This is a genomic window from Paraburkholderia yinzeri (genome assembly GCF_046581065.1).
Classification (GTDB): Bacteria; Pseudomonadota; Gammaproteobacteria; order Burkholderiales; family Burkholderiaceae; genus Paraburkholderia.
Map to the genome: position 1 here is coordinate 1,092,982 of NZ_JBFOCJ010000002.1, position 230,686 is coordinate 1,323,667.

194 protein-coding genes, 1 tRNA gene and 6 riboswitches (2 of these 201 running past the window's edge) are annotated in these 230,686 nt (G+C 66.7%); of the genes, 73 read left to right on the forward strand and 122 right to left on the reverse strand.

The genetic code is table 11. The features are described 5' to 3' along the window. The 5 genes from sctL to WJ542_RS21960 form a co-directional block, all read right to left on the reverse strand. Positions 1-784, reverse strand: partial view of a type III secretion system stator protein SctL gene (gene sctL, locus WJ542_RS21940; RefSeq protein ID WP_411191596.1) — the 5' portion only. It extends 77 nt beyond the left edge of the window; only the first 784 of its 861 coding nucleotides appear in the window; its start codon is at positions 782-784; its stop codon lies off the left edge, out of view. Next, a complete protein-coding gene (locus WJ542_RS21945) occupies positions 769-1,515 on the reverse strand; it encodes a type III secretion protein HrpB4 (protein WP_411191597.1) in 747 nt (248 codons plus the stop codon). Before WJ542_RS21945 ends, sctL begins: the two co-directional genes overlap by 16 nt. A gap of 46 nt (positions 1,516-1,561) precedes the next feature. Next, entirely contained in the window at positions 1,562-2,395 is an 834-nt protein-coding gene (sctJ, locus tag WJ542_RS21950; RefSeq protein ID WP_411191598.1) for a type III secretion system inner membrane ring lipoprotein SctJ, read from the reverse strand. A gap of 67 nt (positions 2,396-2,462) precedes the next feature. Continuing rightward, positions 2,463-2,858: a type III secretion protein HrpB2 gene (locus WJ542_RS21955; protein ID WP_411191599.1), complete on the reverse strand. Its 396-nt coding sequence runs from the start codon at positions 2,856-2,858 to the stop codon at positions 2,463-2,465. Positions 2,859-2,977: 119 nt separating this feature from the next. After that, entirely contained in the window at positions 2,978-3,565 is a 588-nt protein-coding gene (locus tag WJ542_RS21960; protein WP_411191600.1) for an HrpB1 family type III secretion system apparatus protein, read from the reverse strand. Positions 3,566-3,776: 211 nt separating this feature from the next. Between WJ542_RS21960 and sctU the strand changes: the two genes are divergently transcribed. From sctU to WJ542_RS22020, 12 genes are all read left to right on the forward strand, one after another. Next, a complete protein-coding gene (gene sctU, locus WJ542_RS21965) occupies positions 3,777-4,880 on the forward strand; it encodes a type III secretion system export apparatus subunit SctU (protein ID WP_411191601.1) in 1,104 nt (367 codons plus the stop codon). Continuing rightward, positions 4,874-7,012 carry a type III secretion system export apparatus subunit SctV gene (gene sctV, locus WJ542_RS21970; protein WP_411191602.1) on the forward strand — a complete coding sequence of 713 codons (2,139 nt, stop codon included), beginning with the start codon at positions 4,874-4,876 and terminating at the stop codon, positions 7,010-7,012. The genes sctU and sctV overlap by 7 nt, the downstream gene beginning before the upstream one ends. A gap of 8 nt (positions 7,013-7,020) precedes the next feature. Beyond that, positions 7,021-7,683, forward strand: a complete 663-nt coding sequence (sctP, locus tag WJ542_RS21975; RefSeq protein WP_411191603.1) for a type III secretion system protein SctP — start codon at positions 7,021-7,023, stop codon at positions 7,681-7,683. A 78-nt stretch (positions 7,684-7,761) separates the two neighbouring features. Continuing rightward, positions 7,762-9,036, forward strand: coding sequence for a type III secretion system cytoplasmic ring protein SctQ (sctQ, locus tag WJ542_RS21980; protein ID WP_411191604.1), 1,275 nt, complete (start codon positions 7,762-7,764; stop codon positions 9,034-9,036). Continuing rightward, positions 9,023-9,673 carry a type III secretion system export apparatus subunit SctR gene (sctR, locus tag WJ542_RS21985; protein WP_411191605.1) on the forward strand — a complete coding sequence of 217 codons (651 nt, stop codon included), beginning with the start codon at positions 9,023-9,025 and terminating at the stop codon, positions 9,671-9,673. Before sctQ ends, sctR begins: the two co-directional genes overlap by 14 nt. Before the next feature lie 10 nt (positions 9,674-9,683). Continuing rightward, entirely contained in the window at positions 9,684-9,947 is a 264-nt protein-coding gene (gene sctS / locus WJ542_RS21990) for a type III secretion system export apparatus subunit SctS (RefSeq protein ID WP_411191606.1), read from the forward strand. A gap of 44 nt (positions 9,948-9,991) precedes the next feature. Continuing rightward, positions 9,992-11,197 carry a hypothetical protein gene (locus WJ542_RS21995; protein WP_411191607.1) on the forward strand — a complete coding sequence of 402 codons (1,206 nt, stop codon included), beginning with the start codon at positions 9,992-9,994 and terminating at the stop codon, positions 11,195-11,197. A 108-nt stretch (positions 11,198-11,305) separates the two neighbouring features. After that, positions 11,306-12,469 (forward strand): secretion protein, encoded by a 1,164-nt coding sequence (locus WJ542_RS22000; RefSeq protein WP_411191608.1) that lies wholly within the window; start codon positions 11,306-11,308, stop codon positions 12,467-12,469. Between the two features lie 64 nt (positions 12,470-12,533). Further along, the gene (locus WJ542_RS22005) at positions 12,534-12,779 is read left to right on the forward strand and encodes a type III secretion protein (RefSeq protein WP_411191609.1); all 246 of its coding nucleotides are present in this window, start codon (positions 12,534-12,536) and stop codon (positions 12,777-12,779) included. Positions 12,780-12,814: 35 nt separating this feature from the next. Continuing rightward, positions 12,815-13,270, forward strand: coding sequence for a CesT family type III secretion system chaperone (locus WJ542_RS22010; RefSeq protein ID WP_411191610.1), 456 nt, complete (start codon positions 12,815-12,817; stop codon positions 13,268-13,270). Next, positions 13,267-14,241 (forward strand): phosphotransferase family protein, encoded by a 975-nt coding sequence (locus WJ542_RS22015; RefSeq protein ID WP_411191611.1) that lies wholly within the window; start codon positions 13,267-13,269, stop codon positions 14,239-14,241. The genes WJ542_RS22010 and WJ542_RS22015 overlap by 4 nt, the downstream gene beginning before the upstream one ends. Then, positions 14,238-14,897: a class I SAM-dependent methyltransferase gene (locus WJ542_RS22020; RefSeq protein WP_411191612.1), complete on the forward strand. Its 660-nt coding sequence runs from the start codon at positions 14,238-14,240 to the stop codon at positions 14,895-14,897. The genes WJ542_RS22015 and WJ542_RS22020 overlap by 4 nt, the downstream gene beginning before the upstream one ends. A gap of 48 nt (positions 14,898-14,945) precedes the next feature. Here the strand turns inward: WJ542_RS22020 and WJ542_RS22025 are convergent, their stop codons facing one another. The 3 genes from WJ542_RS22025 to WJ542_RS22035 form a co-directional block, all read right to left on the reverse strand. After that, complete coding sequence (locus WJ542_RS22025) at positions 14,946-15,557, reverse strand: GNAT family N-acetyltransferase (protein ID WP_411191613.1); 612 nt, start codon at positions 15,555-15,557, stop codon at positions 14,946-14,948. Between the two features lie 21 nt (positions 15,558-15,578). Beyond that, positions 15,579-15,977 (reverse strand): hypothetical protein, encoded by a 399-nt coding sequence (locus WJ542_RS22030; protein ID WP_411191614.1) that lies wholly within the window; start codon positions 15,975-15,977, stop codon positions 15,579-15,581. A 174-nt stretch (positions 15,978-16,151) separates the two neighbouring features. After that, the gene (locus WJ542_RS22035) at positions 16,152-16,328 is read right to left on the reverse strand and encodes a hypothetical protein (RefSeq protein ID WP_411191615.1); all 177 of its coding nucleotides are present in this window, start codon (positions 16,326-16,328) and stop codon (positions 16,152-16,154) included. 360 nt (positions 16,329-16,688) lie between these two features. On the opposite strand from WJ542_RS22035, the gene WJ542_RS22040 reads away from it, so the two are divergent. Together WJ542_RS22040 and WJ542_RS22045 are read left to right on the forward strand one after the other, a co-directional pair. Continuing rightward, positions 16,689-19,730 (forward strand): ATP-binding protein, encoded by a 3,042-nt coding sequence (locus WJ542_RS22040; RefSeq protein ID WP_411191616.1) that lies wholly within the window; start codon positions 16,689-16,691, stop codon positions 19,728-19,730. Between the two features lie 78 nt (positions 19,731-19,808). Further along, the gene (locus WJ542_RS22045; RefSeq protein ID WP_411191617.1) at positions 19,809-23,126 is read left to right on the forward strand and encodes an autotransporter; all 3,318 of its coding nucleotides are present in this window, start codon (positions 19,809-19,811) and stop codon (positions 23,124-23,126) included. 50 nt (positions 23,127-23,176) lie between these two features. Here WJ542_RS22045 and WJ542_RS22050 read toward each other — a convergent pair whose 3' ends face one another. Beyond that, positions 23,177-26,449, reverse strand: coding sequence for a hypothetical protein (locus WJ542_RS22050; protein ID WP_411191618.1), 3,273 nt, complete (start codon positions 26,447-26,449; stop codon positions 23,177-23,179). Positions 26,450-26,638: 189 nt separating this feature from the next. Then, positions 26,639-26,926 carry an SDR family NAD(P)-dependent oxidoreductase gene (locus WJ542_RS22055; RefSeq protein WP_411192521.1) on the reverse strand — a complete coding sequence of 96 codons (288 nt, stop codon included), beginning with the start codon at positions 26,924-26,926 and terminating at the stop codon, positions 26,639-26,641. A 69-nt stretch (positions 26,927-26,995) separates the two neighbouring features. Further along, a riboswitch (Fluoride riboswitch) is annotated at positions 26,996-27,058 on the forward strand. Between the two features lie 69 nt (positions 27,059-27,127). On the opposite strand from WJ542_RS22055, the gene crcB reads away from it, so the two are divergent. After that, positions 27,128-27,520 carry a fluoride efflux transporter CrcB gene (crcB, locus tag WJ542_RS22060; RefSeq protein WP_411191619.1) on the forward strand — a complete coding sequence of 131 codons (393 nt, stop codon included), beginning with the start codon at positions 27,128-27,130 and terminating at the stop codon, positions 27,518-27,520. A 136-nt stretch (positions 27,521-27,656) separates the two neighbouring features. Here crcB and WJ542_RS22065 read toward each other — a convergent pair whose 3' ends face one another. From WJ542_RS22065 to WJ542_RS22115, 11 genes are all read right to left on the reverse strand, one after another. Continuing rightward, the gene (locus WJ542_RS22065) at positions 27,657-29,651 is read right to left on the reverse strand and encodes a proton-conducting transporter transmembrane domain-containing protein (RefSeq protein ID WP_411191620.1); all 1,995 of its coding nucleotides are present in this window, start codon (positions 29,649-29,651) and stop codon (positions 27,657-27,659) included. Continuing rightward, positions 29,641-30,459, reverse strand: a complete 819-nt coding sequence (locus WJ542_RS22070) for an NADH-quinone oxidoreductase subunit B family protein (RefSeq protein WP_411191621.1) — start codon at positions 30,457-30,459, stop codon at positions 29,641-29,643. Before WJ542_RS22070 ends, WJ542_RS22065 begins: the two co-directional genes overlap by 11 nt. A gap of 39 nt (positions 30,460-30,498) precedes the next feature. Continuing rightward, positions 30,499-31,998, reverse strand: a complete 1,500-nt coding sequence (locus tag WJ542_RS22075) for a hydrogenase large subunit (protein WP_411191622.1) — start codon at positions 31,996-31,998, stop codon at positions 30,499-30,501. Beyond that, entirely contained in the window at positions 31,995-33,473 is a 1,479-nt protein-coding gene (locus WJ542_RS22080) for a proton-conducting transporter transmembrane domain-containing protein (RefSeq protein ID WP_411191623.1), read from the reverse strand. The genes WJ542_RS22075 and WJ542_RS22080 overlap by 4 nt, the downstream gene beginning before the upstream one ends. A 2-nt stretch (positions 33,474-33,475) precedes the next feature. Beyond that, complete coding sequence (locus WJ542_RS22085) at positions 33,476-34,156, reverse strand: hydrogenase (protein WP_027796239.1); 681 nt, start codon at positions 34,154-34,156, stop codon at positions 33,476-33,478. Between the two features lie 4 nt (positions 34,157-34,160). After that, positions 34,161-35,108, reverse strand: coding sequence for a respiratory chain complex I subunit 1 family protein (locus WJ542_RS22090; RefSeq protein WP_411191624.1), 948 nt, complete (start codon positions 35,106-35,108; stop codon positions 34,161-34,163). Between the two features lie 226 nt (positions 35,109-35,334). Further along, positions 35,335-35,406, reverse strand: a riboswitch (Fluoride riboswitch). 51 nt (positions 35,407-35,457) lie between these two features. After that, a complete protein-coding gene (locus WJ542_RS22095; RefSeq protein ID WP_411191625.1) occupies positions 35,458-35,829 on the reverse strand; it encodes a DUF190 domain-containing protein in 372 nt (123 codons plus the stop codon). A gap of 139 nt (positions 35,830-35,968) precedes the next feature. Next, complete coding sequence (gene eno, locus WJ542_RS22100; RefSeq protein ID WP_411191626.1) at positions 35,969-37,327, reverse strand: phosphopyruvate hydratase; 1,359 nt, start codon at positions 37,325-37,327, stop codon at positions 35,969-35,971. 46 nt (positions 37,328-37,373) lie between these two features. Beyond that, the gene (gene eno, locus WJ542_RS22105; protein WP_411191627.1) at positions 37,374-38,675 is read right to left on the reverse strand and encodes a phosphopyruvate hydratase; all 1,302 of its coding nucleotides are present in this window, start codon (positions 38,673-38,675) and stop codon (positions 37,374-37,376) included. 1 nt (position 38,676) lies between these two features. Continuing rightward, positions 38,677-39,225, reverse strand: coding sequence for an inorganic diphosphatase (gene ppa, locus WJ542_RS22110; protein WP_411191628.1), 549 nt, complete (start codon positions 39,223-39,225; stop codon positions 38,677-38,679). Next, a complete protein-coding gene (locus WJ542_RS22115; RefSeq protein ID WP_411191629.1) occupies positions 39,225-39,554 on the reverse strand; it encodes a DUF190 domain-containing protein in 330 nt (109 codons plus the stop codon). Before WJ542_RS22115 ends, ppa begins: the two co-directional genes overlap by 1 nt. 174 nt (positions 39,555-39,728) lie before the next feature. After that, positions 39,729-39,796: riboswitch (Fluoride riboswitch) on the reverse strand. 80 nt (positions 39,797-39,876) lie between these two features. Then, positions 39,877-39,943: riboswitch (Fluoride riboswitch) on the forward strand. 110 nt (positions 39,944-40,053) lie between these two features. On the opposite strand from WJ542_RS22115, the gene WJ542_RS22120 reads away from it, so the two are divergent. The 3 genes from WJ542_RS22120 to WJ542_RS22130 all read left to right on the forward strand — a co-directional run bounded on the left by WJ542_RS22120 (position 40,054) and on the right by WJ542_RS22130 (position 43,506). Continuing rightward, a complete protein-coding gene (locus WJ542_RS22120; RefSeq protein WP_411191630.1) occupies positions 40,054-40,524 on the forward strand; it encodes an HAD family hydrolase in 471 nt (156 codons plus the stop codon). 49 nt (positions 40,525-40,573) lie between these two features. Continuing rightward, a riboswitch (Fluoride riboswitch) is annotated at positions 40,574-40,644 on the forward strand. Continuing rightward, positions 40,625-41,440, forward strand: a complete 816-nt coding sequence (locus WJ542_RS22125) for a hypothetical protein (protein ID WP_411191631.1) — start codon at positions 40,625-40,627, stop codon at positions 41,438-41,440. It overlaps the preceding riboswitch by 20 nt. A gap of 14 nt (positions 41,441-41,454) precedes the next feature. Beyond that, on the forward strand, positions 41,455-43,506 hold the full coding sequence (locus tag WJ542_RS22130; protein WP_411191632.1) for a dynamin family protein: 2,052 nt from the start codon (positions 41,455-41,457) through the stop codon (positions 43,504-43,506). A 30-nt stretch (positions 43,507-43,536) separates the two neighbouring features. On the opposite strand, the gene WJ542_RS22135 is transcribed toward WJ542_RS22130, so the two are convergent. The 4 genes from WJ542_RS22135 to rpoD form a co-directional block, all read right to left on the reverse strand. Further along, a complete protein-coding gene (locus WJ542_RS22135; protein ID WP_411191633.1) occupies positions 43,537-45,087 on the reverse strand; it encodes a MutS-related protein in 1,551 nt (516 codons plus the stop codon). Further along, positions 45,084-46,619, reverse strand: coding sequence for a MutS-related protein (locus tag WJ542_RS22140; protein WP_411191634.1), 1,536 nt, complete (start codon positions 46,617-46,619; stop codon positions 45,084-45,086). The genes WJ542_RS22135 and WJ542_RS22140 overlap by 4 nt, the downstream gene beginning before the upstream one ends. Positions 46,620-46,784: 165 nt before the next feature. Next, a riboswitch (Fluoride riboswitch) is annotated at positions 46,785-46,847 on the reverse strand. A gap of 203 nt (positions 46,848-47,050) precedes the next feature. Continuing rightward, positions 47,051-47,138, reverse strand: a tRNA-Ile gene (locus tag WJ542_RS22145). A 133-nt stretch (positions 47,139-47,271) separates the two neighbouring features. Next, on the reverse strand, positions 47,272-49,527 hold the full coding sequence (gene rpoD, locus WJ542_RS22150) for an RNA polymerase sigma factor RpoD (RefSeq protein ID WP_411191635.1): 2,256 nt from the start codon (positions 49,525-49,527) through the stop codon (positions 47,272-47,274). On the opposite strand from rpoD, the gene WJ542_RS22155 reads away from it, so the two are divergent. Next, entirely contained in the window at positions 49,415-49,747 is a 333-nt protein-coding gene (locus WJ542_RS22155) for a hypothetical protein (RefSeq protein WP_411192559.1), read from the forward strand. The two genes, rpoD and WJ542_RS22155, sit on opposite strands and share 113 nt — an antisense overlap. Positions 49,748-49,781: 34 nt before the next feature. On the opposite strand, the gene dnaG is transcribed toward WJ542_RS22155, so the two are convergent. The 4 genes from dnaG to WJ542_RS22175 form a co-directional block, all read right to left on the reverse strand. Beyond that, positions 49,782-51,659 carry a DNA primase gene (gene dnaG, locus WJ542_RS22160; protein ID WP_411191636.1) on the reverse strand — a complete coding sequence of 626 codons (1,878 nt, stop codon included), beginning with the start codon at positions 51,657-51,659 and terminating at the stop codon, positions 49,782-49,784. A gap of 103 nt (positions 51,660-51,762) precedes the next feature. Then, positions 51,763-52,209, reverse strand: a complete 447-nt coding sequence (locus tag WJ542_RS22165) for a GatB/YqeY domain-containing protein (protein WP_411191637.1) — start codon at positions 52,207-52,209, stop codon at positions 51,763-51,765. A 244-nt stretch (positions 52,210-52,453) separates the two neighbouring features. Further along, positions 52,454-52,666: a 30S ribosomal protein S21 gene (gene rpsU / locus WJ542_RS22170; RefSeq protein WP_013434742.1), complete on the reverse strand. Its 213-nt coding sequence runs from the start codon at positions 52,664-52,666 to the stop codon at positions 52,454-52,456. A 111-nt stretch (positions 52,667-52,777) separates the two neighbouring features. Next, positions 52,778-54,001, reverse strand: a complete 1,224-nt coding sequence (locus tag WJ542_RS22175) for a BaiN/RdsA family NAD(P)/FAD-dependent oxidoreductase (RefSeq protein ID WP_411191638.1) — start codon at positions 53,999-54,001, stop codon at positions 52,778-52,780. Between the two features lie 204 nt (positions 54,002-54,205). Between WJ542_RS22175 and tsaD the strand changes: the two genes are divergently transcribed. Then, positions 54,206-55,231 carry a tRNA (adenosine(37)-N6)-threonylcarbamoyltransferase complex transferase subunit TsaD gene (tsaD, locus tag WJ542_RS22180; RefSeq protein ID WP_411192522.1) on the forward strand — a complete coding sequence of 342 codons (1,026 nt, stop codon included), beginning with the start codon at positions 54,206-54,208 and terminating at the stop codon, positions 55,229-55,231. Positions 55,232-55,315: 84 nt separating this feature from the next. Here the strand turns inward: tsaD and folE2 are convergent, their stop codons facing one another. The 4 genes from folE2 to WJ542_RS22200 form a co-directional block, all read right to left on the reverse strand. Next, positions 55,316-56,125 carry a GTP cyclohydrolase FolE2 gene (gene folE2 / locus WJ542_RS22185; protein ID WP_411191639.1) on the reverse strand — a complete coding sequence of 270 codons (810 nt, stop codon included), beginning with the start codon at positions 56,123-56,125 and terminating at the stop codon, positions 55,316-55,318. Positions 56,126-56,318: 193 nt separating this feature from the next. Next, positions 56,319-58,226 carry a 1-deoxy-D-xylulose-5-phosphate synthase gene (gene dxs / locus WJ542_RS22190; protein WP_411191640.1) on the reverse strand — a complete coding sequence of 636 codons (1,908 nt, stop codon included), beginning with the start codon at positions 58,224-58,226 and terminating at the stop codon, positions 56,319-56,321. An 86-nt stretch (positions 58,227-58,312) separates the two neighbouring features. Next, positions 58,313-59,206 (reverse strand): polyprenyl synthetase family protein, encoded by an 894-nt coding sequence (locus tag WJ542_RS22195; protein WP_411191641.1) that lies wholly within the window; start codon positions 59,204-59,206, stop codon positions 58,313-58,315. Continuing rightward, complete coding sequence (locus WJ542_RS22200) at positions 59,203-59,544, reverse strand: exodeoxyribonuclease VII small subunit (protein ID WP_411191642.1); 342 nt, start codon at positions 59,542-59,544, stop codon at positions 59,203-59,205. The genes WJ542_RS22195 and WJ542_RS22200 overlap by 4 nt, the downstream gene beginning before the upstream one ends. Between WJ542_RS22200 and WJ542_RS22205 the strand changes: the two genes are divergently transcribed. From WJ542_RS22205 to WJ542_RS22215, 3 genes are all read left to right on the forward strand, one after another. Beyond that, a complete protein-coding gene (locus tag WJ542_RS22205; protein WP_411191643.1) occupies positions 59,543-59,713 on the forward strand; it encodes a hypothetical protein in 171 nt (56 codons plus the stop codon). The genes WJ542_RS22200 and WJ542_RS22205 overlap by 2 nt on opposite strands. A gap of 106 nt (positions 59,714-59,819) precedes the next feature. After that, positions 59,820-60,926, forward strand: coding sequence for an aromatic ring-hydroxylating oxygenase subunit alpha (locus WJ542_RS22210; RefSeq protein ID WP_411191644.1), 1,107 nt, complete (start codon positions 59,820-59,822; stop codon positions 60,924-60,926). A 192-nt stretch (positions 60,927-61,118) separates the two neighbouring features. Next, positions 61,119-61,988 carry a sulfurtransferase gene (locus tag WJ542_RS22215; RefSeq protein WP_411191645.1) on the forward strand — a complete coding sequence of 290 codons (870 nt, stop codon included), beginning with the start codon at positions 61,119-61,121 and terminating at the stop codon, positions 61,986-61,988. A gap of 57 nt (positions 61,989-62,045) precedes the next feature. Here WJ542_RS22215 and WJ542_RS22220 read toward each other — a convergent pair whose 3' ends face one another. From WJ542_RS22220 to polA, 3 genes are all read right to left on the reverse strand, one after another. Next, positions 62,046-62,918, reverse strand: coding sequence for a dienelactone hydrolase family protein (locus WJ542_RS22220; protein WP_411191646.1), 873 nt, complete (start codon positions 62,916-62,918; stop codon positions 62,046-62,048). A gap of 24 nt (positions 62,919-62,942) precedes the next feature. Beyond that, entirely contained in the window at positions 62,943-64,286 is a 1,344-nt protein-coding gene (locus tag WJ542_RS22225; protein ID WP_411191647.1) for an NAD(P)/FAD-dependent oxidoreductase, read from the reverse strand. A 167-nt stretch (positions 64,287-64,453) separates the two neighbouring features. Beyond that, the gene (gene polA / locus WJ542_RS22230) at positions 64,454-67,252 is read right to left on the reverse strand and encodes a DNA polymerase I (RefSeq protein WP_411192523.1); all 2,799 of its coding nucleotides are present in this window, start codon (positions 67,250-67,252) and stop codon (positions 64,454-64,456) included. Between the two features lies 1 nt (position 67,253). Between polA and WJ542_RS22235 the strand changes: the two genes are divergently transcribed. The 3 genes from WJ542_RS22235 to WJ542_RS22245 are packed head-to-tail and all read left to right on the forward strand — an operon-like array spanning position 67,254 to position 69,165. Beyond that, a complete protein-coding gene (locus tag WJ542_RS22235) occupies positions 67,254-68,015 on the forward strand; it encodes an LOG family protein (RefSeq protein ID WP_411191648.1) in 762 nt (253 codons plus the stop codon). A 26-nt stretch (positions 68,016-68,041) separates the two neighbouring features. Beyond that, entirely contained in the window at positions 68,042-68,641 is a 600-nt protein-coding gene (locus WJ542_RS22240) for a chromate transporter (RefSeq protein ID WP_411191649.1), read from the forward strand. Beyond that, entirely contained in the window at positions 68,638-69,165 is a 528-nt protein-coding gene (locus tag WJ542_RS22245; RefSeq protein ID WP_411191650.1) for a chromate transporter, read from the forward strand. Before WJ542_RS22240 ends, WJ542_RS22245 begins: the two co-directional genes overlap by 4 nt. Positions 69,166-69,265: 100 nt before the next feature. On the opposite strand, the gene WJ542_RS22250 is transcribed toward WJ542_RS22245, so the two are convergent. Next, on the reverse strand, positions 69,266-70,762 hold the full coding sequence (locus WJ542_RS22250; RefSeq protein WP_411192524.1) for an AMP nucleosidase: 1,497 nt from the start codon (positions 70,760-70,762) through the stop codon (positions 69,266-69,268). 209 nt (positions 70,763-70,971) lie between these two features. Here WJ542_RS22250 and WJ542_RS22255 point away from each other — a divergent pair, with 209 nt between their 5' ends. The 3 genes from WJ542_RS22255 (at position 70,972) to WJ542_RS22265 (ending at position 73,362) form a co-directional block, all read left to right on the forward strand. Next, positions 70,972-71,412, forward strand: coding sequence for a hypothetical protein (locus WJ542_RS22255; RefSeq protein WP_411191651.1), 441 nt, complete (start codon positions 70,972-70,974; stop codon positions 71,410-71,412). A gap of 160 nt (positions 71,413-71,572) precedes the next feature. Next, complete coding sequence (locus tag WJ542_RS22260; protein WP_411191652.1) at positions 71,573-72,577, forward strand: homoserine kinase; 1,005 nt, start codon at positions 71,573-71,575, stop codon at positions 72,575-72,577. Next, the gene (locus WJ542_RS22265) at positions 72,568-73,362 is read left to right on the forward strand and encodes a BPSS1780 family membrane protein (protein WP_411191653.1); all 795 of its coding nucleotides are present in this window, start codon (positions 72,568-72,570) and stop codon (positions 73,360-73,362) included. The genes WJ542_RS22260 and WJ542_RS22265 overlap by 10 nt, the downstream gene beginning before the upstream one ends. A gap of 17 nt (positions 73,363-73,379) precedes the next feature. On the opposite strand, the gene WJ542_RS22270 is transcribed toward WJ542_RS22265, so the two are convergent. Together WJ542_RS22270 and WJ542_RS22275 are read right to left on the reverse strand one after the other, a co-directional pair. Next, positions 73,380-73,556 (reverse strand): DUF3563 family protein, encoded by a 177-nt coding sequence (locus WJ542_RS22270; protein WP_411191654.1) that lies wholly within the window; start codon positions 73,554-73,556, stop codon positions 73,380-73,382. Positions 73,557-73,703: 147 nt separating this feature from the next. Continuing rightward, positions 73,704-74,897, reverse strand: coding sequence for an extracellular catalytic domain type 1 short-chain-length polyhydroxyalkanoate depolymerase (locus WJ542_RS22275; protein WP_411191655.1), 1,194 nt, complete (start codon positions 74,895-74,897; stop codon positions 73,704-73,706). 295 nt (positions 74,898-75,192) lie between these two features. Here WJ542_RS22275 and WJ542_RS22280 point away from each other — a divergent pair, with 295 nt between their 5' ends. Beyond that, entirely contained in the window at positions 75,193-75,891 is a 699-nt protein-coding gene (locus tag WJ542_RS22280; protein WP_411191656.1) for a phosphatase PAP2 family protein, read from the forward strand. 21 nt (positions 75,892-75,912) lie between these two features. Here the strand turns inward: WJ542_RS22280 and WJ542_RS22285 are convergent, their stop codons facing one another. After that, complete coding sequence (locus WJ542_RS22285) at positions 75,913-76,791, reverse strand: TOBE domain-containing protein (protein WP_411191657.1); 879 nt, start codon at positions 76,789-76,791, stop codon at positions 75,913-75,915. Positions 76,792-76,865: 74 nt separating this feature from the next. Further along, on the reverse strand, positions 76,866-78,467 hold the full coding sequence (locus tag WJ542_RS22290) for a CHAD domain-containing protein (RefSeq protein ID WP_411191658.1): 1,602 nt from the start codon (positions 78,465-78,467) through the stop codon (positions 76,866-76,868). A 248-nt stretch (positions 78,468-78,715) separates the two neighbouring features. On the opposite strand from WJ542_RS22290, the gene WJ542_RS22295 reads away from it, so the two are divergent. After that, positions 78,716-78,934, forward strand: a complete 219-nt coding sequence (locus WJ542_RS22295) for an HP1242/YdcH family protein (RefSeq protein WP_411191659.1) — start codon at positions 78,716-78,718, stop codon at positions 78,932-78,934. A 191-nt stretch (positions 78,935-79,125) separates the two neighbouring features. Next, positions 79,126-80,250, forward strand: coding sequence for a polyphosphate kinase 2 (ppk2, locus tag WJ542_RS22300; RefSeq protein WP_411191660.1), 1,125 nt, complete (start codon positions 79,126-79,128; stop codon positions 80,248-80,250). Positions 80,251-80,356: 106 nt separating this feature from the next. Here the strand turns inward: ppk2 and WJ542_RS22305 are convergent, their stop codons facing one another. Beyond that, positions 80,357-80,740, reverse strand: coding sequence for a tautomerase family protein (locus WJ542_RS22305; protein ID WP_411191661.1), 384 nt, complete (start codon positions 80,738-80,740; stop codon positions 80,357-80,359). Between the two features lie 100 nt (positions 80,741-80,840). Here WJ542_RS22305 and WJ542_RS22310 point away from each other — a divergent pair, with 100 nt between their 5' ends. The 3 genes from WJ542_RS22310 (at position 80,841) to WJ542_RS22320 (ending at position 82,951) form a co-directional block, all read left to right on the forward strand. Next, positions 80,841-81,695: a LysR family transcriptional regulator gene (locus WJ542_RS22310; protein ID WP_411191662.1), complete on the forward strand. Its 855-nt coding sequence runs from the start codon at positions 80,841-80,843 to the stop codon at positions 81,693-81,695. A gap of 123 nt (positions 81,696-81,818) precedes the next feature. Further along, complete coding sequence (locus WJ542_RS22315) at positions 81,819-82,253, forward strand: MbcA/ParS/Xre antitoxin family protein (protein ID WP_411191663.1); 435 nt, start codon at positions 81,819-81,821, stop codon at positions 82,251-82,253. Continuing rightward, positions 82,250-82,951, forward strand: coding sequence for an RES family NAD+ phosphorylase (locus WJ542_RS22320; RefSeq protein ID WP_411191664.1), 702 nt, complete (start codon positions 82,250-82,252; stop codon positions 82,949-82,951). Before WJ542_RS22315 ends, WJ542_RS22320 begins: the two co-directional genes overlap by 4 nt. A 16-nt stretch (positions 82,952-82,967) precedes the next feature. Here WJ542_RS22320 and WJ542_RS22325 read toward each other — a convergent pair whose 3' ends face one another. The 4 genes from WJ542_RS22325 to WJ542_RS22340 all read right to left on the reverse strand — a co-directional run bounded on the left by WJ542_RS22325 (position 82,968) and on the right by WJ542_RS22340 (position 87,527). Further along, positions 82,968-83,702, reverse strand: coding sequence for a metallophosphoesterase (locus WJ542_RS22325; RefSeq protein ID WP_411191665.1), 735 nt, complete (start codon positions 83,700-83,702; stop codon positions 82,968-82,970). Positions 83,703-83,754: 52 nt separating this feature from the next. Next, positions 83,755-85,182, reverse strand: coding sequence for a c-type cytochrome (locus WJ542_RS22330; protein WP_411191666.1), 1,428 nt, complete (start codon positions 85,180-85,182; stop codon positions 83,755-83,757). A 23-nt stretch (positions 85,183-85,205) separates the two neighbouring features. Further along, entirely contained in the window at positions 85,206-86,807 is a 1,602-nt protein-coding gene (locus tag WJ542_RS22335) for a GMC family oxidoreductase (RefSeq protein WP_411191667.1), read from the reverse strand. Positions 86,808-86,951: 144 nt separating this feature from the next. Beyond that, positions 86,952-87,527, reverse strand: coding sequence for a sugar dehydrogenase complex small subunit (locus WJ542_RS22340; protein ID WP_411191668.1), 576 nt, complete (start codon positions 87,525-87,527; stop codon positions 86,952-86,954). 264 nt (positions 87,528-87,791) lie between these two features. On the opposite strand from WJ542_RS22340, the gene WJ542_RS22345 reads away from it, so the two are divergent. From WJ542_RS22345 to treY, 8 genes are all read left to right on the forward strand, one after another. Then, the gene (locus tag WJ542_RS22345; protein WP_411191669.1) at positions 87,792-88,448 is read left to right on the forward strand and encodes a DUF1345 domain-containing protein; all 657 of its coding nucleotides are present in this window, start codon (positions 87,792-87,794) and stop codon (positions 88,446-88,448) included. A 240-nt stretch (positions 88,449-88,688) separates the two neighbouring features. Then, a complete protein-coding gene (locus WJ542_RS22350) occupies positions 88,689-92,192 on the forward strand; it encodes a maltotransferase domain-containing protein (protein WP_411191670.1) in 3,504 nt (1,167 codons plus the stop codon). Then, on the forward strand, positions 92,189-95,608 hold the full coding sequence (gene treS / locus WJ542_RS22355; RefSeq protein ID WP_411191671.1) for a maltose alpha-D-glucosyltransferase: 3,420 nt from the start codon (positions 92,189-92,191) through the stop codon (positions 95,606-95,608). The genes WJ542_RS22350 and treS overlap by 4 nt, the downstream gene beginning before the upstream one ends. After that, the gene (gene glgB / locus WJ542_RS22360; RefSeq protein ID WP_411191672.1) at positions 95,601-97,817 is read left to right on the forward strand and encodes a 1,4-alpha-glucan branching protein GlgB; all 2,217 of its coding nucleotides are present in this window, start codon (positions 95,601-95,603) and stop codon (positions 97,815-97,817) included. Before treS ends, glgB begins: the two co-directional genes overlap by 8 nt. Before the next feature lie 75 nt (positions 97,818-97,892). Beyond that, a complete protein-coding gene (gene glgX, locus WJ542_RS22365; RefSeq protein ID WP_411191673.1) occupies positions 97,893-100,094 on the forward strand; it encodes a glycogen debranching protein GlgX in 2,202 nt (733 codons plus the stop codon). A gap of 25 nt (positions 100,095-100,119) precedes the next feature. After that, complete coding sequence (treZ, locus tag WJ542_RS22370; protein ID WP_411191674.1) at positions 100,120-102,036, forward strand: malto-oligosyltrehalose trehalohydrolase; 1,917 nt, start codon at positions 100,120-100,122, stop codon at positions 102,034-102,036. Further along, positions 102,033-104,228 carry a 4-alpha-glucanotransferase gene (gene malQ / locus WJ542_RS22375; RefSeq protein WP_411191675.1) on the forward strand — a complete coding sequence of 732 codons (2,196 nt, stop codon included), beginning with the start codon at positions 102,033-102,035 and terminating at the stop codon, positions 104,226-104,228. Before treZ ends, malQ begins: the two co-directional genes overlap by 4 nt. Then, positions 104,225-107,098 carry a malto-oligosyltrehalose synthase gene (treY, locus tag WJ542_RS22380; protein WP_411191676.1) on the forward strand — a complete coding sequence of 958 codons (2,874 nt, stop codon included), beginning with the start codon at positions 104,225-104,227 and terminating at the stop codon, positions 107,096-107,098. The genes malQ and treY overlap by 4 nt, the downstream gene beginning before the upstream one ends. A gap of 26 nt (positions 107,099-107,124) precedes the next feature. On the opposite strand, the gene WJ542_RS22385 is transcribed toward treY, so the two are convergent. Further along, positions 107,125-108,567 carry a hemolysin family protein gene (locus WJ542_RS22385; RefSeq protein ID WP_411191677.1) on the reverse strand — a complete coding sequence of 481 codons (1,443 nt, stop codon included), beginning with the start codon at positions 108,565-108,567 and terminating at the stop codon, positions 107,125-107,127. 123 nt (positions 108,568-108,690) lie between these two features. Continuing rightward, positions 108,691-109,446, reverse strand: coding sequence for a sensor histidine kinase (locus tag WJ542_RS22390; protein WP_411191678.1), 756 nt, complete (start codon positions 109,444-109,446; stop codon positions 108,691-108,693). A 179-nt stretch (positions 109,447-109,625) separates the two neighbouring features. Between WJ542_RS22390 and WJ542_RS22395 the strand changes: the two genes are divergently transcribed. Both WJ542_RS22395 and WJ542_RS22400 read left to right on the forward strand, forming a co-directional pair. Next, complete coding sequence (locus WJ542_RS22395; protein WP_411191679.1) at positions 109,626-109,967, forward strand: FKBP-type peptidyl-prolyl cis-trans isomerase; 342 nt, start codon at positions 109,626-109,628, stop codon at positions 109,965-109,967. Positions 109,968-110,032: 65 nt separating this feature from the next. Beyond that, positions 110,033-110,830 (forward strand): AraC family transcriptional regulator, encoded by a 798-nt coding sequence (locus WJ542_RS22400; protein WP_411191680.1) that lies wholly within the window; start codon positions 110,033-110,035, stop codon positions 110,828-110,830. 33 nt (positions 110,831-110,863) lie between these two features. Here WJ542_RS22400 and WJ542_RS22405 read toward each other — a convergent pair whose 3' ends face one another. From WJ542_RS22405 to leuC, 19 genes are all read right to left on the reverse strand, one after another. Then, positions 110,864-111,724, reverse strand: a complete 861-nt coding sequence (locus tag WJ542_RS22405; protein WP_411191681.1) for an MOSC domain-containing protein — start codon at positions 111,722-111,724, stop codon at positions 110,864-110,866. A 91-nt stretch (positions 111,725-111,815) separates the two neighbouring features. Then, complete coding sequence (locus WJ542_RS22410) at positions 111,816-113,012, reverse strand: O-succinylhomoserine sulfhydrylase (protein ID WP_411191682.1); 1,197 nt, start codon at positions 113,010-113,012, stop codon at positions 111,816-111,818. Positions 113,013-113,289: 277 nt separating this feature from the next. Continuing rightward, positions 113,290-114,837: an amidophosphoribosyltransferase gene (gene purF, locus WJ542_RS22415; protein ID WP_411191683.1), complete on the reverse strand. Its 1,548-nt coding sequence runs from the start codon at positions 114,835-114,837 to the stop codon at positions 113,290-113,292. Positions 114,838-114,974: 137 nt separating this feature from the next. Next, on the reverse strand, positions 114,975-115,469 hold the full coding sequence (locus WJ542_RS22420; RefSeq protein WP_411191684.1) for a CvpA family protein: 495 nt from the start codon (positions 115,467-115,469) through the stop codon (positions 114,975-114,977). A gap of 7 nt (positions 115,470-115,476) precedes the next feature. Continuing rightward, positions 115,477-116,376: an SPOR domain-containing protein gene (locus tag WJ542_RS22425; RefSeq protein WP_411191685.1), complete on the reverse strand. Its 900-nt coding sequence runs from the start codon at positions 116,374-116,376 to the stop codon at positions 115,477-115,479. A gap of 50 nt (positions 116,377-116,426) precedes the next feature. After that, a complete protein-coding gene (gene folC / locus WJ542_RS22430) occupies positions 116,427-117,737 on the reverse strand; it encodes a bifunctional tetrahydrofolate synthase/dihydrofolate synthase (protein ID WP_411191686.1) in 1,311 nt (436 codons plus the stop codon). Between the two features lie 147 nt (positions 117,738-117,884). Further along, the gene (gene accD, locus WJ542_RS22435) at positions 117,885-118,757 is read right to left on the reverse strand and encodes an acetyl-CoA carboxylase, carboxyltransferase subunit beta (RefSeq protein ID WP_027797819.1); all 873 of its coding nucleotides are present in this window, start codon (positions 118,755-118,757) and stop codon (positions 117,885-117,887) included. Positions 118,758-118,894: 137 nt separating this feature from the next. Beyond that, a complete protein-coding gene (gene trpA / locus WJ542_RS22440; protein ID WP_411191687.1) occupies positions 118,895-119,698 on the reverse strand; it encodes a tryptophan synthase subunit alpha in 804 nt (267 codons plus the stop codon). Positions 119,699-119,752: 54 nt separating this feature from the next. Continuing rightward, entirely contained in the window at positions 119,753-120,673 is a 921-nt protein-coding gene (locus WJ542_RS22445; protein ID WP_411191688.1) for a DNA-methyltransferase, read from the reverse strand. Between the two features lie 22 nt (positions 120,674-120,695). Further along, the gene (gene trpB, locus WJ542_RS22450; RefSeq protein ID WP_411191689.1) at positions 120,696-121,889 is read right to left on the reverse strand and encodes a tryptophan synthase subunit beta; all 1,194 of its coding nucleotides are present in this window, start codon (positions 121,887-121,889) and stop codon (positions 120,696-120,698) included. A 62-nt stretch (positions 121,890-121,951) separates the two neighbouring features. After that, positions 121,952-122,650 (reverse strand): phosphoribosylanthranilate isomerase, encoded by a 699-nt coding sequence (locus tag WJ542_RS22455; RefSeq protein ID WP_411192525.1) that lies wholly within the window; start codon positions 122,648-122,650, stop codon positions 121,952-121,954. 38 nt (positions 122,651-122,688) lie between these two features. Continuing rightward, positions 122,689-123,483 (reverse strand): tRNA pseudouridine(38-40) synthase TruA, encoded by a 795-nt coding sequence (truA, locus tag WJ542_RS22460; protein WP_411191690.1) that lies wholly within the window; start codon positions 123,481-123,483, stop codon positions 122,689-122,691. A gap of 20 nt (positions 123,484-123,503) precedes the next feature. After that, on the reverse strand, positions 123,504-125,792 hold the full coding sequence (locus WJ542_RS22465; RefSeq protein WP_411191691.1) for a FimV/HubP family polar landmark protein: 2,289 nt from the start codon (positions 125,790-125,792) through the stop codon (positions 123,504-123,506). A 205-nt stretch (positions 125,793-125,997) separates the two neighbouring features. Further along, entirely contained in the window at positions 125,998-127,119 is a 1,122-nt protein-coding gene (gene asd / locus WJ542_RS22470; protein ID WP_411191692.1) for an aspartate-semialdehyde dehydrogenase, read from the reverse strand. 82 nt (positions 127,120-127,201) lie between these two features. Next, positions 127,202-127,327 carry a hypothetical protein gene (locus WJ542_RS22475; RefSeq protein WP_411191693.1) on the reverse strand — a complete coding sequence of 42 codons (126 nt, stop codon included), beginning with the start codon at positions 127,325-127,327 and terminating at the stop codon, positions 127,202-127,204. A gap of 26 nt (positions 127,328-127,353) precedes the next feature. Beyond that, positions 127,354-128,421, reverse strand: coding sequence for a 3-isopropylmalate dehydrogenase (gene leuB / locus WJ542_RS22480; protein ID WP_411191694.1), 1,068 nt, complete (start codon positions 128,419-128,421; stop codon positions 127,354-127,356). Between the two features lie 93 nt (positions 128,422-128,514). After that, positions 128,515-129,165: a 3-isopropylmalate dehydratase small subunit gene (gene leuD / locus WJ542_RS22485; protein ID WP_411191695.1), complete on the reverse strand. Its 651-nt coding sequence runs from the start codon at positions 129,163-129,165 to the stop codon at positions 128,515-128,517. Positions 129,166-129,214: 49 nt separating this feature from the next. Continuing rightward, positions 129,215-129,355, reverse strand: coding sequence for a hypothetical protein (locus WJ542_RS22490; protein ID WP_411191696.1), 141 nt, complete (start codon positions 129,353-129,355; stop codon positions 129,215-129,217). Positions 129,356-129,368: 13 nt separating this feature from the next. Then, positions 129,369-130,778, reverse strand: a complete 1,410-nt coding sequence (leuC, locus tag WJ542_RS22495; protein ID WP_411191697.1) for a 3-isopropylmalate dehydratase large subunit — start codon at positions 130,776-130,778, stop codon at positions 129,369-129,371. A 653-nt stretch (positions 130,779-131,431) separates the two neighbouring features. Between leuC and WJ542_RS22500 the strand changes: the two genes are divergently transcribed. Beyond that, complete coding sequence (locus tag WJ542_RS22500; RefSeq protein WP_411191698.1) at positions 131,432-132,004, forward strand: cupin domain-containing protein; 573 nt, start codon at positions 131,432-131,434, stop codon at positions 132,002-132,004. A 64-nt stretch (positions 132,005-132,068) separates the two neighbouring features. Here WJ542_RS22500 and WJ542_RS22505 read toward each other — a convergent pair whose 3' ends face one another. The 18 genes from WJ542_RS22505 to WJ542_RS22590 all read right to left on the reverse strand — a co-directional run bounded on the left by WJ542_RS22505 (position 132,069) and on the right by WJ542_RS22590 (position 156,074). After that, a complete protein-coding gene (locus WJ542_RS22505; protein ID WP_411191699.1) occupies positions 132,069-135,230 on the reverse strand; it encodes a multidrug efflux RND transporter permease subunit in 3,162 nt (1,053 codons plus the stop codon). Positions 135,231-135,246: 16 nt separating this feature from the next. After that, positions 135,247-135,804, reverse strand: a complete 558-nt coding sequence (locus WJ542_RS22510) for a GNAT family N-acetyltransferase (protein ID WP_411191700.1) — start codon at positions 135,802-135,804, stop codon at positions 135,247-135,249. A 4-nt stretch (positions 135,805-135,808) separates the two neighbouring features. After that, positions 135,809-136,336 carry a GNAT family N-acetyltransferase gene (locus WJ542_RS22515; protein WP_411191701.1) on the reverse strand — a complete coding sequence of 176 codons (528 nt, stop codon included), beginning with the start codon at positions 136,334-136,336 and terminating at the stop codon, positions 135,809-135,811. Between the two features lie 64 nt (positions 136,337-136,400). Continuing rightward, positions 136,401-137,762 (reverse strand): TldD/PmbA family protein, encoded by a 1,362-nt coding sequence (locus tag WJ542_RS22520; RefSeq protein WP_411191702.1) that lies wholly within the window; start codon positions 137,760-137,762, stop codon positions 136,401-136,403. Next, positions 137,762-139,198 carry a TldD/PmbA family protein gene (locus tag WJ542_RS22525; protein ID WP_411191703.1) on the reverse strand — a complete coding sequence of 479 codons (1,437 nt, stop codon included), beginning with the start codon at positions 139,196-139,198 and terminating at the stop codon, positions 137,762-137,764. The genes WJ542_RS22520 and WJ542_RS22525 overlap by 1 nt, the downstream gene beginning before the upstream one ends. Further along, positions 139,195-140,823, reverse strand: coding sequence for an ABC transporter ATP-binding protein (locus tag WJ542_RS22530; protein ID WP_411191704.1), 1,629 nt, complete (start codon positions 140,821-140,823; stop codon positions 139,195-139,197). Before WJ542_RS22530 ends, WJ542_RS22525 begins: the two co-directional genes overlap by 4 nt. Beyond that, positions 140,823-141,938, reverse strand: a complete 1,116-nt coding sequence (locus WJ542_RS22535) for an ABC transporter permease (RefSeq protein WP_411191705.1) — start codon at positions 141,936-141,938, stop codon at positions 140,823-140,825. Before WJ542_RS22535 ends, WJ542_RS22530 begins: the two co-directional genes overlap by 1 nt. Further along, a complete protein-coding gene (locus WJ542_RS22540) occupies positions 141,892-142,944 on the reverse strand; it encodes a microcin C ABC transporter permease YejB (protein ID WP_411191706.1) in 1,053 nt (350 codons plus the stop codon). The genes WJ542_RS22535 and WJ542_RS22540 overlap by 47 nt, the downstream gene beginning before the upstream one ends. A 16-nt stretch (positions 142,945-142,960) precedes the next feature. After that, entirely contained in the window at positions 142,961-144,844 is a 1,884-nt protein-coding gene (locus tag WJ542_RS22545; RefSeq protein WP_411191707.1) for an extracellular solute-binding protein, read from the reverse strand. A gap of 26 nt (positions 144,845-144,870) precedes the next feature. After that, positions 144,871-146,796, reverse strand: coding sequence for an extracellular solute-binding protein (locus WJ542_RS22550; RefSeq protein WP_411192526.1), 1,926 nt, complete (start codon positions 146,794-146,796; stop codon positions 144,871-144,873). A 187-nt stretch (positions 146,797-146,983) separates the two neighbouring features. Beyond that, positions 146,984-149,821 (reverse strand): TonB-dependent receptor, encoded by a 2,838-nt coding sequence (locus tag WJ542_RS22555; RefSeq protein ID WP_411191708.1) that lies wholly within the window; start codon positions 149,819-149,821, stop codon positions 146,984-146,986. A 399-nt stretch (positions 149,822-150,220) separates the two neighbouring features. Beyond that, positions 150,221-150,793, reverse strand: a complete 573-nt coding sequence (locus tag WJ542_RS22560) for a helix-turn-helix domain-containing protein (RefSeq protein ID WP_411191709.1) — start codon at positions 150,791-150,793, stop codon at positions 150,221-150,223. Positions 150,794-151,029: 236 nt separating this feature from the next. Then, positions 151,030-152,205: a tetratricopeptide repeat protein gene (locus WJ542_RS22565; protein WP_411192527.1), complete on the reverse strand. Its 1,176-nt coding sequence runs from the start codon at positions 152,203-152,205 to the stop codon at positions 151,030-151,032. 49 nt (positions 152,206-152,254) lie between these two features. Next, positions 152,255-152,683 carry an ExbD/TolR family protein gene (locus WJ542_RS22570; RefSeq protein WP_027797795.1) on the reverse strand — a complete coding sequence of 143 codons (429 nt, stop codon included), beginning with the start codon at positions 152,681-152,683 and terminating at the stop codon, positions 152,255-152,257. A 19-nt stretch (positions 152,684-152,702) separates the two neighbouring features. Further along, positions 152,703-153,128, reverse strand: a complete 426-nt coding sequence (locus WJ542_RS22575; RefSeq protein WP_411191710.1) for an ExbD/TolR family protein — start codon at positions 153,126-153,128, stop codon at positions 152,703-152,705. A 15-nt stretch (positions 153,129-153,143) separates the two neighbouring features. Next, positions 153,144-154,073 (reverse strand): MotA/TolQ/ExbB proton channel family protein, encoded by a 930-nt coding sequence (locus tag WJ542_RS22580; protein ID WP_411191711.1) that lies wholly within the window; start codon positions 154,071-154,073, stop codon positions 153,144-153,146. A 75-nt stretch (positions 154,074-154,148) separates the two neighbouring features. Continuing rightward, complete coding sequence (locus tag WJ542_RS22585; protein ID WP_411191712.1) at positions 154,149-154,802, reverse strand: energy transducer TonB; 654 nt, start codon at positions 154,800-154,802, stop codon at positions 154,149-154,151. A gap of 454 nt (positions 154,803-155,256) precedes the next feature. Beyond that, positions 155,257-156,074, reverse strand: a protein-coding gene (locus tag WJ542_RS22590; protein WP_411186887.1) for an IS5 family transposase whose coding sequence is annotated in 2 segments (ribosomal slippage) — positions 155,257-155,726 and positions 155,726-156,074 — 819 coding nt in all. Because the reading frame shifts where the segments join, the coding sequence is not laid out codon by codon here. A gap of 637 nt (positions 156,075-156,711) precedes the next feature. Here WJ542_RS22590 and WJ542_RS22595 point away from each other — a divergent pair. From WJ542_RS22595 to WJ542_RS22610, 4 genes are all read left to right on the forward strand, one after another. Further along, entirely contained in the window at positions 156,712-157,608 is an 897-nt protein-coding gene (locus WJ542_RS22595) for a MipA/OmpV family protein (RefSeq protein ID WP_411191713.1), read from the forward strand. Positions 157,609-157,769: 161 nt separating this feature from the next. After that, positions 157,770-158,753 carry a TerC family protein gene (locus WJ542_RS22600; RefSeq protein WP_411191714.1) on the forward strand — a complete coding sequence of 328 codons (984 nt, stop codon included), beginning with the start codon at positions 157,770-157,772 and terminating at the stop codon, positions 158,751-158,753. A gap of 185 nt (positions 158,754-158,938) precedes the next feature. Then, positions 158,939-159,196, forward strand: a complete 258-nt coding sequence (locus WJ542_RS22605; protein WP_411191715.1) for a TFIIB-type zinc ribbon-containing protein — start codon at positions 158,939-158,941, stop codon at positions 159,194-159,196. Positions 159,197-159,264: 68 nt separating this feature from the next. Further along, complete coding sequence (locus tag WJ542_RS22610; protein WP_411191716.1) at positions 159,265-159,675, forward strand: tellurite resistance TerB family protein; 411 nt, start codon at positions 159,265-159,267, stop codon at positions 159,673-159,675. A gap of 39 nt (positions 159,676-159,714) precedes the next feature. Here the strand turns inward: WJ542_RS22610 and WJ542_RS22615 are convergent, their stop codons facing one another. Both WJ542_RS22615 and WJ542_RS22620 read right to left on the reverse strand, forming a co-directional pair. Further along, positions 159,715-160,371 carry a response regulator transcription factor gene (locus WJ542_RS22615; protein ID WP_411191717.1) on the reverse strand — a complete coding sequence of 219 codons (657 nt, stop codon included), beginning with the start codon at positions 160,369-160,371 and terminating at the stop codon, positions 159,715-159,717. 33 nt (positions 160,372-160,404) lie between these two features. Then, the gene (locus tag WJ542_RS22620; RefSeq protein WP_411191718.1) at positions 160,405-161,721 is read right to left on the reverse strand and encodes a sensor histidine kinase; all 1,317 of its coding nucleotides are present in this window, start codon (positions 161,719-161,721) and stop codon (positions 160,405-160,407) included. A gap of 269 nt (positions 161,722-161,990) precedes the next feature. Between WJ542_RS22620 and WJ542_RS22625 the strand changes: the two genes are divergently transcribed. Next, positions 161,991-162,455, forward strand: a complete 465-nt coding sequence (locus WJ542_RS22625; RefSeq protein WP_411191719.1) for a VOC family protein — start codon at positions 161,991-161,993, stop codon at positions 162,453-162,455. A 101-nt stretch (positions 162,456-162,556) separates the two neighbouring features. Here WJ542_RS22625 and gltA read toward each other — a convergent pair whose 3' ends face one another. The 7 genes from gltA to WJ542_RS22660 form a co-directional block, all read right to left on the reverse strand. Then, on the reverse strand, positions 162,557-163,858 hold the full coding sequence (gene gltA, locus WJ542_RS22630; RefSeq protein ID WP_411191720.1) for a citrate synthase: 1,302 nt from the start codon (positions 163,856-163,858) through the stop codon (positions 162,557-162,559). Positions 163,859-163,982: 124 nt separating this feature from the next. After that, positions 163,983-164,249, reverse strand: coding sequence for an FAD assembly factor SdhE (locus tag WJ542_RS22635; protein WP_027797784.1), 267 nt, complete (start codon positions 164,247-164,249; stop codon positions 163,983-163,985). Between the two features lie 18 nt (positions 164,250-164,267). Beyond that, positions 164,268-164,969: a succinate dehydrogenase iron-sulfur subunit gene (locus WJ542_RS22640; protein ID WP_411189532.1), complete on the reverse strand. Its 702-nt coding sequence runs from the start codon at positions 164,967-164,969 to the stop codon at positions 164,268-164,270. A gap of 28 nt (positions 164,970-164,997) precedes the next feature. Continuing rightward, a complete protein-coding gene (gene sdhA, locus WJ542_RS22645) occupies positions 164,998-166,773 on the reverse strand; it encodes a succinate dehydrogenase flavoprotein subunit (protein WP_411191721.1) in 1,776 nt (591 codons plus the stop codon). Positions 166,774-166,777: 4 nt separating this feature from the next. Further along, a complete protein-coding gene (sdhD, locus tag WJ542_RS22650) occupies positions 166,778-167,146 on the reverse strand; it encodes a succinate dehydrogenase, hydrophobic membrane anchor protein (protein WP_411189530.1) in 369 nt (122 codons plus the stop codon). A gap of 3 nt (positions 167,147-167,149) precedes the next feature. Further along, positions 167,150-167,566 carry a succinate dehydrogenase, cytochrome b556 subunit gene (gene sdhC / locus WJ542_RS22655; RefSeq protein ID WP_411191722.1) on the reverse strand — a complete coding sequence of 139 codons (417 nt, stop codon included), beginning with the start codon at positions 167,564-167,566 and terminating at the stop codon, positions 167,150-167,152. Positions 167,567-167,724: 158 nt separating this feature from the next. Next, positions 167,725-168,525, reverse strand: coding sequence for a GntR family transcriptional regulator (locus WJ542_RS22660; protein WP_411191723.1), 801 nt, complete (start codon positions 168,523-168,525; stop codon positions 167,725-167,727). Positions 168,526-169,050: 525 nt separating this feature from the next. Here WJ542_RS22660 and WJ542_RS22665 point away from each other — a divergent pair. The 5 genes from WJ542_RS22665 to acnA all read left to right on the forward strand — a co-directional run bounded on the left by WJ542_RS22665 (position 169,051) and on the right by acnA (position 176,136). Then, complete coding sequence (locus WJ542_RS22665; RefSeq protein ID WP_411191724.1) at positions 169,051-170,034, forward strand: malate dehydrogenase; 984 nt, start codon at positions 169,051-169,053, stop codon at positions 170,032-170,034. A gap of 103 nt (positions 170,035-170,137) precedes the next feature. Then, complete coding sequence (locus tag WJ542_RS22670) at positions 170,138-171,154, forward strand: HpcH/HpaI aldolase/citrate lyase family protein (RefSeq protein ID WP_411191725.1); 1,017 nt, start codon at positions 170,138-170,140, stop codon at positions 171,152-171,154. Between the two features lie 164 nt (positions 171,155-171,318). After that, positions 171,319-171,861, forward strand: coding sequence for a hypothetical protein (locus WJ542_RS22675; RefSeq protein ID WP_411191726.1), 543 nt, complete (start codon positions 171,319-171,321; stop codon positions 171,859-171,861). 26 nt (positions 171,862-171,887) lie between these two features. Further along, positions 171,888-173,351 (forward strand): bifunctional 2-methylcitrate dehydratase/aconitate hydratase, encoded by a 1,464-nt coding sequence (locus WJ542_RS22680; protein ID WP_411191727.1) that lies wholly within the window; start codon positions 171,888-171,890, stop codon positions 173,349-173,351. Between the two features lie 67 nt (positions 173,352-173,418). Beyond that, complete coding sequence (gene acnA / locus WJ542_RS22685) at positions 173,419-176,136, forward strand: aconitate hydratase AcnA (protein ID WP_411191728.1); 2,718 nt, start codon at positions 173,419-173,421, stop codon at positions 176,134-176,136. A 78-nt stretch (positions 176,137-176,214) separates the two neighbouring features. Here the strand turns inward: acnA and WJ542_RS22690 are convergent, their stop codons facing one another. Next, positions 176,215-176,817, reverse strand: a complete 603-nt coding sequence (locus tag WJ542_RS22690) for a response regulator (protein ID WP_411191729.1) — start codon at positions 176,815-176,817, stop codon at positions 176,215-176,217. A gap of 180 nt (positions 176,818-176,997) precedes the next feature. On the opposite strand from WJ542_RS22690, the gene WJ542_RS22695 reads away from it, so the two are divergent. The 6 genes from WJ542_RS22695 to WJ542_RS22720 all read left to right on the forward strand — a co-directional run bounded on the left by WJ542_RS22695 (position 176,998) and on the right by WJ542_RS22720 (position 183,994). Next, a complete protein-coding gene (locus WJ542_RS22695; protein ID WP_411191730.1) occupies positions 176,998-177,729 on the forward strand; it encodes a TetR/AcrR family transcriptional regulator in 732 nt (243 codons plus the stop codon). Next, positions 177,726-178,679: an HlyD family secretion protein gene (locus tag WJ542_RS22700; RefSeq protein ID WP_411191731.1), complete on the forward strand. Its 954-nt coding sequence runs from the start codon at positions 177,726-177,728 to the stop codon at positions 178,677-178,679. The genes WJ542_RS22695 and WJ542_RS22700 overlap by 4 nt, the downstream gene beginning before the upstream one ends. Continuing rightward, on the forward strand, positions 178,676-179,674 hold the full coding sequence (locus WJ542_RS22705) for an ABC transporter ATP-binding protein (protein ID WP_411191732.1): 999 nt from the start codon (positions 178,676-178,678) through the stop codon (positions 179,672-179,674). The genes WJ542_RS22700 and WJ542_RS22705 overlap by 4 nt, the downstream gene beginning before the upstream one ends. A gap of 20 nt (positions 179,675-179,694) precedes the next feature. Then, a complete protein-coding gene (locus WJ542_RS22710) occupies positions 179,695-180,837 on the forward strand; it encodes an ABC transporter permease (RefSeq protein ID WP_411191733.1) in 1,143 nt (380 codons plus the stop codon). A 10-nt stretch (positions 180,838-180,847) separates the two neighbouring features. Continuing rightward, complete coding sequence (locus tag WJ542_RS22715) at positions 180,848-182,347, forward strand: efflux transporter outer membrane subunit (protein WP_411191734.1); 1,500 nt, start codon at positions 180,848-180,850, stop codon at positions 182,345-182,347. A gap of 171 nt (positions 182,348-182,518) precedes the next feature. Beyond that, entirely contained in the window at positions 182,519-183,994 is a 1,476-nt protein-coding gene (locus tag WJ542_RS22720) for an amidase (RefSeq protein ID WP_411191735.1), read from the forward strand. Between the two features lie 78 nt (positions 183,995-184,072). On the opposite strand, the gene WJ542_RS22725 is transcribed toward WJ542_RS22720, so the two are convergent. Together WJ542_RS22725 and WJ542_RS22730 are read right to left on the reverse strand one after the other, a co-directional pair. After that, positions 184,073-187,879: a DUF748 domain-containing protein gene (locus WJ542_RS22725; RefSeq protein ID WP_411191736.1), complete on the reverse strand. Its 3,807-nt coding sequence runs from the start codon at positions 187,877-187,879 to the stop codon at positions 184,073-184,075. Between the two features lie 297 nt (positions 187,880-188,176). Further along, positions 188,177-189,607, reverse strand: a complete 1,431-nt coding sequence (locus WJ542_RS22730; RefSeq protein ID WP_411191737.1) for a DUF1254 domain-containing protein — start codon at positions 189,605-189,607, stop codon at positions 188,177-188,179. 266 nt (positions 189,608-189,873) lie between these two features. Here WJ542_RS22730 and WJ542_RS22735 point away from each other — a divergent pair, with 266 nt between their 5' ends. After that, a complete protein-coding gene (locus WJ542_RS22735; protein WP_411191738.1) occupies positions 189,874-192,159 on the forward strand; it encodes a heavy metal translocating P-type ATPase in 2,286 nt (761 codons plus the stop codon). Between the two features lie 673 nt (positions 192,160-192,832). On the opposite strand, the gene WJ542_RS22740 is transcribed toward WJ542_RS22735, so the two are convergent. The 7 genes from WJ542_RS22740 to WJ542_RS22770 form a co-directional block, all read right to left on the reverse strand. Then, complete coding sequence (locus WJ542_RS22740; protein WP_411192528.1) at positions 192,833-195,367, reverse strand: penicillin-binding protein 1A; 2,535 nt, start codon at positions 195,365-195,367, stop codon at positions 192,833-192,835. 151 nt (positions 195,368-195,518) lie between these two features. Next, positions 195,519-195,818, reverse strand: a complete 300-nt coding sequence (locus tag WJ542_RS22745; protein WP_411191739.1) for a hypothetical protein — start codon at positions 195,816-195,818, stop codon at positions 195,519-195,521. A gap of 30 nt (positions 195,819-195,848) precedes the next feature. Beyond that, complete coding sequence (locus tag WJ542_RS22750; protein ID WP_411191740.1) at positions 195,849-196,463, reverse strand: flavin reductase family protein; 615 nt, start codon at positions 196,461-196,463, stop codon at positions 195,849-195,851. A gap of 264 nt (positions 196,464-196,727) precedes the next feature. Continuing rightward, positions 196,728-197,648 carry a 3-hydroxyacyl-CoA dehydrogenase family protein gene (locus WJ542_RS22755; RefSeq protein ID WP_411191741.1) on the reverse strand — a complete coding sequence of 307 codons (921 nt, stop codon included), beginning with the start codon at positions 197,646-197,648 and terminating at the stop codon, positions 196,728-196,730. 244 nt (positions 197,649-197,892) lie between these two features. Further along, a complete protein-coding gene (locus WJ542_RS22760; protein WP_169740147.1) occupies positions 197,893-198,048 on the reverse strand; it encodes a hypothetical protein in 156 nt (51 codons plus the stop codon). A gap of 188 nt (positions 198,049-198,236) precedes the next feature. After that, a complete protein-coding gene (locus WJ542_RS22765; protein ID WP_411191742.1) occupies positions 198,237-199,004 on the reverse strand; it encodes a hypothetical protein in 768 nt (255 codons plus the stop codon). 162 nt (positions 199,005-199,166) lie between these two features. After that, complete coding sequence (locus WJ542_RS22770; protein ID WP_411191743.1) at positions 199,167-199,853, reverse strand: MgtC/SapB family protein; 687 nt, start codon at positions 199,851-199,853, stop codon at positions 199,167-199,169. A gap of 158 nt (positions 199,854-200,011) precedes the next feature. Between WJ542_RS22770 and WJ542_RS22775 the strand changes: the two genes are divergently transcribed. Then, positions 200,012-201,106 carry an AGE family epimerase/isomerase gene (locus WJ542_RS22775; RefSeq protein ID WP_411191744.1) on the forward strand — a complete coding sequence of 365 codons (1,095 nt, stop codon included), beginning with the start codon at positions 200,012-200,014 and terminating at the stop codon, positions 201,104-201,106. A gap of 24 nt (positions 201,107-201,130) precedes the next feature. Here WJ542_RS22775 and WJ542_RS22780 read toward each other — a convergent pair whose 3' ends face one another. Continuing rightward, positions 201,131-202,753, reverse strand: coding sequence for a methyl-accepting chemotaxis protein (locus WJ542_RS22780; protein WP_411191745.1), 1,623 nt, complete (start codon positions 202,751-202,753; stop codon positions 201,131-201,133). A gap of 287 nt (positions 202,754-203,040) precedes the next feature. On the opposite strand from WJ542_RS22780, the gene WJ542_RS22785 reads away from it, so the two are divergent. Next, on the forward strand, positions 203,041-203,484 hold the full coding sequence (locus tag WJ542_RS22785) for a PaaI family thioesterase (protein ID WP_411191746.1): 444 nt from the start codon (positions 203,041-203,043) through the stop codon (positions 203,482-203,484). A 60-nt stretch (positions 203,485-203,544) separates the two neighbouring features. Here the strand turns inward: WJ542_RS22785 and WJ542_RS22790 are convergent, their stop codons facing one another. The 9 genes from WJ542_RS22790 to WJ542_RS22830 all read right to left on the reverse strand — a co-directional run bounded on the left by WJ542_RS22790 (position 203,545) and on the right by WJ542_RS22830 (position 212,572). Then, on the reverse strand, positions 203,545-204,393 hold the full coding sequence (locus WJ542_RS22790) for an ureidoglycolate lyase (RefSeq protein WP_411191747.1): 849 nt from the start codon (positions 204,391-204,393) through the stop codon (positions 203,545-203,547). 57 nt (positions 204,394-204,450) lie between these two features. Further along, positions 204,451-205,194 (reverse strand): SDR family oxidoreductase, encoded by a 744-nt coding sequence (locus WJ542_RS22795; protein ID WP_411191748.1) that lies wholly within the window; start codon positions 205,192-205,194, stop codon positions 204,451-204,453. Positions 205,195-205,279: 85 nt separating this feature from the next. After that, positions 205,280-206,122: an amidohydrolase family protein gene (locus WJ542_RS22800; RefSeq protein WP_411191749.1), complete on the reverse strand. Its 843-nt coding sequence runs from the start codon at positions 206,120-206,122 to the stop codon at positions 205,280-205,282. Between the two features lies 1 nt (position 206,123). Continuing rightward, positions 206,124-207,164: an aldo/keto reductase gene (locus WJ542_RS22805; protein WP_411191750.1), complete on the reverse strand. Its 1,041-nt coding sequence runs from the start codon at positions 207,162-207,164 to the stop codon at positions 206,124-206,126. A gap of 55 nt (positions 207,165-207,219) precedes the next feature. Then, a complete protein-coding gene (locus WJ542_RS22810) occupies positions 207,220-208,509 on the reverse strand; it encodes a UxaA family hydrolase (RefSeq protein WP_411191751.1) in 1,290 nt (429 codons plus the stop codon). A 34-nt stretch (positions 208,510-208,543) separates the two neighbouring features. Next, positions 208,544-208,870 carry a UxaA family hydrolase gene (locus tag WJ542_RS22815; protein ID WP_411191752.1) on the reverse strand — a complete coding sequence of 109 codons (327 nt, stop codon included), beginning with the start codon at positions 208,868-208,870 and terminating at the stop codon, positions 208,544-208,546. A gap of 30 nt (positions 208,871-208,900) precedes the next feature. After that, entirely contained in the window at positions 208,901-209,941 is a 1,041-nt protein-coding gene (locus WJ542_RS22820) for an ABC transporter permease (protein ID WP_411191753.1), read from the reverse strand. Continuing rightward, positions 209,931-211,484 carry a sugar ABC transporter ATP-binding protein gene (locus WJ542_RS22825; RefSeq protein ID WP_411191754.1) on the reverse strand — a complete coding sequence of 518 codons (1,554 nt, stop codon included), beginning with the start codon at positions 211,482-211,484 and terminating at the stop codon, positions 209,931-209,933. The genes WJ542_RS22820 and WJ542_RS22825 overlap by 11 nt, the downstream gene beginning before the upstream one ends. A gap of 8 nt (positions 211,485-211,492) precedes the next feature. Continuing rightward, the gene (locus WJ542_RS22830; protein ID WP_411191755.1) at positions 211,493-212,572 is read right to left on the reverse strand and encodes a sugar ABC transporter substrate-binding protein; all 1,080 of its coding nucleotides are present in this window, start codon (positions 212,570-212,572) and stop codon (positions 211,493-211,495) included. Between the two features lie 355 nt (positions 212,573-212,927). Here WJ542_RS22830 and WJ542_RS22835 point away from each other — a divergent pair, with 355 nt between their 5' ends. Both WJ542_RS22835 and WJ542_RS22840 read left to right on the forward strand, forming a co-directional pair. Then, complete coding sequence (locus WJ542_RS22835) at positions 212,928-213,764, forward strand: IclR family transcriptional regulator (RefSeq protein WP_411191756.1); 837 nt, start codon at positions 212,928-212,930, stop codon at positions 213,762-213,764. 93 nt (positions 213,765-213,857) lie between these two features. Next, positions 213,858-214,400: a hypothetical protein gene (locus WJ542_RS22840; RefSeq protein WP_411191757.1), complete on the forward strand. Its 543-nt coding sequence runs from the start codon at positions 213,858-213,860 to the stop codon at positions 214,398-214,400. 34 nt (positions 214,401-214,434) lie between these two features. On the opposite strand, the gene WJ542_RS22845 is transcribed toward WJ542_RS22840, so the two are convergent. From WJ542_RS22845 to WJ542_RS22860, 4 genes are all read right to left on the reverse strand, one after another. Beyond that, positions 214,435-216,810: a bifunctional acetate--CoA ligase family protein/GNAT family N-acetyltransferase gene (locus tag WJ542_RS22845; RefSeq protein WP_411191758.1), complete on the reverse strand. Its 2,376-nt coding sequence runs from the start codon at positions 216,808-216,810 to the stop codon at positions 214,435-214,437. Between the two features lie 111 nt (positions 216,811-216,921). Further along, positions 216,922-217,998 (reverse strand): 2,3-butanediol dehydrogenase, encoded by a 1,077-nt coding sequence (locus WJ542_RS22850; RefSeq protein ID WP_411191759.1) that lies wholly within the window; start codon positions 217,996-217,998, stop codon positions 216,922-216,924. Between the two features lie 2 nt (positions 217,999-218,000). Continuing rightward, the gene (locus WJ542_RS22855) at positions 218,001-219,296 is read right to left on the reverse strand and encodes an MFS transporter (protein ID WP_411191760.1); all 1,296 of its coding nucleotides are present in this window, start codon (positions 219,294-219,296) and stop codon (positions 218,001-218,003) included. A gap of 20 nt (positions 219,297-219,316) precedes the next feature. After that, complete coding sequence (locus tag WJ542_RS22860) at positions 219,317-219,850, reverse strand: 2,4'-dihydroxyacetophenone dioxygenase family protein (RefSeq protein WP_411191761.1); 534 nt, start codon at positions 219,848-219,850, stop codon at positions 219,317-219,319. Between the two features lie 180 nt (positions 219,851-220,030). On the opposite strand from WJ542_RS22860, the gene WJ542_RS22865 reads away from it, so the two are divergent. Beyond that, a complete protein-coding gene (locus WJ542_RS22865; RefSeq protein WP_411191762.1) occupies positions 220,031-221,002 on the forward strand; it encodes a helix-turn-helix domain-containing protein in 972 nt (323 codons plus the stop codon). A 12-nt stretch (positions 221,003-221,014) separates the two neighbouring features. Here the strand turns inward: WJ542_RS22865 and WJ542_RS22870 are convergent, their stop codons facing one another. From WJ542_RS22870 to WJ542_RS22880, 3 genes are all read right to left on the reverse strand, one after another. Then, positions 221,015-222,511: an aldehyde dehydrogenase family protein gene (locus WJ542_RS22870; RefSeq protein ID WP_411191763.1), complete on the reverse strand. Its 1,497-nt coding sequence runs from the start codon at positions 222,509-222,511 to the stop codon at positions 221,015-221,017. 14 nt (positions 222,512-222,525) lie between these two features. Further along, positions 222,526-224,109: a GMC family oxidoreductase gene (locus tag WJ542_RS22875; protein WP_411191764.1), complete on the reverse strand. Its 1,584-nt coding sequence runs from the start codon at positions 224,107-224,109 to the stop codon at positions 222,526-222,528. Positions 224,110-224,241: 132 nt separating this feature from the next. Beyond that, positions 224,242-225,210, reverse strand: a complete 969-nt coding sequence (locus WJ542_RS22880; protein WP_411191765.1) for a helix-turn-helix domain-containing protein — start codon at positions 225,208-225,210, stop codon at positions 224,242-224,244. A gap of 298 nt (positions 225,211-225,508) precedes the next feature. Here WJ542_RS22880 and frmR point away from each other — a divergent pair, with 298 nt between their 5' ends. The 5 genes from frmR to yedF all read left to right on the forward strand — a co-directional run bounded on the left by frmR (position 225,509) and on the right by yedF (position 229,305). Next, positions 225,509-225,784 (forward strand): formaldehyde-responsive transcriptional repressor FrmR, encoded by a 276-nt coding sequence (gene frmR, locus WJ542_RS22885; protein WP_411191766.1) that lies wholly within the window; start codon positions 225,509-225,511, stop codon positions 225,782-225,784. A gap of 68 nt (positions 225,785-225,852) precedes the next feature. Then, entirely contained in the window at positions 225,853-226,962 is a 1,110-nt protein-coding gene (locus WJ542_RS22890) for an S-(hydroxymethyl)glutathione dehydrogenase/class III alcohol dehydrogenase (RefSeq protein ID WP_411191767.1), read from the forward strand. Positions 226,963-226,980: 18 nt separating this feature from the next. Beyond that, entirely contained in the window at positions 226,981-227,811 is an 831-nt protein-coding gene (fghA, locus tag WJ542_RS22895; RefSeq protein WP_411191768.1) for an S-formylglutathione hydrolase, read from the forward strand. Between the two features lie 34 nt (positions 227,812-227,845). After that, positions 227,846-229,066, forward strand: a complete 1,221-nt coding sequence (gene yedE / locus WJ542_RS22900; protein ID WP_411191769.1) for a selenium metabolism membrane protein YedE/FdhT — start codon at positions 227,846-227,848, stop codon at positions 229,064-229,066. Next, positions 229,066-229,305 (forward strand): sulfurtransferase-like selenium metabolism protein YedF, encoded by a 240-nt coding sequence (gene yedF, locus WJ542_RS22905; protein ID WP_411191770.1) that lies wholly within the window; start codon positions 229,066-229,068, stop codon positions 229,303-229,305. The genes yedE and yedF overlap by 1 nt, the downstream gene beginning before the upstream one ends. A 70-nt stretch (positions 229,306-229,375) precedes the next feature. Here the strand turns inward: yedF and WJ542_RS22910 are convergent, their stop codons facing one another. After that, positions 229,376-230,686 carry the 3' portion of a peptide chain release factor 3 gene (locus WJ542_RS22910; RefSeq protein ID WP_411191771.1) on the reverse strand. The gene runs 291 nt beyond the window's last position, so 1,311 of the gene's 1,602 nt are visible here — the last part of the coding sequence; the start codon falls outside the window, past its right edge; the stop codon is at positions 229,376-229,378.

Below are 230,686 nucleotides of genomic sequence, written 5' to 3' on the forward strand. Positions count from 1 at the left end.
GCGTTGCCGCCGCCGTTGCCGCCGCCGTTGCCGATATCGCCGTACGCTCCGACGCCTGCGCCGCTCGTTTGAGCGCACGCGCCACCGCGTCCCGCATCGCGCGCAACTGGGTTTCGAGACTTGCGTCGATTGCGCCGACGTCCGATTCGGCCACGCAACTGCCGGGTTCGACGCGCCGGTCCGCCACCACCGAGATCGGGAACGCCTGGCCCAGCTCGCGCCAGCGCACCGCCAACCGGTCGAACGCGGCCTGCGCGTGCGCGTGGTCGTTCGGATGCACGGTGACGCTCAGATACGCGGCGCCGTCGGCGATCCGGTCGACTTCGGCCAGCGCGCGCTCGAACAGCAGATCGCGCTGCTGCACCGCGACGATCTTCTCGACCGCGACCTGCACGACCGACGCGAGACGCTCGCGCATCCGCGCATGCATCAGCGCGCGGGCGTCGCCCGCCTGCGCGACCCGCGCGATCCAGTCGGCGAGCGCCGTCTGCTCGCCGTGGCGATACCCTTCGGCGGCGGCCTGTTCGCGCTCGCGCCTGGCCGCTTCGACGAGCTCGGCCGCGCGGGCCTCGCCCGCCGCGATCACGCGCGCCGCTTCGTCGCGTGCCGCCGCGAGAACCGCGTCGCGATCGTCGGCGAGCTGCCGGTAGCCTTCGTCGAGCGAGACCAGCGCGCCGAACTCGGCCGCGCTCAGGATGTCGTTGCCGGCGCCCACGCGTCCGCTGCCCGGCTCTCCGGCCGTGCCGTCCTCCTCGCGACGCGCGTTTCTCAGCCAGATAGCCATGCCCACTCCGGTAGCAAGCGCGGAAGACGCGCGAACAGGCGGCCCGTCCCCAGCGAATCGATCCCGGACGGCAGGTTCGCGAGCCATGCGGGCGTGTGCAGTTCGCGCGGCAGCGCGCAGCGCAGCAGCGGGCACAGCGCCGCAGGCGTCGCCCCGCAATCGCGCTGGATCAGCAGCAGACCCTCGATCGCCAGCGCGTCGGCGTCGAGCGACGCGAGCACCGGCATGCGGATCTGCGTGTGCAGCGTCGCGACATTGGGAGCGTCCGCCAGATGGGCGTCGAGACAGAGCAGATCGACCGCGACGCCGGCCCAGCTCGATAGCAGCGCACGCGTACGCTTGTCGATCAGGCGGCGCACCTCGCCGCGCCGGAACGACAGCGCACGCATCCGCAGGATCTGCAGCCCGAGCGCCGCCGGGCACGCGTCGAGCAGCATCACGTTCGGCACCGCGCCGTCCCGCCGCGCGAGCAGCAGCGGCTGCGACAGCGGCTCCAGCGCAGGCGCATCCACGCCGGCGCTGGCGCATAGCGCGAACGACGCGCGCTCGCGCGCGGACGGCGACGACCGCCCGAGCGCGCGGGTCCAGCGGTCGAACTGCGCCGCGTCGATATCGAGGAGCGCCATCTGCCACGACGGATGCATCCAGCGGGCGGCGTCGGCCATGTTCGCGCGGCAGCTACGCAGCGCGGACGCCGCCCGCGCGAACGGCTGCCCGAACGACGCGCTCATGCGGGCCGCCGCGTGCGCCGCTGCCCGTCGGAGCCGGAGCGCGGCCTCATGCGCTCGGGCCGACGCGCGAGCGCCTCGTGAGCCGCCGGAACGGCTCGATCGCCCAGTCGACGATACCAGCCGCCGCGCCGCCCTCGCCGTCGGTCGCACCCAGCTTCGCCGCGCCGCGTCTTGCCAGCACCAGCAGCGCGACCGCGGCCAGCAGGCAGATGCCGCCGATCGCCGCGATCAGCCACGGCCAGGTTCCGCCGGATGAGCGCTGCAGGCTCGACACCGCGACCGGGTCGGCCGCCACCGCCGTCACGCTGACCTCGTCGTAGGTCAGCCCTTCTACGCTGTGCATCACGAGCGTCTTGATCTGCGGCACGAGCGCGGCGATGTCCGCGTCGGGCCGGTACTTGATGAACACCGCCGCCGAGGAAGGCTTCACGGTCTGCGCGAGCGGATCGTTGTTCGGCAGCACGATCTGCACGCGCGCCACCAGCACGCCGTCGATCTTCGCGAGCGTCGCGCCGAGCTCCTGCGACATGCCGTAGATGAAGCGCACCCGTTCCTCGGTCGGCGTCGACACGAGACCATCCTTCCTGAACAGGTCGCCGAGGTTGTCGTAACTGCTGTGCGGCAGGCCCGCTTCGCGCAGCACCTGCATCGCCTGCACCATCTGGCCGTCGTCGACGTCGAGCGCCCAGGTCTTGCCGTCGTCCGGCGTGTCCTTCGCCGCGTCCACGCCGTGCTCGAGCAGCGCGACCACCATTTCGTTCGCATCCTGCTCGGAGAGCTTGCCGTACAGCTCCTTCTTGCAGCCGCCGAGCAGCACGCACAACGCGGTCACGCCGAGCAGCCATGCGCCACGCCGGCGCAACGCGCATCGATCCACCATCACCTATCCCGTCCGAACAGAACAGCACTGCCTGGCAGCGCGCCGCCTGCGCGGCACGCCGCAGAGGCTACTGGTTTCTCATCAGCGTCTCGATCGATGTCTTCGACGATTCGACGACGCCCATCTTCGCCTGCAGATTGATCTGCGCGGTCGACATCTCCATGATCAACTGGGTGCCGGCCGCCGACATCTCCTGCAGCGACATCTCCGGCGCCGCTTTCTCGTACGCGTCGACGTCGCTCGACACGCGGTCGAGCTGCGCGTCTTGTTCCTTCAGCAGTTGCGACGCGGTCTCGGCGCCGTGCGATTGCGCGGGCGCGGCGGGCGGTTCGAGCTGCGCGTTCTGCATCAACGACTGAAACTTGTCCGCCAGTTCGGTCGGCGTCTGCGCGGCCTCACCGCCGCCGGTCGCGAGTTTTTCGAGCGCCGCCTGCATCTGCGCGGCATCGACACTGATAGCCATGTACGCCTCCTGTTTCGAAAGTGCCGCCGGCACGCGCTCCCTGCGTGGCCGGCGCGCAGCGGATTCCCGATGCATGCGGGACCGGCCCGCGAAGCTCGCGCCAACGCCGCGCGAACGGTTTACGCCCGCAGAAAGCCCATATAGTGCGCATCGGCCGAAACCGGCTCGCGCGGCGCAGGATGGCCGGCGTCGGCGTCCCGCGCCGCCGGCGGCGCGGACTGGTCCTCGAGCAGCGACGTGACGGACGCGGGCATCACGAACTCCCCGCCGAGCCGGCTCGCGCGCCGCGCATCCATCAGGTCGTGGCGTGCGATCAGCACGCGCACGAGCTTCTGCGCGTCGCCGGACTCGTGGTCGTCGATCACCTCGCCCGCGCACTGGCGCCACTCGGGATCGCCCTTCGCCGCGAGGCTGAACGCGAGCAGGGCCCGCGCGTACGCGAAGTGCGGCGCGCTTTCGGTCACCTGCCGCAGGACGTGGATCGCATCGTCGTAGGCGCCCTTCACGATGAACAGAATGCCGTCCAGCGCGTCCAGCTCGGGCGCGTCCGGCCGCAGCACGTGCAGCGCGTCGAGCATCAGCGCGACGTCGTCGCAGTCGACGGTGGGCTTGGGAAACTGGTCCATCAACGCAACGGAAACGGTCTCGATCAATCCGCCGACCACGTCGGCGCTACAGCTCAGATATTCCGGCTTGCTCGTATACACGGCGGCAGACTCCTGCGCGAATGGTATCGACCACGGCAAATTAGCATCGCGGTCCGCCCGCCAGAAGCACCAATGCGAAGCGAACGCAGCGCAGCCGAAGCGGCCCGGGCGCTTCGCAACGCGCATCCGCGCTTCGCCTCGCGGCTCGCCGCCGCGCGGCCCGGCTGCTACTTTCGTGCGTAGCCCAGCCTGGGCAGAGACGAGACGATCGATGAGCCAGTCCGACGACAAGACCGAAAAGCCCACCCCCAAGAAGCTCAAGGACGCTCGCAAGGACGGCCAGGTCGCGCACAGCGCCGATCTGACCTCGGCGGTCGCAATGGCTGCCGTCCTGCTGCTGCTCGCGGCGGGCGCGAGCCATCTGGAGGGCGTGCTCAAGGAGGTCATCGCGATCCCAATGCAGTTCGTCAACGGCGATCATTCGGATACCAATATCCACGCGCAGGTGATGAAGCTGGGCGGCGTGGCCCTGTCCGCGATACTGCCGTGCGTCTGCGCGGCCGCACTGGCGGCGCTCGTCGCGCAGGCGGCGCAGGTCGGCGTCAAGATCGCGATGAAGCCGGTCTCGCCGAACCTGATGGCGGTTCATCCGATGACCGGCATCAAGCGGATCTTCTCGCTGCGCACCGTCGTCGAGATCGCGAAGATGCTCGTGAAGGTCACGCTGGTGGCGATCGTGATGTTCGTGACCGTCAAGGCGTTGTTCCCGCTGATCGTCGGCTCGCTGTACCAGCCGCTCGCCGGCCTCACGCAGATGATGTGGGACGTGCTGCTGCGCCTGATCGCGGTCGCCACTGCGATCTTCGTGCTGACGGGCGCCGCCGACGTGAAGCTGCAGTCCGCGATGTTCGTCAAGAAGCTGATGATGACCAAGGACGAAGTGAAGCGCGAGCACAAGCAGCGCGAAGGCGATCCGCGCATCAAGCGCGAACGCAAGCGCCTCGCGCGCGAATACGTGAGCGGGCCGGCGCCGACGCGGGTCGGGCTCGCCAACGTGATGCTCGTGAATCCTATGCATTACGCGGTCGCGATCCGCTACGCGCCCGACGAGCATCCGCTGCCGCGGGTGATCGCAAAGGGCATGGACGAACAGGCGGCCGCGCTGCGCGGCGAAGCGCGCGACGCGGGCGTGCCGATCATCGGCAATCCGCCCGTGGCCCGCGCGCTGTACCGGGTCGGGCTCGAACAGCCGATTCCCGAGGAACTGTTCGAGACGGTCGCCGCGATCCTGCGCTGGGTCAACGCGATCGGCGCGAAGCGCGACGGCGCGATGCCCTCCTCCCGCACCAGCAACACGACGGACACGCCATGCTGAAAGCCCTGAAACTGCCCGCCGGTGGCGAAATCGGCATTGCCGCGATGATCGTGGCGATCATCTCGCTGATGATCCTGCCGCTGCCGCCGCTCATCATCGACATCCTGCTCGCGGTCAACATCTCGATCAGCGTGACGCTGCTGATGATCACGCTGTACGTGCCGACGGTGCTGTCGCTGTCGTCGTTCCCCGCGCTGCTGCTGTTCACCACGCTGTACCGGCTGTCGCTGAACATTGCGTCCACCAAGTCGATCCTGCTGCACGCGGAAGCCGGCCACATCATCGACAGCTTCGGCGAGCTCGTGGTGGGCGGCAACCTCGTCGTCGGGCTGGTGGTGTTCGCGATCATCACGACCGTGCAGTTCATCGTGATCGCGAAGGGCTCGGAGCGCGTGGCCGAAGTGGGTGCGCGCTTCACGCTCGACGCGATGCCCGGCAAGCAGATGAGCATCGACGCCGATCTGCGCGCGAACCTGCTGACCGGCGAGCAGGCGCGCATGAAGCGCGCGACGCTCGCGATCGAGAGTCAGCTGAACGGCGGCATGGACGGCGCGATGAAGTTCGTGAAAGGCGACGCGATCGCGGGCCTCATCATCACGATGATCAACATCGTGGCCGGCATTGCGGTCGGCGTCGCGTATCACGGCATGAGCGCGTCGGAGGCGGCGAGCCGCTTCGCAGTGCTATCGGTTGGCGATGCGATGGTGTCGCAGATTCCGTCGCTGCTGCTGTCGGTCGCGGCGGGCGTCATGATCACGCGCGTCACCGACGAACGCCGCAAGGCGATCTCGCTGGGCGACGAAATCGGCCGCCAGCTCAGTTCCAGCACCCGCGCGCTGTACGTCGCCGCGGTGCTGCTGCTCGCGTTCGCGGCCGTGCCCGGTTTTCCCGCGCCGCTGTTCCTGCTGATCTCGGCGCTGCTCGCGTTCACCGCGTACCGGCTCAACCGCAAGTCGCCGCAGGAACCCGGCGCCGACGGCGAACCGCTGAAGGCGATGCAGCGCTCGGGTTCGAAGGCCGACGTGCCGCCGATCCTCTCGCGTGCGCCGCAGTTCACCTGTGCGCTCGGCGTGCGCGTCGCGCCGGATCTCGTCGCGCGGCTCGCGATGCCGTCGCTCGACCGGTCGTTCGATGCGGAGCGCACGCAGTTGCAGGAGGAGCTCGGGCTGCCCTTCCCCGGCATCGTGATGTGGACGCACGAGTCGCTGCCCGCGCACACCTGCGAGATCCTGATTCACGACGTGCCGCAGCGGCGCATCGAGCTGCCGCCCGGCAAGGTGCTGGTGCCCGCCGCCGCGCCCGCGGCGCCGGCGCTGCCCGGCAACGGCGAGACGGCCGCGATTGACGCGGCAAACCCGGCGGCAAACCCGGCAGCGGACACGTCCGCGCACGACGCGCTGCTCGCGGGCAGCGAGACGCGCGAGCCGATCGAAGCCGACGGCGGCGCGACGCACTGGATCGACGAGCGGCAGGCGCCCTCGAAGGCCGCGGTCTGGCATGCGGAGCAGATCATCGCGCGTGCGTCGGTGAGCATCCTGCGCCGGCATGCGCCGCTCTTTCTCGGCATTCAGGAAGTGCAATGGATTCTCGACCAGCTCGCGGCCGACTATCCCGGACTCGTCGCCGAAGTGCAGAAAGGACTGCCGCTGCAGCGCATCGCCGACGTACTGCGGCGGCTGCTGGAGGAAAACGTGTCGATCCGCAACGTGCGCACCATCATGGAAAGCCTGATGGTATGGGGTCCGAAGGAAAAGGACACGCTGATGCTGACCGAATACGTGCGCGGCGACCTGTCGCGCTTCCTCGCGCACCGGGCCACGCAGGGAAGCGGCACGCTGTCCGCGGTGCTGTTCGATCTGCAGGTCGAGCAGCACATCCGGCAGTCGATCAAGCAGACGCCCACCGGCAACTTCCTCGCGCTGCCGCCCGAGGAAGTCGCCGCGCTGACCGAGCGCATCGAAGCGTTCGTCGGCCCGACGCCGCGCAGCGGAGTCGCGCTGGTCACGTCGATGGACATCCGCCGCTACGTGCGCCGCATGATCGAGGCGCGCATCGGCTGGCTTGGCGTCTACTCGTACCAGGAGCTGGGCGAGCACGTCGAGCTGATGCCGCTCGGCCGCGTCGGCTTCTGACGCGCGTCATGACGTCGATCTCTTCGCGCCGCGTGCGCGACGCCAGCGGCAGCGAGCTGGACGACGGCTGGGCCGGCGCGAACAGCACGCCGGGCGGCTTCGACTACGCGAAGCTGCTGCGCACCCGCGGCGCGCCGCATCGCCCGGTTGCCCGCATCACGCAAGCGCCGCCGCGCGCGGCCCCGCAAACACCGCAGCCGATGCCGGACCGCCAGCAGGACGAAGCCCGCGCCGCCGACGACATCGCAAGCCGCGAGGCCCCGCTCGCCCAGGCCGAATCCGTGCCGCCTCGCGATACGGCGGCGGCCAGCGCACTCGGTTCGCGCGTCGCGCATGCGGCAATGCCCGTGGTGTCGTCGGTGTTCGCGCGGCAGCAGCGCGTGCTCGATCTCGTCGGCACGCTGTCGCGCGAAATCGCCGCGTTCTGCAGCGACGCGGCGATCGCGAACGGCGGCAACTGGGACGTGCAGATGCCGCTCGACGAGCAGCGTTTCCCGCATACCACGCTGTATCTGACGCTTTCGCGTTTCGTCATGCAGCTTCGGTTCGACGCTCCAGACCCCGAGATAAAGCAGCTACTCTTGGACCATAGCTCGATGCTGGAACGAGAGCTCGATGCAACACTTCGCGCGTGGGGTGAGTCCCGCGACATTCAATTGACGGTCTGGTGACGGGCTGACCCGATGGTCGCTTCCCTTCCTGAACTCCGCGACGAACCGGTGGCAACCCAGCCGGCATCGAGCCAAACCATGCGACTGGTTGCGGCGGACGGCAACGCGAACGGCACGGCGGCGGTCGCGCGGCCGGTGCTGCCGGCTGTCGATCTGGATACGCTGCGGCTCACGCAGACCGTCTGCGACGTGCGCTTCGCGCGCTGCGCGGCGCAGGCCGGCGTCGAACTCGCGAGCGTGGCCGTGCGCGATACCGCCGCCCGCGTGACCGCCAGCGCGCCGGCGGCGGCGGACCCCGCGGTGCTCACGGTAACGTTCCGCACGCCGGATGCGCCGGCCGAAACGGCCCGCGCGGCGATCGAGATCGACCTCGACCAGTACCCGCTGCTGCGCATCGCGCTCGGCCCCGCCGACGCCGGTCGCGCCGCCTCCGCGCCGCCAGTCCGGCAACCGGCGCTGACGCTCGCCGTCGCGGCACTGCTGGTCGAGCCGCTGTTCGTCCAGCTCGGCAAGCTGCGGTTCGAGGACCTGCACCTCGCCGCCATCGCGCGCGGACGGCTCGCGCAACAGCACCGCGGACCCTTCGTGCATCTCGCGTTCTCGCTGCCGGGTACGGAGCCGGCCGAAGGCGCGCCGCGGGTGCGCTATGAGCACCTCGTGTCGTTGCCGGAAAGCGCGGTCCGGTGTGTCGATGCGCTCGTCAGGCAGGCCGCGGTCGAGCCGCGCTTCGGCACGCTGCCGGTGCCGGGCCGCATCGTGCTCGGAGTGAAGCCGCTGTCGATCGACACGCTCGCGCGGCTGCAACCCGGCGACGTGCTGCTGCGCGCGCTGTTCCCCGCTTTCGACGCGCGGCGGCTCGCGACGCACGCCGCGGACCGCGACGCAAACCGCGACGCAGCCGGTTCGCCGTCGGGCCATGCCGCGCCGCGCGCGGTCGCGGCATGGGGCACGCCCGGTCTGGTGCGACTGTGCGCGACCGTGGAATTCGACGGGACCTCGCCCGTCATCATCAAGGAGCCCTACATGTCAGACCATCTGGACTCGGCCCTGGCCGACGCCGGAATGTCCATCGCCCGGGACGACGACCTGATCCGCGTCGGCGAGCTGGAGCTGCCCGTCCAGTTCGAGATCGACACGCTTGCCATGCCGCTCTCGCAGCTGTCCGCGCTCGGCCCGGGCTACGTGATCGAATTCCCGGTGCCGTTCAGCGACGCGCTGCTGCGTCTCGTCGCGCACGGCAACACGATCGGCTATGGCGAGCTCGTCACGGTAGGCGAACATCTCGGCGTGCGCATCGTCCGCATGGCTCACAACAGCGGAGCGGCGCCAGGGATGGACGATGGTTCAGTTTAGCGACATCACCGGGCTGCTGCTCGCGATCGTCGCCATCAGCCTCGTGCCGTTCGTCGCGATGGTCGTGACGTCGTACGCGAAGATCGTCGTGGTGCTCGGCCTGCTGCGCAACGCGCTCGGCGTGCAGCAGGTGCCGCCGAACATGGTCCTCAACGGCATCGCGATTCTCGTGTCGGTCTACGTGATGGCGCCGGTCGGCCTCGCCGCGTCGAAGGCGCTGGAGAATCAGCCGATCGCGCCGCAGTCGTCGCAGGCAATGCTGCAACTGTTCGACGCGGTGCGCGAACCGTTCCGCTCGTTCCTGGAAAAACACGCGCAGGAACGCGAGAAGCGCTTCTTCCTGCGCTCGGCGAACATGGTCTGGCCGAAGGAACAGGCGCAGATGCTGAAGGAAGACGATCTGATCGTGCTCGCGCCGGCGTTCACGCTGACCGAGCTCACCGAGGCGTTCAAGATCGGCTTCATGCTTTACGTCGCGTTCATCGTGGTCGACCTGATCATCGCCAACGTGCTGCTGGCGATGGGGCTGAACCAGATCACGCCGACCAACGTCGCGATCCCGTTCAAGCTGCTGCTGTTCGTGGTGATGGACGGCTGGTCCACGCTGATCCACGGGCTCGTGATGACTTACCGCTGAAGGCCGCCCCATGCCGTTGGACACGCTTATCCAGTTCACCTCGCAGGGCATGCTGCTGTGCCTGACCGTGTCGCTGCCGGTCGTGATCGTCGCCGCGCTGGTGGGGCTCGGCGTGTCGTTCCTGCAGGCGATCACGTCGATGCAGGACCAGTCCATCTCGCATGCGGTCAAGCTGATTGCCGTCACGGTCACGATCGTGATCGTCGCGCCGCTGTCGTGCGCCGCCGTGCTGCACTTCGCGAACGGGATGATGCGCGCGGTGCTGCCGCAATAGCGCGGCAGCCGCTGCCGCGAACCCGCAACGTCAGGAGCAGACCGATGACGAGGGTCGAGTCGAACAACCAGGCGGCCGAGATCCTGCGCCAGGCCGAGGAGCAGCAGGCGCACCGCGTGCAGGAGCGCCTGCGGCATGCGACGCTGCACCACGGCACGAGCTTCGCGTACGGCAGCAACTCGCCGCACGCGCGGATGATGCGGTCGATGAATCTGCGGCGCCTGCAGCAGCTCGCGCGGCTGCGCGCGATGCTGTCGAAGCGCACGGACCGCGTCCGCGGTGGTGCGCATGAAGGCGCGGACGGCGAAGCGGCGCTGCCGCACGAAAGCGCGGATCGCGTGACGCGCCGGCGGGACGGCCAGGGCGGAAGGCACGGCAACAGCGGCAACGGCAGCGGCGGCGGCCGGAGCGGCGGCAACCCGAAGCGGCTGAACGTGAAGGTTCTCGCTCCGGCGGACCGGTACAGGGCCGGCCGGCGGCAGGACGGCCACCCCGGCGGGGGGAGCGGTCATGGCGGGGGGCATGGCGGGGATGCCGGCGGCCCGGGCGGCAGCGGCCAGGGAAGCGGCCGCGACAGCGGTAACGGCGGCAGCGGCCACGACGGGCGCCCGGCGCAACCGCTCGACGCGGCCGCACGGGACCGTGGCGGCAAGGTGGCGCCGATCGCGGGCAAGCTCGGTGCGGCCGCGGCGCATGCCGAAGCGGGCGGCGGCCAGGCATCGCATCCGGACCTGTTCGCCGCGGCATGGGCCAACGACGTGCTCGACCTGCTGGACGAACTGCGCGATCGCCCGGAGATGGCGTTCGACGACCGGGCGATCGATCTCAACATCGCGTGGCTGCAACTGCAAAAGCGCTTCGGCTCGCAGGTGTCGGGCGGCATCGCGATGTTCGCGGAGCAGGCGGCGGCACGACGGGCGGCATGCCCCGCCGCGACGATGCCGGAACCGGCGCCGCACGCCGCCGCTCGCTCGCCGCGCCAGGTAGTCACGGCCGCGGGCAGCGATGCCGGCGCCGCGCGCGACTGGCACGAGCGGCTGCGCGATGCGCGCTTCCTTGCGCCGCTGATTTCGCTGAACGGCAACCATCCGCGCCCGCCCGCGTGGCTCGATGCCGCGCTCGCCCGACTCGACGGAATGCGGGCGTTCAACCTCGACCGGGCCGGACGCGAACCGGCGTCGGCGGCGCCACATCAGGCCGCCGCCGACGCTGCAACGCCCGCGCGCAACGGCCCCGGCGAACCCGCGTAACGGCTGCTTCGCGCGGGCAGCTTCGCGTGCAATGCGCGGGCTTCGCGTTGCCTCGCGACTGCGCGGGGCGAAGCCGCTATCCTGGTGCGGACCACGACAGGAACTGCGATGAAGATTCTCCGAGTACTGACCGGAATTCACGCGGGCGCATCGCTAGAGCTGACACCGGGTTCGCATCGCATCGGCGCCGACGACGATGCCGACATCCGTCTCACCGACTGGCAAGGCCCCGACGCGGTGCTCGAAGCCGACCCGGCGGACGTCATCCGCATCTCGCGCGAACTGCCGGGCGACGAGGAGGCCGGCGACGTGCTGCTCGTCGATTTCGTGCCGATGCAGTTCGGCGAAACGGTGCTGTGCATCGGCCCGGAAGACGTCGCGTGGCCGTCGGATGTCGATCTGTTGTCCACGCTGCTGGCGAGCCCCGTGAAATCGCAGCTCGCGTCGTACCAGCGGCAGCAGCGGCGGCGGCGCCAGCTCACCGCGGTGGCGGCCTGCGTGGTGCTCGGCGGGGTGATCGTGGCGGGCGCGTTGCTCGGCATGACGCAATTGAGCCGCGCCGCGTTTCCGGCCAGCGCGGACGACCGTACGCTGCGCGTGACGCAGGCCCTCGCGGCATCGCACGTGGCCGGACTGCACGCGCAGGCGCTCGGCAACGCGGTCGTGATCACCGGCATGGTCCCGACCACCAATGACGACACCGCGGTGCGCGCGCTGCTCGACCGCGTGTCGCCCGATGGCATCGAACGCCGCTACGACGTCGCGCAGGACGACGTGCGCAGCATCCAGGATTCGCTCGGCATTCCCGGCGCGCATGTCGCGTACGGCGGCAACGGCCAGTTCGTGATCACCGGCAACGTGGCCGACATGCATCAGCTGGAAGCCGCGGTCGCGCGCGTGCGCGCGGACTTCGATTCGAACGTGAAGGCGCTCGTGATCCAGGCCGAGCAGTCGTCGGGTCCGGCGCCGGACACGCCGGCGGCGTCGTACTCGGAAATGGTGTCGTCCGACGACGTGCGCTATGCCGAAACGCCCGACGGCGTGAAGCACATCTTCGCGGTCGATGCGCCGGCTTCGGCCGCCACGGCCGATGCCGGCTCCGCACCCGCTACCGCGAATGCAACGGCGGGCGGCGATGCGAATGCCACCGCGCAGGCTGCACCGGCATCGTCGGCGCAAGCGGCGCAGGCGCCGGCCGCGCGCGGCGTCGCCTTTCCTTCGCCGCCCGATCCGGGCAGCCTGCCGGCCCGCCGCGATCTGCCGGCAGGCTGACCGCGGCAGACGTCCTGCCGGCGGCGCGAATCCGCACATTCCCCCCTCGTCTCTGGAGAACCCCATGTACGAAGCGATCGAAGCGTATGCCCCCGAGTTCGACAACCTGCGCGACACGCTCGTGCAACAGGGCAGCGCGAGCATCGACGCGATCCGCGACGCGCTCGAAACCACCGCTCGCCGCATCGGCGAGGCGCAGGGCAACAGCGAACTGGACCGCGACAACCTGTCGAGGCTCTATCGCGGCTTCATGGCCGCATCGCGGGTAGTCGGCCATCTGCAGGACGCGGATCAGCCGGTGCCGCGCTGAACGCGCGCCGGCCGGCACGCTGAGCGGAGCGCGGGGTGAGCACCGAACGCTACACGCAGGTCATGACCGAATTCTGCCAGGTCGTGGGACTGCCCGACGTCGACCACGTTCTCGAAACGCGCTGCATCGAGGTCGAAGGCTTCGACGTCCGGCTCGACTACTTCGATCGCGACCTCGACGCGATGTACGCGAACTTCCACTACGGCACCGTGACGGCCGGCCGTACGCTCGTCGTGTTCCGGCTGATGCTCGAAGCCAACCTGCTCGTCTACGCGCAGGACCAGGCGCAGCTCGGTCTCGACACCGACACGGGCGGCATCGTGCTGGTGCTGCGCCTGCCGTTCGACGAGGAGCTTGGCGGCGAGTTGCTGGCCGATCTGCTGTCGCATTACGCCGAGCACGGCCGGTACTGGAGACGCAACATCATCGAGTCGCCGGACGAGATGTTCGAGGGTATCGCCTCGGGCGAATACTTCTGGCTGCGCGCATGAGCCCGCCTATCGTCGCGCCCGGCACGCCGCCGCTCGGAACCGGCCGCACCGCCGACGTGTTCGACTGGCAGCCGGGCTGGGTCCTGAAGCTCTTTCTTGCCGGGTTGCCGCGCGCCTGCGCGGACGCCGAATCGCGAATCGCGCGGGCGGTTCATGCGGCGATCGACGATTGCGCGCCGTTTCGCGTGCCCGCGGTCGGCCCCACGATCGACGTCGGCGCGCGAGCCGGCATCGTCTATGCGCGTGCCGAAGGCGAACCGCTGACGCGGGCAGCCGCGGGGCTCGGCGACGACCGCCCGGCGCCGGTCCGGATCGGCGAGCGCCTCGCGCAGTTGCATCTCGGCATCCATCGCATCGATGTGCGCGCTCATCCGTCGCTCGACGCAGTGCCCGGGCAGCAGCAACGTCTGCGGCTCGCGATCCGGGCCGCGGACGGGTTGGCCGATGAACGCCGGATCGCGCTGCTGCGCGAGCTGGAAGAACTCGATGACGACGCGCAGAGCCTGTGTCACGGCGATTTTCATCCGTTCAACGTGCTGCAGGACACAAACGGAATGGCGACGGTGATCGACTGGAATCTGGCGGAACGGGGCAGCGCGCCATGCGACGTCGCGAAGACGTCGGTGCGCCTGCTGTTCGCGCCGATGGCGGGCGCGGCGCGGATCGCATCCGCGCAGGCCGGCATGCGGCGCGCGGTGCACGACGCGTACCTGCGGCGCTACTTCGCGGCAGACGCGAATGGGCGCGGCCGCGCCGCCTACGAACGCTGGCTGCCGCTCGCGGCAGCTGCGCGGCTCGTCGAAGGCGCAGTGTCCGATGAACGTGCGGCGCTGCTCGCGTTCATCGAACGCCGGATCGCGCGGGAGCCGTCCGCATTTGCCCCGCCACGCCCGATGCCTGCCATCGGATCGCCGCATCCGGCGGCCAACCGGCCCGGCTCCGGGAACGCCCATCACGAGGGGACTTCATGATCAGCGAGGAACAGCACGCCCTTTACTACGCTGCCCGCGCCCGCGAATACGACGCATCGGTGGGCTACGGCAAGGCGCCGGTCGAGGCGGGACTCGCGCCGCTCAAGTCGCATCTTGCCGACGCAATGCAGGGGCTCGACGTGCTGGAGATCGCGTGCGGCACCGGCTACTGGACCCGCGTCGCCGCCCGGACCGCGCGCTCGGTACTCGCGGTGGATTTCGACGCGACGTCGCTGATGCTCGCGCAGGCCCGTCTCGCGAGGCACGATCGGGTGTCGTTCGCGCGCGCCGACGCGTATCGTCTCGACGGCGTGCCGGCGCACTTCAACGGCGCGTTCGGCATGTTCTGGTGGTCGCACATGCCGCGCACGCGCATCGGCGAGTTCATCGACGCGTTGCATGCGCGGCTCGCGCCGGGGTCGCGCGTCGTGTTCGCCGATCAGCTTCCGTATGCGCACCCGGGCGCGCGGCGCGTTGACGAACGGGGCGATCTGATCGAGGAGCGGGCGCTGTTCGACGGAACGCGCTTCGAAGTGGTCAAGAACTTCCCCACCGCGCAGCAGATGTCGAAGTGGCTGGCAGGCCGTGCGAGCGGGATGGAATTCTTCAGCGATCCGAACGGACGCTGGTGGTTTGCGAGCTATCGCACCGTGTAGCGGCTTCCCCGGCGCGAGCGCAGATCCGCGCCGGCCGGCCAGTTAGGGCTACGCGTGCGCCTCGCAGGCGGCGGCTTCGTCGATCGATGCGGGAGAGGCGACGCTTCGCGTCATGGCATACAGGTAGCTGTCGGCCGCGACGAGACCGCGGTTCGGCCGCGCTTCGTAGTTGACCATGACGCCCTCGCGCGTGAAGCCCAGGCGCTCCATCGCGCTGTACGCGCGCCCGTCGACTGCGCAGCACGCGAAGACGCGATAGATGCCGGGTTGCGCGATCAGCCAGGCGAGCAGTTGCCGCAGCGCGACGATGCCGTCGCGCCGGCGCCGGTTGCCGCCGCTGCGGCTGATCACGACGCCCAGTTCGATCTGCGGCAGGCGCGGCGTCAGTTCGATGATCGCGGACAACGCGCCGTCGTCCTTGCCGAACAGGCCGTAGCGAAAGCGCGTGCCGAACCGCCAGCCGAGCATCGACTCCGTGATGTAGTCGTGGGTCATCCAGGCGTCGGCGTGGCGCTGGAGCGCGAGATCCTGCATGGTCTCCGGGTCGCCTAGCATCTGCTCGAACAATGCCTGGCAATCCTCAGGAGCCAGCGGCCTCAGCAGCAGACGTTCCGTCTCCATGCGGTCGAGCGGCTTGAACGGCATCCGGGCGTCCTGCATCGTTCCGCTCGCGCCGGTGCGCTACCGCGCGGCCTTCTCGATGCCTTCCGCCAGCGAATCGGTGAGCTGCCCCATCTGCGCGGAAGTCTGCTGCAGGATCTGCATCCTGTTGCGCTGCATGTCCAGCGACGTTTGCATCAGTTGGGGAAGCGCCTGCGCGGCGTTGCCCTCCAGGGCCTGGCGCATTCTCGACAGCTTGCCTTCGGGCTTTTGCGGCGTGCCGCCGTCGGGCACGAACGTCGCCGCCTGCCCGGCTGCGGGACGCTGTCTGCGCAACGTCATCAGCCCGTTCATCGTCTCGCCCGCCGCGCCCGAAGTGGCCGTGGCCTGCGGTTCGCGCGGGAGGTTCTCCGCAGGCGAGGCCGAGCCGGAATCCGCGCCGTGATCGACGCGCACGTTGCTGGATTCGATGTCAGGCATACGCTCTCCTCGAAGTGCGACACAGCTTGCATGCTTTGCAGCAACAAACGCAACACCGTCACCGTACCGGCTGCGGGAAGCCGGTCTGGCGCCGTCCGGGGTCGTTAGAACGGCCCCACGCCAGGCATCGATGAGGCCGTAAGCAGCAAATAGAGAAAAATAGAAAACGCCTGTTTACTTTGCTGCGGATTTCAGCGAATCGGCGAGGCTATTGGAAAATTGCGCTTTAGCGTTCACCGATGCGTTTTCCATATTCATGATGCCTTCCTGTGTCTGAAATGCTTCTGCCATCATTTGGCTTTCCTGCATTTCGGACATCATTTGCTGCATCATGCTTGCTTCTTGTGCCATACCCATAAAAATTCCTCCAAGGTCGCAAAAGGACGTTGACGAACTCCAAGCAGTTTGCCAACTGCGCTGAGTGTACTGAACCGGCTTTGTTTGCCGAGCGGGCGCACGAACCTCTGTCTGTTTTAGCGAAAAGCTTGCAAATCCCGCATGGACGGCCGCGCGGCGGGCGGCTCGCACCCGCGTTCTTTTCAAGCCCTGCCGGCGGGGTCTGAATAAATGTGCAAGCCGGAAACATTTGCTCGCGCTTCGCGAGATAATGCATCGGTATGAAGATTATGGGCGCGCGCCGAGCGTGCGCCCCGACCGGCGGGCCCATCGCCGCCGGACCGCCCGACCATTTCGAAGCCGGAGACTTTCCCGATGTCGTTACCGCGACCCATTGGGCAGGTGATCGCCTTTTCGCGTTTCTGGCTTGCGCGTGAAGCAAAGCTGCTGATTTCCGACGGTACCGTGATCGAGCTGGCCGCGCGGCCGTTCGCCGTTCTCGTCGCGCTGCTCGACGCGCGCGGCCGCGTCGTCTCCGCCGCGCAGTTGCGGGACCTCGTGTGGCACGGCGCGCCCGTCGACGCGAACACGGTGCAGGCGCAGATCTCCGCGATCCGCCGCGCGCTAGGCGAGGAACGCGACCTGATCGTGACGGTGCCCGCGCGCGGCTACCGGATCGCGGGCGACATCCGCATCGTCGACACGCCGGACGCAAGCGCCGGCGCAGCGCACGGATCGCATCGCGACGACGGCCCGGCTTCCGTCTCCGCCGTGGAGACGCCGCGCCCGGGCGTCGCGGCGGCGTCCGCGGGCCCGTCGACAACGTGCGCCGATGCAAGCCGCGACGCAACGCTCGCGGCCGCGCGCGGCCCGCTCTCGACATTGCCGTTCATCGGCCGCCATGCCGAGCTGTCCGAACTGCTCGCGATCGTGCCGACGCGCCGCATCGTCACGCTGACCGGCGCGCCCGGCATCGGCAAGACGCGGCTCGCAACCGAGGCCGCCGCGCGGCTGGCGTCGCACTTTCCGGACGGCACGTTCTGTGCGGAACTGGCGTCGCTGAGCCAGCCGGAGCGCATCGCGAACGCAATCGGCGCGGCAGTCGGCATCGATCCGGACACCTGCTCGGGCGAATCCGCGGCGCTCGCCGCGCACCTCGGCGAGCGGCGCATGCTGGTGATCGTCGATCATTGCGACCATCTCGCCGACGCGGCCGGCCAGGCGCTCGACGCGCTGATCGCGAACACCTCCGGGCTGCACGTGATCGTCACCTGCGGCACGCCGCTCCTTATCACGGGCGAACTGCCGGTCGCGATCGCGCCACTGCGCGTGCCGGCCGACGCGGACGACGGCAAGCTTTCGGCCTTCGTCGACGACGCGCTGCATCTGCTCTGCGCGCGGCTCGCGCACGCGCTGCGCGATGCGGGGCACGACACGCGGCCGCTCGATACGGTCACGCTGGCGCCCACGGCGTTCCACGCGGCGGCGCGGATCTGCCGGCGCGTCGAGGGCGTGCCGCTGGCGCTCGAACTCGCCGCCGCGTCGATCGCGACGGGCATCGTCGCGGGTGCGAGCCTCGACGCGGCCATCGCCGCCTGCGCGGACGCGCTCGATACCCACGTGACGCGCCGTACCGGCGCACGCCGCGTGACGCTGCCGCGCTCGGCCATCGCGCAGACCGTGATCGAGCTGTGCGGCGGCGCGCTGGACGAACCGGTGCGCGTCGCGCTCCGGCGGCTCGGCGTGTTCGCCGGCGCATTCTCGTGCGATGCGGCACTCGACCTGCTCGAAGCGTTCGCCGCGCCTCAAGGCTGGCAGGACGCCGCGCAACGCGACACCGGCCGCAGGCACCTGGATGCGCTCGTCGCCGCGGGCCTCGTCAATGCAGCAGGCGACGACGGAGGAAGAGGCGCCGCGCGCCTGCGCCTGCCGCACGCGGTGCGCCGCTACGCGCTCGTCGAACTCGATCGTCACAGCGAAAGCGACGCGGCCGCCGCGCATCACGCGCACTACGTCGCGCGCGAGCTCGAACGGCTCGCGCAAGCCTCGGCGCACGGCGGCACCGGCCAGCCCGCGCCGCGCATGCGAGCCCAGGCGCGCGACGAGATCGACGCGCTGCGTGCCGCGCTCGAATGGTCGATCGCGGCGGACAAGGTCGAGCTATGCGCGGCGATGCTCGATCACTCCGCTCCGCTCTGGGTCGCGCTCTCGCTGCTCGACGAATACATCGGCTGGATTCGCGCGGCGCTGGCACGCGCCGACACCGTGCCGATGCGCCATATCCGCGACGAGATGCGGCTGCGCACCGTGCTCGCGCGTGCGCTGATGCTCAGGCACAGCGCGTCCGACGAGATCGTCGCGAGCTGGGAGCACGCCTATCAGCTCGCGACCATCTGCGCGGACACGCCGCATCGGCTGCGCGCGCTGTTCTGCCTGATCATGAGCGCGCTCGACGCGGGCCACGTCGAGCGTTGCCTGCCGTTGTGCGCCGCGTTCAGCGAGATCGCGGCGACCGCGCAACTGCCGGCGGCCGACCTGACCGCGCGGCGTCTCGAAGGCATCGTGAAGGCATACCACGGCAAACTCGACGACGCGATCCGGCTGCTGACGCCCGTCGTCGAACACCACGGCGCGTGGGCCGTGCGCACGGTCGGCGCCGAACCGCCCAGCGAACCCGTCTACGATCGCGACACGATCCGCGAGGCGAATACGATGGCGACCGGTTTCGGTCTGTCGCTGCATCTCGTCGCGGAGGCGATTCTTGCCGCCGTGCACTGGTTCACCGGCAAGCCGCAGGCGTCCGCGCCGCTGCGCGACATGCTGTGCGCGTCCGGCGACGAAAGCGAACCGCTCGCGGACAGCATCGCGCTCACGCTGGCCTGCGCGCTCGCGATGCTGGACGACGACGTCGCGCTCGCCGAATCGTGCGCGGCCTCGCTCGTCACCTGCGCGCGGCTCGCGGGCCTGCCGCGCTGGCTGCGCGCGGGCCTCGACGTCCAGCTCTGGCTCGATGCGCGCCGCGGCGACACCGACGCGGCGCGGCGGCTGCTCGGCGGCGCGGCCAAGCGGATCGGCCGCGGCCGCGTCGTGCTGCTCGACGTCGCGATCGTCGCGACGCTGCTGCCGCGCGTGCCGCTCGACGACGCGGAGCTGATCGCCACGCTCGGCGCGGCACTGCGCGCGGCCGTCGAACAGGGCGCACGTCTCGGCGAGCACTGGCACGGCCCCGAACTGCAGCGCATCGACGCCGCGCTGCGGCGCGCCGCGGGCGAATCCGCGGGCGCGGTTCGCGCGGTGCTGGAGCGCGCGCGGGAACAGGCACGGCACTACCGCGCGACGCGCATCGAGCTGCGCATCACGGTCGACCTCGAAGCGCTGGAGACATCGGCCGCAAGCGGCGCGCTTCGCATTCGCTGACTGCGGTTCGCGTGCAGCCTGGGGGCGTCACACTCGCGCTTTACCGTGGGTTGCATCGTCCGTTCCGCAACCCGCACGATGTCCAACGTCACCGGCCCGCTGCCCGCGCCTCAACCGCCCCCGGAAAACCAGCCGGCGACCGGCACCGGCGCGGCCGCCACGGGCAACGCGAATCTCGCGGCGCCCGCGCCGCAGGGCGCTCCGACGCCTTCGCACCTGCCGCGCGACGAATCGCCGCTCGGCCGGCTCACGCACGCAATGGCGCGCACGGGCCAGCGCCTGCGGCACGCGAAATTCGACGTCAGCACCGCGGTATCGCAACGGACCCAGCACGGCAAGCCGCTCGCGCCCGCCGACTACACCGCGAACGGCACACGCTATCCGGTACGCCCGGCCGCACCGTCGAACGCGGCGGCGACGCCGCTGCAAAAAAGCGAGCGCGAAGCCCGCGCGGCCCTCGCGAAGACTGCGCGCTCGCAGGCGCCGGCAACGAACGCCCCCGCTCCGGCAAGACCGGATGCCGCCGTTCCCCCAGACAACCTGCAGGACCTGCCGCTCGACGCGATGGACGGCGGCGCCGCCCTGCTCGCCTACGTCGCGCGCCGGATGCCCGGGCCGCAGAACGATCCGCTCGCGGCCGGCGAGCTCGCGAATGGCCTCGCGATGCAAGGCGCGCCGGCCGGTTCGCCGCCGACCACGCGCGGCGCGCTGCTCGCGCATGCGCTGCACGGCGCCCAGGTCGGCGATGCGCACGAAGCGGCGCAAACGCTCGACACGCTGGCGAGACTCGACTTCACCCGCATGGACCACGCGCGTTCGGCATCGCCCGCCGAAGCGCGCGCGTGGCTCGCCGCGCGCACGCTGTCGCGCACCGACGCGGGCTTCGAGGCGCTGGAGCATCTGCGCAGCACGGTCGGCAACACGCCGCCCGCCGCCGATCCGTCGACGCGGCTCGCGCAGCGGATGATGCTGCAGGCCGCCGATGCGCTCGAACCGGATGTCGACCCTGCCGCGCATCCGCTCGCGCGCGATCCTGCGCCGGGCATGACCGCCGCGCGGCACGCGCCCGCGGTCGGCACCGGGCCGCGCGACGCGCCGTTCGCATGGCAGGCCTACGACGCCGCGCTGACGCTGACGACCCAGGGCCGCACGCGGATGAGCGACGACCAGAAAGGCGTGTTCTTCGCATGGCGGCAAAACTTCCGCGAAGACGGCCGGGGCAGCGACCTCTCGAAGGCCCGCGAACGTCTGAACAAGTTTTCCGCGAAGACCATCGACCGCGGCACCGAGAGCCGCTGGAAAAGCTTCCTGCCGCGCGTGTTCGGCAAGCACGTGGCGCCGCAGCGCGCGCTCGCGTACGGCACCCAGGGCGTGCCGCGCAAGACGGTCGGCGCCGAACGCCAGGCGCTGCAGCAGGCGATGCAGGACACGCTGCCGCCGCTCGTCGAGCGGCCCGAGATGCGCCCCGCCGCGGCGCTCTCGCACGCGCGGCCCGAGCGCTCGATCGCCGAACTCGCCGCGCTGCACGTCTGGCTGGAGAGCGGCGGCTTCGCGAACGGCCATCCGGACGCGCAGCAACTGCATGCGATCGCGCAACGCGCGGAGCGGATGTGCGCCGACCTGCAGCCGCGCGACGTCGGTTCGCCCGCGACGCTGGAGCGGATGCGCCGCACCACCGCGGGCTGGGCCGCCGCCGATCCGCACGCACTCGCACGCGACCCCGCGTTCAAGCCGGTCGCGAAGCGCCCGTTCGACATGGAACGGCTCGCGTCGTGGGGCAAGGTCGCCAGGGTACCGGCCGATTCACCGTTCTGGGGCGACCTCGATGCGCTGAAGCGTGCCGCGCGCCCCGATACGTCGACCTCGACGCCCGCCGACATCACCAACGCCGACGACGTGCGCGCAACGCTCAAGGACGTCACGCGCAACCTGCAGTCGAGCTCGCGTCTGCGGCTCACCGACGGCGGCCGCCTCGGCATCAGCACGCGCGGCCTGTCGGCCAATATCGGCAAGCTGCTGCATGCGGGCGCGGTGCCCGTCGCGCCGCGTCTCGATGTGCGGGCGTCGAAGTCGCGCGAAGGCGTGATCGAGCTGAGCCGCAGCACCCAGGGGGTCGAGATGTTCGTCGGCACCGCGAAGACCTCGGTGCAGCATGCGGGCGTCGGCGTGCTGGTCGGCTACGACGCGGACGTCGGCCTGACGCAGTTGCGTGCCGGCGTGACGACCCAGGCCGTGCTGCATTCCCAGGAACTGCAGGAGCCGAGCGGCGTGTCGCTGCGCGTGGCGCGCCGCGTCAATCCGAACGGCACCGGGTACGACGACAACGCAATGCGCGCCAAGCTCGGCGACGTGGTCGACCACGTGTTCGACGAAGCGACCCACGCGCGGCGCAGCGACACCGACGGCGCGCGCGGCACCTGGAACCGGCTCGCGGAGCGCTATTTCGACGACCCGGACGTGTCGGTGAGCTGGACCGACACCGTGTCGCGCACGGTGAAGCGCGGCGGCTCGGCGGACGTGGGCGTGTCGGTGAAGATTCCGAATGCGGCCTCGCCGGTGCGGGTGGGTGTCGGCGCCGGCATCGGCTACGAACGTACCGCGAAGCAGACGCTCGATTCGAACGAAACGAGCGGCCGGATGCAGATCGAGCAGCATCGCGTCGGCGGCGGCTCGCGGCTGCTCGGCAAAATGGGCGGCACGGTGAGCGCCACCGGGAACGCCGGGGAGGTCGGCGTGGGCTTCATCTCGCTCGACGCGCCGTCCGCGACGCTGACGTTCAACGACGACAGCCGGCTCGCGAAGGTGCAGCTCGTGCGCGAGAACGGCACGCTCGCGCATCGCGCGTGTCTGTTCGACACCGAGTATTCGAGCGCCGAGACCTACACGCGTGCGATCGATGCGAGCCGCGAGCAGTGGATCGCGCTGTTCGCGGCGCAGACCGAGGACGAACAGCGCGCGGAGCGTCAGCAGGCGCGCCTGAACGGCCTGCCGGAACCGGCACTGCGGCCGCCGCGCGAGATCGCGGCGGAACGGCTCGACGCGCACCTCGCCGACGTGAAGGCGAACCGGCGGCCGAACCAGACCTACTTCCACCGCTACCGGCTCAAGCGCGACGCGGCGAAGCAGCTCGACGTGCTCGCCGCGCTCGGTGCGCAGTTGCCGAAACAGGGGAGCGCCGAAGCGCGCGCGCAAATCGATCGCAAGGTTGACGGAATCCTGAACGAACCGGATTCATGGATGCCGATCGAGCTGAAAGTGAAGGAGCGCACGACGGTCACGCGGGCGCCGGGCTTCAACTTCCTGCTGCAGATGAACGCGCAGACGAGCGCGACCGGCGACCGGGAAATCTTCGCGGAAAGCATTCCGTTTGCGCTGCTCGAACGACTCGACCCGTGACGCGACGCGGGCCGTACGCGGCCCGAGGGCCGCTTTGCCGCCGCATCCGGTCACGCCCGCGCCGGCAGCGCGCTCAGCTCGCGCTGCGCGCTGACCTGGCGCACCGACTGGGCGGCGAGCACGTATGAGACGCCGTGCGTGCGCTGCGCCGAGTTCGATTCGTAGCTGTACAGCACCTGGTTCGTCCAGCTGCCGGGCGCTTCGAGCACGCGCGCGATCTCGCCGCGAATCCGCAGCATTTCCTGCTGGTCGGCCGCGCTGAGCGCGCCGCCGCTCTCGGCGCGCTGCTCGTACATCCGTATCGCGCCGCGGAACGCGTTGATCTCGGCCGCGGCCTCGGGCACCATCCGCTGCCGCTCGCCGTGGAACTGGTTGCCGCGCGTCGCGTTCAGCTTGACCTTGGTCTGGTACAGGTTGAGCGCGTTCTGGTCGCCCGCCATCGATGCGGCCCAAGCGTCGTTGCGGCTGTCGACGTACTGCAGGTAATCGCCGACGCGCGTGAACTCGGTGTCGCGATAGGTGCGGTCCGGCACGATCTCGCCGTCTTCCTCGTAGAGGCGCAGCGTCGAACCCTTGCCGCTTTGCAGGATCGTCGTGCCGAAGCCGATCAGCGGCACGCTCGAAAACGACAGCGAGTTGAACGGCCCCGGCCCCGACACGGGTACCGGCGTGGGACTCGCGACGAGCGTCGCGCTGCCGTTCAACGCGACGCGATGGCTGGTGCTCGACTTGTCGACGGTGCGCCTGCCGCTCTCGTCGGTCGCGTGCGCCTTCGTCGTGTTGCCGATCAGCTCGCCGGTAATCAGCGGTCCGAACTTCACGTTCGCGGGCGTCACATAGCGCACGCCGGCCGTCGCGGTTGCGGCGGCGTAGTTCGTGCGCGACGTGTTGTCGACCCAACCGATCGACAGGTCCGGGTCGGCGAAGAACTGCTGCGCCATCCCGTTCCACATTTCGTCCTTGTTGCGCGAGAGCTGTCCGCCCGGGCCCGAGGTGCCGATCGTGCGCACCGCTTCGGTCAGCTTGCCGCGCCAGGCGTCCGGATTGCCCGGATTGGCCGCCTGCGTATAAGGCGCGCGGAGCACGACGCCGCGCGGATTGCTGGTGTCGCGTCCGCCAAGCAGCTCTGGCGCGAAGCTCGCCATCACCTTGCCGCCCGCCAGCGACCAGCCGATGAAGCCCGATACGCCCAGGTGCGCGGACTTGCGGTTGTCGGTGCCGATGAACATTTCGCCGTGGTGCGACGTCGAGCCGACCTCGAGCACCGCATGCCGGCCCTTCAGGTAGCGCACGTCCGGCGCGACCGACGCGCTCGGCGCGCCGACGAGGCCCAGCGCCTTCGCGAAGTTCTCCGAAATATTCGCATCGAGCCCGTAGACGCCGCCGCTCGACATCTGCACGCTCCACGTGCGCGGAATGTTTTCGATCAGATGGCAGACCGAATCGATGTTGCCCTCCGGCGTCGCCGGCCGCTCGACCGGATCCTGGCGGATCGTCTGCATCCGGTCGAGATTGTTGCCGAGCGTGCGGTTGCCGGGACCGGCCGGCCGGGTCGGGTCGGGACGCGTATTCATGTCGATGTTCGCGCCCTGCGCCCAGTTGCGCAGCGTCTGCGCGTTCATCAGCGGCAGGTTGCGGAACGCCGGACTGTTGCGCACCGTCGCCTTGTCGGTATGCAGCGCGTCGGCGACGTCGCTCGCAATCTGGTCGCGCTGGAAGTAGCCGAGCTTCATGTCGTCGCGCAGCCACCCCTTCGCGCCGATCGAGTTCTTCCATTGCCGCAGCGCGGCCGCGCGCACGGCCGCGTCCATCGTCTGCGCGTCGGGCGGATTGCCCGGCTGGGTCTGCGGCCCGGCCACGACCGCCTGGTTCAGATGATCGACGACGACGTCGATCGAGTGCAGCGTGCTGAAGTCCTCTTCCGGGTGATCCATCAAGCCGCCCGCGGTGCCCGCTTCCAGCGCGGCGGCCGGATTCTTGTCAAAACCGAACGGATGCTTGATGCCGTCCTTGAAACGCTGCGCGGTGCGCTGGAGCCAGGAGCCGGTACGCGCCGATGTCGCGTTGCGCTGCGCATACTTCACGAACGCATACATCCGGCTTTGCACCTGGCCGAGATCGGCTTCGGCGATGCCGTTGCGATGCGCGAGGTACGCGCTGCGCAGATGGACCGGCGGCTGCGCGTTCACGTCGGTCAGGAGCGCGCGGCTGCACAGCAGCGCCTTGGCGGCCTGCGAATGGTCCGCCAGCGCGGCGCTCAGCGCCGCCGGATCGGCGGCCTGGGGCGGCGCCAGATGCGCGTCGCGCTCCGCGGCCGGCAACATCGCATTCGCGGCCCGTGCCAGTTCGTCGAGGTTGCGCGGCGCCGGCGGCGCGTTCTGGCCTGCCGGCCAGGCGGTGAGCAGTTGGCCGGCCGCACGCCAGGTTTGCCAGTCCGCTTCTTCGTGGATTCTCGTGTCGCGTTGCGTCGGGCCGGCGAGCACCGGACCGCCCTGATTGATCGGCGGCGCGGCTTCGACGTCGCGCAGCGCGCGAAAGCTCGCATGGGAACGCGCCATGACGCAGCGGGTCGCAAACGCGTCGCGCTCCTGCTGCGCGTTCGGATGGGCGATCTGCCCGCTCAGTACCTGCAACGCGTCGCGGGCGCGCTGCACGTCGCCGCCCGTCGCTTCGGCCAGCGCGTGGCCGAGATAGCGCGCTTTCGCGAGGGGCGGCTCGCCGCGCGCCTGCTGCGGAATCGCGTTGCGGATTTCCTGCATCAGCGCACCGCGATCGGCGCCGTGCTGCTGCAGTTGCGCCTGCGCCGCATTGGCCGGAGGCGGAAAACTGCGCGCGAGATGACGATCGAACGGCGCATCGTGGCGCAGTTCGAGCGACGCGAGCGATGCGGTCCGGTCGTTTTCGCCGACCGAGGTCTTCACGTTGGCCGGGTGTTGCGACGCCACGCCGATCGGCATGCTCGCGTTGGCTTTCGGCGTGCGGATCTGGTCCGGGCGCGGCGCGATTTGCGGCGCGGGACGCGACGCGCGCACGGTCGTCTGCGCGCGGAACGGCGTGGCGCTGACACCCGCGCCGCCGCCCGTCAGGTCGGTGTTGAACGGTGACGTCTGCGGCATCGGCGCACCCGGCCCGGGCGCGCCCGTGCCCGGAAAATGACTCTTCAGCGCTTTCAGGCCCGCGAGCGCCCCGCCGACCTCGCGGGTGTCCGGCAGCGGAACGTTCGGCTGTGCCTGGTTCGGTTGCGCCTGCGGCGGGTTGGGCGGGACGGCGGGATCGGTGCCGAGGAAGGGCAACGCATTGCGAATGTCGGACCAGAACGGCACGGCACGCTCCTTTCAGCAAAGGTCGGCCTCCTGATGCGCCGACGTTTGCGCATTGTCATCGGGAAGTCATGCTCGTGTGAGGCGGGAGCGCGAAGGCGGGTTTGCGGATGCGAAGTTCGCTTTCCAAACTCCGCGGTTATCGGGGCGTTGGCCTTGGGTCACGGCCGTAAGGCCCGAATTCCCTGGGCGTCAGCGCTTCGAGCCGCCGTCGACACGCAGCGTGTCACCCGTTACCCAACGCGCCGCGTCGGATGCGAGGAACAGGGCTGCGCCCGCGATGTCGTCGGGCTGCGCCACGCGCTTGAGGGCCTGCATGCCGAGCGTGAAGTCTCGCCCGGCATCGGTCCTGGCGAAGTTCGACATGTCGGTCTCGACTACGCCAGGCGCGACGGCGTTCACACAGATGCCGCGCTCGCCGCGCAATGCTATCCGGGGCATTAACGCGCGTAAGCACGCATGCACGGCTGCATCAACGATCCGGCAGCGAGCTATCGGCCCTCGGGCACGCCGTGATGCTGCTTGACGCAGCAATCTCCTCTGCTAAACTTTGCCGCTGGAGATGGCATTCTCCATAACCGCTCGCTCCGAGCCGATGATGCCTACAACGTTGTGCCGATTGAATACGCTTTTCAAGGCGCATTTCTATCCGGCCGAATCAAATCAACAAAGGCATTGATCATGTATCTCTCGGTTCTGGCGGTTGCAATCGGCGGCGCATTAGGTTCACTGTTTCGCTGGTTTCTCGGTGTCCGCCTCAACGGACTCTTTCCCGATCTCCCCTTGGGCACGCTTGCCGCCAACGTGATTGCCGGCTACATCATCGGCGTGGCCGTCGCGTTCTTCGCACGTCAGCCCGATATTCCCGTGGAGTGGCGTCTCTTTGTCATTACGGGCCTGATGGGCGGCCTTTCAACATTCTCCACGTTCTCCGCGGAAGTGGTAGCGGATCTGCAGCAAGGCCGTCTTGGTTGGGCAGCCGGCGAAATCGTCATTCACGTCGGCGCGTCGCTGACCATGACGGTCCTCGGCATCATGACGGCAAGCGCCGTCGCTCGTGCCGCCGCCGCTTGAGCGGCACCGGTCGACGCATGCCGGGCACACGTTGACCAGTCCGGCGCGGAGGCGGCGCAGGATGCACTCGTATGCGTCGCGCAGCAGCGCGTCATAGTGCAAGCGGCAGATGGCGAGCCCTTCGAGCCGGCATCCACTACAGCAGCGTGAGGAAGAGAATCGCGACCAGCAACCCGCCAATCAGGGCAAGGTAGAAGTTCAGGTTGCCGGATTGGAGAGCGCGAAGGCGCTCCGCGCACGCCGTCACGATCCGGACCAGAGGGTCGAACAGGTGCCGCTCGAAGAGATCGGTCACGCCAGCCGCAAACACCAGGCGCTTGACGAAGTATTCGCGCTGCTCGTGCTCGCGCGTCGTGCTGACGGTCGGCTGGTAGATGAAGCTGTAGAAGGTGCGCATGGCATTCGAAAAGGTCAGCGCCGTCGTCGCCGCATCATGCCCGCTTTCCGTCATGCCGCCGAACCACACGGGTGCCCTGCGAATCGCGTGCCGTTTCGTCAGCCACAGCAGCGCGAGCGGCAGGATCGCCAGCAGCGGCATCACGATGACCAGCTTCGTCGGCGAGATGAAGGCAAATTTGTCCGTGAGCGGCACGAGCAGCCAACCCGACACCATCGCCTGCGGGCTGTTGGCATGAAAAAGCGTCTGCGCGCCGCTGGCAAGCGCGTTGAGCCACAGCGGCGCACCGACGGCCACGGCAAGCACGCACAGCCCGAGGATCCCCACCGAAACCGCGTTCGTCCGCGGCACGGGCGGCGTGACGTCGATGCCTGGCAGTCCCAGCAAACCGAGGCCGAACACCTTGACGAACGTTGCGAGCGCAACGGCAGCGGCCAGCGCGAGTCCCGCCCCTGCCAGAACAAGCACGAGCCGGCCGATGAAGGACGCGAGGTGGAACCCCTGAAACACCGACTGAAACACATACCATTCGCTGACGAACCCGGCCTGCGGCGGCACGGAAGCGAGGCTCATGACGGCAAACACCGCGCCGAGCCCGAGCAGGAAGCCGCTGCGACGCAGCCAGCCGCGGGGCACGATGTCGTAGCTGCCGCAGGCCGCATGGATGCCGTCTGCCGTGAGGAACAACGCGCCCTTGGCAAGCGCGTGACCCGCGAGATGCAGTAACGCAACGGTCCATGCAAGGCCTGCAAGATCGCCGAGATGACCGGCGCGAAAGAGCAGCGTCGCGCCGAGCATGACGACGGCGACCGACGCATTCTCTGCCGACGAATAGCTGAGCAGCGAGCGCCACTCGTCCTGCTGGAATGCGAACAGTACGGCCAGGATCGCGCTCGCCACGCCCGCCGCGATCGCGATCACGCCAAGGCCGAAGGCCGTGCCGCTCTGCACGGATACGTCGAGCCAACTGTTCCAGCCGCGACTCAAGGCAAAGTACGCCGCGTTGAGCACGACGCCCGAAAACAACGTACCCGTTGCGCCGCTACCGCAGGAATAGGCGCGCGGAAACCACTCGTAGAACGGCATCAGCCCAAGCTTTGCCCCGAAGCCGATCAGCAGCGCGAGGCCCGCGAACCAGGACACGACGCCGGCCGCGCCCGGCGCATTCATGACGAAGCGGTCGAAGCCGATGCCGCCTGCCGCCCGGTCGAGCACGACAACCGCGAACATCAGCGCAACGGCCCCCACTTCGAGCAACGCGAGCATGAGCATGACCGGCCGGCCCTCGCGCTCGTCCGCCCGCTCGCCGGCCAGCATGAGCGCGCCCCCAAGGCTCATGGTTTCCCAGGCGACGAGAAGCGACATGCCGTCCTGCAGACCAACCACGCCAAGCGCGCCGAGCAGGCTGAACGCGGCACCGGCGGGCCACCGTCCGGAAGCGCCGGCCAGCGGCGAGCCGAGCCAGCAGGCCAGTGCCGCGGGTACCAGCCCGAAGCCGAGCAGCCAGAGGCCCGCAGGTTCGACTGCGAACCCTACCGGTTGCGCCGCGAGCGCGATGGGCAGCGGCACGGCGGCGGTGCCGTCCGGCAGCGCGACGAGGCAGGCCATCACCGCAAGCACGCATCCCGTGCCCAGCAACCCGCGAGCGACGCCGTGCGCGGCGCGCAAAGGCGAGACGAGCGCCGCGAGCGCCCACAACGCGGCGGCAAGACCCAGAAGCAGGTTAGCGCTCAAGCTGCCCTCCTCTCATGCGTTGATCGGCTCTCCCGACGATCAACAGCAGCGCATGAATCAGCGCGGCCGGATTCGGCGGGCAGCCCGGCAGATAAACGTCCACCGGCAGCACGCCGTCGAGTCCCGTGCCGCACGCGTAATTGCCGCCGCTCACGCCCCCCGACACCGCACAGGTGCCCGTCGCGACAACCCAGCGCGGCGCGGGCATGGCCTCCCACGTCGCGAGCAGCGGCGCGCGCATCGCCTTCGTCACGGGGCCGGTAACGAGCAGCACGTCGGCAAAGCGCGGTGACGGCGTGAAGAAGATTCCAAGCCGATGCAGGTTGTAGAACGGATTGTTGAGCGCCTGCAGCTCCGACTCGCAGCCGTTGCACGATCCCGCATCGACATGCCGGACGTGCAGGCTGCGGCCGAACTGGCGGCGTTCTCGTTCGACCACCTCGCGCGCGATCCGCTGATTCATCGCCTCTTCCCACTTCAGGTCGTCGCGTTCGCGCACGCCGAGCGCCCAGTCCCCGGAAGCCGTGAACGCGCCCGTCGGGCAAACTTCGACGCAACGCTGGCAGACGATGCAGCGCCCCCAATCCACCTCGGGCTTCGCGGGCGTCTCGTTCGACGAAGCGAACGAGATCGCATGCGTCACGCAGGCATTTGCGCACGCCTCGCAGTCGGGGCGGCATTTCGCCGGATCGTAACGCGGCATGCCCAGCACACCTTGCTGACCGTGCCCTTCGTCCTTCACGCCCTTCAGCGGCCAGTCGGTGCTCGCACTGCCCTCCTTCAGGCCAAACCAGGTCCAGAGTGACATCGATGCGTTCCTCCCCTGTGCGCTGCGTGAGTCACGCCGCTAACGGGCACAGCCCGAAACGGTCAGGCCAAAGCTCGCCTCGTTGATGGCGTAGTCCATCATGTTGCTGTCGTGAACCGTGGACGGAAACACGCGCCAGTTGGCAAACGACGGCGCCTTTATCTTCACTCGCGCGAGCCGGCTGTCCGCATCGAAATGGACGGCGTAGAGCACCGTGCCGCGCGGCGACTCCGCCCACCCCAGCCCTTCCGTCCCCGCGACCGCGACGCAGTCCGCTCGCAACGGACCGTCCGGCACGCCCTCGCCGATCGCCCGGTCGACGAGCGCCAGACTCGCACGCAGTTCGGCAATGCGCACGTTCATGCGCGCATACGCGTCGCCCGCTTCGGCAATCGCGACGGTCGGCGGTAGCGCTGCATACGCGGCATACGGGTGGTCCCGGCGCAAATCGCGGTTCACGCCCGACGCGCGCTCGACCGGTCCGGTCGCACCCTGATCGAACGCGAGCTGCTGGCTGAGCGGCGCGGTCGAGATCAGGCGATCCAGATGGCTCGTGGTGCGTTCAATCAGTCCAACGTAGCGATCGACTTCCGGCGAGAGCGCAGCGAGGCCTTCGGCAATCGCGTAGACGTCCAGCTCGCGCCGCACGCCGCCCGGCCAGATCAGGCCGCGCAGGAAACGGCTGCCCGTTGCGCGCGCATTGATCTGCTTGGCCTGCTCCTCGAGCAGCTTGCCCTGCGCTTCGCCGACCTTGAGTGTCGTCGTGTGACACAGGTGACCGAGATAGTGCAGATGGTTGTAGATCCGCTCCAGCTCGGCGGCGACGAGTCGAAACCAGCGCGCACGCCCGGGAACCTCGCAGCCTGTCGCGTCTTCCACCGCCTGGGCGTAGGCGAGCGCGTGGGCCACGCTGTCGACACCGGAAACACGCTCCGCGACCAGCGTGCCCGTTTCGCCGTCCACGCCCTCGAACTGCTTTTCCATGCCCCGATGCTTGAGAAACAGATTGGGGTGGTAGTGCAGGATACCCTCGCCGAGATAGTAGAAAATGAACTGCGCCGATTCGACTACGTCTGCCCGCACCGGACCAAACGGCAGAAGCTGGACATGTTTGCCCGAGACGCCCGGCAGCTTCGGCGCAGTCAGCGTAGCGGCCATACTCCGACGTTGCGTACCGGGTGGCTCCAGAGGTCCTCGTTCGCCGTGCGGCAGAAATGCGGTGACGAGTCGTTCCGGCTCCGGGTGATTCGAGAACGGGATGCCGCTCATCTCCATGACCTCGCGTTCGTGCCAGCCCAGTAGCGGGCAGATGGCAGCGAGGCTGGGAACCGGCTCGCCATCGCCATCACCATCGACATCAACAGACCAGCCGCAGAACGGCTCGCGATCCGGCACCGTCGCGACGTAGCGCAACTGCGCCTGCCCCGGCGCCGGAAACCAGGCGTAGACGCCCTGCATCCGACCGCCTTGCGCCAACAGCGCGCGGGCGTGCGCCGGCAGTTCGTTGGCGCGCAGCGTCACGTACTCGCAGTTGCTCATCGATTGCCTCCGCCCAGATCCGCCGCAACAGCCCCGAAGAAATGCCATAGCGGCTCGGGCCACCAGATGCCCAGCACGAATACCGGCAAGAGTGCCAGCCACATCGGCAGCGTCATCCACGCGTCGATCTCCACAGGGCCATTCCCGTTCGATGGAGGCCGTTCGGCTGGCCTCGCGTCGAGATACATCTTGCGAAAGTGATTGAGGAAGCCGATGAAAATCACGATCAGCAACACCAGCAGCACGATCACCGCCCACGCGTTGGGCGTTGCGAATCCGGCGCGCATCAGCGTGATCTCGCTGAGGAACAGCCCGAACGGCGGCGCGCCCGTAATGGCGACGGCGCCCGCGAGCCAGAGGGCGCCCGTCACCGGAAAGCGTGCCCATATGCCGCGAATCGCGTCGATGTCCTTGGTTCGATAGACGCGCATCGCGTTTCCCGCGCCGAAGAACATGAGCGACTTGTTCAGCGAATGATTGAGCATGTGGTAAAGCACGGCCGCTATGGCGAGCGGACCGCCAAAGCCGATTCCGAGCGCGATCACGCCCATGTGCTCGATGCTCGACCAGGCCATGAGCCGCTTGATGCCCTGCTGCCGTACGATGAACAACGCCGCGACGAAGAGCGAGATCGCGCCGAACGCCACGAGCACCGTGCGCGGCAACACCGAGCGGCTCGCCGCATCGGTAATCGTCAGGAAGCGCGCGATGCCGAGCATGGCCGTATTGAGCAGCGCGCCCGAGAGCATCGCCGAAACGGGCGCCGGACCTTCGCTATGTGCGTCGGGCAGCCACGTGTGCATCGGAACCAGCCCGGCCTTCGTACCGTAGCCGACGAGCACGAGCAGAAAGGCCATCTGGATCAGCGCGGGGTTCATGTGCGGGGCGGCAGTCCGCAGCGCATTCCATGTCATATCGTAGGTGGGGCCGAGCACGAGACTGCCGGCCCAGTAGAAGAGCACCGTGCCGAGCAATGCGAGGCTGATGCCGGCCGACACGACAATGATGTATTTCCAGGCCGCTTCGATGGCTTCCCGACCCCGCTCGAAGCCGACGAGAAAGGTGCTGACGAGCGTGGTCAGTTCGATGGCGATCCAGTAGACGCCGATGTTGTTCATCAGCGGACCGCAGATCATCGTCGTCGCGAAGAGCGCGAACAGTGCATAGAAGCCCGGCAGGCGTGCTTCCTCCTCCTTGATGAGCCGCATGTAGCCAATGGCGTAAATCGACGCGAGCCCATACACGAGACAGGTGCAGACAAGCGTCCACGCTCCGAGGGCGTCGAACAGCAGATAGCCGTTGACGAAGGTCGTCGGCTGATCGACGTGGGCCGCGAGCCATAATGCCGCGAAGAGGCTAACGCCGGCCGCGGCGAGATTCGCGTACTCGGCCACCCGGACGTGCTGGCTCGCCGTGGCGGCCACGGCGGCGAGGAGCGGCGCGACAATGACGAGAACGAGCCATCCCTCTACCATGATCACCCCACCAGACGCCGGAGTTCGCGGCTGCTCGTGCTGCCGACATGCGCGACGAGATAACGGACCAGCACGCCGAAGCTCACCACGATCACAAGGAGATCGAACAGCAGGACGAGTTCGATCAGCAGCGGCATGCCGGGCACGAGAATCTGCGAGCCGAGAAAAATACCGTTTTCGAGGATCAGCAGGCCGAGCACCTGACTGATCGCTTCCTGGCGGACGGTCAGCATCAGGAAGCCGATGAGCTTCATCGACAGCATCACGGTGAGCGCAAGCACGACCACGGTGCCGCCCAGTCCGAGCGCATTGCCAAGGTGATTGGACACCACGAATGCGAAGAGCACCAGCAGCGCACCGAGCACGAGGCTCGATCCAGGCTGCAGGATCACGTGCAGTTCGCGCTCCACGGCGAGGCGCGCGATGATGCGCCAGATGAGATACGGCAGCACGAGGCCGCGGAAGAATGCGGTCAGCACGGCCACCAGATACAGCTCGTGATAGTGGCCGTAGTAGCCGACCGCGCCGGAGAGCAACGCGATGAGCCAGGATTCGGCCATGAACGCGAGCAGATAGTCCTTGAGCCAGCGCGATCCGAGCATCACGAAGGCGAGCAGCAGACTGCCGATCGCCAGCAGGCTGAAGAGCGATGCGGCAAGCGGGCTCAGATGGGCGAGCAGCATGGCGTCACCGTAGCTGGTTGGCCGCGATGGCGAGCACCGCAAGCATGAACGAAGCCGCGAGCGGTTCCTGATACCGAAAGAAGCGCAGCCGCGACTGCGCCGTTTCAACGAGCACCACGACGAGCGCGACGACCAGCATGCGCGCGAACAGGCCCGCTGCCGCGCCGACCGCTCCTAGTGCCGTGCCCTGCTGCGAGAGTCCCCACGGCAGCGTCAGCACGTTGCAGAAGATGATGTAGAGAATGAACTGCTTCATCATCGCAGCCCACTTGAGCAACGCGAGCAACGGGCCCGAGTATTCGAGAATCCGCGCCTCCTCGATCATGTAGACCTCGATGTGGGTGCTCGAGTGAATCGGCAGCCGGTCGGTCTCGACCAGCAGCAGAACGAAGAATGCGAACACGAGAAAGAGATGCGCGGGACTCCAGTACACGGACGGCTGCTGCACGAGCAGATGATTGACGACGAACGGCAGCATGGCTTTCGCGAGCAGCGTGATGCCGACGAGCACGAGGATCAGCGTCGGCTCGGCGAGGATGCCGAGCATCACGGAGCGGCTTGAGCCGATACCGCCGTACGCACTGCCCGAGTCGAGCCCCGCGAGCACGATCGCGAACGAGCCGAGTGTAAGAATGAGCCCGCCGCCCAGGATGTCGCCCATGTCGGAGAGCGGCAGCGGAAAGTCGGTGAGCACGGGGATCAGGATCGGCACCGTCATCATGCAGGTGAACGCGACGACGGGGGCGCACCAGTAGATCCATGAAGCCGTTTCGGGCACCACGATCTGCTTGCGGAACAGCTTGCGCAAGTCGCGGTAGGGCTGAAAGATGCCGGGGCCGCGTCCGCGCTGGACGCGCTCCTCCCACTGCAGAATCACGCCCTGCAGCAACGGGGCCAATGCGAGAACGGTGACGACCTGCGCGATCTGCAGGAATATGTCGCGCGCGCTCATGATCGATCTCCGCGCGGGCGCAGGCGCGTCGCAGGTCGTATGGCGCACGGCCCTGCCCCGCGCGATAAAGATGTTCGCGCGACCGGGCGGTGGGTGAAGCACGGGGGGTTATGCCATGACAACTCGCTCGCGCATCCCATGTTCTTCGCTTTTTTCAGGCATTCGCATGCCCGGGATGCTCGTGAATGCGAGCCGGTCAGACATGCCTACCGGCCCCGGCGCCCGGGGACTGGTAGGCATCATCAGCCGCGAGGGGAAGACGCGGCGGTTAAGGGAGGATGCCATCTCCACAGGATTCAGTGACGAGTATAGGCAAGCGGTCGCCACATGCAAGACCGGAGATTTTCTCCTAGTGAGGTCGCCGTCCGAAGAGCGGGAAATGTTTTTTTGCTTCGGCGGTCTGTCCCTCGTCGCCAAGCAGTCCGAACTCAATGGGCGTGCGCGTGTAAAACACATGCACGTGTTGCAGCCTGACCGCATCGAGCATGCGGTCCGCCTCGTCCTCGGTCACGGCCAGGATGACCTGGACCGGCTGATCCGCGAGCCTCAGCGCATGCGCCGCATGATGCGCGCCGGCGTGACCCGTCCCTTCCGCGCAGTTGATGACGGTGGCGCCGTGAATGCCCAATTGCTTTGCCTCGTGCAACAGCCATTCCGTGATGGTGTGATGGCCGTGGCGGCGATTCTGCTCGGTGTAGAACGTAAGCTGGTAACCGTTCATGTCTGCCTCCGTCGATCGACACCGCGACCCGTGCCACGATGGTTTCACCGCAGCATGAACCGCGGCGCCCGTCTCCCTCAGGAAATTCTAGTGCATCGACAGAATTCCACTAGATACTGCAGTGCGGAAAAGCGGGTAATCATGAAGCACCGGCCGGGCGGGACTCGCCGGCTCCCGCCTCATGGCCGGACGGGATCGAGTGTGTGCCGCGGCGAGGCCGGAACGCGGCGCGTCCCGCATATTCCGCCTGCTCGCCCAGCGTGCTCTCGATGGTGAGCAGCCGGTTGTATTTCGCCACCCGCTCGCCGCGCGCCGGGGCGCCCGCCTTGATCTGCCCGCAGTTGAGCGCGACCGCGAGGTCGGCGATGCTCGTGTCCTCCGTCTCGCCGGACCGGTGCGCAACGGTGCAGGCGTAGCCCGCGGACAGCGCCATGCGGGCCGTATTGAGCGTTTCGGTGATCGTGCCGACCTGATTGGGCTTGATGATGACGGCGTTGCAGCAACGCTGCGCGATGCCGCGCACCAGAAAGGACCGGTTGCTCACGAAAAGGTCGTCGCCGGCAATCTGCAGCCGGCCGCCAAGGTAGCGGGTGAGGTTTGCATAGGCATCCCAATCGTTGTCGATGAACGGATCTTCGAACGACACGATGGGGTAGCGGTCGGCCCATCGCCCGCACAGATCCATCATCTCGTCCGTCGTGAGGCACCGGCCCTCCTGCTCCAGATCGTATCGCTCGTCCCGCCACAAGCCGGCCGCCGCACAATCGAGCGCCAGCGCGATATCTTCGCCGGGCCGATACCCTGCGCGCTCGATTGCCTGCATCAGCAGATCCAGTGCGGCTTCGTTCGACGGCAGCGCCGGCACATAGCCCCCTTCGTCGCCGAGATTCGTCGGCTCGTGACGCTCGACGAGGAGCGTGCGCAAGGCGTGGTAAGTCTCGACGCCATACCGCAATGCCTCGCGGTACGTCGGCGCGCCGAGCGGCACGATCATGAACTCCTGGAAGTCCGGGCCACCGTGCCCGTGGCTGCCGCCGTTGAGCACGTTCAGCATGGGCACGGGCAGGACGCGCGCGCCATCCCCGCCGAGGTAGCGAAAGAGCGGCAGCCCGCAGACCTGCGCCGCCACGCGGGCGCATGCGATCGAGGCACCGAGCGTGGCGTTCGCGCCCAGCCGCTCCTTGAACTCCGTTCCGTCGAGCTCGATGAGCGTCGCGTCGATGCGCCACTGATCGTCGGCGGCCAGCCCGCGCAGTGCGGGACCGATCAGCTCGTTGACATGCCTGACCGCCTGTGTCACGCCCCTGCCGCCGTAACGATGCGGATCGCCGTCGCGCAGCTCCTTCGCTTCGTACTCGCCGGTCGAGGCGCCCGAGGGCACCGCGGCGCGCGAGAGCGACCCGTCGTTGAGCACGACCGTCACCTGCACGGTGGGATTGCCGCGAGAATCCAGCACCTCATCGCCTGTCACGCGGGCAATCGACACAGATGTCGTCATGTCCCCTCTCTCCCTCTTGTGAACGGCGCCAGCCCGAGCCGCACCCTCATGTCGCACTGCGAAGCTGTTTGAACGCGGCTCGTCCCGCGTAGCGGGCGTCGTTGCCCAGCATCCGCTCGATCGCCAGCAGACGGTTGTACTTGGCAACCCGCTCGCCGCGCGCCGGAGCGCCCGACTTGATCTGCCCGCAGTTCAGCGCGACGGCGAGATCGGCGATGCTCGTGTCCTCCGTCTCGCCGGAGCGGTGCGAAACGAGGCAGGTATAGCCCGCCGAGAACGCCAGCGCCGCGGTATCGAGCGTTTCGGTCACGGTGCCGATCTGGTTGAGCTTGATGAGGATGCTGTTGCAGCAGTGTTCTTCGATGCCGCGCTGGAGGAACGTCCGGTTCGTCACGAACAGATCGTCGCCGACGATCTGAACGCGGTCGCCGAGATCGCGCGTCAGTTCGGCAAAGCCGCTCCAGTCGCTATCCGCCAACGGGTCCTCCAGGGAAATCAGCGGGTAGCGATTCAGCCAGTCCGCCCAGTACGCGATCATCTCTCGCGAATCGAGCGACTTTCCGTCGCGACGCAGAGCGTAGCGGCCGTCTTCGTAAAACGAGGTGGCGGCCGGATCGATGCCGATGGCGATGTCCTCGCCGGGACGATACCCTGCCCGCTCTATCGCCCGTACGATCAGTTCCATGGCGACCGCGTTGGACGGTAGCTGAGGCACATACCCGCCCTCGTCGCCCACGTTCGTCGATGCGCCCGCGTCCGCGAGGACCGTGCCAAGCGCATGGTAGGTTTCCGCGCCATAGCGCAGCGCCTCCCGAAACGTCGGCGCGCCGAGCGGCACGAGCTTGAACTCCTGCACGTCGGGCCCGTCGTGTCCATGCTTGCCGCCGTTGAGGACGTTGAACATGGGAACCGGCAGCACATGCGCGTTCGCACCGCCCAGGTAGCGAAAGAGCGGTAATCCGGCCTCGAGCGCCGCTGCTCTCGCGCAGGCAAGCGACGCGCCGAGTACCGCATTGGCGCCCAGCCTGGCCTTGGACGCGGTTCCATCCGCCTCGATCAACGCATCGTCGATGCGGCGCTGATCGTCCACCCGCATTCCGGCCAACACCCGGGCGATTTCCTGGTTGACGTGGCGCACGGCCTCGAGCACACCTTTCCCGCCGTATCGGCGAACGTCCCGGTCACGCAGTTCGACCGCTTCGAATTCGCCTGTCGAGGCGCCGGACGGCACCGCTGCCGTCGCGCTCGCACCGCTCGAAAGCGTGACCGTCACTTCGACGGTCGGATTGCCGCGCGAATCGAGAATCTCGTCGGCGCACACGGTTTTTATCAAAGCAACGTTGCCCATATCACGGCTCCCTGTCGCAATGAGCACTGCGAAATGCCGTTACAGCCTGCCTGATCGCTTCAAAGGCCGCGTCGATATCGGCCCAGCCGTTGAACTCGACCCACTTGCCCGGCTCCAGCTTCTTGTAGTTTTCGAAGAAAAACTGGATCTGGTTGAGCGTGAACTCGCCCACGTCCGCCAGTTCGCGGATAGCCTTCGTGGCAGGGCACACGCTATCGACGGGCACGGCAATAACCTTCTCGTCGGGGCCTGCCTGGTCGGTCATATTCATGAGGCCCACCGGGCGGCACGAGACCAGCGAAAGCCGCTCTAGCGCGAATGGAGCAATCACGACGATGTCGAGCGGGTCGCCGTCGCGCGCGAGCGTTCCGGGAATGAACCCGTAGTTTTGCGGATAGCGCATGCCCGCGCTCATGATCCGGTCAACCTTTAGCAGTCCGAGGCGTTTGTCGGCCTCGTACTTGACGGGCTCGCTCTGCGCGGGAATTTCGATGATCGCGTTCACGTCGAGCGGCACATTTTCGCCGGTGGGAATGGCGTTGAAGTCCATCAGGCTCCTCCGTTCGTTCCAAGGGTGTCGTATTCGATCGGTGCGCGCGTATAGAACAACCTGATACCGCTGTCACGCAGTACCGCGAGCAGCGCACCGATTTCGGCGTCGCCGGCAATGACGGTGACGGCAACCGGCTGGTCGGCCAGCTCGAAGAAACGGGCCGCGTGGTACTTGCCTTTCGCGTCGACGCCTTCGGAAACCTCGGTGACGGTCGCGCCGTGAATACCCGCGCGCTTCACCTCGTCGAGTATCCAGTCCACCACTGTCATATGGCGTATGCGATGGCTCTGATTGGCGGCGTACACGGTCAACTGGCTGCCATTCATGACGGCCTCCGTCGACGCGGAAACAGCAGTGGACACGGAAACGGCAGGCGCACGGCGGCGCCGCACGCATTGGCGTGCAGGACGGAATTCGATCGCATGAAAAACCAGATTCGCAGAGTGACAAATCTGGGCAGCAGGACGCCCTGGAACAATGCCCACGGCTTCCCGACCCAGGAACCCGTAGGCATCATTAGCCGGACAACGCCGGCGGTTAAAGGAGGAATGCCATCTCCTGCCGGTCAGTGTAGCACCGGCGTTTCGAGGCCGCTACTGTTTGCGCAGCGGTTTGCACAGCGCCCGCGCGTTGTCTACAGTGGAAACGACAGAGTACGGAGATGGCATTCTCCGCCGACCGCCGGTACCGCCCGGCTGATGATGCCTTGCGCCATCCCGCGCAATGATCGCCGTAGTTTCGCGATTCTCCTGCGCCGGCGCGCCTGCACTATCGGCGGATCGCGCCCGGAGCCCATTCGAGCCCGCGGCGCCCAAGGAGAATCGGATGATCTCGCTCGACATTCCGGGCCTGCGAACATTAAAGCTCGCTCATCTCGTGCTCGACTTCAACGGCACGCTCGCCGTCGATGGCGTCCTGCTCGAGGGCGTTGCTCCCCGCCTGTCCGCGCTCGCGAACGAACTGGACGTGCACGTCGTGACCGGCAATACCTATGGGAACGCACGCGAACAGTTGAGCGGCTGCGCGGCCGAAGTCGTGTGCCTGCCGGCGACCGGCCAGGCGCAGGCCAAGCTCGATTATGTGCGTAGACTCGGCCCCGATCATGTCGTTGCCGTCGGAAACGGCCGCAACGATGTCCTGATGCTGGAACAGGCTGCGCTCGCCATTGCCGTGCTCGGTACCGAGGGATTGTCGACGGAGGCGATCGAGGTGGCCGACATCGTCGTGCGCCACGCAGTCGATGCACTCGGGCTGTTGCTGCGCCCGAAGCGGCTCGTTGCTTCGCTGCGCAGTTGACCCCGATATGCCGTTGCCAACGGGCAGCACGATCACTAGAATAAAAGCGGTTGCAATGGGAGATGGCATACCTCCCCAAACTGCCGCGCAAACGCCGCGGATGATGATGCCTGGAGTTCCTGGCCGGGAGCTGCAGGGTCATGACGATGCCCCCGTCCAGGCTTGTTTTCTTTCAGCCGCATGGACGGTCAACGTGTTCGCTTCCCTGCCCTTCACTGCCTCGCCGCACGCCGGTTTGCCTCTTTCGGATGGCGAAGTTGATTTTCTGTGGTGGTTCATCCAGGGAAGCATCATGGATGCGGACGTGCGTGCGCGGCTCTGCGCGCACTGGGGAATGTGTCCGCGCCATGCGCTCGCGTTCTTCGTCGTCGAAGCCGCGTTTCGTCCGCACCTCATTCACGGAAGCACGATTCTCTATCACGATCTGATGAAGCGGACGCTACGCGTTCTTGGCGGCCACGGGCTCCATAGCCTCGCGCCCGCGTCTGTCGTGCGCCGGTCACTGCATGTGTCGGGTCCGTGCCATATGTGCAGCCTCGGATATGGCCCAGGTTCGGTCGGCAACGGGCCGGCGGAGCGTTTCGCCCAAGGCCGGAACCTCGCCAACGCCCGCACCTTTGCGAATGAGAGCCGGCGCGGCTGGCTTCCTTATGTCTGCGGACAATGCGTCGGCACCGGTACCGGTACGCCATGCCGCTGCCACCTGATCGAAATGCCAGGGCACGACGGCAACGCGGCGCTGCGTGCAGCACGGTCTTCCGTAGCGGACATCGCTACCCATCTTGCGCGTTTCGAAAACGCGTTTCGTTGGGACAGTCGGGCCACCGACACCGACGAAGACCGTGGCGCCCTCATCGCTGCCATCGGCTGGTGCGGCGGCTGGAGCGAAATAGTGCATACGTTCGGCACCGGCTGAGCGACGGAGACATCATGTTTCGCGAGAGGAGCGGCAACGCATTCCCGCCCGAGTATGCGAGGCGTACCGGAGAGGCGTTCGCTCGTGTCGAAGCCTGCCTGAGCGACGCGCTCCACGACCTCGACCCGGTCACGCAGACTGCCCGCTTCGGCGCCCGGATCGCCGATGGCCTGCCCGTTCAGCACCAGATGGTGTACGGCCAGCTAGGCCAGATACGCGAAGCGATGCAGACGATCGCGGACCGTCATCAAATCCCGATCCCTGCACGCACGGTCAGCGCGATCGAATCGTGCCGCCTGCATGTGAGCGAAGCCATGCTGGCTATCTCCGGACTCGATCCGCGTGCAGAAGCCGAGGCGACGGCGCAACCCGATAACGCTCTGCCCGCAGAACTCGCGGAAGACGCCTGCCGCCTCGTCGACCACCTCATGACGCTCCTCGACGCCCTGTTGACTTCGCTGGCATCCGAGGTCAATCAGGCTCCCGCAATCGACGGATCGCTGCAACCGTCTCCCTCACTACGCACTCCCGTCATCGTGGAGCTCGAATCCATCGCCACGACGCATGGCCTGGGCGACCTGCGCCGGCGCGCCGCGGAATTTGCCAGGCACAACGACATAAGTGACACGGTGGTCGGTGTGTTCGGTACGGTCAACGCCGGCAAGTCCACGTTGATCAATACCCTGATCGGCAGCGCGCTTCTGCCGGTCTCCGCATTGCCGACCACCGCCGTTCCCGTCGAGATACGCCACGGTTGCATCGAACGGGGAACCGCCATGTTTGTGGCCGCCAGGCCAGAGTGGTTCGATCGCGCACGCGTAGCCGAGTTCGTCGATGCGCATCAGAACGCGGACAACGCGCGCGGTGTCACGCGCATCGTCCTCGAAACGCCGTCGCCGTTCCTCGCGAATGGTGTCACGCTGATCGACACGCCTGGTATTGCCTGGTCCATGACGGACGCAGACGGGCACGATCTGCGTGGCGCCCCCTGGTGCGATATCGCGATTGTGCTCATCCCGGCCACCGGTCCGCTGACGCTGCGAGAAGCCGCATGGGTACGCGAGCTGTGCGGGCGCGGCGCCCAAGTGACCGTACTCGTCACGAAGATCGACCTGATCGAACGCGACGAACGCTGGCGCATCTACGATCATGTCGTGCGAGGTATCTGGAAAGGTACAGGCCTCGAAGTGCCGGTTTATCTCCTGACCATGCGGGAGGACGATCCACCATGGTGTCGTGCCTGGATCGACGGCCCGCTTGCCGACGCGCTCACGCAATGCCGCGAGCAACGCGCCGCGATGCGGCAGCGCCAGCTTGCGACCCTGCGCCGCGATGTTCTGGACGCACTCCAGATCCGGCTGCCGCGGCGCCCTGTCGAAAAGCTGGATCCGGAGCGAATCGGTACGGCGATCCAGACGTTGGCCCAATACCGCGACAGCATCGTCGCGCTTGCGCGAAAGACCGAGGATCCGGCCGTGCTGCTGCGGACGACGATGAGCCGACTCGCCACCGACATCGCCCACAACGCGGCGGCACTGTGGACCGAAACACGCGATTCGTCGTTTGACTCGACGCGCCTCGTCGAACTCGGGGCCGACGCGCGCGCCCACGCGTACGCGGCTGCCGCGCGGCGTGCCGTCGAGGCGTGCCGCGCCGAGGCAACGATCGCCCTGTATCGCACCGCCGAGGCGCTCGGGTCTGCGCGCCTCGGGTCGGGCCTTCCGATCGCCGTTGATCCGCCCGCCTTCGGACTCCATGCGCCCCTGCCCACCCTGCTTATCCCGCGCTCGTCCGGCTGGCTTTTCGGTCGCTGGGGGTTCTACCTCAGCACGCGCCGCAACCTCGCCCGCGCGGCATCGATGACGATCGTCGCACACGCGATGCTTGCGCACATGGAGCAGGTCCAAACGTGGAAGCAGCACGCACTCGACGCACTCGCTCAGGCATTGACAGCGGACATCGGGCAGATACAGGCAGCACAAAGCGGCTCGGGTCTCCCTGCATGCGAAAGCGTCGAACGACTACGCGCCGACATTGCAAGGCTGCGCGCGGTGGCGCCAGGCTAAACGATACGGGTGCGCCATCGGTAGCTGCCGCTAGTCTATCCTCGAAAATTCCTCGGCCGACGGTGGAACTCGATCCGCCGCGCCGTCTTCTCCGCCGAAAATCTGCCGGTACAGATCCTGTCCGAAGCTGGTCTGCAGCGGTTCGGCCGCGATCAACCGGAACGTGCGCTCGCCATCGTCGCGCCGCTCCGCGCGCAGAAAGAGCGTCGGAAACGTGCCTCTGTCGTACAGGCCCCGTGCCAGCGTAAAAAGGTGAGTGACGAGATAGATCTTCACGTGTTGCTCGAGCAACGCATCGACAATCTGGCGCCCTATTTCAGAACCCTCGCGCTCATTCGTCGAGGCGAACGATTCGTTCGACAAAAAAAGCGCATGCTCGCACAGATGGTCTACAAGTTCGCTCATACGCTTCAGCTCCTCATCGAACTTGCCGCCGTGCATCGTCGCGTCTTCCTCGCGCTTGTAGTGCGTGAGGATTCCGTTTGCGATGTTCGCCTCGAACGCCGCCGCTCCCACAGGCATGCCCGCCTGCATCAGAATCTGCGCTATGCCAATGCCGCGCAGGAAAGTGGACTTGCCGCCCTGGTTCGCACCGGTAACCACGACGAGGTCCTTGCCATTCGCGTCTGCATCGTTGCAGACAGGCTGGTGGTCCATACGGAGCGCGAGGCTCACATCATAGAGCTGCCGGAATCGATGCTGCCGTTCCCGTGCGGGACGACATACCGGCATACACACCGGCATGCCGCGCGCAGCAAGATTCGCCCGCACGTTTAGGCATCCCAGGTAGAAGCCTAGCTCCGAGCGCAGCATCGAAAAGAAGCTCCTGATATGATCGGCCGACTGCGCCAGGGCATTCGCGACGTGGTCGATACCTCGCGCCTCCAGTTCAGACAGCGCACGTGCACCGTTTTCGTCACGATCAGCAATGCGAAACGTTCTGGAGGGCGGTCGTTTCGCGAAGAGCCGCCGGACCAGATTCGGGTCGCGGTCATGAGGCTTGCGCAGGACATAATGCTCGCCTTTGTTACCGCGCCCTGGCTGCGCGCTGATCAGTACGCCACCGCGGAATCTCAGCGCCTTCAGGCAGCCCGTGATCGTGGCAAGATACTCGTCCGCCAACTCCTCCCGGATCATGGCGTAAAAGTGCCGGAAGCCGGGCGACTGGAATGCCTCCGCCTGACGGTCGGCGATGCTGCGAAGCTTGCCTAGCAGGGGAACGAAGGCCTGAACCAGATCGCGCGCCGAATGCAGCACGCTGGTCGCCGACGCGGTCAGCCCCCAATAGAAGCTCTTGCGTTCCACCTCGACGGCGTCGACAGCGATTGCATAGAGCTGCCGGACGTCTTCCTCATGATCGATGCAGTCCTGAAGCACAGCCTGTCGGTACAGAATGGCGTCGACATCGAGAAGACTCACGGGCACCACCTTCCTCGCGATGTCGTACAGGAAGTCGTCGCCTGCAGCCATCGCGCGGTACAGCGTGTCTAGCTGCAAGTCCTGGGCGAGTGTCTTTTCGTTCCATAAGTCTTCGCGCCGCCAGTCGAAATCGCGCGCTTCATACAGCAGATGGGCTTTCATGATGCGAGCCGCTCCTTGAGACGTTCATACGTCAGTCCGTACTGCTCTGCAACCGACACCGCGTACGCCTGCCCGTCGGCGGGCCGCCGGCGTACCCGAAACGTGCGCGCAGACGGATCGCCCGTCGCGGTCTCGCTGACCATGCTGACCGTCTGCGGACCCAGCCGTGCCAGCTCTTCGATGAAGGTGACGCAGACGCCCAGCGCGTCGAGGTCCATGATCCGGCCGATGATCCGTCGGCACAGGAATAGCGCATCGGCCAGCGTGGTCGAACTGAAGATCTCGTTCATGAGGATGATGCTGTGGGGTGTCGCGCAGGACAGGATGTCGTGCATGCGCATGAGATCGTCCTGGAGCTTGCCGCGCAGATCGGCCGTATTCTCCTCGCGCTCGAAGTGCGCGAACAACCGGTCGTACAGAAACAGGCTGGCGTGGGTGCCCGGCACCGGGCAGCCCAGCTTCGCAAGGAAATGGAGCTGGCCGAAAGTTCGTGCGAAGGTTGTTTTGCCGCCATTGTTCGGCCCGGACACCACGAATAGACGTTCCGCACCTTCGAGGTACAGATCGTTTCGAATGACAGGCAGTTTGTCCGCGCAAAGCTTGTGAGCGAGCGCGATGTCGAACGCGTCGTCACAACGCACGGCCTTGCTGGTCGACGAGACAGCCGGATAGCTAAACGGCAGGCCTGCGTCGCGACACGGCTGGATGTAGCTGCGCCAGGCCACGTAGAACTGGATTTCCCGATCGAACGCATCGATGGTGGGATCGAGATAGTTGGCGTGATTCGTCCGGAAACTCGAAAGCAGGGCAAAAGGCTGCGGATCGAGTTCGGCGGCGCAATCGAGAATCTGCGCCTCGACGTGATTCATCTCCGGCCACTCCTTCACCGCGATGTGATGATCCTTGACATCGCCCTGCTTGAAGCGCTCGAAGATTCCCTGCACGTAGGCGCTGTAATCGCTCTCCCCGTCGTAGTTGAGCACGGTAACGGAATTGCCGTCGATGTGAATGCGGTAGCGGACGTCGTCGAGCGCCGCTTTCACTTCTTCGACATCGTGCTGAAGTGCCGCAAACGCTTCGCTGCCGAGATAGACGCAAAGCCACCGGCCGAACTCACCGAGCCCACTCGACATCGGCGCTGCGTCGCTCAGCGCGCCGCCGAGTACCTTCGCTGCCGTGCAGTACTGCGATGCCGCTTCCAGGAACCACCACTGCTTTTGCCGCGGGTAATAGAGGTGCTCCGCTTGTGTGAGACACGCGCGCACCTTCCGCATGGCAAGCGAGAACGCCTGGATACAGGACGAGATTTCGTCGCGCTCCATATCTCGCATGACGTCGTGCCGGTACGTTACCGCGCTTTCGGTCTTCAGTTCCGTGCGGAAGAACGGGACGAGGTCGTACTCGTCAAAGCCTCGGGTCACGTCGCTCACGACCTGGTCGAGGTTCAGATCGCCGAAGAAAGCGGGTTCGGACACGTCGCCGCGCGGCGGACCCTGGTCGGGTGACTCGAAGAGGATGCTGTGGAAATTCATCTTCCCTTCCTGCTTGCCATGCGGAGCGCCGGGGACCGGGACGTATCGGGAACGCCCGGCGCCGGTAGAGCACCGTATCGAAGAGAACTGGGAAGCGCTGCGAGCGCAGCGTGGGCAATGTGAGTCTCGCCCCGGATAAGTCGTGCGCCCGCAGTGCCTGTTCCCAGGCCTGCAGGCATCATTAGCCCTTAGGGCGGTTCAAGGAGGAATGCCATCTCCTTTTTTAACTTTACGCCGGTCGCCACCGCGTTACAAGGCTTCCCATGTGCGATCTCCCCGTTTTATTTTCACTGGCGACGGCACCTGCTGCATCACCATTGCGAGAGTCGGATTTTTTCGGCGCGATTGACATGCTGCATTGCGAATGCGTTGGCGATTCGCCTTAAGCACGGCCAGAGGGAATGTCCAGAAACGCACTGGAATGCTTTGAATGGTGGGCCGGGTCGGATTCGAACCGACGATGTCCTTTCGGAGGCGGATTATGAGTCCGCTGCCTGCAACCAGCACGGCGTCCGGCCCAAAGAGAAGCGTCAACAAAAAAGCCCGGTCTAGCAAAAGGCCGGGCCTTGTTCGACGACAGGCCGACATACTACACGAAAGCAGGCCGGCCTGGCGAGTGCACATGCACAGCATGCGCACATGAAGCAAAAAATCAGTTCCCTTCGAGGAACGACTTGAGCTTGTCCGAGCGGCTCGGGTGACGCAGCTTGCGCAGCGCCTTCGCTTCGATCTGGCGAATCCGCTCGCGTGTCACGTCGAACTGCTTGCCCACTTCTTCGAGCGTGTGGTCCGTGCTCATCTCGATACCGAAGCGCATGCGCAGCACCTTCGCTTCGCGCGGCGTCAGCGAATCGAGCACGTCCTTCACCACGTCGCGCATCGAGGCATGCAGCGCGGCATCCGCGGGCGCAACCGTGTTCGTGTCCTCGATGAAGTCGCCAAGATGCGAATCGTCGTCGTCGCCGATCGGCGTTTCCATGGAGATCGGCTCCTTCGCGATCTTCATGATCTTGCGGATCTTGTCCTCTGGCATCTCCATCTTCTCGGCCAGCGTCGCCGGATCCGGTTCGAGACCGGTTTCCTGCAGAATCTGCCGCGAAATACGGTTCATCTTGTTGATCGTCTCGATCATGTGAACCGGAATGCGGATCGTGCGCGCCTGGTCCGCGATCGAACGCGTGATGGCCTGGCGGATCCACCACGTCGCGTAGGTCGAGAACTTGTAGCCGCGCCGATATTCGAACTTGTCCACCGCCTTCATGAGGCCGATGTTGCCTTCCTGGATGAGGTCGAGGAACTGCAGGCCGCGGTTCGTGTACTTCTTCGCGATCGAGATCACGAGGCGCAGGTTCGCCTCCGTCATCTCGCGCTTCGCCTGGCGCGCCTTCAGTTCACCGGCCGCCATCTGGCGGTTGGTTTCCTTCAGATCCTTGAGCGGCAGCACCACGCGCGCCTGCAGGTCGAGCAGGCGCTGCTGCTGTTCGCGGATCGCCGGGATGTTGCGCGAGAGGATCGCGCTGTACCCGTGGTTCTCGCCCACGATCTTGTCGGTCCACTCGAGGTCGGTCTCGTTGCCCGGGAAACGCGCGATGAACTCCGAGCGCGGCATGCCGCACCGGTCCACCACCGTGTGCAGGATCTGGCGCTCGACCTGGCGCACTTCGTCCACCTGCGCACGCAGCGTGTCGCACAGGCGCTCGACCGTGCGGGCGGTAAAGCGGATCGACATCAGTTCGTTCTGAATCGTTTCCTGCGCCTTGAGGTAGGACTTCGACTTGTAGCCTTCCTTCTCGAACGCGCGGCGCATCTTGTCGAACCATTCGCTGATGAGCGCGAACTTCTCGAGCGAGGCGCGCTTGAGCGCTTCGAGCTGGGCTGCGTTGGCCGTTGCCTGCGCAGCACCCTCGTCCTCTTCTTCCTCCTCTTCTTCCTCTTCCTCTTCGGCGTCCTCGTCTTCGTTCTCGATCGCTTCCGCTTCCTGCGCGGAAAAGCCGTCGGTATCTTCGGCATTCGGATCGATCAGGCCGTCGACCAGTTCATCCACGCGGATCTCGTCGTTCGCCACGCGCTCGGCCATCGCGAGGATGTCGGCAATCGTGGTCGGGCACGCAGAGATCGCCATGACCATGTGCTTGAGGCCGTCTTCAATACGCTTCGCGATTTCGATTTCGCCTTCGCGCGTCAGCAGCTCGACCGTGCCCATTTCGCGCATGTACATGCGCACGGGGTCGGTGGTGCGGCCGAATTCCGAGTCGACGGTGGACAACGCAACTTCCGCTTCCTCTTCTACTTCGTCGTCCGAAGAAGCGTTCGGCGCGTTGTCGTTGAGCAGCAGCGTTTCGGCATCGGGCGCCTGCTCGTACACGGCCACGCCCATGTCGTTGAAGGTGCTGATGATGCCTTCGATCGCCTCGGTCTCGGTGAAGTTGTCAGGCAGGTGATCGTTGATTTCGGCGTACGTGAGAAAGCCGCGCTCCTTACCCAGCTTGATGAGCGCTCGCAGTTTCGAGCGACGCTCCTCGAGCTCCTCGACGGTCCCGGGCTGCGAGGACGCGAACGCGTCTTTCAGCAGCGCCTTTTCCTTCGCCCGCCGGTCGCGCGCACGGGCCTTTTCGCCCTTGCCCGCGACGGGCGTGCTGTCTTCGCTCTGGCTTGCGTCGTCTTCGACGGATACTTCATTCAGCTTTTTCGTCATGGAGTTCGCCGTTTCGGCTATAGTCTCGACTCGCGGCTGGTGGACGTCAGCCTCTTGAACCGTGGATCCTGGAGCCTCGCGCTCTGCCACATCGTCCGCAATGGCAGGCACTTGCCTTGCACTACTCGAACCGGACCGCTTCGTTGCCACTGGCGTTTGGGTTGCGGCTTTCGCCGCGCGTGTTGGCGCCGCTCTGGCGGCCGAAGCAGCCATGGTCTTCTTCCGGGCAGCGGGTTCTGGAGGGGTGGCGGTCGACTTGCCGGCGGAGTGGGCGGCGCTGGCCTCTCTGGCCTTGAGGGTCGACTTCGTCGAGTCTTTGCCTGTCGCCTTTTTTTCGCCTGTAGTCTTTGCCATTGCCATTCCGTCCTTGCTGGAAGCTGGGTATAAGCCCGGAAGAAAACAAAAACAAACCGCTGAAAACCTTTTATTATAGCACGCGAGGCAAAATCCCCCCGGTGCGCCCTCCCTTACAAACCGAGCTGACGTTTCATATCAGTCCGGGTCTGATTCAGCGTCATCAGCTCCGCCAATTCCTCGGGCGTATGCCGCGACTGCCGCGAAAGCACATCGAGCCGTTCGCAACACGCGTCATAGCGCATCTTCAGGATCGCCGCCGTCAATTCCTCGCCCACCAGCCGCTCCTGCTCGCGCCGCTCCTCGGCCACCATGGCGTCTTCGGGATTTTTCATCAATAAATCCCGGACGTTTTCATCATAGTCCAGAATTTCCCGAAAAATCTCCTCGAAGGTCGGGGCGTTCGCCCCGTTGCGCAAGAGATCCGAAAGGAGCTGAAACGCAGCAGCATCGCCCAGTCCGCGGGCGTGCGTGGTCACTTCCTCGAAAAGTTCGCCGTGCCGCGTGAGCCCGATCAGGGCCCGCTCGGCCTCCTCGTCCAGTTGCACAACGATGCGCGGATGCATCACGAGGTTGCGCAGCGCCTTGCGCTCGATCCCGGTCACGAGGTGCCGATCCTTGCGCGCGGGGGCCGATCGGGCAGCCCGGGCGATTCGCGCGTCGACCTCGCACAGCGCCGCCACTTCCTCGAACGGCACGTCCAGCCGGTCCGCGAACATATGCATGATCTGCGCGCGCAACGCGTTCGCCGGCAGCGCCTGCAGGAGCGGCTTGGCGTCGAACAGCGCCCGCGCGCGGCCTTCCGGCTGATCCAGCTCCTTGCCCGTCAGCACCTCGTTCAGCATGAACTGCGACAGCGGCATGGCCCGCTCGACCTGCTCGCGGAACGCCTCGGTGCCGAATTCGCGGACATAGCTGTCCGGATCGTGCTCCGGCGGCAGGAACAGGAACCGGATCGTGCGGTTGTCCGCCGCATGAGGCAGGCAGGCGTCGAGCGCACGCCGCGCGGCACGGCGGCCGGCCGAATCGCCGTCGAAGCTGAAGACCACCGTATCGGTCTGACGCAGCAGCTTTTGCACGTGGATCGGCGTGCAGGCGGTGCCGAGCGTCGCCACGGCGTTCTGGAAACCGAGCTGCGCCAGCGCGACCACGTCCATGTACCCTTCGACCACCAGCACGTACTGGTGCTCGCGAATCGCAAGACGCGCCTCGAAGAGGCCGTACAGTTCGCTGCCCTTGTTGAACAACGGCGTTTCCGGCGAATTCAGATACTTGGGCTCGCCGCCGTCGAGCACCCGCCCGCCGAAGCCGATCACGGCACCCTTGACGTTGCGGATCGGGAACATGACCCGATCGCGGAAACGGTCATAGCGGCGGGCCTGCCCCTGGGCGTCCTGCTTCTCGCTGACGATCACGAGCCCGGTTTCGACCAGCGCATCGTCCCGATAGTCGGCAAATGCCGACTCCAGGTTCTGCCAACCATCGGGCGCATAGCCGAGGCCGAAGCGCGCCGCGATCTCGCCGGTGAGGCCGCGCTTTTTCAGGTACTGGATCGCATTGGGCGCGCTGCGCAGTTGCCTGCGGTAGTAGTCGCACGCCGTCTGCATGATGTCGGATAAAGCGGTGGCGACCGCCTTCGAAGGACCGCTCGAGTAGCCGCCCGCACCGGCGCCGCCCCCGCCGCCACGCACCGGCGACGGCTCCTGCGGCACCGTGAGCCCGACCGATTGCGCGAGCTCGTTGACGGCCTCGGGAAACGTGAGGCCCGCATGCTCCATCAGGAAGCCGATGGCGGTGCCGTGAGCGCCGCAGCCGAAGCAATGATAGAACTGCTTCGTTGGACTAACGGTAAACGAAGGGCTCTTTTCGTTGTGGAACGGGCACAGGCCCATGAAGTTCGCGCCGCCCTTCTTGAGCTGCACGAAGCGTCCCACCACGTCGACGATATCGACGCGGTTCAGCAGATCCTGCAGGAACGAATGCGGAATCATCGGGACGAATGCGCTCCGGCTGGCTGAATCACACGGACGGCGCGGACGGTGCGGGTGGCGCCACCCGGGAGTCCGGATCGCACCGCCCGCGAGCCGCCTGGCCTTACTTCGAGAGCGCGGCCTTGACCAGCGCGGACACAGCCGTCATATCGGCACGGCCGGCGAGTTTGCCCTTGAGCACGCCCATCACCTTGCCCATGTCCTGCGGGCCGGCGGCGCCCGTCTGCGCGACCGCGGCCTGCACTTCGGCGGCGACTTCCGCGTCGGAAAGCTGCGCGGGCATGTAACCGGCGAGCACCTTCAGCTCGGCAGCCTCTTTCTCCACGAGATCCGTGCGGCCCGCGGTCTCGAACTGGCTGATCGAGTCCTTGCGCTGCTTGATCATCTTGTCGACGACCGCCGTGATGCCCGCGTCGTCGAGCGTCACGCGCTCGTCGACTTCGCGCTGCTTGATCGCGGCGAGCAGCAGGCGAATCGTGCCGAGGCGCTCGGCTTCGCGCGCGCGCATCGCCGCTTTCATATCGTCGTTGATCCGGTCCTTGAGGCTCATCACTCACCTGAAATGCGTTGGGGTTACGAATATCCCGGCGTACCGAGGCGCTGACGCCCCATGCCCCGCTTGCCGTACACACATCATATCAATGCAAAAACCCGCCTGGAAACGCTTCCAGGCGGGTCGGCGCAAATTCTCGATGGTCGCGACCACACCAGAGGGGCAGCAACAGCCGCGTCAGCCTGGTGCAGCCCAGCCGTCATTCACGGCCGACTGCGGCCAGACCACGGCAATGCCGGAATCAGTACAGCTTCTTCGGCAGCATCTGGCTGCGCAGGCGCTTGAAGTGGCGCTTCACGGCCGCCGCCTTCTTGCGTTTACGCTCAGCCGTCGGCTTTTCGTAAAACTCGCGCGCGCGAAGTTCGGTCAGAAGACCGTTCTTCTCGATCGTGCGTTTGAAGCGGCGCATGGCCACTTCAAAGGGTTCATTTTCTTTTACGCGGATGGTCGTCATTTTCCAATAACGGATCTGGGGTAAAGGGAATTGAGTATAGCAGAGCGAAATGCACTAAGACAGGCGGTGGTCAAGCGCCGATCCATGCCGGTTCAGGGCCCCCTGGCGGGGCTAAAGCGAGGGCTGAAGCGCGAACGCGGAAGCGGCTTCGCCCGCCGCCACACCCGAGGCCCAGGCCCACTGAAAATTGTAGCCGCCGAGCCAGCCGGTCACGTCCACGGCCTCGCCGATAAAGTAGAGCCCCGGCACCCGCTGGCTCATCATCGTGGCCGACGAAAGTTCACGCGTGTCGACCCCGCCGCGCGTGACCTCGGCCTTCTTGTAGCCTTCGGTGCCGGTGGGCGTCAGCGTCCATTGCGCGAGGCCTTCGCCGATGCGGAGCAGCGTCTTGTCGGGCAGGTCGGCGAGGCGTGCGTCGGCCGCAACCTGATGCCCTTCCAGCCAGACGTGCGCGAGCCGCGCCGGGATCCATTCGGCCAGCAGATTGCCGATCTGGCGCCTGGTCGCGCCCTTGGCTTCGACGAGCGCGGCGGCCGGATCGCGTTCGGGCAGCAGGTTCACCCGAATGGGCTGCCCCGGCTGCCAGAAGCTCGAAATCTGCAGCACGCCGGGGCCGGACAGGCCGCGATGGGTGAACAGCAGATCTTCGTCGAACGCCCCGCCCGTCTTGCGCTCTCCGGTCGCGATGCGCACGTCGAGCGACACGCCCGAAAGCGCCGCATACGGTGCCCAGTCGTCATACGCGAAGGTGAGCGGCACGAGCGCCGGACGCGTATCGATGAGTTTGTGGCCGAACTGCTTCGCGACGCGATAGGCAAAATCGGTTGCGCCGATCTTCGGAATGGAGAGACCACCGGTCGCGATCACGAGCGCGCGGGCGCGAATCGTGCCTTGCGGCGTGCCGAGGGTGAAGCCCGCGCCCTCCGAATGGCTCACCGCCTCGACGGGCAGCGGACGGCGCCAGGTCACGCTGCCGGCGTCGCATTCGGCCCGCAGGACATCGATGATCGCCTCGCTCGACTGGTCGCAAAACAACTGCCCTTTGTGCTTTTCGTGCCAGGTCACGCGATGCTGGCGCAGCAACGCGAGAAAATCGCGCGGCGTATATCGCGCGAGCGCCGAGCGGCAAAAATGCGGGTTCGCCGAAAGATAATTGGCCGGCCCGGCGTGCAGATTCGTGAAGTTGCAGCGCCCGCCGCCCGAAATGCGGATTTTTTCCGCGAGGCGCGGCGCATGATCGATCAGCGCCACGCGGCGCCCCTGCTGGCCGGCCACCGCCGCGCACATCATCCCGGCCGCCCCGGCGCCGATCACGGCGATATCGAAAGATTCCATGGCGCGCATTCTACCTGCCCCCTCCGTCAAATCGCCCGGAGCCTGGGCGCGGCGGCCCGCGTTTGCCGCCACCGGTTCCGCCGGCCGCATTCGGTGCGCACTGCCGGTGCGCACTGCTATACTTTCGGGTTTCCCGCTCACTTTGCCGGCCAGGCGCTTGCAGCCGTATCAGGCAACCGCAGCCCCACCATCGCCCGCCTCACCATGCTCGTTCTCGGCATCGAAAGCTCCTGCGACGAAACCGGCCTTGCGCTCTACGACACCGAGCGCGGCCTGCTCGCCCACGCCCTGCACTCGCAGATCGCCATGCATCGCGAGTACGGCGGCGTCGTGCCGGAACTCGCCTCGCGCGACCACATCCGCCGCGCGTTGCCGCTGCTCGAAGAAGTGCTGGAGCAAAGCGGCGCGGCGCGCGGCGACATCGACGCGATCGCCTATACGCAAGGCCCCGGCCTCGCGGGCGCGCTGCTGGTGGGCGCGAGCATCGCCAATGCGCTCGCCATGGCCTGGAACCGCCCGACGGTCGGCATCCATCATCTCGAAGGGCATCTGCTCTCGCCACTTCTCGTCAATGCGCCGCCGCCGTTTCCGTTCGTGGCGCTGCTCGTCTCGGGCGGCCACACGCAGCTCATGCGCGTGACCGACGTGGGCGTGTACGAAACCTTGGGTGAAACGCTCGACGACGCCGCCGGCGAAGCCTTCGACAAAACCGCCAAGCTGCTGGGTCTCGGTTATCCGGGCGGCCCCGAGGTCTCGCGGCTCGCCGAGTTCGGCACCCCCGGAGCTATCACGCTGCCGCGGCCGATGCTGCATTCCGGCGATCTCGACTTCAGCTTTAGCGGACTAAAGACGGCCGTGCTGACGCACGTGAAGAAGCTGGGCCCGAACATTTGCGAGCAAGGCAAGGCCGATATCGCGCGCGGTTTCGTCGATGCAGCCGTGGATGTGCTCGCGGCCAAATCGATCGCCGCGCTCAAGCGTACGAAGCTAAAGCGCCTCGTGGTAGCGGGCGGCGTGGGCGCGAACAAGCAGTTGCGCGAAACGCTTTCGGCGGCGGCGCAAAAGCGCGGCTTCGAAGTCCACTACCCCGATCTTTCGCTGTGCACCGACAACGGCGCGATGATCGCGCTCGCCGGAGCGATGCGCCTCGCGCGCTGGCCCGAGCAGGCCACGCGGGATTACGCGTTCACAGTCAAACCGCGCTGGGATCTGACCTCGCTGGAACGGTAAAGCCGCTTTTTTTGCCGCCGCAAGGCGACAAAAAAGCCGCCTTTTCAGGCGGCTTTTTTCGTTCTGCGCAAGCGGTATCGGAGATCACCCACGCGCGCGCTTGTCGTGCTCGATCACGGCATACGCACTGTGATTGTGGATCGACTCGAAATTCTCGGCTTCCAGCACGTAAGCGGCAACGCGTGCATCGGCATTCAGGCGCACGGCCACGTCGCGCACGAGATCCTCGACGAACTTCGGATTCTCATACGCGCGCTCGGTCACGAACTTCTCGTCCGGGCGCTTGAGCAGGCCCCACAGCTCGCACGACGCCTCTTCCTCGGCAATCCGGATGAGATCCTCTACCGGCAGATCACCCGCCAGCTCGGCGTCGATCGTGACGTGCGAGCGCTGGTTGTGCGCGCCGTACTGCGAGATCTTCTTCGAGCACGGACAAAGGCTCGTCACCGGCACCAGCACCTTCAGGAACAGGCGCGTCCGACCGTCACGCTTGTCGCCCGTCAGCGTCACCTCGTAATCGAGCAGGCTCTCCACGCCCGACACCGGCGCCACCTTCTTCACGAAGTACGGAAACGACACCTCGATGCGGCCCGCCTGCGATTCGAGCTTTTCGAGCATGGCGGCCAGCATCGTGCTGAACGTAGCGGACGTCAGCGGCGCCCTGTGCTCCTCCAACAGTGCAACGAAGCGCGACATGTGCGTGCCCTTCTGGTCCGCGGGCAGATGAACGTCGAGGTTCCACGTGCCTACCGTCGGCTGCACGTCGCCGTTGCTGGTCGCCACGGTCAGCGGATGGCGCACGGCCTTCACGCCCACGCGCTGGATCGGAATCTGGCGGGTATCGACGGAGCTTTGCACGTCCGGCATCACGAAAGCCGGGTTCATCTGGTTCATGTTCTTGTCCTTGATGCCACGCGCTACGCGGCGCGCAATGCCAAGCGCCGGCATAAGCCGGCGCTTGGCACGCGGGTTCGGGGTTCATCAACCCGCCCGCAGGTTCAAACGGAAAGTGGGCTATCGCGGCGGCCAACGCCCGATACGAACCGGGCGGCCATGCCGCGAGGCGCTAACTCCAGCGTTGCCCAACTCAGGCGACGCGCATCACCGACTTGCCGGACGCGTTCGCCGTGCGGTCGAGGAAGCGCTCGCGAATCGACTTCGCGATCCCTGCCGCGTCGAGCCCCACGCCGGCCAGCAACTTGGCCGGGTCGCCGTGATCGATGAAGCGATCGGGAAGGCCCAATTGTAGTACGGGCTTGATAACCCCACTTTCAAGCAGGGCTTCCACGCAGGCCGAACCCGCGCCGCCCATGATGCAGCCTTCCTCGACCGTCACAAGATAGTCGTGCGTCTCGGCAAGCTGGCGCACGAGTTCCGCGTCGAGCGGCTTCACGAAGCGCATGTTCGCCACCGTGGCGTCGAGTTCCTCGGCGGCGGCCAGCGAGGGCGCCACCATCGTGCCGAATGCGAGGATCGCAATGCGCTTGCCTGCCGGCGCACTGCTTTCGCGGCGAACCTCGCCCTTACCCACCGGCAGCGCGGCCATCTGCTTGACGGTCGCGACGCCCGTGCCCGCACCGCGCGGGTAGCGCACGGCCGTCGGGCAGTCCTGCTGGAGCGCCGTGTAGAGCATCTGGCGGCACTCGTTTTCGTCCGAGGCGGCCATGACCATCATGTTCGGAACGCAGCGCATGAACGCGAGATCGTAGGCGCCCGCGTGCGTCGCACCGTCCGCGCCGACGAGGCCCGCGCGGTCGATCGCGAACACCACAGGCAGGTTCTGCAGCGCGACGTCGTGGATCAGTTGGTCATACGCGCGCTGCAGGAAGGTCGAGTAGATCGCGACGACAGGCTTGAGGCCCTCGGCAGCGATACCGCCCGCGAACGTCACTGCGTGCTGCTCGGCAATGCCCACGTCGTAGTAGCGGTCCGGGAAGCGCTTTTCGAACTCGACCATGCCCGAGCCTTCGCGCATGGCCGGCGTGATGCCGATCACGCGCGAATCGAGTTCGGCCGCGTCGCACAGCCACTCGCCGAAAACCTGCGTATAGGTCTTCTTGCCCGGTGCCGTGGACGGCTTGATGCCTTCGGCCGGGTTGAACTTGCCTGGACCGTGGTAGAGCACGGGGTCCGCTTCGGCGAGCTTGTAGCCCTGGCCTTTTTTCGTCACGACGTGCAGGAATTGCGGACCGCGCAGCTCCTTGATGTTCTGCAGCGTCGGGATCAGCGAATCGAGATCGTGACCGTCGATCGGCCCGATGTAGTTGAAGCCGAACTCTTCGAACAGCGTGGCCGGCACGATCATGCCCTTCGCGTGTTCTTCGAGCTTGCGCGCGAGGTCGAGCACGGGCGGCGCATGGCGCAGCACGCGCTCCACGCCCGCACGTGCGGCGGCGTAGAAGCGGCCCGACATGAGGCGCGCGAGATGGCGATTGAGCGCGCCCACCGGCGGCGAAATCGACATGTCGTTGTCGTTGAGGATCACCAGCAGCGGCACGTCGTCTTCCACACCGCCGTTGTTCAGCGCCTCGAAGGCCATGCCGGCCGTCATCGCGCCGTCGCCGATCACGGCGATGCCCATGGCGTCATCGCCCTTGAGCTTGCTCGCGATGGCCATGCCGAGCGCCGCCGAGATCGACGTGCTTGAGTGCGCGGTGCCGAACGTGTCGTACGGCGACTCGTCGCGTTTCGGGAAGCCCGAGATGCCGCCGAGCTGGCGCAGCGTGTGCATCTGGTCGCGGCGGCCGGTCAGGATCTTGTGCGGATAGGTCTGGTGGCCGACGTCCCAGACGATGCGATCGCGCGGCGTGTCGAACACGTAGTGCAGCGCGATCGTCAGTTCGACCGTACCGAGGTTGGACGACAAATGGCCGCCCGTCTGCGAGACGCTGTCGAGAACGAAGGCACGCAGTTCGTCGGCAAGCGGTTGCAACTGGCGGCGATCAAGGCGGCGTAAATCCGCCGGGTCGTCAATGGTTTTCAGCAAGTCGTACATCGTCGTTCCAGTCCAGGAAATCGGGCGCTCCCGCACTTCTGGCGCACATTACGTCCCCTTTCATGCGCGCGGGCGGGTTGGCGCGGTCAGCTGACCCGGTTCACCACCAGGTCAGCGAGTTCGGCAAGGCGCCTTGCGGGCGCGCCGAACGGTTCGAGGGCCGCATGCGCGTCGCTGCGCAACTGCTGCGCCAGCGCCCGCGATGCGTCCAGACCGATGATCGACACGTAGGTCGGCTTGCCGTCCTTCGCGTCCTTGCCAGCGGTCTTGCCGAGCGTCGCCGAGTCGGCGGTGACATCGAGAATGTCGTCCACCACCTGGAAGGCGAGGCCCACTGCCGCTGCGTACGCGTCGAGCGCGCGCAGCGTGTCGGCGGAGGGCGTCTCGCCCGCCACCGCGCCCATGCGGACCGACGCGCGCAGCAGCGCGCCGGTCTTCAGCCGGTGCATCGTTTCGAGTTCTTCACGCGTCAGCGCACGCCCCACGCTCGCAAGGTCGATGGCCTGGCCGCCGGCCATGCCGATCGAGCCGCTCGCCAGCGCCAGTTCGCGCACGAGCGCGGCCTGGCGCGCCGGCGCATCGCGCAAACCCGGCACGTCCGACGTCAGCGTAATGAAAGCCTGCGACTGCAGCGCGTCGCCCACCAGCAACGCCGTGGGATCGTCGTACTTGACGTGGACCGTCGGCTTGCCGCGGCGCATGTCGTCGTTGTCCATGCACGGCATGTCGTCGTGCACGAGCGAGTAGACGTGGATCATCTCCAGCGCGCAGGCCGCCGCGTCGAGCGCCTCGGGCGTCGCGCCCGTCAGTTCGCCCGCAGCATGGCACAGAAGCGGCCGAACGCGCTTGCCGCCGCCCAGCACGGCATAACGCATGGCGTCATGCAGGCCCGCGGGCAGCACGTCGGCTGCCGGCAAATAGTGTTCGAGCGCGCTCTCGACCCGGTCCAGCACCTGCCGGGTCCATTGTTCAGAAGTCATAGATCGTCGTCTCCGCCCGTTGCGGATGTCGTATTGAGGGGCGCGGGCTTGAGCGTCTCGCCGTCGAGTACGCGCACCTGTTGTTCAACCTTTTCCAACTGCTGCTGACAGAACTTCACCAGCACGGCGCCGCGCCGGTAGGCGTCCAGCGATTCCTCGAGACTCAGGCTGCCGCCTTCCATGCGCGCCACGAGCGCATCGAGCTCCGCCAGCGCGGCCTCGTAGCTCTCGGGCTGCCGCAGGTCGCCGCCGCTGTTGCCACCGCCGCTGCCGCCGTCGTTGCCGTTTTCAGCACCTTCGGCCGCCGCGGCGCGGTCTTTCGTTGCGGATTTCGCCATGAGTCGTCGCAGAATTGAAACAAGGCGGACATTCTACGGCAAAAGCGCCGAACCCGACCCGCTCGCCCACTTGCGTCCCCTTGCCGCCACAGGGGCGATCCTGACCGAAATCCGCCACGCCGGCACGCCGATCGCGTTGCCCGGAGGCAATTTTGGCAAAAATCAGTGACTTAGCTACCCCTTGGGGGTGGAAACGGGTATACTAGCCGGCTCCCTAAATCGAATCTTCGATGGTTGGGTTGTTCACTGCTTTCACGTCTTCATCGGGAGTGGGAATGTCCAATCTGAGCAATGCATTGCAGCTGAAGTCCATTCACAGCCAGCTGCCAGTCACCGCTTATTTTGACGAAGCGCTTCTCCAGCGCGAAATCGAAACGCTTTTCCAGAAAGGTCCTCGTTACGTCGGGCACGAGCTGATGGTGCCCGAAGCGGGGAATTATTTTGCACTGCCCAGCGAAAAAGAAGGCCGCGTGCTGGTGCGTAACAAGCAGGACCAGGTCGAGCTGCTCTCGAACGTCTGCCGCCACCGCCAGGCCATCATGCTAAACGGTCGCGGCACGGCCAACAACATCGTATGTCCGCTGCATCGCTGGACCTACGACCTCAGGGGCGAACTGCTCGGCGCGCCGCACTTCGCGGACAAACCTTGCCTGAACCTGAACCGCACGCCGCTGCAGCAGTGGAACGGCCTGCTCTTCGAGTCCGCGGGACGCGACATCGCGCGCGACCTCGCCCGCCTCGGGCCCGCGAAGCATCTCGACTTTACGGACTATATGTTCGATCACGTCGAGGTCCACGAGTGCAACTACAACTGGAAGACCTTCATCGAGGTCTATCTGGAGGACTACCACGTCGTGCCGTTCCACCCGGGCCTCGGCCAGTTCGTCTCGTGCGACGACCTGAGGTGGGAATTCGGCGAGTGGTACAGCGTGCAGACCGTGGGCGTGCACAGCCAGCTCGGCAAGCCGGGCAGCCCGACGTACCGCAAGTGGCACGACGAAGTCCTGCGCTTCCGTAACGGCGTGCCGCCGGAGTTCGGTGCGATCTGGATGGTGTACTACCCGAATCTCATGATCGAGTGGTACCCACACGTGCTCGTGGTGTCGTGGCTGATTCCCGAGGGTACGCAGAAGACGAAGAACATCGTCGAGTTCTACTACCCCGAGGAAATCACGCTGTTCGAGCGCGAGTTCGTCGAGGCCGAGCGTGCCGCCTATATGGAAACGGCGGTCGAGGACGACGAGATCGCCGAGCGCATGGACGCCGGCCGCCGCGCGCTGTTCGAGCGCGGCGAGTCGGAAGTCGGCCCGTATCAGAGCCCGATGGAAGACGGCATGCAGCACTTCCACGAGTTCCTGCGGCGCGAGCTGGGAACGATCTGATCGCTGATTGGATCGCTTATTTGATCCATAAGCGGCACATGCCGATGCAGCGAGGAAAGACGGGCTACGGCCCGTCTTTTTGTTTAGACTGACGGCATCGGGCCGGCCTTGCCGGCCGCTCATCTCTCAGCTTTGCATGGGATCGCTCCAAAGCGCTGAAGCGCCAGGTGCGATCGACAAGGAGCCGCCGTCATGCCCCACACGCACTACACCACGCTCATCTCCGCCGCCAATCTCTACGAACGCCTGACGGCCGCGCCGGGCAGCGTCCTCGTGTTCGATTGCCGCTTCGATCTCGCCAACTCCGGCAGCGGCGAAGCGGCTTACGCGGCCAACCACATTCCCGGCGCCCAATATCTTCACCTCGATCGCGACCTCTCCGGCGCGAAGACCGGCAAGAACGGCCGCCATCCGCTGCCCGAGCGCGCGGCGCTCGTCAGCACGCTGGCGGCGCACGGCCTCCACGCCGGGCAGCAGGTCGTAGCCTACGACGCCCAGGGCGGCAGCTACGCGGCCCGCCTGTGGTGGCTGCTGCGCTGGCTCGGTCACGACTCGGCGGCGGTGCTCGATGGCGGCCTGCAGGCCTGGGAAGCGGCGGGCTATCCGCTCTCCAGCGACGTGCCGCTTCCCGTGCCCGGCAACTTCAAGGCGGGTGCGCCGCTACAGGTGACGGTCGACGTGCAGGCGGTCGTGCGCAATCTCTCGACGCACGAACTGCTGGTCGTGGACGCGCGCGCGGCGGATCGCTATCGCGGCGAGAACGAAACGATCGATCCGGTGGCCGGCCACATTCCGGGCGCGCGCAACCGCTTCTTCAAGGACAACCTCGGCGCCGACGGCCGCTTCAAGCCCGCGCACGCGCTGCGCGACGAGTTCTCGGCGGTGCTGGGCAGCACGACGCCCGAACACGTCGTGCTGCAATGCGGCTCGGGCGTCACGGCCTGTCACAACGCGCTCGCGATGGAGATCGCGGGCCTGCACGGCGCGGCGCTCTACGGAGGCTCGTGGAGCGAGTGGTGCGCCGATCCGTCGCGCCCGGCTGCGACGGGCCCCAATCCCTGAGCACCTCGCTCGATATCGGGCCCAACATCGGGTCAAACTCGCCTCAACCGCGCGGCGTCACGCGACGCCGTGCTCCCTGAACCACGCCAGCGCGCGCTTCCAGCCGTCCTCGGCATCGGCCTGGCGATAGCTCGGGCGATAGTCGGCGAAGAAGGCGTGGCCCGCGTCGTCGTACACGACGAAGTCCGAGCCGCGGCCGCCCTGCGGCCCCTGCGCGATCGCCTGCTTCATCTGCGCGAGCGTGTTCTGCGGAATGCTCTGGTCCTGGCGGCCGTAGAGCCCGAGCACCGGCACCTGCAGGCTGCCCGCGAGATCGAGCGGATTGGCCGGCATGGTCGCCGTATGCGGCCCCGCCACACGGCCATACCACGCCACGGCGGCCTTCAGGTGCGGGTTGTGCTCGGCATAGAGCCAACTGATGCGCCCGCCCCAGCAGAAACCGTTGATGCCCACGCGCTTCAGGTCGCCGCCATGCTGCCCGGCCCAGGCGACGGTCGCGTCGAGGTCGGACATCACCTGCGCGTCGGGAACCTTGCTCGCGATGTTCTGATCGATCTGCTGTATGGTCGGATAAACCGATGCATCGCCCTCGCGCACGAAGAGGTCGGGGGCAATGGCAAGGTAACCGAGCTTCGCGAAACGCCGGCACACGTCGGCGATGTGCTCGTGCACGCCGAAGATCTCGTGCACGACGACGATCACGGGCAGATGCGTCTTGCCGAGCGGCTGGGCCCGGTATGCGGGAATCAGCGTGCCGTTCGACTCGAAGCCCACTTCGCCGGCTTCGAGACCCGCCGCATCGGTGTGGATGGTCTGCGCGGAGACCGGCAGCACGGCGGCGGCAAACCCGCTGCCGAGCGCCGCCTTCAGGAAGGTGCGCCGATTGAACGGCACGTGCGGGACAAGGGAATCGACTTCGGGCTTCAGCATGCAACGCTCCTCGTTAGACGGCATTCAATGCAGTTTCACGCGTGGCAGCGTCGTGCGGCGCAGCCAGTGCGCGAAGGTGTCGAGCACCATGCGCGCATAGCCGTGCAGCGCGGCGATATGCATGCGGTACAACGACATATACATGAAACGGGCGAACAGGCCTTCGATCAGCATGCTACCGCCAATCACCCCGCCCATCAGATTGCCGACCGCGCTGAAATGGCCGAGCGACACCAGCGAGCCGAAGTCGCGATAGGTGAACTCGGGCAGCGGCCGGCCTTCGAGCAGGTTGCCGAGCGAACGCAGCAGGAAGGCCGCCTCCTGGTGGGCGGCCTGGGCGCGCGGCGGCACGCCACGCTCATTTCCGGGCCATTCGCAGGCGGCGCAGTCGCCGAACGCGAAGACGTTGTCGTCGGCTTCGGTTTGCAGCGTGCGGCGCACGATCAGTTGGCCCAGCTTGTTGACGGGCAGGCCGTCGAGCTGCGCCAGCACCGGTGGCGCCGTGATTCCTGCCGCCCAGACCGTGAGGTCGGCACGCAAGGCCTTGCCGCTCGCCGTGCGCACCACGCCCGGCGCAACTTCCGTCACGCGCTCGCTGGTCAGGATCCGCACGCCGAGCTTCGTCAGCAGCTCGGCGGTTGGCGACGAAACGCGCTCGGGCAGCGCGGGCAGAATACGCGGCCCGGCCTCGATCAGCACGATGCCCACGTCGTGGCTCGGATCGAGCTTGTGAAGACCATAGGCGGAGAGCACCTGCGCGGTATTGCGCAGCTCGGCCGAAAGCTCGACGCCCGTGGCGCCCGCGCCGATGATCGCGATCTGCACGCGCCGCTCGTCGGCTTGCTCCGCGCCTTCGGGCGCCGGTCCCGGCTCCTGATGCTCGGCGCGCATGCACGCCGCGATGAGCCGCTTGCGAAAGCGTTCGGCCTGCGCGACGGTGTCGAGTGCGAGGGAATTTTCCGCAGCGCCTGGCACGCCGAAGAAATGCGTCGTGCTGCCGATCGCCAGCACGAGCGTGTCGTATTCGAGCTCGCGCGGCGGCAGCATATCGCCGCCGTCCTCGTCCTTTACCGCGCCGAGGCGGATGCGCTTCGCCGCGCGATTGAGGCCGGTCAGCTCGCCCTGCTGGAACTCGAAGCCGTGCCAGCGCGCCTGTGCCGCGTATTCGAGCTCCTGCGTGAACGGATCCATGCTGCCTGCCGCGACTTCGTGCAGGAGCGGCTTCCAGATATGGGTCGGATAGCGGTCGACCAGCGTCACGCTCGCGCGCGGCGGCCTCCCTCTGCGCGCCTTGCCGTAGCGGTCGCCCAGCCGTGTCGCGAGCTCCAGTCCGCCAGCGCCTCCCCCCACAACGATAAAGCGATGCATAGACCCTCCGTGCGTGTTGTCTGGCGTCAGAACGGCCGACAACGAGTGCTGGCCGCCACTCATTGTCGGCTGACGCCGCGCATCACAACAAGCATGCGCCGGGCATGCCGGTCATGCGAGCCGCGCGCTTGTGCCAGCCGGCGTGCGCGGGTACTGCATCGTTACGCTCAGTGCGCTTCCTCCCAGTTCGCCCCGACACCCACTTCGGCGACGAGCGGCACCTTGAGCTGGGCCACCGAGCACATCAGTTCCGGCAGACGCTTGCGGACTTCGGCCAGTTCCTCGTCCGGCACTTCGAGCACGAGTTCATCGTGCACCTGCATGATCATCTTCGTGCGCATGCGCGTGTCGTCGAGCCACTTCTCGACGGCGATCATCGAAAGCTTGATGAGGTCCGCCGCGGTGCCCTGCATCGGCGCGTTGATCGCGGCACGCTCGGCCGCCTGGCGGCGCGGGCCGTTACCGCCGTTGATCTCGGGCAGCCAGAGGCGGCGGCCGAACACGGTCTCGACATAGCCGCGCGATTTCGCGTCCATGCGCGTCTCGTCCATGTAGCGCGCCACGCCCGGATAACGCGCGAAATAGCGGTCGATATAGAGCTTCGCCGCGTCGCGCGTGATGCCGAGATTCGATGCGAGCCCAAACGCGCTCATGCCGTAGATCAGGCCGAAGTTGATGACCTTGGCAATGCGGCGCTGGTCTGCGCTGACTTCGAGCGGCGTCACGCCGAACACTTCGGCGGCGGTGGCGCGGTGAATGTCGTCGCCGCGCGCGAACGCGGCGAGCAGCGACTCGTCGCCCGAGATGTGCGCCATGATGCGCAGCTCGATCTGCGAATAGTCGGCCGAAACGATCTTGCAGCCGGGCGCGGCGACGAACGCCTCGCGAATACGCCGCCCCTCGCCCGTGCGCACCGGAATGTTCTGCAGATTCGGATCGTTCGATGCCAGACGCCCCGTAACCGCCACGGCCTGCGCGTAGTTCGTGTGCACGCGGCCCGTCTGCGCATTGACCATGCGCGGCAGCTTGTCGGTATACGTGGACTTCAGCTTCGCGAGCCCGCGATGCTCGAGCAGCAGCTTCGGCAGCGGGTAGTCTTCGGCGAGCTTCTGCAGCACTTCTTCGTCGGTGGACGGCGCGCCGCTGGGCGTTTTCTTCACGACGGGCAGTTGCAGCTTCTCGAAGAAGATCTGGCCGATCTGCTTCGGCGAGCCGAGGTTGAACTCGCCGCCCGCCAGCGCATACGCCTGCTGTTCGAGCTCGACGAGACGCACGGCAATTTCCGCGCTCTGACGCTCGAGGCGCTCCGCATCGATCAGGACACCGTTGCGTTCCATCTGGCGCAGCACGCGCGAAGTGGGCATCTCGATCTCGCGGTACACGTAGCCCAGTCCCTTCTCCTGCTCGATCTGCGGATAGAGCGCGAGATGCAGTTGCAGCGTGATGTCGGCATCTTCCGCCGCATATTCGGCCGCCTTGTCGAGCGCGACTTCGTCGAAGCCGATCTGCTGCGCGCCCTTGCCCGCCACTTCCTCGTACTTGATCGTCTTGATGCCGAGGTGACGCAGCGCGAGGCTGTCCATGTCATGGCTGCGATGCGATTCGAGCACGTACGATTCGAGCATCGTGTCGTACTCGACGCCGCCCAGCGCAATGTCGTAGTTCGCGAGCACCTGCTCGTCGTACTTCATGTGCTGGCCGACCTTCTTGTGCTGCCCGCTTTCCAGCCACGGCTTCAGGCGCGCGAGCACTTCGTCGAGCGGCAACTGATCGGGCACGTCCGGCCCGCGATGGCCAACCGGCAGATACGCGGCCTGTCCAGGCTCCGTGGCAAACGAAAGGCCGACGAGCTTCGCGACCATGGGATCGAGCGACGTCGTCTCGGTGTCGAACGCGGTCAGGCGGGCGCCTTCGATCTTCCCGAGCCATGCGTCGAATTGGTCCCACGTCTGGATCGTTTCGTAGTGGCGCGGCACGTCGAGCATCAGCGCGGGCTGCACGTCCGCGTCCTGCTTCGGTGCGTCGCCGCTCGTCGCGGCCGGCACGCTGCTGCTCTGATCGGCTTCATTGACTTCGCGCAGCCAGGTCTTGAAGCCATGACGCGCGAAGATGTCGCGCAATTCCTCACGCGCTTCGGCTCGCGTGGCGAGCGAGGCTTCGATCGACTCGATGTGCGGCGTGAGTTCGCAAGCCGTCTCCACGGTGACGAGCTTTCTCGCCATCGGCAGGAAATCGAGCGCGTCACGCAGATAGCCGCCCACGGCCCCCTTGATTTCGGCCGCATGTTCGACGATGCCGTCGAGCGTGCCGTACTCCGTGAGCCACTTCACCGCCGTCTTCGGGCCGCACTTGTTCACGCCCGGCACGTTGTCCACGGTGTCGCCGATCAGCGAAAGATAATCGACGATGCGCTCCGGCGGCACGCCGAACTTCGCGATCACGCCTTCGCGGTCGAGCGTTTCGTTCGTCATCGTGTTGATGAGCGTGACGCGGTCCGTCACGAGCTGCGCGAGATCCTTGTCGCCCGTGGAAACGATCACTTTCATGCCGAGCTTTTCGGCCTGGCGCGCGAGGGTGCCGATCACGTCGTCGGCCTCGACGCCTTCGATCATCAGGAGCGGCCAGCCGAGCGCGCGCACGGCCACGTGGATGGGCTCGATCTGCGCCGCAAGCGGCTCGGGCATGGAAGGCCGGTTCGCCTTATAGTCGGGATACCAGTCGTCGCGGAACGTCTTGCCCTTCGCATCGAACACGCACGCGCTATACTCTGCCGTAACCTCCTTGCGCATACGGCGCAGCATGTTGATGATCCCGTATAGCGCACCCGTCGGCTCGCCGTCAGGACCGCGCAGATCCGGCATCGCATGGTAGGCCCGATAGAGATAGCTGGAACCGTCGACCAGCAACAGGGTCTTTCCTTCCAGCTCAGTATGTAGGTTGGTTTCCACGCGTAGTTCTTCAGGCATTATGGACAAGAGAAAAGTGATTCCGAGTCTGCGTTCGCTCGCAGATCAAGAGCGCGCAACGGCCAAGAAGGCGCGCGCATCGTGGCAGATGTTCACGATTATGGCAGAGTTTATCGAGGCGACCGAGTACCTCTCCGAGATCCGGCCGGCCGTCAGCATCTACGGTTCTGCCCGCCTGAAACCGGACTCGAAGTACTATCAGCTGGCTATCGAAATCGCGGGCAAAGTGTCCGACGCGGGCTTCGCCGTGATCTCCGGCGGCGGCCCCGGCATCATGGAAGCGGCGAACAAGGGCGCGCACGCCGGCAAGTCGCCTTCGGTGGGCCTGAACATCGAGCTGCCGCACGAGCAGTCGGGCAACCAGTGGCAGGACATTTCGCTGCGTTTCCGCCATTTCTTCACGCGCAAGGTCACCTTCGTCAAGAACTCCGACGCCGTGATCGTCATGCCGGGCGGCTTCGGCACCCTCGACGAACTGGCCGAAGTGCTCACGCTGATCCAGACGAAGAAATCGCGCCACGTGCCGATCATTCTGGTGGGCTCGGAGTTCTGGCAAGGCCTGCTTGCCTGGTTCCGCTCGGCGCTCGTGCCGATGGGCCTCATCAATCCCGAAGACATGGACCTGATGCAGGTGATCGACGACCCGGACCAGGTGCTCGAAGCGGTCCTCAAGTTCTATGAGGACAAGGACAGCGGCGAAGAAGGCGAGAAAGTCCGCCACGAGCGCAGCGACTCCGACGAAGACCGGATGTTCTACCTCTGACATTCGGCTTTCGTTTCATCTCTGCGATGAATCAAACGCTCCCCCAGGACGCACCGCCGGACGCCGCCGGCGCGCCGCATGCGCCAACGGTGCGCGAACTGTTCCTCGGCTTTCTCGGGCTGGGCTTTTCTTCGTTCGGCGGCGCGCTGCCGCTTGCGCGCCGCACCATTGTCGAGCAGCGCCACTGGCTTTCGGCCGCGGAATTCACGGACCTGCTCGGCCTGTGCCAATTCCTGCCTGGCGGCAACGTCATCAACCTTTCGGTCGCGATCGGCATGCGCTTCAGGGGCTGGCGCGGCGCGCTGGCCGGCCTGCTCGGGCTGATGGCCGGGCCGACGCTCGTGGTCATCGCACTCGGCGTGCTCTACGAGCGCACGCAAAACGATCCGCACGTGCGCCACCTGTTCGTCGGGCTTGCTGCGGCCGCGGCCGGGCTCCTCGTCGCGATGGCCGTGAAAATCCTGTTGCCGCTGCGCCGCGAGCCCGCCACGGCCTTCGTCGCGCTGCTCGGCTTCGTCGCCATAGCGATCCTGCGCACGCCGCTCCTGCCCACCATGCTCGTGCTCACCCCCGTCGGCATCGCCTTCGCGGCGCGCGCCGCCCGCCGCGTGGGAGGCGCGCGATGAACGCCACGCCCGTCGCACTCGCCGCGATCTTCAGCCAGCTCTCGCTGCTCGCGTTCGGCGGCGGCAATACGATCCTGCCCGAGATGCAGCGTCAGGTCGTGGAGGTGCATCACTGGATGCCCGCCAGCGAGTTCAGCGCGCTCTTCGCGCTCGCCCAGGCCGCGCCCGGGCCGAACCTGATGATCGTCCCACTGGTTGGCTGGCATGTGGCTGGCTGGGCCGGCCTGATCGTGACTTCCGTGGCGAAGTTCGGTCCTTCGTCGCTCGTGACCATCGCCGTGCTGCACGCATGGGACCGCTTCAAGGACCGCCCGTGGCGGCGCATCGCGCAGCGCGGGCTCGTGCCGGTGACGGCGGGCCTCGTGGCCGCCAGTGCGATGCTGATTGCGAAGGCCTCCGATCCTTCGTGGATCGCGTGGGCGATCACTGGCGTGTGCGCGGTGCTGGCATTTCGCACGAAGGTCCATCCGCTGTGGCTGCTCGCGGCGGGTAGCCTGATCGGGTTGAGCGGGTTCGGGCAATGAGAAAGGAGAGGCTCGACCCGGACCGCCAGGCTATCCATATGGATTGCTGATGATTCAGGTCACGAGACCGGCTACGCATCGCGCGCAGCCGGACTTTGTGTTACTGAAATGCCACCTCGGCAAAGCTGCGCAGCTTGCGGCTATGCAGCTTGTGCAAGCCATTCGTGCGCAGAATCTCCATCGCTTTCACACCAATCTGCAGATGCTGGTCCACCTGGGCGCGATAGAACGAATCGGCCATGCCGGGCAGCTTCAGCTCGCCATGCAGCGGCTTGTCCGAGACGCACAGCAGCGTGCCGTACGGCACGCGAAACCGGAACCCGTTCGCCGCAATCGTCGCGCTTTCCATATCGAGCGCAACCGCGCGGCTTTGCGACAGCCGCTGCACCGGCTCGCGATGATCGCGCAATTCCCAGTTGCGGTTGTCCACGCTCGCCACCGTACCCGTGCGCATCACGCGCTTAAGCTCCGGGCCGTCGAGCTGCGTGACCTGCGCCACCGCGCGCTCCAGCGCGAGCTGCACTTCCGCCAGCGCCGGAATCGGCACCCACAGCGGCAGGTCCGCGTCGAGCACGTGATCTTCGCGCACGTAGCCGTGTGCGAGCACGTAGTCGCCAAGACGCTGCGTGTTGCGCAAACCGGCGCAGTGTCCAAGCATGACCCACGCGTGCGGCCGCAGCACGGCGATGTGATCGGTAATGGTCTTCGCGTTCGAAGGCCCCACGCCGATGTTGACCATCGTGATCCCGCTGCCGTCCGCGCGCTTCAGGTGGTAGGCCGGCATCTGCGGCAGGCGCGCCGCCAGCGTGCCTTCGTCGTCCTGCTCGCCCAGATTCGCGTTGTACGTCACCACGTCGCCCGGTTCGACGAACGAGGTGTACTCGCTGCGATAGTTGCGCACGTCGGCGTCGTCGGTGTGGGCCATCATCGCGCGGCCGAGCTTCACGAACTCGTCGATATAGAACTGGTAATTCGTATAGAGCACGTAGTTCTGGAAGTGCGTGGGCGACGTGGCCGTATAGTGCCTCAGCCGGTGCAGCGAGAAATCCACGCGCGGCGCCGTGAAGAGCGCGAGCGGCTGCGGCTCGCCCGGCGCCGGTTCATAGGTGCCGTTAACGATGCGGTCGTCGAGCTGCGCGAGATCGGGCGTGTCGAACACGTCGCGCATGGCGACGAGCCGCTCGCGGTCCAGGTCGCCTTCCAGGTGGATGCCTTCGGCAAAGGCGAAATGCACCGGAATGGGCTGTTCCGAAACGCCCACTTCGATCGACACGTGATGGTTCTTCGCCAGCAGCCGCAACTGCTCGCGGTAATAGTCGCCGAACAGGTCCGGCCGCGTGACGGTCGTCTCGAACACGCCCGGTCCCGCCACGAAACCATAGGAGCGCCGCGAGTCGATGTGCGTGTTGACTTCCGTGCGAATGCGCACGAACGGATAGCACGCGCGCACGCGGCGATCGAACGCCTCGCCGCGCCGGTAGCGCGCGAACGCATCGCGCAAGAACGAGGTGTTCGACTCGTAGATGGTGGACAGGCGGGCGACAGCGTCGGCGGCGTCCGTGAAGGATCCGGTCGGGAAATCATGCGCGGGCGTCATGAACGGCCGCAGGTGGGTGTCGTTATTCATCGTCTTGCGCTCCGGTCGGTCGAACCACCTTACCACGGAACCCCGCCATGCTGAGCACAGCCCTTCGGCGCGCCCGGCGATTGGCCGCCGGCCCCGCTATCGGGCACGGAACGGCATGGGGCGCGACGGCCGGATTTGCTAGAATTGAGCCATCGAACCGGACAATCCACGGAATCAACATGAAGTTGCTCCTTCCCGCCGCCGCCGCGACGATGCTCGCGCTCAACGGGGTTACCATGGGAGTCGCCATGGCCGCGCCCAACGACGACGCGAAGAACGCCGTCGAAGCCCAATCGGCAGAGTCGGCGCAAGCGCCGCAGCCGGAACTGTCGGCCAACGAAAAGGCGGGCCTGCCGAATCTCGAGCAGATCAACCGGCCGGCGGCCAAGGTCACCTCGAAGGTCGACATCAACGTGCCGCGCAAGCCCAGCTTCCACGAAGTGAGCCCGAACGGCACCGAAATCACCGAGTACCGCGACAAAGGCAAGCCCGTCGAAATCAACGTGCGCTCGAACTTCGGCACGCACTACACGATGACCGCGCCCGCCGACACGTCGCCGCAAGTGCATTCGAGCGGCGAAGCCAGCACGCGCCTGCCGTCGATCAACCTGCATTACTGATACGCTGCCTGCCCGCGCTTCCCACATCTGGCGTGCATCTGGTGTGCGGGGCGCGAACTGCGGCGCCCCGGCAAATTCGCTCCCGCAGGCACCGCGCGGGTCATCCCCGCGGCGGAGCATTGCGCGCCGCGCCTGCCCACGAAACCAACCTGACTCCCGCATGGCCGTCTTCACCGCTGTCACCGATACCCAGCTTGGCGCGTGGATGCGCGACTACGATCTCGGCGAAATCGTCGATTTCCGCGGCATCCAGTCCGGCATTGAGAACAGCAACTTCTTCCTGACGACGACGCGCGGCGAATACGTCCTGACGATCTTCGAAAAGCTGACGGCCGAACAACTGCCGTTCTACCTCGACCTGATGCGCCACCTGGCGGCGCACCGCGTACCGGTGCCCGACCCGATGCCGCGCGCAGACGGCGCCCTCTTTGGCCTCTTGCACGGCAAGCCCGCGGCCATCGTGACGAAGCTCGACGGCAAGCCCGAGCTCGCGCCGGGCGTCGAGCATTGCGCCGAAGTGGGCCAGATGCTCGCGCGCCTGCATCTGGCGGGCCGCGACTTCGAGGGCGACCAGCCGAACCTGCGCAGCCTCCCGTGGTGGGAAGAGACGGTGCCGACGGTGCTGCCGTTCCTCGCCGGCGCGCAGCGCGATCTGCTGAGCGCCGAGCTCGCGCATCAGCGTGCGTTCTTCGCGTCCGCCGACTACGCCGCGCTGCCGGGCGGCGCGTGCCACTGCGATCTGTTCCGCGATAACGTGCTGTTCGCGCACACGAACGCGGCGCCGGGGCACGAGGTGCGCCTGGGCGGCTTTTTCGATTTCTATTTCGCCGGCTGCGACAAGTGGCTGTTCGACCTGGCGGTCACGGTGAACGACTGGTGCGTGGACCTGCCCACGGGCGCGCTCGATCTGCCGCGCGCCGAGGCGCTGTTGCGCGCCTATCAGACGGTGCGGCCCCTCGCGCCGGCGGAAATCCGCCACTGGGACGACATGCTGCGCGCCGGCGCCTACCGTTTCTGGCTGTCGCGCCTGTACGATTTCCACTTGCCGCGCTCGGCCGAGCTGCTCAAGCCGCACGATCCCGGCCACTTCGAGCGGATACTCCGCCAGCGCCTCGCCGGCAGCGCGAACGCAGCCCTCCATGCAGGATCCCGCGCATGCAACTGATCGAAGTGCCCGCAAAGGCGGGCTACGTCTGGTTCCGCCAAGGCATCTGGCTGTTCCGCCGCAATCCGCTGGCGTTCCTCACGCTGTTCTTCGCGTATCTGCTCGCGATGACGCTGATCTCCGCCATTCCGATGGTGGGCGGCGTGCTGCCGCTGCTTTTCGTGCCGGGCGTGGCGGTGGGGTTCATGGCGGCGTGCCGCGACACGGTAGCCGGCAAGCCGGTCTTTCCCACGATCCTGATCGACGGTTTCCGCTCTTACGGCTCCGCGGTGACGAAGCGCCTCTTCGCGCTCGGCGGGATCTACGTGCTGGCGATGACGCTCGTGCTGGCCGCCTCCGCGCTGGCAGACGGCGGCACGCTGCTGCAGTTGATGACGCTGGGCGGCACGCTAGACACGGACACGCTCGAAAACAGCAATGTCCCGCTCGCGGTGCTCGCGTCGCTCGTGCTTTACGTGCCGGTGTCGATGCTGTTCTGGTTCGCGCCCGTGCTGACGGCCTGGCACGACGTGCCGCCCGTCAAGGCGATGTTTTTCAGCGTGGTGAGCTGCTGGCGCAACAAGGGGGCGTTCATGGTCTACGGCGCCTTGTGGATGGCCGTGTCGGTCGCCGTTTCAGTGGGACTCTCGGCGCTGCTGCACGCGCTCGACGCCGGCGGCTATGCGCTCGCCGTCCTGATGCCCGCGCTCATCATCGTGACCACGATGCTCTACTGCTCGTTCTACGCGACCTACCGCGGCTGCTTCGGCGTTCAGGATCAGCAGACCGTCGACGCCAGCCGCTAGACCGTTCCGCCAACGGCTCAGTACTGGCTCATCCAGTCCGGATGACGCGTGGCCTTTTCCCGGTCGAGCTTGCGCAGACGGAATTCCAGATCGTAGATATCGTTCGCTTCGGAGAGATACGCTTCTTCGCGCTCTTTTTGGTGCTCGTCGGCGGACTTCGTGAGGAACAGGAACAGACGGCTAAGGAGATACATGATTTGCCCCTACTTCGGATGGCATTCGCTTTGAATGGACAAACGAATTATAGGGTAAACCCTAATCTCTTGCCAGCCATCTCGACCGAGCGTTTATTCAAGATGGAGGCGGCGGTACTGCTCCCTTAGCGCACCCTTACTGCGTCCTTATCGCGCGCCTCCGGCCATCTTTCGGCCAAATGCATCGTTGGCCGCTGCGCGGCGGCGGCCTTCGAAGAAATGCCAGATCATCGCGCTGGCGTCCGGCCCCGTGGCCGAGTGGAATGGCACGGTGTCGTCGCCGCCGCTCCAGGCATGGTCGAGATTCGACACGCGGCACAGGCGCACCACGCTCTCGCCGCGTCGCGTGTAGTCCTGCACGACATGGTCATCGCGCGCCGCCTCCTCGGCCGCGACATCGGGTCGCACGCCATGCTCGTCGGCGAGGCCATTCAGCCGCAGGAACTGCACCGCCAGTTGTTCGGCGTTGATCGGCGCGACCACGGAATCCTGATCGCCTTGCACGACGATCGCGGGCATGCCCGGGTGCGCCCCGCCATCCAGTTGCCGCTCGAGCAGACCGACCGGGTCCTGATGGAGCCCGCGCCGCATGACGTCCAGCGCCTGAACGCCCGAACGCGCCTCGCCGAATGCGGGTCCCGAGTGCAGGGCGACCGCCGCGAAACGATCCGGCGCACGCACGGCCAGCAGCGCGGCCAGCCCGGCGCCGGCCGAAAGGCCCGCCAGATAGACGCGGGAAGCGTCGAAGCCATATTCGTCCACGAGCGTGTCGACCAGCGAGACCACCGCCGCCGCCTCGCCGCCGCCGGCCTCCTCGCGTGCGTCGTACCAGTGCCAGCACTGATGCGGGTGCGCCTGCGCGGACTGTTCGGGATAGACCACGGCAAAGCCGTGCCGGTCGGCGAGCAGGTTCATGCGCGTGCCTTCGGCGAACGTGTCCATCGATTGCTGGCAGCCGTGCAGCATCACGACGAGCGGCAGGCCGGACGGATCGTCATGGCCCGCCGGCAGATAGAGCCCGTAGGCAAGCGTACGGGCGGCGCGCTGCGGCGTGGCCGGCGCGATATGTTCGTCGCGCCGCCACTCGCCCGCCGCCCAGGCGGCCGCGCGCGGCCCCACCCGCGACTCGCGCGGCGGGGCCATGGGGCGCGCCGCGCGAGGCGCAGCCGCGGTGGGCGCGGCGGCCGCCTCGGTCACCGCAGTCTGGGCGGCGCGCCACAGCGCCTGCGGCTGCGGCGCGTGCTGGCGCGCTTCGCGCAGCGCCGCACGGGCAGCCCGATTCTGGATGGCGAGCAGACGTCGCATGCCACCCGCCCACAGCTTCGTCAGATCCTTCGTCATCATCAGCCTCGTGAAAGGGGGTCGGATACGCCAAAGGATAGTGCCGATGGCGCGTCGTTGTGCGATGCACAATAACACTAAATGGTGGACGCTGCAGCGGAATACAAGTCGCCGCCGGACGCTGATCGTGCAGTGCAAATAGATGTCGAACGGATGAGGCCCCTGCCGAGGTTTTTCGAGACGGCTATACTTGGAAAACTTATGCGATGTGCGTGTCCGCCAGTTGAGCGCCTCGCGCGTTAGCTACCTTAACCGGCAGAACTTTCTTGTTGCCGCAGCGTTGCGGCGCCAACTCATGCCCGATTTACCCCTTCACCTTTGGTACTCGATCACGAACCTCGGCGGCGCCGGACTGGCGCTGCCGCTCGCGTTCGCGATCGCGCTCTGGCTCCTGGCCGGCTACTCCACGCGGATGGCCGCGAGCTGGCTGCTGCTCCTCGGCGCGGCGATCGGCGTGGTCACCGTCACCAAGATCGCCTTCCTCGGCTGGGGCGTTGGGGTGCGCGAGCTCGACTTCACCGGCGTGAGCGGCCATGCCATGCTCTCCACGGCCGTCTACCCGGTGGCATTCTTCCTGATGCTGCAGGGCGTGCGGCCGGGGCTGCGCGCCGCGGGTGTCGCCGTTGGGCTGGTCACGGGAGTCGCGGTCGGACTCTCGCGCGTCGTGCTGGAAGCGCACTCGCCGTCCGAAGCCGTTGCCGGCTTCGTCGTCGGCGCGCTGACGGCACTCATTTTCGTGCGCTACTGGTGGGACGCCCAGTCGGGCCGTCTGTCGGGAGCGGTCGTCACGCTGAGTCTCGCTGCGCTGACTTTCGCACTGCACGACGTGCACGTGCCCACGCACCGCTGGGTCACGCATCTCGCGCTGACCGTATCGGGCCACGAGCAGCCCTACGTGCGTGCCCGCTGGAAGGCCAACCGGCCGAAGGCGCCCGACTCGCCGATTTCCCAGACCCGCAATACGCTCGGCGCACCGGCCCAACGCCACGCCTGACGGCGCGGGTGTTCGTAGCCGTCAGCCGCTCACCCCCAACACCACGCTCGATGCCTTGAAAACAGCCGTCGCCGCCGCACCGGGGGCGAGGCCGAGCGCCTCGACGCTTGCGTCCGTCACGACCGCCGCGATCACAACGGCCCCATGCAGATCCAACGTCACTTCGGCATTCACGGCCCCGCGCCGCACCTGGCTCACCGTCCCGCCCAGGCGATTGCGCGCCGACAATCGCGCGGCGTCTCCGGCCGCTCCGGCCACCAGCACGACCGACGACGCTTTCACGAGCGCAACGGCGGCAGCGCCTTCGGCGAGCCCCAGCACTTCGGTACTTTCGCGCGTCACCACGGCCACCACCGTCTGACCGCCCGGCAACGCCAGCGACACCTCGTCGTTCACCTCGCCCCGCACGATTGCCGCAACGGTGCCGTAGAGGTAATTACGTGCGCTCGTCCGCAGGCCGAAGCGCCCGAGGAGCGCGAAATCGCTATCGACGCTGCTTGCGGCCTCCGCGCCACCAAGCGCTACCGCAGCGGCCGCCGCCCGCTCCAGAAAGCGCCGATGCTCGCGCTCGAGGACACGCCAGGTGTCGATAAGGCGCAGCGCGCGCGGCGTGAGCGTTGTCCCGCCGCCGCCCTTGCCGCCCGTCGCGCGAATCACGAGCGGCTCGCCGGCGAGATTGTTCATGGCGTCGATGGCGTCCCATGCGGCCTTGTAGCTCATGCCGACCGCCTTGGCGGCGCCCGTGATCGAGCCGGTCTCGCGAATCGCGGCGAGTAGCCCGATGCGCACCGCACCGCCCAGCATCTGCGGTCCGGACTGAAACCAGAGCGAACCGCCGACACCGAGTTCGGGCCCGGACGCCGCCGCCGTCGACGGCAGATCACTGGAGGAAGAATTCATCGTCGTGGCTGCAAAGGCGAAGCGCGCGTTTGGGTATCCGATTATAGAGACGGGGTGCCCGCGTTTCCGGCGCCTCAGTCACGCGGAACCTTGGGCCGGCGCAGCTCGCGCAGCAGGCGCTCGCCCTCCTTCGCTGTATAGCGCTTGACGGCTTCGCACCAGCCGCGCGCGAAGCCAAGCTGATACGGCTCCACGTCCATCCCTTCGATAAAACGCAGCCCGACGGCCGCATCGTTCCCGTCGCCAAGCACAGCCTGGAGCCGCGCGAGGGTACGGACGGTCTCCGTTCGGGTACGCCGCGAGAGCAGCGGTGTAAAAAACTCCAGCGTGTAGCGCAGATACTTCGCATGAATACGCGCATGATGCCGGCTCGCTTCGTCGATCGAAGTGAGATTCTTCGTTTCGGCCAGGCAAGTGTAATAGCGCCGCACCCGTTTTCGCGCGTGCTCGTGCAGCGAGCGCGCGAACTCGCCGTCCGCCGCCTCACGGTCGGCCAGCGCGGCCAGCCAGCGCAACCACGCCAGAGCGAGGTGCGCATAACGCGGCGAACGCAAGGCGTCGCGCACGCGCGCGCGCGCCGCGAGCCGCTCCGAATCCGCCGCCGCACGCATGGCATCCCAGCGCGCGGGCTCGACGTCGGCCGCGGCAAGCGCGGGCAGCGTCGATTCCACGAAGACGTCGCGATCGCGCGCGTCGCCGAGCAGGGTGCCCAGCCATGCCAGGTCCGGCTTGAGGCGCACGGTCCAGGTCTCGTCCTGCCAACGCTTGAAGATCCGCATCGCCGTGCGCAGCCGCCGCTGCGATATGCGCATCTGGTGAATGAACTCGGTTTTCGCCGAGTCGCGCACGCCTGCGTCGTTGCCGAACCACTGCGCGCTGATGTTGCGCCCGATCGCGACGAGTGCCGCCTCGTCCGTGTCCGCGCCCGCCAGATCGACCGGTGCGGCGCGCACGGCCTCGGCATCGCCAGCCAGGCTGCCGGACGCGGCGCGCTCCAGGGCATCCGTCATGCGCACGAACGCGGGCGCATCCGTGCTCGCGGCGTCGACCAGCGTGTCGCCGCAGGCGAACAGCGCCTGCACGATGGGCGCGGCTTCGGCGCCGTCGGGCCAGGGCGCGCGCAGGCGCAGTTCGTGCAAGCAAGGCGGATCGCCCGCCACGTCGTCAGGCGTCGCTCGTTTGCGCAGGCCCGACTCCAGTATCAGCTCGGCCTCGACGCCCTCGCACACCCATGGCCAGCGATAACGCACGAACTCCAGCGCGGCAACGGCGACCGGCTCGCCAGCCTCGGCCAGCGCCTCGCGAAACGGCTCCGGCGCGGCGTCGAAGAGCGCATTGGCTACGTCGTCCGCATCGAGCGGCGCAGCGAAGATCGGTGTGAGCGCCGTGACACCCGGCGTAACGGTGCGGCGGCGCGACACCGCCACCTCGCGCGCGCCGCCGCACGTCTCGACGGCAATCCGCCAGCCGTCCCGGGCCAGCAGGGCCTCGCCGTCGAATACGACGGTGGTGACGCGCTCGCCTTGTGCCGTGGGCGCGGCGAGTTGCGGCAGTGCGGCAGTGAACGACGCCGCGAGCGCGGCGGCCTGCGCCGTATCCGACTGCCCGTTTTCGTCAGTCGCGGGGCACGGCGCGGGAACGACAATATCCAGCACGATTTCGAGGACACGAACCATGAACGCTCCAGAGATCGATCGGAGGGCGAAACAAGGTGGCGGAAGGAATCGAAACGGCGACGGCAGACCCTATGTCCCCAATAGTACAACGGCCTGTTCGCCATGGTGCGGACGTCAAGGCGCGACAGTCGGGCACATCCTTCCCCATGCCCGTGCGGCTTGACTATTATCAAGACAGCAAATATGCGACAGTGAAAAAATGTTTACATGTTCATTCCAGCAATCCGATTATCTGTAAGGAGTAGCGAGTGTTCCCGGAATTCAGAGATTTGATTTCGCGCCTGAAGACGGAGGACGAGCATTTCGCGCGAATCTTCCATCGTCACAACGAACTGGACCAGCAGATCAAAAACATGGAAGCGGGTCTCGTGCCGGCCAACGGCATGGAGATCGAGCAACTGAAGAAAGAAAAACTGCAGCTCAAGGACTCGCTCTACCAGATCCTTCGCAAGGTCTCGAACGCCTGACCCCGCGTGGCGTGGGTCGCCAGCGGCATCTCGCGCTGGCAGGCGCGCGTTGATTTTGCCCGCGCAAATCCGCGCCACGGCGGCATCCGGCGTTCGCCCCGCTCCGGCAGCCACGCGCCCCTGCCACCTCTCGTCCGCAAGCATCGCCTGCGTGCAACGCTTGCGCCCTGTACGACGCACGATCGATACGTATGCCGAACACCCGCCAGGACACGCCGTCTTCCCTTCACTCCGTCACACCCGAACCCACGCTTCATGGAGCCGACCGCGACACCCAGGCGCCGGCCATCACGCCCCGCGGCGCCGAACGGCGCACCGTTGACGACCGCGTCGAGGCCGCCGCGCAAATCATCGCGGGCACCGTGCAGGATCTCGTCTCGGCAAGCGCCGCAACCAGCGAATCGCCGTCGTCGCTGCTCGATTCGATTGCGGCGATCATGAAAGGCCTGTCGCCCGACGAAGCCGCGCAACTGCGCAGCATGATCCTGAACGGCAACCCCGCCGACTGGCGGGCCGCGCGCACGCGACATCCCGACGATGAACTCGTGCCAGGCTGGCGCAACGGCGACTATCCCTACCGCAACCTGATGTCGCGCCGCGCCTACGAGCGACAGAAATACCGTCTGCAAGTCGAGCTGCTGAAGCTCCAGGCGTGGGTGCGCGAGACCGGCCAGCGCGTGGTGATTCTGTTCGAAGGACGCGACGCGGCAGGCAAGGGCGGCACGATCAAGCGCTTCATGGAGCACCTGAATCCGCGCGGCGCTCGGGTGGTTGCGCTGGAAAAGCCGACCGAGGTCGAGCGCGGCCAGTGGTACTTTCAGCGCTACGTGCAGCATCTGCCTTCGGCGGGCGAAATCGTGCTGTTCGACCGCTCGTGGTACAACCGCGCGGGCGTCGAGCGCGTCATGGGTTTCTGCACGCCCGGCGAATATGGCGAGTTCATGCAGCAGGTGCCGGAATTCGAACGCCAGTTGATCCGCAGCGGCATCCACCTGATCAAGTTCTGGTTCTCGGTGAGCCGCGCCGAGCAGCGACGCCGCTTCAAGGAACGCAAGGTGCATCCGCTCAAGCAATGGAAGCTGAGTCCCGTCGATCTGGCATCGCTCGACAAGTGGGACGACTACACGCTCGCGAAAGAAACGATGTTCTCGCAGACAGATACGGCCGACGCGCCCTGGACCGTGATCCGCTCGGACTGCAAGAAACGCGCGCGCCTGAACGCGATGCGCTTCGTGCTGCACAAACTCCCCTACGCGAGCCGCGATTCCGAAACCGTCGGCTCTGTCGATCCGCTGCTCGTGAGCCGCGCGCTTTAGGCCAGAGCTTCAAGCCCTGCCTTACGCTCCTGCGCCGCCGCGCACCGTCCCTCTGGCGCGCGGCGGCCTTCCTCGCGCCGCTTTCCTGCCGCCCTTTCCTGTCCTCTTACGTCGCGTACTGCGCAATCCCGTTGCCGAACGACCAGTTCTCGCGCGCCACGTCAACGAGCGTGACGAACACATCCTCGGGGCGCACGCCCGGGCTTTCCGCGAGATTGCGCGCGATCTGCGCGAACAACGCCTTCTTCTGGTCCTGCCCGCGCGTGTTGTTCACCGCGATCTGAATCATCACGAGGTTGTCGCTACGCTCGATGCCCAGATAGTGGCGACCGAAGAAAAAGTTCTCCGCGTCGTGCTCGTTGACGAGCATGAAGAGGTCGTCCTCCGGCACCTTGAACACCTCCCTCAGTGCGCCATGAACGCCCTTCACGAGGGCTGCGCGATATTCGGCGGGCTTGCCGGCACGAACGGCGATTCGGGTAAATGGCATGTCGTTCTCCTTCGGTGAATGAACATGCACAAGAATAGGCAAGCGCTATCATAATAAACAGACATGACTGGATATTTCATCCATTTACGCTGGAAATAAAATGACCCCGACACTCGATCTGGATGCTGTCCGCGCCTTCGTGCTGGTCGCCGAATTGCGCAGCTTCACGCGCGCCGCCGACGCGCTCGACACCACGCAATCCGCCGTCAGCCTCAAGCTCAAGCGGCTCGAGCGGCACCTCGAGCGCCAGTTGCTGGAACGCACGCCGCGCGTCGTACGGCTTTCCGCCGACGGTCTTGCCTTCCTGCATGCCGCCCGCGATCTGCTCGGCGCGCACGAGCGCGCGCTCGGTGCGTTCGGCGGCGATGAGCGGCGCCTCGCGCTCGGGCTGAGCGAGCACGTCGCCGATGCGCAGCTTGCCCGCCAGCTCGCGAATCTGCGCGCGCACGACCCGGCGCTCGTGATCGAACTGCATCTGGGACAGTCGGCGGCACTGCTCGCGCAGTACGACGAGCGCCGGCTCGACGCCGTGATCGCCCGTCAGGACGAAGACGAACTGCCGCGCGGCGGCGCGCAGCCGCTCTTTTCCGAACCGCTGGTCTGGCTGGCTGCCCCCGGGTTCCAGTGGCAGCCGGGCACGCGACTGCCGCTCGCACTGCTTACCGCCCCGTGTGCGGTGCGGACGGCGGCCATCCGCGCGCTCGACGCCGCAGATACAGGCTGGGAAGAAGTATTCGTGGGCGGCGGAGTCGCCGCCGTCGGCGCGGCATTGGAGGCGGGCCTCGCCGTTTCGCCGCTGGCACGGCGGGTAGCGCCGCGTACGCTCATCGATGTGGGATCGCGGTTCGATTTGCCTGCGCTGCCCGTTTCGCGCGTGCAGTTGCACTCGCGTGTGCGCGAGCCGCGCTCGGCGGCCACGCTGCAACTGCTGGCCGCCAGCCTGGGCTCGGGTTGAACGAGCGCGGTGCGCGCCGGGTGTCTGTCTCAGCGTTATCGGGCGGCGATTATATCCAACCAGAGCTTGCAATAATCCATATATAGACTATTATTTAGTAAAAGTTCATTTCAGGACTCAATCATGCCTCATGCGATTGCTGCGTCGTCGACCATTCCGGCCCGGCGACCGGGCGCCGAGCCCACGCTTACCCAGATGTCCGCTGCCGGACTGCGCGCCTTCTTCAACATTGCGCACGACTGGGATCTCACCGTGGACGAGCAGATCGTCCTGCTCGGCACACCCGGCCGCTCGACCTTCTTCAAATGGAAGCAGGCGCCCGAAAGCGCGCGCCTTGGCCGCGACACGCTGGAGCGCCTCTCGCTGCTGCTCGGCATCTACAAGGCCTTACAGATTCTCCTGCCCCAGCCCACGGCCGCGGACGCCTGGATCAAACGCCCCAACAGCGCGCCGCCTTTCGGCGGCCGGCGCGCACTCGACCGCATGCTGGCCGGCAACGTCAGCGATCTCGTGGCGGTACGGCAGTATTTGGACGCAATGCGGGGCGGCTGGGCGTGACGCAAACGAACTGGCAAGACCGCTGGCGCAGCGCGCCGCTCACCTGGTCGCCCGCGTACCGGGTCATTCCCACCCGCTTTCCCGCCGTGAACCTGTTCGACCGCGTGGCATCGGCGGAAGACTTCGAGGCGCTTTACGCGCTCGAAGCGCTGACCAATGACCGCCTGCGCACCGAAACGGGCGAACTCGATCTGGTGCCGCGCGAGGAGCGCCGCTTCGGGCCGGGCTACGGCCCGATCATGGCGGCCTTCACGCATCTGAATCCGCAGGGCAGCCGCTTTTCGGACGGAACGTATGGCGTGTTCTACTGCGCCCGCGCGAAAGAGACCGCCATCGCCGAAACGCGCTATCACTCCGCGCTCTTCCTCGCGGCCACCCGCGAGCCGCCGCTGCGCCAGCAAATGCGGCTCTACACCGTCACGGCCGCGGGCGAGGCGGTGGACCTGCGCGACGATCCCACGGTCGACTCCGCCGTGCTCGCCCCCGACAGCTACGCGGCAGGCCAGGCGCTCGGGCGCGCGGTACGGGCCGCGGGTGCGCCCGGCATCGCCTATCCGTCGGTGCGCCACGCGGGCGGCGAATGCCTCGCCGCGTTGCGCACGTCGCTCGTGCGGGCGTGCCATCACGCGGCCTACCTCGAATACAACTGGAACGGGCACGCCATCGACATGGTGTTCGAGCTGAACCGCATCGGTTGAGGCGGAGGGGCTGCGTTCAGGGCAGCGCGATGTGCGCGGCGCCCTGCTCGCGCGCACCGCGCGTCGAAACCGACCACTGCCGCGAGGTCAGCGCCTCGACCATCGTGAGCCGGCCCTCGGCAATGAACGCGCCCGTATCGATGAAGATCTGGGAGCCGATCCGGGACACGTCGCGCATCGGCGTATGCCCGCAGTAGGTGGTGGAAAGCGCGCGCGGCTGCGGCTTCGTTTCGCCGAGCGCGAGTTCCCGTCCCCAGAGCAGACGTTCGCGCACCGTGGCGTCGAAACGGCCCGCGTCGAGTTCGGCGTCGTCGCCGAAGAATTCCGCATGCAGCACGTTGAAGCGCGACTCGCCCGCGCCGATCGCGCGGGCGAGCGGCAACTGGCGCAGACGAGCCGCATGCCGCGCAAGCGCGTCTTCGGACAGCGACTCGGCCCATGCGCCGCCAATGCCGTACCAGCGAAAACGCGGCAGGCGCCCTTCGGCGACGGCGCACATCGCATCCTCGTGATTGCCGAGCACCGCGTAGAACCAGGGCTTGTCCAGCAGGCCGAGCGCCTCCTCGCACTGGTCGCCGCGATCGACGAGGTCGCCTACCGAGAAGAGCCGGTCGCGCGCGGCATCGAAGGCCGCGTCGCGCAGCAGAAAGCGCAGCGCGTCCACGCAGCCGTGCAGGTCGCCGACCACGAAATCGCGGCCGGCGAGATTGCTCGCGTGATGCTGGACGACGGTGGCGGGAGAGGGTGTCATCCTCTCATCATAGCGCCGCGCGGCATTCGCGTATGAGGCCCACCGCGCACCGTCACTGCGGCTGGGCGCGCAGCGTGCCGACCTGATCGGGCGTGATCGTCGCCTGCGGATTGCCGAACTGCTTCGTCACGTAGTTCGTGATCGCGGCGACCTGGTCGTTCGTGAGTTCGCCGCCGAAGGCCGGCATCAGCACGTCCGCGTTCTTCGTTTTGCGCGTCACGCCGTGCAGGATCACCATGGCAAGGTTGTTCGCGCTCGCCGCGCCCGCCACGCTGTTGTGGATCAGCGCCGGATACGCGCCCGGCGCGCTCGCGCCGATGCCCTCGCCCGTCCAGTTGTGGCAGGTCGCGCAGTTCGCAATGAAGAGCTGCGCGCCGTTCACGCTCGTGACGGTCGTACCGCGCAGCGTCGTGACGTCGTCGATGGCGGGCTGGCCCCACGAGTCGCGTGCACGCGTCACGCCGCCCTCTATAGGCTGCTGCGCGTGCAGATACGCCACGATCGAGCGCAGGTCCTCGTTCGTGAGGTATTGCGTGGAGTTCTGCACGACCTCGGCCATCGGGCCCGCCGCATTCGCGTGGCCGCCCGCGGCGCCGGTGGCGAGATAGGCCATCAGTGCGTCGTCGCTCCAGTTGCCGATGCCGCCCGTGCGGTCCGGCGTGATGTTGTAGGCTTGCCAGCCCGCCTGGACTGCACCGGCGAAGCGGTCGGTCTTCTTCAGGCCCTGCATGAAGTTGCGCGGCGTGTGGCACTCCTCACAATGCGCGAGCCCTTCGACGAGATACGCGCCGCGGTTGTATTCGGCGCTCTTCTGCGGGTCCGGCACGAAACGCCCTTCGTCGAAATTGAAAAGGTTCCAGAAGATCATCAGCCAGCGCAGGTTGAACGGGAAGCGCAGATCGTTGGGCGGCGGCGTGTAATGCACCGGCGCGACGGTGTTCAGATACGCGCGGATCGCCAGCACGTCCTGTTCGGTGACGCGCGTGAACTCCACATAAGGAAACGCCGGATAGAGGTGCTCGCCGTCCTTGCCGACGCCCTCGTGCATCGCGCGCAGGAAGTCGGCGTCGCTCCACTTGCCGATGCCGGTATCGGGATCGGGCGTGATATTCGGCGTGTAGATCTTGCCGAACGGCGTCGAGATCGCGAGTCCGCCCGCGAACGGACGGCTCTTGTCGACGGTATGGCAGGCCATGCAGTCGCCCATGCGCGTGAGGTATTCGCCGCGCTTCACGAGCTCGGGCTGGTCCGCCGCAGCGGCGCCGGGCGCCGCGTCCGACGCCTCGCCGTGTGCGACGGACACCGGCAGCTCGTCCACGGGACGCGCCGCGCCGTCGTGCGACGCATGCCATGCGATATAGAGCGCGAACGCGCTGAAGAGCACCGCCGCGAAAGCGGCGCGCGTGCGCCACGTCCGTCGTGCGTAAGCCAGGGGCGCGAGCGCAGCGGTCGGTACGGATGGGGACTTTCGTTCGTTCATCGTCTGTCTCCGGCCGGTGCGCATCAGAGCTCGTGCCGCAGCTTGTCGGCCAGCTTCAGCGACAAGGCGGCGATCGTCAGCGTGCAGTTCACCGACGCCGCGGTCGGCATCACCGCGCTGCTCGCGACAAACAGGTTCGAATGATCGTGGGTGCGGCAGTCCGCATCGACGACCGAGTCAGCCGGATTCGCCCCCATGATCGTCGTGCCCATGATGTGGTTGTTCGGCGCGAAGGTGTCGTCGAACGAGACTTCGGTGCCGCCGAAGAGCTGCGCGATCTGCGCGTAGAGGTCGTGCGTGTTGGCCGCGCTCTTCTTCACGTAGTCGTTGATCGAGTAGTAGATCTCGGGCTGCGGAATGCCGAGCGAGTCCTTGTGCTCGCCCGAAGGCAGCACGCGGTTCTGCGGCTCCGGCAAATGTTCGTGGAAGCTGTTGATATTGAGCATGCGCGCGGCGCGGTCGCGTATCTGGCGGTCCAGCTCGGCGCCCGTCACGCCCTGCTGGATGAGCGCGGCCGTCACGGCCATCGTGCCGACGCCGTTCGACAAATGCAGCTTCTTCGCGGCGTAATCGGAGCGGAACGAACCATCGCGGAAGTTCACCACCGAGGTCATTTCCATCGGTCCGCGCCCCGGCCACAGCGGCTCGTTGGCGAGAAAGGTGACGCCCGTGCCCGGGTGATCCATCAGGTTGCGGCCCACCTGGTCCGAGCTGTTGCCGATGCCGTGCGGGAACGCGTCGCTCGTGGAGATCAGCATCAGCTTGGGCGTTTCGATGCCATTCGCGGCGAGCACGAAGAGCTTGCCCGTCACGCGCGTGCTGTTGCCGTTCGGGTCCTTGTAGTGCACTGCCGTGATGAGCCCCTTGTTGTCGGCTTCGATGCGGTAGACCACGGCCTCGGGAACGAGCTTCGCGCCGGCGCGCTCGGCTTTCTCCGCGTGCACCACGCCGCCGTACATGGCGGCGATCGGGCAGATCGGCATGCAATTGTTGTTGCCGCAACAGGTTGGGCGCGCATCGTAGGGACGGCTGTTGCGCGCGACGGGCTCGGGCACGACGTGAAAGCCGTTCGCGTTGAGCACATCAGAGAAGCGCTGGTCCATGTACGAGAGCGGCAGCATGCTCATGGGGTACGGGTGCGAGCGCGGCGAGCCCAGATCGTAAGGGGCGCCCGGCCCCGAAACGCCCAGCTCGATCTCGGCGAGCTGATACCAAGGTTCGAGCGTCTCGTACGGATACGGCCAGTCGCGGCCCACGCCGTATTGCGTATTGAGCTTGAAGTCGGACGGCAGGAGACGCCACGCGGCGGCGGCCCAGTGCCACGTCGTGCCGCCGACGAGGCGCAGATATTGCGAGTTGTACGGATAGTCGCCCTTCTGGATCATGTAGTCGTTGGGCGGCGAATACTCGGGATGCGGCGCCCAGGCCGACGACGGATAGGGCGTCGCGAAGTCGGCTTTCGCGGGCGAGTTGCGGAAGTTCTCCACGATCTGCCAGCGCGCGAGGCGCGGCCCCGCCTCGAGCAGGATCACGGAGGCGCCCGCCTGGGCCAGTTGATGCGCGACCAGACTGCCCGCTACGCCTGAACCGACCACGACCACGTCGGCAGAGTTTTCTATCGCCATTGTCGTCCTCTTTCTTCTGGCTCTCGTTGTGGGGACCGCGCGCAGCATTGCGTTGCCGCCGTGCCGCGAATGCACCCGCGAAAACACGTCGGCCACCGTGCGAGAGGCTGCTCGCGCGTGGTCTTGCCAAGCCCTGGCGTGCGATCAACCGCCGTCGGGCTTTTGCGTCCAATAGAACGGCACGTCGCGACAATACGACGGAATCGTCAGTACATCTTTTACCGGATCGAACATCAGCGCCTTCTCGTACGCCACCACCTGAATGTGCGGCGAGTCCCCGACGAGGCCGAGATACCACGCGCGCATGATGTTGCCCACCGTGGTTGCGAGCTCGGGCTGCTCGCCCTTGAGCGCCGCCGTCACGCTGTCCGAAGGCACGCCGCCGTGACCCTGCAGCCAGGTGTTGAGCGCGCCCACGTCCTGCTCGAACTGGCTGCTCGCACGCGCGAGCGTGGCATAGACGCGCTGGCCGAGCGGCTGGTCGAAACTCGTGCGTCCGGTGAGGTGTTGCGAGAGCGCGATGAAGGCGTCGTAGCCGCTATCGCCGCCGCTGGCGGGCGTCGCGGCGAAGACCCGCGCAAAGCCGAACGGCGCGCCGGGGCGGCCGGCCATCGTGAAAGCCAGCGCCGCCGCCGCGGCGCAGGCGCCGGTCATGAACTGCCGGCGGCCGGGCCGATGGCCCGAAGGGGGAGACGTCCCGTCCTGCGTCACATCTGTCATGCGCTCTCCAGATGAGTTTCGTGGCGAGCCGGCAGCAAGGTGCATGCCGGGTCCGGGGCGATACGAAAAGGTTATCAATCATGTTACCGCGCGGATCGCCTTCCGGATCGCTTTCCGGCTGACAGGCAGCGATGACGCGCCGCGCAAGCAATATAGCCTCTCCTGACCCGATTCGACAAACCGCTTGCTGCAATTGAGTCTGCGAACGCGCGGTAGAATCCCCGCAACCCGCATGCGCCCGAAGCTCACCAACCCGCTCACGTCATGAACTATATCCCGCAGGTGTTGCGTAACCGGCCTCACATGATGCTCGGCATGGCTGCCGGGCTGGCGGTCGGACTCCTTTCGCCCGCCGCGCTGAAGGCCACGGCGCGCGCGCTGCTCGGCTGGGACGCCGCCATCTGGGTGTACCTCGTCCTCATCTGGATTCACATGGCGCTCGCCACCGAAGAGAGCGTGCGCCGCAATGCGCAGCGTGAGGACCAGAGCGCCGGCACGGTGCTCTTCGTGATCTGCACGGCGACCGTGGCCAGCATCCTCGCGATCGTGCTCGAGCTCGGCACGACGAAGGACCTCGGCATCGCCTCGAAGGTGCTGCATTCGGCCATCACCGGCCTCACGCTGATCGGCGCGTGGTTCCTGATCCCGACCATCTTCACGCTGCACTATGCGCGCGTGTTCTACGGTTCCGATCCGGCCGAGCCCGCGCTCGTCTTTCCCGACCGCGACCTCGCGCCGAATTACTGGGATTTCCTGTACTTTTCGTTCACCATCGCGGTCGCCTCCCAGACCGCCGACGTCGGCATGCGCGGCCGCAGCGCGCGGCGCAGCGTGCTCGCGCAATCGATCCTGTCCTTCTACTTCAACGTCGCCGTGCTGGGCCTGTGCGTGAATATCGCGGCCAGCATGGTAGGCGGCTGACCCCGCGCGCCCTCTTTCCGCGCCCCATTGCCCCACCGTTGGGCATGCCCTTTGCTGACCGGCAGGTCAGAACGCCAGGCGGCGTTCGCGGTTTGGTTCCGGCCTGCTCTTGCACTACATTGAACAGGACGCGCCGCCGCGAGCGCAGCGCAATCCAACGCCGTGGCTCCGGCACACTCCGGGCAGCGTGATCGCACGAAACAGGCATCCGCGCCGCCCGACGCATCTGGAAGACGACCGATGGAAGCTCCTCACGCCTATGCGCCGCGGATCTATTTCGTCCATTCCGTCCTCGTCGGCCCGCTCGACGCGTGGCCTGCGTGCTTTGCCCATGCGGCTTCGCTCGGCTTCGACCATGTGCTGATCGGGGCGCTGTTCGCGCCCGGGTCCTCCGGCGACGGCCGCATCGTCGCCGATCATGGCCGGCTGCATCCCGTTTTCGAAACGTCACGAGCGGCCGACGACGCCTTGCGCACGCTCTGCGCCGCGGCGCGCGAGCGCGGCCTCACCCTGCTCGCCGATCTCACGCTCGACCGGGCCGCCGCGGACGGCGCGCTCTACGCCGCCCACCCCGAATGGTTCCATCCGTTCGAGCCCGAGGACGCGCGTCTCGATCCACGGCACGGGCATCGCGACGCCAACGTCGCCTACGCCGATTTCGATCGCGCGGGCGCGCCGCTCGCCGCGTGGTGGTCGCAGCGGATGATCGAGCTCGTCGGCGCCGGGCTGGGCGGCTTTCGCATCGACTCGCCGCATCGCGTGCCGCCGGCGGTGCTGCGCGGCATCTTCGACGCCGTGCGCGAGCGCCACGCCGAAACGCGCTGGCTGGCCGCCACGCCCGGGCTCGCGCGCGGCGACATTGCGCGCCTCGAAGGCGTGGGCTTCGACGCCGCCTTCACGTCGCTGCGCTGGTGGGACTTCGCGGCGGGCTGGCTCGCAGAGGAGCACGAGGCGCTGCGCCACGTAGGCTCGCCGGTGACGTTTCCCGAGGCCCCCTATGGCATGCGCTACGTGCACGACCAGGAAGGCGCCGCCGATGCGCGCGCGGTCGAGCGCGCGTACCGGCGCATGCTGCGCACGGCGGCGGCGCTCGGCACCGGCTGGCTCGTGCCGATGGGCTTCGAATACGGCGTGGGCGACGCCACCCTCCATGCCGGCGGCAGCGCCACGGCTTACGGCGAAGCGAAAGCGCACTCGCCGTTCGATCTTTCCGCCGACATCGCCCACGCCAACGCCCTGCAGCGCGAAACCTGGACGCTGCAGACCAACGGCGAACTGCGCGCGCTGAACGGCCCGGGGGCGCCCGTCGTGGCCCTGCTGCGCGGCGACCGCGCCGACCTGCGCGACGCGGACGACGCCGTCCTCTCGCTCGTCAACCCCGCCCTCGCCGCGCCCGTGCGCGTGAACCTCGCGCACCTGCTCGACGGCGCGCCCGGCAGCTTCACGCGCTACGCGCCGCTCGACGCCGAGACGCTGCGCGGCGCGCGCATGGGCACACCGCGCGACGCGAGCGTCGTGCCCGAAGCGTTCACGCTACCGGCCGGCGCATGCTGGATGTTCCGCGCGCTCGCGGCACCGCCCGTGGTGCTCGCGCCGCCCGAAGACGTGGCCAGGGCGCGCACGAGCGCTCACCGAAGCGTCGTCGAGGCGCTCGCCGCCCCGCGCATCGCGATCGAAAGCGTGAGCCCTTCGGTGGACGAAGGGCGCTTCGTGGCGAAGCGCACGGCGGGTGAACGCCTCGAAGTGCGCGCGGCGATTTTCGCCGACGGCCACGACCGCATCGACGCCGCGATACTCTGGCGCGCCGCCGACGAAACGGCCTGGCACGAAGCGCCGATGCTGCCCGCGCAGCCCCCGGGCGCCGACATGTGGAGCGGCCACTTCCCGCTCGATCGCGTGGGCCGCTACGAATTCACGGTGATCGCGTGGCGCGACGAATTCGCCACGCTCGCCGATCACGTGCTGAAAAAGCGCGCGGCCAACCAGAACGTCGACCTCGAAATGGAGGAAGCGAGCCGCTTGCTCGCGCTGGTGCTGGCCTGCGCCGAAACCTCCGATGCCCCCGACGAAGCCGGCGCGCTCCACGCCGAGACCTGCGCGAAACTCGACGCCATCGTGCAGCGCTTCATTGGCGCCGACACCGGCACACGCTGCGCATTGCTCGCCTCGCCCGCCACGGCAGCGGCCGTGCGCGCGGCCCGCCACCGCCCGTTCCTCTCGCGCGACGACCACGTCCGCCGCGTGGACGCCGAGCGCCGCGAAGCACGCTTCGCAAGCTGGTACGAGATCTTCCCGCGCTCGATGAGCGACGACGAAGCGCGCCACGGCACCTTCGACGACGTGATCGCGAAGCTGCCGCGCATCCGCGACATGGGCTTCGACGTGCTGTACTTCCCGCCGATCCACCCCATCGGCCTCGCCAACCGCAAGGGCCGCAACAACGCGCTCACGGCGGAGCCCGGCGACGTGGGCAGCCCCTATGCGATCGGCGCGCCCGAAGGCGGCCATACGGCGATTCATCCGCAGTTGGGCACGCTCGAAGACTTCCGGCGCATGCTGGCCGCCGCGCACGAGCACGGCCTCGAAATCGCGCTCGACTTCGCGATCCAGTGCTCGCCCGACCATCCCTGGCTGAAGGCGCACCCCGGCTGGTTCGCGTGGCGCCCGGACGGTTCGCTGCGCTATGCGGAGAATCCGCCGAAGAAGTACCAGGACATCGTGAATCCCGAGTTCTATGCGCACGATTCGAAGCCCGACCTGTGGCTCGCGCTGCGCGACGCGATCCTCTTCTGGGTAGACCAGGGCGTGCGCATCTTCCGCGTCGACAATCCGCATACCAAGCCGCTGCCGTTCTGGGAATGGATGATCGCCGACGTGCGCGCGCGCCATCCCGACACGATCTTCCTTTCCGAAGCCTTCACGCGGCCACGCCTCATGTACCGGCTCGCCAAACTCGGCTTCTCGCAGTCGTACACGTACTTCACCTGGCGCGAGAGCAAACGCGACTTCACCGAGTACCTCACGGAACTGACGCAGCCGCCCGTGCGCGACTTCTATCGCCCGAATTTCTTCGTCAACACACCCGACATCAATCCGCGCCATCTGCAGAGCGGCGCGCGCGCGAGCTTCCTGATCCGCGCGGCGCTGGCCGCGACGCTCTCGGGCCTGTGGGGCGTCTATTGCGGCTTCGAACTTTGCGAGGGCCGCGCGCTTCCCGGCAGCGAAGAATATCTGGACTCCGAAAAATATCAGCTGCGTGCATGGGACTGGAACCGGCGCGGCAACATCGTCGCCGAAATCGCGGCGCTCAACCGCGTCCGGCGCGCGAACCCCGCGCTGCAGACGCATCTGGGCGTGACCTTTCTCGACGCGCGCAACGACCAGATCCTCTGCTTCGAAAAAGCCACGCCCGCACGCGACAACGTCGTGATCGTCGCGATCAACCTCGATCCCTATGGCGAGCAGGGCGCGGACTTCGAACTGTCGTGGCAAACCTTCCAGCACTGGCGCATCGACGACAGCGCGCCGCTCGCCGTGACCGACGAACTGAGCGGCGAGCGCTTCGCATGGCACGGCCGCTGGCAGCACGCGCGCCTCGATCCCCACACGCGGCCGTTTGTCATCTGGCGCATCGAACCTGCGCGCGGCCTGCCGCGCGAAGAGCCGCCTCCCGAAGCGGACGAGACGCCCATCGAGGGCCACCCCGAACTCGACGCAGACTTCCCGCCCGGAGGAGCGACATGAAACGCGATCCCGCTTCCCACGAAACGCAGTCGCAGGACCACGAGGACGACGGCGCTCGCGGCGCGGCGGCCGCCCAGCGGCGAGGCAAGCCCTCGCTGCTCACGGACGACCCGCTCTGGTACAAGGACGCCGTGATCTACCAGGTGCACGTGAAGTCGTTCTACGACGCGAACAACGACGGCGTGGGCGATTTCCCGGGCCTGCTCGCGAAGCTCGACTACATCGCGGGACTCGGCGTGACCGTGATCTGGCTGCTGCCGTTCTACCCTTCGCCGCGCCGCGACGACGGCTACGACATCGCCGACTACCGCAACGTGCACCCGGACTACGGCCAGCTCGCCGACGTGCGCCGCTTCATCCAGGAAGCGCACGCGCGCGGCATCCGCGTGATCACCGAGCTCGTCATCAACCATACGTCCGACCAGCATCCCTGGTTCCAGCGCGCGCGCCGCGCGAAGCCGGGCTCGAATCATCGCAACTACTACGTGTGGTCCGATACCGATACGAAGTACACGGGCACACGCATCATCTTTATCGACACGGAACCCTCGAACTGGACCCACGACCCCGTCGCGGGCGCGTATTACTGGCACCGCTTCTATTCGCACCAGCCCGACCTGAACTTCGACAATCCGGCCGTGCTGCGCGAGGTGCTGCAAGTCATGCGCTTCTGGCTCGACATGGGCATCGACGGGCTGCGCCTCGACGCCGTGCCGTACCTCGTCGAGCGCGAAGGCACGAATAACGAAAACCTGCCGGAGACGCACGCGATCCTCAAGCAGATCCGCGCGACCATCGACGCGCATTACCCCAACCGCATGCTGCTCGCCGAAGCGAACCAGTGGCCCGAGGATGTGCAGGAGTACTTCGGCAACGAGGACGAATGCCACATGGCGTTCCACTTCCCGCTGATGCCGCGCCTTTACATGGCGATCGCGAGCGAGGACCGCTTTCCGATCATCGACATCATGAAGCAGACACCGGATTTGCCGGAAAGCTGCCAGTGGGCGGTTTTCCTGCGCAACCACGACGAACTCACGCTGGAAATGGTCACGGATTCCGAACGCGACTATCTCTGGAACACCTACGCCAGCGACCGGCGCGCGCGCCTGAACCTCGGCATCCGCCGGCGCCTCGCGCCGCTCATGGAGCGCGACCGCCGCCGCATCGAACTGATCAACTCGCTGCTGCTGTCGATGCCCGGCACGCCCGTCATCTACTACGGCGACGAACTCGGCATGGGCGACAACATCCACCTGGGCGACCGCGATGGCGTGCGCACGCCGATGCAATGGTCGTCCGACCGCAATGGCGGCTTCTCGCGCGCCGACCCGGAACTGCTCGTGCTGCCCCCGCTCATGGGCTCGCTCTACGGCTACGACGCGATCAACGTGGAGGCGCAAAACCGCGACCCGCATTCGCTGCTCAACTGGACCCGGCGCATGCTGGCCACGCGCCGCGCGAAGCAGACCTTCGGCCGCGGCACGATCCGCTTCCTGCGCCCGGCCAACCGCAAGATCCTCGCGTACCTGCGCGAGATGCCGGGCGAGGCGCCCATCCTGTGCGTGGCGAACCTCTCGCGCGCACCGCAGGCCGTCGAGCTCGACCTCTCCGAATACGCGGGCACGTCCCCCGTCGAAATGACGGCCGACTCGGTGTTTCCGCCCATCGGCCAGTTGCCGTATCTGCTGACGTTCCCGCCCTACGGCTTCCTGTGGTTCCTGTTGTGCCCCGGCAACGAGCGTCCCGCGTGGAGCCAGCCCGCTTCCGAACAGTTGCCCGAGTTCGTCACGGTCGTGATCCGCGAGGGGCAGGCCGGACCGACACCGGAGAACGTGCGCCTGCTCGAATCGGAAGTGCTGCCCTCGTGGCTCTCTCGGCGGCGCTGGTTCGCCTCGAAGGACAAGGCGCTCAAGAGCGTGCGTCTTGCCGCGCTCACGACGATCCACGGCGCGGGCTTCGCCTTCACGGAAATCGAGGCCGAGCTCGCGGACGGCACGAGCGAGCGTTACGTGCTGCCCATCGCCATCACCTGGGGCACCGACACCACGACGCCGCTGCATATCCAGCTCGCGCTTTCGCGCGTGCGCCGCGGCCGTACGGTGGGCTATCTGACCGACGCGTTCTCGCTGCCGTGGTTCGCCTACGGCGTGCTGCACAAGCTGCGCGAGCATGCGGCAGTGACCACCGTGCAGCAGAGCGTGATCCACTTCCGCCCCACCGACCGCCTCGACGCGCTCGACCTGGGCGAAACGCCCGAGGTCCGCTGGCTCGCCGCCGAGCAGAGCAACAGCTCGCTCGTGATCGCCGATGCGCTCGTGCTCAAGCTCGTGCGGCGGCTCCTGCCCGGCGTGCATCCCGAGGTGGAGATGTGCCGCTACCTGACGCGCCTCGGCTACGCGAACACGGCACCGCTCTATGGCGAAGTGGTGCGCGTCGATCCGGCGGGCGTGCCGCACACGCTCGCGATCCTGCAGGGCTATATCGACAATCAGGGCGACGCGTGGGACTGGGCGCTCGACTACCTGCGCCGCACGATCGACGAACTGGCGCTCGCCGTGGACGACGGCGGCGCCGACCAGGCTCACGAAGAAGAAGCCCTGCGGACCTACGGCTCGATGATCGGCATCATCGGCAAGCGGCTCGGCGAGCTGCACGTGGCGCTCGCCACGCCCACCGACGATCCGGCCTTCGCCCCCGTCGAAGCCACGCGCGACGACATACGCCACTGGATCGCCGACACGAAGTCCATGCTGATCGAGGCGCTCGACATCGTCGAGCGCCAGACGTCGAGCGAAGTGCACGCGCATCCGCTCGACGACGACACCCGCGAGCTCGCCTTCGGTCTGCTCGCGCGCCGCGACGCGCTGATCGCGGCGGTCGAGCATCTCGTGCCGCTCGACGCCGCCGCATGGCGTATTCGCATTCACGGCGACTTCCATCTGGGCCAGGTGCTGATCGCGCAAGGCGACGCATGGCTGATCGACTTCGAAGGCGAGCCCGCGCGGCCGCTCGCGTACCGGCGCGCGAAAGCGTGCTCGCTGCGCGACGTGGCGGGCCTGCTTCGTTCGCTCTCCTATGCGGGCGCGGCCGCGCAGTCGACGACCGAAAGCGCGCCGCAGCAGACCGCCGACCGCAAGCGCACCCTGTTTGAGCGCTTCCGCGGCCATGCCGTCGAGTCGTTCCTGAGCCAGTATCGCGCCGCGGTGGCCGACGCGCCGCAACCCCTCGTGAGCGCGACGCACGAGCAGGAACTGCTGGACCTGTTCCTGATCGAGAAGGCGGCCTACGAGATCCGCTACGAAGCCGCGAACCGGCCCAGTTGGCTCGGGCTGCCGATACGCGGCCTCGCCGCGATCGCCGGCCGCGTGCTCGGCCCGACCGGCGCGCCGGCCGCGGGAGGCGCCCATGGCTGAACACGCGCCCGACGCCGGGCTGCAACTCCACGATATCGATGCCGTCGCCGCCGCGCGCCATTCGGACCCGTTCGCCGTGCTCGGTCCGCATACGATCGACGGCACACCTTATGTGCGCGCATGGCTGCCCAACGCCACGCGCGTGCGGGTGCTGGCGCGCGACCGCGCCCATACGCTGGCCGAGCTCGCCCGCGTACATCCGGCGGGACTGTTCGCGGGCCCCCTTGCCGAGTCCGTACCGTACCGGCTCGAAATCGACTGGAACGGCGTGATCCAGGAAGTGGAGGATCCCTATTCATTCGGTCCGCAACTGCCGGAAGAAGCGCTGCGCCGCCTCGCCGACGGCGATCCGTACGCGGTGCTCGAATGCCTCGGCGCGCGGCCGCTCGCCTGCGACGGCGTGCCCGGCGTGCGCTTCGCGGTTTGGGCGCCGAACGCGCGGCGCGTTTCCGTCGTGGGCGACTTCAACGCATGGGACGGCCGCCGCCATCCCATGCGGCTGCGCCACGAGGCCGGCGTCTGGGAACTCTTCATCCCGCGCCTGGCAGCGGGTACGCGCTACAAGTACGAGATCCTCGGCGCGCGCGGCGACGTGCTGCCGCTCAAGGCCGACCCCTGCGCGTTGCAGACCGAATGCCCGCCCGCCACGGCGTCCATCGTCGCGCCGGTCGAGGCGCTCGATCACTACGCCTGGCAAGACCATGACTGGCTGCAAACGCGCGGCGAACGGCAGACCCCACGCAGCGCGATCTCGATCTACGAGGTTCACGCGCCTTCGTGGCTGCCGCACGATGGCGCAGAGGCGCCCTCGCCCGACTGGACCTCGCTGGCCGACCGCCTGATCCCGTACGCCCAGGGCATGGGCTTCACGCACCTCGAACTGATGCCGGTGGCGGAGCATCCGTTCGGCGGATCGTGGGGCTATCAGCCGCTCGCCCAGTTCGCGCCCACGGCACGGCTGGGCTCGCCGGTCGAGTTCGCGGCGTTCGTGAATCGCGCGCACGAAGCCGGTCTCGGCGTGATCCTCGACTGGGTGCCCGCGCATTTTCCGAACGACGCGCACGGTCTCGTGGACTTCGACGGCACGCCGCTCTACGAGCACGCCGACCCGCGCGAGGGCTACCACCCCGACTGGAACACGATGATCTACAACCTCGGCCGCCGCGAGGTCAGCGCGTTCCTGATCGCCTCCGCGCTCGCGTGGCTGCTGCGCTATCACGTGGACGGCCTGCGCGTGGATGCCGTGGCCTCGATGCTGTACCGCGACTACTCGCGCAACGCGGGCGAGTGGGTGCCGAACCTCTACGGCGGCCGCGAAAACCTCGAATCGATTGCCTTCCTCAAGCGCCTGAACCACGAAACGCAATACGTGCCGCAGCGCCCCGGCGTCATCACTATCGCCGAAGAATCCACCGCGTGGCCCGGCGTGAGCGCGCGCCCCGAGGATGGCGGACTCGGCTTCCAGTTCAAATGGAACATGGGCTGGATGCACGACACGCTGCACTACCTGCACGAAGATCCTGTCTACCGCCGCTATCACCACCACGAGATGACCTTCGCGATGGTCTATGCGTGGTCGGAGCGCTTCGTGCTGCCGCTCTCGCACGACGAGGTCGTGCACGGCAAAGGGTCGCTGCTCGGCAAGATGCCCGGCGACCGCTGGCAGCGCTTCGCGAACCTGCGCGCCTATCTGGGCTTCATGTGGGCGCACCCGGGCAAGAAGCTGCTCTTCATGGGCGGAGAGTTCGGACAGATGGCGGAGTTCGACCACGACGGCACGCCGCACTGGCACCTGCTGGACGACCCCTTGCACCGCGGCACGCAAACGCTCGTGCGCGACCTGAACCTCCTGTACGCGAGCGAACCGGCGCTCCATACGCTGGACGCGGAGCCGGGCGGCTTCGAATGGCTCGTCTCCGACGACGCGGAAAACAGCGTGCTCGCCTGGCGCCGCGTGGATGGTACGGGCCGCGAGATGGTGGCCGTCTGCAACTTCACGCCGGTGCCGCGCCACGGCTACCGCATCGGCATGCCGCAGCCCGGCCAGTGGGACGAGGTGCTGAACACCGACGCGGCGGTCTACGGCGGCTCGAACATGGGCAACGGCGGGCAGATCGCGACGGAACCGGTGGCGAGCCACGGCCGGCCGCAGTCCGCGGCCCTGGTGCTGCCGCCGCTCGGCACGCTCTACTTCCTTCTTCGCCGGTAAGGCAGATCGTTGCGGACACCGCGAATAACCTCAGGATTCCGATGCAATACGAAGGAATAAAAACGGAGCATCGCCATGGCTAACGGATTGACGGAGCGCCTGCTGCCGGGCAAGCCCTGGCCGCTCGGCGCGACGTGGGACGGCCTCGGCACGAATTTCGCCGTGTTTTCGGCCCACGCCTGGCGCATCGAAGTGTGCCTGTTCGACCGCACAGGGCGCAAGGAGCGCACGCGCTACACGCTGCCGGAATGCACCGACGAGGTCTGGCACGGCTACCTGCCGGGCGCGCACCCGGGCACGGTGTACGGCCTGCGCGCGCACGGTCCCTATCAGCCGCAGCAGGGGCATCGCTTCAATCCGCACAAGCTGCTGCTCGACCCCTACGCGCGGCGTCTCGTCGGCCAGTTCCGCTGGTCGGACGCCATGTTCGGCTACCGCGTGCATTCGAACCGCGCGGACCTCTCGCTCGATCGCCGCGACTCCGCGCCCGCCATGCCGAAGGCCATGGTGGTCGCCGACACCTTCGACTGGTCCCAGGACCTGCGGCCCAATGTGCCCTGGGACCAGACCGTGATCTACGAAACGCATCTGCGCGGCATTTCGATCACCCGCCCGGAACTGCGCGCGCATACGCGCGGCACGTTCGCCGGGCTCGCCACGCCGCAGTTCGTCGAGCACCTGCACAAGCTCGGCGTCACCGCCGTCGAACTGCTGCCCGTGCATGCCTTTCTCAACGAACGCTTTCTCATCGAGCGCGGGCTGCGCAATTACTGGGGCTACAACACCGCGGCGTTCTTCGCGCCGGAACCGTCGTATCTGGGCGGCTACGACCCCGACATGATGCGCATCGCCGTGCGCCAGTTGCACGCGGCCGGCATCGAGGTCTTTCTCGACGTGGTCTACAACCACACCTGCGAAGGGGGCGAGACGGGGCCCACGGTCTCGTGGCGCGGCCTCGACAACGCGAGCTACTACCGTGCCGTCCCCGGCGACGAGCGCCACCTCATCAACGACACGGGGGTCGGCAACACGCTGAATCTTTCGCATCCGCGCGTGCTGCAGATGGTGACGGATTCGCTGCGCTACTGGGCCACGTCGTACCGCATCGACGGCTTTCGTTTCGACCTTGGCGTCACGCTCGGGCGCGAAGCGCACGGCTTCGATCCGGACAGCGGCTTCTTCGACGCGCTGCGCCAGGACCCGGTGCTGTCGCAGTGCAAGCTGATTTCCGAGCCGTGGGACGTAGGCCCCGGCGGCTATCAGCTCGGCAACCACCCGCCCGGCTTCTCCGAATGGAACGACCGCTTTCGCGACAGCGTGCGCCGCTTCTGGCGCGGCGACGCCCTCCAGCGCCCCGAGCTCGCCGCGCGGCTCACGGGGTCGGCGGATCTCTTCGACAAGCGCAGACGGCGGCCGTGGGCGTCGATCAATTTCATCTCGTCGCACGACGGCTTCACGCTCGCGGACCTGGCCGCCTACGATCACAAGCATAACGAGGCCAATGGCGAGGACAACCGCGACGGCCACAACGAAAACTGGAGCAGGAACTGGGGCGCCGAGGGCCCGACCGACGACCCGGCGATCCTCGACACGCGCGCCCGCGTGGCACGCTCGATGCTTGCGACGCTCTTCGTCGCGCTCGGCACGCCGATGCTGCTCGCGGGTGACGAGGCCTGCCGCACACAGGGGGGAAACAACAATGCCTACTGCCAGGACAACGAGATATCGTGGATGGACTGGACCCTTGCAGAGTCGCCCGAAGGCGAGGCGCTGACCGCTTTCGCCGCGCGCGCGATCGCCCTGCGCCGGGACCATCCTTTGCTGCGTGAAACACGTTTCCTGTTCGGCGATCGCGAACTGCTGCCCGGCGTGCACGACATCGACTGGTTCGACGAGCGCGGCGAGGGGCTTTCGCCCGAGGCGTGGCAGGACCCCGAAGGGCGCGCGCTCGCGCTGCGCCGCGCGGGCCCCGGTCTCGACGGCGAACTGGAAGTATTGTTGATCATGCTGAACGCTACGCCCGCGGCAATCGCGTTCTCGGCGCCGCCGCCGTCCATGCAGTGGGAGGTGCTGCTCGACAGCGCCCACCCCGAGGCCGCGGCGCATACGCTGCCCGGCGCGACGTTCGACGTGGCGGCGCACACGATCGCGGTGCTGTGCGCCCGGCCCACGCGCAAGGCCGTCCAGGAGCCGCCATCGGGCCCAGACGGCGCACCGCCGCCGCCGCCCGACCCGCGGACGCTGCCAGGCACTGTCCCGAACGGGCCGGCCGAATAGCACCGGCCAGAAACAGGAACTCGTCATGTCCTCGACCTCACACGATCCGCACGCCCGGCGTTACGCGCATTGCCTGCCGTTCGGCGCGCAACTGACCGGCGCGGCGCGCGCGCAGCCGCATACGCGCTTTCGTTTCTGGGCACCGTCCTGCCGCACGGTTCAGGTGATTTTCGAAGGCGCGGCCGACGGCGGCACGCCGCCCGCACCGCTCGACATGACGCCCACGGGCAACGGCTGGTTCGAAGCCGAAGCGCCGTGCGGCGCCGGCACGCTCTACCGCTACCGCATCGACGGCGGCCAGGCGGTGCCCGATCCCGCGTCGCGCTTCCAGCCCCAGGGCGTGCACGGCCCGAGCGAGGTGCTCGATCCGCGCGCCTACGCCTGGCAGCACGCGCACTGGCGCGGCCGGCCCTGGGAAGAAACAGTGCTTTACGAACTGCACGTGGGCACGCTGGGCGGCTATCGGGGCGTGACCGAACGGCTGCCGGCGCTCGCGAAGCTCGGCGTGACGGCCGTCGAACTGATGCCGCTGAACGACTATGCGGGCGAGCGCGGCTGGGGCTACGACGGCGTGCTGCCCTACGCGCCGCACGCGGCCTACGGCAGTCCGAACGAACTGAAAGCCCTGGTCGATACCGCGCACGGTCTCGGTCTGCAGGTTTTCATCGACGTCGTCTACAACCACTTCGGCCCCGACGGCAACTGGCTCGGCCAGTATGCGAAGCCGTTCTTCCGCGCGGGCACGAAAACGCCGTGGGGCGACGCGCTCGACTTCGACCGTCTGGAAGTGCGCGACTTCTTCTGCGACAACGCGCTGTACTGGCTCTCGGAGTATCGCTTCGACGGCCTGCGCATCGATGCCGCGCACGCCATCGGCAACGTGCACTGGCTGCGCGAGCTGTCCGATCACGTCCGGGCGCGCGTGGAGCCCGACCGTCACGTGCATCTGGTGCTGGAGAACGAGCACAACGCGGCAAACCTGCTGGAGGCCCACTTCGACGCGCAATGGAACGACGACGCGCATCACGCGCTGCACGTCCTGTTGACCGGGGAAAGCGAAGGCTACTACCGCTCGTTCGCGGAACATCCCATCCGCCTGCTGGCGCGCGTGCTGGCCGAAGGCTTCGCGTACCAGGGCGAAGCCTCGCCGGCGCATGACGGCAAGCCGCGCGGCGAGGCGAGCGCGCATCTGCCGCCCACGGCGTTCGTCACCTTCCTGCAGAACCACGACCAGATCGGCAACCGCGCTTTCGGCGAACGGCTTCGCAGCCTCAGCCGCAACGACGACGCACTGCGCGCGGCCACGGCGCTGTGTCTGCTTACGCCGCAGATTCCCATGCTGTTCATGGACGAGGAATACGGCTCGACGCAGCCCTTCCAGTACTTCACGGCGTATACGGGCCAGCTCGCCGATGCGGTGCGCGAGGGACGGCGCCGCGAGTTCGCGGCATTCAGCGCATTTGCCGATCCCACGCGGCGCGAGCAGATTCCCGATCCCAACGACCCGCGGACGTTCGCGAATTCGTCGCCGGCGCTCGACACCCGTCTCGACGGTGAGCGGTCCGAATGGATGCACTTCTACAAGTCGGCGCTCGCGGTGCGCGCGCACCTCCTGATGCCGCGCCTCGCCCACGCGCGCGCGCTCGACGCGACCGTGCTGGCCGACGACGCGGGCAACGACCTCGCGGCGCTCGTCGCGCGCTGGCGCCTCGCCGACCACGTGGTGCTCACGATCGCCCTGAATCTCGGCCACGAAGGCGTGCGGTTCGAACCGGAGCCCGAAGGCATGGTGGTGTTCGAAACACCGCCGCGCGCGCGCGACCGCATCGCAAACGGCGTGCTCGCCGAGCACGCCTGCGTGGCGTGGCTGACCGGCGACGTACCCGAGTACGCACGCCTGCACGACGCGCTCGCCGTACCGCGCGAGGAGCCGCGCGCATGAATCCGCGCAGGGAAACGCTCGCAAGTCTTGCCGCGCGCGCGGGCTTCGAAGTCGAATGGTCCGACGCGCACGGCGCCATGCAGCGCGTGCCGGACAGCACGCTCGAAGCGCTGCTCGAATGCGCGGGCCTGCCCTGCGCGAACGCAACGCAGTTGCGCCAGAGCGCGTCTCTCCTGAACGCGGAGCAGTCGGCACGGCGCTTGCCGCCGCTCATCACGGCCGAATATGAAAGCGCCATCGCCCTGCCGGCCTCGGCGGTGCGTTCGGGCAGCCACTACCGCATCGATCTCGAAAGCGGCGAGCACATCGAAGGACGTTTCACCGCGCCGCGAGGCGAGACCGCGCTGCTCGCGCCGCTCAGCGAACCGGGCTATCACACGCTCACGGTCAACGACCACCGGCTCACGCTCGCCGTCGCGCCACCGCACTGCCATACGGTCGCCGACGCCTGGCGCGCGCGCCACGGCGAGACCGCACGGGTGCCCGCACAGTGGGGCGTGGCGGCGCAACTCTACGGACTCCGACGTAAAGGCGACGGCGGCATCGGCGACTACAGCGCGCTGGCGACGCTGGCCACGGAGAGTGCGCGCCACGGCGCCCAGGCATTGGCCGTGAGTCCGACGCATGCCATGTTCAGCGCACTGCCTGGCCATTTCAGCCCATATGCGCCTTCGTCGCGGCTCTGGCTCAACGTCGCGCATATCGATCCTGCCGCGATGTTCGGCGCACAAGCCGCGCACGAGGCGAGCGTCGCCGTCCACGCCGAAGGCGTCTTTCAGGAGCTCGAAGCACGCGCGCAAATCGACTGGAAACGGGCCGTGCCGCTCAAGCTCGAAGTGCTGCGCTCGCTTTTCGAACGCTTCGACCAGGACGAGCGCACGAGCGGCTCGCCGCGCGCCACCGCGTTCGACGACTTCTGTGCACGCGGCGGCGAAGCGCTCGAAGATCACGCGCGCTTCGAGGCACTGCAGGCTGCGATGCTGGCGAACCCCGGCGGCAACGCGCATTGGCGCGACTGGCCCGCCGGGTTGCGCGACCCGCGCAGCCCCGAGGTGGCCGCCTTTGCCGTGGAGCGTCGCCGCGAAGTGGACTTCCACCGCTTCCTGCAATGGCTGGCCGCCGCCGGCCTCGCGCGTGCGCAACAGGACGCACGCGAAGCGGGCATGTCGATCGGCCTGATCGCCGATCTCGCGGTGGGCTGCGACGGCGCAGGCAGCCACGCCTGGTCGCTGCCGCACGACATGCTGCAACGCGTCTCGGTAGGTGCGCCGCCCGACCTCTTCAACCAGGCCGGCCAGAGCTGGGGCCTCACCACGTTCTCGCCGCGCGCACTGCACAACAACGGTTTTCGCGCCTTCATCGACATGCTGCGCGCCGCGTTCGCGCACGCGGGCGGCGTCCGCATCGACCACATCCTCGGCCTGCGGCGCCTCTGGCTCGTGCCCGAAGGCGAAAGCGCGAAGCACGGCGCGTATCTGCGCTACCCGTTCGAGGACCTCGTGCGCCTCATCTCGCTCGAATCGTGGCGTCATCGCGCCATCGCGATCGGCGAGGACCTGGGCACCGTGCCGCCCGGCCTGCGCGAGCGGCTCGCCTCGCATGCGCTCTACGGCATCCGCGTGCTCTGGTTCGAGCGCCACGGCAACGCGTTTCTCGCCCCGCGGCGCTGGGACCCGCACGGCATCGCGACCACCACCACGCACGACCTGCCGACCGTTGCCGGCTGGTGGCGCGGCCTCGACATCGACTGGCGCAACCGCATCGGCCAGACGCTGCCGCGCGCGGACGGACGCGACCCGGTAGCGCTCGAGCACGCGCAGCGCGCCGCCGATCGCACCGAGCTGTGGCACGCGCTCCAGCAAGCGGGATTCGCGCCGCAGGACGCGCCCGTGCCGGCCGCGGAGCGGGCGCCCGTCGAGGCCGCGCTCGGTTATGTCGGCGCCACGGCGAGCCCGCTCGTGACCTGCCCGCTCGAAGACCTGCTCGGGCTCGCGGAGCAACCCAACCTGCCGGGCTCGATCGACGAGCATCCGAACTGGCGACAGCGCCTGCCGCTGCCTGTCGATGCGCTCTACGCGGATTCCGGGTTCGCGGCGCGCGTCGAGAGCGTCGTCCGAGCGCGCGAGGCAGTCACGGCGTCTCTCCACGACCCCGGCGCGCATGCGGCGCCGCTCACCGGTCCGACGCCATGACCCTGCCCCGCGCGACGCTGCGCCTGCAGCTACATCACGACTTCACCTTCGACGACGCGCTCGCGCAACTCGACTATTTCGCGGCGCTCGGCGTCAGCCATCTCTACACCTCGCCGATCACGACGGCACAGCCTGGCTCGATGCACGGCTACGACACCGTCGATTACGGCACGGTCAGCGCGGAACTGGGCGGCGAGGCGGCCCTGAGACGCCTTGCCGCGAAGCTGCACGAACGCGGCATGGGTCTCATCGTCGACATCGTGCCGAACCACATGGGCGTGGGTGGCGCGCACAACGCATGGTGGCTCGACATACTCGAATGGGGACGCCATAGCGCCTTTGCGCGCCACTTCGACGTGGACTGGCATTCGCCCGACCCCGTACTGCGCGGCAAGGTGCTGATGCCGTTCCTCGGCGCGCAATACGGCGAAGAACTGGCCGCGGGCCGCATCGAACTGAAGTTCGACGCGTGCGAAGGGCGCTTCTTCGTGGCGTACGGGCCGCACGTTTGCCCGATCTGCCCGACCGATTACGCCGCACTGCTGCAATCGGCGAACCGCGCTGATCTCGATGCGTTGGCCGCGCCGTTCCAGGGTCTCACGACGCAGCCCGAAGACCAGCCACGCGCGGCAGCCGCGCGCGACGCATTGCGCGCGTTCGCCGAACGCAACGGCACGGACGCATTCGACTTCGTGCTCGATGCCTATACAGGCACCGACCCGGTGCCGCGCGAGCGGCTGCACCGCCTGCTCGAGCGCCAACACTACCGGCTCGCATGGTGGCGCACGGCCACCGACGAAGTGAACTGGCGGCGCTTCTTCGACATCAGCGCCCTTGCAGGCGTGCGTGTGGAACGGCACGACGTGTTCGAGGCCGTGCACAAACTCGTGTTCCGGCTCTACGCGGACGGTGTGATCGACGGGTTGCGCGTCGATCATGTGGACGGACTCGCGGACCCGCGCGAATACTGCGAGCGTTTGCGCCAGCGGCTGCTGCCGTTGCGCGCGACGCTGCCGTATATCGTGGTCGAGAAGATCCTCGCGCACGGCGAAGCGTTGCACGACGACTGGGCCGTGCAGGGCACCACGGGCTACGACTTCATGAACGACGTGGGTGCGCTGCTACACGATCCAGCCGGCGCCAAGCCGCTAGCCGAAGCGTGGGCGGCCATCAGCGGATCGGATGCGCCGTTCGCGCGCGTCGCGCTCGACGCACGCCGCGAAGTGCTGGCCGCGTATCTCGCCGCCGAACTGGACCACGCCGCGCGCGCCCTGCACCGCATCGCGCGCGAGCAACCCGCCACGCGCGACTTCACGTATGCGAGCGTGCATCGCGCCATCGCGCAGCTTGCCATGCACTTTCCGGTGTATCGCATCTACCCTGTGAACGGGCTGCGCGGGCCGCTCGACAACCGCTATTTCGACAAGGCACTCGACGCCGCGCGGCGAGCCTTGCCCCGCGCGAACCGCGCCGCGCTCGAACAGGTCGATGCGTGGCTGGGCGGACGGTCGCCCGACGCCGCGCCGCCAGCCGCGCCTGCCATGGCACCGGCCACGCCCCCCGGCACGAAACCGCAACGCGGGCAAAGCGCAGCGCCGAATGGCCCGGCCAACGGCCCGCTCAGCCATGCGCTCATCGCACAACGCACGGCGCTCGCGCTGTTCTCGCAACTCACCGCGCCGCTCGCGGCCAAGGCGACCGAAGACACCGCGCTCTACCGCTATGGCCGCCTGCTTTCGCGCAACGAGGTCGGTGCGGACCCCGACGATTTCGCCCGCAGCGTCGACGAGTTCCACGCCGCCAATCGGGAACGGCAACGGCGCGCGCCCTATGCGCTGCTGGCCACCGCCACGCACGACCACAAACGCGGTGAAGACGTGCGGGCGCGCCTCGCCGTTCTGAGCGAGCTTTCCGGAGACTGGGGCGCGACGCTGCGCGCGTGGTCCACGCTGAATCAGCCGCACCGCCGCAACGGCGGCGCGGGCAGCGCCGACTGGGCGCCCGGCCCGACCGCAGAGGCCATGCTGTACCAGACGCTCGTGGGCTGCTGGCCGCCCGCGCTCGACCCCGGCGACGAAGCGGGCGTCCGGGCGCTCGCCGAACGCATCGCACAGTGGCAGTTGAAGGCGTTGCGCGAGTCGAAGCTGCGCACCAACTGGCTCGTGCCCGACGAGGCCTATGAATCGGACTGCCAGGCATTTCTGTTCGACATCCTCGCACCGCAGCGCCTCGACGGCTTTCTGCACGAACTGGCCGCATTCGTGGCACGCATTGCGCCGGCCGGAGCGGTCAACTCGCTGCTGCAAACCACGCTGCGGCTTACGTCGCCGGGCGTGCCCGATCTTTATCAGGGCACGGAGCTATGGGATTTCAGTCTCGTCGACCCGGACAACCGCCGCCCTGTCGACTTTGCGCTGCGCGCGGCGGCCCTCGACGACGAACCGCCCTCGGCGAAACTCCCGCACTGGCGCGACGCGCACGTCAAGCTCGCCACCGTGCGGCGTCTGCTGGCATTGCGCGCCCGCGCGCCGGAACTGCTGCGGGAAGGTTCGTATATGCCGCTCGAAGTGCGCGGCGAAGGCGCGGCGCATGTTGTCGCGTTTGCGCGCCGCCATCGAGACTCGTGTGCGTTGATTATCGGCACGCGCCTCGCGGCACCGCTACTGGAGGATGGCATGCCGCTCGTTCTGGCGCAGCGTTGGAGCGATACGGCCGTGGTATTGCCGCAAGGGATGGCCGAGCCCCAGTGGTACGACTGGCTCAGCAATGCCACGCGAACGCCGGATGGGGAAAACCGGCTGTCCGTGCGCGACGTGCTCGCGGTGCTGCCTGTGGCGGTGTTGTCGAATCTCGCGCCTGGGCGTGCATGAAGGCAGGTCCGGCGTCCACTTGCCGCTCACCCTCCCTCGTCCACCAGCCCCTTCGGATAAACGCGCACGAGCACGATACGCGGCCCCTTCATCTTCTTCACGACAATGTCGAACTGCGGGAACGACACACGCTGCCCTTCGGTCGGCAAATCGTTCAGCGCATGAATCACAAGCCCGCCCACCGACTCCGCGCGCCCTTCGTCGATGTCGATGCCCAGCGCCTGCTCCAGCGACACCACAGGCAGGCTCCCGCGTCCCATCAACGTGCCGTCGTCCATGCGCGTCCAGTCCGTGTCGGCCTGATGGAATTCGTCGTGGATCTGGCCCACCAGCGCGCCCAGCAGATTGTCGAGCGTGAGGAAGCCATTGGGCCGCGCGCCCTTGCGCCCCACGAGCGCGAAATGCGGCGCCCCCTTGCGAAAGCGCCTGAAAAGCGCGAGCGCGGGCGCCTCGGGCTTCACATATTGCACCGGGCGCACGAACTTGCCGAGATCGTCGAGCGCCTGCCCGGCCTCGCGCGCGAGCAGCAGATCCTTCAGATGAATGAGCCCCGCCACGCGCTCGCCCGACCCGTCCTCGAACAGCGGATAGCGGCTGAAGCGATGGCGCGCGACAACCTGCATATTCTCGGCGAGCGGCCGGTCGCGCCGCAGCCCCACCATCTCGTGCGTGGGCCGCATGAGGTCCGATACGGTCATGCGCGAAAAATCGAGCGAGTGCGCGAGCGTGTTCCATTCGTCGGCGTTGTAGGTATTCGCCGCGGCTGCCAGAGCGGGCGGGCGCGTGCTGCTTGTGCCTCCCGTGCCGCTCGTGCCGCTTGTGCCGTTTGCACCACCCGTACCGTTCGCGCCGTGCATGCGCAGGGCAGCCTCGGCTTCGGCTGCGGCACGGCGGCTGCGCAGGATGAGCTTCAGTTCGTCGGTGGAATAGTGGGCGTCCGAGCCGTGCCCCGATGCAAGTCCCGCCATGCGCAGCACCGCGTTCGCGCTGGCGTTGAGGGTCCAGATGGCGGGGTACATAGTCCAGTAAAAGCCGTAGAGCGGCGTGGCCGTCCATAGCGAAATCTTCTCGGCCTGGCGAATCGCGAGCGACTTCGGCGTGAGTTCGCCCACGACGATGTGCAGGAAGGAGATTACCGTGAAGGCAAACACGAGCGAAATGCCGTGAATCAGTTGCGCCGATTGCACGCCGAAAAACTCGAACAGCGGCGAGAGCAATTGCGCAAAGGCGGGCTCGCCGATCCAGCCAAGGCCGAGCGACGCGAGCGTGATGCCGAGCTGGCACGCGGACAGATACGCATCGAGCTGACCGTGCACCTTCGCGAGCAGCTTGCCGCGCAGGCCATGCCCGGACGCCAGGCTTTGCACGCGCGTCTGCCGCAGCTTGACGAGGCCGAATTCGGCGGCTACGAAGAAACCGTTGAGGGCGACGAGCAGCAGCGCGCCGACAAGGGCGATAACCTGGATCAAGACGGAAGGCTCCGGTAGGGCGAAGCGGTCAGTATAAGGGGCGAAAGACAGGGGGTAAGGCGCGGGCAGCGCATCCAGACAAGGCGCACGACGACGGCATCACGCCCGCAGGGCCGCCGCGGCTCACGCCAGCGGCACGTTCAGCCCGAGCGCGGTGGCCCCGCCTTCGGCCAGCGGCCGCTGCTCGAACCGCCCGCCATGCGCCTCGGCCACGCGCAGGCACAACGCCAGCACCCAGGCCGTGCGGCCCGACTCCAGCGGTTCGAGCGCCTGCTCGCGCGCAAACGGTTCCAGCAGATGCGGCAGCGATGCGTCGGTAAGCGCTCGCGGCACAGCGGTCCACGTCACGTCGAACTGAACGGCGGAGCCCGTCGCGCTCACGCCCGGCGTCACGCTCCCGCCTGGCGCGCTCGACTCGACCGCGAAGGCCAGCATCAACCATAGTGCCTGCACGAGGCGCTCGCGGTCGCCGTCGAGCGTGAGACCCGTCGGCATGCCCTGCACGGCAAGCGCAACCCCGCGGGCTTCGGCAAGCGCGCCGCGCACGGCATCCACGGCTTCGTCGATCGCCGCGTCGAGCGCAAACGGGGCGCGGTCGATCTGCAGCTTGCGCGTTTGTGTACGCGTCCTGTCCACGAGCGATTCGAGCAGTTGCACCTGCTGCTCGACACCGGTGCGGATGCCGCCCAGCGCGCGCTGCGCCGCCGGATCGGCGGCATCGATCTTGCGTTCGAGAACGTAGGCCCAGCTATGGATCGCGTTCAACGGACTGCGCAGGTCATGCGAGACGCGCGAGAGCACATGGTCGCGCATGAACAGCGCGGCTTCGGCGCACAGCCGCGCCGTGCGTTCGGATCGGGAATCGGAAGTCGACGCCATCGGTGTCCTCGTCTCTCGCCCATGAAGGGCCAACCAGAGCAGTTCGCGCCCCGGGCCAGCCCTCATTATAGGCAGGCACCCGAAAGCGTCTGGCGGGTTTGTCTCGCACGCGCCGTGCCTGCGTTGCGCCTCGTGCGCCTACAATAGCGTCTTTATCCCATCCGATTCAGGAGTCTTTCATGTCTATCGTGACCACCGCATCCGGCCTTCAGTACGAGGACCTGACCGAGGGCGCCGGCGCCGAAGCGCGCGCGGGCCAGACCGTCAGCGTGCACTACACCGGCTGGCTGACGGACGGCCAGAAGTTCGATTCGAGCAAGGACCGCAACGACCCGTTCGCCTTCGTACTGGGCGGCGGCATGGTCATCAAGGGCTGGGACGAAGGCGTGCAGGGCATGAAGGTGGGCGGCGTGCGCAAGCTCACGATCCCGCCGCAGCTCGGCTACGGCGTACGCGGCGCAGGCGGCGTGATTCCGCCGAACGCGACGCTCGTGTTCGAAGTGGAATTGCTCGACGTCTGAGCGTCGCCGCTTTTTGCACCGCGTCTTAAACCATAGTTTGCGCAGTGGCTCAAATTCGCCCCGCCATGAATCCGCATCACCACGCTCCCGTCGTCGCGCCCAGCGTTGAATTGCGCTGCTACGGCGCGATCGAGGAGACCGATCTGCACGATTTCCACCAGATCGTGCTCGGGCTCGACGGCGCGATGGAAATGACCGTGAGAGGCGTGGGCGAGCGTATCGACTGCTGCTCGGCCTGGCTGATTCCGGCCGGCGCGCAGCACGACTATGTGGGCATCGGCGAGAACCGTCAGCTCGTGCTCGACCTGCCCGCTGCGTCGCTCGCCGTGCCCGAGCGGCTCTTCGATTCGGCACGCGCCTTGCGCATCGACCCCGCGCTCGCGCAGCTCGCCCGGCAGATCGCACAGCGCGCGGCGCTTGCCGCGCCGCCTGCGGGCGGCGACCCGGGCACGCGGCGCTTTCACTGGGATGCCTCGGCGCGGCTCTGCGCCGCCGTGATTGCGCAAACCGGCATCCTGGCCGGCGCTTCGTTCGACGCCGCGGCAGGCCCCGATTTCGCGCGCATCGATCGCTGGTTGCGCGCGCGTCTCGCGGAACCGCTGCGCATTGCGGACCTCGCCGCGCATTTCGGCTTCGGCATGCGGCGCTTTCATCAGCTTTTTGTCGAGGCGTTCGGCGAAACGCCGCACCGTTACCTCCAGCGTCTGCGGCTCGACACGGCGGTGACGCTGCTGGCCGATCCGCGCCGCTCGCTCATCGACGTCGCGCTCGAAGTGGGCTTCGGCGATCAGAGCGCCTTCACGCACGCCTTCACACGGCGCTTCGGCATCGCGCCGGGCCAATGGCGAGCGTTGCCGCATTAGCGCTCACGCGCGCTTATTCGCAGTGATTCGCGCTTATTCATCAAAGCGCCACTCCCACTGAACCTCGGCCCCCACGGCCACGCGCGTACCGGCCCCGGCCACGACTATCGCGTTCTGCCCGAACGTGAGGCCGCCGTCCACGCGCGGATCGGCGCGAAAGGCCGCCATCGTGTCGAGCGGCTCGGTGGGCCACGCTGCGTCGCGCAAGCCCGTTTGCTGATCGATCGTCGTGATCGGACAACGTGCGCACGGCTTCGCGAAGCGCAAGACCACGCCGTCGCCGTCGATCGACATCGTCTCGATGAAATCCTCGTCGAAGGCGCCCTCGCCGTCCACGACGATATTCGGGCGAAAGCGGCTCATCGGCACCGGCGGCGCACCCTTCTGCGCCAGTCGCGCGTTCAGGTCCGCGAGCGACGCCTCGCTCGTGACGAGCAGCGGAAAGCCGTCGGCGAACTGCGTCGGCACCTGAGCGCCATGGGTCCATTTCGGGCTGGACAAACGCGTGACGTCGGAGGCGAAACGTACGAGCCGCAGCGGCACGCCCACGGCCTGAGAAAACCAGTGCGCCGCTTCGTCGCCTTCGTCGAGCGCTTCGAACGTGTCCTTCCACACCGTCGCCGCGACGCGGCGTGCATCGCCTCGCGGCTCGAACGGCAGCAGCAGCGTAGACGGCATGCCCGCCATGGAAAGCCGCACGCCGCCCTCGACGAAGGCCGGGACGATACGCGCCATTGCCGCATGCTCGCGCTGCGAAACGAAGCGACCATGCCCGTCCACCGCCATCCAGTGGCGGTCCCACTTGAGGCCCTCGGCTTCGAGCGGCGCCTCGTCGAGCGCGATGGCCGCGCACGATTTGACCGGATACACGAACAGCGCGCGAATGACAGGCATGGCAATCGACCTCGAACGACGAATGAAAACGGGCCGCGACAGGCGGCCCGAAATAAATACTACGTAGCGCGAACGAAACAAGGAAGCGCCATCAGGCCGCCGCGTCGAGCCCGCGCGCAAGGTCCTTGCGAACGTCCTCGGCATTCTCGAGCCCCACCGCAAGGCGAATCAGGCCTTCCGTGATGCCCGCTGCCGCACGCGCTTCCGGCGTGATGCGGCCGTGTGTGGTCGTCGCCGGATGCGTGATGGTCGTGCGCGTGTCGCCCAGATTGCCCGTGATCGAACACACCTTCGTGTTGTCGATCACGCGCCAGGCGTTCTCGCGCTGCTGTTCGGGCGTATCGCCCTTGAGCTCGAACGAGACGATCGCGCCGCCCGCCTTTTGCTGGCGCATCGCGAGCGCATGCTGCGGATGCGATGCGAGCCCCGGATAAAACACGCGGCTCACGGCCGGATGCGTTTCGAGCCAGCGCGCGATTTCGAGCGCGTTGGCCGACTGCTTCTCCACGCGCAGCGACAGCGTTTCCATGCCCTTGAGCAGCACCCACGCATTGAATGCGGAGAGCGTCGGGCCCGCGCTGCGCACGAACGGAAACACCTTCTCCATGATGAACTGCTTCGAGCCCACGAGCGCGCCACCCAGCACGCGGCCCTGGCCGTCGAGGAACTTGGTGGCCGAGTGCATCACCACGTCCGCGCCGAACTTGAGCGGCTGCTGCAGCGCCGGGCTGCAGAAACAGTTGTCGACCACGAAGAGCGCGCCCGCGGCCTTCGCGATCTTGCCGATTGCTTCGATGTCCGACACTTCGGTGAGCGGGTTCGACGGCGTCTCGAGGAAAAACATCTTCGTTTCGGGGCGCACGGCGTTCTTCCAGGCGTCGAGATCGGTGGGATCGACGAAGGTGGTCGTGATGCCGAACTTGCTGAAGATCTGCGAAAACATGCCGAGCGTCGAGCCGAAAATACTCTGCGAGCTGACGATATGATCGCCCGTCTGCAACGCGGCCATCACCACCGAAAGGATCGCGGCCATGCCCGAGGCCGTCGCCATGCATGCCTCGCCGCCTTCGAGCGCGGCAAGCCGGTCCTGGAACATCGTCACGGTCGGGTTCGTGAAGCGCGCGTAGGTATAGCCGGTCTCGGAGTTCTTGAAGCGCTCGGCCGCTTCGGCGGCGCTGCCGAAACAGAAGCTCGACGTGAGGTAAAGCGCTTCCGAATGCTCGTTGAACTCGCTGCGCAGCGTGCCCGAGCGTACGGCGAGGGTGTCGAAGTTGAAAGTGTCGTCCATGTTCGTGTTGTTTCCCATTCGAAGACCCCCGGGCCGCGAGAACCGGGGGCGCAAAAAAGCCCGCTTTGCGTCGGCAGAAGCGGGCTTTCGGGTATTCGGGGCAGAACTAAGGCACAAGCGAGGCGGATCGGAAATCAAACTGCGGTTTCGACGCCTTTCGCTTTAGCTGTTTTGGGTTGCCCCGCGTCCGCAAGCTGATATCAAATCGACGCAAGCCCCTATGCTAACACGGGAAGCGCGCCGTGCACGTCGCGGCACGCAGGCTTCCCGGCCCGCTTCACTCCACCGAGAGCTGCAGGTGCAGCTGCGAACGCGCGGCGGCGCCTTCGATCGCGTCGCTCGCGGCGTCGCGGTCCGACTGCGCCTGCGGGGCGAGCCGCGCGGTCTCGATCCTGTCGAGGTAGGCGCTCGTGATGTCGCCGGTGATGTAGTCGCCGTCGAAGCACGAGGCTTCGAAGCGCTTGAGCTCCGGATTGATGTCGCGCACCGCCTGCTTGAGCGCCTCGACGTCCTGATACACGAGATGGTCCGCACCGATGATGCGCGCCACTTCCTTGTCCGTGCGGCCGTGCGCCACGAGTTCGCCGCGCGTGGGCATGTCGATGCCATAGACGTTCGGATACTTCACGGGCGGCGCCGCCGACGCGAAGATCACCTTGGTCGCGCCCGCGTCGCGCGCCATCTGCACGATTTCATGCGAGGTGGTGCCGCGCACGATCGAGTCGTCGATGATCAGCACGTTCTTGCCCTTGAACTCGATGCCCATGGCGTTGAGCTTCTGGCGCACCGACTTCTTGCGCATCGCCTGGCCCGGCATGATAAAGGTGCGGCCCACGTAGCGGTTCTTGAAGAAGCCCTCGCGGTATTCCACGCCGAGTTTCTTCGCGACCTGCATGGCCGCCGGACGCGACGAATCGGGAATCGGCATGACAACGTCGATCCTCACGTCGGGCAGCTCGCGCCTGACCTTCTCGGCAAGATAGTCGCCCATGCGCAGCCGCACGTTGTAGACGGGCACGCCGTCCAGCACCGAATCCGGACGCGCGAGGTACACGAGCTCGAAAATGCAGGGGTTCAGGCTCGGAGCCGTGGCGCACTGCTGCGCGTGGAAATTGCCCTCGAAGTCGATGAACACCGCCTCGCCCGGCGCCACGTCGCGCACGAACTCGAAGCCGATGCCTTCCAGCGCCACCGACTCCGACGCCAGCATCCATTCGGTGCCTTCCGGCGTTTCCTGCTTGCCGATGCACAGCGGCCGGATGCCGAACGGGTCGCGGAACGCGAGCAGACCGTAGCCGGCGATCAGCGAGACAATGGCGTACGAGCCGCGCACGCGCTTGTGCACGCCTGAGACGGCCTTGAACAGCGCCGCCGGATCGAGCTCGAGGCCGGAGCTGGCCGTCTGCAGTTCGTGCGCGAGCACGTTGAGCAGCACTTCCGTGTCGGAGTTGGTGTTGATGTGCCGGCGATCGACGCGGAACATCTCTTCCTTGAGCTGCTGCCAGTTCGTGAGATTGCCGTTGTGCGCGAGGATGAGACCGAACGGCGCGTTCACGTAGAACGGCTGGGCCTCTTCTTCGCTCGACGCCGAGCCGGCCGTCGGGTAGCGCACCTGGCCGATGCCGCTCGTGCCCGGCAGGCTGCGCATGTTGCGCGTGCGGAACACGTCGCGCACCATGCCGTTGGCCTTGTGCATGTGGATGGTGCTGCCGTCCGCGGTGGCAATGCCGGCCGCGTCCTGGCCGCGGTGCTGCAGGAGCAGCAGCGCGTCATAGAGAAGCTGGTTGACGGGAGAGCGGGAAACTACGCCTACGATGCCGCACATGGCAGGTCCTTCAAGAAAGCGAAATCGGTAAAACTGCGCGGTAGCGGCGGGCGGTCTGGGCCTCGCCTGCGCCGCGCGGGCAGTGCTGCTTTTTCGAGCGGCCTTGCCCCGTTTGTATCGGGTCGGCTCCGGGCGGGCTAGACGCGAACGTAGCCTGCGAGCGCGTCGGGCAGCAGCGGTTTCAGTTCGTGCACGCCCTGCTCGACATAGGGCCGCAGCAGCGCATTGCGCCAGAAGTCCTGCTGGGGCAGCTCGGTCAGTCCGCCGAGGACGACGAGAATCAGCACCAGTACGACGCCTCGCACGAGGCCGAACATCAAACCGAGCGACCGGTCCACGCCGGACAGTCCGCTCACCTGCACGATGCGCCCGAGCAGCGCGTTCGCCACGCCGGCCACGAGCACCACGCCTATCACGATCAGCGCGAAGGCGATCAGCCACTGCGTGAGGGCGCCGCCCGGCCAGTGCGCCGGAATCCACGGCACTACGCGCTCCACGTAGCGGCAGGCCACCAGAAACGCGACGATCCAGCCGATCAATCCGAAAATCTCGCCGATCAATCCGCGCCACGCCCCGCGCAGCGCCGACAAACCAATCACCGCCATTACAGCGTAGTCGAAGGCGGTGAACATCGGCGGCTTAATCCGCTGCCCCGTTCGAACCTGCCATCAAACCCGCGCCGCGCACCTTCGCGATCGCCTCCGAAGCCGCCGCGCGGTCCGGGAACGGGCCTGCGCGCAGGAGCGTGCGCGTCGAGCCGTCGGGCTGCTTGCGCTGTTCGGTATATGCGGGTACGCCGGCCGCTTTCAACTTCGTCACCCAGTTGCTCGCGGCGGTGGCGTTGCTGAACGAGCCCAGTTGCACGGCGAAGCGCGAACCCGGCGGTGTGGGCGGCGCGCTGCTGTTGTCGCCGCTGTCGGCGGCATCCGTGTTCTGGTTCGAGGCGACGGCCGTGTTCGCCGAAGGCGCGGCGGACTTGCCGGCAGGCTTGCTGGTGGCGGAAGTCTGCGCCGGAGCGGTCTTCGCGGCGGCTGTCGTCTGGGTTTGTGCGGCGGCCTTCGCGCCGGCGCTGGTTGGGTTCGTGCTATGGGCGGTCTGCGCCGGTGCCGCGGTGGCGCCAGAAGCCACCGTCGCGAGATTGGACGCGCCGGGATTGTCGGGCGCGACGCCGGCCTGCGTATCGTCGTCGCTATCGGCGTCGTCGCGGGCCGCGGCCTTCTCGCCGGGCGGTGTCGGGCGGCTCGGAATGTCGATCGCGATGTCGTCGGTAACAGGTTTCGGGTGCGAATCGAGCACCATCGGCAGGATCACGATAGCCGCCACCACGAGCGCGATCGCGCCCACGAGGCGCCGGCGCGCGCGCTGCTTCTCAGGAAGGGTGGGATCGAGCAGCATCGCTTCGGCGTCGGCCGACCGGTCCGGCCGGCGGCTGCGCCGCTCCACGCGCGCACTCTGGCTGCTACGCCGGCCCGAGCCGGCTTCCGCGCCGCGCCGTCGGGGCGCCGCGTCGTCTTTCTTGCCGAACGAGAAAATTCCCATGTATGGCTGCTTTAGGCCTGTATCTGCGTAGCGTGGCGGCGTGTGCAGGTTCAGTGCTGCTGCGACTTTCGCCAGGCCATCACGCCGGCAACTGTCAGGAAACTACCGAAAACAAGAATTCTATCATTTTCAGATGCGCGTTTTAGCGCATCTTGAAAAGCCGAGGCGGGCGATTCGTAGCGCGTCACGCTGCTGTCCGGGCCATCCTCGACGCCGGCCTCGCGCAACACGGCTTCGAGCTGTTGCGCGGACGCCGCACGCGGCCCCGGCAGACCGGTCACGCACCAGTGATCGATCTCGCCCTTCAGGTGCTCGATCACGCCGGCAAGGTCCTTGTCCCCCATCGCGCCGAACACGGCGTAGGTGTACGGGAAGTAGCCCATGCTGCCGAGGTTCTGCGCGAGCACGGCGGCGGCATGCGGGTTGTGGCCCACGTCGAGGATCACAGAAGGCTTGCCCGGCAGCACCTGGAAGCGGCCCGGCAGCTCGACGTTCGCGAGGCCGAGGCGGATGTCCTGCGCGGAGACCGGCACGCGGTCGCGCAGGGCTTCGAGCGCGGCGAGCGCGGCCGAGGTATTGATCAACTGATTGGCCCCGCGCAGCGCCGGGTAGGCCAATGCCGAGCGGCGCTGCGCGCGGCCCACGTAATTCCATTGCTGGCGCTCGCTGCCCGCCTGCCCCTCATAGCGGAAATCGCGCCCGAAGCGCCACAGATCGGCGCCGATCGCCTCGGCATGATCGACGAGCGACTGCGGCGGCATGGGATCGGCGCAGATGGCGGGCTTGCCGGGACGGAAGATGCCGGCCTTTTCGAAGGCGATCTTCTCGCGCGTGTTGCCCAGATACTCGGTGTGATCAATGTCGATGCTCGTGACGATCGCGCAGTCGGTATCGAGCACGTTCACGGCGTCCAGACGGCCGCCGAGGCCCACTTCGAAAATCACCGCGTCGAGCCCGCGCGAGGCGAACAGCAGCATGATCGCGAGCGTCGTGAACTCGAAGTACGTGAGCGAGACCGGCTGCGGCAGCGACAGACGCGCGGCCTCCACGGCCTCGAAGTACGGCAGCAGCTCGGCGTCGCTCGCCTGCTGGCCGTCGAGACGCGCGCGCTCGTTGAACGACAGCAGGTGCGGCGAGGTATGGCAGCCCACGTGGTAGCCGGATTTCAGCAGGATCGTTTCGAGGATCGCGCAGGTCGAGCCCTTCCCGTTCGTGCCGCCCACCGTGAAGATCGGGCAATCGAACTTCAGTTGGAGCGCTTCTTTCACCTGGCGAATCCGGTTGAGCCCCATGTCGATGCCGACCGGATGCGCGGTTTCGAGGTGCGTGAGCCACGCGTCGAGGGTGGGAAAGGTACTCATCGGATATCGCTATGCGGGGGCGCGCCCTGCCGCTTCTGCTGGCCGCAGCCCGTCAGGCCTGCGAGGAAAAAACGGCATTATCGCGGAAATGACAACGCGCCGCTTGCCTAAGGCTTGCGGCGCGTGGGGAAATGCGGGAGAAACGCGTCAGGCCACCGCGTCCGCGGGCTGGCGCGACAAGATGGCGATGAGTTGTGCGATCTCTTCGCGCAGCTTGCGGCGGTCCACGATCATGTCGATCGCGCCCTTCTGCATCAGGAATTCCGAGCGCTGGAAGCCTTCCGGCAGCTTCTCGCGCACGGTCTGCTCGATCACGCGCGGGCCGGCAAAGCCGATCAGCGCCTTCGGCTCGGCGATCACCACGTCGCCAAGGAACGCGAAGCTCGCCGAAACGCCGCCCATGGTCGGGTCGGTCAGCACGGAGATGAACGGCAGCTTCGCATCGGCGAGCTTGGTCAGCATGGCCGTGGTCTTGGCCATCTGCATGAGCGAGAGCAGGCTTTCCTGCATGCGCGCGCCGCCCGAGGCCGTGAAGCAGATGAACGGAACCTGCTGCTCAAGCGCGTTCTGCGCGCCGCGCGCGAAGCGCTCGCCCACCACGGAGCCCATCGAGCCGCCCATGAACGAGAACTCGAAGCACGCCACCACGACCGGCAGCGTGTGGATCGCGCCGCCCATCACGACCATGGCGTCGGTTTCGCCGGTTTCGTCGATCGCCTCTTTCAGGCGGTCCGGGTACTTGCGGCTGTCCTTGAACTTGAGCGCGTCGACCGGCACGATCTCCTGGCCGATCTCATAGCGGCCTTCCGGATCCAGCAGCGCGTCGAGACGCTCGCGCGCGCCGATGCGCATGTGGTGATCGCACTTCGGGCAAACATGGAGGTTCGCCTCGACGTCGTTGCGGTACAGCACCGCTTCGCACGACGGGCACTTGATCCACAGGCCTTCCGGAATGCTCTTGCGGCTTTTCGGATCGGTTTGCTTGATCTTCGGCGGCAGCAGTTTGTCGAGCCAGCTCATTGATTATCCTTCCTTGACCTTCGTGATGCGCGGCGCGGACGGAACGCTCCAAACGAGCAATCCGGCAATCTCAACCGGGTTCCGACCCCGACCGCGCATGGCGAAAAGTGGATTTTACCGCAGGTCCTGCAGGTCTCTTATTCCTTGCCGTCCAGCGCAGCGCGGACGCCTGCAATGAATGCCTTGAGCGTTTCGGCTGCGGCATCTGGCGGCGATTGCTCCAGCAACTGCACGATACGGCTGCCGATCACGACGGCATCGCTCACGGCGGCAACCGCGGCGGCGGTCTGCGCGTCGCGAATACCGAAGCCCACGCCAACGGGCAGCGGCACGCGCGACTTGATGGCCGGCATTTTACTCGCGATGCTCGCCACGTCCAGATTGGCTGCCCCCGTCACGCCCTTGAGCGAGACGTAATAGACATAGCCGCTCGCGACGCGGCCGACTTCGGCAATACGTTCGTCCGTCGAGGTGGGCGCGAGCAGGAAGATCGGATCGATGCCCGCCGATTTCATCGACGCGGCGAAGGTCACGCATTCTTCGGGCGGATAGTCCACCACGAGCACGCCGTCCACGCCCGCCGCTTTCGCGGCGGCGGCGAATGCCTCGGTGCCCATGCGTTCGATGGGGTTCGCATAGCCCATCAGCACGACCGGCGTCTTGTCGTCGGTTTCGCGGAAACGCTTCACGTCGGCCAGCACGCTCTTCAACGTGACGCCTTTCGCCAGCGCGCGCTCCGAGGATTGCTGGATCACCGGGCCGTCGGCCATCGGGTCCGAGAACGGCACGCCCAGTTCGATCACGTCCGCGCCGCCGGCGGCGAGCGCGTGCATGAATTCGACGGTGCGCGCCGGATCGGGATCGCCGGCGGTCATGAACGGGATGAGGCCTTTCCTGCCTTGGGCGGCCAACGTGTCGAACGTGTTCTTGATACGGGACATTTCAGGGTCCTCTGTTTCAGTCGTTACCGCGCGCGTGGCGACGGTGGCGGCGCATCAGGCGCCTGCCACGGCGGTTGCGGGCGCGACGGGCGCGGAGGCGGCAGTCGCCGGAGCAACGGCCGCGCTCACGCGTTCGCGCGCGATCGCGCAGTAACTTTCGTTGATTTCATAGCCGACGAATTCGCGCTTCTGGCGTGCGCAGGCGACAGCCGTGGTGCCGCTGCCCATGAACGGGTCCAGCACGCGGCCGCCCGGCGGGCAGCTCGCGAGCACCATGCGCTCGACGATCTCAAGAGGCTTCTGGGTGGGATGATCCACCCGCTCCGCGTGCTGGCGATGCAGCCGCGAAACGGACCAGACGTCCTTGGGGTTGTAGCCGAGCTCCAGCCACCTGCTGCCTTCGAATATCTTGCGCGAACGCGCCTTCTTCGTGACGGCATCGTACGGGATGCGGACGGGATCGAGGTCGAAGTAGTAATTCTTCGACACCGCGAAGAAACCGATGTTGTCGTGCACCGAGGTGAATCGGCGCGTCGTGCCGCCCATGCTCGGCACACGCCGGTCCCAGACGATCTCGTTGATCATCGTGAGCTTCGACTTGAGGAAGACGAAGATTTCCGGCGCGTACTGCCAGGTGCAGAACACGTAGAGCGACCCGCTGGCCTTGAGCTTCGGAATCGCCAGCTCGAGCCATTCATACGTCCAGGCGAGGAAGTTCTCGCCCGAACGCATGTCGGAATCGTTGCCGTAGTCCTTGCCGAGCCCGTAGGGCGGGTCGGCGACGATCAGGTCGATCGAGGCGTCGGGCAGGTTCGCTGCATCGGTCAGAAAATCGCGGTTCAGGAGCCGGATGCCGTCCGGCACGACCGGCAGCGAGCCTTCGGGCGGCTGCGCGCAGGGTGTGGCTGCGGCAACCGCTTCGGTCAGATCGCTGTCGGGCGCCGGGGCTTGCGGCTCGTCGAACTCGTCGCGCATCGCTTGAGTCACCTCGGGGCGCTCAGAACTGGATGCCCGATCGCTCGGCGACCGTGTGCATGTCCTTGTCGCCCCGGCCAGACAGGTTCACCAGCAGGATCTTGTCCTTAGGCAGTGTCGGGGCCAGCTTCGCCGCGTACGCGAGCGCGTGGCTCGATTCGAGCGCCGGAATGATGCCTTCGATCCGGCAGCAGTCGTGGAACGCCTTGAGCGCTTCCTCGTCGTCGATCGTCACGTACTGCGCGCGGCCGCTGTCCTTCAGCCACGCGTGCTCGGGACCGACGCCCGGATAGTCGAGACCCGCGGAAATCGAATGCGTCTCGATGATCTGGCCGTTCTCGTCCTGCAGCAGGTAGGTGCGGTTGCCGTGCAGCACGCCCGGCGTGCCGGCCGCGAGCGAGGCGGCGTGACGGCCCGTTTCCATGCCGTCGCCGGCCGGTTCCACGCCGATCAACTGCACCGAAGTGTCGTCGATATACGGGTAAAAGATGCCCATCGCGTTCGATCCGCCGCCCACGCACGCGATCACGGCGTCGGGCTGGCGACCCGTCATTTCCGGCATCTGCACGCGGCATTCGTCGCCGATCACGCGCTGGAAGTCGCGCACCATCATCGGGTACGGGTGCGGACCCGCCACGGTGCCGATGATGTAGAAGGTGTTTTCGACGTTGGTGACCCAGTCGCGCATCGCTTCGTTGAGCGCGTCCTTGAGCGTGCGCGAGCCCGACTCCACAGGCACGACGGTCGCGCCCAGCAACTTCATGCGGTAGACGTTCGCGGCCTGGCGGCGCACGTCTTCCGCGCCCATATAGACCACGCACTCCATGCCGAAGCGCGCCGCGATCGTGGCCGTGGCCACGCCGTGCTGGCCCGCGCCCGTTTCGGCGATCACGCGCGGCTTGCCCATGCGCTTCGCGAGCAGCGCCTGGCCGATCACGTTGTTCACCTTGTGGGCGCCGGTGTGGTTCAGGTCTTCGCGCTTCAGATAGATCTGCGCGCCGCCCACCCTCTCGCTCCAGCGCTGGGCATGGTAGATCGGCGACGGACGGCCGACGAAATGCTTCAGCTCGCGTTCATATTCGGCGACGAAGTCGGGATCGTTCTTGAACTTCTCGTAGGCGTCGCGCAGTTCGTCGATCGCCTGCATGAGGGTTTCGGCAGCGAACACGCCACCATAAGGGCCGAAATGGCCGCGTTCATCAGGTAAGTTGTACATGAGTCACTCGCTTGGGCCCTGGGCGCGCTCGCGTTGCGCGAGGGCTTGCCGGCCAAGGTTTTTCATCCCGCGTCCGCTTCGCGCACTGCGCGCACGAACGCCGCCATGCGGGCGTGATCCTTCACGCCCTTTGCGCCCGGGACCTCGATGCCACTGGAGACATCGACGGCGTACGGACGCACCTGGCGAATCGCATCACTGACGTTTTGCGCGTTCAAGCCACCACTCAAAACGGCCCGACGCGCGAGCCCTGCGGGGATAAGTGACCAATCGAAGACCTTCCCGCCACCGCCGTACCCCTCGACGTGCGTGTCGAACAGGAGGCCGCTGGCTGACGAATAACTGTTTGCCGATTCTATCAAATCGGCCTGCCGAGTATCGGCCGCCACCCGTAGCGCGCGCAACCAGGGCAAACCGGCAACGGCCGCCAGCGCCTCGCACTGCGCCGGCGTTTCGTCGCCGTGGAACTGCAGCAGCGTGAGCGAGACGTTGCTCGCCACCTCGCCGATCCACTGCGGCGTCGCGTTCACGAAGAGCCCCACGACCGAAACGAAGGGCGGAATGTCGTGGGCGAGCTCGACTGCCTGCGCGACCGTCACCGAGCGCGGGCTCTTCGGATAGAACACGAGGCCGATCGCGTCGGCACCGAGGTCGATGGCATGTTCGACCGCCTCGGGCGTGCTCAGGCCGCACAGTTTGATGCGCGTGCGGCGCTGGGCGGATGCGGCGGCTTGAGCCGTGGAAGGATCGGCAGCAGTCATGGCGGATAAGGTATGCGGTTCGATGTTGCGCCCCGAGGTCAGGCCCAGATAGCGCTCCACGGCAAGCTCGCCGTATGCGGCCCCGGCACCTGGAACTCGTCAGGATAGCCTACCTCGGCGAGGTACAGTCCGTCGGGCATGAAGGTCGGCGCGGCCTTCGTGCGATCGAGCCCCGCCAGCACTTCGGCCATCCAGGCCGCCGGATAGCGCCCGCGCCCCACCGCTACGAGACAGCCCATCAGGTTGCGAACCATGTGGTGCAGAAACGCATTGGCGCGAAAGCGGAAATGGATGAAATCGCCCTGCGGGCGAATGTCGATCTGGTAGAGATGCTTGACCGGCGTCTTCGACTGGCACTCCGACGAACGGAACGCCGAAAAATCGTGCTGGCCGATCAGATGGGCGGCGGCCTCGCGCATCGCGTCGACGTCGAGCGGCGTATGGATCCAGCCCGCGCGGCTCGCCAGCATCGGCGAGCGCACCGCGTTCACGTAGAGCACGTAGTAGTACGTACGCTCGAACGCCGAGAAGCGCGCGTGGAACGCCTCCGGCATCGGCTGCGCCCACTGCACGGCGACCGTCGAGGGCAGGAACGCGTTGGTGCCGCGCACCCACGAAAACGGCGTGCGATCGAGTTCGGTGTCGAAATGGAGGACCTGGCCAAGACCGTGGACGCCCGTGTCGGTGCGGCCCGCCACGACGGTCGGGAGCGGCACGCACGCGAACTCGCGCAGGGCGCGTTCGAGCGCGTCCTGCACCGTCTTGCCGTGCGGCTGAGATTGCCAGCCGCAGAACGCGGCCCCGTCGTATTGAACGCCTAGCGCGATACGCATACGAACTCGTCCGCTTACGGTCACGAAAGCGGCGCGAGCGTCGAGAGCAACGCCTGCGCGTCGGAGCGCGTGGCGTAGTCGTTCGACTCGATCACCTCGTTGATCAGCGAGCGGGCGCCCGCCAGATCGCCGAGCGCGATGTACTCGTGCGCGAGTTCGAGTTTGTTGCGCGCGATTCGCGCCAGTTGCTCCGGTGTGAAGACCGGCAGCGGCTCGGCGAAGTCGGGCGGCAGGTTCAGGTCGAAGTCGAGCGTAAGCGGGCCGAAGCGCGGGGCACCGAGGCCCGCGATCGCACCCGGACCTGCCGTGCCCGCTTCAATGGCCTCGCCGGCCGGCGGCGCGGGCGGCTCGGCGAACGGCACCGCTTGCGCCGCCGTCGTTTCGGGCGAGTTCACCGGCTCCGTCGAGAGCGGCGCGTGTGCCGCGAACGGGTCGGCAGGGCCCGCTTCGATCCGCGGAGGCAGCGGCATGTCGAGACCGCCGAGGGCGTGGACGGCATCGGGCGGGAACTCGGGCGGTACGGCCGGGTAATTCATGTCTTCTGCGGCGATTGCGGGCAATACGGGCTCGGCAAACGGCGCGACTTCAGGGAACGGCGTGTCCTCATGGTGCTGCGGCAGGCTGAGTTCCGGCTCGGGCACGGCATGTGGTGCGCCCAGATCCAGCGCAGGCACTTCCGGCTCCGCCGGCGGCAGCGATGGCTCGGCAACCGGCTCGCCGGGTGCCGTATCGCCATGCGGTTCCGGCACCGCTTCGGGCAATGCCGGCTCGGCGGCCCGCGCCAGTTCTTCAGCTTCGCCTGCTGCGTTGCGCTCAGGAACGAGGCTCTCCGGCGACAGCGCAGCAGCGCCTGGTTCGGCCGCGGCGGCGAAGCGCGCCGCTTCGCTGGCGGCCGCGAGCGTTTCCGGCTCGGCCGGTTCGACATCGTGCGTTGCAGGGCCTTGTTCCGCTGGCTCCTCATGTTGCGGCGCGGCCTGGGCGCCCTGCTCCGGCTGTTCGTGTGACGCTTCGAAGTGTGCCGGCGCACGCGCTTCGCCGTCCAGATCCGCCGCAGCCGGAAGGCGCGCGGCATCGGTTGCGTGGTCGGGCGTTTCGTCATGCTGCGGAGCTTCGGCCGACGATACGGCCGTAGCGGCCTCCGGCGCGCGCGGCACAACGGAGGCAGCGGATACCTCGTGTAGCGGCGTCTCCAGTACAGGCAGCTCGGCGGCCTCATTCGCGACTGGCGCTTCGGGCACGTCCAACGGCGCTGCATCGGCCACAACGGGCTTCTTGCGCTTGCGTATCAACAAACGAAGAATCAGCGCGAGGAGCGCAGCGCCAATGACCGCCGCGATGCCCAAGGCCACGGGCGACAGATCCGGCTGCGCCGTGCTCGCGGCCGGACTCGCCGCACCCGGCGCGGGACGGTTCGCTCCGGGAGCGACAGCCCCGCTCGCGGATATGGCACCGCTCGCGCCTACGGCCTGAACCGGCTTGCCGATGCCATGCTTCTGCAGCGCCATGAGCACGCGGTTCTTGAGTTCCAGCAGTTGCTGCAGACTCGACAGCGGAACCGACATCCGCGCCGACGACGCCCCTTGGGCGAACGCCGCGCTGGCAGCGGGCACGGCGACGACCGAGCCGCTCCAGACATGGGTATCGCTCGCCGGACTAGCCAGGTTTGCGGCAGCGCCAGCCGACGCGCCCGATGCCGCGACGCCAGGGGCACTCGCACCGCTCGCGGCGGTCGCCGCACTGGCTGCCATCGCCGGCATGGAGGCCGCGGACACGGCACTCGCTGGCGCGGCCGCCGCAACGCTGGCGCCCGTCACCACGGCGGCAGACGCGCCTTGCGACGCAGCCTGTGCCGGCGCGCTCGCCGCAGACGCCGCAGTGGGCACACCCGTGGACATACTCGCGGGCGCATTCGCACCCGCACCAGCCGCCGGGGCCGAAGCCGCCGCCACGGGCGCAGGCGCAGACGCGGCCGTCACGCCGGAAGCCCCCGCCACGACGCCCGGCACGCCGGGCACGTTCAGCACGGCGCCGATCTTCAAACGGCTCGGGTCGTGCTTCGCGAATGCGGTGGGATTGGCATCGAACAGCGCCTGGCTCACGTTGGCAAGCAGACTTTTGTCATGCGACTGCGTGAGATCGATGGCGATGTCGTGCAGGGATTGCCCCGGATGGACCGAATACTGGCCGACAATCGGTGCGGCCGGCTGAGGTGCGGCCGGGGCCGATGCGGAAGACGCCGAAGCGGCCGTGGCCGCCGCACCGCCTTGCGCGCTGGCGACGCCGCTCAGCGCAAGGAAAGCCGCCGCCATGGCGACGCTTGCTGCCCGCCGCCCCATGGCTGCGGGAACAGAATCAAATCGAACGATCATCAGGTGCCCTGGCATACCGCTCGCGCGGTTGTCGATGAATCAGATACGGAAGCGAACTGCGGGACGTGCCAAATAAAAAAGCGCCGCGACTGGCGCGGCGCTTTTCATCGTCTCTACGCGTCATTAGCCGCGTAGTTTAAATGATTCACTTGTCGAGCAGAATGCGCAGCATGCGACGCAGCGGTTCGGCGGCACCCCACAGCAGTTGATCGCCCACTGTGAAGGCCGACAGATACTCGCCACCCATCGCGAGCTTGCGCAGACGGCCCACCGGCACCGTGAGCGTGCCCGTCACCACGGCCGGCGACAGATCGCGCATCGACGCTTCGCGCTGGTTCGGCACGACCTTGACCCAGTCGTTGGCCGAAGCGAGGATGCCGTCGATCTCGTCGAGCGGCACGTCCTTCGTGAGCTTGATCGTGAGCGCCTGCGAGTGGCAGCGCATCGCGCCGATCCGCACGCACAGACCGTCCACGGGGATCGATCCCGGCTCGCCCATGGCCGGCTTGCCGAGAATCTTGTTGGTTTCGGCGCCGCCCTTCCACTCTTCCTTCGACATGCCGTTGCCGAGATCCTTGTCGATCCACGGAATCAGCGAGCCCGCGAGCGGCACGCCGAAATGCTGCGTCGGCATGGCGTCGCTGTTCATCGCGGCGAGTACCTTGCGGTCGATGTCGAGAATCGCCGACGAAGGATTCGCGAGATCCGCCGCCACCGCGCCATTGAGCGTGCCCATCTGCGCGAGCAGTTCGCGCATGTTCTGCGCGCCCGCGCCCGATGCGGCCTGATACGTCATGGCCGTCATCCAGTCGACGAGGTTCTCGCGGAACAGGCCGCCCAGCGCCATCAGCATGAGGCTCACGGTGCAGTTGCCGCCGATGAAGTCCTTCTGGCCCTTGACGAGCGCGTCCTTGATGACGTCGAGGTTCACCGGGTCGAGGATGATGACGGCGTCGTCCTTCATGCGCAGCGCCGAAGCCGCGTCGATCCAGTAGCCCTTCCAGCCCGCCGCGCGCAGCTTCGGATACACCTCGTTGGTGTAGTCGCCGCCCTGGCAGGTGATGATGACGTCGCACTTCCTGAGCTCATCGACGCTGTTCGCGTCCTTGAGCTTCGTCTCGTTTCGGGCGTTCGACGGCGCCGCGCCGCCTGCGTTGCTGGTGCTGAAAAACACCGGCTCGATCAGGTCGAAATCACGTTCTTCCTGCATGCGCTGCATCAGCACGCTGCCGACCATGCCGCGCCAACCTACGAGACCTACATTCATGACTTACCCTTGAAATGGACACTTCCCCGCTTCGCTCGCCCGGCGTGGCCGCGCGGGGAAGATGAGCGGGCACGACGAGCGATCAACGAATGGTGATCGTTTTGATAATCGTCGTTTTCGTGGTCGCTTTTGTGGCGATGGCAAGCGAAATCGCACGGGCTGCGCCGTGGATTTTCGAAACAGAGGTGATCTGGGGGATCGTCGCCATCGCCACAATATACACGAAAACCGTCTTTACAGCGCCGCGACCACGGCGTCGCCCATCGCCGCCGTACCCACCTGCCGGCAACCCGGCGTGAGGATGTCGCCCGTGCGATAGCCCTGTTCGAGCACCTTCTTCACGGCATTTTCAATGCGATCGGCCTGCCCGGCGCGGCCCAGCGAGTAGCGCAGCATCATCGCGGCCGAGAGGATCGTGGCGAGCGGATTCGCAACGCCCTTGCCCGCGATGTCCGGCGCCGAGCCGTGCGACGGCTCGTACAGCCCCTTGTTGTTCTTGTCGAGCGAGGCCGAGGGCAGCATGCCGATCGAACCCGTGAGCATGGCCGCTTCGTCCGAGAGAATGTCGCCGAACACGTTGCCCGTCACCACGACGTCGAACGCCTTCGGCGCCTTCACGAGCTGCATGGCCGCATTGTCGACGTACATGTGCGAAAGCTCGACTTCCGGATATTCCTTCGAGACATCGATCATGATGTCCTTCCAGAACTGCGAAGTTTCGAGCACATTGGCCTTGTCCACCGACGTGAGCTTCTTCTGGCGCTTCTGCGCCGCCTGGAAGGCCACATGCGCGATGCGTCGTACTTCGGGCTCCGAATAACGCATCGTGTCGAAGCCTTCGCGCGCGCCCTTGAAGAGACCGTCCGGCGCTTCGCGCGTGCCGCGCGGCTGGCCGAAGTAGATGTCGCCGTTCAGTTCGCGCACGATCAGAATGTCGAGACCGGAGACGATCTCGGGCTTCAGCGACGAGGCGCCCGTAAGCTGCGGATAGCAGATCGCCGGACGGAAGTTCGCGAACAGTTCCAGATGCTTGCGCAAACCCAGGATGGCCTGTTCGGGGCGCAGCGCGCGCTCGAGCGAGTCGTACTTCCAGTCGCCCACGGCGCCGAACAGGATCGCGTCGGCCGACTTCGCCAGCGCGAGCGTGGCTTCAGGCAGCGGATGGCCGCTCGCCTCGTAGCCCGCGCCGCCAACGGGCGCTTCTTCCATCTCGAACTTTTCGCCAAGCGCATTCAGCACCTTGACGGCTTCTTTCACGATCTCGGGGCCGATTCCGTCGCCCGGCAGCACTGCAATCTTCATCCTGGGATTCCTCGCGGGTTTCGCTGTTGTTTCGCTGTTATTGCGCTGCAGGTTCGGCTATACGCGGATGCGCGCAAGCCGTCCGGCTCGCGCTCAGAGCACGCGGTTGCTCAGCCACGGCTGGCGCGCAATGCGCTCGGCTTCGTACAGGCGGATCTTGTCGGCGTGGCGCAACGTGAGGCCGATGTCGTCGAAGCCGTTCAGCAGGCAGTAGCGGCGGAACGCGGCCACCTCGAACGGATATTCCGCCGCGCCGTCGGTCGTGCGCACGACCTGCTTGTCGAGGTCGATCGTCAGTTGAAAGCCGTTGAACGCAACCGTTTCGTTGAACAGATGATCCACCTGCTGCTCGGTGAGCACGACCGGCAACAGGCCGTTCTTGAAGCAGTTGTTGTAGAAGATGTCGGCGAAGCTCGGCGCGATGATCGCGCGAAAGCCGTATTGCTGCAGCGCCCAGGGGGCGTGCTCGCGCGAGCTGCCGCAGCCGAAGTTCTTGCGTGCGAGCAGCACCGAAGCGCCCTGATAGCGCGGCTGGTTCAGCACGAAGTCGGGATTGAGCGGGCGCTTCGAATTGTCCTGGCCCGGCTCGCCGTGGTCGAGGTAGCGCCATTCGTCGAAGGCGTTGGGACCGAAGCCCGTGCGCTTGATCGACTTGAGGAACTGCTTCGGAATGATCGCGTCCGTGTCCACGTTCTCGCGATCGAGCGGCGCCACGACGCCGGTGTGTACGATGAATTTTTCCATGATCCGTAATCCAGAAGGATGCAGGGTACGTCGGTAAGACGCAGCGCGCTTACAGCGCGTGCTGCACCGCGCGCGACGAGTCGGTGATGTCCTGGCCGAAGCCCGCCACCGTGTTGCAGCCCGTCAGCGCGAGCAGCAGGCCCACGAGCGAAAGAAGCGCGGTGCGACGCCAGAAAATGCCTGCCTTCATAGCTTTGCTCCGCTTAGCCCAGCTTGCGAATGTCGACGAAATGGCCTTCGATGGCGGCTGCCGCCGCCATCGCCGGGCTCACGAGATGGGTGCGGCCACCCGCGCCCTGACGCCCTTCGAAGTTGCGGTTCGAGGTGGACGCGCAGCGCTCGCCCGGTTCGAGGCGGTCGGCGTTCATCGCGAGACACATCGAGCAGCCCGGCTCGCGCCATTCGAAACCTGCGTCGACGAACACCTTGTCGAGCCCTTCGCGTTCGGCCTGCGCCTTCACGAGACCCGATCCCGGCACCACCATGGCGAGGCGAATGTTCGGCGCTACGCGGCGGCCAAGCTTCTTCACGACGTAAGCGGCCGAGCGCAGGTCTTCGATGCGCGCGTTCGTGCACGAGCCGATGAAGATCTTGTCCGGCTTGATCGACTCGATCGGCGTGTTCGGATCGAGCGCCATGTATTGCAGCGCGCGCTCCATCGCGTCGCGCTTAACCGGATCCTTCTCCCGCTCGGGATCGGGCACGCGGCCGTCGACCGAGGTGACCATTTCGGGCGAGGTGCCCCACGTGACCTGCGGAACGATGTCGGCAACGGTCAGCTCGACCACGCGGTCGAAATGCGCGCCTTCGTCGGAACGGAAGGTCTTCCAGTATTCGACGGCCTGGTCCCACTCCGCGCCTTGCGGCGAGAACGGACGGCCCTTCAGGTAGTCGACCGTGGTGTCGTCCACGGCGACCATGCCCGCGCGCGCGCCGGCTTCGATCGCCATGTTGCAGACGGTCATGCGGCCTTCCATGGTGAGGCCGCGGATCATCGAGCCGCCGAACTCCATGGCGTAGCCCGTACCGCCCGCCGTGCCGATCTTGCCGATGATGGCGAGCACGATGTCCTTCGCGGTGCAGCCGCGCGGCAACTGCCCTTCCACCTTCACGAGCAGGTTCTTGCTCTTCTTTTGCAGCAGCGTTTGCGTGGCGAGCACGTGCTCGACTTCCGACGTGCCGATACCGTGCGCGAGCGCGCCGAACGCGCCGTGCGTGGACGTGTGCGAGTCGCCGCACACGATGGTCATGCCCGGCAGCGTCGCGCCCTGCTCGGGGCCGACGATGTGGACGATGCCCTGGCGCTGGTCGGTCATCTTGAACTGCGTGATTCCATAGGAATCGCAGTTCGCGTCGAGCGTATCGACCTGGAGCTTCGAGACCGGATCCGCAATGCCGTGGCTGCGGTCGGTGGTGGGCACGTTATGGTCGGAGACCGCCAGGTTCGCACTGATGCGCCAGACCGGGCGCGCGTGCAGCTTCAGACCCTCGAAGGCCTGCGGGCTGGTGACTTCGTGCAGCAGATGACGGTCGATGTAGAGGAGCGTCGTGCCGTCTTCTTCCGTGTGGACCACATGCGAGTCCCACAGTTTGTCGTAGAGCGTCTTTGCCATGATATGCGGGGAATGAGTGACTACGGGCAATACGGTGTGAGCCGATTATGCCACGCGATACCCGCCCCACGCAGGCCCAACACGGGAAAAAGCGATAAAAAACAGGGAGTTGGGTGGTAGTGCCAATACCTGTATCGAGATTACCCGGCACTGCGGCGGCATACGCAAAGCTCGCATGACGCAAGCGGCGTAACGCACCCGCCTTGCGCCGCGAGCGATTCCAGCCGCGCCTCGCATAAGCGAAACGTTTGCCATGGCGAATACGCTTGAATTACGCCGGGCCAAAACACGCGGCTGAATTTATTGGTGATTTTTCGTAAGGACAATTAATGCTATGCTCGCAACGTGCAGGCTTACCAGCCATGCATCCCGCACGGCACGCAACGGGCCAGAACCCCCGGCGAGCCGGAGCCCTTCCCACCTCGTACACGCACCCACGCTGCGAGAAATACAATTAAACTTTTGGGGAGCGCCCGCAAATCAAAGACGTTATCGGATGATTTACCACCGCATACCGGCATTAGTGGCCACCAGGGGATAACCGGATATGACGACGGGGAAATCAAAGAGGCGCGAATGAAACACGAATGAAGCGCCATTAAGCCAGAGCGTCTCCAGATTAAAACGTATTCATCTGACAATTACATTTCGTCATGGTTTCGAAAGCCGTCGAATCACAAAACGTCGTCTCCGTAGGCAGCAAGATTCGCGGGCTGCGCCAGCGACAGGGCCGCACCCTGGACGACATCGCTACGGCGGCCCAGCTCTCCAAACCGTTTCTTTCGCAGGTAGAGCGCGATCTCGCAAGCCCCTCGATCACTTCGCTGGTGAGCATCGCCAAAGCGCTCGGCGTGCCGGTCAGCTACTTCGTGGATACGCCCACCGAAGCGGGCTGCGTGTGCCGGGGCCAGGATCTCAAGTTCTTCGGCTTCGCCGATTCCACCGATCTCTACGCACGCCTCACGAACCCTTCCGGCGGACGCCAGCTCGAAGCGATTCTCGTGCGCATGCCGCCCGGCGACCGTCCGAGCGAAGTCACCACGCACGCGGGTGAAGAGTTCCTGCACGTGCTCTCCGGCGAGGTGACGCTCACGCTCGAAGGGCAGTCGTTCGTGCTGGGTGTGGGCGACAGCGCGCACTATGAGTCGACGGTGCCGCACGCGTGGACCAATACCTCCGAACAGGAAACCGTGCTCGTGTGGGTAGGCACGCCGCGCCTCTTCTAAAACGGACATTGGGCTCCCGCCGGACGACAGCGGGGCCCTCCATTCCCGGAAGCCCTCAGGCCACTTAGCGTAGCTCCGGCTCGTCGTCTTCCACTGTCTGCGGCACGCGCACGCCGTGCTCGTGTTGCGCCGTGGCCGGCGCGCGACTGCCGCGTGCGCGCCTTGCCACCGCGAAATAGAGCACCGGCGTGAACACGAGCCCCAGCACCGTGGCCGCGATCACGCCGCCGAACACGCCGGTGCCGATCGAATGCCGGCTCTCCGCGCCGCCGCCGCGCGAGAGCACGAGCGGCAACACGCCGAGCAGGAACGCCGCCGAGGTCATCACGATGGGCCGCAGGCGCTCGGCGCTCGCCCCCACCACGGCCGCGCCGAGCGGCATGCCGCGCACACGACGCACGTTCGCGGCCTGCACGATCAGAATCGCGTTCTTCGCGGCGAGACCGATCACCGTCACCATGCCCACCTTGAAGTAAATGTCGTTGGGCAACCCGCGCAGCAACATGGCCGATACGGCGCCAATCGCTCCGAGCGGCACAACGAGCAGCACCGAAAACGGCGTGATCCAGCTTTCGTAGAGCGCGGCCAGCACCATGAACACCGCCAGCAGCGAGAGGCCGATCAGGAGCGGCGTCTGCCGCGCGGCCTCGGCCTCCTCGAATGCGGTGTCGGTCCATTCGCCCGAGACGCTCACAGGCAGCGCGAGCGCGAGCCTCTCCATCTCCGCCATCGCCTCGCCCGAGCTGTGGCCCGACGCGGCGCGCCCCGTCACGTCGACCGACGGATAGCCGTTGTAGCGGCTCAGGATCACGGGACCGACGGTCCAGTGCGTCGAGGCGATCGACGACATCGCCACCGTGCCGCCCGCCGTGTTCTGCACGGGTAGATCGAGCAACTGGCTATCGCTCATGCGCGTGGCCGCGTCGGCCTCGACGATCACGCGGCGCATGCGCCCGCCCGCCGGAAAATCGTCGACATAATTCGAGCCGAACGTGCTGCCGAGCACGTCGGCGATGCGGTCGAACGGCACGCCGTAGGCGTACGCCCGGTTGCGGTCGATGTCGAGCTCCACGCGCGGCGCGTCGGGCAGGTCTTCCGAATGCACGCCCGTCACCACGCGGCTCTTGCCGGCCGCGTCGATCAACTGGTCGCGCGCGGCCTTGAGGCCCTCCATGCCCAGGCCGCCGCGGTCTTCGAGCCGGTAGGTGAAGCCTTCCGAGTGGCCGATACCCGGCACCGGCGGCGGCAGTTGCGCCTCCACATCGGCGTCGAGGAACCCGCCGAACTGGCTGTTCAGCGCATCGCGCAACGTTTCGGCATCCTCATGACGGTGGCCCCACGGCTTCAGTTCGACGAACGCCATCGCCACGTTTTGCCCGCTGCCCGCGAAGCTCCAGCCCACCACGCTCGTCACGTTGCCCACGGCCTCGTGCGCGCGCAGGATCGCCTCCACGCGCTTGACCGCATCGAACGTGCGCGCCTGGGTCGCGCCGGCCGGCAACTGGATCATCACCTGCAACTGGCCTTCGTCTTCGGTGGGCAGGAAGCCTTGCGGCATCTTCCAGTAGAGGAGCGCAAGCAAGGCGCACAGCAGCGCGTAGATGGCGAGCATACGCGGCGCGCGGCGCAGCAGCGCCGCGACGAAGGCGCGATAGCCGCGCGACGCGCGCGCGACCTGGGCCGTGAGCCCGCGTGCGGGCTGCGCGCGGCCATGCCTCATGGGCTTCGGCATCCTCAACAGATTCGCGCACAGCGCGGGCGTGAGCGAAAGCGCCATGAACGACGACACGAGCATCGAGGCGATCATGGCCACGGCGAACTGCCGGTAGATGCCGCCCACGTTGCCGGTGAAGAACAGCATGGGCACGAACACGCCGGTCAGCACGACCGTCACGCCGACGATGGCGCCGCCAATGCGCTTCATGGCCGCGCGCGTCGCCTCGCGCGGCGCCAGGCCTCGCTCGTGCATCACGCGGTGCACGCTCTCGACGACCACGATCGCATCGTCCACGAGTATGCCGATGGCGAGCACGAGCCCGAACATCGTGAAGACGTTGATGGACATGCCGCACGCGTAAAGCGCGAGGAACGCGCCCATCAGCGTGACAGGTATCACGACGGTGGGCACGAGCGTGGAGCGCAGGTCGCGCAGGAACAGCCACATCACGGCGAACACCAGCACCACGGCTTCGAGCAGCGTGATCACGACTTCGTGAATCGCCACGCGCACGAAGTAGGCCGTATCGAACGGAATCTCGATGGCCACGCCCGAGGGTAGATGCTTCGACAGTTCGGCAAGCCGCGCGCGAATCGCATTGGACGTTTCCAGCGCATTGCCGCGCGGCCCGAGCTGGATGCCCACGGTGGCGGCCGGACGGCCATTCAGGCGCGAGTAGAACGAATAGTCGTCGCGGCCTATCTCCACGCGCGCGATGTCGCGCAAACGCACGAGCGAGCCGTCCGTCTTCGCCTTCAGCACGATTTGCCCGAATTCCTCCGGCGTCTCCAGTTGCCCCTTCACGCTCACCGATTCGGTGGTCTGCTGGCCGTTCACAAAAGGCGCGTTGCCGAGCGTGCCCGCCGTCACGGGTACGTTCTGCGCGGCGATCGCGGTGTTGACGTCGGCGGCCGTGAAGCCGTATTCGCGCAGCTTCACCGGGTCGAGCCAGATGCGCATGGCCTCGTCGGCATCCCAGAGCTCGGCCGAGCCCACACCCGGCGCGCGCTTCAGGTCGCGCATGATGTAGCGGTTCAGATAGTCGCTCAGTTGCGCGGAATCGCGCGTGCCGTCGGTGGACGTGAGCGCCACCAGCATCAGGAACGTGTTCGCCGCCTTCTCCACGTCGATGCCCTCCTGCACCACGGGCTGCGGCAGCCGCGCCTCGACCTGTTTGAGGCGGTTCTGCACGTCCACGAGCGCGATGTCGGGATTCGTCTGAGGCGTGAACGTCACGTCGATTTCGAGGTTGCCGAGCGCGTCGCTCGTGGTCTCGTAGTAGAGCAGCCCTTCGGCGCCGTCGAGGCTTTCCTCGATGATGCTCGCGACGTTGTTGTCCACCTCTTCCGCCGAAGCGCCCGGGTACTCCGCGGCGATGACGATGCGCGGCGGCGAAAGCCGCGGGTACTGCGCAACCGGCAGCATCGGAATGGCCAGCAAGCCCGCCACCACCACGGCGAGCGCCACGACCCATGCGAAAACCGGTCTGTCGATGAAGAAAAAGGGCACGCGCGCGTCCGTCCGGTTATGAGGATGAGGGTTCGGCGAAAGGCGGCGCGTCGGCATAGCGTGCCATGTGCAGCGTGTCGGCGAGCACGCCGTCGCGGACCGAGCTGCCGCGCGAGCGGCCCTCCTCGACGAAGCCGAACTTGCGGTAGAGCGCGATGGCCGAGGCATTGTCGGGGTACACCTCGAGCTCGATCCGGCGCAGGCCGAGCGAGCGGTCCGCATAGTCGACGATCGCCGCCATCAGCGCACTGCCTACGCCGCGGCCCTGAAAAGCGTCGTCAACCGCGATCCCCAGCGATCCGCAATGCGCGCGCCGCAGCGTGCCGACCATGAGCGTCACATTGCCGACTACGCAGGCATCGATTTCAGCACAGAGCCTGACGGAGCCGGGCGTGTGATCGTCGTACCACGCACGCAGAGATTCGGCCGTGCGCCAGCCGTTCGACAGCGTGCCGTGTCGCACGCGAGGCAGATTCATGAGCGCGGCAACGGCCTCGAGATCGGCCAGCCCGCAGGCGCGCACGCGGATCGAACCAGCCGGCGCCGTCACGGACGATAGGGTCGGGTCGTGCATCGGGTCACTCCGTGGCGAACGGCAAAGGGTCGCGCAAGCGCCCCATCAGGAACGAATCGATCAGTACGCCTTCGCGCAGTACCGAACCGCGAAAGCGCGCCTCGATTTCGAACCCGCATTGGTGGTAGAGCGCGATGGCAGCGGCGTTGTCGGTGAACACGTGCAGTTCGAGGCGGCGCAGGCCGAGCCAGTTGTCGGCAAGGTCGAGCACCTGCGCCATCAGATGGGCACCGATGCCGCGCCGCTGCCAGTCGTCGTGCACGCTGATGCCGATCTGGCCCACGTGCGAGCGCCGCGTCTTCTGCGGGTGCAACCCCACCGATCCGACCAGCGTCTCGCCCACCCAGGCGCCAATGAGGACGGCCGGCGGCGCGAGCTTTTCCAGCCACTCGCGCGTGGCTTCGAGCGAGCCGTATGGCGCGTGCGTATGCCCGCGCAGCACGGACGGGCTGTTCTGCAACGCATGAAAAGCGGCGGCGTCGCCGGGGCGCAGGGCGCGCACGACGAGGCCCTCGGGTATCCTCGACTGCATCGTTGTTTTCCTTGTTGTTGGCGCTGTCGCGGGTCGGCCGGCGGGCCGTGGAGTTGAACGCGCCCTAAAGCGTCAGTTCGAACTCCCTCACGAGTACGCCGGGCAGCTTCATGCCGCCGGTTGCGCGCTGGCCCCATGAGTCGTCGGAGAGGCGCAATTCGGGCTGCGCGCCCAGACGCTCCAGCCTCTCGCCCAGCAGGCCATACAGACTGTCGTCGAAACGCATCGCCTCGACCGGCGCGACGATGCGGCCCTCCTCCACCCAGAACGTCGCGAAGCGCGTCATGCCGGTCAGGCGGCAACTCATGCGGTCGGAGTAGTTCACGTACCAGAGGTTGCCGACATAGAGACCGGTGCCTAGCGCCGCGAGCACGTCCTCATCGGCAAGGTCGCCGGCCGCCATCGCGAGCGACGAAGGCATCTCGTTCGCGAGCGCGCCGTTCGGCGCGAGGCCATACTCCCGCGCCGTGCGGGCATTCGTCAACTGCGCCACGCCGCGGCCTTCGCGAATCAACGCAACGCTTTCGCGTAGATAGCCATCCTCATTGAATGCGGGTGCGATGCCAAGCTCAAGATCTTCCGCCAGTGTCACACGCGGGTCAAGCGTCACCTCGCCGGCGTTGAGCCGGTACAGCGGGCTCAGCGAGGCGGCCTGCGCGCGCGCCGAGAAGCCGCCCCAGGCAGCCACGCTCAGCAGTTCTTCGAGCGCACCCGGCGCGAGCCACGCCCGATAGCGGCCAGGACCCAGCGCGCGCGGCGCGAGCGCGAGCACCGGCAGCCGCGCCGCCGCCTCCTCCACCTTGCGGGCAAAGGTCGCGTCGTCCCAGTTGTCGCCCGCGTAGGTCGTCTTGATCGCACGGCCACCCGGGTGATACAGCGACCAACTGAAGCAGAAGTTCTCCACCTCGTACCAGCCGCGGCTGCCGCTCGTCGAGGCGAACCCGCGCGCGAGCGTGCCGCCCGCATAAAAGCCCACGAAATCGAGCCCGCGCGCGCATTCGGCGACCGTGCGCACGAGCGCGTGAGGATCGGGCAGGCGCCCCGTGCGGCGCGTCGACCGCTGCCACGACGTGGTGTCGTAAAGCAGGTGCGGATCGTCGGGCGCATCGCGCAGGTCCGTGCGCAGTACCTCCAGCGCGGCGCCGACTTCGCGCAGGTCCTGGTCCGCGTCGCCGCAGATGTCGAGCGTCGAGTACGCCTGGCGCGCGCCGTCGATGAGACGCAGCGTGAGACGCCCCTGGGACACCTGACCGGTCTGTCTCACCTTGCCGCCGTTGAAGCGGACGAAGTCCGACTGCTCGCCCGCGAACGACGTGAGCGCCGCCTCGCCGGTCCGCACGAGCCGGTCGATCGCGCCGGCCAGCGTGGTGAAATGCGTCTGCCAGTCCACCGACGCCCCGGTGCGCGCAAAAAGGGCTTCGCTCATCATGCGCCTCCGAACACGTCGACGTCGCTGAACACGCATGCGGGCGAAGCATGCCCCACGCGGATGATCTGGGCGGGCTCGCCCTTGCCGCACATCGGCGTGCCGAACACCTCGCGCGTGGCCGCATCGCCCACCGCGGAAAGGCTGCGCCAGAAGCTTGCGGAAATGCCGCGATAGTTGGGGCGCTTCACGACCTGCGTGAGCTTGCCGTTCTCGATCAGCCGGCCGTACTCGCAGCCGAACTGGAACTTGTTGCGATGATCGTCGATGGACCAGGACGTGTTCGTCGACATCAGGATGCCGTGCTCGATATGGGCGATCATCGCATCCAGCGTGGCCGTACCCGGCTCGATGTTGAGGTTTGCCATGCGGTCGATGGGCGGGCGGTTCCAGTTCGACGCGCGCGAATTCGCAACGCCGGGCAGGCCCGCGCGTTGCTGCGAGAGCGCACCGCCCAGCGGGCGCTCCAGCACGCCATTGCGGATCAGATATTGCTTCGTCGCCGCGCTGCCCTCGTCGTCGAAGGCATACGTCGCGGCCTCCTCGCGCAGCTCGGGGTCGAACGTCACGTTCAGCAGCCCGGAACCGTACTGGTAGCGGCCGAACATCTCCGGCTTCACGAAGCTCCAGCCCGCGAAGTTGCGCTCGTCGCCAAGAATGCGGTCGAGTTCTAGCGGATGACCGATCGACTCGTGGATCTGCAGCATCATCTGGTCGGGCATCAGCAGCAGGTCGCGCTTGCCCGAGGGGCAATTGGGCGCGGCGAGCAGTTGCAGCGCCTCGTCGGCCACGCGCGCGCCCGCGCCGTCGAAGCCGTAGCGCGCGAGGATCTCGAGACCGCCCTGCGCGAGCGTGCCGTAATTGCCGCTCAGCGTGCGCACCTGGGTGTCGCCGTCCGCGTGCGCCGCCACGCTCAACTGCGGCATCAGGAAGCGAAAGCGCTGCTCGATGCGCACGCCGTCACTCGTCAGGTAGAGCTGGTCCGCGTGCGCGACGTGCATGCTCGCCACGCGCTCCACAATGCGCTCGTCGAGCTTCGCAATCGCGCATTCCTGCGAGAGACGCTCGATCCATTCGCGACGCGTGAGCAGTGGCGCGTCGACGTTCGGCGACGCGTAGCGGCCGCTGTCCGTGGGCCGCGCGATCTCGCGATGGTCGATCAGCGAAAACGCCGCGCTGGCCTCGGCCCGCGCGGTCGCCGTGTCCAGCGCGCGCTGCAGGCCTGCCGCGCTGAGATCCGCCGTGGCCGCATAGCCCGCTCCGGCGCCCGCCCACGCGGTCATCATCGCGCCGCGCTCATGCACCGAACGCAGCGGTTGCACGACGTCGTTGCGGACTTCGTGGTCCTCAATATGTTCGTCCACCACGCGCAGCGACCAGAAATCGGCACGGCTCTTCAGCGCCTGTGCCGCGCGTGCCCAGCATTCGTCGATCATACGAATTTCTCCACCGGTTCCTGCCCTTGCAGCATCGAAGAGGCCAGCAACGACTGCGTATAGGGATGCGACGGTGCATACAGCACATCCTGCGCGTCGCCCTGTTCGACGATACGGCCTGCTTTCATCACGATGACACGATGCGCCATCGCGCGCATCACCGCCAGGTCGTGCGTGATGAACAAATAGCTGAGCTTGTACTTCTTCTGCAGGTTCGTCAGCAGGGCGAGAACCTGCTTCTGGATCGAGACGTCGAGCGCGCTCGTGGGCTCGTCGAGCACCATCAGTTCCGGCTCCACCGCGAGCGCCCGCGCAATGGCAATGCGCTGGCGCTGACCACCCGAGAATTCGTGCGGATAACGCAGCATGGACTCCGCCGGCAACCCCACCTCCTCAAGCAGCGAACCGATGCGCGCACGGCGCGCCGGCCCCTCGAACTCCGGGCGGTGCACCACGAGACCCTCGCCGATGATCTGTTCCACCGTCATGCGCGGCGAGAGCGACCCGAACGGGTCCTGAAACACCACCTGCATGCGCGAATACAGTTCGCGCCGCGACCTGGGATTGCGCAGCGTCGAAAGCGGCATGCCGTCGATCAGGATCTCGCCCTGCGCCGGCCGGTTCAGGCCCAGCACCGTGAAGGCCAGGGTGGACTTGCCCGAGCCCGATTCGCCGACGATGCCGAGCGTCTCGCCGCGGCGCAGGCTCAGGTCCGCCTCGTGCACGGCGCGGAATTTCGTGCTGCCGAGGATCGAGCGCCAGCCCTTGGCGGCCGTGTGATAGTCCACGGCCACGCCCTTCACGTCGAGAATGGGGCGCGCGTCCTTCTCGACCGGATCGACCGCACGCCTGGGCTCGCTGTCGAGCAGGCGCTGCGTGTAGGGGTGCTGAGGATTCGAGAAGAGGGCTTCCGTGGTATTGGTTTCCACCAGCATGCCCTTTTCCATCACCGCGACGCGCTGCGCGAAGCGCCGCACGAGATTCAGATCGTGCGTGATCAGCAGCACGGCCATGCCGCGATCGGCCGCTTCCTGCTCCTGCAGTTCGATCAGCAGATCGACGATCTGCTGGCGCACCGTCACGTCGAGCGCCGTGGTCGGTTCGTCGGCCAGCAAGAGGCGCGGCCGGCAGGCAAGCGCCATCGCGATCATCGCGCGCTGGCGCTGGCCGCCCGAAAGCTGGTGCGGGAAGCTGTCGATCCGCCGCTCCGGTTCGGGAATGCCCGTGCGCCGCAAGAGCTCGATGCCGCGCTCGCGGGCTTCGTTGGGCCGCAGCCCCTCGTGCAGGCGCAGGCTCTCGGCGATCTGCTTGCCGATCGTGTAGAGCGGATTGAGCGCCGTCATGGGCTCCTGGAACACCATCGCGATGTCGGCGCCGCGAATGCCGCGCATCTGCTGCTCCGTTTTCTGCAGCAGGTCCTCGCCGTCGAACAGCATACGGCCGGACAGCTTCGCATGCTCGACGAGGCCGAGAATCGACAGCGCCGTCACGCTCTTGCCCGAGCCCGATTCGCCCACCAGCGCGACGCGTTCGCCGCGCTGCATCGAGAGGCTCAGTTCCTGCACCGCCACCTTTTCGCCGAAGCGTACCGAGAAGCGGTCAATTTCCAGCAACATACGGCTCATCACTTGCCTCCCCCGAATGCCGAACCCCTGGTGCGCGTGTCGAGCGCGTTGCGTAGCGCGTCGCCCATGAAGGTCAGCAGCAGCAGCGTGATGACGAGCGCCGCGAATGCCGAAATCGAAATCCACCATGCGTCGAGATTGTTTTTGCCCTCCTGCAGCAGTTCGCCCAGGCTCGGTGTGGGCGGCGGCACGCCGAGACCCAGGAAGTCGAGGCTCGTGAGCGAGAGGATCGCTGCGCTCATGCGGAACGGCAGGAAGGTAATCACGGGCGTGAGGCTGTTGGGCAGGATGTGCCGCCACATGATCTGCCAGTTCGAGAGGCCCATCGTGCGGGCGGCCTTCACGTAGTCGAGAGAACGGTTACGCAGAAACTCGGCGCGCACGTAGTCGGAGAGCACGAGCCAGCCGAACATCGAAAGCAGGATGAAGAGCAGCCACAAGGTGGGCTCGAAGATCGAGGCGAAGATGATGAGCAGATACAGATCCGGCATCGAGGCCCAGATCTCGATCAGGCGCTGCCCGATCAGGTCGGTGCGCCCCCCGTAGAAGCCCTGCACGGCCCCCGTGAGCACGCCGATCAGCACGCCCGATACGGTCAGCGCCATGGCCATCAGCACCGAGAGCCGGAAGCCGTACAGGAGGCGCGAGAGCACGTCGCGGCCGAACTGGTCGGTGCCGAGCCAGTTGTTGGCCGAGGGCGGCGCCGGAAACGGCCGCGTCGCGAAGTAATCGATCGTGTCGTAATGGAAGTGATTCGGCGGATAGATCGCAAAGTTGCTGCCCGCCGAAAGCCGGCCGCGGATATACGGATCGAGGTAGTTGGTCTTCGCGGGGAAGTCGCCGCCGAACAGCGTCTCTGGGTACTCCTTCACGATCGGGAAATAATAGTGCCCGTCGTAGCGCACGACGAGCGGACGATCGTTGGCCAGCACTTCGCCCAGCAGGCTGATGACGAAGAGCCCGCTGAAGATGATGAGGCTCCAGTAGCCGAGCCGCTGCGCCTTGAAGCGCAGCCACGTACGACGCCATGGGGAGACGGAGGCCGCCGGCGCGGCGGCCGCGGACGTCTCAGTGGTCCAGGCGGTTGAATTGGATGCGGGGGTCGACGAGGACATAGCAGACGTCAGCGATGAGTTTGGTGATAAGGCCGATCAGCGTGAACAGGAACAGCGAGCCCAGCACGACGGGGTAATCGCGGCGGATCACCGAGTCGTAGGAGAGCTGCCCCATGCCGTCCAGCGAGAACAGCGTCTCGATCAGCAGATTGCCGTTCAGGAATGCACCGACGAACGCGGCGGGCAAGCCGGTCAGGAGCGGAATCGCGGCATTGCGCAACACGTGTTTCCAGAGCACGTCGCGCTCGGGCGCGCCCTTGGCGCGCGCCGTCAGCACATACTGGCGGCCGATCTCCTCCAGGAAGGTGTTCTTGGTCAGGATCGTGACGATGGCGAAGTTGCCGACCACCGAAGCCGTCACCGGCAGCACGATGTGCCACAGATAGTCGAGCACCTTGCCGATCATGCTCAGGTCGTCGAAATTATCGGAGGTGAGACCGCGCATCGGGAACAACTGCCAGAACGTCCCGCCGCCGAACAGCATCAGCAGCAGCACGCCCAGCACGAAGCCCGGAATCGCGTAGCCCGTCAGCACGAGGGCGCTCGTTACCGTATCGAAACGCGAGCCGTTGCGCACCGCCTTCGCGATGCCCAGCGGCACCGCGATCAGGTAGGTGAGCAGCACCGTCCACAGGCCCAGCGTGATCGAAACAGGCATCTTCGAGCGGATCACGTGCCAGACGCTGTCGTGCTGGTAGTAGGACTGGCCCAGATCGAACGTCGCGTAGTTCTTCAGCATCAGGAAGTAGCGCGTAAGCGGCGGCTTGTCGAAGCCGAACTCTTTCTTGATCTGCTCGATCTGCTGCGGGTCGACCCCCTGGCTGCCGTGATAGCCACCGCCTCCGCTGCCGGTTTCGCCGCCGCGGCTCGCGCCGTGGCGCAACTGCGTCACCATCTGCTCGACCGGTCCGCCCGGCACGAATTGCGTAACGACGAAGGTCAGCGTGACGACGCCGATCAAGGTCGGCACCATCAGCATCAGTCGTCGGAGTATGTAAGCCAGCATGGATGATCCTCGATGCTCAATGTGATGCGGAACTGGCTGCAGGCGCGGCGTCCGCGGTCTGCGCATGGCTGCTTGCCGGCGGCGCCTTGACGAACCAGTAGTCGATGATCCAGTCCTCGTACTGATAGGTCGTGGGCACGATAGCCGGGTGGCCCAGCGTGGTCTTGTAGCCGATACGCGCGTTGGGCAGGTAGTACTCCGGAACGATCAGGTATTCGTTGATCAGCACGCGGTCGAGCGCGCGCGTGGCGGCCTCGAGATCGTCGAGCGTGTTGGCCTTGAGCACGTCCTGGATCAGACCGTCCACGGCTTTCGACTTGAGACCCGGGTAGTTCTCCGAACCGACCTGGTCCGCTGCGGCACTGCCGAAGCGGCGCAGCAACTCGGCGCCCGGAATCGTGACCGGCGCGTAGATGTAGGTCGTCATATCGAACTGGAAGTTGTCGATACGCTTCTGGTAGAGCGCGCTGTCGACCTCGCGAAAGCTCGTCTGGATGCCCAGCAGCGACAACGCCTGCAGATACGGCAGGCAGAGACGGTCCATGCCCGGCTGGTCGTCGAGAATCTCGACGGTAAACGGCGTGCCGTTCGCGTCGCGCAGCGCGCCGTCGCGATAGTGCCAGCCTGCCTCGGCAAGCAGATCGCGCGCCTTTCGCAAGTTGCCACGCAGCGAATTCGGCGGCAGCGTGTCGGGCTGCTTGATCATCGGACCGAACACGGCCGGCGGCAATTGGGCCCGATACGGTTCGAGCAGCGCCAGTTCCTTCGCGCCCGGCATGCCGGTCGCCGCGAACGGGCTCGCGTCGAAAAAGCTGTTGGTGCGGCGGTACTGACCGTACAGCAGCATCCGGTTCATCCAGTCGTAGTCGAAGCCGAGCGTCAGCGCCTGGCGCACGCGCGGGTCCTGGAACTTCGGCTCGCGCAGATTGAAGAACAAGCCCTGCATCTGCGCGGGACCATCGGGGAACGTCGCCCTCGCCAGCATGCCGTTGCGGAAGTTCTTACCGACATATTTGCGTGCCCAAAGCATCGAATAGTATTCCATACGGGCATCGACATCGCCGGCCTTGAAGGCCTCCAGCGACGTGTACTGGTCCGCATAGAGCTTGAACTCCACGCGCTCGAAGCGGTACATCCCGCGCCGCGACGGCAGGTTCGCCGCCCAGTAGTTCGGGTTGCGGCGATAGACGATCTGCTTGTCGTTCTTGCGCTGCTCAATCAGGTACGGGCCGCTGGCGATAGGCGGTACGTTGGAAATCTGGTCGAACGGCGGCCGCGTGCCGTCGGCGCGCATCCCCCATTTCGGCGAAAACACCGGCAGGTCGCCCGCGATCAGCGGCGCGTCGCGCTCCTTGCGGCTGAAGTCGAAGCGGATCGTGAGCCGGTCGAGCACCGTCGCACTCTTGATCACCGAGAATTGCGTGTTGAAGAGCGGCGAGGCCTGCGGGCTCGTCAGGGTATCGAACGAATATTTGACATCGGCGGCAGTGATCGGGTCGCCGTTCGAAAAGCGTGCGGCCGGGTTGATATGGAAAGTCGCCGAACTCAGGTCGGACGCCACCTCCACGTCGTCGGCAATCAGCGGATAGGCCGAGGCCAGTTCGTCCCAGCTGCGCTGCATCAGCGTATCGAACATCAGGTTCTGGATGTCCGGCGCCGGCGCGCCGCGCACGAGAAACGGATTGAGCGAATCGTAGCTCTGCAGGTCGTTGTAGTTTTCGAAATTCAGCGTGCCGTTGGCTGGCGCATCCGCGTCCGCGTAGTCGAAGTGCGTGAAGTTGTCCGGATACCTCGGCTGATCGTATTGCGCAATCGAAGGGCGCGCCTGTGCCGGCCCGGTGAATGCACCAAGCGTGCAGCACAGCGCCGCCGCGAAGGCCGGTGCCAAACATCGTGTCATCAAATTTCTCATCGGTCCCTGCTTCCTCACTGAACCGGATTGCCCGTTCGCGCACCCGATGCCGCTTGCGCGTCATGTCCGCCGCGTTCGGTCTGCGTGCGGGCGTCGTACCAGTATTCGATCACCCAGTCCACGTCCTGATAGGAGGTGGGCACGATCGCCGGGTGGCCAAAACCGGTCTTGTAGCCGACGCGCGTATTGGGCGCGTAATACTCGGGCACCATATAGTACGAATTCATCAGCACGCGGTCGAGCGCCCGCGTGGCGGCTTCGAGATCGTCGAGCGTGTTGGCCTTGAGTACGTCCTGGATCAGCCCGTCCACCGCCTTCGACTTGATGCCCGGATAGTTCTCCGAACCGACCTGTGTCGCGGCCGCACTGCCGAAGCGGCGCACCAGCTCGGCGCCGGGGATGGTCACGGGCGGATAGAGATAGGTGGTCACGTCGAAATCGAAATTATCGACTCGCTTCTGATAGAGCGCCGCATCGATCTCGCGAAACGTGGTGCGGATGCCGATCAGGTTGAGCGCCTGCATATAGGGCAGATAGAGGCGGTCCATGCCCGGCTCGTCGTCGAGAATCTCGATCGACATCGGGTTGCCGTTCGCGTCGCGCAGCGCGCCGTCGCGATAGTGCCAGCCGGCCTCGGCGAGCAGATCGCGCGCCTCGCGCAAGTTGCTGCGCAGCGAATTCGGCGGCAGCGTGGTGGGCTGCCGGATCATCGGTCCGAACACGGCGGCCGGCACGTCGGCGCGGTAGGGCTCGAGCAATGCCAGTTCCTTCGTGCTCGGCATGCCGCTCGCCGCGAACGGGCTTGCGTCGAAATAGCTTTCGGTGCGCCGATATTGACCATAGAACATCATTCGGTTCATCCAGTCGTAGTCGAACGCGAGCGCAAGCGCCTGCCGGACCCGCGGGTCCTGGAACATCGGCTTGCGCATATTGATGACCATGCCCTGCATCTGCGCCGGGCCGTCGGGGAATTCCCCCTTGTGCAGCAGCCCGTTGCGGAAGTTCTTGCCGATATACTTGCGCGCCCACTGCGTCGCGCTGTATTCGATGTTGAGGTCGACGTCGCCGGCCTTGAACGCTTCGAGCGTGGTGTAGATATCGGCGTAGAGCAGGAACGTGATCTTCTCGAAACGGAACATGCCGCGGCGAGAAGGCAGGTTCGCCGCCCAGTAGTTCGGGTTGCGGCGATACACGATCTGCTTGTCGTTCTTGCGCTGCTCGATCAGGTACGGGCCGCTGGCGATGGGCGGTACGTTGGAAATCTGGTCGAACGGCGGCCGCGTGCCGTCGGCGCGCATGCCCCACTTCGGCGAAAACACCGGCAGGTCGCCCGCGATCAGCGGCGCGGCGCGTTCCTTGCGATTGAAGTCGAAGCGGATCGTCAGCCGGTCAAGCACCGCCGCGCTCTTGATCACTGAGAACTGCGAATTGAACATCGGCGAGGCCTGCGGGCTCTTGAGCGTGTCGAACGAATATTTGACGTCCGCAGCGGTGATCGGATCGCCGTTCGAGAAGCGCGCGGCCGGGTTGATATGGAACGTCACCGAACCCAGGTCGGGCGCCACATCCACGTTGTCGGCAATCAGCGGGTATTCGGAAGCCAGCTCGTCCCAGCTACGCTGCATGAGCGTATCGAACATCAGGTTCTGGATGTCCGGCGCCGGCGCGCCGCGCAGCAGGAAGGGATTGAGCGAATCGTAGCTCTGCAGTTGGTTGTAGTTCGGGTACGTCAGTTCGCCATTGTCCGGAGCATTGGGGTCCGCATAGGCGAAATGCGTGAAGCCGGTTGGGTATTTCGGCTGGTCGTATTGGGCGATCGACGACGACGCCTGCGCCGGAGGCAGCGCCAGAGTCAGCAGCGCCGCAACGCCGGCAGCGATCCGGACGGTCTGATGCAGATACGCCTTCGCGGCGGCAAGCGCCCGCGCGGGCTGGAACATCGCTAGTGGCTTCATCGCTCAGTACGAATGCCCAGGCTTGTAGCCGGGGCATGTTTCATCCAGTCCAGTCGAGATAACGAACCGTCTGAATCGGTCTCGAAGAGTGTGGCTCTTTAAAAAAACCGCTCCGCCTTTCGGGTGGAAAGGCCGGAGCGGTATCGTTCTTCAGGCGTACTACGTCACGTCCTTAGAACTTGTACGTTGCGCCAATCTGACCGTAACGGCCGATGTAGTCGTACAGCGACGTGTCGTAGCCGGTCTGATAGAACGGGAAGTACGCAAAGTTCGGGTCGTACGGCGGCGCGCGGTTGAAGATGTTGTCGATGCCGGCGTACAGCGTCCAGTGCTTGAAGCCCGTATAGCTGGCCGTCAGGTTGAACACGCTGAACGAACTGATTTCCGTCGGAATGCCAGGCGTACCGAACTCCGACTCCTGAGCCGTGTTCGCGTACGGTCCCGTGTAGTTCCAGGTCAGAGCCGCATTCCACTGGCGGTTGGGCGACAGCCACGAGACCGTCGTGTTGCCTCTCCAGCGCGGGAACGAACCGCCGAATGAGAGCGACAGGGAGCTGTTGTTGCCCGCTGCGTCGGTCGCGCCATTCGCAAGGCCCGAAGTCTCGAAGTGCCAAACATAGGCCCAGTCCGTCGACAGCGAGAAGGTACCGAGCTTCGTCGGCAGCGCCTGATGGAAGGTCGCCTCGAAGCCGTCCGTGTGCAGATACGAGAAGTTGACCAGCTCCGAATTAACGTAGTCGATCACGTTGGTATTCGGATTACGCACCACATTCGCTGGATTGTTCGCATCCACCGTCGGCTGCAGCGGCGCAATACCGATCACGTTGGTCACGTCGATCTTGTACCAGTCGAAACCGAAGTCCGTGTTATGTACCGGCGACAGTTCGAAACCGACGTTGTAGTTCTTCGTACGCTCGGGCTGCAAATTCGGGTTGCCGTGCATCAGCTCCGCAACGCTCACATCCTGACCGTACTGGGCGCTGGCCGAATCGGTATCGATCGCGTTTTGCGAACCCAGCGACGCGCCACGCGACGATTCGACCAGGGTCGGCGCGCGGAAGCCACGGTTGTACGACGCGTAGGCCGTGAACGCCTGGGCAGGCTGATAGCGCAGGGCAAAGCGCGGCGAGAACGCACCGCCGAACTGGTTGTAGTAGTCGTAGCGGCCGGCCTGGCTGAACGTCAGGTTCTTGATGATGGGGATGTCGATCTGATAATAGACCGCGGCCACATTCCGGCTGTCATCGGCCGACTGCAGCGGAATACCTGCAATGATCGTCTGACCCGTATCGGTGCCAGTCGGGTTCGAGATGTATTCGCTCTGATGCTGGAACTGCGCACCGAAGCCCACGCCCACGTCGCCCGTCGGCAGGTGGAACAGATTCGGCGTCGAAATCGTTGCATCGACAACATCGAGCTTCGAAAGGGCCATGTAGTTCGCGTCGCTGAACAGGCCGTTCAAGCCGTTCGGCGTCATCGACGGATTGGCGAAGTCAAAGCCACCGGCCAGAATATTCTGATACGCCTGCGCATTCATCACATTCGTATCGGTAACCGAAACTTCGCTCTGCGAATGGCCATAGCTCGCCTGCCAGTTCCAGTCGCCCCACTTCTGCGTATCGAACTGTCCCTTCAGGCCCGTCGAAAACGCCCAGAAGTTGGAGTATGAATTCACACCTTCCGGTACATTCGGGAAGATGTAGTTGAGCGGCGTTGCGGCGCCGGTCGGGTTATACGGATTGCTCGCCGGAACCACGTTGTTCACGGCCACCAGCCCCGTCCCGGGCGAGTACGTCAGCGGCGAGCTCAGGCCGTTGAAGAACGCCGGTCCAGTCACGATCGAACTCGTGCCGTAGCTGTCCCAGATGTCCGCAAACGCCTGAACGTTGTCGTTGATCTTGAAATCGCCGTGAACCTTGATGTTCGCGTGCTCGCTCTCCGGCGCCAGCGAATCGAGGCTGCTGGTGTTGTAGGCGCAGCCCGTACCGGCCTGGAACGCACCCGGGATCGAGTTGGCGGTCGAGACCGTCTTGCCGCCGTACGGGCAGGGACTCAGCGCCTGCGGGCCCGTCGCGGTCTGCCAGAAGGACGGCGCCTGGTTGTTGCCCAGCGGGAAGAGCTGGCTGGACGTGGTATCGCGCTCGTCGAGGCTGATGCCGCTCGTGTGCTGGTAGCTCGCGGCGGCCGTGATGTTGTAGCCGTCCGAAGTCAGATTGCCGAAGCCGCCGAGAATGTTGAACTTGCTCGTGCCTGCGCCGCCATGCTGTGCGCCGCCGAGGCTGCCGTCCAGTTGCAGACCCTGATAGTCGTGCTTGGTGATGATGTTCACCACGCCTGCGATTGCGTCCGAGCCGTATTGGGACACCGCGCCCGTCTTCACGATCTCGATGCGGTCGATCATGTTGAGCGGCAGCGCGTTCAGGTCGACGAACGAATCGGTGAAGTTCGTGTTCAGCGCGTAAGGCGCTACGCGCTGACCGTCGATCAGCACGAGGGTGTACTTTTCGGAAAGGCCGCGCAGTGCAATACCCGCACCGCCCGGCGCCGTGCTGTACGTGTAGTTGTCGCCCCAACTGCTGGCCGAGTTGGCCGCCGTCGAGCGCAGGTAGTCGGACACCGTGGTCGCGCCGCTAGCCTGAATGTCTTTCTGCGAGACGACCTGCACCTGCTGGAAGCCGGTCTTGTCCGACTGCCGGATCAGCGAGCCGGTCACCTGGAACGTCTTCAGTTGCTTGACGTTCGACTGGCCCGTCGTACCGGCCGCGGTACTGCCCGCGCTGGCAGCGCTGGTGCCATTGGTGCCGGCAGCGGCGCCAGCCGTATTACCTGTCGTGCCCGTGTCGGCTTGCGCCGTAGTGATCGCCGCAGGCGCAGCCGGCGCAGCGCTCGCCGCACCGCCGCTGGCGGCCGGTTGGCTCTGCGCGAACGCCGGCACGGCCATCGCCGCCGACAAGGCTACTTCAGCCCAGATTATTCTTCGAATGGCTAGCGCCAATACCCTTTGTTTCACGTTTTTTTCCCCTTCTCACTCGTCAGTCACGCCCACTTCGGTTTATGCGAAGCAAGGTCTCGTGAACCCCGCTGCTCCTTTTGACGACGCTGTCGCGCCGCGCCCTTTCTTGCCTTGCTGGATCCGCCACCGGCCGACCCGCGCGCTGCAGAGCGTTTTGCGCACATAAAGCGTCGACGACGACACGGTGAATCACTCGAACATCCATTCGCATCGGACTACTAATTCATTGCAATGGCTTGCAACTGCATTTCATGCTGTCCGCGACCCGACGTTGTCTTATGCGTCTTCCGGGCGCCCCTGTTGAGCTTTTCCGCCCGGAATGCCCTTCCTTACATTTATTTTGCATTACTGAAAGACTGCTTCCGGCTCATGCGGCCGGATCATTCCCTGTACCGCTCAAAACAGCTTCGGCGTGCCCACCCAGACGAACACGCTTTCCTCGTCGGCCGTATTGGCCCATTCGTGCGGCACCGCCGATTCGTAATGGGCCGTGTCACCGGCCTGCAACACAAAGGTTCTACCTTCGAGCTTGAGCGACACCTCGCCGCTCATTACATACATGAACTCTTCCACGGCCGCAGTCGCGACTTCCGAAGGCGCTTCGCCCACCGGCATCCGCACGAGATGCGCCTCCAGCAACTTGTTGCCGCCCGAGCCGGTCAGCCGGCCGAACTGGTTGCCCGAGCCCGCGAACCCGAAGAACTTCAGCTCGTCGCTTCTGGCCACGGTCTGCGCCTCGTTCTGAGTCTCGACGAAGTACTGCACGGTCACGCCGAGCGCTCTGGCGATCCCCGAAAGCGTCGCGATCGAGGGCGTAGCATGGCCGCGTTCGACCTGAGACAAAAACGGCTTCGAAATCCCCGCCAGCGTGGCCGTCTCCTGCAGCGTGCGCTTGAGCCGCTGGCGCAACGCCCGAATCCTGCTTCCAATCGCTGCTACTACTGCCTTGTTATCGAGTGGCGAAACCATAGCAAGCCAGAAACCACGCGTCAAAATTTGTTTGATGTTGCCAAATTGTTTTCCTCATGGTCGACACGCCTGCCCCGCCCGCTTTTGCGAACCGGAACCGGTTGTCTCACGACGGAAAGCCCGGGACCGGTCGCCCTCGCCAGTCGATTTGGACTCCTTACCCTAATTGGTGGTGTACCGCATTTCCTCCGCGGCCCGCGGCGCCCACCGGGCGCGACGGGCCGCCAGTCTTTCCCTTACGACTTCGACGCCACCAGAATCCAGAGCTGGGCGAGATCCGCACTGCCGTCGGTGCCCTTCACGTTGCGGAACACCTGCACGGCCTTCGCCTTCTGCCCGGCGAAGTAGTACGCCTCGCCCAGACGCAGTTGCGCGAGATCCAGGTGGTCCAGGCCGCCCTTCGCAATGAGCGCCTGCATGGCGGCGATACCTTGCTGCGCCTGCCCGGCGAACACCTGGTTGAAGGCCGCATCGAACGGCGCAACCGGATTGCCGTTCTGGTCCGCGCCGGACTGCGTGCGCTTCGCGGCAAGCGCCTGCAGGCGATGTTCGCGGTCCGCCTGCGCGTCGTGGCCCAGCACGCCTGAGGCGAAACCCTGATCGATGACCTGCTTGCCTTCAGCCGTCGACCCCGAAACGAGCGCGAGCTGCGTCATCTCCATGTAGTCGTCCGCCGTCGTGAGCGACCCCGTCGCGCGACGCAGGCGATACGTGTCCACGTCCAGCGCGCCCAGATAACCCGGCTTGCTGCGAACCGAATGCAGCAGGTCGTCCCAGTACGATTGCTTCGGGTGATACGCCACCAGCTTCTCGAGCGCGCCGCGGTAGGCACCCTGATCGTTGGCATGCTGCGCGCACGTGCCCAGCAGTTGCAGTTGCTCTTCGTCGGGCACGTGGCCCGCGCGCACCTGCGAGTCCACGCTCGCGTTCAGCAGACGCACGGCACTCGCATAGTCGCCCGACAGGTAGTACGACTCCACCAGCAACGTTCCCATCTGCGCATCCGTACCGCCAGCCTTCTGGTAGCGCTGCGCGACCTTGATCGCCTGCGCATAGTTCTTCTGCTGGAAGTACAGGCCCGCCAGCGCCGCCGTGGTCTGCTGCTCCTCCGCGCCCTTGAGCTGGCCGCTCGCGAGCAGCGACTCGTAGGCCTGGGCCGCCACGCCGTTTTCGCCCGCAGCCATCGCCGCGGCGCCGCGCATTTCCTCGACCATATAGGTCTCGTAAGGCGTCTTGTTCGGCACGGCCGCCGCCTGCGCGATCTTGCCGAGCGCGCCCTGGTAGTTGTGCGCGCGATACAGCGTCTGCGCGTCGTTCAGCGGCTTCGCCACGTCGGGGCGCAACGTGTCGGCCGCGCGCGCGGCCGCCGGCAGCACGGCCAGTGCCGACAGTCCGCTCACCGCCAACGCCAGCGCGGCTTTCTTCAAACGATCAGGAAGGCTGCTCACTCTCATTTCCTCACTACATGTACTGCTCGTTGCCGATCAGGCCGATCTTCGTCGCCCCTTCCCGCTGCGCCGCCGCCAGCACGGCCGCTACGTCCTTGTACGGTGCGAGCCGGTTCGGACGCAGGTGAATCTCCGCCTGGTCCGGTTCGGCCGCAACTTGCGAGAACTTCTGCTCCAGCGTCGCCTCGTCGGGCACGAGCGTGCCGTTCCAGGTCGTGGTGCCGTCGAAGTCGATATCGATCTGCACCACCTCCGGCTGCACTGCCGGCGGCGGCGGATTACCCACCGGCAGATTCATCTTCACCGCGTGCATCTGGATCGGAATGGTGATGATCAGCATGATCAGCAGCACCAGCATCACGTCGATCAGCGGCGTGGTGTTGATGTCCACCATCACTTCCGGTTCACTGCTCCCGCCGCCCGACGATACGTTCATGCCCATAACCGCCCTCTCCTTACCCTTAGCCGCCGCGCGCCGGCGGCTCCGTAATGAATGACACCTTCGCGATACCCGCGCGCTCGCACGACGTGATCACGCGGCCGATGAACTCATAGCGCGTGTTCTGGTCGCCGCGGATGTGCACTTCCGGCTGCGGCGTCTGCGCGGACGCCGTCTTCAGGCGCGCGAGCAGCGTCGGCGCATCGATGTGCTGCTCGTACCAGAAGAAGTCGCCATCGCGGTTCACCGCGATCTCGATGCTCTTCGGCTGCGTCTGCAGCGGCGTCACCGTCTGCTTGGGCAACTCGAGCTTCACCGTATGCGTCACCACCGGAATCGTGATCAGGAAGATGATCAGCAACACCAGCATCACGTCGACGAGCGGCGTGGTGTTGATGGACGAGATGACTTCGTCCTCGTCGCCTTCGCCTCCAACGCTCATGGCCATGGCGTGCCCCCTTGCTCAGTCAGCCATCGCGGTGGTGCGTGCCGTATTGCGAGCACGCTTGCCGCCCGCCAGCACGACGGCGTGAAGCTGCGCGGCGAAGGCACGCACGCGCTCCATCACGGCCTTGTTGCGGCGCACGAGGAAGTTGTAGCCCAGCACGGCCGGCACCGCGACCGCCAGACCGATGGCGGTCATGATGAGCGCTTCGCCGACGGGGCCCGCGACCTTGTCGATCGACGCCTGGCCTGCGATGCCGATGGCGGTCAGCGCGTGATAGATGCCCCACACCGTGCCGAACAGGCCGACGAACGGCGCCGTCGAGCCGACCGTACCGAGGAAAGCAAGACCATCCTGCAGGCGATTCGAAACACTGGTGATCGAGCGCTCGACCGACACGTCGATCCACGTGTTGCGGTCCACGGTTTCGAGCAGGGCTTCGTCGTGGTGCGCGCCGGCATCGATCGCAGTTTCGGCGATGAAGCGGAACGGCGACGTCTCTTCGAGCTGCTTCGCGCCTTCGGCGAGCGACGGTGCGCTCCAGATCTGTTCGTCGGCGATCTTCGCGCGGCGGTTCGCACGGAACTGCTCGAAGAACTTGGTGATCATGATGTACCAGCTACCCATCGACATGATGACGAGCAGGATCAGCACGAAACGCGCGACGAAGTCGCCGTTCTTCCAGAGGGCGCCGAGGCCGTAGGGGTTGGTGACCGTCTCCGAGGTCGCCGGAGCGGGCGGCGGCACGGCCTGGTCGGCGGCGGCCGACGCGACGGGCGCCGGTGCAGCCGTGCTCGCGTCCGCGCTGGACGCCGTGGCAGGGGCCGATGCGGCAGCGGTGGCGTCGCTAGCCTGCGCGTTGGCAAGCTGTGGTGCGATAAAGGTATCAACCGTGGCGACGGCGATCAACATGCTGGCCGCCAGTGCGGCATAGGAACGCTTCTTCATGCGTGCTCCAGTTCATCCGTTAGAACTACTAAAACGTGAGTAATGACATTCATCCGGTGCGGATTGCGTGCTCGATCAGTTCAGCGTGAACGAGAACGGAACCTGCACACGCACCGGCTGCCCCTGCGAAATGCAATTGAACTTCTTCACCGCGTTGAACGCCGCGCCGTCGAGGCTGCTGTCCTCGGACGACTTGGCCACGCGCTCGTTCGTGATATGGCCTTGCGGGTCCACGACGAATTCGATGAGGACGTCGCCCGTCACGTTGTTTTCCTGCGCCTCCTTCGGATAAGCGATCGAACCGCGGATCTCGTCCGAATTCGGGCACACCACGCCCACTTCATGGCTCACCGGCTTGGCGGCCGGCGCGGGAGGCGCCGGCGGCGCGGTCACCGGCGCGCTGACGACGGGCGCGGCCTGGTGCGTGATGGTCGGCTGGGGCGGCGCCTGCACCGGCACTTCGGGCGGCGGCACGAACGGCGGCGGCGGCGGCGCGAACTTCGGCGGCGGCAACTGCACGACGGGCAGCGGCGGGGGAGGCGGCGGCTTCACCGGCTCGATGATCTTCGTTTCGATGGGATGCTGGATGACCTGCACGACCTTGTTGGCAAGACCATTGACCAGCGCATAGATGAGCACCACATGCAGGGCGATCACTGCCGCGATGCCGCCATAGCGGCGCGCGGGATTCTGCTGCTTGCGTCCGTATTCGCGCGGACGGCCAGGCATGCCCGGCCGACCGGACCCGGCTGGAACATCCACTTGCACTTTCATCACCACCTTCGCTCCCTCGGGCGCCGGGCGCCCCTTTTCTTTACCGCAGCGAACCAGTTTCGAGGTCTGACGGTCGAACTTCAGGAACGTCGGACCACACTTTCAATCGGACTACGAAACGGATACGGACGACCGCAGCGGCAAATCCTTCTGTCTCGCCGGAACCCGGAGGCAAGCCATCCTTGCCAGACTGACGATAAGTAGTACTAACCCTGGTGTTCGGGTTTACGAGAATTTTTCCGACAGCCCGCTCATATCGTCCGTGAAATACCGCCAGCGATAATGCGCAACATAGGCGTGTTTCAGTTTCGTTTCAGCGTTCGGAAAGATAGCAAGACAAAAACAGAATGAGCAAACTTTTTTTGATGGGAGAATACGGTGTTTAGAAGAATGGCTCTAAGAGACGGTTTCATAAAGGCTGTTGAGTTCGCTGAAGAGTGTTCCAGCAGATCAGGCAACAACCGAGTTTGAGGAACGCGTCGTGAATGTCCGCACGGCGTTCGAAGCGAATACGCAAACGGCGGAAGTTATGCAACCAGGCATGGGTACGTTCGACGACCCAACGAACTTTTCCAAGGCCGCTACCGTGCGGGTGACCGCGCCGTGCGATGCGGGTGGGGATGTTGCGCACGTGCAGGAGGCGCCGGTACTTGTCATGATCGTAACCACGATCGGCGTAGACACGGCCAGGACGACTCAGCGGCCTGCCGCGCACCCCGCTAATCGGCACGATGGCCTCGATCAACGGGATCAGCTGGGTAACGTCGTGACGATTGGCGCCGGTCAGGATTGCCGCGATCGGCGTGCCGTTAGCGTCGGTGGCGATGTGGTGTTTGGAACCAGGTCGTGCTCGATCGGTGGGGTTCGGGCCAGTTTTTCGCCCGCCCCAACCGCGCGAATCGACGATGAGTCGACGACGACGCGGGAGAAGTCGATCTTCCCGGCCGCTCGCAGTTTCGCCAGCAGCAGTGCGTGCAGTCGATCCCACACGCCGGCTTGCTGCCAATCGCGCAGCCTGCGCCAGCAACTGACGCCGGAGCCGCATCCCATCTCCGCTGGCAGATCTCGCCAGCGGATGCCGGTCTTCAGCACAAACAAGATGCCGGTCAGCGCAGCCCGATCCGGTACCGGCTTGCGACCCGGATACTTGAAGCGGCGTGGCTTCGCTGGTGGTAGCAGTGGCTCGATCAGTGCCCACAGTTCGTCGTCGATGATTGGTTTGCCCATCTCCTCGATCCTGTTGTCACAACAATCGAGGTTAACAGGTTGCGTTACGGGTTAACAGCCCCTACGAACTCTTTTTGAAACCGTTTCTAAATTCATGCCATCCCCTCCTGCAGGGGGTTCCAGGCGCCCGCAAAATAAGCATTCGCGATATCCATCGCACAAAATTACAAATAAATAACAAGATTGGCTGTAAATCGATTTCACTTCTCTGTAACTACTGAATTTTAATCTTTCATTTTGAAAGGATAAAATTCCCTCCTCCTCGTTCAATCCGCACGCTTCCGGGCCATGGCGATTTCCTTGTTTGATCATTCGTATTTTTTGTTTGGCATCCTGATTTAACAGGAAACAAAGGATTCCGGACGGCGGCGATGAAATTCACGGCTGCCCTGTCCCGTATGGCCTCTTTCTTCTTTTCCTGGCCATGAACCGCCTTTGTCGTTGCTAGCGCAACTATTTTGAGAACCCCTGCTCCGGCAGAAGCGGTTTAGTTCACCCCAAGGGTCGAAACGGCCCGCGCCCCAGGTCTTGCGGAGCCTGCGTGCTACGCCCGCCTCGCCCAACCGGGTACATCGCTTGCTGAAGCACCGGAAGCTATCGGGCGAATCGCGGTCCCCCCATGTGCGCTGGAGGCGTCATGACACTGGCAACCCGTGTTGCGCGAAACATACACACCTGGCACAGGCAAACGCGCGGCACGCTGCCGCTGCGTATCGCCGGCGCCGCCTGGGCTCTCTGTGCCGCCTTGCATGCACAGGCACAAACCCCCTCGCCGCTCGGCGAATGGCAATATTCGGCCGGCATCCCGCTGGAAAAGATGTTCGAACCGCAGCAACCCGACTGGGAAGTGCGCCTCGGCATAGGTTCGACCTTCGAACCCCGCTACGACGGCTCCGACCGTTATCACATGCTGGCCGGGCCCAGTATCGACATCCGCTACAAGGATCTCCTGTTCGCCTCCACCGGCGAAGGCATCGGCGTGAACGTCCTGCAGGGTCCAAACTGGCGAGTGAGCGTGGCCGCCGTGTACGACCTCGGACGGCGCGCGCACGACGATCCGCCAGAGTTGAACGGGCTAGGCAACATCAATCCGGCTCCGGAGATGAAGATCGCCGGTGAATACGTGATATCGAAGGATTTTCCCCTCGTGCTGCGGGCCGCCTTTACACGCAGTTTCGGCGGCTCGAACGGCTGGAGCGGCGACTTCGGAGCCTACATGCCGCTGCCGGGCAGCAACCAGAGTTTCTATTGGTTCGCGGGTCCCTCGGTCACACTGGCCGATTCCAGCTATATGCAAAGCTGGTTCGGCGTAACGCCGCAACAGGCCGTCGACTCCGGCTACCGGCCGTATAGCGCGGGCGCGGGTCTCAAGTCGGCCGGCTTCGGCATCACGATGGTCTACTTCGTGAACAAGCACTGGTTCGTGAGTGCCGACGGCGCGCTCCGGCGCCTGCTCGGCAGCGCCGCGCAGAGCCCGGTCGTGCAGTCGAAAACCAATGGCGTGTGCGACATTTCGATTAACTATCAGTTCTAGTTCCTCCGCTCGCCCCCCTGCCCGGCCACGCCTCCACGCCTCATTTCCTGCTCATTTTCCGTCGCTAAGCTCTCCGTATGGGCGAAGGCCCATACGTTCAGTGCACAGCGGCGCCCCCTCCGCAGCACGGCCCTCCCACTCACCGTCAAGGACCTGCACTCATGTTTCCGTCGCTCTTCGCCGCCAGCTTCCTCGGCCAGCCCGCATGGCTCTGGGCCGCCTTCATCGCGGTGGTGATCGCGCTTCTCGTGGTCGACCTCGGCGTCCTGCACCAGAAAGATCGCGAGATCGGCATACGCGAGAGCCTCTGGCTTTCGCTCGGCTACATCGCCATCGGCCTGTTGTTCGGCGGCTTCATCTGGTGGCAGCTCGGTGCCGTTCCTGCCACTGAGTACGTGACCGGCTATCTGATCGAAAAATCGCTCTCGCTCGATAACGTGTTCGTCATCGCGTCGATCTTCGGCGCGCTCGCCGTGCCGCGCCAGTACCAGCATCGCGTGCTGTTCTGGGGTATCGTCGGCGTGCTGTTGCTGCGCGCGCTGATGGTCGGGCTTGGCGCGGCGCTGGTTGCGCAGTTCGACTGGATCCTCTATCTGTTCGGCGTATTCCTTGCACTCACCGGCGTAAAGATGCTGTTCGGCTCGAAGGAAGCGCATGACGCGGAGGACAGCGCGCTCCTGCGCCTTTTGCGCGGCGTGCTCCCCATCACGCCGCGGCCGGAAGGCCGCGCGTTCATCGTGTGGCGCGCGCACCCCGTCACCGGCAAGATCACGCTCTGGGCCACGCCGCTCTTCGTCGCACTCCTGATGATCGAGTTCGCAGACCTGATCTTCGCCGTCGATTCGATTCCCGCGATCTTTTCGATCACGACCGATCCGTTCATCGTCTACACGAGCAACATCTTCGCCGTACTCGGTCTGCGCGCGCTCTTCTTCGCGCTCGCCGCCATGGCGCATCGCTTTCATTACCTCAAGCACGCGCTAGCCCTCGTGCTGGTATTCATCGGCGCCAAGATCTTTCTGCACGGCTTCGTCGGCAAGATTCCGGCGGGCGTGAGCCTCGGCGTGACCTCGGCGCTGCTCGCCGGCGGCGTGATCGTCTCGCTGCTCAGGACGCGCCCGGTCGCCGGCCCGCGCGCCTCCTGAGTGCTTCCTGAGTGCTTCCTGAGCGCCGCCCGGCCACCTTCCCCCTCACGCGGCTGGCCCCACCCCGGCCGCGTCTCGCACTTCCTCATTTTTCGCTCATTCTGCACCCGTACGATGGTTTTCATCGAGGCAGCGCCCCACCGGCGCCTCCCTCGATGATCTGTCCACTCATCACGGAGCCCATCATGAAATGCCCGCAATGCCCTGACGCGACCCTCACCTTCGCGGATCGTCAAGGCGTCGAAATCGACTATTGCCCGCAGTGCCGGGGAGTCTGGCTCGACCGCGGCGAACTCGACAAGCTGATCGACCGAACGACGCCCCCGCGCCGCGCGGACGACGGCTACGGCGGCCACGCGGGTGGATCGCCACGCCATGCGTACGACCGTCACGATTCGCACGGGCGACGCCGCAAGTCGTGGCTCGGCGATCTGTTCGACTAGCCCGCGCCGCCTTCAACCCACAATCGACCCGCAATCGCCCGGTTCAAACGTTACAAGGACACCTGATCATGCGTACCTATTCCTGCAACAGCCCACAGGCCGCCGGCCGGATCGTCGCCATCGCGCTGCTCGCGGACGGCCACCTGAGCAGCGACGAGCTCACCGCACTCCATCGCGCGCGCATCGCCGAGCGCCTGGGGCTCGCGCCCGGTGAATTCGGCGCGATCCTGCAGGCTCTGTGCGAAGACCTGTTGACGAATTCGCACCTGAACTGGAGCGACGCGTGCAAGGTGGACTCCGACGTCATGCAGCAGGTGATGTGCGAACTGGAAGATCCCGAATTGCGCGCGGAAGTGCTGAATCTCTGCTACGTGGCGATCTATGCCGACCGCCACGTCGCCGATACGGAGGCGGCGCTGCTCGCTTCGCTCTCCAAAGCATGGCAGACCCATCCGCGACAGCGCCTGCTCGCCTCATGAGCCGGAAGCGCGGCGAGCCTCGCGCTCGCCGCGCCCATGTCAAACGCACACGGCCCAGCCCAGTCCGCGCACGTTGCGGATCACGGCGTGGCCGAACTTGCGCCGCACACTGTAAATCACGGCATCCACGGCATTGCTTTCCACCTCCTCGCCCCAGCCATAGAGCCGCTCTTCGAGTTGCTGCCGCGAGAGGATCGCGCCGGGCCGTTCGAGCAGCGCCAGCATCAGCGCATATTCGCGCGCGGAAAGGTCGTCCGATTGACCGTCGAACGTGAGGCGGCGCGCGTTGATGTCGAGCGTCACACGCCCGCTGCCCATCGCCGCGGAGGCGAAGCCCGACTTGCGCCGCACCACGGCGCGTATGCGCGCGAGCAGTTCCTTGCTCTCGAAGGGCTTCACGAGGTAATCGTCGGCGCCGAGGTCGAGACCTTCCACGCGCGTATCCACGCCGTCCTGCGCGGTGATGATGATCGCGGGCGTCGTGTCGTTCGAGGCGCGCAGGCCGCGCAACACGTCAAGACCGCTCATGTCCGAAAGCCCGAGGTCGAGCAGGATCGCGGTGTACGAACCGTCGCGTATCGCCGCGCGGCCGCTCTCGCCCGTGCGCACCCAGTCGACGCTGTACGACGCGTCCTTCAGTGCGCGCAGCAGCGCGGGCCCGATCAGCAGATCGTCTTCGATCAGCAGAATCCGCATCGTAATGTCCTCTCTCTCCGGCATTCGAGCGCGTCACTGGCGCGGGAGTTCGACACGCGCGACGATGCCCGACTGCCCATCGGCGCGGTTGGCAAGCGTGACGCTTCCACGATAGCTTTGGGCCACGGCCTCTACGATCGCGAGCCCCAGTCCACTGCCCTCCACGTCGTTCGCGCCCGCGCGGAAGAAACGGTCGAATATGCGTGGCAAGTCCGCTTCGGCAATGCCGGGGCCGCTGTCGCGCACTTCGATCACGATCCTCTGCGCCTCGCGCTGTACCGATACGTCGACCTGCGCGCCCTCGCCGCCGTAACGGACCGCATTGTCCACAAGGTTGCGCACGAGTATGCGCATGTCGGCCTCGGTCGCGCGTACGCTCGCGTCGTCAAGACGCTCCACGCCCAGGTCCACACCGCGCGCATACGCGAACGGCAGCAGATCCGCCATCACGTCGCTCACGACCTGCTTAAGCGGCACCTCGGCGAGCATACGCTGCGCGCTGCCGATCTCCGCACGCGCGAGGCCCAGCAATTGCGAAACGAGCGAACCCGTGCGCGCGATGCCATGCTTGAGCTCGGCGAAACGTTCGGCATACTGATCGGCGGGCGCGTGGCCCAGATTATCGATCTGCAACTGCATGGCCGAAATCGGTGAGCGCAGCTCGTGTGCGGCATCGGCAACGAACTTGCGTTCGGCGTTCACGAGCAGCGAAAGCCGCTCGATCATGCGGTTGATCGAGTCGAGAAACGGCCGCAGCTCGACGGGCGCCTTCGCGATATCGAGCGGCTGCAGGTTGTGCAGATCGACGCAGGCCGCGCGTTGCCCCATGCGTTCGAGCGGACGCAGCGTGAGACGTACCGTAATGGCGCTCGTGAGGGCAAGCAGCGGCAGCAGCGCGAGCACCGGCAACAGCGTCCAGAACGCCACACGCACGGCATTGCGATTGCGCACGCTGCGCGATTCGGCGACCTGAATGAATTCGTCGCCTGCCGCGAGCCCGAAGACGTCCCATGTCTCGCCGTCGTAATCGACCGTCGAGAAACCGTCCAGCCCGCGACGCAGCTTGACGGAAGGGTTGCTCGTGCGCGTCGGCACGGCGCTATCTGTTTCCGACCAGATCTGCACGACGAGATCGTCGGAAAACCGCCGCCGCGCGTCGTTTGCCGAGGCCGGATGCGGCACGCCGGTCTGCACGTGTGCGGCGGCATCGCGCAGGCTCGCGTTGAACTCCGAGGCCAGACCGCGCACGACGAGAAACGTCCCGAGCGAGCCGAGCAGCCCAACGAGGATCGCCAGCAAACCCAGTGCAAGGCTGAGCCGGCGGTGCAGGGAGTTCGCTGCGAAGAACATGGGCAATCTCGTGAGACAGGACAAGCGCGCCGCACCGCGGCAAGGAGCGCTCCATCATATCGGATTCCCTCGCGCGTCCCGTTCAACGGCGAGGCACTGGCCGGATCGCTTGAGCAGTCTGCTATGTCCCCCGTCGCGGCAAAAGAGTGCCGTATCGGTGCCGATGTGGATGGTGTCGGGTTAGCGCGTGGTCAAGCTCGCACGCAACTGGCAGATCGCGCGCGACAGTGCTAGATTCGGCGCACCGACCTTTTGATGAGGACGCCCCCATGAGCACAACGTCATCCCGGCCGACTTTCGCCTCGGCCGCCTACTATCGCGACCCGTTCGCGGCGCTGGACTGGCTGGAGAAGGCGTTCGGCTTCGAGCGGCAATTCGTCGTGACCACGCCCGACGGCAAGTTCGCCCATTCGGAAATGCGGTTCGGCAAGGGCTACGTGATGATCGGCGGCGGCTGGCCTGGCATGCCCTACGCGAGCCCGGCCGACGCCGAAGGCAAGAACACGCAGTCGGTGCACGTGCATCTGGAGAGCGGCATCGACGCCCATTACGAACGCGCACGCGCCGCCGGCGCAACCGTCGTGCGCGAGATCGCGGATCAGTTCTACGGCGACCGCGTTTATGTGGTGAGCGACCCCGAGGGTCACGTGTGGAGCTTTGGCGAGACGATCCGCGAAGTCACGCGCGAAGAAGCGGAACAAGCGAGCGGGTTCAAGATCGACGGCTGGATCTGAGGCGAAAAATTAAAACACCCCGGCGGGCGGACCCGGCGGGGTGTTTGGTCTTTACGTCCCACACGGTGCGCCGTGAAGGGCGCACCGCCGCACGACACGGCTTAGCGCTGCGCGATCGGCCTGGCTTCGCGCGACGCGTCGCCGATGAAGAGCTGACGCGGACGGCCAATCTTCTGCTCGGGATCGGCAATCATTTCGTTCCACTGCGCAATCCAGCCCACCGTACGCGCCATCGCGAAGATGCAGGTGAACATCGACGTCGGGATGCCCAGCGCGCGCTGCACGATGCCCGAGTAGAAGTCCACGTTCGGGTACAGCTTGCGCGACACGAAGTATTCGTCTTCCAGCGCGATCTTCTCGAGCTGCATCGCCAGCTTGAACAGCGGATCGTCGTGCAGGCCCAGTTCGTTGAGCACTTCGTAGCACGTCTCGCGCATCAGCTTCGCGCGCGGATCGTAGTTCTTGTACACGCGGTGACCGAAGCCCATCAGCTTCACGCCCGAGTTCTTGTCCTTCACCTGCTTGATGAATTCGGGAATGTTGTCCGGCGAGCCGATCTGCTCGAGCATGTTCAGCGCCGCTTCGTTCGCGCCGCCGTGCGCCGGGCCCCACAGGCAGGCGATACCGGCCGCGATACACGCGAACGGGTTCGCGCCCGACGAACCGGCCAGACGCACCGTGGAGGTCGAGGCGTTCTGCTCGTGGTCGGCGTGCAGGATCAGGATGCGGTCGAGCGCGCGCACCAGCACGTCGTTGACCTTGTACTCTTCGCACGGGTTCGAGAACATCATGTGCATGAAGTTCGCGCTGTACGAAAGCTCGTTGCGCGGATACACGAACGGCTGGCCGATCGAGTACTTGTACGCCATGGCGACGAGCGTCGGCAGCTTGGCGATCATGCGGATCGCCGAGATGTCGCGGTGACGCGGGTTATTGATGTCGAGCGAGTCGTGGTAGAAGGCCGAAAGCGCGCCCACTGCCGCAACCAGAATCGCCATCGGGTGCGCGTCGCGACGGAAGCCGCGGAAGAAGAAATGCATCTGCTCGTGAACCATCGTGTGCTGCGTGACGGTCTTCACGAATTCGTCCTTCTGGGCCTGGTTCGGCAGGTCACCCTTCAGGAGCAGGTAGCAGGTTTCGAGGAAGTCGGCGTTCTGCGCGAGGTTGTCGATGGGGTAGCCGCGGTAGAGCAGCTCGCCCTTGTCGCCGTCAATGTACGTGATCGCCGAGTTGCACGACGCCGTCGACATGAAGCCCGGGTCGTACGTGAACTTGCCGGTCTGACCGTACAGTTTGCGGATGTCGATCACGTCCGGGCCCAGGGTGCCCTTGTAGATCGGCAGTTCGACGCTCGGCGAATTGTCGCTGAACGATAGCGTGGCTTTTACATCAGACGGGGTCATAGCACATCCTCAATCGAAGGATAAACACAGGATTCGATAGTTTGCACGTCCGGCGCGGCGCCTGCCGCCGCACGATTACTGCGGCGACGGCGGCAGATACGGCAACTGCAGGCACCGCCGCACCTCAGACGTTGCGAAGCAATTCCAGCACCCGCTTCACGTCCGGGTCGGCCAGGTCGCCTTCTGGTTCCTTGCGTGCGAGCAGCAAGTCCATCAGGTCGTTATCGCTCAGCTCGAGCAGGCGCGTGAGAGCGCCCACGTCGGCATCGCTGAGGTCATGCTCATAGCGGTCGAAAAAGCGCTCGAAAATCAGATCGTTTTCGAGCAGACCGCGCCGGGCGCGCCAGCGTAGGCGCGCCCGGCGGTGGGGATCAGACTGGTGTGATTCCATTTGAGCAAGGACGCCGCCTCAAACGGCGCGGCGCACCATCAGTTCCTTGATCTTGCCGATCGCCTTGGTGGGGTTCAAACCCTTCGGGCAAACATCGACGCAGTTCATGATCGTGTGGCAGCGGAACAGGCGGTACGGATCTTCCAGGTTGTCCAGACGATCGCCCGTGGCCTCGTCGCGGCTGTCCGCGATGAAGCGGTACGCCTGCAGCAGGCCCGCCGGGCCCACGAACTTGTCCGGGTTCCACCAGAAGCTCGGGCACGACGTCGAGCAGCTCGCACACAGAATACACTCGTACAGGCCGTCCAGTTCGTCGCGCTGCTCGGGCGACTGCAGGCGCTCCTTCTCCGGCGGCGGCGTGTCGTTGATCAGGTACGGCTTGATCGAGTGGTACTGGTTGAAGAACTGCGTGAAGTCGCAGATCAGGTCGCGCACCACCGGTAGCCCCGGCAGCGGACGCAGCACGATCTTCGCCGGCAGGTCGTTCAGGTTCGTCAGGCACGCCAGACCGTTCTTGCCGTTGATGTTCATCGCGTCCGAGCCGCACACGCCTTCGCGGCACGAGCGGCGGAACGACAGCGTCTCGTCCACTTCCTTGAGCTTGACCAGCGCGTCGAGCAGCATGCGCTCGTGCGTGAGTTCCAGCTCGTACGTCTGCATGCGCGGCGCCGCGTCCTTGTCCGGATCGTAGCGGTAGACTTCAAAAATTCGTTTGGCCATTTCCGATTCCTTTTGACTGGCTCTTGCCTTAGAACGTACGCGCCTTCGGCGGCACAGACTCGACGGTCAGCGGTTGCATGTGCACCGGCTTGTAATCGAGCCGGTCGCCTTCACTGAACCACAGCGTATGGCGCAGCCAGTTCTCGTCGTCACGATGTTCGTAGTCGCTCTGCGCATGCGCGCCACGGCTTTCCTTGCGCGCTTCGGCCGACACCATCGTTGCGCGCGCAACCTCGATCAGGTTCGCCACTTCGAGCGCTTCCACGCGCGCCGTGTTGAACACCTTCGACTTGTCCTTCAGGTGGATGTGCTTCGCGCGCTCCGCAATCTGCGCGATGTCCTTCACGCCTTCTTCCAGCAGCGCCGAGGTGCGGAACACGCCCGCATGCTTCTGCATCGAGCCGCGGATGTCGTTCGCCACGCTCTGCGCGTACTCGCCCGAGCTCGAATTGTCGAGCGCGGCCAGACGCGCCAGCGAGAACTCGCCCGCGTCCGCCGGCAGCGGCTTGTGATCGCGCTGCTCCTTCACGTGTTTGACGATGTGGTTGCCCGCCGCGCGGCCGAACACCACGAGGTCCAGCAGCGAGTTCGTGCCCAGGCGGTTCGCGCCGTGCACCGAGACGCACGAGCATTCGCCCACCGCGTAGAAGCCGTTGATGGGGTCTTCGTGACCCTTCGCGGTGCCCACGACCTGGCCGTGGATGTTCGTCGGGATGCCGCCCATCTGGTAGTGGATGGTCGGCACGACCGGGATCGGCTCCTTGATGCAGTCCACGTTCGCGAACTTCAGCGCGATCTCGCGGATCGACGGCAGACGCTTCATGATCGTCTCGGCGCCGATGTGCGAGAGGTCCAGCAGCACGTGGTCCTTGTGCGGACCCACGCCACGGCCTTCCTTGATTTCCTGGTCCATCGAGCGCGAGACGAAGTCGCGCGGTGCCAGGTCCTTGAGCGTGGGCGCGTAGCGCTCCATGAAGCGCTCGCCGTTCGCGTTGCGCAGGATGCCGCCTTCGCCGCGCACGCCTTCGGTGATCAGCACGCCCGCGCCGGCCACGCCGGTGGGGTGGAACTGCCAGAATTCCATGTCCTGCAGCGCGATGCCCGAGCGCGCCGCCATGCCCAGACCGTCGCCGGTGTTGATGAACGCGTTGGTCGAGGCCGCGAAGATCCGGCCCGCGCCGCCCGTGGCGAAGAGGGTGGTCTTGCCTTCGAGGATGTAGACGTCGCCCGTTTCCATTTCCAGCGCGGTCACGCCCAGCACGTCGCCTTCGGCGTCGCGGATCAGATCGAGCGCCATCCATTCGACGAAGAACGTGGTCTTCGCCGCGACGTTCTGCTGGTACAGCGTGTGCAGCAGCGCGTGGCCGGTCCGGTCAGCCGCCGCGCAGGCGCGCTGCACCGGCTTCTCGCCGTAGTTGGCCGTGTGGCCGCCGAACGGGCGCTGGTAGATCGTGCCGTCCGCGTTGCGGTCGAACGGCATGCCCATGTGTTCCAGTTCGTACACGGCGTTCGGCGCTTCGCGGCACATGAACTCGATCGCGTCCTGGTCGCCGAGCCAGTCGGAGCCTTTGATCGTGTCGTAGAAGTGGTAGTGCCAGTTGTCCTCGCTCATGTTGCCCAGCGACGCGCCGATGCCGCCCTGCGCGGCCACCGTGTGCGAGCGCGTGGGGAACACCTTCGAGAGCACGCAGACCGAGAGGCCCGCGCGCGCGAGTTGCAGCGAGGCGCGCATCCCCGAGCCGCCCGCGCCGACAATCACCACGTCGAACTTGCGACGCGGCAGGGAGTTCTTGATTGCAGCCATTCTTTTACACTCTCCAGAGAATCTGAGCGGCGTAGCCGAGGCTGCCCAGCAGCCAGGCGATCGTCAGCACGTCCAGCACGATGCGCAGGCCGACCGGCTTGATGTAGTCCATCCAGATGTCGCGCACGCCCACCCAGGCGTGATAGAACAGCGCGAGCAGCGTGACGAAGGTGGCGAGCTTCATCCACTGTGCGGAGAAGATCGAGGCCCAGCCGTCGTACGAAAAGTCGTGCGCGCCGAAGAAGAGCGCGAGCAGCACGACGGTGTAGAGGGCCATGATGACGGCGGTGGCGCGCTGGGCGATCCAGTCGCGCAGGCCGTAGTGAGCGCCGACGACGAGGCGCTTCGGACCGATTCCGTTGTTGGCAGACATGTTTCAGAAGGCTCCGAAGAGTTTCGCCGCGAAGGCGATCGTGAGGACCGAGGAGACGATCACGACGACGAGGGAAGTCGACTTCGCTTTCTGCTTGCTGGCCAGATCATGGCTGAAGTCCATGAACAGGTGCCGCACGCCGGCGCAGAAGTGGAACAGGAAGGCCCAGCCGAGCACCAGCACGACGAGCTTGACGATGAGGTTGGAGAGGAAAGCCTGGAAGACCTGGAAGCTCAGTTCGGAGGTGAGGCTCTGGTCGAACAGGTACAACAGGAAGGGCAGGAAGACGAACAACAAGGCCCCGCTCACGCGGTGGCCGATCGATACGCGCCCTGCCAGCGGCAGGCGGTAGGCGAACAAGATCTGCCCAAGCCCGATGTTCCGGTATTCCGGCCTCGGTTTTTTTGCGGCTTCTGCCATGCTAGACCCCTACTATGTAATAACACTAATATGCGATTTTAGCGCCTTTTTATATCGCGCTGCAGCGAAATCCGCGCCCGCGGACCACTGGATGCGCGCGCAATGAAGGCGCGTGGGGACGTGCCGCGCGTCGCTGGAACAGCCGACGCGCGCGCCCTTCAACTCAAATCGTTCTGATAGTAATACCCGGTTGTGACATACCATCCACGGCGCACCTCGACCGGCCGGTCTCCATAGGTATAGGACACGCGATCGACCGAAAGCAATGGAAAGCCGGCGGGAACATGGAGCACGTCGGCCACGGCGGGCTCTGCCGCCACCGCGCGGATCTTCTCCGTCGCGCGAATCATGCGGGTGCCGAACTCGGCCTCGAACATGGCGTAGAGCGGCCCCTTGTACTCGGCAAGACGCTCCGCCGTGAGGCCGCGAAACACGGCGCCAGGCAGCCAGATTTCGTCGAGCACGGTGTTCTCGCCATCGAACTGCAAGAGACGCCGGATCAGCACGACGGGGTCCGCCGGCTTCAGGTCCAGTTGCCGCGCGATCTCCGCCGAAGCACGCAGGCGCCGGCATTCGAGCAGCCTGCTGACGTGCGGATGTTCGGCACCGTCATCTGCCAGCAATCTAAGGAAGCGAAACTGGGCTCGCTCCTCATTGTGCGTCGCAACGAACGTACCCTTGCCCTGGCGGCGCACGAGCAGGTTTTCGGCAGCGAGTTCGTCGATCGCCTTGCGCACGGTTCCCTGGCTCACCTTATAGCGGGCGGCCAGTTCGACTTCGCTGGGGATGATCTCGCCGGGCTTCCATTCGCCGGTCTCGAGGCTCTGCGTGATGAGCCCCTTGATCTGCTGGTAGAGGGGGCTGAAAGTGGGGGAGGCTGCCGGTGCAGACGCACTCGCACCGCTCTCCGGAGCGGGTGAATTGGCGTGACTGACCGGGTTCGTACTCATGGCGCGCATTTCAACACAAAGCCCGCCCCGGCGTCCAGCCTTTCCCCTGTAATAGATATGTCTTATATAAGACATAAGATACGGTTGACTTTGACCCTTCCGACTCCTACACTGCCGATCGAGCAAGGGTTTGCGGGCAGGCCCGCCTCACGGGCGAGAAGCCGCCGGCAGCAGCCACCTCGTGGCGCGCCGCGCCGCAAGGCACCTTCGCATCATGCTGTTCCCTCACCGCAGTAGAGGTTTCGATCCGCCCCGTCGGCGCCCCTCGCGCCACGCCCTCGTGGACCAGCCAAAGCGAGCCGTTGCAGGAGTCGGCACACCTGATGCGGCGAGCCGCAGGCATCCCGTTTCCCCTGGCTTTTGTCGCACAGGTTACCGGTCCGGCCGCCCTGCCGCGGCACGCAAAACCGGCGGCGACAGCCAGCCGGACGCATGCCCGGCAAAACGCCAGCCTGTTTCACGAACGCTTCGCGTAACGCGCATATAGAATGGCGTTTTACCTTGGCGTCTAACGCACCTTCCTGGAGATTTTCAATGGCTAAGCCCGCAAAGCGCGTTGCCGTCACCGGCGCCGCAGGTCAGATCGCTTACTCCCTGCTGTTCCGCATCGCGAACGGCGACCTGCTCGGCAAGGATCAGCCCGTCATCCTGCAACTGCTGGACCTGCCGCAAGCGCAAGCCGCCGTCAACGGCGTCGTGATGGAACTGGACGACTGCGCCTTCCCGCTGCTCGCAGGCGTGGTCATCACGGACGACCCGAAGGTCGCGTTCAAGGACGCCGATGTCGCCCTGCTGGTGGGCGCACGTCCGCGCTCGAAGGGTATGGAGCGCAAGGATCTGCTCTCGGCCAACGCCGAAATCTTCACGGTTCAGGGCAAGGCGCTGAACGACGTCGCCAGCCGCGACGTGAAGGTGCTCGTGGTCGGCAACCCGGCCAACACGAACGCCTACATCGCCATGAAGTCGGCGCCGGATCTGCCGAAGAAAAACTTCACGGCCATGCTGCGTCTGGACCACAACCGCGCGCTTTCGCAACTGGCCGCCAGGTCGGGCAAGCCGGTCGCTTCGATCGAGAAGCTCGCCGTGTGGGGCAACCACTCGCCCACGATGTATCCGGACTTCCGCGTCGCCACGGCGGAAGGCCAGTCGCTGACCAAGCTGATCAACGACGACGAATGGAACCGCAACACCTTCATCCCGACCGTCGGCAAGCGCGGCGCGGCGATCATCGAAGCGCGCGGCCTCTCGTCGGCAGCATCGGCCGCCAACGCGGCCATCGACCACGTCCGTGACTGGGTGCTCGGCACGAACGGCAAGTGGGTCACGATGGGCATTCCGTCGGACGGCTCGTACGGCATTCCCGAAGACATCATCTACGGCGTGCCGGTGACCTGCGAAAACGGCGAGTACAAGCGCGTGGAAGGCCTCGAAATCGACGCGTTCTCGCGCGAGAAGATGGACGGCACGCTGAACGAACTGCTCGAAGAGCGCGACGGCGTCGCTCACCTGCTCAAGTAAGTCCGGGGCAGGCAAACCGGGACTCCGCTTACGCGGCTTACGCGTATTGCCGTAGCGGGTTCCCGGTTTTTTCACGTCCAGAACTCGACTTCCGACGCCGATAATGCGCGCCATCACTCCCGCAGAAGTGCTGTTTGAAGGCGAAGCACCGCCCCCCCTCCTGCCCGCGTGCGATCACTACGCCGGCAGCGAGAAGCTGATGTTGAAGTCGCTCGCGCTGCAGCAGCAGCTCGGGCCCCTCTTCGATATCACGCTCGATTGCGAAGACGGCGCCCAGGTGGGCCGCGAAGGCGAGCACGCCGAATTCGTGGCGTCGCTGCTAGGCAGCGAGCACGACCGCTTCGGGCGCGTCGGCGTACGCATCCACGACTTCCATCATCCGCACTGGCGCGACGACGTGCGCCTGATCCTGCGCGCCGCGAAGCGCGCGCCGGCGTTCATCACGCTGCCGAAGATCCGCGCGGTGGGCGACGCCGCCGAAATGGTCGCCTTCATCGAGGCGACACGCGTGGAAATGGGCATCGACAAGCCGATCCCCGCCCAACTGCTCGTCGAAACGCACGGCGCGCTCGCGCGCGTGTTCGACCTCGCGGCGCTGCGCGGCGTCGAGGCACTGAGCTTCGGCCTGATGGACTTCGTCTCCGCGCACGACGGCGCGATTCCCGATTCGGCCATGCGCTCGCCCGGCCAGTTCGATCACCCGCTCGTGCGCCGCGCGAAGCTGGAGATCGCCGCGGCCTGCCACGCGTTCGGCAAGGTCCCCTCGCACAACGTCAGTACCGAGGTGCGCGACATGGACGTGGTCGCGAACGACGCGACCCGCGCGCGCAACGAGTTCGGCTACACCCGCATGTGGAGCATCCATCCCGCGCAGATTCCCGCCATCGTGGCCGCGTTCGCGCCGCGCGACGCGGAAATCGCGCTGGCCACGGAGATTCTGCTCGCGGCACAAAGCGCGCAGTGGGGCCCGACGCGCCACGGCGACACGCTGCACGACCGCGCGAGCTACCGCTACTACTGGTCCGTGCTGCGCCGCGCGCGCGCCACGGGCCGCGCCGTGCCACCCGAGGCGGCACCGCTGTTTGCGCCGGGCGAGTTCGCGCGGGAGGACGCGCCGTGAGGCGAGGTAAATCACAATGCGCCGCAGAAATTGAAGTTCATGCCGACAAATAGGTGAAAATAGCGTCCGCTGCGCGCTCTCGGGGCGTGCGCAGTGCTAGCTTGTGGCCGCATCGCGCGGCCGCGCACTGATCAACCGAGTTTGAGAGATAAAGGTCTGACTCCATGAAGAAATTGCTGATCGCCGCCGTTGTTGGCGCACTGTCCTCGTCGATGTTGCTGGCTGCGAACGACGCCGCCGCCCAGGCATCGTCGACCACGGCCAAAACGGCCACCACGACGCCGAAAAAGCCGGCCCCGAAGCACCGCATCATCAAGCGCAAGGCCAACCCGGCCAAGGAAGCCAAGGTCGATCCGATCCCGGAAGGCTCAGAGCACTGGAGCTGCGCGGAAGGCATGGCGTTCGACCTGAAGGGTGACATGGCGCGTGACCAGATCGTTACCGTTCACTGGGCGAACAAGAACTACAACCTGCCGCGCCAGGACACCACGACCGGCGCCGACCGCTTCCACGACGCCGCCACGGGCCTCGACCTCGTCGTGATCCCGACCAAGGCGATGCTGTTCTCGGACAAGGACAGCTCGCGTCTGGCGGACGAGTGCAAGACTGTTGCGATGCAGCAAGGCGCGCTGGCGCCGACCCAGGCCAACGCGCTGAACCCGGCGACCCGCGCTCCGGCGGCTGCCAGCGGCGCGACGGGCCAGTAAGCGCCCAAGGCGCACGGGAAGCCTCGATGCCCGCTCCGATCGCCCATGTCCGGCCACGGCCGGATCAGGTACTGGTCGATATCGTCGACTATGTCCTGAACGGGTTTGCCATAGACGGTGTCGACAGCGCGCTCGCGCTCTCGACGGCGCGTCTTTGTCTGATCGACACGCTGGGCTGCGGGCTCGAGGCGCTCTCCTACCCCGCCTGCACCAAACTGCTGGGACCGATCGTGCCGGGCACGGTCGTCCCGCACGGCGCGAAGGTGCCCGGCACCTCATTCCAGCTCGACCCGGTTCAGGCCGCGTTCAACATCGGCGCGATGATCCGCTGGCTCGACTTCAACGACACGTGGCTCGCTGCCGAATGGGGCCACCCGTCGGACAATCTCGGCGGCATCCTCGCCACGGCCGACTGGCTCTCGCGCACGGCCGTCGCCCACGGCAAGCCGCCGCTCGCCATGCGGGATGTGCTTGCCGGCATGGTGAAAGCCCACGAGATCCAGGGCTGCATCGCGCTCGAGAATTCGTTCAACAAGGTCGGTCTCGACCACGTGCTGCTCGTGAAGCTCGCCTCGACCGCGGTGGTCGGGCAGATGCTCGGGCTCACGCGCGACGAACTGATCAACGCCGTCTCGCTCGCGATGGTGGACGGCCAGGCGCTGCGCACCTATCGCCACGCGCCCAACACCGGCTCGCGCAAGTCGTGGGCCGCCGGCGACGCCACCTCGCGCGCCGTGCGCCTCGCGTTGATGGCGAAGACGGGGGAGATGGGCTACCCCTCGGCGCTCACGGCGAAGACCTGGGGCTTTTACGACGTCTCGTTCAAGGGACAGCCGTTCCGCTTCCCGCGCCCCTATGGCACGTACGTGATGGAAAACGTGCTGTTCAAGATTTCGTTCCCCGCCGAATTCCACGCGCAGACCGCGGCCGAAGCCGCGATGACGCTGCACGGCACGCTCGCGCAAACGGGCAGAACGGCGGAGGACATCAAGCGGATCACGATCCGCACGCACGAAGCGGCGATCCGCATCATCGACAAGACCGGGCCGCTCGCGAACCCGGCCGACCGCGACCACTGCATCCAGTACATGGTCGCCGTGCCGCTCCTCTTCGGGCGCCTCACGGCCGCCGACTACGAGGACGACGTGGCGGGCGATCCGCGCATCGACGCGCTGCGCGCGAAGATGGTCTGCGTCGAAGACCCGCAGTTCACGAAGGATTACCACGACCCGGGCAAGCGCTCGATCGCGAATGCGCTGACCGTCGAGCTGAACGACGGCACGACGCTGGCCGAAGTCGTGGTGGAATACCCGGTCGGCCACCAGCGGCGCCGCGCAGAAGGCATTCCGCTGCTGGTCAAGAAGTTTCGCACCAACCTCGCGCGCCGCTTCCCCACGAAGCAGCAGCAGGCGATTCTCGATGTCTCGCTGGATGCGGCGCGGCTCGACGCCATGCCCGTCAACGAGTACGTCGATCTGTATGTGATCTGAGAAGTAAGGTAAACAGCAGCAAACGTGTCTTAAGCGTTATTTCCGCGATTAAACGAAGGAAAACACCATGGCCCACAATCTCCACAAAACGCTAAAGGAATTCGACAGCGGTTCCGGCAAAGGCAAGTTCTACTCGCTGCCGCAACTCGGCAAGCAGCTCGGTGTGAAGATCAACCGCCTGCCGGTCTCGATCCGTATCGTGCTCGAGTCCGTGCTGCGTAACTACGACGGCAAGAAGATCGCGGAAGAGCACATCGAGCAGCTCGCGAACTGGAAGCCGAACGCCTCGCGCGTCGACGAAATCCCGTTCGTCGTCTCGCGCGTCGTGCTGCAGGACTTCACGGGCGTGCCGCTCCTCGCCGACATCGCCGCGATGCGCGGCGTCGCGAAGCAGGTCGGCAAGGACCCGAAGGTCATCGAGCCGCTCGTGCCGGTGGATCTCGTCGTCGACCACTCGGTCCAGATCGACTACTTCCGCCAGAAGGACGCGCTCGACCTGAACATGAAGCTGGAATTCCAGCGCAACAACGAGCGCTACCAGTTCATGAAGTGGGGCATGCAGGCGTTCGACACGTTCAAGGTCGTGCCGCCGGGCATCGGCATCGTCCACCAGGTCAACCTGGAATACCTCGCGCGCGGCGTGCACAAGAAGGCCGAAGGCGCCGACACGGTCTACTACCCCGACACGCTCGTCGGCACCGACTCGCACACCACGATGATCAACGGCATCGGCGTGGTGGGCTGGGGCGTGGGCGGCATCGAAGCCGAAGCCGGCATGCTCGGCCAGCCGGTGTACTTCCTCACGCCGGATGTGGTCGGCGTCGAACTGAAGGGCAAGCTGCGCGAAGGCTGCACGGCCACCGACCTCGTGCTGACCATCACCGAAATGCTCCGCAAGGAGAAGGTGGTCGGCAAGTTCGTCGAATTCTTCGGCGAAGGCACGGCCTCGCTCTCGCTGCCGGACCGCGCGACGATCGGCAACATGGCGCCGGAATACGGCGCGACCATGGGCTTTTTCCCGGTCGACGAAAAGACGATCGACTACTTCAAGGGCACGGGCCGCACGAAGGCCGAAATCGAAGCGTTCGAGAACTACTTCAAGGCGCAAGAGCTGTTCGGCATTCCGAAGGCCGGCCAGATCGACTACACGAAGACGCTCACGCTCGACCTCGCCACCGTCACGCCGTCGCTGGCCGGTCCGAAGCGCCCGCAAGACCGTATCGAGATCGGCCACGTGAAGTCGACCTTCACCGACCTGTTCTCGAAGCCGGTCGCCGAAAACGGCTTCGCCAAGAAGGCGGACGATCTCGCGGCCGAGTACACGACGACCGACGGCGTCAAGCTGCACAACGGCGACGTGCTGATCGCCGCGATCACGTCGTGCACGAACACGTCGAACCCGAGCGTGCTGCTCGCTGCCGGCCTGCTGGCGAAGAAGGCGGTGGAAGCGGGCCTCACGGTCGCGCCGCACATCAAGACCTCGCTCGCCCCGGGGTCGCGCATCGTCACGGAATACCTGACGAAGACGGGCCTCCTGCCGTACCTCTCGAAGCTCGGCTTCGAACTGGCGGCCTACGGCTGCACGACCTGTATCGGCAACGCCGGCGACCTCACGCCGGAACTGAACGATACGATCACGAAGAACGACGTCGTGGCGGCCGCCGTGCTGTCGGGCAACCGTAACTTCGAAGCGCGTATTCACCCGAACATCCGCGCGAACTTCCTCGCTTCGCCGCCGCTCGTCGTGGCCTACGCGATCGCGGGCAACATCACGCGCGACCTGATGACCGAGCCGGTGGGCAAGGGCAAGGGCGGCAAGGACATCTACCTCGGCGACATCTGGCCGACGAGCGACGAAGTCAACGCGCTGCTCAAGTTCGCGCTCGACGCCGACGCGTTCCAGAAGAACTACAGCCAGCTCACGAAGAAGGGCGACCTGTGGAGCAAGATCGAAGGCGAAGAAGGCCAGGTCTACGACTGGCCGAAGTCGACCTACATCGCCGAGCCGCCGTTCTTCGGCGACGACTTCTCGATGAAGCCGGCTTCGTCGATCGCTCCGGTCAAGGGCGCGCGCGCACTCGGCATCTTCGGCGATTCGGTGACGACCGACCACATCAGCCCGGCAGGCTCGATCAAGGAAGACTCGCCGGCAGGCAAGTGGCTGAAAGCGAACGGCGTGCAGAAGGCCGACTTCAACAGCTACGGCTCGCGCCGCGGCAACCACGACGTCATGATGCGCGGTACGTTCGCGAACGTGCGCATCAAGAACCTGATGATCCCGGCGAAGGCCGACGGCACGCGCGTGGAAGGCGGCCTGACGATCCACCAGCCGAGCGGCGAACAGATGTCGATTTACGACGCCGCCATGAAGTACATCGACGCCGACACGCCGACCATGGTGTTCGCCGGCGAAGAGTACGGCACGGGTTCGTCGCGCGACTGGGCAGCCAAGGGCACGCAACTGCTGGGCGTGAAGGCCGTGGTCGCACGCAGCTTCGAGCGTATCCACCGCTCGAACCTCGTCGGCATGGGCGTGCTGCCGCTGCAATTCAAGGGTTCGGACAGCGTAGCCTCGCTCGGTCTGACCGGCGAAGAAACGTTCGACGTCGAGGGTCTGACGGACGACTTCAAGCCGCAACAGGACCTGACGCTCGTGATCCACCACAAGGACGGCAAGTCGCAGCGCGTCCAGGTGCTGCTGCGTATCGACACGCCGATCGAAGTGGACTACTACAAGCACGGCGGTATTCTGCCGTTCGTGCTGCGCTCGCTGCTGGCGGCGTAAGCAGAAAGCTTTGCAGGTGCTGCATCCGGCAACGGATGCAGTCACACTTGGAAGCCCGACGAAAGTCGGGCTTTTTTTTCATTCGAGAAGCTTGTTGAGCGTGGCGAACTCGATCAGCGCCGCGAGCGAGGACACGCCGAGCTTGTCGAGCACGCGGGTCTTGTAGGTGCTGACGGTTTTGTCCGACAGCCCAAGGCGCGCCGCAATGCCCTTGTTGCTCATGCCGCGCGCGAGATATTGCAGCACTTCCACTTCGCGCGGCGAAAGCCCGTTGAGCGCGACGTCGCGCCCGCCGCCGCAACTGCCGGCCGGGAAGCAGTCGTAGCCCAGCAGCACCGCCTTCACCACGGCGCACAAATCCTCCACGCCGCGGCTCTTGCTCACATAGCCGTTCGCCCCCGCAATGCGCGTGTGGTTCGCCATCACCTGCTCCGGCTTCGCCGAGAGCACGAGAATGCGCGTGGCCGGCTGCTTCGCGTGAACGGCGCGAATGACGGAAAGACCGTCGAGCTTCGGCAACTCCAGATCGAGAATCACGAGGTCCGGCTGCAGCGACTGCACCATCCGCAGCCCTTCTTCGCCGTCGCTGCTCTCGCCCGCCAGTTCGTATTCGGTGTGCAGCACGTTGGCAAGCATCTTGAGCACGATGGGATGGTCGTCGATAGCCACGATGCGCTTCATTGTTTGGTCCATTTTTTTGGCAATATGAGCTCAAAAGCCTAGGGCTAAAGCTCACAGCCTGAACGACGCATCGGCACTTTTGTATAGGAGATGTCTGAAAGGAGGACGCGAAAATATAAAAAACCGCCGGTGCCGCACTCCGGCTTTGAACTTAACTAACGCGTGAATTAGACTGGAACGATGAGCCAGCGCGCCGCCGCCCCTGTCACGCCGCACGCCTCGCAGCCCGAGGGCGATCCGCCCCGGCCGCGCGGCCGACGTCGTGCCAGCGCGGACCCCGACGTGCGCGAGCGCCTCCTCGCCTGTGCCACGCAGCTCTTCGCCGACCAGGGCATCGCCGCCACGACCATGGCCCAGATCGCTGCCGCGGCAGGCGTCACCTCCGCCATGGTCCATTACTACTTCACCAACCGCGAAAAGCTGCTCGATGCGGTCGTGGAAGAGCGCATCGCCCGCGCAATCGAATTCGTCTGGTCGGGCGTGGCAGACGGCGGCGAGGAGGATGCGCACGCGCTGGCCCTCGCGCTCGTCGCGCGGCTCTTCGACGTGACCGGGCGCCTGCCGTGGCTGCCGGCGCTGTGGCTGCGCGAAATCGTCAACGAAGGCGGCCTGCTGCGCGAGCGCGTGCTCGCGTGCGTGCCCGTCGGCCGGCTGCAGCAGTTCGCGCAGCAGATGGGCGAGGCGCAGCGCAACGGCGTCGTCAATCCGGCGCTGGAAGCGCCGCTGCTCTTCGTGTCGATCATTGCGCTCGTCATGCTGCCGCTCGCCACGGCGAAAACCTGGCAGACCACGCGCGGCCTGCCGAAGATCGAACGCGACGCCCTCCAGCGGCACGTCACCGCGCTCGTCTCGGCCGCGTTGCAGGCGCCGGCCCGCCAAACGAAGGCATGCCAGCCGGGGAGCGCCCGATGAGCCGTCTGCCACTCTGCGTCGCCCTCTGCGCCGCAGCCGCGCTCGCGGGCTGCTCGCGACACGAAACGCCGGTCTGGCAAGGCTACGTGGAAGGCGAATACGTCTATCTCTCGTCTTCGCAATCGGGCACGCTGACCGAACTCGACGTGCAGCGCGGTCAGCAGGTCGACACGGCGGCGCCGGTCTTCGCGCTCGAAGCCGCTGACGAAACCGCCGCGCTAGACGAGGCGCGCCATCAGCTCGCCGCCGCGCGCGCACAGTTCGCCGACCTGCAGACGGGCAAGCGGCCGCCCGAGGTGCGCGTGACCGAGGCCCAGCTCGCCGAAGCCGTCGCCAATGCGCAGAAGGCGGCGCTGCAGCTCGCGCGCGACGAGGCGCAGTTCCGCGCGGGCGGCATTCCCCGCGCCCAGCTCGACGACTCGCGCGCCGACGCCGCCTCCACCGCCGCGCAGGTCCGCGAACTGCGCAATCAGGTGACGGTGGCGAACCTGCCGGGCCGCTCGGCGCAGATCGCGGCCCAAGCCGCCCAGATCGAGGCGGCGCAGGCCGCGCTCGCGCAGGCGCAATGGAAGCTCGACCAGAAACGCGTGGCCGCGCCGCGGGCGGGGCTCGTCTACGACACGCTCTATCGCGTGGGCGAATGGGTGCAGGCCGGCAGCCCGGTCGTACAGATGCTGCCACCGCAGAACGTGAAAGTGCGCTTCTTCGTGCCGGAAGCCGTGGTCGGCTCGCTCGCGCCCGGCCGCCGCATCGAGATTCGCTGCGACGGCTGCGCGGCCGACATCCCCGCGGCCATCACCTGGGTCTCGAACGCCGCCGAATACACGCCGCCCGTCATCTACAGCAACGAGAATCGCGAAAAGCTCGTCTTCATGATCGAGGCGCATGCCTCGCCCAACGATTCCGTGAAGCTCCATCCGGGCCAGCCCGTGGAGGTGCGGCTCCCATGATCGGGCACGAGGACGCATACGACAGCGGACACGACAGCCGCCCCGGCGAAGCCGCGCCGCAGCCCGCCGAGTACGCCATCGACGTCCGCCAGCTCAACAAGCACTTCGGCAGCAAGCACGTGGTCAACGACGTCTCGCTGCGCGTGGCGCGCGGCGAGATCTTCGGCTTCCTCGGCCCGAACGGCAGCGGCAAGACCACCTCGATCCGCCTCATGTGCGGGCTCCTCACGCCCGATTCGGGCTCGGGCACCTGCCTCGGCTACGACATCGTGCGCGAGAGCGAGCAAATCAAGCGGCGCGTCGGCTACATGACGCAACGGTTCTCGTACTGGGAAGACCTCACGATCCGCGAGAACCTCGACTTCGTCGCGCGCATCTACCAGATGCCGAACCGGCGCGATGCCGTGGACCGTGCGCTCGAATCGCTCGGCCTCGCCAGCCGCGCGAGCCAGCTCACGGGCGCGCTCTCCGGCGGCTGGAAGCAGCGCCTGGCGCTGGCCGCCTGCATGCTGCACGAACCGCAACTGCTGCTGCTCGACGAGCCCACGGCCGGCGTCGACCCCAACGCACGCCGCGAATTCTGGGAGGAGTTGCATCGCCTCGCGGCGCGCGGCATCTCGGTGCTCGTCAGCACGCACTACATGGACGAAGCGGAGCGCTGCCACAAGCTGGCCTATATCGCCTACGGCAAGCTGCTCGCGCAGGGCACCGCCGCCGAAGTGATCGCCTCGCAGGATCTCGACACCTGGGCCATCCACGGCGAGCAGCTTTCCGCGCTGTCCGCCCAGCTGCGCGAGACGCCGGGCGTCGACCAGACCGTCGTGTTCGGGTCTGTCCTGCACGCGAGCGGACGCGATCACGCGACGCTGGCCGCCGCCATCGAGCAGGCGATCGCCGGCCGGCCGCTACGCGCCGAGCGCATCGAAACGAGCCTCGAGGACGTCTTTATCTACCTGATGGGCGCCGTGAAAGACAATTACGGGGCCTTGACGTGAAGCGGCCTTTGAAGCGTCCTTTGAAGCGGCTTTTCGGATTCTCGCTGTCGCGCTGGTGGAGCATCGTGCTCAAGGAATTCCTGCAACTGCGGCGCGATCGCATCACGTTTGCGATGATCGTGGGCCTGCCTATCGTCCAGCTCACGCTGTTCGGCTACGCGATCAACACTGACCCGAAACATCTGCCCACCGCCATCGTGATCGGCGAAGACAGCGTTTTTTCGCGCAGCTTCGTGGCGGGCATGAAGAACTCTGCCTATTTCGACGTCGTGGAGACGCTGCCCGACGAAGCCGCCGCGCGTCACGCGCTGGCGCGCGGCACGGTGCAGTTCGTGCTGAGCATTCCGGTGGACTTCTCGCGGCGGGTCCTGCGCGGCGAAAAACCGTCGTTGCTGCTGGAAGCCGACGCCACCGACCCCACCGCCATCGCCAGCGCGCTCGCCGCGCTACCGGGGCTCGTCGATCCCGTCGCCGCGAAAGATCTCACCGGGCCGCTCGCGCGCCTGAACGGCGCGCCCGCCGCGTTCGACGTGCAGGTCCACCGGCTCTACAACCCCGAAGGCATTACGCAGTACAACGTCGTGCCGGGCCTCATGGGCGTGATCCTCACGATGACGATGGTCATGATGACGGGCCTCGCCATCACACGCGAACGCGAGCGCGGCACGATGGAGAACCTGCTCGCCACGCCCGTGCTCCCTGTCGAGGTGATGACCGGCAAGATCGTGCCTTACATCGCGATCGGCCTGATCCAGGCGACCATCATCGTGCTGGCCGCGCGCTTCGTGTTCCACGTGCCGTTCGCGGGCAGCCTGATCGCGCTCTATCTCTCGGCGCTGCTCTTCATCGCGGCGAATCTCACGGTCGGCATCACGCTTTCGTCGCTCGCGCAAAACCAGTTGCAGGCCATGCAGCTCACCGTGTTCTACTTCCTGCCCAGCCTCCTGCTCTCGGGCTTCATGTTCCCGTTCGGCGGCATGCCGCGCTGGGCGCAGTTCGTCGGCAACCTGCTGCCGCTCACCTATTTCAACCGCCTCGTGCGCGGCATTCTGCTCAAGGGCAATGGCTGGGTCGACCTGTGGCCCTCGATCTGGCCGCTCGGCGTATTCGCCGTCATCGTGATGGGCGTCGCGGTGCGCTTTTACCGGCGCACGCTCGACTAGGGGGCTCGCCATGACGACCAACAAGCCTCATGCGCTTTCCGCCATCGCTTGCACGCTCGTGCTCGCGGGCTGCACGCTCGGCCCCGACTTTCACGCGCCCAGCCCGCCTGCCTCCACGTCCTGGACGCACGAAGGCACGCCCGCGGCCACGGTCGGCGCGAGCGAGGCGAACAGTGTGAGCGCCGCAGGCGGCGTGCAAACCTTCGTCGCCGCAGAGAACGTGCCGAACGCATGGTGGACGCAGTTCGGCAGCCCCGCACTCGATCAGCTCGTCGACGCCGCGCTCGCCGCCAGCCCCACGCTCGACTCCGCGCGCGCGAAACTCGTCGAGGCGCGCGAGAACTACAACGCGCAGGCAGGGGCGACGCTCTTTCCCCAGGTCGATGCGAGTCTCTCGGCCACCCGCGAGAAGATCGACCTCGCCTCGTTCGGCATCACGGGCGTGCCGACCCCGGGGCCGTTCACGCTGTACGACGCGTCGATCAGCGTCTCGTACGTCTTCGACCTGTTCGGCGCGAACCGCCACGCGCTCGAAGCCACGCTCGCGCAGGTGGACTATCAGGCCTACGAACTGGCGGCCGCGCGACTCACGGTGGCGGGCAATGTGGTGTCGTCCGCCGTGCGGCACGCCTCGCTGCGCCGGCAGATCGAGATCACGCAGCAACTGATCGACACGCAGTCGCACCAGCTCGCCATCATGGAGGCGCGTCTCGCGGCCGGCGGCGTGGCCGAAATCGACGTACGCAGCCAGCGCACACTCCTCGCGCAGACGCGCGCGACGCTGCCGCCGCTCGAAACGCAGCTTGCGCAAACGGATCATCAGCTTGCCACCCTGCTGGGCGTGGCGCCCTCCAGCACACAGTTCGACGCGCAACTCGACGCGCTCACGCTCGATGCGCTGCATCTGCCCGACACCGTTACGCTCACGCTGCCCTCCGCGCTCGCCCGCGCGCGGCCCGACATTCGCGCGGCCGAGGCCCTGCTGCATCAGGCGAGCGCGAACGTCGGCGTGGCGACGGCGGACCTCTATCCGCAGATCACGCTCTCGGCCGGCATCGGGTCGGAGCGCACGAACATTGACGACGTGGTGAATGGGCTGAACATCTGGAATTTCGGTCTTGGTCTCGCGCAGCCGATCTTCCACGGCGGCGAATTGCGTGCGAAGAAGCGGGCTTCGGAGGCCGCCTGGGACGCCGCGTTCGCCGACTATCGGCAGACCGTGCTGCAGGCGCTGCAACAGGTAGCCGATACGCTGCGCGCGCTCGAAAACGATGCTCAGGCACTGCAATCGCGCGATACCGCCGACCGCGAAGCGCAGGCAAGCGCGACCGTGGCGCTCGCGCGCTACGCAGCGGGCGGCGTGAGCGAATTCAGCCTGATCGACACGCAGCGGCAAACGCTGCAAACCGCGCTCGACCGCACGCGTGCGCAGGCGGACCGGCTCGCCGATACGGCCGCGCTTTATCAGGCACTGGGCGGCGCCGCACTGCCGGCACAGACGGCGCGGTAAGCCCACCGAAAGCATTCGATACGCGAAGCCCGCGCCGCAGGCGTGGCCCACAGTGGCAACCGGACGTATATTGAGACAACCATTCGTTTCCTTTCGCCCCTTGCAAGGCTGCGCGACAATCGAGGGGCCCGCTGTTGCATCCGTCCCCCCTCGCACGAGAGCCAACAACGTATGAACCAGGCATCACCCTCTCAAGCCCTGCCGTCGCCTCACGACATCGTGATGGCCGATGCGCTCGAACTGTCCCAGTGGATCCGCATTCGCAAAGTGTCGTGCCGCGAGGTGATGAGCGCGTTTCTCGATCACATCGAGCGCGTGAACACGCCCGCCAACGCCATCGTCTCCCTACGCGAGCGCGACGTGCTGCTGCGCGAAGCCGATGAACGCGACGCCCAGCTCGCGCGCGGCGAATACTTGGGCTGGCTGCACGGCATTCCGCAGGCGCCGAAGGATCTCACGCCCACGGCGGGCATCGCCTCGACGCAAGGCTCGCCGATCTTCCGCGACGAAGTGCCGAAGGCCGACAACCTGATGGCCGCGCGGATGCGCGAGCAGGGCGCCATCTTCATCGGCAAGACCAACACGCCGGAATTCGGCCTCGGCTCGCACACCTACAACACGGTGTTCGGCACGACGCTCAACGCCTGGGACCCCGCGCGCAGCGCGGGCGGCAGCAGCGGCGGCAGCGCGGTAGCACTCGCGCTGCGCATGCTGCCGGTGGCGGACGGCAGCGACATGATGGGGTCGCTGCGCAACCCGGCGGGGTGGAACAACGTGTTCGGCTTCCGGCCCTCGCAAGGGCGGGTGCCCTCCGCGCCCGCGCCGGAATTGTTCTTCCAGCAACTGGGCTACGCGGGCCCGATGGGCCGCAGCGTCGCCGACGTCGCCATGCTGCTCTCCGTGCAGGCCGGCTACGACCCGCGCGCGCCGCTCTCGATCGCGCAGGACCCGTCCGCGTTCGCCGCGCCGCTCACGCGCGATTTCGGCGGCACGCGCATCGGCTGGCTGGGCGACTACAACGGCTATCTGCCGATGGAAGACGGCGTGCTCTCGCTGTGCGAGACCGCGCTGAAGGACTTCGAAGGCATCGGCTGCCGCGTCGAGGCCGCGCGCCCCGACTATCCGATGGAACAGCTCTGGCAGTCGTGGATCACGCTGCGGCATTTCTCCTGCGCGGGTTCGATGGGCGCGCTCTATCGCGACCCCGCCAGGCGCACGCTCCTCAAGCCCGAGGCGGTGTGGGAAGTGGAAGGCGGCCTGCGTCTTTCCGGCGAGGACGTGTGGAATGCCTCGGTGCTGCGCAGCCAGTGGTACAACGCGCTGCTCGCCCTGTTCGAGCGCTACGACTATCTCGTGTTGCCGAGCGCGCAGATCTTCCCGTTCGACGCGCGCGAGCCCTGGCCGAAGTCCATCGCCGGCAAGCCGATGGATACGTATCACCGCTGGATGGAAGTGGTGATCGGCGCGAGTCTCGCGGGACTGCCGGTGGCCTGCGTGCCGGCCGGCTTCAATGCGCAGGGCCTGCCGATGGGCCTGCAGGTGATCGGCAAGCCGATCGCGGACTTCTCCGTGCTGCAACTCGCCAACGCCTACGATCAGGCGACGCAGTGGGTCAAGCGGCGTCTGCCGCCGGCGCTGGGCGTGTAAGACGCAAGCGGCCGCTCCCTGTGGAAAGCACGACGGCGCCTTGCGGCGCCGTCGTCGTTTCGGCTCCGATCGGACGCGCTACTTGAGCCCGAAATCCACGCGCGTGGTGGCGCCCTTGTCGTCGATGCCCTTCGCGTCGAGCTTCGGCGCGACGATGAACACGCGGCTCGGATCGACCTTGCCCTGGAAGTACTGCTGCACCGCCTGCGCGCGCTGCTGCGCGAGATCGCGCAGCGTGGCGTCGTTGACGGGCGCGTGGTCTTCCAGCGCCTGCTTCATGTCGGCGTCGGGCAGCGTCTTCGTGAGGCCGATCATGTTGCGCGGCTTCTTGAAGTCTCCGTCCTTATAGGCCTTGGTGAGGTACTTGTCGTACTCCTTGTCGTCCACCTTCACCTGCGAGGTGTCCACGCTCTCGCCGTTGCCCACGGTGTCCTTCACCTTTGCGGCGCGCACGAGGTGATCGACGTACTGTTCGCGCAGCGCGGGCGTATCCACGGCCGGATCGGCGCGGCCGATCAGGTCGATCTTGATCGAGGGCTTGTCGTCCAGCGCCTTCGCGATGGTGTCGAGCTTCTTCTCGTCGGCGTCGCTGAGCGTGGCCAGGCCCGGCGCGAACTCCACGTAGCCCAGCTCCTCGCCACCGCCGCCGAACGCATTCGCGAGCAGCGTGAACGGCGCCGTCACGGCCTTCGCGATGAGGTTGAGCACCGCCTTCCAGATCACGCCGCCCAGGCTGAACTCGGGGTTCGAGAGCGAGCCCGACACCGGAATGTTCACGTCGATTTCGCCGCGCCGGTTCTTGAGCAGCGAGATCGCGAGACGCACGGGCAGCTTCGTCGCCGTGTCGTTGTCGACATGATCGCCGAACGTGAGCTGGTCGATGAAGATATGGTTGTTCGCCGAGAGCTGATCGTTCGCGAGCTGATAGTGCAGGTCGACGTTGAGCTTGCCCTTCGTGATCGGGTAGCCCGCGTACTTCGTCGAGTACGGCGTGAGATTCGTGAGTTCGATATCGTGCGCCGACGCCGTGAGGTCGAGCGAGGGCTTTGCGATGAGCGGGTTGACCGTGCCCTTGATCGTGATGGGGCCGTTGCCGGAAAGGCTCGCCGAAACGTCCACCGGCGCGGGCGTGGTGGACTGCGTGCCAAACGCGCCCACCTTGCCCTGGATCTGCACGAGGTTGGCGCTGTAGTTCGGCTTGATGAAGTTGTCGGTGTAGTTCACGCGGCCGTCCTGCAGCACGAGCTCGCCGAAGCGCAGCCGCACCGGGCTCTTCGGCGCCTGCGCGGCCGTGACCATGGGAGGCGCCGACGCGGCGGCGGGCGCGGATGCTGCCGGGGCCGGTGGTGCGGACGCAGCCGCCGTCGTTGCCGCCGCCTCGCTCGCGGTCTGCGGCGAAAGCGGTACAGGTTCGCGGCCGCCGCGCGCCTGCGCACCGGTATCGCGCGTGAGCGACTGCGCCTGGCCGCTTTGCTGCGCGACCACGTCCTTCAGGTTCAGCTTGCCCTGCGCGTCGAGCAGCACGCGCCCGTAGAAGCCGGCAAAGGTCACGCGGCTCGCGTCGACGTCGGTGCCGCGCGCCTCGTCGTAGCTCGCCCGCAGGTTCGAGAGCGCGAGCGAGCGCCAGCCCGCGAACGGGTCCGACGTAGCCTTGTCGAGCATGCGCATATCCACGACCGCCACGTCGCCGCGGTAGTTGGCCTTGAGCGCCTTGCCCTGCTCCATCGCGAGCTGGCCCTTCATGTTGAGCAGCGCGCTCGCGATCACCGCGTTCAACTGGTTGCCGAAGTACGGCTCGAACGCCGCGGCGTCGAGGCGGTTGGCGTCGATCTTGAGCGTCGCCTTCAGCGGAGTCGGGTTCACGTCGCCGGCGAGCGCGAGCGTGCCCTTGCGGTTCAGCGTCGCCTTCAGCTCGATGGGCAGCGCGTGGCCCAGGTCGTCGCTGATCTGCTGCACCTTGAGGTCGAGCGGCGTGATGGCGAGCTTCACCGGCCGCGGCGTGCTGCTGTCCGTAAAGTTGATCGTGCCGTCGTTCACGTTGAACGCGTCGATCTTGTAGTGCCAGGCCGGACCTTCCTGCACCGACTTCTGCGCCGCGTGGATCGCCGTGCGTTCCTGCGCGGCCTCGTGCTTGCCCGCCAGTTGCATGAGGTCGATGCTGCCGTCCTTGCGGCGCTCGGCGTTGACCGCGAGGCCCGTGAGATCCACCGAAGCGATCTGCGCCGTGCGCGCCGTGAGATCGACCTGGCTCACCTTCACGGCGCCCTGCGCGAGCGCGACGGCCGGGGCCTTCGCGCCGCGCGCCGCGACCTTGAGCGTGTCGAGGTTCAGCGTCGTCTCGCCGACCTGCACGGCGGCCGGCGACTTCGCCCAGTCGGCCGTGAGCTGCGCGTCGACGCTGAGCTTGCCGTCCACGATCTGCGCGGCGGTCAGGTTGTCGAGGTAAGGCTGCAACGGCACGAGCGGCAGGCCTTGCAACTGGATCTTCGAATCGGCGGTCTTCGTCACCATGCCGAACGAGCCCGCGGCCTTCAGCGTGCCGCCGTCGGCCATCGTCGTGCCGAAGGTGTACTGCGCCGGCGCCTTCGCCGTGGTCGAAAAGTTGGCGAGCGTCGTGCCGACGTCATTGAGCACGATGTCCACGGGGTGTGACGGCGTCTCGTCATGCACGTGCACCGTGCCGCCGTCGATCGCGAACTGGCGGATCGAAAGATCGAGCGGCTCGGGCCGGGCCGCCGCTCGAGCCTCGGTGGCGGAAGCCGCGGAAGGAGGCGCCGCCGCCGCGCCGCTCGCGGCGTTCGGGCCGCCGGCAGCCGGCTGTGCGCCCGCCAGCTTCTCGACGCTCAGCACGCCGTCGTGGTCCCGCGCGATCCAGACGTCGGGCGCGTCGAGGCGAATCTGGTCGAAGTGGTACGCATTGCTGAACGGCACGAGCGAGGCCGCCGCCACGTGCAGGCTGCGCGCACCGAAGAGCGGCGCGCCGGCCGTGTCGGTGGCATTGATGTCGTTGAGGTCGACGGTGCCGGAAACGCGCAGCTCGGGCTTCTCTTCCGACATCACGAAGTCGAGCTTGAGGTCCGTCGAAAGCTTGCCGCTCTTCACCGCCACGGGCAGCTTCGCCGGCGCGTAGCTGAGGAGGTTCGGCACGTCGAGCGCGTCGAGCTTCAGCGCCACTTCCGACTCGCGCGAGGCCGCGAACGGCTTGGTCTTGCCGTCGACGGCGAGCGTGCTGGCGCCGTCGATGCGCGCGCGCAGCATCGGCTCGACGAAGATGTCGGTCTTCGAAGCCAGCGTCGCGATGAACGGAATGCCGATCGTGAAGCGGTCGATCACGTGCTTCTCGTTGAGCAGGCGGTCGTCGAAGGTGATTCGGCCGTTTTCGAGGTGGATATTGGAGACCGAAAACGGCGTCGGCTTGCTGCCGGGCTGCGAGGGCTTCGAGAATTTCTCGATCAGGTCGGTGAAATTGAAGCGCTGCGCGTCGAGCCGCACGATGGTCACGCGCGGCGAATCGACCTGCACCTCTTCGACGATAGGCGCGAGACGGAAGATCGACGACCAGGACGGCTGCACGACGAGGCGCTCGACGTCGAAGAAGTCGCCGTTGCCGCCGCGCTCGCCAATGTGGACGCGGTCGGCTTCGAGCCGCAACGTGTAAGGATTGAGCGCGATGCGGCCAATCGTGACGGGCCGGTCGAGCTGCTTGCTGAACTGCTGGGCCGCGATATGCCGGATGAGCGGCGGCGCGGCGAAAAAGCCGAGGAGGCCGAAGACGACGAAGAAGATCAGCACGCCGATCAGAACGTGCCGCGTGCGGGGTGAGCGCGCCACGGCGCGAACCGACTGCAGGGAAGAATTCAGCGACGCTTTGTTGAGGCTTGCCATGCTCTCTTGCGAATGACGCGGCGACAGGCCTGCCGCGGATAGTGGGACTGGAAGACGGTCGAGGCTCCCGACAGCGAAAAGTATAGGCGCGATGACGCCAGGCACGGCGGCAAAACGCCTCAATTCCGCGCGCCGTTGCTGCGCCGCAATACCGCCCGCTCGACCGCGGGCGGCGTAGCGAGGCAACGGTAAGGCGCACCGCTCGGGGGAGGCGCGCCCTACTCCCCCTAATCCCGATACCCCGCCTGATCGCGCGGATTAACTGGGTGGACCCACTGCATGGCCCACCGCGCGGCCTTACTGCCGCTCGACTGCCGGCGGCTGCCAGCTACCGTCCACGGCAGCGTGCTTCGGCGCATAGAGGCGCAGCACGAGCCGGAAATCGCCGTGCGGCGCAGGCACCCAGTTCGTGCCGCCGCGCGGACGGTCCGCCGCGACGTGCACGTCGAGCGAACCGTCGCGGTTGCGGCGCGCGCCGGTGCGGTCGCCGAGCGCCACGCGCACGGGCGTGCTGTCGTCGAGCGCGCCGTCGGTCGTGTAGGCCGTGATCGACCAGAAGCCGCGCACCGGCGGCAACTGCTTCGCTGCGAAGTGGATCACGTAGCGGTTCGCGCCGTTGAGCGCGTGGCCGTCGCTGTCCTGCGTCACGCGGGCGCGCACCTCGTCGGACGAAGTCGGCAGGCCCGTCTGCGTATAGGCCGTGTAAGCGCGCAGCGCATAGTCGGGCCCATAGTTGCCGGCTTCGTCGCCTACCCAGAGCCAGCCGTTGCCGGCCAGCAGGTTCGAGGGCGGCGTCGCAACGCGCGTCTGGCCGTCGGCATAGCCGGCCGCCACGGCGGCCTTCGCATCGGGCAATTGCACCGCATCGCCCGGATGCACGCCGATATCGCCGAGGATCTTGAGCGCGTGCGGATCGTCGGGCACCGGCGGATTGTCTTCCAGCGCCTGCGAGAGATGGTCGAAGAAACCGTTGGCGTCGAGCGCCGCGACCTTCTGGGCCGGCGTGCCCGGCGCGACCGGATCGCCGCTCTGGCTCGCGCCCGACGACGACGCGTCGGCGCCGCGGCCGCTGCGATCGGTCCATGCCGAAAGCGGCGCGACACGGATGCCGCGCTGCAGCCGGCGCACCGCTGCGAGATCGGCACTGCCGCCGCGCGTCTCGATGCGCGCGACGAACCAGGCGTTGCGCGTCGGCACGTCGATGCGCTGCACATGCGCCGGCAGCGTGCCCTTCCAGCCGGCGGGCACGAACGCAATCGTTTGCGCCTTCAGGCCACGGGCATGATCGGTCACCTGCGAACCCGTCGACCAGACCACGTTCGTCCACATGTCGAGCGCGCGGGCATCCATGTAGCGGCCGTGCGTATCGGGCAGGCTCACGAGCACCGGTTCGCTGGAAAGATCGAGCCAGCCCGTCGAGCCGAGCGTATCGAGGTTGGGCTCGGGCGGAATCGCGGCGCCCACGGGCGGCAGGGCCTGCGCGTGACGCAGCGTGTTCGGCGCGGACTGGCCCGGCCCGTTGCCGGTGGCGGCTTCGCGCGACAGGTCCATGAGGACGAGCGGGTAGCCGAACACATAGGAGTCGGATACTTCGTCCTTCACCCAGCCGGAGCCGGCGGCTTTCGGCGCGACACCGCCCGGCGGGGCGGCACAGCCGGCCATGAGTGCAAGCCCCGCAAGTGCCAGGCAGGTGCGGTAACCAGGGTACTCTCGACTTTTTGTTGTCATTTGTAGATCTTGTAGGCGAAGCAGGCGGTCCAGGAAGTCGCCAACGCGCGCCTGGCGCTGCGCGGGCCCCCCGGGGCCGTGGAAATCGCGCTGCATGGCGGCAATGTCGGCGAGTCGTATCGTATCGCTCACGCCATGACGTGAAAAGCGGTCGCGACGGAATTCTGCGTGACGCGCGGCGCGCCCTTGACCTTCCCATCATGGGAACGTAGATACTGCCTGATGTCGAAACCGCCATCGCAGCCATCGCCTCACGGCCCGCCAGCATGAACGATTCCCTTATAGAAGAACTCCGTGACACTCGTGTCGCCGAATTCGAAATTCGCGGCATGACCTGCGCCGCCTGTGCGACGCGCGTCGAAAAGGCGCTCGCCAGGGTGCCCGGCGTCGCGCGCGCCAGCGTCAATCTCGCCACCGAAAAAGCCACCGTCGAGGCCGGCGCGGAGGTCGCGCCCGAAGCCCTGGCGAGCGCCGTCACGAAGGCCGGTTACGAAGCCGTGCCGCTCGTGGAAAACGAAGACGCTGCCACTGCCGGCGCGAGCGCACCCGAGAGACAGGTCGCCATCGCGCGCCGCGAATGGCGGGCCGTGCTGATCTCGGCGCTGCTCACCGCGCCGCTCCTGCTGCCGATGATCGGCCACGCGCTGGGCCTGCATGGGATGCTTTCCGCCGGCGTGCAGTTCGTGCTCGCCTCGATCGTCCAGTTCGTTTTCGGCGCCCGTTTCTACCGCGCCGCCTGGAAGGCCGTGCGGGCGGGGGCCGGCAATATGGACCTGCTCGTCGCGCTGGGCACCTCGGCGGCCTGGGGCGTGAGCGTCTACGCCATGCTCGCGCATCCCGGCGACGTCGCCCATCTGTACTTCGAAGGATCGGCGGTCGTCATTACGCTCGTGCGCTTCGGCAAGTGGCTCGAGGCGCGCGCGAAACGCCAGACCACCGATGCGATCCGCGCGCTCAACGCCCTGCGCCCCGAGCGAGCGCGCCTCGTGGTGGACGGCGCCGAGCGCGACGTGCCGCTCGCGGCGGTGCGGGTGGGCCATATCGTCGCCGTGCGCCCGGGCGAACGCCTGCCCGTGGACGGCGTGGTGCTGGAGGGCCGCAGCCACATCGACGAATCGCTGATCACCGGCGAAAGCCTGCCCGTCCCCAAGGCGCCGGGCGACCCCGTCACAGCCGGTTCGATCAACGGCGAAGGCGCGCTCGCCGTGCGCACCACGGCTATCGGCGCCGAGACCACGCTCGCGCGCATCATCCGCCTCGTCGAGAGCGCGCAGGCCGAAAAGGCGCCGATCCAGCGCCTCGTGGACCGCGTGAGCGCCGTTTTCGTGCCCGCCATTCTCGCAATCGCGGCAATCACGCTCGTGGGCTGGCTGCTCGCGGGCGCCCATGCCGAAACCGCCATCCTCAACGCCGTGGCCGTGCTCGTGATCGCGTGCCCCTGTGCGCTCGGCCTCGCCACGCCCGCCGCGATCATGGCGGGCACGGGCGCCGCCGCGCGCCGCGGCGTTCTCATCAAGGACGCAGAAGCACTCGAAACCGCGCACAACGTGAACGTGGTCGCCTTCGACAAGACGGGCACGCTCACGCTCGGCCAGCCCTCGCTCGCGGCGTTCGAGACGGCCGAAGGCGTGACGCGCGCCGACGCGCTCGCGTTCGCCGCCGCCGTGCAGCAGCAGAGCGATCACCCGCTCGCGAAAGCCGTGCTGCGGGCGTTCGAAGCGCAATCGAACGGTGCGCCGCCGCCCGCGGCCGCGCATGCGCGCGCGGTGCCGGGACGCGGCGTAGAAGCCGAGGTGGAAGGCCGCCGGTATGCCATCGGCAGCGATCGTTGGCTCGACGAACTCGGGCTTGCCGCGCCGCCCGCGCTCGCCGCGCGCGCACAGACGCTGGCGCAGGCTGGCAACACCGTCTCGTGGCTTGTTTCATCGAGCGCTGCGCAGGGCGGCGCGACGCCCCAAGGCACGCCACGCGGCGAACCCGAAACCGTGCTCGCGCTGCTCGCGTTCGGCGATACGGTCAAGCCGACCGCGCGCGAGGCGATTGCCCGCCTGAAGACGATGGGCATCCGCAGCGTGCTCGTGACCGGCGACAACGCCGGCAGCGCGGCGGCCGTCGCGGCACAGCTCGGTATCGACGAAGTCCACGCGCAGGTGCTGCCCGACGACAAGGCCGCCACGATTCGCGACCTCAAGATCCGCTCGGGCAGCATCGTCGCGATGGCCGGCGACGGCATCAACGACGCCCCCGCCCTCGCCGCCGCCGACATCGGCATTGCCATGGCCACCGGCACCGACGTCGCCATGCATGCATCAGGCATCACGCTGATGCGCGGCGACCCGCTGCTCGTCGCGGCGGCCGTCGACATCTCGCGGCGCACCTGGCGCAAGATCCAGCAGAACCTGTTCTGGGCGTTCGTCTATAACCTGATCGGCATACCGCTCGCGGCCTTCGGACTGCTCGACCCGATGCTCGCGGGCGCCGCCATGGCATTCTCCAGCGTCAGCGTCGTCACGAACGCGTTGCTCCTGCGCGCCTGGCGCGACGCCGACTGACCGGGGACTAATCCGCGAACAAATGCGCGACGACACCTCGCGCATCGCGGCCGGCTGCGGCGAGATACGCGTAGCAAACGCCGGCGTAATTGTGATCCGCAGCGGAATTCGCTTTGGGATCAGGGGCTTGATGAAGATGCGGACAGGTTTTCCACAGGGCTGCCAACAATTTCTGTGGAAAACAACAGCCGGGGCTGCGATCCCATGGCGGCACTGCGCAACATGCACGTCATCCTCGGCATGCCACGAGATAGCTTTGTCATCCCAGTCGCCATGACGTACCAACTAACGCTTACTTTGCGCACGACCTGCCTCACGCGTTGATTCGCGAGGCAATGACTTTCCCGTCAGGTACTTAGGAAAGCTGCCCAGTACTTCTCCACAGGCCTATGCACCAAATCTGGGGATAAACCGCCCCCCTCTCCCAGCCCCCCGACGCTTTCCGCATCTCAGGAGACCTTGCTTTTCGCGTCAATGACTTAGCTTCGCTATCCCGAACTTGCCCACAGGGCTGTGCCCAAAAAGTGGGGATAACTACGGCGGAGTGCGAAGCAACGGAGCCGCCATTCGGGCCGGACTGCTGAGCAATGTCAAATGAAAACCAGGGAGACCTGCGTACCGCGATTCGGCGTGCGCCCCTCGCTCTCCACGAAGGGCGCAACGACCGCGCGGCTCACTGCCCCTGCTGCTGCAGCGGCGGTGTATATTGCGCACCCGCTCCACCGTTATCGGGCTCGGTGTCATCCGGAGTCGGCGTGGGCGCCAGTGCCGGTTCCTGCGCGGGGAACGGCGACGGAGCGGCCGGTGCGCTCGCGGGACCGATGATAGGCGGCAGGCCGGTCTCGCGCGGCCCGGACGCCGCTGCTGGCGCCGATGCCGTCGATGTCGCCGGTGTCAACGGCGCAGCCGGTCCCGCCGATGCCGGCACTTCGGAAACCGGCGCCGGCACAGCGCGCGGCACCGGCGCGCGCTTGACCGGCGCGACCGGTGCCGCGGCCTTCGGCTTCGCCCCAAACAACTTCTCGATCCACACGTCGAGCTTCTCGCGGAAGGTTTCGCGGAACGTCTCGAAGGCGCCCGGCTTCACCTCGGTATCGAAGCGCGCACGCGGATCGACGATGCGCGCGCGCAGCGCCCGCTGGAAAAAGTCGCCGACGATCGGCAATGCACTGCGCGCGCCCTGCCCCCAGTAGTCGTCGAGCGTCACGCGGCCGTCGTCGAACCCTACCCACGCCCCCGCCACGAGCTGCGGGTCCATGAGGATGAACCAGCCGTCCGTGTTGCCCTGCGTCGTGCCGGTCTTGCCCGCCACGTCCGCGCGAATGCCGAAGCGCGTGCGGATGCTCGCCCCCGTGCCGTGGTTCACCACGTCGCGCATCACGTCGATCAGCGTGCGGTCGGCGGAAGCGGAGAGCGCACGCTCGGGCGAGGCGTTCGCGAACTCGGCGAGCACGTTGCCCTTGCGGTCTTCGATGCTCGTGACCATGCGCGGCTCCAGGTATTCGCCGTCGTTGGCGATCGTGCTGTAGGCCGACACCATCTCCTTGAGCGTGACCGGGCTCGTGCCGAGAGCGAGCGACGGCACCGGGTCGAGCTCGCTGTCGCGCACGCCCATCGCCTGCGCGAGGCGCACCACCTTGTCCGGCCCCACCTGCTCCATCAACTGCGCCGTGATGCGGTTGCGCGAATACGCGATCCCGTCGCGCAGCGTCATTGGCTTGCCGCTGGGCGGCACGTCGTCGTCCGGGCGCCAGATCTCGCCGCCTGCGAGCGGGATTTCGACGGGCTGGTCGATAAAGGTGTCGGTCGGCTTCGCGCCCGCCGCGAAGGCCGCGCCATAGACGAACGGCTTGAACGTCGAACCCGGCTGGCGCCGCGCCTGCTGGACGTGATCGTAGGGCTCGCCGGCGAAATCGCGGCTGCCCACCCAGGCCTTGATCTGCCCGGTGCGCGGGTCGATCGCGAGAAAGCCCGCCTCGACCTCGGTCTTGTCCTTGCACAGCGCGCGCATGAACGCGCGGTCCGAAGCGAGCTGCTTGAGGGCGTCCGCGTCGTCCGCGCCCGCGTCGCGCGCGCTCTTGTAGTCGGGCGTTTCGCGCATGAAGGTGCGGAAGAGGTCGTTGCCGGCCGTGCAGCCCTTGCCGCCCCATGTGCCGTTCGCGATCGCCTGCAACTGGTTCGCGTGCTGCGTGAGCGCGGCCGTCGCCATCGCCTGCAGGCGCGAATCGACCGTTGTCCTTACGACCAGTCCGTCCGAGTAGATGTTGTAGTCGTTGCGGTCGGCCCACGCGATGAGCCAGCGGCGCAACTGCTGCGCGAAGTGCGGCGCGGGACCGGGCGGCTCGGTCTGCCGTTCGAAGTCCAGACGCAGCGGCTTCTTCGAAAGCGTCGCGTACTGCGCGGGCGTGAGCTTGCCGTACTTCACCATCTGCCCAAGCACGGTGTTGCGCCGCGCGAGCGCGCGCTCGGGGTTGATCACCGGGTTGTAATAGGCGTTGCCCTTGAGCATGCCGGTGAGCGTCGCGCTCTGCAGAATGTCGAGCTGGTCCGCCGACACACCGAAATACGTGCGCGCCGCCATCTCGATGCCGTACGCGTTGTAGAGGAACGGCACGGTGTTCAGATAGGTTTCGAGGATCTGCGGCTTGCTGTAGACGGCCTCGATCTTGAGCGCCGTGATCGCTTCCTTGATCTTGCGCGTGAGCGTGGGCGCGCGGCCGATCTCGTCGGGATAGAGGTTGCGCGCGAGCTGCTGCGTGATGGTCGAGCCGCCCTGGCGGTCGCCCGAGAACGTATGCAGCGCCGCGCCCGCCGTGCGCTTGAAGTCGATGCCGTGGTGTTCGTAGAAGCGGTGATCTTCGGTCGAAATGAGCGCATCGACCATATGCGGCGAGATCTCGTCGAGCGGCACCCATTCGCGGTGCGAAGGCTCGAATTCGGCGAGCAGCTTGCCGTCCGCGGAGAGCACCTGCGCGGGCTCGTCCACGCGCGCCTTGCGGATATCGCCGATGCCCGGCGTGAACGGGATCAGCACCAGCACATAGAGGATAAACAGCGCGGGAACGGCGGCGATGGCGCAGAGGACGCCACGCCGCGTGGGATGCCGCAGATGATGCAGCGCCCGCGCGAAAAGCGGCTTGAGCCGGGCGCAGGCCGCCGCGGCACAGGGCTGGAGACGCGCCGCGCCGGCTGCGAGGGCGGGCTTCAGGCGGGCGGACCATTGGGCGAACTGATCGCGGACGAACGACACGTAACGCTTCACGCAGTCAAGGGATCGGCTGGAAAAGCGTGCATCGTATCAAAATTCCCCCTGCGCTCCGGCAGGCGACGGGCGGCCTGCGCTTCAAAGGCTCAGACGTTCACACGATCAGCGAAAGGACGATCGCGCACCAGAGCGCGCTCACGCCGCACAGGAAGGCACGGCGCGCCATGCGCATGCGCGACTCGTCGTCGGGCGTCGCCATGGGCGAGGTGGCGAGAAACGGCACGCTGCCGAGGCAGGCGAAGCCCGCCAGCGCGACCACCACGACGACACGCTCGCCGAAATGCCAGGGCGACGGCTCGTGCAGCCCCCAGTAGCCGAGAAAAAGCATGCCCATCGAAAACATCGTCGCGGCGGCCGAGCTGAGGGCCACCACCGACCCCGTTGGACTCTGCATATACGTTTCTCCTGACGAAGGCCGCGAGGCTTACGCCGTCGGCCGGACCATCTGGAACATCTCGCCGATCTGCGCGTAGTCGGCACGGTAACCCGCGCGCATGACCGGCTGCGCGGCGTACGTGTCGAACAGGCCGTCCTTGAGGAATTCCTCGCGGATATGCACGCCCACCACCTGGCCGAGCGCAAGCCAGTTGTCCATCGGCGTGCCGTCGAGGGTTGAGAGGCGCACCACCTGCAGCAGACGGCATTCGAGCGCGGCCGGCGATTCGCCGACGTGCGGCACGCTCACGTTGCGGCCGGGCACCGGCGTGAGGCCCGCGAGCGCGAATTCGTCGACGTCGGCGGCAACGGGCGCCGACGTGCGGTTCATCTGTGCAGCCAGCGCCTTCGACGTGAGATTCCAGACGAACTCGCCCGTTGCCTCGATGTTGCTGATGCTGTCCTTGCGGCCCTCGCTGCAGAAACCGATGATGGGCGGGAACGTCGCAAACGCGCCGAAGAAGCTGTAGGGCGCGAGGTTCAGGCCGCCGTCGGCGGAACGGCTCGAGATCCAGCCGATCACGCGCGGCGCGACGATCGCCTTGAACGGGTCGTGCGGGAGGCCGTGACCGGCGGAGGGGTCGTAGAAGTAGGTGTTCGGCATGGGGCTCGGTGGTGTTCAGTGGCGCTTATTGGCAAGTCGAAGGCCGAGGCCTTGAGCGGCTCGCGGCGGGTACGCATGGGTTAGAACTATGACACGCGTGGCGCCGGTTGGGTGCCAGGCCACCCGGTGCGAGCTTGTCCACAGAAATGCTGGATAGACGTGTGGATAACCTGCGCACACCTGGCCCAACCCTTTGACCTGCAACGCTTTTCCGCCACGCTGCCCAATTTGTGCAGCACCCGCCCGCAAACAATCCGCGCGACGTCAGCCGCCCGCGATCAGCTTGCGCCGCGCCGCCTTCACGCGTGCGAAGTGCTCGTCGTCCCAATCGTAGAAGCCCGCGCGGCTGCGCACACCCACACGCCCCGCCTCCACCTGCTCGCGCAGCAAATCGATCACGCCTTCGTCCTTGGCGAGTTCGGGCATCAGATGCGACGAAATATCGACGAAGGTATCGAGGCCGCCCATATCGGCGCTCTCGAACGGCCCGACGATCCCCCAGCGCCGCCCGAGCGACGCCTTCATCACGCGGTCCACGACGTCGGGTGTCGCCGCGCCCGAACGCACGATGTTCAGCGCCTCGCGCAGCACCGCGAACTGCAGCCGGTTGCCGACGAAGCCCGGAATCGCCCTAGCCAGCACGACCGGCTCCATGCCGATCGCGCTCATCAGCGCGGCGGTGCGCGCCGTGACCTCGGGTGCCGTCGCCCGCCCCGGCACCACCTCGACGAGCGGAATCACATGCGGCGGGTTCCAGAAGTGCGCAATCACGAAGCGTTCGGGAGCGGGCAGCGGCGCGGCGAGCGCGTCGGGTTCGAAGCCGCTGGTGTTGCTCGCGAGAATCGCGTCCGGCGACAGCACGGCGCCCAGTTGTGCGTAGAGCCGGTGCTTCAGTTCGAGCACCTCCGGCACGGCCTCGAACACGAACGGCACGCCGGCCATCACGTCCAGTTGCCCGGTCGTCTCGATGCGCGCCAGCGCGGCGGCCTTGGCCGTCACGTCGATGCGGCCGGCGTCGATCAGTTCATCCAGCACGGCCCCGGCTTTCGCTGCAACATCCGCGAGACGCGCGGGGTCGACGTCGTACACGAGGGTTCGAAGCCCGTGCAGGGCACACTGCGTCGCAATCCCGACGCCCATTAATCCCGTGCCGACCACGCCCGCCACTGTCACCTTTTCGCTCATACCCGTTCCCTGTTGCCCGATTCAGAAACGGCAAGGATAGCGTCTGCTCAGGGCAAGCGCCGGCGCGCACGCAGGGAGCCCAATGCAACAAGGCCGGCTCCCAGACGGGAACCGGCCTTGTGTGGCGAATCGGATTCGAAGCAGCTTCGATGCGGCGAGACCGGCGGCCGACGCCGCCTCGAACCGATCGTGCTGCCAGCCGGAGTCAGAGCTTCAGCCCTTACGCCGGCCCCATGCGAAGCGCTTAGTCGCGCGGCATACCGAAAGGCATATAGCGCGCGAGGCGGATGCGTTCGGCTTCGCGGTGGCGCGCTTCGTACGAATAATCCGAATCCAGCGGCAGATAGGGCGAGGCGAAGAGGTCGCTCACCTTTTGGACCAGTGCGAAGATAAAGCTCATGGCGGCTCCCGGTTAGTTGGACGATCAGGGTTTTCCCTAGGACAAGAGCATTATAGGGTTTTCCCTATGAAGCCGCTAGTGCATCGCAGCAAAAAAACTGCGACACTCCGTCGCATAAGGGGGAGTCTCGTTGGTGCGTTGCATCAACGCAACGGGCCAAGGGCCATTATCGAGGGCCAAGCCGGAGTTCAGTGACTGGCCGGATGCGCGCGACGAGCGTGCGTAGCGGCGTGCTGGGCGTGGCGGGGGCTTGCCTGACGGGTCACGCTGCTTGCTGCAACCGGTGCCGATGCGGGCGCGGCCGGCGGCGCCGCAAGACGCGCCAGCGCGCTCTCCAGCGCCGTCTGCTGGTCCTGCATCATCTGCGCGAGGCGTTGCTGCTGAGCGCTCGCATCGGAAGCCAGACGCGCGAGTACGACCGTCTGGATAACGCCGGCCGCCACCGTCACCAGCAGTGCGCCGGTCACCCCCGCGAGCATCCATTTCATCCGGCGCGACAGATCGGTCGTCGCGCGGCGCTGGTCGGCGATCACGCCGTGGAGTGCCGCGACCGTGTCCGCCAGGACCGCCACGCGGGCATTGTCGGGCTCGGGCCGGATGGGCGCAGGGCTGTCGCCGGGCGGCTCGCTCGCGGCCACCGGCGCCAAAACAGGTTCCCCCACCTTCGCATCGCTTTCCGCTTCGCCGTCCGGCCGGCTCGGCGTCGCCGCGACTCTTTTGGCCCGCGCGGCCCGGCGCGGCGCCACCGCGGCAGCCGGCGCCGCCTGAACCGCCGTCGCCTCCACCTTGCCGCCTTGTCCAGCCGCGGGCTCCGCCTCGACCTTCGCCACCTCCGGCGCCTGGGCAGGCGTAGGGGCCGGGTCGTTGTGGAAAAGATCGAGGGTGCTCTCGTCGCGCGCCGCCGCGCGTGCGGCGCCCAAGGATAGGGTTTCTGCGTTGTCAGCGGTATCTGCCATAAGGATCGAGGCGTCCTGCGTCACACGGGCTGGTCCGGCCACGGCGCGACGTCTTCGTATGATGGATTCGAGGCTGCATTGTCGCATGGGCGCGGATGCAGACCGGGCCGAACTCAGGCCAGATTCGGGCCCAGTTCGGCCCAACCTCGCACCGCCTCAGCCTCAGCCCTGCGTGTCGTCCTCCCGAAACTCCTTCACGCCCGGCAGCCGGCGCAGCACGGTGCAGATGGCCTCGTATTCCATCGAAGAAACCCGGGCCAGCGTGATCATCACCTCGTCGAGCTCGGCCGAGTCGTCGCTCTGCTGCACGACGAACTGCTTCACGCGCGAGCTCGAAGTGCCGAGCGCATCGTGCAGCGAATGGAACGTGAGCTTGCCGCGCTCGACGAGCAGCGTCAGTTGCCGGCGCTGCCGGAAGGTGATGAAGCGGCGCTCCAGCGGCTTGATGCCGGCGAGGATGATCAGAATGATGATGGTCGCCGCAATGGCCCCCGTGTAGAGGCCGCCGCCCACGGCGAGGCCGATGGCCGCGACCGACCACAGGCTCGCGGCGGTGGTGAGGCCGCGCACGATCTCGCCGCGCAGCAGGATCGACCCGGCGCCGAGAAAGCCGATGCCCGAAACGACCTGCGCGGCCATCCGCGAAGGATCGAGCACGACGTGATCGGTCTTGAGGGCATCGGCGAAGCCAAATGCCGAAACGATCATGATGAGCGCCGAGCCCACGCTGACCAGCATGTGCGTGCGCAGCCCCGCGGCCCACGAGAGCCGTTCGCGCTCGAAGCCGATCACGCTGCCGAGGGCGGCGGCCAGCACGAGCCGCGAGATGAGTTCCGCATTACTGAGCATGGTTGCCACTCTCCTTTATTGGTATGGACGGGTTTCGCCCTGTTTGTCCCGGTGCGCCGACAGCGCGCGAACGGCGGCCCTCGCTGCGCCCGCGCCGCTCGGCGTAAAATCGCCGACGATCTTTTACTGCGGGCCACGGCGCCCGGCAACGCCCAACCATGAACACACTCATTGGCGCAGCAGGACTGCGCGACCACTTCGACCGCATCGTCCTGCCGCTGTGGCGCGGTCCGGGCTTCAACGCGGCGCTGCGCCTGCCCTATGAGGCCGTGGAAGCCGCCGGCGCGGCGCCGCTGCCGGTCACGCGCTACCGCGCAATGGCCTGCGCCCGCCAGCTGTTCGTGTTCTCCCAGGCCGGCGACGCGGCGCACGCCCATACGCTGTTCGAATCGCTGCGACACTATTTTCAGGACAGCGCGCGCGGCGGTTGGTTCTATAGCGTCGATGCCCAGGGCGCACCGCTCGACACCACCAAGGACCTCTACACGCACGCCTTCGTGGTGTTCGCCTGCTCGGTCTATGGCGCACGCTTCGGCGTGGCGGCGGCGCTGGAGCTGGCGCAGAGCACGTCCGCGCTGATCGTCGACCGCTTCGCCGCCGGGGACGGACTCCTGAACGCGGCGCTCGACGCCTCTTTCGCGACCGTGACGGGCACGCCCATACAGAATCCGCTGATGCATCTGACCGAAGCCTGGCTCGCCGCGCGCGAGGCCACCGGCGACGCCGCCTTCGATACGGCGATCGCGCGGCTCGTGGAAGCCGTGGCGCGCACCTTCGTGCACGCGCCGACGGGCTGCATCGCCGAACTGCCCCTGGGCTCAGCCGACAACCGGCTGGAACCCGGACATCAGTTCGAATGGTTCTGGCTGGCCTCGTGCGCCGCGGGGCGGCTGGGCGCGTCCGGGCTGGACGAGGCGCTCGCGCGCGCGTTCCCGTTCGCCGTGCAGCACGGCGTGGACCCGGCGAGCGGCGCCGTGGCGGCAGCGCTCGACGAAAGCGGGCGGGTGATCGACCCGACGCAGCGGATCTGGGCGCAGACCGAATACCTGCGCGCTATCGCGACAGTCGCGACGCGCGGCGACGCCGCCGCGGGCGCGACGCTGCCCACGCAGATCGAGCGCTTCGCGGGGCGCTTTCTCACGCCGCAGGGGTGGGTGGAGTGCCGAGACGCGGCGGGCGACGTAGCGCGCGCCGACATGCCGTCGACGACGCCTTATCACCTGCTCACGGCGTACCTCGCGCTGCCGCGCTAAACGCGGCGGCAACGCAAGCCCGGATCAGCTCAGCAACAACTGCGCTTCGGGCTCGGTGCGCAACGCGCCGGCCGTTGCCAGCGCCCGCCCGTCCGAGAGGACGGCCGGCGAGATTTCGAAGGCCGCCACCGCATTGGCCAGTTGCTGCGTCTGTTCGTGCAGCGACGCGGCGGCCGCGGCGGCCTCCTCTACGAGCGCGGCGTTCTGCTGCGTCATCTGATCCATCTGCGAGACCGCCTGGTTGACCTGCTCGATGCCGGCGCTCTGTTCGAGCGACGAGGCGCTGATGCCCGTCATCATCTGCGTGGCGCGCGAGATCGACGTGGACACCTGCTCCATCGCCTCGCCCGCGCGCGCGACCAGTTCCGAGCCGCCGCGAATCTGCGCCACCGACTCGCTGATGAGCGTCTTGATCTCCTTCGCCGACTGCGCGCTGCGCTGCGCGAGCCCGCGCACTTCGCCCGCCACCACGGCGAAGCCGCGGCCCTGCTCGCCCGCGCGAGCCGCCTCCACGGCCGCGTTCAGCGCGAGGATGTTGGTCTGGAAGGCGATGCCGTCGATCACGCCGATGATCTCGGCAATCTTGTCCGAGCTGTCGGCAATGCCCTGCATGCGTTCGACCACCTCGGTGACCACCGACGTGCCGCGCGCCGTGGCGGTGAGCGCCGCGTCGGCGAGCGCGCTCGCCTCGCGGGCGTTGTCGGCCGTGTTGCGCACCGTGCCGGTCAGCTCTTCCATGCTCGCGGCGGTCTCTTCGAGCGAGGCGGCCTGCGACTCCGTGCGCGCCGAGAGATCGGCGTTGCCGGTCGCGATCTCGTTCGCGCCCACGTGAATCGAGCCGGCCGCTTCGCGCACCGTGTGCACCGTGCGCGCGAGGCTCGCCTGCATCATCGCGAGGCCGCTGAAGAGCCGGCCGATCTCGTTGTCGCCGCGCGCGGCCACGCGCTCGTCCAGACGCCCGCGCGCAATGCGCTCGAAATGGCGCCCCGCCTCTTCGAGCGGCGCGACCACGCCGCGCCGCAGCCCCGTATGCACGCCCACCACGAGCGCGATCAGGCCGACGAGGATGGCGAGGCCGACCGACTTGAAGAGCGCCATGCGCGTATCGATCGAATCGAGCGAGTCGCGGCTCGCCGCCGCGCTGTACTGCGCGAAACTGTGCAGTTCGGCGATGTAGGCGTCCTGGTAAGACTGCGTGGGCTGGTCGAGGAAAGCCTGAATGTTGTTGCCATCGAGGTCCTGAGCCAGTTCGCAGAGCGCCTTGTGAAACACCTGGTAGCGCTGCGTGAGCGCATCGATGTGTGCGCGGTCCTCCTCGTCCACGGGCGGCACGTTCGCGAGCGCGGCGAACGTACGGTCGGCAGTGGCGAGCTGCTCGCGCGCGTGACCGACGATGTCGGCGGGTTCGGTGCCGCCGCGCACCATGCGCGTGCCCGCGCGCGAGAGGTTGATGCGCGCGTCCATCAACTGCTGGGTGATTTCGTTGGCCGCGTTGGTCTGGCGCAGGGCCACGCGGGAGAGCTTGTCCACGTCGTCGTGGGTGCGCGTGAGCGCCCAGAAACCGAGTCCTGCCGTCACGAGCTGCAGCACGCAGAAGGCGACGAGCACACATAACAGGCCTGAAGCGACCTTGATCTTGCTGAACATCTTGAACACCTGGGGTCGGGTGGCTGAGGGGAAAAACCGGCGCGCAGCATGTGGTCGCTCACGCCCAATCTGCGTTTACGGCCGCGCAAACGTTGTTTTGAGCCCAAAACCGCGAAAAAACCGCCCCGGAATGCAAATTGCATGAATGCAGAAACAATTCTTGCGGCATTGCGCGCATTTTCCGCAACAATTCAGGGCACCGTGGCGCCGATTGACCTTGCGCCGCAGCGAGGCACTTCCTAGAGTGGTTAGGAAACCATGCGGGCCTGGACCCGGGGAATCCGACGATGACTGATCTGGTGGATCGCGCGCGCGGGGCGCTTCACGCGCAGCCGTTCAGCGTGCTGCTCGGCACCGAACTGATGCATGTGGGCGAGGACGAGCTGACGCTGCGGCTGACGATTCGGGACGAACTGCGGCAGCAGCATGGCTTCGTGCACGGCGGCGTGATCAGCTACCTCGCCGACAACGCGCTGACTTTCGCGGGAGCGCTGGCGCTCGGCCCGCGCGTCGTGACCGGCGAATACAAGATCAACTATCTGCGGCCCGCGCTCAACGGGACGCTCGTGGCCCGCGCGAAAGTCGTGCATGCGGGACGACAGCAGGCAACCTGCCAGTGCAGCGTGTTCGTGATGGATAACGGCGACGAGCGCCTCGTGGCGCTCGCGCAGGGAACGGTGAGCCGGCTCCCGGAACGACCGGGGCGCGGCGAGCCGGAGGCCGCCGGCTGAGAAACGAGGGGGACGAGCGAGACGAAGGGGCGCGGCCCCCTCGCCGGTGCGCGCAGCCGCTTACTCGGCGGCGCGCGTCTTCTGCATCTGCTCGCCGAGGCCCTGGATGCCAAGGCGCACCGTCTGGCCCGGCTTCAGGAATATGGCCGAGGGTTTGATGCCCATGCCGACGCCCGGCGGCGTGCCGGTGGAGATCACGTCGCCCGGCTGCAGGCTCATGCATTGCGACAGATACGACACGAGCTTCGCGACCGGGAAGATCATCGTGCGCGTGTTGCCGTTCTGGTAGCGATGCCCGTCCACTTCGAGCCACAGGTCGAGATTCTGCGGATCGGGCACCTCGTCGCGCGTGACGAGCCAGGGGCCCGTCGGGCCGAAGGTGTCGAAGCCCTTGCCCTTGTCCCACTGCCCGGCGCGCTCGATCTGCCATTCGCGTTCGGAAACGTCGTTGACGACGCAATAGCCCGCCACGTAATCGAGCGCGTGGGCTTCGTCCACGTACTTCGCGTGCTTGCCGATCACGACGCCCAATTCCACCTCCCAGTCGGTCTTCTTCGAGCCGCGCGGAATCTCGATGTCGTCGTTCGGGCCAACGATGGCGCTCGTCCACTTGTTGAACACCACGGGCTCGGGCGGCACGGGCATGCCGGACTCGGCGGCGTGATCGGCGTAATTCAGGCCGATGCACACCATCTTGCCGATATGGCCCACGCAGGGCCCAAGGCGCGGATTGCCCTCGACGATCGGCAGCGTTTCCGGGTCGATCGAGCGCAGTTGCGCCAGACCCGCGTCGGAGAGCACGTCGCCGGCAATGTCGGCCACCGCGCCCGAAAGCGAACGGATGCGGCCTTCGGCGTCGAGCAGGCCCGGTTTTTCATGGCCTTTCGGCCCATAGCGAAGCAGTTTCATCGTCTGTCTTTCCTCTGGAACATGGCTGCGGTTCAATCGCGGCGCGGTGCGGTGCGCTCAGTTCGCCCAGCCGCCGTCGATCACGTGCGCCTGGCCGGTCGTGAACGACGACTCGTCCGAGGCGAGATAGAGCGCCAGCGCGGCAATCTCCTCCGGCTTGCCGACGCGGCCCATCGGCTGACGCGCGACGAAGGCCGCGCGCGCCGCATCGACGCTCGTGCCCTGTGCACCCGCCTGCATCGCGATGCGCTCTTCGAGCGAAGGCGAGGCCACGGTGCCGGGGCAGATCGCGTTGCAGCGAATGCCGCGCGTCACGAAGTCGGCGGCGACCGACTTCGTCAACCCTATCACAGCCGCCTTCGACGCGCCGTAAGCACAGCGGTTGGGCACGCCCTTCACGCTGGACGCCGCCGACGACATGTTGATGATCGAGCCGCGGCCCGCTTCGAGCATCGCGGGCAGGAACGCGCGGATCATGCGGTACATCGCCTTCACGTTCAGGTCGAACGCGAAGTCCCAGTCCTCTTCGCTCGCTTCGAGGACGGAGCCCGCGTGCACGAAGCCCGCGCAGTTGAACAGCACGTCGATGGCGCCCAGCTCGCCCGCGAGCGCGGCGATGGCCTTCGGGTCGAGCACGTCCAGGCGCCGCGCTTCGACGGACAACCCCGCGAGCGCGTCGGGACGAATGTCGGTTGCGATCACGCGCGCACCTTCGCGCGCAAAGAGTTCGGCGGTGGCGAGGCCGATGCCCTGCCCCGCCGCCGTAATCAAGGCCGTCTTGCCGGCCAGTCGTTGTGCCATAAGCTGCTCCGGTTGGAATCGCGGCCGGGTGCTGCGCGCCTCGCCGCATTCAGGGGATGAAGAATCTTGCCTCGTGTCGGGGTTCTCACAGGCGATAGAACGCCGCCGCGTTCGTGCCGAACACCGCCGCGCGCTCCGCTTCGCTCAAGCTGCGCAGCAGACGATGCGCGCACGCGTGCCAGCGCTCATAGTCGCCGTTCAGGTTCAGAACTGGCCAGTCGCTGCCCCACATGAGACGCTGCGCGCCGAAAGCGCTCAGCAGATGCGTAACGTAAGGTTCGAGCATCGCGTCGTCCCAGCCCGGCGCCGCTTCGGTGGCGAGCCCCGAAACCTTGCCGTGCACCTGCGGAAAACGCGCGAGCCGCGTCGCGGCATCGGCCCAGGCGGACCATCCCGCGGCGCCGTCACGGATCGGCGGTTTCGCGCCGTGGTCGATCACCACGCGCAGCGCCGGATGGCGCGCGAGGAAGATTTCAAGTGCAGGCGCGTGGCGCGTGAAGATCAGCGCGTCGAAGGCAAGGTCGTGTGCAATCAGCGCGTCGATGGCGCGCGACGTATCGGCCGTGGCAATCCACGCGTCGTCGGGCAAGTCTTGCAGCATCGGGCGCACGGCCCGGAATTTCGGCTCGCGCGCGAGATCGGCGATCAACGCCGGCGCCTGCGGGTCGTCGAGCGGCACCCAGCCCACCACGCCCGCGATCGATGCATCGTCGCGCGCCAGCGCGAGCAGGTAGCGTGTTTCCTCCACCGTCGGCGCGGCCTGCACGACAACCGTGCGCGTCACGCCGCAGCGCGTGCGCAGCGGCGCGAGATCGGCCGGGCCGAAGGTGCGGTAGAGCGCGGACAGATCGGGCGTCAGCCAGCCGTAATCGCCGCGTGCCGGGTCCCAGTAATGCTGGTGGGCGTCGATCCGTGCGTTCGTCGTCATGTCAGTGGGCGGGCAGCGGCGCGCGCGGATCGATGAGACCCTCGTCGCGCAGCGCGGTCCACAAGCCGGCAGGAATGACCACTTCGAACGATGCTGCGTTTTCGCGCACTTCTGCCGGGTTGCGCGCGCCGTTGAGCACCGTCGCGACGGCGGGATGCGCATACGGAAACTGCAGCGCGGCGGCCGCGAGCGGCACATTGAAGCCGCGGCACACGGCCTCGAGCCGCGCCACGCGTTCGACCACCTCGGGCGGCGCATCGCCGTAGTTGAACTTGCGGTCCCCGGAAAGCCCGTGCGCGAGGATGCCCGAGTTAAACGCCCCGCCCAGCAGGAGACTCACGCCGCGTTCGAGACACGCCGGCAGCAGATCGTCCAGCGGCGCCTGTTCGAGCAGCGTGTAGCGGCCCGCCAGCAGCGCACAGTCGATGTCGAATTCGCGCATTGCTTCGAGGATCACTTCGCGCTCGTTCACGCCGAAGCCCAGCGCCTTCACCACGCCGGCCGAGCGCAACTCGTCGAGAGCGCGAAAGCCTCCGCCCTCGGTCAACTGCCGCCAATAGTGCGCATTCCGGTCGCCGTGCGTGAACCGGCCGATGTCGTGCACGAGCAGGATGTCGATCTCGACGATGCCGAGCCGCTGCTGGCTGTCCTCGAACGAACGCAGTATCCCGTCGCGCGTGTAGTCGTAGATGGCTTCGAACGGCAGCGGATCCTGCCAGCCCTCGCTCCCGTCGTAAGGATGCGTGCGCGGCACGAAGTGCCGCCCCACCTTCGTCGAGAGCACGAACTCGCCGCGCGGACGGCGCCGCAGCGCCGCGCCGAGCCGATGCTCGGCCTTGGTGTGCCCGTAGTGCGGCGCCGTATCGAAGAAGCGCAGGCCGGCGTCCCATGCGGCGTCGACGGTGTCCTGCGCCTCCTCCTCGGTCAGATCGCGGTAGAGCCCGCCGAGCGGCGCCGTGCCGAGGCTCAGCGCGCTCACCTCCAGTGCCGTGCGGCCGATGCGCCGCCTGCCTGCCACCTGTGGATGCCGTTCCTGCGCCATGCCTCGTGCCTCCCGAAAGAACCGTGTTCAAAGATTACGCCGCGTGCGACGCGCGTCAATGCCCCGCGATCCCGACCACGGGCAGACGCGCCCCCGCGGGCAGGCACGCCGGACCCACCGGCTCGAAGGTTTTGTAAGTCAGGATGAACTCCTGATGCCCGAGCGCCTCGGATTTCGAGGGCGCGCCCGCCGCGACGGCCAGCGTCGCGTCGAACACTTCGCGGCCGACTTCGTCCAGCGTCGCGCGGCCTTCGAGAATCCGCCCCGCGTCGACATCCATGTCGCCCGCCAGATTGCGATACGTCAGCGGATTCGCGCACACCTTGACGACGGGCACGAGCGCCGAGCCCACCACGGAGCCGCGCCCCGTCGTGAAGAGAATCACGTGCGCGCCGCAGGCAATGAGCTCCGCAATCTCGGCGTTGTCGCTGATGTTGGGAAAGCCGAAGCGCGGCTCGCCGTCGGGCACCACGTCGAGCAGATAAAGACCGCCCGTGGGCGGCACGTCGCCGGGCTTGACGATGCCGACGATAGGCGAGGCGCCGCTCTTCGCATACGCGCCCAGCGACTTCTCTTCCTGGGTGGTGAGCCCGCCGTCCGCGTTGCCTACCGCGAACGAGCCGTGCCCGAGAATCGAGTAATAGCGCGCGGCCTTCGCCACGCAGGCGACGATAGCCTCGCCGAGTTCGGGTCGCGCCGCGCGGTTCTTCATGTGGTACTCGCAGCCCACGAGCTCGCCGGTTTCCTCGAAGATGCAGCTTGCGCCCGCCTCGATCAGCTGGTCGAACGCACGGCCCACGGCCGGATTCGCCGTGATGCCGCTCGTGCCGTCCGAACCGCCGCAGATCGTGCCGACCACCAGTTCGCCGACGCCCATCGGCACCTTCTGCTGCGCGCCCAGCGTCCGGCGCGCCTCGCGCACCCAGTCCACGCCGTACTGGATCGTGCTGCGCGTGCCGCCCTTCTCCTGGATCGTCAGGACTTCTACGGGTCTGCCGCTGGCCCGCACCTGCTCAACGAGGTAATGCTTGTTCATGCTCTCGCAGCCCAGCGAGACGAACAGCACCGCGCCCACGTTCGGATGGGTGGTGAGCCGCTCCATCATCTTTTCCGCATAGGTGTTCGGGTAGCAGCCCGGAAAGCCGATCAGATGCACGGGGGAATCGTCCGGTATGGCGCCGTCGTCGAACGCGTCGAGCGGCTCGCGAAACTCCGCGACGATCTCGCGCGCGACGTGATGCGCGCATTCGACGAGATAGGCCACCGCGACGACGTTGCGTATGCCCTTACGGCCGTCGCTGCGCAGCCAGCCTTCGAGAGGCGGGGTGATGCGGGTGTCGTTCATGACGGGTGTCCTGCCTGCGAAAAACGTTTAAGCGTCAGTGATGCACGTACGCGTGCCCGGCGTCGTGCGTGTAGGTCGGCAGATAGTCGCTTTCGAGGTTGTGCGTATGCAGATGCTCGCCGCGCGCCACTGGCCCGGTCACGTGGCCGATGGGCGCGCCGTAGCGCAGCACCTTCTCGTCCTTCGCGAGCGCGCGCCGCGCAACCTTGTGGCCGAGCTCGATCGTCTTCGCGAACGTCACGCGCTCGCCTTCGATCTCGACGACCGTGCCCGCTTCCAGCCGCGCCGCCGCAATCAGGCAGTTGTCCTCGGGCGCGAGCAGAATCAGGCGAAAGTCGGTGTTGGGGGTGCCGCTCTTCACGTTGTTTCTCCGCGATTGCTATTTTGCCGGTCAGTTCTGCGCTTCGCCGCCCGCGAGCCGCGCCACCATCAGCGAGCCGAGAATGATCGCACCGTAGATCGCCTGGACCCAGAACGAGGGCACCTGGGCCAGCGTGAGCAGGTTCTGCACCACGCCCAGCAGCAGCACGCCGAGGAGCGCGCCGAACATGGTGCCCTTGCCGCCGTCGAGCGAGATGCCGCCGATCACGGCCGCCGCGAAGACGGTGAAGATCATGCCGTTGCCCTGGTTTGCGTTGATCGCGCCCACATAGCCCGTGACGATCAGGCCGCCGAGTGCCGCGAGGATGCTGCCCAGCACGAATACGCCCCACGTAATGCGCTCGACGCGAATGCCGGCGGCGCGCGCCGCGTCGGGATTGCCGCCGATCGCGTAGAGCGCGCGGCCCGTGCGGTGATAGCGCAGCATGAACGCGGCGATGGCGAACGCAACGGCGGCAAGCCAGACCGAAAGCGGTAGCCCCAGCACGATGGTGGTGGCAAGCGCGAAGAACGAGGGTGGCATGTCGAACAGCGTGCCGCCCTTGGTCGCGCCCACGAGCATGCCGCGCAGCACGATCAGCATGGCGAGCGTGACGATGAACGCATTCAGCCGCAGCCGTACGACGAGAAAGCCGTTGATGAAACCGATCAGCGCCCCGACGGCGAGAATCGCGACGAGCCCCACGAACGCGGGCCATTGCAGGCCGAAGCCTGCCGACGCCGCCGGCATCACGAGCATCGCCCCGACAGCGGGCGCGATGCCCACGGTGGATTCGAGCGAGAGGTCGAACTTGCCGGTCAGCACGATGAGCGACTCGGCAAGCACGAGGAGCGCGAGCGCGGCCGAAGCGCCGAGCACGCTGATGAGATTGGCCTTCGTGAGAAAGCTCGGGCTCACGAAGCCGCCGATCACGATCAGCAGCAGCAGCGCGGGCAGTAGGGCGAAGTCGCGCAGGCGCGCGAGCTCGATGCGCGGCCGCGCGCGTTGCCCCGTGGAAAGCGGGCCGGGCTCGCCCGCGGCGAACGCGGACGTCGAAACACTAGGCTTCATGAAGACTGACTCCTTCGATCGATGCAATCATTTCGTGGTCCTGCCAGCCCGCCGGGAACTCCGTCACGATCTCGCCGCGAAACATCACCAGCACGCGGTCGCAGGTGCGCAGATCGTCGAGTTCGCTCGACACCACCAGCACGGCCTTGCCGCCTTGCTCGCCCTCTTCGCCTCCGCGCACGCGATCGACGACCGAAAGCAGCGCCTCCTTCGACTTCACGTCCACGCCGGCGGTGGGATCGATCAGCACGAGCACGTCCGGATGGCTCGCCAGCGCGCGCGCCATCACGACCTTCTGCTGATTGCCGCCCGAGAGTCCGGAAACGACGTGCTCCGGTCCCTGCGCCACGATGCCGAGCGCCTCGATCATGCGCTGCCCCATGGCGCGCTTCTTCGCAGGCGGCGCGATGCCGAAGCGGCCGAGCAGGCCCGCGATGGTCATCGTGGCGTTCTCCGCAATGGACTGCGTGAGCACGAGCCCTTCGTGGTGCCGGTCCTTCGGCACGCACGCAACGCCCTGCGCGAGCGCGGCGGGCACGTCGCCGGGCTTCAGCGCCGCACCCTTCACGCGAATCTCGCCCGAGCGCTGCGCGTTCAGGCCGGCAATCGCCTCGCCCACGCTCGTGCGCCCGCTGCTCGTCGCGCCCGTGAGGCCGACCACTTCGCCGCGCTTCACTGCGAACGATACGTCGCGGTAGTCGTGTCCTGTAATACCCCGCACGTCGAGCACGACCTGTGCCTCGGCGGGCAGCGGCGCGCGGGCGGCGGCGTCGGCAACGTTCAGGCCGCCGCGCTCGCCCGTCATCGCCTCGATCAGGCGTTCGCGCGGGAGCTCCGCCACCGGCGCGCTGACGATATGGCGCGCGTCGCGCAACACCGTCACGGCCTGGCAGATCTCGTACACCTCCTGCAGGTGGTGCGAGATGAAGAGGAACGTCACCCCCTCGCGCTGCAACTCGTCGATGCGGCGAAAGAGCCGTTTGATCTCCTCGCCGTCGAGCTGCGCGGTGGGCTCGTCGAGGATGATGAAGCGCGCGCCGTACGAGAGCGCCCGCGCGATTTCCACGAGCTGCCGCGCTTCCACCGTGAGATCGCCCGCCCGTGCATCCTCGCGCACGTCGATGCGCCAATGGTCGAGCAGCGCGCGCGCGTCGCGCCGCATCGCCTGCCAGTCGATCACGCCGCGCCGTCTGGGCTGGCGATTGATGAACAGGTTCTCGGCCACGCTCAGGTCGCGGATGATCGTGGAATGCTGATAGACGCACGCCACGCGCTCGCGCCAGGCATCGCGGTCGGCGAGCGGCGGCGCGGTCTCGCCATTGAAGCGCACCGTGCCCTCGTCGGGCTTGCGCAGCCCCGTGAGGATCGAAACGAGCGTGGACTTGCCGGCGCCATTGCGGCCCACCAGCGCGTGCGACTCGCCCGGCATGACGCGCAGGCTCACGCCGGCGAGCGCCGCCGTGGAGCCGTAGCGCTTCGTCACGCCTTCCGCCTCCACGACAGGCAGCAGATCCTGATTCTGGCCGCTCGTTCGATCGCTCATCTGGGCCCTCACTTGACGGTATTGCCCCACAGGTTCTTGTCGTCCACGTTCTGCTTCGTCACGAGCGGCGCGGGCAGTTCGTCTTCCAGGATCCCGGTGGAAAGCTGGACGATCGTGCTGTCGTGGTCGGTCTTGCCGGGCTTGAACGTCTTGCCCTCCAGCGCGGCCTTGATGTAGTACAGGCCGTACTTCGCATAGAGGTCCGCGGGCTGCGAAATGGTGGCGTCGATCTCGCCCTTGCGGATTGCTTCGTATTCCTGCGGAATGCCGTCATTGGACACGATCACGATGTGCTTCGGATCGCCCGCCGGGAAGAGCATCTGCTTGCGACGCAGCGTCTGCAGCGTCGGCGAGAGATACACGCCGCCCGCCTGCATGTAGATCGCCTTCACGTCGGGGTTCGCGGTGAGCAGGCTGTCCAGCGCGCTTGCCGCCACGTCGCCCTTCCAGCCCGCCGGAATCTCCAGCAGCGAGAGGTTCGGATACAGCTTCAGACAGGCGCGGAACGCCTCGGACCGGTCGCGGCCGTTCACCGAAGCGAGGTCGCCCATGATCTGCACGACCTTGCCGGACTTCACGTGCTGGCCGATGTAGTCGCACGCCTTCGAACCGTAGGCGCGATTGTCGGCGCGCACCACCATCGCGACGTTGCCCTGCGTCGGCGCCACGTCCACGGCCACGACCTTGACACCCTTCTGCGCGGCGTTGTCGAGCGCGCGGCTGATCGCCGCCGAGTCGATCGGCCCGACCACGATGCCCTTCGCGCCCAGATTCACCATGTTGTTCATGTCGGTGATCTGCTGCGCGGGATCGTTGTTCGAATTGACGGGCGCGAGGATGTCGATGCCCATCTCTTTCGCGTACGTCGACAGGTAATTGTCGTACGACTGCCAGAAGGGCGAGGTCAAGAGCGGCAGGCCGAGGCCGACCTTGCCCAGGTCGGCGGCCTGCGCCGGCCCTGTCGCGGCGAGTGCGGCCGTGCAGGCCGCGGCAACGCAGAGCGCCTTCGCGGCGGCACGCGCCAGCTTGCCGGCCTGGCGGGATTCGGTGGAACGGCGGGCCGTCGCGGGCCCGGATGCGAACGCCATGTCTGTCTCCTTTTGTCGATCCGGAGTTGGCGCTTTAGCGCTTACTCCGGTCTCATGCAAAGCTGTCGATCGCCGTTCGCGCTTCAGCGCTGATGGCGATCCCTTTGTGAACCTGCATGTTGGCCGCGCCGCGCCCGTCTGGAGTGACCGGACTGCCGGCGCTGCCGTTGCGACTGCCCTTCCCTTCCAGTACAACCCTGATGTATCTTCATTCATCAGTGAACGTATTATTCATATACGGATATTCGTTGGTCAAGACATGTGCAGCGCAGCAAGGCTCGGTGCTTTCCCTGGGGCCCCTGCCGCGCGGTGCATCGCGCCCCGGATAATCGGGTCACGACAAGAGAGGACGTCGATGGACATCCAGCAGAAAAACCGCAAAGGCCGCGGGCCGGACGAACGGGAAGAAAAAGACGAGAAGGACGACGTGGACCGCTACCGCGCACCCGCGCTGGACAAGGGTCTCGACATCCTCGAACTGCTCGCGGAACAGCGCGGCGGCCTTACGCGGGCGGAGATCACGAAGGCGCTGGGACGCAACGCGAGCGAGATCTACCGGATGCTGGAGCGGCTCGTGGCGCGCCAGTACGTGATCCGCTCCGAAGCGGGCGACCGCTATGCGCTGAGCCTGAAACTCTTCGCGCTCGCGCACCGCCATCCGCCCACGGAACGGCTGATCGTTCAGGCGCTGCCGCTCATGCAGCACTTCGCCAACGACGCCGAACAGTCGTGTCACCTCGCGATGTACGACCGCGGCAACCTGCTCGTGATCGCCCAGGTGGACGGACCCGGCACATGGGGCATCGCGGTGCGGCTCGGCTCGCGCGTGGGGCTCGTCGATACGAGCTCGGGCCGCTCGATCCTCGCCTGGCAAACGCCGGAGCAGCGCGCGCACATGCTCGCGGAACACACGAAGGTGAAAGGCGAAGTGACGATCGACCACGCGGCGCTCGAAACGGCCTGCGCGCAGATTCGCGAGGCCGGCTTTTCGCGCACGGACAGTCAGCAGATCTTCGGCGTGACCGACGTGACGTTCCCGGTGCTCGGGCCGGCCGGTCAGGCCATCGCGGCCCTCACCTGCCCGTACCTCAAGCGCATCGACGAGTATGTGGCGCCTTCGCTGGAAGAAGCGACGCAGATGCTGCGGGCAACGGTGCAGGAGCTTTCGATGTTTCGGGAAGAGGAAGGCTGAGGCGCGGGCGGCCGCGCCAACTGGAACGCGTGCATCCAAACCGGTTAGAATGGCGGCCCCGCAAAATACGGCATACCGCGTACTCCACACCTCATGGCGAAACTTCTGACCGATCACGAATTCCAGCGTTTTTCCGAGCTTCAGCAGAAGCAGGCCAGCTTCACGATCACGACCGACGAAGCCGACGAGCTGCGCGACATCGTCGCGCGCGCGCAGAAGAAGCGCGACGACCGCGCGGACGCGATGAAGACCGTCGAGACCGCGATCGACCAGTTCGAGATCACGCCCGACGAGCTGTTCTCGCCCGAGCAGATTGCCGAAGCCGCGCGCAATTACGGCCTGATTCCGGCCACGAAGAAGGAGCGCGTGCTGCCGCCCTCGCTGACGTTCAACGGCAAGACGCACCAGTGGACGCGCGCGCTGCCGGAAGAAATCCGCGCACCGCTCTTCGAGGCGTTCCAGGGCGGCCAGTCGGTCAAGACCTTCATCGCCACGCCGAAGGACGCCGCGCGCTGCGCCGCGACCATCGCGCGCCTCGAAAAGGAAACCGGCGCAAGCTACGCCGAGGCCTGGCTCGAAGAACTCTCGCTCACGCGCGGCCAGGTGGACGACGCGCTCGCGAAGATTGCGGCCTGATGCCTGACTCCACCCACGCTTAACCCGCCGCGGTTTAATCCAGCGCCATCCGGAAACCCACCACGCCGGGATCTTCGGTTGGCGCCACAGTGAAACCGCAGGCGCGCGCGAGGCCGATCATCGGCGCATTCTCGCGCAGCGCCTCGCCCACCAGCCAGTGGGTGCCGCGCGTGCGAGCATACGCTATCGCGCGCTCCATCAAGAGACGGCCCAGCCCTTTGCCCTTCAGATTCGACATGATCGCTACCGCAAACTCGGCCGTTTCGTTGTCCGGGTCCGCCACGGCGCGCACCACGCCCAGCGTGCGCGGCTTGCCGTGCTCGTCGTCCACGGTCGCGATGAGCGCCATCTCGCGGTCGTAGTCGATCTGCGTCATGCGGGCGAGCTGCGAGTGATCGAAGCTGCGCACGGCCGAAAAGAAGCGCAGGCGCAGATCGTTGGGCGTCATCGACTCGATGAACGCGCGGTGCTGCGCCTCGTCCTCGGGGCGGATCGGGCGGATCGTGACGCGCTCGCCGCCCCAGTCCAGCGTTTCCTCCAGCCGGCGCGGGTACGGCATGATCGCGAAGCGGCTGCGCTTCTCGGCAAGCATGAGACGCGGCACGTCGATCAGTGTTTCGGTGGGCAGCACGCGCAAGGTGACGTGCATGCCGACAATCGCGCGCACGTCGCAAACGATCTGCGACAGCGTGATCAGCACGGCCAGCGTGGCCGCGGGATCCACGCGCGGCACATAGGGCGACTGCGTGACGATGTCGCGCGCCAGCATTGGATTGAGCGGCGGCAGCCCGTACACGCGTATGGGCGGCGCGATGCCGTCCGGCGACGGTGCAACGAAGTAGAACACCGGGCCGAAGTTCTCGTCGTCGCGGAACTCGACCGTCACTTCCACTACCGGCTTCGCCGCGCGCGCCGCCTCGCCTTCGGGAGGCGTCCAGGCCCGCAGGCCGAAAAGCCCCAGCAGCTTCGCCGCCGCCTCGCCCGCAAGTTCGCTGTGCCCCGCGGCCAGCGCGGCACAGGTCTGTCCCTGCGCCGCCTCGATCGCGCCGGCTTGCTGCGCGGGCGTGCCCTCGGGCGTCTGCATCAGGAGTTCGCGGCCCAGCCGGTAATCGACGAGACGCGCGAACGCGCGCGCGAGGCGCCGCGGCGTGGTATGCACCGGAATGCCGTGCGCGTGCAACGCATCGCGCGTTTCGTCGCTCACGCCGCCGAAAAAGCACGCCAGCATGCCGCGATACGCCACCCGCTGGTTCTCGATCAGCGTGCGCGCCACCGCGTCGACCGGCGCGCTGTGCGTGGGCGCGTGCACGACGAAAACCGTCCCCGTCTTCGGATGCGGCCCGAGCGCCTGCAGCGCGAGCGCGAAGTGCTCGGGCTTCGCCGTTTCGCCCAGCACGAGCGGATTGGCCGCCCGCACGTTCGGCAACGCCTTCTCCATTGCCGTACGCGCTTCGTCGGTCCAGGAGGCGAGCGTGTCGCCCGCCTCGTTGAACGCGTCGCGCGCCAGCGTCGCCACGCCGCGATCGCTCGTGATGAGCGTGGCCGTGTCGCTCGTGGCAACGCGCCCCACACCCAGCGTTTCGATTTCGTCGAGCAGGTCGTCCAGCGTGTCCACGCGCACCATGCCCGCGCGCCGGAACGCCGCCGTGTAGAGTCCGTCGGCCGGATCGTCGCGGCCGCTGCGCAGCGCGAGCACCGGCTTGTTGCGCGCCGCCGCGCGCGCCGCCGACATGAACTTGCGCGGCGCGCGCACGGTGTCGAGTTCGAGCAGGATCGCGCGCGTGGCGGGATCGCTCGCGAGATAGTCGAGCACGTCGCCCGCATCCACGTCGGCTTCGTCGCCCAGCGCAATCACGTGCGAGAAACCGAGCCCGCGCGCGCCGGCCCAGCGCAGCACGGCGTTGGTGAGCACGTTCGACTGCGAGACCCACGCGACGCCGCCCGGCCTCGCTACCGACGTAGCCGCGCCGAGCTGCGCGTTGAGCGCAGGCGTGAGCACGCCCACGCTGCCGGGCCCGACGATGCGCAGCAGATGCGGCCGCGCGGCGGCCAGCGCATGGCGCAGATCGGCGCGGTCGGTGTCGGTGCGCACCTCGCCGATCAGAATCGCCGCGCGCGTGCCCATGCCGCCCAGACGATGCACGAGCGCGGGCCACGTAGACGGCCGCGTGCAGATCACGGCGACGGTGGGCGCCTCGGGCAGGTCGCCTGCGTCCGCCAGCACGGGATGCCCGCCGAAGCCTTGCTCGTCGCCCGTGCGGCGCGGATTGACGGCCCAGAGCGGCCCGGCGAAGCCGCCTTCGATCACGCGCCGCCACACCATTTCTCCGATGCTGCCCACGCGGCGCGAGGCGCCGATCACGGCGATCGACCTGGGCTGGAATACTGCGTCGAGATTACGTACGGTCACGGGCGCTCCTGACTGTCGGGATAGCGGCGCTTGCGCCGCGGCACGGAGTCAGGATAGGCGAATCGGGTGAACGGCGCGTGGATTTCGCGCAAGGTTGCGCGAGGAGGCGGATCACGAACGAAGCGGTGGCCGCGCCGGCGCGACCAGGATCTTGATCTGCCTGCGATCCGCCAGCAGCGCGTCGAAACCTTCGCGAACAGCGTCTTCGAGCGGCACGGTCTTCGTCACGATCGACGTGAGATCGAGCGCGCCCGACGCGACGATACGCAGCAAGTCCTCGTATGCCTGGCGATAGCCTACGCTCGCGGTAAAACTCAGTTCGTCGTTGACGGCGCGAAACGCATCGAAGCCGGCGCGCGGCATCAGTCCGACCATCACGAGATTGCCGCCCTTGCGCAACGCGCTCATCGCGGTTTCGAACGTCGCCGGCAAGGCCGCCGCCTCGAAACTCACGTGCACGCCATGCCCGCCGGTCGCGCCGCGTATCGCCTGCCGCAGCGCGTCGGGCGAATGCTCGCGCGCGTCGAGCACCTGCGTCGCGCCGAGCCGCCGTGCCGCGGCCAGCCGCTCGGCGGATACGTCGACGGCGACGATCGCCGTTGCGCCCTGCAGCTTCGCCAGCATGATCAGAAGCAGACCGATCGGCCCAAGCCCGACGATCGCGCACGTCTCGCCGAGATTCAACTGCCCCCGTCGCAGCGCGTGCAACGCCACGGCGGCCGGCTCCAGCACCGCCGCCTGTTCGAGACTCACCTCGTCCGGCAAGCGGTACAGCATGTACGACGGCACGACCGCGAAATCGGCCATCCCCCCGTCGCCCATCAGGCCGGCGAATCCCATCGAAACGCACAGGTTGTACGACCCCGACCGGCAATAGAGACACTGGCTGCACCGGTATTCGGGCTCGACAGCAACGCGGTCGCCCACGCGCAGCGTCGTCACGTTCGCGCCGACTTCGGCGACGGTCCCGCAGAACTCGTGGCCGAGCGTCAGCGGCGCGACGCGTCCGGACAGCGCATGTGGCACCTCGACAGGAATCGCGTGCGGGCCATCCGCGTATTCGTGCAGGTCGCTGCCGCAGATCCCGCAGTACGCCACCTCGACGCGGACATCGTCCGGCCCGACGCGCGGCGTGTCGATCTCGACGAGCCGCACGTCGCGCGGCCCGAACCATTGAAGCGCACGCATCCTCAACGGCCTCCGAGGTTCTGCATGCCGAGCGGTTTCCCGGCTGCCTCGGCAAGGGCGCGCTTGCGCAGCACGGCGGGCGCGGTTTCCACCAGACCGAAGGACAGCAGGCAGGCGACGATCGCGCCGCTCGCCGAGAGCCACATCGCGAGCGACAGCCCGTAGCGGTCTGCCGCAAAGCCGGCGGCGGTCGGCGCGACGAAGCCGCCGATCAGTTCGCCCGCGCCCATGATCAGACCGAGCGCACTCGCGATGGCGCGCGGCGGAACCGTCTCCGCGGGAATCGTTGCCATGAACAGCGTGAAGCAGCCGAGGCCCGTGTACGTGGCGAACACGAATGCGCCAAGCGCCCAGATCGAGCCGATATGGACCATCGCGACCGGACACGTTGCCGAGATCAGCGCGAACACGATCATCGTCGGCTTGCGTCCGATGCGGTCGGAGATCGCGGGCACGGCGAAGCCCCAGAACACCCACGCCGCGCCAAGACAGGTCATCACGACGCCCATGTCCGCCGCGGAGAAATGGCGGCCGCTGACAAGGTACGTCGGCGCGAACGAGATAATGACGATAAACCAGGTGAGGAAGAAGCAGCTGATCAATACGCACAGCAAAATATTGCGCTCTTTCAGCAACGCCCAGCGGCCGACACCCGCACCGGCAGGGTGGACGCCTACCTCGGCCTGCACGTGCTGCGCGCCGCCCGGCGGCACCTCGCGCACCCAGCGCCAGATGCAGAACGCGATGATCAGTCCCGGCACGCACGAGACGTAGAACGACTCGCGCCAGCCGTAGGCCGTCGCGATCGAGATGACCACGGGCGGCCCGACCATCGCGCCGAGCAGCCCGGCGGCCGAGCCCTGCAGCAGCCCCATGTTGAGACCGCGGCGGCCCGGCGTCGAACTCTCGACCATCAGCGACTGCGAGAGCGGCAACACGGGCCCCTCCGCAATGCCCATCAAGGCGCGAAACGCGATCAGGCTCGCGAAGCCGCCGACGAGCCCGGACAGCGCCGAAAAGACGGAAAAGCCGAGCACGGCGACGACCAGCAGCGGCTTGCGCGTGCCGCGCGCATCCGACCAGGCGCCGGTGATCGCGCCCGAGAGCGCCCACGTGAGCGCAAGCGCGGAAGACATCATGCCGAGCTGCGCGTTGCTCAGATGCAGCTCCGCCGACATGAACGGAAACAGGAACGACAGCGCGAGCCGGTCGAAGAAGACGAAGCCGAACGTCACGAACAGGATCAGCAGCAGCCTGTTTTCATACGTCGCGATGCCTCGGGAAGGGGAGGAATTCATGGCTGACCTCGTTGTGCGCGTCAGCGATAGAGTTGCTCGATGGCCTGCGCACCGAGACCGACTTTCTCGTAGTGCGCCTTGCACATCGCGATATACGAATGGACGTCGAAATACCCGTCCGGGTTGCCGGCCTCGTCGAGCCAGATCAGCGGTCCCTTGACGATGAAGAAGACCCGCATCGGCTCCGGATGATCGAACGCGACGAGCGTGTGCCCCTCGCCCGGCGTTTCGTAGACGAAGTCGCCCTTCGTCGCGGTCCAGTCGTGCTCGAGATAGCCCCACTTGCCCGAGATCGTGTAAGCGAACACTTCATGCGGGTGATAGTGGCGATTGACGAGCCCCGCGCTTTTGGCCATCAGGACGTCGCACCATTTGTTCTGCTGCGGCGAGATCCACAGCGGCCGCGACGAAACCGTTTCGGTGAACGGCACGTAGTAGCGCTCGTCGTCGGTCGGCGCATTCGCGATGTACGCTTCGGGCAACGCGTCGGGCTTGAACGGATTGGCAATCGGTGCAATGTGTTGCCAGAATTCGGATACGGCCTGGTGGACCACGATCTGTCTCCTCGTTATGTTGGCGTCGTACGTTGGACTTTATCCAGACGGCGCAGGCCGCGTTTGACTAAGCTGGACGAATTGTTTGACCGGGCCGGACATCGCACCGGCCCCCCCAGGTAACGGAATTTCCTCCCCCAACCGGGCGCACGGGTACCCCTTGCGCCCGCAGGAGCCGACGTGACGCATTCGACCTTTTTATCGTGCAGGCGGGGCTCGACGACCGACGTGCCTTTGCCGGAGCGTGCCGCGTTCTGGGAGGCCTTCAATGCGACGACGCTGGTCGGCCTGCGATGCTCGTCGCTGTCGCCCGACGGTCCCGACGTGGCGAAGACCGATATCGCGCTGCCGGGCCTCTGCGTGGCCGACATTCGCGGCAACGATCACGTCATCGAACGCAATCCGGCGCTCGTGCGGGCACTGCCGAAGGATTCCGTGTTCGCCTGCCAGATCGTGCGCGGGCGCGCGTATTTCATTCAGCGCGACCGCTGCCTGCTCGCCGAAGAAGGCGACATCGTCATCTACGACACGCGCATACCGTATCTCTTCGGCTTCCTGACGCCGATGCGCCAGTTGCTGTTCGACGTTCCGGCGACGACCTTCGGCGAGCGCTTCGAGGTGAGCGTGGACCGCCTGCCGCTGAAGATCTCGTCGCGGCCCGGTCCCGCATCGATGCTCGGCGCGACGCTGCGTGCGAGCGTCGAACGCTTCATGAAACGGCCGGACGAGCACGACGCGCCGGATTTTCGCGAGCGCACGCACACGCTGCTCGCCGCGCTGATCGGCACCGAGCTGCGCGGTGCGGGCGCCTCGCGCGCGGCGCTGTCGTATCGGCTGACGGCGAAGCAATACATCGCCGGGCAACTGGGCGCCCCGGAACTGACGCCACAAGCCGTCGCGGACGCGGTCGGGCTGTCGCTGCGGCATCTGAACCGGCTGTTCGCCGCCGAAGACCTCTCGATCGCCCAGTACATCTGGGCCGAACGGCTCGTGCGCGCGCATGCCGACCTGCTCGATCCGCGGCTTGTCAGAACGACCGTCGGGGAGATCGCATTTCGCTGGGGATTTTCGAGCCAGGCGCATTTCAGCCGCGCGATCCGCGAGCGCTACGGCGCCTCGCCGATCGCGCTGCGCGAAACAGCGCGGGGGTGAGCCGCGACGCGCTCAGTGCGCGATGCAGACGGACTTTGTTTCGGTGTACGCATCGACCGCGCCCGCGCCGAACTCGCGCCCGATGCCCGACTGCTTGAATCCGCCGAACGGCATGCTGGGATCGAGCGGCACGTGGCAGTTGACCCATACCGTACCTGCCTCGATCTCGCGCACGATGCGCATCGCCGCCCCCAGGTCGCGCGTCCAGAGGCTCGCCGCGAGTCCGTAGCGCGTGTCGTTCGCGAGCCGGATGGCCTCGTGCACGTCGTCGAACGGCACCAGCGCGAGCACCGGACCGAAGACTTCGTCGCGCATGACCGCCGCATCGGGCCGCACGTCGCCGAGCACGGTCGGGCGCACGTAATAGCCAGGACGCTCCACTGGCGTACCGCCTGCGAGAAACGTCAGACCCGCCGCGCGCGCGGCCGCCACATGTGTCTCGACGCGCGCACGGTGATGCGCCGAAACGAGCGGGTTGATCTGCGCACCCGGATCGAGGCCGGGACCCAGCGTCATCGCCGTGGCGGCGGCCGCAATGCCCTCGGCCATCTGCCGGTAGCGACTGCGGTGCACGTACACCCTCGAAACCGCCGCGCACACCTGTCCCTGGTTCAGGAACGCCCCTGCCGCCACGCGCTGCACGGCCTCATCCACGTCGATGTCCGCCAGCATCACGGCCGGATTCTTGCCGCCCAGTTCGAGCGAGAAGCGCGTCATGTTGTCGACGGCCGCGTGGCCGACGAGCTTGCCGGTCGGCGTCGAGCCCGTGAACGAAATCTTGCCGATGGACGGATGCGCGGCCAGCGCCGCTCCGCACGCGCCATCGCCGGTCACGACGTTGAACACGCCGGGCGGGATGCCGGCTTCGATCGCCAGTTCCGCCAGCCGCAACGCCGTGAGCGGCGTTTCCGGCGAAGGTTTGATGACGACCGTGCACCCGGCGGCCAGCGCCGGCACGAGCTTCCAGATCGCGATCATCAGCGGGAAATTCCACGGCACGATGCCGGCGACCACGCCCACCGGCTCCTTGCGCGTGAAGGCCGTGTACTGCGTGCCCGGCGGAAACGGGATCGAGACGTCGAGCGTGCTGCCGTGAATCTTCGTCGCCCACCCGGCCATGTAGCGCACGTATTCGATCGATGCGCCGACTTCGACCGCGCGCGCCAGATTGATCGACTTGCCCTGATTGAGGGTTTCGAGCTGCGCCAGCGCTTCCGTCTGCGCCTCGAGCAGATCGGCGAGGCGCAGCAGGATGCGTTCGCGATCCGCGGGCCGCAGGCCCGACCAGCGCCGCGAGTCGAACGCGGCACGCGCGCTGCGTACGGCCACGTCCACGTCGCTCGCGTCGCAATCCGCCACCTGGGCGAGGACCTCGCCCGTCGCCGGGTCGAACACCTCGCGATACCGGCCGCTGCGCGCAACCGCAGGCCGTCCGTCGATGAACGGCTCATGCCGGCGTTGCGCGAACGCGCGGACTTCCGGCAGCAGGTCGATCAAGTTCGTGCTCATCGTTTCGTACTCCCTCATATCTTCAACATGAATTCGGCGCAACGTTCCGCGATCATGATCGTCGGCGCGTTCGTGTTGCCCGAGACGATGCGCGGCATGACGGACGCGTCGCAGATGCGCAGCCCGCTCACGCCGTTGACCTCCAGCCGCGGCGTGACCACCGCGCCGGCATCGCCGCCCATGCGGCAGGTGCCGGCCGGGTGGTAGACGGTCTTCGCGCGCCGCCGCACATAGTCGGCCAGTTGCGCATCGGCCGGCTGCTGTGGATCGAACGACGCGTGCGCTTCGCTCACGACGCGCGCAAGCGAAGGCGCGCGGATAATGCGCCGCGCGAGCGCGACGCCGCGTACCAGCACGTCCACGTCGGCCGGGTCGGCGAGCGCCCCGCTGTCGAACAGGATCGGCGCGGCCGGATCATTGCTGCGCAGCCGCACCGAGCCGCGCGAGCGCGGCCGCAGAATGCAGGGATTGATCGAGATACCGTGTCCGGGCAGCGGTTCGCGGTCCACGTCGCCGACCAGCGTCGGCAGCACGTGGAACTGGATGTCGGGACGATCGCCGCCGGTCGTGTCGATGAACGCGCCCGACTCGACGACATTCGACGTCAAGAGGCCCGTGCGGGTCAGCATCCATTGCGCGCCGTGCTTCAGGGCCTTCCACCCGCGATCGTGGCCGAGCAGGCTGATCGGCTCGTGGCTGTTTCCGTAGATCGACACTTCGAGGTGGTCCTGAAAGTTCGCGCCCACGTCGCCGCTGTCGTGGACCACCGGAATGCCGTGCTCGCGCAGATGCCCGCCGGGCCCGACGCCCGACAGCATCAGGATCCGGGGCGTGGCCAACGCGCCAGCCGCCAGCACGACTTCCGCGCGCGCAGCCGCCTTGCCCGTTTCGCCGCTGCCGGTGCGCCACTCGACGCCCGTCGCGCGGCGGTCGCTGAACAGTACCCGCGTCACGCGAGCGCCGGTCATCACGCGCAGGTTCGGACTGCCGATCACATCGGCAAGATAGGTCGCCGCGGTGCTGCCGCGCTCGCCGTTGAACGTCGTGGTGTGATAGAAGCCCACGCCATGTTGCGCCTCGCCGTTGAAGTCGTCGTTATACGGCAGGCCGGTTTCCTGGGCGGCTTGCACGAAGGCCAGGCTCAGCGGATGGCGAAAGCGCGTGTCGCTGACCTTCAGGGGTCCTTCGGTTCCATGCAGAGGCCCGGAGAGCCGCATATGCGATTCGGAGCGCTTGAACACCGGCAGCACGTCGTGCCAGGCCCAGCCGGTGCAGCCCAGCGCGGCCCATTCGTCGTAGTCGCGCGGCGTGCCGCGCACGTACAGCATCGCATTCACCGAGCTGCCGCCGCCCAGCGTGCGGCCCTGCGGCACGAAGGTCCGGCGACCCGCGGCACCCGCTTGCGGCTCGCTTTCGAAGATCGTCGTGCGTTCGGTGCCCAGCACCCGGATGAACGTCGCCGGCATCCGGATGAACAGGCTATCGTCCTTCGGTCCGTCCTCGAGCATCAGCACGCGCTTGCCGGCCTTCACGAGCCTGTGCGCGACCGTACACCCCGACGAGCCTCCGCCGACGACAATATAGTCGTACGTCTCCATCCCGCTTCTTCTCCTTCGATTGGCGGCGGCAAGCACACCGCCGCCCGAAGGATCAGCTTAGCGAGGCGGCCACGCACGGGCTTGACCGTGGCGGACGCGCGGCTTGCCCGCCGCGGACGCGAGCGGAGAGGGTCAGCGGGAAGATAAAAGCGGGCGCGTATCCGTGGGGGTTTCGCCAAAACGCGCGCGATAACTGCGGCTGAAATGGGCGCTGTTGTTGAACCCCCAGCGGAAGGCGATTTCGCTGACCGTCAGGTGTTTCAGCGCGCGGTCGCGCAGATCGGCGCGGCAGCGTTCGAGCCGCCGCGCGAGGATGTAGCGGGTAATCGGCACGCCCTCGATGCCGAACACACGCGCGAGCTGGCGCGGCGAGAGGCGAAGCGCGCGGCTGACCGCATGACAGTCGAGATCCTCGTCGCCGAGATGGGCTTCGATAAAGGCCTTCGCGCGCCACAGCGTGTTGACCGTCGACTTCGTCAGCGAAGCGTCGCCGTCGTGAATGCGCAGCATCGACTGCACGAGTTCCAGCACGTTCGCGGCAATCTGTTCGCGCGCGGGCAACGGCTGATCGTGCCGTTGCCCGATCAGCCGGTAGATCTGCTGCGCGGCCCACGAATTCACGCCGTCGCCGCGATCGATCTTCACGAGACTCCGGTAGCGCCATGGCCCCACGTGCGCTTCGAACGTGTCGCGCGGCACGTCGATCACGGTCATCGCCATGTCGGCGGGAAAGCCGTGCCCGTATGGCACGGACGTGTCGTAGAGCACGATGTCGCCCGGAGCGTGCGTAACGCACTCGACGTCCTGGAACGTATACCCCTGCCCTTCGTTCATCAGGCAAATGAACACGGCGTCGCGCTGGTCGGCACGAATGTCGTGCGGCGTGCGGACGACCGCATGCCGGTTCGCGACGATATCGCAGGCCCGGAAGAGGCCCAGGTCGCGCTTGCACAGCGTGGCGTCGATCCCTTCCGACGATTTGCCGCTGCATTCGACGTTGATCAGCGCGCGGGCGACGTGGTCGACCCAAAGCCTGGCGCGCTCGTCGCCGTGAACCGCGTGCGTCGAAATCGTGACGATTTCATCGTTGATGGCCGACATGATTTTTTCCGGATGCCCGTCTGTGCGACGCAGTCTCCGGCACGCGCCAGAACGGCGTCAATCGGGAAAATACCCGGGCCGCCGCGCCGCCCGGGGCGGCGTGCCAGCGGGCAGACCACCGCGTCCGTTCTGGTCAAGCTCAACGTCCGTGCCAGTCAAGCGCTGCGTTCTTGTCTGCGGTAAATGGCGGCCTTTCTGGGACTTGATGGGTTTTTGATGGGTTTCCTTCCCGGCTCCACGTATACTCCCGGCCAGTATTGACCTATACTGCCCCCGGGTACCTCGACTCCACGACGTCATGCCACATTCCCCCGAAGAAAAGAAACGCGTCCTCACCCGCGTCCGCAAGGTTCGCGGGCAACTGGACGCGCTCGAGCGCGCGCTCGAAGAAGGCGCCGACTGCGGGCCCGTCCTGCAGCAACTGGCGGCTATCCGCGGCGCGATCAACGGGGTGATGGCCGGCGTGCTCGAAAGCCATCTGCGCGAGGAGTTCACGCAGGCCGCCGGGTCGGCGGAAGACGCTTCCGGATCGATCGACGATGTCGTGACCCTCGTTCGAACCTATTTGCGGTAATCGCCGGCGGGCTCCGCGCGTCGCGCCGTCGATCCAACACTTCGATTTATCATTTCAATAGGACTGCCATGAAATCACGTGCTGCCGTTGCATTCGGACCCGGCAAACCCCTGGAAATCGTCGAAATCGACGTCGAACCGCCGCGCAAGGGCGAGGTTCTCGTCAAGATCACCCATACCGGCGTGTGTCACACCGACGCCTTCACGCTGTCGGGCGACGATCCGGAAGGCCTCTTCCCCGCGGTGCTGGGCCACGAAGGCGCCGGCATCGTCGTCGAAGTGGGCGAAGGCGTGACGAGCGTGAAGCCGGGCGACCACGTCATTCCGCTCTACACCGCCGAATGCGGCGAGTGCCTCTTCTGCAAGAGCGGCAAGACCAACCTCTGCGTGGCCGTGCGCGCCACCCAGGGCAAGGGCGTGATGCCCGACGGCACCACCCGCTTCAGCTACAACGGACAGCCCGTCTACCATTACATGGGCTGCTCCACGTTCAGCGAATACACCGTGGTGGCCGAGGTTTCGCTTGCGAAGATCGACCCCCAGGCCAACCCCGAACAGGTCTGTCTGCTCGGCTGCGGCGTGACCACGGGCCTCGGCGCGGTGAAGAACACCGCGAAGGTGCAGGAAGGCGACACGGTGGCCGTATTCGGCCTTGGCGGCATCGGCCTCGCCGTCATTCAGGGCGCGAAGCTCGCCAAGGCCGGACGCATCATCGCCATCGACACCAATCCCGGCAAGTTCGACCTCGCGCGCGCCTTCGGCGCCACCGACTGCGTGAACCCGAAGGATCACGAAAAGCCCATTCAGCAAGTGATCGTCGAGATGACCGGCTGGGGCGTGGACCACAGCTTCGAGTGCATCGGCAACGTCAACGTCATGCGGGCCGCGCTCGAATGCGCGCATCGCGGCTGGGGCCAGTCGGTCGTGATCGGCGTGGCCGGAGCCGGCCAGGAAATCTCCACCCGCCCGTTCCAGCTCGTCACCGGCCGCCGGTGGCTCGGCACGGCCTTCGGCGGGGTCAAGGGCCGCTCGCAACTGCCGGGCATGGTGGAAGACGCGATGAGCGGCAAGATCCAGCTCGCCCCGTTCGTTACCCACACGAAGCCGCTCTCGGGCATCAACGAAGCCTTCGACCTGATGCACGAGGGCAAGTCGATCCGGACCGTCGTTCACTACTGAGCCAAGGACCCGATCCCCATGGAACGCATCGAGCGACACGCCAGCCACGGCGGCTATCAGGAAGTCTGGAAGCACGCCTCCTCCGCCCTCGGCTGCGAGATGAAGTTCGGCATCTATCTGCCCGAGCCCGCGTTGCGGGGCGAGAAGTGCCCCGTGCTGTACTGGCTCTCGGGCCTGACCTGCACGGAGCAGAACTTCATCACCAAGGCCGGGGCGCAGCGTTACGCGGCCGAACACGGCATCATCCTCGTCGCGCCCGATACGAGCCCGCGCGGCACCGACGTGGCGGACGATCCGGCTTACGACCTCGGCCAGGGTGCGGGTTTCTATGTCAACGCAACGGCAATGCCGTGGGTGCGGCATTTCCGGATGTTCGACTACGTGAGCGCGGAGTTGCCTGCGCTGATCGAGGCGGCGTTTCCGGCCAGCGAGGCGCGTTCGATCTTTGGGCACTCGATGGGCGGGCACGGCGCGCTGGTCGTGGCGCTGCGCAATCCGGGCCGCTACCGCAGCGTCTCCGCGTTCTCGCCGATCGTTGCGCCGAGTCAGGTGCCGTGGGGGCAAAAGGCGCTCGCCGCCTATCTCGGCGATGACCGCGCGGCCTGGATGCAGTACGATGCGACGGCGCTGGTCAGCACCGTCTCCGAGCGCCTGCCGATACTCGTGGATCAGGGCGAGGGCGACGAGTTTCTGGCCAACCAGTTGAAGCCGCAACTATTGCAGGCAGCCTGCGGCGCCGCTGGCTATCCGCTACAGTTGAGGCTCCAGGCAGGCTACGATCACAGCTACTATTTCATCGCCAGCTTCATGGGCGAGCACGTGGCTTTTCATGCCGGAGCGCTGCGCTAAGCGGCAAACCCCGTTTATTTCTGGAGACATGGGCATGACGTGGTCCCGCATCCGGCAGGACTATCTGGTACGGTTCTGGGCGCCATTGCCCGCCATTGTTACCGCGGGCGTGCTGTCCGCGTTCTATTTCGGCGTAACAGGCACCTTCTGGGCCGTCACCGGCGAGTTCACCCGCTGGGGCGGGCACATCCTGCAGGCCTTTGGCCTGCATCCCGAAGACTGGGGTTACTTCAAGGTCATAGGCCTGCACGGCGCCCCCTGGACCCGTATCGATGGGGTCATGGTGCTCGGCATGTTCGCCGGCAGTTTGTCCGCCGCTCTCTGGGCCAACAACGTCAAGCTGCGGCTGCCGCGCCGCAAGCGCCGCGTGGTTCAGGCGCTGGCCGGCGGCGCGATTGCCGGATTCGGCGCGCGGCTCGCCATGGGCTGCAATCTCGCCGCGTTTTTCACCGGCATTCCCCAGTTCTCGCTGCATGCGTGGCTGTTTGCGCTGTCCACCATCGTCGGGTCGTATTTCGGCACGCGCGTGGCGTTGCTGCCCTTCCTGCGCGCCAACGCGCGACTCGAACGCGTGACGCCCGGCCAGTCGGGCACCGGGCCCGTCGTCCGGTCGCCATGGCAATTCCGTATCGGCATCGCCGTGTTCGGCGCAGCGCTTGCCGCCGCGACCGGCCTTGCGTTCAATGCCCAGAAACTCGGTCTCGCAGCGGTATTCGGCATCGCATTCGGCGTTCTGATCGAACGCGCGCAAATCTGCTTCACGTCGGCGTTCCGCGACATGTGGATCACCGGCCGCACGGCCATGGCGCGTGCCATCGTGCTCGGCATGGCCGCCAGCACGATCGGGATCTTCAGCTACGTCCAGCTTGGCATCGCGCCCAAGATCTTCTGGGCGGGCCCGAATGCGATCCTCGGCGGCGTGCTGTTCGGCTTCGGCATTGTGGTTGCGGGCGGCTGCGAAACGGGCTGGATGTACCGCGCGATGGAAGGCCAGGTCCACTACTGGTGGGTCGGCATCGGCAACATCGCCGGCGCCACCCTGCTCGCCGCGCAGTGGGATCGCCTCGCTCCCATGCTCGCGCTCCGCTACCCGAAGGTCAATCTGCTGAATGCGTTCGGGCCCATGGGCGGCCTGATCGTCACCTATGCGGGCCTTGTCGTCGCTTTCTTCCTGCTGCTGTGGTGGGAAAAGACCTTCCTCGACCGCGCACGATCGCGCGCGGCAAGCCAGCCCCAGTCCGGGAGAGCCATCTGATGACGAACGACACCCCAACCGCCGATTTCCGGCTCGACCTGAGCGGCGAGCCTTGTCCCTATCCGGTCGTTGCGACGCTGGAAGCCATGCCGGGCCTGCAACCCGGCGAAGTACTCGAAGTGCTCAGCGATTGCCCGCAGTCGATCAACAGCATCCCTTCGGACGCCCAGCGCTACGGCTACCGCGTACTCAAGGTCGAACAGCGCGGGCCGACCATTCATTACTGGATTCAGCGTTAAGCATACCGACCGAATTCTCGGCAATCGAGAAAACCCCCGAAGGGGTTTGCGACCAATCCCGCTTTTACTTTTACTTCGTCTTGCGGAACGGCGCCCCCGAGTGCTCGCGCAGCTCGTTGAACACGATCTTCGGCCAGGCCTTCTGCGCGACCTCGATTTCGGAGACGTGCGAAGCCAGATAGGTGGGGGCGTTCGACGCGTCGTAGGCCATCCGCGCCTCGTAAGCATCGGTGAAGCGGCGCAGCTCGTTGGGATCGTCGCAGGTCACCCAGCGCGAGAGGCGATAGCGCGCGGGCATGATGCGCACGGCCACCTTGTACTCGGCCGACAGGCGGTGCGAAACCACTTCGAACTGCAGTTGCCCCACGGCGCCGAGAATCGTCGAACCGCCGTGCAGCGGACGGAACACCTGGATCGCGCCTTCCTCTCCAAGCTGCTTGAGCGCCTCGCCCAATTGCTTCGCGCGCATGGGATCCACCACTTCGATGGTCTGGAAGATTTCCGGCGCGAAGAACGGCAGGCCCGTGAACTGCAGATCTTCGCCTTCGGTGAGCGTATCGCCGAGGCTCAACGTACCGTGATTAGGAATGCCGATGATGTCGCCAGGGTAGGCCTCGGCCACGGTTTCGCGGCGCTGCGAGAGAAAGCTCACCACGTTGTTCGCCCGAAAGGTCTTGTTGTTGCGCGTGACCTTCAGTTGCATGCCGCGCTCGAAACGGCCCGAGCACACGCGGATGAACGCCACGCGGTCGCGGTGCGCGAGGTCCATGTTCGCCTGCACCTTGAACACCACGCCCGTGAATTTCGGCTCTTCCGGGTCCACCGGGCGCTGCACGGCCATACGCGCGGACGGCGGCGGCGCCAGATCGACGAGCGCGTCGAGAATTTCCTTCACGCCGAAGTTGTTGATCGCCGACCCGAACAGCACCGGCGACTGCTCGCCGGCGAGGAACGCGTCGCGGTCGAATTCGGGTGTCGCGCCGGTAATGAGTTCGACTTCTTCCTTGGTGCGCTTCCAGTGATAGCCGAAGCGCTTTTCGCCTTCCTCGTCGCCGATGCCCTGCAGCGTCTCCACCGCGCCGCCGAGCGATTGCTCGCCCGCGCGGAACACGCGCACCTGGTCGCGCTGAATGTCGTAGACGCCCTGAAACTCCTTGCCCATGCCGATAGGCCAGGTGAAGGGCACGGCCGAAACGCCGAGGTGCTGCTCGATCTCGTCGAGCAGGTCGAGCGGCTCGCGCACTTCGCGGTCGAGCTTGTTGATGAACGTGAGAATGGGCGTCTTGCGGCTGCGGCAGACTTCGAGCAGCTTGAGCGTTTGCGCTTCCACGCCGTTCGCGCCGTCGATCACCATGACGGCGGCATCCACCGCCGTGAGCAC

Bases quoted from the DNA above. Each gene is read 5' to 3' on its own strand.
- treS (WP_411191671.1), top strand. From the start codon at position 92,189: ATGAAACGCGATCCCGCTTCCCACGAAACGCAGTCGCAGGACCACGAG.
- WJ542_RS22305 (WP_411191661.1), bottom strand. From the start codon at position 80,740: ATGCCATTTACCCGAATCGCCGTTCGTGCCGGCAAGCCCGCCGAATAT.
- WJ542_RS22025 (WP_411191613.1), bottom strand. From the start codon at position 15,557: ATGCAGGACGCCCGGATGCCGTTCAAGCCGCTCGACCGCATGGAGACG.
- WJ542_RS22455 (WP_411192525.1), bottom strand. From the start codon at position 122,650: ATGACTGCTGCCGATCCTTCCACGGCTCAAGCCGCCGCATCCGCCCAG.
- yedE (WP_411191769.1), top strand. From the start codon at position 227,846: ATGACGTGGTCCCGCATCCGGCAGGACTATCTGGTACGGTTCTGGGCG.
- WJ542_RS22390 (WP_411191678.1), bottom strand. From the start codon at position 109,446: ATGGCGTCGACTTCCGATTCCCGATCCGAACGCACGGCGCGGCTGTGC.
- WJ542_RS22115 (WP_411191629.1), bottom strand. From the start codon at position 39,554: ATGAATGGCAGCCAGTTGACCGTGTACGCCGCCAATCAGAGCCATCGC.
- WJ542_RS22550 (WP_411192526.1), bottom strand. From the start codon at position 146,796: ATGTTCCAGCCCGCGCGGGCGCTTGCCGCCGCGAAGGCGTATCTGCAT.
- WJ542_RS22805 (WP_411191750.1), bottom strand. From the start codon at position 207,164: ATGGCGCAGGAACGGCATCCACAGGTGGCAGGCAGGCGGCGCATCGGC.
- asd (WP_411191692.1), bottom strand. From the start codon at position 127,119: ATGAATGTAGGTCTCGTAGGTTGGCGCGGCATGGTCGGCAGCGTGCTG.
- WJ542_RS22595 (WP_411191713.1), top strand. From the start codon at position 156,712: ATGACACTGGCAACCCGTGTTGCGCGAAACATACACACCTGGCACAGG.
- WJ542_RS22745 (WP_411191739.1), bottom strand. From the start codon at position 195,818: ATGCAGAGTCCAACGGGGTCGGTGGTGGCCCTCAGCTCGGCCGCCGCG.
- leuB (WP_411191694.1), bottom strand. From the start codon at position 128,421: ATGAAGATTGCAGTGCTGCCGGGCGACGGAATCGGCCCCGAGATCGTG.
- trpB (WP_411191689.1), bottom strand. From the start codon at position 121,889: ATGTACAACTTACCTGATGAACGCGGCCATTTCGGCCCTTATGGTGGC.
- WJ542_RS21955 (WP_411191599.1), bottom strand. From the start codon at position 2,858: ATGGCTATCAGTGTCGATGCCGCGCAGATGCAGGCGGCGCTCGAAAAA.
- WJ542_RS22840 (WP_411191757.1), top strand. From the start codon at position 213,858: ATGGCGAAACTTCTGACCGATCACGAATTCCAGCGTTTTTCCGAGCTT.
- malQ (WP_411191675.1), top strand. From the start codon at position 102,033: ATGAATCCGCGCAGGGAAACGCTCGCAAGTCTTGCCGCGCGCGCGGGC.
- WJ542_RS22265 (WP_411191653.1), top strand. From the start codon at position 72,568: ATGCAACTGATCGAAGTGCCCGCAAAGGCGGGCTACGTCTGGTTCCGC.
- WJ542_RS22605 (WP_411191715.1), top strand. From the start codon at position 158,939: ATGAAATGCCCGCAATGCCCTGACGCGACCCTCACCTTCGCGGATCGT.
- WJ542_RS22535 (WP_411191705.1), bottom strand. From the start codon at position 141,938: ATGTCCTCGTCGACCCCCGCATCCAATTCAACCGCCTGGACCACTGAG.
- fghA (WP_411191768.1), top strand. From the start codon at position 226,981: ATGGAACGCATCGAGCGACACGCCAGCCACGGCGGCTATCAGGAAGTC.
- rpsU (WP_013434742.1), bottom strand. From the start codon at position 52,666: ATGACGACCATCCGCGTAAAAGAAAATGAACCCTTTGAAGTGGCCATG.
- WJ542_RS22155 (WP_411192559.1), top strand. From the start codon at position 49,415: ATGGCAGGCACTTGCCTTGCACTACTCGAACCGGACCGCTTCGTTGCC.
- WJ542_RS22275 (WP_411191655.1), bottom strand. From the start codon at position 74,897: ATGACGAAGGATCTGACGAAGCTGTGGGCGGGTGGCATGCGACGTCTG.
- WJ542_RS22890 (WP_411191767.1), top strand. From the start codon at position 225,853: ATGAAATCACGTGCTGCCGTTGCATTCGGACCCGGCAAACCCCTGGAA.
- WJ542_RS22175 (WP_411191638.1), bottom strand. From the start codon at position 54,001: ATGGAATCTTTCGATATCGCCGTGATCGGCGCCGGGGCGGCCGGGATG.
- WJ542_RS22720 (WP_411191735.1), top strand. From the start codon at position 182,519: ATGAACCAGGCATCACCCTCTCAAGCCCTGCCGTCGCCTCACGACATC.
- sctS (WP_411191606.1), top strand. From the start codon at position 9,684: ATGCCGTTGGACACGCTTATCCAGTTCACCTCGCAGGGCATGCTGCTG.
- WJ542_RS22445 (WP_411191688.1), bottom strand. From the start codon at position 120,673: ATGCGCGACGAGTTCGACGAGCCGCAAGCCCCGGCGCCCGACAGCGAT.
- WJ542_RS22405 (WP_411191681.1), bottom strand. From the start codon at position 111,724: ATGCCTGTCATTCGCGCGCTGTTCGTGTATCCGGTCAAATCGTGCGCG.
- WJ542_RS22690 (WP_411191729.1), bottom strand. From the start codon at position 176,817: ATGAAGCGCATCGTGGCTATCGACGACCATCCCATCGTGCTCAAGATG.
- crcB (WP_411191619.1), top strand. From the start codon at position 27,128: ATGTATCTCTCGGTTCTGGCGGTTGCAATCGGCGGCGCATTAGGTTCA.
- WJ542_RS22760 (WP_169740147.1), bottom strand. From the start codon at position 198,048: ATGAGCTTTATCTTCGCACTGGTCCAAAAGGTGAGCGACCTCTTCGCC.
- WJ542_RS22325 (WP_411191665.1), bottom strand. From the start codon at position 83,702: ATGACACCCTCTCCCGCCACCGTCGTCCAGCATCACGCGAGCAATCTC.
- WJ542_RS22070 (WP_411191621.1), bottom strand. From the start codon at position 30,459: ATGTCACTCTGGACCTGGTTTGGCCTGAAGGAGGGCAGTGCGAGCACC.
- WJ542_RS22340 (WP_411191668.1), bottom strand. From the start codon at position 87,527: ATGACAGATGTGACGCAGGACGGGACGTCTCCCCCTTCGGGCCATCGG.
- WJ542_RS22045 (WP_411191617.1), top strand. From the start codon at position 19,809: ATGTCCAACGTCACCGGCCCGCTGCCCGCGCCTCAACCGCCCCCGGAA.
- WJ542_RS22200 (WP_411191642.1), bottom strand. From the start codon at position 59,544: ATGGCGAAATCCGCAACGAAAGACCGCGCCGCGGCGGCCGAAGGTGCT.
- WJ542_RS22335 (WP_411191667.1), bottom strand. From the start codon at position 86,807: ATGGCGATAGAAAACTCTGCCGACGTGGTCGTGGTCGGTTCAGGCGTA.
- WJ542_RS22545 (WP_411191707.1), bottom strand. From the start codon at position 144,844: ATGACACGATGTTTGGCACCGGCCTTCGCGGCGGCGCTGTGCTGCACG.
- rpoD (WP_411191635.1), bottom strand. From the start codon at position 49,527: ATGGCTGCTTCGGCCGCCAGAGCGGCGCCAACACGCGCGGCGAAAGCC.
- yedF (WP_411191770.1), top strand. From the start codon at position 229,066: ATGACGAACGACACCCCAACCGCCGATTTCCGGCTCGACCTGAGCGGC.
- WJ542_RS22825 (WP_411191754.1), bottom strand. From the start codon at position 211,484: ATGAGCGATCGAACGAGCGGCCAGAATCAGGATCTGCTGCCTGTCGTG.
- WJ542_RS22850 (WP_411191759.1), bottom strand. From the start codon at position 217,998: ATGCGTGCGCTTCAATGGTTCGGGCCGCGCGACGTGCGGCTCGTCGAG.
- WJ542_RS22125 (WP_411191631.1), top strand. From the start codon at position 40,625: ATGATGATGCCTGGAGTTCCTGGCCGGGAGCTGCAGGGTCATGACGAT.
- WJ542_RS22640 (WP_411189532.1), bottom strand. From the start codon at position 164,969: ATGGCCAAACGAATTTTTGAAGTCTACCGCTACGATCCGGACAAGGAC.
- treZ (WP_411191674.1), top strand. From the start codon at position 100,120: ATGTCCTCGACCTCACACGATCCGCACGCCCGGCGTTACGCGCATTGC.
- WJ542_RS22330 (WP_411191666.1), bottom strand. From the start codon at position 85,182: ATGAACGAACGAAAGTCCCCATCCGTACCGACCGCTGCGCTCGCGCCC.
- WJ542_RS22165 (WP_411191637.1), bottom strand. From the start codon at position 52,209: ATGAGCCTCAAGGACCGGATCAACGACGATATGAAAGCGGCGATGCGC.
- WJ542_RS22730 (WP_411191737.1), bottom strand. From the start codon at position 189,607: ATGACAACAAAAAGTCGAGAGTACCCTGGTTACCGCACCTGCCTGGCA.
- sctJ (WP_411191598.1), bottom strand. From the start codon at position 2,395: ATGGTGGATCGATGCGCGTTGCGCCGGCGTGGCGCATGGCTGCTCGGC.
- WJ542_RS22280 (WP_411191656.1), top strand. From the start codon at position 75,193: ATGCCCGATTTACCCCTTCACCTTTGGTACTCGATCACGAACCTCGGC.
- WJ542_RS22475 (WP_411191693.1), bottom strand. From the start codon at position 127,327: ATGGCGACGATCCCCCAGATCACCTCTGTTTCGAAAATCCACGGCGCA.
- WJ542_RS22580 (WP_411191711.1), bottom strand. From the start codon at position 154,073: ATGAAGAAGCGTTCCTATGCCGCACTGGCGGCCAGCATGTTGATCGCC.
- sctR (WP_411191605.1), top strand. From the start codon at position 9,023: ATGGTTCAGTTTAGCGACATCACCGGGCTGCTGCTCGCGATCGTCGCC.
- accD (WP_027797819.1), bottom strand. From the start codon at position 118,757: ATGAGCTGGCTCGACAAACTGCTGCCGCCGAAGATCAAGCAAACCGAT.
- WJ542_RS22240 (WP_411191649.1), top strand. From the start codon at position 68,042: ATGAATCAAACGCTCCCCCAGGACGCACCGCCGGACGCCGCCGGCGCG.
- WJ542_RS22090 (WP_411191624.1), bottom strand. From the start codon at position 35,108: ATGAGCGCGCGCGACATATTCCTGCAGATCGCGCAGGTCGTCACCGTT.
- WJ542_RS22765 (WP_411191742.1), bottom strand. From the start codon at position 199,004: ATGGCAGATACCGCTGACAACGCAGAAACCCTATCCTTGGGCGCCGCA.
- WJ542_RS22235 (WP_411191648.1), top strand. From the start codon at position 67,254: ATGGACAAGAGAAAAGTGATTCCGAGTCTGCGTTCGCTCGCAGATCAA.
- WJ542_RS22520 (WP_411191702.1), bottom strand. From the start codon at position 137,762: ATGAGCGAAGCCCTTTTTGCGCGCACCGGGGCGTCGGTGGACTGGCAG.
- ppk2 (WP_411191660.1), top strand. From the start codon at position 79,126: ATGCCGAACACCCGCCAGGACACGCCGTCTTCCCTTCACTCCGTCACA.
- WJ542_RS22695 (WP_411191730.1), top strand. From the start codon at position 176,998: ATGAGCCAGCGCGCCGCCGCCCCTGTCACGCCGCACGCCTCGCAGCCC.
- WJ542_RS22135 (WP_411191633.1), bottom strand. From the start codon at position 45,087: ATGAAAGCCCATCTGCTGTATGAAGCGCGCGATTTCGACTGGCGGCGC.
- WJ542_RS22835 (WP_411191756.1), top strand. From the start codon at position 212,928: ATGGACATCCAGCAGAAAAACCGCAAAGGCCGCGGGCCGGACGAACGG.
- dxs (WP_411191640.1), bottom strand. From the start codon at position 58,226: ATGTACGACTTGCTGAAAACCATTGACGACCCGGCGGATTTACGCCGC.
- WJ542_RS22785 (WP_411191746.1), top strand. From the start codon at position 203,041: ATGACTGATCTGGTGGATCGCGCGCGCGGGGCGCTTCACGCGCAGCCG.
- WJ542_RS22210 (WP_411191644.1), top strand. From the start codon at position 59,820: ATGTCCAATCTGAGCAATGCATTGCAGCTGAAGTCCATTCACAGCCAG.
- WJ542_RS22270 (WP_411191654.1), bottom strand. From the start codon at position 73,556: ATGTATCTCCTTAGCCGTCTGTTCCTGTTCCTCACGAAGTCCGCCGAC.
- WJ542_RS22610 (WP_411191716.1), top strand. From the start codon at position 159,265: ATGCGTACCTATTCCTGCAACAGCCCACAGGCCGCCGGCCGGATCGTC.
- WJ542_RS22400 (WP_411191680.1), top strand. From the start codon at position 110,033: ATGAATCCGCATCACCACGCTCCCGTCGTCGCGCCCAGCGTTGAATTG.
- WJ542_RS22080 (WP_411191623.1), bottom strand. From the start codon at position 33,473: ATGGTAGAGGGATGGCTCGTTCTCGTCATTGTCGCGCCGCTCCTCGCC.
- WJ542_RS22880 (WP_411191765.1), bottom strand. From the start codon at position 225,210: ATGTCGGCCATCAACGATGAAATCGTCACGATTTCGACGCACGCGGTT.
- dnaG (WP_411191636.1), bottom strand. From the start codon at position 51,659: ATGATTCCGCATTCGTTCCTGCAGGATCTGCTGAACCGCGTCGATATC.
- treY (WP_411191676.1), top strand. From the start codon at position 104,225: ATGACCCTGCCCCGCGCGACGCTGCGCCTGCAGCTACATCACGACTTC.
- WJ542_RS22130 (WP_411191632.1), top strand. From the start codon at position 41,455: ATGTTTCGCGAGAGGAGCGGCAACGCATTCCCGCCCGAGTATGCGAGG.
- polA (WP_411192523.1), bottom strand. From the start codon at position 67,252: ATGCCTGAAGAACTACGCGTGGAAACCAACCTACATACTGAGCTGGAA.
- WJ542_RS22205 (WP_411191643.1), top strand. From the start codon at position 59,543: ATGAGTCGTCGCAGAATTGAAACAAGGCGGACATTCTACGGCAAAAGC.
- WJ542_RS22795 (WP_411191748.1), bottom strand. From the start codon at position 205,194: ATGGCACAACGACTGGCCGGCAAGACGGCCTTGATTACGGCGGCGGGG.
- WJ542_RS22670 (WP_411191725.1), top strand. From the start codon at position 170,138: ATGCGCGCCATCACTCCCGCAGAAGTGCTGTTTGAAGGCGAAGCACCG.
- WJ542_RS22540 (WP_411191706.1), bottom strand. From the start codon at position 142,944: ATGCTGGCTTACATACTCCGACGACTGATGCTGATGGTGCCGACCTTG.
- WJ542_RS22075 (WP_411191622.1), bottom strand. From the start codon at position 31,998: ATGAGCAACTGCGAGTACGTGACGCTGCGCGCCAACGAACTGCCGGCG.
- WJ542_RS22020 (WP_411191612.1), top strand. From the start codon at position 14,238: ATGATCAGCGAGGAACAGCACGCCCTTTACTACGCTGCCCGCGCCCGC.
- WJ542_RS22675 (WP_411191726.1), top strand. From the start codon at position 171,319: ATGAAGAAATTGCTGATCGCCGCCGTTGTTGGCGCACTGTCCTCGTCG.
- WJ542_RS22510 (WP_411191700.1), bottom strand. From the start codon at position 135,804: ATGCACGACCCGACCCTATCGTCCGTGACGGCGCCGGCTGGTTCGATC.
- WJ542_RS22750 (WP_411191740.1), bottom strand. From the start codon at position 196,463: ATGCCGAACACCTACTTCTACGACCCCTCCGCCGGTCACGGCCTCCCG.
- WJ542_RS22085 (WP_027796239.1), bottom strand. From the start codon at position 34,156: ATGCTGCTCGCCCATCTGAGCCCGCTTGCCGCATCGCTCTTCAGCCTG.
- WJ542_RS22290 (WP_411191658.1), bottom strand. From the start codon at position 78,467: ATGGTTCGTGTCCTCGAAATCGTGCTGGATATTGTCGTTCCCGCGCCG.
- WJ542_RS22680 (WP_411191727.1), top strand. From the start codon at position 171,888: ATGCCCGCTCCGATCGCCCATGTCCGGCCACGGCCGGATCAGGTACTG.
- WJ542_RS22030 (WP_411191614.1), bottom strand. From the start codon at position 15,977: ATGCCTGACATCGAATCCAGCAACGTGCGCGTCGATCACGGCGCGGAT.
- WJ542_RS22725 (WP_411191736.1), bottom strand. From the start codon at position 187,879: ATGGCAAGCCTCAACAAAGCGTCGCTGAATTCTTCCCTGCAGTCGGTT.
- WJ542_RS22820 (WP_411191753.1), bottom strand. From the start codon at position 209,941: ATGAAGCCTAGTGTTTCGACGTCCGCGTTCGCCGCGGGCGAGCCCGGC.
- WJ542_RS22715 (WP_411191734.1), top strand. From the start codon at position 180,848: ATGACGACCAACAAGCCTCATGCGCTTTCCGCCATCGCTTGCACGCTC.
- sdhC (WP_411191722.1), bottom strand. From the start codon at position 167,566: ATGGCAGAAGCCGCAAAAAAACCGAGGCCGGAATACCGGAACATCGGG.
- WJ542_RS22790 (WP_411191747.1), bottom strand. From the start codon at position 204,393: ATGAAACTGCTTCGCTATGGGCCGAAAGGCCATGAAAAACCGGGCCTG.
- truA (WP_411191690.1), bottom strand. From the start codon at position 123,483: ATGCGTATCGCGCTAGGCGTTCAATACGACGGGGCCGCGTTCTGCGGC.
- WJ542_RS22095 (WP_411191625.1), bottom strand. From the start codon at position 35,829: ATGAACGGTTACCAGCTTACGTTCTACACCGAGCAGAATCGCCGCCAC.
- WJ542_RS22120 (WP_411191630.1), top strand. From the start codon at position 40,054: ATGATCTCGCTCGACATTCCGGGCCTGCGAACATTAAAGCTCGCTCAT.
- WJ542_RS22775 (WP_411191744.1), top strand. From the start codon at position 200,012: ATGAACACACTCATTGGCGCAGCAGGACTGCGCGACCACTTCGACCGC.
- WJ542_RS21945 (WP_411191597.1), bottom strand. From the start codon at position 1,515: ATGAGCGCGTCGTTCGGGCAGCCGTTCGCGCGGGCGGCGTCCGCGCTG.
- tsaD (WP_411192522.1), top strand. From the start codon at position 54,206: ATGCTCGTTCTCGGCATCGAAAGCTCCTGCGACGAAACCGGCCTTGCG.
- WJ542_RS22250 (WP_411192524.1), bottom strand. From the start codon at position 70,762: ATGACGCCCGCGCATGATTTCCCGACCGGATCCTTCACGGACGCCGCC.
- WJ542_RS22000 (WP_411191608.1), top strand. From the start codon at position 11,306: ATGAAGATTCTCCGAGTACTGACCGGAATTCACGCGGGCGCATCGCTA.
- WJ542_RS22660 (WP_411191723.1), bottom strand. From the start codon at position 168,525: ATGCGCGCCATGAGTACGAACCCGGTCAGTCACGCCAATTCACCCGCT.
- WJ542_RS22780 (WP_411191745.1), bottom strand. From the start codon at position 202,753: ATGTTCAGCAAGATCAAGGTCGCTTCAGGCCTGTTATGTGTGCTCGTC.
- WJ542_RS22830 (WP_411191755.1), bottom strand. From the start codon at position 212,572: ATGGCGTTCGCATCCGGGCCCGCGACGGCCCGCCGTTCCACCGAATCC.
- folE2 (WP_411191639.1), bottom strand. From the start codon at position 56,125: ATGAACCAGATGAACCCGGCTTTCGTGATGCCGGACGTGCAAAGCTCC.
- sctV (WP_411191602.1), top strand. From the start codon at position 4,874: ATGCTGAAAGCCCTGAAACTGCCCGCCGGTGGCGAAATCGGCATTGCC.
- folC (WP_411191686.1), bottom strand. From the start codon at position 117,737: ATGAGTACCTTTCCCACCCTCGACGCGTGGCTCACGCACCTCGAAACC.
- trpA (WP_411191687.1), bottom strand. From the start codon at position 119,698: ATGTCCCGTATCAAGAACACGTTCGACACGTTGGCCGCCCAAGGCAGG.
- WJ542_RS22525 (WP_411191703.1), bottom strand. From the start codon at position 139,198: ATGATCGACGAATGCTGGGCACGCGCGGCACAGGCGCTGAAGAGCCGT.
- WJ542_RS22800 (WP_411191749.1), bottom strand. From the start codon at position 206,122: ATGACGACGAACGCACGGATCGACGCCCACCAGCATTACTGGGACCCG.
- WJ542_RS22035 (WP_411191615.1), bottom strand. From the start codon at position 16,328: ATGGCACAAGAAGCAAGCATGATGCAGCAAATGATGTCCGAAATGCAG.
- WJ542_RS22855 (WP_411191760.1), bottom strand. From the start codon at position 219,296: ATGAATTCCTCCCCTTCCCGAGGCATCGCGACGTATGAAAACAGGCTG.
- gltA (WP_411191720.1), bottom strand. From the start codon at position 163,858: ATGACCCCGTCTGATGTAAAAGCCACGCTATCGTTCAGCGACAATTCG.
- WJ542_RS22260 (WP_411191652.1), top strand. From the start codon at position 71,573: ATGGCCGTCTTCACCGCTGTCACCGATACCCAGCTTGGCGCGTGGATG.
- WJ542_RS22615 (WP_411191717.1), bottom strand. From the start codon at position 160,371: ATGCGGATTCTGCTGATCGAAGACGATCTGCTGATCGGGCCCGCGCTG.
- WJ542_RS22350 (WP_411191670.1), top strand. From the start codon at position 88,689: ATGGAAGCTCCTCACGCCTATGCGCCGCGGATCTATTTCGTCCATTCC.
- WJ542_RS22585 (WP_411191712.1), bottom strand. From the start codon at position 154,802: ATGCCTGGCCGTCCGCGCGAATACGGACGCAAGCAGCAGAATCCCGCG.
- WJ542_RS22500 (WP_411191698.1), top strand. From the start codon at position 131,432: ATGGTTTCGAAAGCCGTCGAATCACAAAACGTCGTCTCCGTAGGCAGC.
- WJ542_RS22425 (WP_411191685.1), bottom strand. From the start codon at position 116,376: ATGGGAATTTTCTCGTTCGGCAAGAAAGACGACGCGGCGCCCCGACGG.
- WJ542_RS22315 (WP_411191663.1), top strand. From the start codon at position 81,819: ATGCCTCATGCGATTGCTGCGTCGTCGACCATTCCGGCCCGGCGACCG.
- WJ542_RS22040 (WP_411191616.1), top strand. From the start codon at position 16,689: ATGTCGTTACCGCGACCCATTGGGCAGGTGATCGCCTTTTCGCGTTTC.
- WJ542_RS22310 (WP_411191662.1), top strand. From the start codon at position 80,841: ATGACCCCGACACTCGATCTGGATGCTGTCCGCGCCTTCGTGCTGGTC.
- WJ542_RS22005 (WP_411191609.1), top strand. From the start codon at position 12,534: ATGTACGAAGCGATCGAAGCGTATGCCCCCGAGTTCGACAACCTGCGC.
- WJ542_RS22140 (WP_411191634.1), bottom strand. From the start codon at position 46,619: ATGAATTTCCACAGCATCCTCTTCGAGTCACCCGACCAGGGTCCGCCG.
- WJ542_RS22015 (WP_411191611.1), top strand. From the start codon at position 13,267: ATGAGCCCGCCTATCGTCGCGCCCGGCACGCCGCCGCTCGGAACCGGC.
- purF (WP_411191683.1), bottom strand. From the start codon at position 114,837: ATGTGCGGCATCGTAGGCGTAGTTTCCCGCTCTCCCGTCAACCAGCTT.
- WJ542_RS22705 (WP_411191732.1), top strand. From the start codon at position 178,676: ATGATCGGGCACGAGGACGCATACGACAGCGGACACGACAGCCGCCCC.
- WJ542_RS22345 (WP_411191669.1), top strand. From the start codon at position 87,792: ATGAACTATATCCCGCAGGTGTTGCGTAACCGGCCTCACATGATGCTC.
- WJ542_RS22285 (WP_411191657.1), bottom strand. From the start codon at position 76,791: ATGAATTCTTCCTCCAGTGATCTGCCGTCGACGGCGGCGGCGTCCGGG.
- eno (WP_411191627.1), bottom strand. From the start codon at position 38,675: ATGGGCAACGTTGCTTTGATAAAAACCGTGTGCGCCGACGAGATTCTC.
- frmR (WP_411191766.1), top strand. From the start codon at position 225,509: ATGCCACATTCCCCCGAAGAAAAGAAACGCGTCCTCACCCGCGTCCGC.
- sctQ (WP_411191604.1), top strand. From the start codon at position 7,762: ATGCGACTGGTTGCGGCGGACGGCAACGCGAACGGCACGGCGGCGGTC.
- WJ542_RS22870 (WP_411191763.1), bottom strand. From the start codon at position 222,511: ATGAGCACGAACTTGATCGACCTGCTGCCGGAAGTCCGCGCGTTCGCG.
- WJ542_RS22700 (WP_411191731.1), top strand. From the start codon at position 177,726: ATGAGCCGTCTGCCACTCTGCGTCGCCCTCTGCGCCGCAGCCGCGCTC.
- WJ542_RS22220 (WP_411191646.1), bottom strand. From the start codon at position 62,918: ATGCTGAAGCCCGAAGTCGATTCCCTTGTCCCGCACGTGCCGTTCAAT.
- WJ542_RS22515 (WP_411191701.1), bottom strand. From the start codon at position 136,336: ATGCAGTCGAGGATACCCGAGGGCCTCGTCGTGCGCGCCCTGCGCCCC.
- glgX (WP_411191673.1), top strand. From the start codon at position 97,893: ATGGCTAACGGATTGACGGAGCGCCTGCTGCCGGGCAAGCCCTGGCCG.
- WJ542_RS22420 (WP_411191684.1), bottom strand. From the start codon at position 115,469: ATGTTCACCGCCTTCGACTACGCTGTAATGGCGGTGATTGGTTTGTCG.
- WJ542_RS22575 (WP_411191710.1), bottom strand. From the start codon at position 153,128: ATGGCCATGAGCGTTGGAGGCGAAGGCGACGAGGACGAAGTCATCTCG.
- WJ542_RS21995 (WP_411191607.1), top strand. From the start codon at position 9,992: ATGACGAGGGTCGAGTCGAACAACCAGGCGGCCGAGATCCTGCGCCAG.
- WJ542_RS22620 (WP_411191718.1), bottom strand. From the start codon at position 161,721: ATGTTCTTCGCAGCGAACTCCCTGCACCGCCGGCTCAGCCTTGCACTG.
- sctP (WP_411191603.1), top strand. From the start codon at position 7,021: ATGACGTCGATCTCTTCGCGCCGCGTGCGCGACGCCAGCGGCAGCGAG.
- WJ542_RS22560 (WP_411191709.1), bottom strand. From the start codon at position 150,793: ATGGTTTCGCCACTCGATAACAAGGCAGTAGTAGCAGCGATTGGAAGC.
- WJ542_RS22530 (WP_411191704.1), bottom strand. From the start codon at position 140,823: ATGAGCCGTATGTTGCTGGAAATTGACCGCTTCTCGGTACGCTTCGGC.
- WJ542_RS22875 (WP_411191764.1), bottom strand. From the start codon at position 224,109: ATGGAGACGTACGACTATATTGTCGTCGGCGGAGGCTCGTCGGGGTGT.
- WJ542_RS22570 (WP_027797795.1), bottom strand. From the start codon at position 152,683: ATGGGCATGAACGTATCGTCGGGCGGCGGGAGCAGTGAACCGGAAGTG.
- WJ542_RS22625 (WP_411191719.1), top strand. From the start codon at position 161,991: ATGAGCACAACGTCATCCCGGCCGACTTTCGCCTCGGCCGCCTACTAT.
- WJ542_RS22255 (WP_411191651.1), top strand. From the start codon at position 70,972: ATGAAGTTGCTCCTTCCCGCCGCCGCCGCGACGATGCTCGCGCTCAAC.
- WJ542_RS22490 (WP_411191696.1), bottom strand. From the start codon at position 129,355: ATGAAGGCAGGCATTTTCTGGCGTCGCACCGCGCTTCTTTCGCTCGTG.
- WJ542_RS22195 (WP_411191641.1), bottom strand. From the start codon at position 59,206: ATGACTTCTGAACAATGGACCCGGCAGGTGCTGGACCGGGTCGAGAGC.
- WJ542_RS22410 (WP_411191682.1), bottom strand. From the start codon at position 113,012: ATGGACGACACTTTCAACTTCGACACCCTCGCCGTACGCTCGGGCACG.
- WJ542_RS22755 (WP_411191741.1), bottom strand. From the start codon at position 197,648: ATGAGCGAAAAGGTGACAGTGGCGGGCGTGGTCGGCACGGGATTAATG.
- ppa (WP_411191628.1), bottom strand. From the start codon at position 39,225: ATGGACTTCAACGCCATTCCCACCGGCGAAAATGTGCCGCTCGACGTG.
- WJ542_RS22215 (WP_411191645.1), top strand. From the start codon at position 61,119: ATGCCCCACACGCACTACACCACGCTCATCTCCGCCGCCAATCTCTAC.
- acnA (WP_411191728.1), top strand. From the start codon at position 173,419: ATGGCCCACAATCTCCACAAAACGCTAAAGGAATTCGACAGCGGTTCC.
- leuC (WP_411191697.1), bottom strand. From the start codon at position 130,778: ATGGCAAAGACGCTCTACGACAAACTGTGGGACTCGCATGTGGTCCAC.
- WJ542_RS22635 (WP_027797784.1), bottom strand. From the start codon at position 164,249: ATGGAATCACACCAGTCTGATCCCCACCGCCGGGCGCGCCTACGCTGG.
- sdhA (WP_411191721.1), bottom strand. From the start codon at position 166,773: ATGGCTGCAATCAAGAACTCCCTGCCGCGTCGCAAGTTCGACGTGGTG.
- sctU (WP_411191601.1), top strand. From the start codon at position 3,777: ATGAGCCAGTCCGACGACAAGACCGAAAAGCCCACCCCCAAGAAGCTC.
- WJ542_RS22665 (WP_411191724.1), top strand. From the start codon at position 169,051: ATGGCTAAGCCCGCAAAGCGCGTTGCCGTCACCGGCGCCGCAGGTCAG.
- WJ542_RS22810 (WP_411191751.1), bottom strand. From the start codon at position 208,509: ATGAACGACACCCGCATCACCCCGCCTCTCGAAGGCTGGCTGCGCAGC.
- sdhD (WP_411189530.1), bottom strand. From the start codon at position 167,146: ATGTCTGCCAACAACGGAATCGGTCCGAAGCGCCTCGTCGTCGGCGCT.
- WJ542_RS22225 (WP_411191647.1), bottom strand. From the start codon at position 64,286: ATGCATCGCTTTATCGTTGTGGGGGGAGGCGCTGGCGGACTGGAGCTC.
- eno (WP_411191626.1), bottom strand. From the start codon at position 37,327: ATGACGACATCTGTGTCGATTGCCCGCGTGACAGGCGATGAGGTGCTG.
- glgB (WP_411191672.1), top strand. From the start codon at position 95,601: ATGGCTGAACACGCGCCCGACGCCGGGCTGCAACTCCACGATATCGAT.
- leuD (WP_411191695.1), bottom strand. From the start codon at position 129,165: ATGGAAAAATTCATCGTACACACCGGCGTCGTGGCGCCGCTCGATCGC.
- WJ542_RS22735 (WP_411191738.1), top strand. From the start codon at position 189,874: ATGAACGATTCCCTTATAGAAGAACTCCGTGACACTCGTGTCGCCGAA.
- WJ542_RS22245 (WP_411191650.1), top strand. From the start codon at position 68,638: ATGAACGCCACGCCCGTCGCACTCGCCGCGATCTTCAGCCAGCTCTCG.
- WJ542_RS22465 (WP_411191691.1), bottom strand. From the start codon at position 125,792: ATGGCGGCGGCTTTCCTTGCGCTGAGCGGCGTCGCCAGCGCGCAAGGC.
- WJ542_RS22770 (WP_411191743.1), bottom strand. From the start codon at position 199,853: ATGCTCAGTAATGCGGAACTCATCTCGCGGCTCGTGCTGGCCGCCGCC.
- WJ542_RS22395 (WP_411191679.1), top strand. From the start codon at position 109,626: ATGTCTATCGTGACCACCGCATCCGGCCTTCAGTACGAGGACCTGACC.
- WJ542_RS22600 (WP_411191714.1), top strand. From the start codon at position 157,770: ATGTTTCCGTCGCTCTTCGCCGCCAGCTTCCTCGGCCAGCCCGCATGG.